Source organism: Streptomyces sp. CBMA152 (assembly GCF_014596475.1).
Taxonomy (GTDB): Bacteria; Actinomycetota; Actinomycetes; order Streptomycetales; family Streptomycetaceae; genus Streptomyces.
Window position 1 is genome coordinate 113390 of record NZ_MECJ01000009.1, and the last position, 227016, is coordinate 340405.

The 227016-nt window shown below is 70.8% G+C and carries 134 protein-coding genes and 10 pseudogenes (1 of these 144 running past the window's edge); 70 read left to right on the forward strand and 74 right to left on the reverse strand.

Annotated elements, in window-relative coordinates; all coding sequences use genetic code 11:
- From BG418_RS08605 to BG418_RS08680, 16 genes are all read left to right on the forward strand, one after another.
- Window positions 1-2539, forward strand: the 3' portion of a protein-coding gene (locus BG418_RS08605) for a DUF11 domain-containing protein (RefSeq protein WP_188273126.1). 632 nt of this gene lie to the left of the window's left edge; 2539 of the gene's 3171 nt are visible here — the last part of the coding sequence; its start codon lies off the left edge, out of view; the stop codon is at window positions 2537-2539.
- Entirely contained in the window at window positions 2536-3240 is a 705-nt protein-coding gene (locus BG418_RS08610; RefSeq protein ID WP_188273127.1) for a DUF4255 domain-containing protein, read from the forward strand. Before BG418_RS08605 ends, BG418_RS08610 begins: the two co-directional genes overlap by 4 nt.
- Window positions 3237-5378, forward strand: coding sequence for an ATP-binding protein (locus BG418_RS08615; protein ID WP_188273128.1), 2142 nt, complete (start codon window positions 3237-3239; stop codon window positions 5376-5378). Before BG418_RS08610 ends, BG418_RS08615 begins: the two co-directional genes overlap by 4 nt.
- A gap of 259 nt (window positions 5379-5637) precedes the next feature.
- On the forward strand, window positions 5638-7191 hold the full coding sequence (locus BG418_RS08620) for a phage tail sheath family protein (protein ID WP_188273129.1): 1554 nt from the start codon (window positions 5638-5640) through the stop codon (window positions 7189-7191).
- A 63-nt stretch (window positions 7192-7254) separates the two neighbouring features.
- A complete protein-coding gene (locus BG418_RS08625; protein WP_188273130.1) occupies window positions 7255-7695 on the forward strand; it encodes a phage tail protein in 441 nt (146 codons plus the stop codon).
- Window positions 7692-8180, forward strand: coding sequence for a hypothetical protein (locus tag BG418_RS08630; RefSeq protein WP_188273131.1), 489 nt, complete (start codon window positions 7692-7694; stop codon window positions 8178-8180). Before BG418_RS08625 ends, BG418_RS08630 begins: the two co-directional genes overlap by 4 nt.
- Window positions 8177-8335, forward strand: a complete 159-nt coding sequence (locus BG418_RS08635) for a DUF6760 family protein (protein ID WP_188273132.1) — start codon at window positions 8177-8179, stop codon at window positions 8333-8335. Before BG418_RS08630 ends, BG418_RS08635 begins: the two co-directional genes overlap by 4 nt.
- A gap of 1813 nt (window positions 8336-10148) precedes the next feature.
- Window positions 10149-11237: a hypothetical protein gene (locus BG418_RS08640; protein WP_188273133.1), complete on the forward strand. Its 1089-nt coding sequence runs from the start codon at window positions 10149-10151 to the stop codon at window positions 11235-11237.
- A gap of 19 nt (window positions 11238-11256) precedes the next feature.
- Window positions 11257-11682: a phage tail protein gene (locus tag BG418_RS08645; RefSeq protein WP_188273134.1), complete on the forward strand. Its 426-nt coding sequence runs from the start codon at window positions 11257-11259 to the stop codon at window positions 11680-11682.
- Window positions 11683-11754: 72 nt separating this feature from the next.
- Window positions 11755-12477: a LysM peptidoglycan-binding domain-containing protein gene (locus BG418_RS08650; protein ID WP_188273135.1), complete on the forward strand. Its 723-nt coding sequence runs from the start codon at window positions 11755-11757 to the stop codon at window positions 12475-12477.
- Window positions 12474-14303, forward strand: a complete 1830-nt coding sequence (locus BG418_RS08655) for a VgrG-related protein (RefSeq protein WP_188273136.1) — start codon at window positions 12474-12476, stop codon at window positions 14301-14303. Before BG418_RS08650 ends, BG418_RS08655 begins: the two co-directional genes overlap by 4 nt.
- Before the next feature lie 78 nt (window positions 14304-14381).
- The gene (locus tag BG418_RS08660) at window positions 14382-14693 is read left to right on the forward strand and encodes a PAAR domain-containing protein (protein WP_188273137.1); all 312 of its coding nucleotides are present in this window, start codon (window positions 14382-14384) and stop codon (window positions 14691-14693) included.
- Complete coding sequence (locus tag BG418_RS08665; RefSeq protein WP_188273138.1) at window positions 14690-15124, forward strand: GPW/gp25 family protein; 435 nt, start codon at window positions 14690-14692, stop codon at window positions 15122-15124. Before BG418_RS08660 ends, BG418_RS08665 begins: the two co-directional genes overlap by 4 nt.
- Window positions 15124-17088: a putative baseplate assembly protein gene (locus tag BG418_RS08670; protein WP_188273139.1), complete on the forward strand. Its 1965-nt coding sequence runs from the start codon at window positions 15124-15126 to the stop codon at window positions 17086-17088. The genes BG418_RS08665 and BG418_RS08670 overlap by 1 nt, the downstream gene beginning before the upstream one ends.
- Window positions 17085-17648 (forward strand): phage tail protein, encoded by a 564-nt coding sequence (locus BG418_RS08675; RefSeq protein ID WP_188273140.1) that lies wholly within the window; start codon window positions 17085-17087, stop codon window positions 17646-17648. The genes BG418_RS08670 and BG418_RS08675 overlap by 4 nt, the downstream gene beginning before the upstream one ends.
- 4 nt (window positions 17649-17652) lie before the next feature.
- The gene (locus BG418_RS08680; protein WP_188273141.1) at window positions 17653-18861 is read left to right on the forward strand and encodes a zinc ribbon domain-containing protein; all 1209 of its coding nucleotides are present in this window, start codon (window positions 17653-17655) and stop codon (window positions 18859-18861) included.
- Between the two features lie 14 nt (window positions 18862-18875).
- Here the strand turns inward: BG418_RS08680 and BG418_RS08685 are convergent, their stop codons facing one another.
- From BG418_RS08685 to BG418_RS08705, 5 genes are all read right to left on the reverse strand, one after another.
- Window positions 18876-19865, reverse strand: a complete 990-nt coding sequence (locus tag BG418_RS08685) for a zinc-dependent alcohol dehydrogenase family protein (RefSeq protein ID WP_188273142.1) — start codon at window positions 19863-19865, stop codon at window positions 18876-18878.
- Window positions 19862-20698: a carbohydrate ABC transporter permease gene (locus BG418_RS08690; RefSeq protein ID WP_188273143.1), complete on the reverse strand. Its 837-nt coding sequence runs from the start codon at window positions 20696-20698 to the stop codon at window positions 19862-19864. The genes BG418_RS08685 and BG418_RS08690 overlap by 4 nt, the downstream gene beginning before the upstream one ends.
- Entirely contained in the window at window positions 20695-21651 is a 957-nt protein-coding gene (locus tag BG418_RS08695; protein ID WP_188273144.1) for a carbohydrate ABC transporter permease, read from the reverse strand. The genes BG418_RS08690 and BG418_RS08695 overlap by 4 nt, the downstream gene beginning before the upstream one ends.
- Before the next feature lies 1 nt (window position 21652).
- On the reverse strand, window positions 21653-23005 hold the full coding sequence (locus BG418_RS08700) for a sugar ABC transporter substrate-binding protein (RefSeq protein WP_188273145.1): 1353 nt from the start codon (window positions 23003-23005) through the stop codon (window positions 21653-21655).
- An 83-nt stretch (window positions 23006-23088) separates the two neighbouring features.
- Window positions 23089-23850: a DeoR/GlpR family DNA-binding transcription regulator gene (locus tag BG418_RS08705; RefSeq protein ID WP_188273146.1), complete on the reverse strand. Its 762-nt coding sequence runs from the start codon at window positions 23848-23850 to the stop codon at window positions 23089-23091.
- 598 nt (window positions 23851-24448) lie between these two features.
- On the opposite strand from BG418_RS08705, the gene BG418_RS08710 reads away from it, so the two are divergent.
- The 3 genes from BG418_RS08710 to BG418_RS08720 all read left to right on the forward strand — a co-directional run bounded on the left by BG418_RS08710 (window position 24449) and on the right by BG418_RS08720 (window position 27671).
- Window positions 24449-24997, forward strand: a complete 549-nt coding sequence (locus tag BG418_RS08710) for a sigma-70 family RNA polymerase sigma factor (protein ID WP_188273147.1) — start codon at window positions 24449-24451, stop codon at window positions 24995-24997.
- Between the two features lie 186 nt (window positions 24998-25183).
- The gene (locus tag BG418_RS08715; protein WP_188273148.1) at window positions 25184-25543 is read left to right on the forward strand and encodes a hypothetical protein; all 360 of its coding nucleotides are present in this window, start codon (window positions 25184-25186) and stop codon (window positions 25541-25543) included.
- Window positions 25544-26708: 1165 nt separating this feature from the next.
- Window positions 26709-27671 (forward strand): winged helix-turn-helix domain-containing protein, encoded by a 963-nt coding sequence (locus tag BG418_RS08720; protein ID WP_317453570.1) that lies wholly within the window; start codon window positions 26709-26711, stop codon window positions 27669-27671.
- Window positions 27672-27903: 232 nt separating this feature from the next.
- On the opposite strand, the gene BG418_RS08725 is transcribed toward BG418_RS08720, so the two are convergent.
- Window positions 27904-28767, reverse strand: a complete 864-nt coding sequence (locus BG418_RS08725; protein WP_188273255.1) for a VCBS repeat-containing protein — start codon at window positions 28765-28767, stop codon at window positions 27904-27906.
- A gap of 442 nt (window positions 28768-29209) precedes the next feature.
- Here BG418_RS08725 and BG418_RS08730 point away from each other — a divergent pair, with 442 nt between their 5' ends.
- Entirely contained in the window at window positions 29210-29650 is a 441-nt protein-coding gene (locus tag BG418_RS08730) for a VOC family protein (protein WP_188273150.1), read from the forward strand.
- A gap of 265 nt (window positions 29651-29915) precedes the next feature.
- On the opposite strand, the gene BG418_RS08735 is transcribed toward BG418_RS08730, so the two are convergent.
- From BG418_RS08735 to BG418_RS08755, 5 genes are all read right to left on the reverse strand, one after another.
- Complete coding sequence (locus BG418_RS08735) at window positions 29916-30530, reverse strand: thioredoxin domain-containing protein (RefSeq protein ID WP_188273151.1); 615 nt, start codon at window positions 30528-30530, stop codon at window positions 29916-29918.
- 22 nt (window positions 30531-30552) lie between these two features.
- On the reverse strand, window positions 30553-30867 hold the full coding sequence (locus BG418_RS08740; RefSeq protein ID WP_188273152.1) for a hypothetical protein: 315 nt from the start codon (window positions 30865-30867) through the stop codon (window positions 30553-30555).
- A gap of 152 nt (window positions 30868-31019) precedes the next feature.
- On the reverse strand, window positions 31020-31391 hold the full coding sequence (locus BG418_RS08745) for a MerR family transcriptional regulator (protein ID WP_317453579.1): 372 nt from the start codon (window positions 31389-31391) through the stop codon (window positions 31020-31022).
- Window positions 31392-31417: 26 nt separating this feature from the next.
- Window positions 31418-32185 carry an SDR family NAD(P)-dependent oxidoreductase gene (locus tag BG418_RS08750; protein WP_188273153.1) on the reverse strand — a complete coding sequence of 256 codons (768 nt, stop codon included), beginning with the start codon at window positions 32183-32185 and terminating at the stop codon, window positions 31418-31420.
- Window positions 32186-32391: 206 nt separating this feature from the next.
- Complete coding sequence (locus tag BG418_RS08755; protein ID WP_188273154.1) at window positions 32392-32826, reverse strand: MarR family winged helix-turn-helix transcriptional regulator; 435 nt, start codon at window positions 32824-32826, stop codon at window positions 32392-32394.
- 97 nt (window positions 32827-32923) lie between these two features.
- On the opposite strand from BG418_RS08755, the gene BG418_RS08760 reads away from it, so the two are divergent.
- Entirely contained in the window at window positions 32924-33655 is a 732-nt protein-coding gene (locus tag BG418_RS08760; protein ID WP_188273155.1) for an SDR family oxidoreductase, read from the forward strand.
- Window positions 33656-33670: 15 nt separating this feature from the next.
- Here BG418_RS08760 and BG418_RS39710 read toward each other — a convergent pair.
- Window positions 33671-34137, reverse strand: a pseudogene (locus BG418_RS39710) (hypothetical protein); the annotation flags it as partial.
- 83 nt (window positions 34138-34220) lie between these two features.
- On the opposite strand from BG418_RS39710, the pseudogene BG418_RS41125 reads away from it, so the two are divergent.
- Window positions 34221-34421, forward strand: a pseudogene (locus BG418_RS41125) (helix-turn-helix domain-containing protein); the annotation flags it as partial.
- Window positions 34422-34532: 111 nt separating this feature from the next.
- Here BG418_RS41125 and BG418_RS39720 read toward each other — a convergent pair.
- Window positions 34533-35519: a hypothetical protein gene (locus tag BG418_RS39720; protein ID WP_223184543.1), complete on the reverse strand. Its 987-nt coding sequence runs from the start codon at window positions 35517-35519 to the stop codon at window positions 34533-34535.
- Window positions 35520-35807: 288 nt separating this feature from the next.
- Between BG418_RS39720 and BG418_RS39725 the strand changes: the two are divergent.
- Window positions 35808-36029: pseudogene (locus BG418_RS39725) on the forward strand (SAM-dependent methyltransferase); the annotation flags it as partial.
- An 8-nt stretch (window positions 36030-36037) separates the two neighbouring features.
- On the opposite strand, the pseudogene BG418_RS08770 reads toward BG418_RS39725, so the two are convergent.
- Together BG418_RS08770 and BG418_RS08775 are read right to left on the reverse strand one after the other, a co-directional pair.
- Window positions 36038-36612, reverse strand: a pseudogene (locus BG418_RS08770) (transposase); the annotation flags it as partial.
- 214 nt (window positions 36613-36826) lie between these two features.
- Window positions 36827-37240 carry a hypothetical protein gene (locus BG418_RS08775; protein WP_188273156.1) on the reverse strand — a complete coding sequence of 138 codons (414 nt, stop codon included), beginning with the start codon at window positions 37238-37240 and terminating at the stop codon, window positions 36827-36829.
- Window positions 37241-38867: 1627 nt separating this feature from the next.
- Between BG418_RS08775 and BG418_RS08780 the strand changes: the two genes are divergently transcribed.
- Window positions 38868-39542 (forward strand): Pr6Pr family membrane protein, encoded by a 675-nt coding sequence (locus BG418_RS08780; RefSeq protein ID WP_188273157.1) that lies wholly within the window; start codon window positions 38868-38870, stop codon window positions 39540-39542.
- Window positions 39543-40105: 563 nt separating this feature from the next.
- Here BG418_RS08780 and BG418_RS08785 read toward each other — a convergent pair.
- Window positions 40106-41734: a class I adenylate-forming enzyme family protein gene (locus BG418_RS08785; protein WP_223184544.1), complete on the reverse strand. Its 1629-nt coding sequence runs from the start codon at window positions 41732-41734 to the stop codon at window positions 40106-40108.
- Window positions 41735-42689: 955 nt separating this feature from the next.
- Here BG418_RS08785 and BG418_RS08790 point away from each other — a divergent pair.
- Genes BG418_RS08790 through BG418_RS08800 form a run of 3 tightly spaced genes read left to right on the forward strand, consistent with a single transcriptional unit; the run spans window position 42690 to window position 44196 of the window.
- Entirely contained in the window at window positions 42690-42866 is a 177-nt protein-coding gene (locus tag BG418_RS08790) for a hypothetical protein (RefSeq protein WP_188273159.1), read from the forward strand.
- Between the two features lie 11 nt (window positions 42867-42877).
- Complete coding sequence (locus BG418_RS08795) at window positions 42878-43675, forward strand: thymidylate synthase (protein ID WP_188273160.1); 798 nt, start codon at window positions 42878-42880, stop codon at window positions 43673-43675.
- Window positions 43672-44196: a dihydrofolate reductase gene (locus BG418_RS08800; protein WP_188273161.1), complete on the forward strand. Its 525-nt coding sequence runs from the start codon at window positions 43672-43674 to the stop codon at window positions 44194-44196. The genes BG418_RS08795 and BG418_RS08800 overlap by 4 nt, the downstream gene beginning before the upstream one ends.
- 117 nt (window positions 44197-44313) lie before the next feature.
- On the opposite strand, the gene fabD is transcribed toward BG418_RS08800, so the two are convergent.
- The 10 genes from fabD to BG418_RS08855 all read right to left on the reverse strand — a co-directional run bounded on the left by fabD (window position 44314) and on the right by BG418_RS08855 (window position 117334).
- Window positions 44314-46170: an ACP S-malonyltransferase gene (fabD, locus tag BG418_RS08805; RefSeq protein ID WP_188273162.1), complete on the reverse strand. Its 1857-nt coding sequence runs from the start codon at window positions 46168-46170 to the stop codon at window positions 44314-44316.
- The gene (locus tag BG418_RS08810; RefSeq protein WP_188273163.1) at window positions 46167-48386 is read right to left on the reverse strand and encodes an enoyl-CoA hydratase/isomerase; all 2220 of its coding nucleotides are present in this window, start codon (window positions 48384-48386) and stop codon (window positions 46167-46169) included. Before BG418_RS08810 ends, fabD begins: the two co-directional genes overlap by 4 nt.
- Complete coding sequence (locus tag BG418_RS08815; RefSeq protein ID WP_188273164.1) at window positions 48374-49630, reverse strand: hydroxymethylglutaryl-CoA synthase family protein; 1257 nt, start codon at window positions 49628-49630, stop codon at window positions 48374-48376. The genes BG418_RS08810 and BG418_RS08815 overlap by 13 nt, the downstream gene beginning before the upstream one ends.
- A gap of 4 nt (window positions 49631-49634) precedes the next feature.
- A complete protein-coding gene (locus BG418_RS08820) occupies window positions 49635-50858 on the reverse strand; it encodes a beta-ketoacyl synthase N-terminal-like domain-containing protein (RefSeq protein WP_317453571.1) in 1224 nt (407 codons plus the stop codon).
- Window position 50859: 1 nt separating this feature from the next.
- Window positions 50860-51111 (reverse strand): acyl carrier protein, encoded by a 252-nt coding sequence (locus BG418_RS08825; RefSeq protein ID WP_188273165.1) that lies wholly within the window; start codon window positions 51109-51111, stop codon window positions 50860-50862.
- A 68-nt stretch (window positions 51112-51179) separates the two neighbouring features.
- On the reverse strand, window positions 51180-60353 hold the full coding sequence (locus BG418_RS08830) for a non-ribosomal peptide synthetase (protein WP_188273166.1): 9174 nt from the start codon (window positions 60351-60353) through the stop codon (window positions 51180-51182).
- Entirely contained in the window at window positions 60350-67918 is a 7569-nt protein-coding gene (locus BG418_RS08835; protein WP_188273167.1) for a non-ribosomal peptide synthetase, read from the reverse strand. The genes BG418_RS08830 and BG418_RS08835 overlap by 4 nt, the downstream gene beginning before the upstream one ends.
- The gene (locus tag BG418_RS39730; RefSeq protein ID WP_223184546.1) at window positions 67915-81651 is read right to left on the reverse strand and encodes an SDR family NAD(P)-dependent oxidoreductase; all 13737 of its coding nucleotides are present in this window, start codon (window positions 81649-81651) and stop codon (window positions 67915-67917) included. Before BG418_RS39730 ends, BG418_RS08835 begins: the two co-directional genes overlap by 4 nt.
- 26 nt (window positions 81652-81677) lie before the next feature.
- Window positions 81678-103388, reverse strand: a complete 21711-nt coding sequence (locus BG418_RS08850; protein ID WP_188273168.1) for a non-ribosomal peptide synthetase — start codon at window positions 103386-103388, stop codon at window positions 81678-81680.
- Window positions 103385-117334, reverse strand: a complete 13950-nt coding sequence (locus BG418_RS08855; RefSeq protein ID WP_188273169.1) for an SDR family NAD(P)-dependent oxidoreductase — start codon at window positions 117332-117334, stop codon at window positions 103385-103387. The genes BG418_RS08850 and BG418_RS08855 overlap by 4 nt, the downstream gene beginning before the upstream one ends.
- Before the next feature lie 315 nt (window positions 117335-117649).
- On the opposite strand from BG418_RS08855, the gene BG418_RS08860 reads away from it, so the two are divergent.
- Together BG418_RS08860 and BG418_RS08865 are read left to right on the forward strand one after the other, a co-directional pair.
- Window positions 117650-118393 carry a thioesterase II family protein gene (locus BG418_RS08860; RefSeq protein ID WP_188273170.1) on the forward strand — a complete coding sequence of 248 codons (744 nt, stop codon included), beginning with the start codon at window positions 117650-117652 and terminating at the stop codon, window positions 118391-118393.
- 97 nt (window positions 118394-118490) lie between these two features.
- Window positions 118491-119906 carry an amidase gene (locus BG418_RS08865; protein ID WP_188273171.1) on the forward strand — a complete coding sequence of 472 codons (1416 nt, stop codon included), beginning with the start codon at window positions 118491-118493 and terminating at the stop codon, window positions 119904-119906.
- Between the two features lie 113 nt (window positions 119907-120019).
- Here BG418_RS08865 and BG418_RS08870 read toward each other — a convergent pair whose 3' ends face one another.
- Complete coding sequence (locus tag BG418_RS08870) at window positions 120020-121003, reverse strand: pentapeptide repeat-containing protein (protein WP_223184547.1); 984 nt, start codon at window positions 121001-121003, stop codon at window positions 120020-120022.
- Between the two features lie 247 nt (window positions 121004-121250).
- Between BG418_RS08870 and BG418_RS08875 the strand changes: the two genes are divergently transcribed.
- Together BG418_RS08875 and BG418_RS08880 are read left to right on the forward strand one after the other, a co-directional pair.
- Window positions 121251-121490, forward strand: coding sequence for a hypothetical protein (locus BG418_RS08875; RefSeq protein ID WP_188273270.1), 240 nt, complete (start codon window positions 121251-121253; stop codon window positions 121488-121490).
- A gap of 5 nt (window positions 121491-121495) precedes the next feature.
- Window positions 121496-121933, forward strand: a complete 438-nt coding sequence (locus BG418_RS08880) for a VOC family protein (protein WP_223184548.1) — start codon at window positions 121496-121498, stop codon at window positions 121931-121933.
- Window positions 121934-121938: 5 nt separating this feature from the next.
- Here BG418_RS08880 and BG418_RS08885 read toward each other — a convergent pair whose 3' ends face one another.
- Both BG418_RS08885 and BG418_RS08890 read right to left on the reverse strand, forming a co-directional pair.
- Window positions 121939-123459, reverse strand: coding sequence for a carboxylesterase/lipase family protein (locus tag BG418_RS08885; RefSeq protein WP_188273172.1), 1521 nt, complete (start codon window positions 123457-123459; stop codon window positions 121939-121941).
- A 34-nt stretch (window positions 123460-123493) separates the two neighbouring features.
- Window positions 123494-124411, reverse strand: coding sequence for an MBL fold metallo-hydrolase (locus tag BG418_RS08890; protein WP_188273173.1), 918 nt, complete (start codon window positions 124409-124411; stop codon window positions 123494-123496).
- 137 nt (window positions 124412-124548) lie between these two features.
- Between BG418_RS08890 and BG418_RS08895 the strand changes: the two genes are divergently transcribed.
- Window positions 124549-125457 carry a helix-turn-helix domain-containing protein gene (locus BG418_RS08895; RefSeq protein ID WP_188273174.1) on the forward strand — a complete coding sequence of 303 codons (909 nt, stop codon included), beginning with the start codon at window positions 124549-124551 and terminating at the stop codon, window positions 125455-125457.
- A 115-nt stretch (window positions 125458-125572) separates the two neighbouring features.
- Here BG418_RS08895 and BG418_RS08900 read toward each other — a convergent pair whose 3' ends face one another.
- The 6 genes from BG418_RS08900 to BG418_RS08925 form a co-directional block, all read right to left on the reverse strand.
- Window positions 125573-126379, reverse strand: a complete 807-nt coding sequence (locus tag BG418_RS08900) for a hypothetical protein (protein WP_188273175.1) — start codon at window positions 126377-126379, stop codon at window positions 125573-125575.
- Window positions 126380-126964: 585 nt separating this feature from the next.
- The gene (locus BG418_RS08905; RefSeq protein WP_188273176.1) at window positions 126965-127375 is read right to left on the reverse strand and encodes a hypothetical protein; all 411 of its coding nucleotides are present in this window, start codon (window positions 127373-127375) and stop codon (window positions 126965-126967) included.
- A gap of 266 nt (window positions 127376-127641) precedes the next feature.
- Entirely contained in the window at window positions 127642-128247 is a 606-nt protein-coding gene (locus tag BG418_RS08910; RefSeq protein ID WP_188273177.1) for an RICIN domain-containing protein, read from the reverse strand.
- Between the two features lie 716 nt (window positions 128248-128963).
- Complete coding sequence (locus BG418_RS40810; protein ID WP_317453572.1) at window positions 128964-129908, reverse strand: helix-turn-helix domain-containing protein; 945 nt, start codon at window positions 129906-129908, stop codon at window positions 128964-128966.
- A 313-nt stretch (window positions 129909-130221) separates the two neighbouring features.
- Window positions 130222-130668, reverse strand: a complete 447-nt coding sequence (locus BG418_RS08920) for a GNAT family N-acetyltransferase (protein WP_188273179.1) — start codon at window positions 130666-130668, stop codon at window positions 130222-130224.
- Window positions 130669-130935: 267 nt separating this feature from the next.
- Window positions 130936-131895, reverse strand: coding sequence for an alpha/beta fold hydrolase (locus BG418_RS08925; RefSeq protein ID WP_188273180.1), 960 nt, complete (start codon window positions 131893-131895; stop codon window positions 130936-130938).
- Window positions 131896-132124: 229 nt separating this feature from the next.
- On the opposite strand from BG418_RS08925, the gene BG418_RS08930 reads away from it, so the two are divergent.
- From BG418_RS08930 to BG418_RS08945, 4 genes and pseudogenes are all read left to right on the forward strand, one after another.
- The gene (locus BG418_RS08930) at window positions 132125-132682 is read left to right on the forward strand and encodes a TetR/AcrR family transcriptional regulator (protein WP_188273261.1); all 558 of its coding nucleotides are present in this window, start codon (window positions 132125-132127) and stop codon (window positions 132680-132682) included.
- 148 nt (window positions 132683-132830) lie between these two features.
- Window positions 132831-133658, forward strand: coding sequence for a class I SAM-dependent methyltransferase (locus BG418_RS08935; RefSeq protein WP_188273181.1), 828 nt, complete (start codon window positions 132831-132833; stop codon window positions 133656-133658).
- Between the two features lie 81 nt (window positions 133659-133739).
- Window positions 133740-134308 (forward strand): annotated as a pseudogene (locus BG418_RS08940) (transposase); the annotation flags it as partial.
- Between the two features lie 73 nt (window positions 134309-134381).
- Window positions 134382-134927, forward strand: a complete 546-nt coding sequence (locus tag BG418_RS08945; protein ID WP_188273182.1) for a DUF6817 domain-containing protein — start codon at window positions 134382-134384, stop codon at window positions 134925-134927.
- Between the two features lie 7 nt (window positions 134928-134934).
- On the opposite strand, the gene BG418_RS08950 is transcribed toward BG418_RS08945, so the two are convergent.
- Window positions 134935-135213, reverse strand: a complete 279-nt coding sequence (locus tag BG418_RS08950; protein WP_223184549.1) for a hypothetical protein — start codon at window positions 135211-135213, stop codon at window positions 134935-134937.
- 43 nt (window positions 135214-135256) lie between these two features.
- Between BG418_RS08950 and BG418_RS08955 the strand changes: the two are divergent.
- A pseudogene (locus BG418_RS08955) lies at window positions 135257-135573 on the forward strand (transposase); the annotation flags it as partial.
- 222 nt (window positions 135574-135795) lie between these two features.
- Here BG418_RS08955 and BG418_RS08960 read toward each other — a convergent pair.
- On the reverse strand, window positions 135796-136104 hold the full coding sequence (locus BG418_RS08960) for a hypothetical protein (protein ID WP_188273183.1): 309 nt from the start codon (window positions 136102-136104) through the stop codon (window positions 135796-135798).
- Window positions 136105-136635: 531 nt separating this feature from the next.
- A complete protein-coding gene (locus BG418_RS08965) occupies window positions 136636-136833 on the reverse strand; it encodes a hypothetical protein (RefSeq protein ID WP_188273184.1) in 198 nt (65 codons plus the stop codon).
- A 325-nt stretch (window positions 136834-137158) separates the two neighbouring features.
- On the opposite strand from BG418_RS08965, the pseudogene BG418_RS08970 reads away from it, so the two are divergent.
- Window positions 137159-137590: pseudogene (locus BG418_RS08970) on the forward strand (LysR family transcriptional regulator substrate-binding protein); the annotation flags it as partial.
- 182 nt (window positions 137591-137772) lie between these two features.
- Here the strand turns inward: BG418_RS08970 and BG418_RS08975 are convergent.
- Together BG418_RS08975 and BG418_RS08980 are read right to left on the reverse strand one after the other, a co-directional pair.
- Complete coding sequence (locus BG418_RS08975; protein ID WP_188273185.1) at window positions 137773-138372, reverse strand: hypothetical protein; 600 nt, start codon at window positions 138370-138372, stop codon at window positions 137773-137775.
- A gap of 123 nt (window positions 138373-138495) precedes the next feature.
- On the reverse strand, window positions 138496-139176 hold the full coding sequence (locus tag BG418_RS08980) for a TetR/AcrR family transcriptional regulator (RefSeq protein WP_317453574.1): 681 nt from the start codon (window positions 139174-139176) through the stop codon (window positions 138496-138498).
- Between BG418_RS08980 and BG418_RS41130 the strand changes: the two are divergent.
- Window positions 139079-139405 (forward strand): annotated as a pseudogene (locus tag BG418_RS41130) (alpha/beta fold hydrolase); the annotation flags it as partial. The gene BG418_RS08980 and the pseudogene BG418_RS41130 overlap by 98 nt on opposite strands.
- Here BG418_RS41130 and BG418_RS40460 read toward each other — a convergent pair.
- Together BG418_RS40460 and BG418_RS40465 are read right to left on the reverse strand one after the other, a co-directional pair.
- Window positions 139333-139527, reverse strand: a complete 195-nt coding sequence (locus tag BG418_RS40460; RefSeq protein ID WP_262928560.1) for a hypothetical protein — start codon at window positions 139525-139527, stop codon at window positions 139333-139335. The pseudogene BG418_RS41130 and the gene BG418_RS40460 overlap by 73 nt on opposite strands.
- A gap of 30 nt (window positions 139528-139557) precedes the next feature.
- Window positions 139558-139785 carry a hypothetical protein gene (locus BG418_RS40465; RefSeq protein ID WP_262928561.1) on the reverse strand — a complete coding sequence of 76 codons (228 nt, stop codon included), beginning with the start codon at window positions 139783-139785 and terminating at the stop codon, window positions 139558-139560.
- A 69-nt stretch (window positions 139786-139854) separates the two neighbouring features.
- Between BG418_RS40465 and BG418_RS08990 the strand changes: the two genes are divergently transcribed.
- Window positions 139855-140616, forward strand: a complete 762-nt coding sequence (locus BG418_RS08990) for an endonuclease/exonuclease/phosphatase family protein (RefSeq protein ID WP_188273188.1) — start codon at window positions 139855-139857, stop codon at window positions 140614-140616.
- 16 nt (window positions 140617-140632) lie between these two features.
- Here the strand turns inward: BG418_RS08990 and BG418_RS08995 are convergent, their stop codons facing one another.
- Window positions 140633-141622: a YafY family protein gene (locus tag BG418_RS08995; protein WP_188273189.1), complete on the reverse strand. Its 990-nt coding sequence runs from the start codon at window positions 141620-141622 to the stop codon at window positions 140633-140635.
- Window positions 141623-141715: 93 nt separating this feature from the next.
- On the opposite strand from BG418_RS08995, the gene BG418_RS09000 reads away from it, so the two are divergent.
- On the forward strand, window positions 141716-142159 hold the full coding sequence (locus tag BG418_RS09000) for a VOC family protein (RefSeq protein ID WP_188273190.1): 444 nt from the start codon (window positions 141716-141718) through the stop codon (window positions 142157-142159).
- A gap of 16 nt (window positions 142160-142175) precedes the next feature.
- On the opposite strand, the gene BG418_RS09005 is transcribed toward BG418_RS09000, so the two are convergent.
- From BG418_RS09005 to BG418_RS09015, 3 genes are all read right to left on the reverse strand, one after another.
- The gene (locus BG418_RS09005; protein ID WP_188273191.1) at window positions 142176-142826 is read right to left on the reverse strand and encodes a DUF5825 family protein; all 651 of its coding nucleotides are present in this window, start codon (window positions 142824-142826) and stop codon (window positions 142176-142178) included.
- Complete coding sequence (locus tag BG418_RS09010; RefSeq protein ID WP_188273192.1) at window positions 142823-144748, reverse strand: RiPP maturation radical SAM C-methyltransferase; 1926 nt, start codon at window positions 144746-144748, stop codon at window positions 142823-142825. Before BG418_RS09010 ends, BG418_RS09005 begins: the two co-directional genes overlap by 4 nt.
- A 195-nt stretch (window positions 144749-144943) precedes the next feature.
- Window positions 144944-147994 (reverse strand): AfsR/SARP family transcriptional regulator, encoded by a 3051-nt coding sequence (locus BG418_RS09015; RefSeq protein WP_188273193.1) that lies wholly within the window; start codon window positions 147992-147994, stop codon window positions 144944-144946.
- A gap of 355 nt (window positions 147995-148349) precedes the next feature.
- Between BG418_RS09015 and hemA the strand changes: the two genes are divergently transcribed.
- The 9 genes from hemA to BG418_RS09060 all read left to right on the forward strand — a co-directional run bounded on the left by hemA (window position 148350) and on the right by BG418_RS09060 (window position 160166).
- A complete protein-coding gene (hemA, locus tag BG418_RS09020; RefSeq protein WP_188273194.1) occupies window positions 148350-149561 on the forward strand; it encodes a 5-aminolevulinate synthase in 1212 nt (403 codons plus the stop codon).
- A gap of 28 nt (window positions 149562-149589) precedes the next feature.
- Entirely contained in the window at window positions 149590-150465 is an 876-nt protein-coding gene (locus BG418_RS09025; protein WP_188273195.1) for a TauD/TfdA family dioxygenase, read from the forward strand.
- On the forward strand, window positions 150462-151421 hold the full coding sequence (locus BG418_RS09030) for a 3-oxoacyl-[acyl-carrier-protein] synthase III C-terminal domain-containing protein (RefSeq protein WP_188273196.1): 960 nt from the start codon (window positions 150462-150464) through the stop codon (window positions 151419-151421). The genes BG418_RS09025 and BG418_RS09030 overlap by 4 nt, the downstream gene beginning before the upstream one ends.
- Window positions 151418-152641 (forward strand): acetyl-CoA carboxylase biotin carboxylase subunit family protein, encoded by a 1224-nt coding sequence (locus BG418_RS09035; protein ID WP_188273197.1) that lies wholly within the window; start codon window positions 151418-151420, stop codon window positions 152639-152641. The genes BG418_RS09030 and BG418_RS09035 overlap by 4 nt, the downstream gene beginning before the upstream one ends.
- Window positions 152642-152646: 5 nt before the next feature.
- The gene (locus BG418_RS09040) at window positions 152647-154554 is read left to right on the forward strand and encodes a phenylacetate--CoA ligase family protein (RefSeq protein ID WP_188273263.1); all 1908 of its coding nucleotides are present in this window, start codon (window positions 152647-152649) and stop codon (window positions 154552-154554) included.
- Window positions 154554-155918: a hypothetical protein gene (locus tag BG418_RS09045; RefSeq protein WP_188273198.1), complete on the forward strand. Its 1365-nt coding sequence runs from the start codon at window positions 154554-154556 to the stop codon at window positions 155916-155918. Before BG418_RS09040 ends, BG418_RS09045 begins: the two co-directional genes overlap by 1 nt.
- Window positions 155919-155921: 3 nt before the next feature.
- Window positions 155922-157172 carry an MFS transporter gene (locus BG418_RS09050; protein ID WP_188273199.1) on the forward strand — a complete coding sequence of 417 codons (1251 nt, stop codon included), beginning with the start codon at window positions 155922-155924 and terminating at the stop codon, window positions 157170-157172.
- 136 nt (window positions 157173-157308) lie between these two features.
- A complete protein-coding gene (locus BG418_RS09055; RefSeq protein WP_188273200.1) occupies window positions 157309-159249 on the forward strand; it encodes an ABC transporter substrate-binding protein in 1941 nt (646 codons plus the stop codon).
- Between the two features lie 170 nt (window positions 159250-159419).
- Window positions 159420-160166: a hypothetical protein gene (locus tag BG418_RS09060; protein WP_188273201.1), complete on the forward strand. Its 747-nt coding sequence runs from the start codon at window positions 159420-159422 to the stop codon at window positions 160164-160166.
- A gap of 151 nt (window positions 160167-160317) precedes the next feature.
- On the opposite strand, the gene BG418_RS09065 is transcribed toward BG418_RS09060, so the two are convergent.
- The gene (locus BG418_RS09065; RefSeq protein WP_188273202.1) at window positions 160318-160698 is read right to left on the reverse strand and encodes a nuclear transport factor 2 family protein; all 381 of its coding nucleotides are present in this window, start codon (window positions 160696-160698) and stop codon (window positions 160318-160320) included.
- A 133-nt stretch (window positions 160699-160831) separates the two neighbouring features.
- Between BG418_RS09065 and BG418_RS09070 the strand changes: the two genes are divergently transcribed.
- Window positions 160832-161731, forward strand: a complete 900-nt coding sequence (locus BG418_RS09070; RefSeq protein ID WP_188273203.1) for a helix-turn-helix transcriptional regulator — start codon at window positions 160832-160834, stop codon at window positions 161729-161731.
- Between the two features lie 12 nt (window positions 161732-161743).
- On the forward strand, window positions 161744-162136 hold the full coding sequence (locus BG418_RS09075) for a hypothetical protein (protein WP_188273204.1): 393 nt from the start codon (window positions 161744-161746) through the stop codon (window positions 162134-162136).
- Window positions 162137-162294: 158 nt separating this feature from the next.
- Here the strand turns inward: BG418_RS09075 and BG418_RS09080 are convergent, their stop codons facing one another.
- From BG418_RS09080 to BG418_RS09090, 3 genes are all read right to left on the reverse strand, one after another.
- A complete protein-coding gene (locus BG418_RS09080; protein ID WP_317453575.1) occupies window positions 162295-163041 on the reverse strand; it encodes a metal-dependent hydrolase in 747 nt (248 codons plus the stop codon).
- A gap of 16 nt (window positions 163042-163057) precedes the next feature.
- Window positions 163058-163561, reverse strand: a complete 504-nt coding sequence (locus BG418_RS09085; RefSeq protein WP_188273205.1) for an LURP-one-related/scramblase family protein — start codon at window positions 163559-163561, stop codon at window positions 163058-163060.
- Between the two features lie 215 nt (window positions 163562-163776).
- The gene (locus BG418_RS09090) at window positions 163777-164013 is read right to left on the reverse strand and encodes a hypothetical protein (RefSeq protein ID WP_188273206.1); all 237 of its coding nucleotides are present in this window, start codon (window positions 164011-164013) and stop codon (window positions 163777-163779) included.
- Window positions 164014-164105: 92 nt separating this feature from the next.
- Here BG418_RS09090 and BG418_RS39740 point away from each other — a divergent pair, with 92 nt between their 5' ends.
- Window positions 164106-164273, forward strand: coding sequence for a hypothetical protein (locus tag BG418_RS39740; RefSeq protein WP_223184550.1), 168 nt, complete (start codon window positions 164106-164108; stop codon window positions 164271-164273).
- 537 nt (window positions 164274-164810) lie between these two features.
- Here BG418_RS39740 and BG418_RS09095 read toward each other — a convergent pair.
- A complete protein-coding gene (locus BG418_RS09095) occupies window positions 164811-165557 on the reverse strand; it encodes an AraC family transcriptional regulator (RefSeq protein WP_398998088.1) in 747 nt (248 codons plus the stop codon).
- 251 nt (window positions 165558-165808) lie between these two features.
- Here BG418_RS09095 and BG418_RS09100 point away from each other — a divergent pair, with 251 nt between their 5' ends.
- Entirely contained in the window at window positions 165809-166519 is a 711-nt protein-coding gene (locus tag BG418_RS09100) for an alpha/beta fold hydrolase (RefSeq protein WP_188273208.1), read from the forward strand.
- Between the two features lie 39 nt (window positions 166520-166558).
- On the opposite strand, the pseudogene BG418_RS09105 reads toward BG418_RS09100, so the two are convergent.
- The 9 genes and pseudogenes from BG418_RS09105 to BG418_RS09145 all read right to left on the reverse strand — a co-directional run bounded on the left by BG418_RS09105 (window position 166559) and on the right by BG418_RS09145 (window position 172500).
- A pseudogene (locus BG418_RS09105) lies at window positions 166559-167001 on the reverse strand (pyridoxamine 5'-phosphate oxidase family protein).
- 19 nt (window positions 167002-167020) lie between these two features.
- Window positions 167021-168772 carry a tyrosinase family protein gene (locus tag BG418_RS09110; protein ID WP_188273209.1) on the reverse strand — a complete coding sequence of 584 codons (1752 nt, stop codon included), beginning with the start codon at window positions 168770-168772 and terminating at the stop codon, window positions 167021-167023.
- 55 nt (window positions 168773-168827) lie between these two features.
- Window positions 168828-169073, reverse strand: coding sequence for a twin-arginine translocation pathway signal protein (locus tag BG418_RS09115; RefSeq protein WP_188273210.1), 246 nt, complete (start codon window positions 169071-169073; stop codon window positions 168828-168830).
- A gap of 221 nt (window positions 169074-169294) precedes the next feature.
- Window positions 169295-169642: a hypothetical protein gene (locus BG418_RS09120; protein WP_188273211.1), complete on the reverse strand. Its 348-nt coding sequence runs from the start codon at window positions 169640-169642 to the stop codon at window positions 169295-169297.
- Window positions 169643-169665: 23 nt separating this feature from the next.
- On the reverse strand, window positions 169666-170073 hold the full coding sequence (locus BG418_RS09125; RefSeq protein ID WP_188273212.1) for a DUF2690 domain-containing protein: 408 nt from the start codon (window positions 170071-170073) through the stop codon (window positions 169666-169668).
- Window positions 170074-170162: 89 nt separating this feature from the next.
- Window positions 170163-170699 (reverse strand): hypothetical protein, encoded by a 537-nt coding sequence (locus tag BG418_RS09130; protein ID WP_398998094.1) that lies wholly within the window; start codon window positions 170697-170699, stop codon window positions 170163-170165.
- Window positions 170700-170719: 20 nt separating this feature from the next.
- Entirely contained in the window at window positions 170720-171457 is a 738-nt protein-coding gene (locus BG418_RS09135) for a peptidoglycan-binding protein (RefSeq protein WP_188273213.1), read from the reverse strand.
- A 157-nt stretch (window positions 171458-171614) separates the two neighbouring features.
- On the reverse strand, window positions 171615-172019 hold the full coding sequence (locus tag BG418_RS09140; protein ID WP_188273214.1) for a hypothetical protein: 405 nt from the start codon (window positions 172017-172019) through the stop codon (window positions 171615-171617).
- A 64-nt stretch (window positions 172020-172083) separates the two neighbouring features.
- Complete coding sequence (locus tag BG418_RS09145; protein ID WP_317453576.1) at window positions 172084-172500, reverse strand: DUF2690 domain-containing protein; 417 nt, start codon at window positions 172498-172500, stop codon at window positions 172084-172086.
- A gap of 253 nt (window positions 172501-172753) precedes the next feature.
- Between BG418_RS09145 and BG418_RS09150 the strand changes: the two genes are divergently transcribed.
- The 3 genes and pseudogenes from BG418_RS09150 to BG418_RS09160 all read left to right on the forward strand — a co-directional run bounded on the left by BG418_RS09150 (window position 172754) and on the right by BG418_RS09160 (window position 176509).
- Window positions 172754-173935, forward strand: coding sequence for a sensor histidine kinase (locus tag BG418_RS09150; RefSeq protein ID WP_188273216.1), 1182 nt, complete (start codon window positions 172754-172756; stop codon window positions 173933-173935).
- A gap of 38 nt (window positions 173936-173973) precedes the next feature.
- Window positions 173974-174633, forward strand: a pseudogene (locus BG418_RS09155) (response regulator); the annotation flags it as partial.
- A gap of 319 nt (window positions 174634-174952) precedes the next feature.
- Window positions 174953-176509, forward strand: coding sequence for an InlB B-repeat-containing protein (locus tag BG418_RS09160; RefSeq protein WP_188273218.1), 1557 nt, complete (start codon window positions 174953-174955; stop codon window positions 176507-176509).
- 54 nt (window positions 176510-176563) lie between these two features.
- On the opposite strand, the gene BG418_RS09165 is transcribed toward BG418_RS09160, so the two are convergent.
- From BG418_RS09165 to BG418_RS09175, 3 genes are all read right to left on the reverse strand, one after another.
- Window positions 176564-176935 (reverse strand): hypothetical protein, encoded by a 372-nt coding sequence (locus tag BG418_RS09165; RefSeq protein WP_188273219.1) that lies wholly within the window; start codon window positions 176933-176935, stop codon window positions 176564-176566.
- A gap of 26 nt (window positions 176936-176961) precedes the next feature.
- Complete coding sequence (locus BG418_RS40470) at window positions 176962-187875, reverse strand: LamG-like jellyroll fold domain-containing protein (protein WP_188273220.1); 10914 nt, start codon at window positions 187873-187875, stop codon at window positions 176962-176964.
- A 373-nt stretch (window positions 187876-188248) separates the two neighbouring features.
- A complete protein-coding gene (locus BG418_RS09175) occupies window positions 188249-188839 on the reverse strand; it encodes a BMP family ABC transporter substrate-binding protein (RefSeq protein WP_188273221.1) in 591 nt (196 codons plus the stop codon).
- 273 nt (window positions 188840-189112) lie between these two features.
- Here BG418_RS09175 and BG418_RS09180 point away from each other — a divergent pair, with 273 nt between their 5' ends.
- Window positions 189113-189898 carry a HisA/HisF-related TIM barrel protein gene (locus BG418_RS09180; protein WP_317453577.1) on the forward strand — a complete coding sequence of 262 codons (786 nt, stop codon included), beginning with the start codon at window positions 189113-189115 and terminating at the stop codon, window positions 189896-189898.
- A gap of 616 nt (window positions 189899-190514) precedes the next feature.
- A complete protein-coding gene (locus BG418_RS09185; protein WP_188273222.1) occupies window positions 190515-192119 on the forward strand; it encodes an RICIN domain-containing protein in 1605 nt (534 codons plus the stop codon).
- Between the two features lie 220 nt (window positions 192120-192339).
- Here the strand turns inward: BG418_RS09185 and BG418_RS09190 are convergent, their stop codons facing one another.
- The 3 genes from BG418_RS09190 to BG418_RS09200 form a co-directional block, all read right to left on the reverse strand.
- Complete coding sequence (locus BG418_RS09190) at window positions 192340-192771, reverse strand: hypothetical protein (protein ID WP_188273223.1); 432 nt, start codon at window positions 192769-192771, stop codon at window positions 192340-192342.
- Between the two features lie 323 nt (window positions 192772-193094).
- The gene (locus BG418_RS09195) at window positions 193095-194162 is read right to left on the reverse strand and encodes an aminoglycoside phosphotransferase (protein WP_188273224.1); all 1068 of its coding nucleotides are present in this window, start codon (window positions 194160-194162) and stop codon (window positions 193095-193097) included.
- Between the two features lie 80 nt (window positions 194163-194242).
- The gene (locus BG418_RS09200) at window positions 194243-195136 is read right to left on the reverse strand and encodes an NADP-dependent oxidoreductase (RefSeq protein ID WP_188273225.1); all 894 of its coding nucleotides are present in this window, start codon (window positions 195134-195136) and stop codon (window positions 194243-194245) included.
- Window positions 195137-195206: 70 nt separating this feature from the next.
- Between BG418_RS09200 and BG418_RS09205 the strand changes: the two genes are divergently transcribed.
- Window positions 195207-195818, forward strand: a complete 612-nt coding sequence (locus BG418_RS09205; RefSeq protein ID WP_188273226.1) for a TetR/AcrR family transcriptional regulator — start codon at window positions 195207-195209, stop codon at window positions 195816-195818.
- A gap of 112 nt (window positions 195819-195930) precedes the next feature.
- Here the strand turns inward: BG418_RS09205 and BG418_RS09210 are convergent, their stop codons facing one another.
- The 3 genes from BG418_RS09210 to BG418_RS09220 all read right to left on the reverse strand — a co-directional run bounded on the left by BG418_RS09210 (window position 195931) and on the right by BG418_RS09220 (window position 198622).
- Window positions 195931-196722 carry a DUF6193 family natural product biosynthesis protein gene (locus tag BG418_RS09210; protein WP_188273227.1) on the reverse strand — a complete coding sequence of 264 codons (792 nt, stop codon included), beginning with the start codon at window positions 196720-196722 and terminating at the stop codon, window positions 195931-195933.
- Window positions 196723-197071: 349 nt separating this feature from the next.
- On the reverse strand, window positions 197072-197602 hold the full coding sequence (locus tag BG418_RS09215; RefSeq protein WP_188273228.1) for a hypothetical protein: 531 nt from the start codon (window positions 197600-197602) through the stop codon (window positions 197072-197074).
- Between the two features lie 3 nt (window positions 197603-197605).
- Window positions 197606-198622, reverse strand: coding sequence for a NucA/NucB deoxyribonuclease domain-containing protein (locus tag BG418_RS09220; RefSeq protein ID WP_188273229.1), 1017 nt, complete (start codon window positions 198620-198622; stop codon window positions 197606-197608).
- Window positions 198623-199184: 562 nt separating this feature from the next.
- Between BG418_RS09220 and BG418_RS09225 the strand changes: the two genes are divergently transcribed.
- Window positions 199185-199658 carry a hypothetical protein gene (locus BG418_RS09225; RefSeq protein WP_188273230.1) on the forward strand — a complete coding sequence of 158 codons (474 nt, stop codon included), beginning with the start codon at window positions 199185-199187 and terminating at the stop codon, window positions 199656-199658.
- Between the two features lie 64 nt (window positions 199659-199722).
- Complete coding sequence (locus tag BG418_RS09230) at window positions 199723-200208, forward strand: hypothetical protein (RefSeq protein WP_188273231.1); 486 nt, start codon at window positions 199723-199725, stop codon at window positions 200206-200208.
- Between the two features lie 147 nt (window positions 200209-200355).
- Here BG418_RS09230 and BG418_RS09235 read toward each other — a convergent pair whose 3' ends face one another.
- Window positions 200356-201033 (reverse strand): hypothetical protein, encoded by a 678-nt coding sequence (locus BG418_RS09235; RefSeq protein ID WP_188273232.1) that lies wholly within the window; start codon window positions 201031-201033, stop codon window positions 200356-200358.
- A gap of 292 nt (window positions 201034-201325) precedes the next feature.
- On the opposite strand from BG418_RS09235, the gene BG418_RS09240 reads away from it, so the two are divergent.
- The 5 genes from BG418_RS09240 (at window position 201326) to BG418_RS09260 (ending at window position 209838) form a co-directional block, all read left to right on the forward strand.
- A complete protein-coding gene (locus BG418_RS09240) occupies window positions 201326-205375 on the forward strand; it encodes a helix-turn-helix domain-containing protein (protein ID WP_188273233.1) in 4050 nt (1349 codons plus the stop codon).
- A 159-nt stretch (window positions 205376-205534) separates the two neighbouring features.
- Window positions 205535-207262 carry a TIGR03767 family metallophosphoesterase gene (locus BG418_RS09245; RefSeq protein WP_188273234.1) on the forward strand — a complete coding sequence of 576 codons (1728 nt, stop codon included), beginning with the start codon at window positions 205535-205537 and terminating at the stop codon, window positions 207260-207262.
- A gap of 133 nt (window positions 207263-207395) precedes the next feature.
- The gene (locus tag BG418_RS09250; RefSeq protein WP_188273235.1) at window positions 207396-207860 is read left to right on the forward strand and encodes a sec-independent translocase; all 465 of its coding nucleotides are present in this window, start codon (window positions 207396-207398) and stop codon (window positions 207858-207860) included.
- Between the two features lie 95 nt (window positions 207861-207955).
- Entirely contained in the window at window positions 207956-208186 is a 231-nt protein-coding gene (locus BG418_RS09255; protein ID WP_188273236.1) for a hypothetical protein, read from the forward strand.
- A 146-nt stretch (window positions 208187-208332) separates the two neighbouring features.
- Window positions 208333-209838 (forward strand): LCP family protein, encoded by a 1506-nt coding sequence (locus BG418_RS09260; RefSeq protein ID WP_188273237.1) that lies wholly within the window; start codon window positions 208333-208335, stop codon window positions 209836-209838.
- Window positions 209839-209906: 68 nt separating this feature from the next.
- On the opposite strand, the gene BG418_RS09265 is transcribed toward BG418_RS09260, so the two are convergent.
- Window positions 209907-210290 (reverse strand): hypothetical protein, encoded by a 384-nt coding sequence (locus BG418_RS09265; protein WP_188273238.1) that lies wholly within the window; start codon window positions 210288-210290, stop codon window positions 209907-209909.
- A gap of 277 nt (window positions 210291-210567) precedes the next feature.
- Between BG418_RS09265 and BG418_RS09270 the strand changes: the two genes are divergently transcribed.
- The 3 genes from BG418_RS09270 to BG418_RS09280 are packed head-to-tail and all read left to right on the forward strand — an operon-like array spanning window position 210568 to window position 213488.
- Complete coding sequence (locus tag BG418_RS09270; RefSeq protein WP_188273239.1) at window positions 210568-211173, forward strand: LysE family translocator; 606 nt, start codon at window positions 210568-210570, stop codon at window positions 211171-211173.
- A gap of 2 nt (window positions 211174-211175) precedes the next feature.
- Window positions 211176-211958, forward strand: a complete 783-nt coding sequence (locus BG418_RS09275) for a B3/4 domain-containing protein (protein WP_188273240.1) — start codon at window positions 211176-211178, stop codon at window positions 211956-211958.
- 33 nt (window positions 211959-211991) lie between these two features.
- A complete protein-coding gene (locus tag BG418_RS09280) occupies window positions 211992-213488 on the forward strand; it encodes a PLP-dependent aminotransferase family protein (protein WP_188273267.1) in 1497 nt (498 codons plus the stop codon).
- Window positions 213489-213528: 40 nt separating this feature from the next.
- On the opposite strand, the gene BG418_RS09285 is transcribed toward BG418_RS09280, so the two are convergent.
- The 3 genes from BG418_RS09285 to BG418_RS09295 form a co-directional block, all read right to left on the reverse strand.
- A complete protein-coding gene (locus tag BG418_RS09285; RefSeq protein ID WP_188273241.1) occupies window positions 213529-214815 on the reverse strand; it encodes an MFS transporter in 1287 nt (428 codons plus the stop codon).
- The gene (locus BG418_RS40815) at window positions 214812-221912 is read right to left on the reverse strand and encodes an amino acid adenylation domain-containing protein (RefSeq protein WP_188273242.1); all 7101 of its coding nucleotides are present in this window, start codon (window positions 221910-221912) and stop codon (window positions 214812-214814) included. The genes BG418_RS09285 and BG418_RS40815 overlap by 4 nt, the downstream gene beginning before the upstream one ends.
- Window positions 221913-221952: 40 nt before the next feature.
- The coding region (locus BG418_RS09295) for a non-ribosomal peptide synthetase (RefSeq protein ID WP_188273243.1) at window positions 221953-227016 on the reverse strand (5064 nt) is incomplete at its 5' end.

Here is a 227016-nt window from a genome sequence, read left to right on the forward strand (position 1 = left end):
CGGCGCGGCCACTCTCCTCACCGGCGCCCAGGCCGGAGAGTCGACCGAGCCGATGTGGAACCCGGTGGACGACCCAGCCCACCGTGACCTCGTCGCCTACACGTTCACCGCGAGCGGGCAGCAGAAGCCGAGCCTGCGCGTCACCGACGGCAAGGGCACCGACGGTCCGCTGCTCGCCGGCGAAGCGGCCCCCTGGCGTACCCGCAGCGCCAGTTGGCTGCCCGACGGCAACGGCCTGCTCTTCCTCAGCCCCGACCGCACCTGTGGCTGCGAGGGCGACTGGGACCACGTCTACCGGACGCAGGCGCACACGACGGACGCGCCCCAGCTGATCCTCAGCGAGAACCGCGCGGTCGACTCACCCACCTGGCTCGGCCCCATGAACGGCGGCAAGGTGATCGTCGCGCGCACCTCCGCACCGGCGGTGCACATCGCGACGCTCCAGGACGCACGCCAGGACGGCTCGGACCCGCGGGACCTGGGCCTGACCATCCTCAAGGAGGACCCGGCGGCCGACACGAACACCGACCCGGTGGCCGATCCCCTCTTCAACCCCGCCGCCGGGTACGACCCTTGGGACGAGCGGCAGAACTACACGCCGGACGGGCGGCGGATCGTCCTGACGCGTTTCGAGGACTCACAGAACGGCAGGATCGAGCGGATCTGGCTCGCCGACGCCGACGGATCGCACGCCGCGCCGATGCCGCTCGCCGGGCGCGGCCCCAAGGACTGGGACACCGACCCGACCTTCTCACCGGACGGCAGGTTCCTCGCGTTCACCAGGACATCGCCCGGCGGGGTCGGCAGCGCCTCGGGGCCCGGCCGCATCCTGGTCGCCGACGTGGCGACCGGGACGATCGTCCACGAGATCACGCCTCCACCAGGTCAGGGAGCCGGCGGCGACGCACAGCCCACCTGGTCCTCGGACGGCACCACGATCGCGTTCACCCGCAATGAGGTGATCAACGGGGGCGGCGGCAACAAGCACATCTGGACCGTGCCGGCCAACGCGCTGGACCGGCAGAAGGACTTCAGCGCCACGATCTGCCCCGGCGCCTGCGACGTGATCGACGACAGCCCGGCGTTCTCACCCGACGGCCGTACCCTCGCCTTCAACCGCAAGGACGGCGGCGGCCGCGTCAACGAGCGCGACGGCCTGCTCGTCGCGTCCGTCACCGGCGCCGACTGCAAGGTCGTCGAGCCGACCGGCCTCGGCGGCAACCCGGACGCCTGCCGTCAGCCGCTGCCCGACACCTCCGCGACCGGGCCGTTCCAGCCGCGCGACGTGGCCTGGTCCGCCGACGGCGGGACACTGGTGTTCAGCTCCCGCAGAGGGCTCCCGCCTAACAAGCCGGAGGCCCTCAAATCCCTGGACCTGGCCACCGGAGACGTCCTCTGGCTCACCAAGACGCTGCCCGGGCGCCAGAAGGAGCCGAGTATCCAGCAGTCCGTCGACCTGGCGGTGCGCGCACCCGCCAAGTCGCCCTCCCGCACCGTCGGTTCATCCACCTCGATCACCGTCACCGTCGTCGACAAGGGCCCCGCGGCCTCCCCCGGCACGGTGTTCACCGCGGCACCGCCCCCGGGCCTGCGCGTCGATGGTCTGACCACCCCCACGGGGCAATGCCCCGCCGGTTCCCTCCAGTGCGACCTGGGCGTCATCGCGCCCGGCACGAGCGTGCCCGTCACCGTGAAGGTGACCGGCGTGAGCACCGGTGACCAGCGCATCGGCTGGTCCGTCAACGGCGCCGTCCTCGACCCCGACCCGACGGACAACGCCGCCGAGACCATCGTGCCCGTCACCCCCGTCACGTCACCGCCGACGACTACGCCAACGCCTCCCACGACCCCGCCAACACCTCCGCCCCCGCCTCCTCCCCCACCCCCGCCCGCAGCGGGCCCCGGTGTGAGCGTCACCGCGCAGCCGAACCCGGGGTACGTCGGCGGCCACGTCGTCATCACGTACACGGTCCGCAACGGCCGCAACGCCCTGGCCACCGGCCTGCGTCTCACACTCGGCCTGCCTGCCGGCATCCCCCACGGGGCGCCACCGGCCGGATGCGACGCCGCCCTGGACTGCGCGCTCCCCGACCTGCCGCAAGGCGCCTCCGCCGTCGTACGCGTCGTCCTCAGCCCGAAGCAGGCCCAGCGCACCCAGGTCACCGGGACGCTCACCACGACCGGCACCGACGCGAACCCCCACGACAACTTCGCCCGTACGCCGCTGCGCATCCTCCAGCCGCGCATCGTGGCCGTGCCGCCCATCGGACGGCCCGGATTCGTGACCTCGGTGCGCGGCAAGGACTTCCCGCCCGGCGCGCCCGTCACCTTCACCTGGCGGCCGGGTATCACGGCGGCCGCCGCGCCGACGCTCCCCGGCCCGGACGGGACGTTCATCGGCCAGCTCCTGATCCTCGCCAAGGACCAGACAGGGCCACGTGTCATCACCGCCGACGGTCCGGGTTTCAGCCCGGTCACGACGACGTTCCTCGTGGTGAGCGGCAGTGTGCAGCCGCCGGACGAGGTGGAGCGCCGATGATCCACGAAGTCGACGAGGGGCTGCGCCAGTTGCTCGCCGAGTCGGGCCTGGAGGACGCGGGGGTGGACCTCGTCTTCGACGCGCCGACCAGGGACTGGTCCGCGCGCCGCAACGCCCCGACGGTCAGCGTCTTCCTGTTCGGCATCCAGGAGGACGCCGCGCGGCGTCGCTCCGGCACGGCCGAGGAGTACGACGCCGACGGACTGGTCGTCGCATGGCACACGCCGCCGCGCTGGTTCGAGCTGACCTACCTGGTCACGGCCTGGACCAACCGCCCGCAGGACGAACATCGGCTGCTTTCGCAGGTGTTGCGGTATCTGATCGCGCACGAGACGCTGCCCAAAAGGGTGTTCACCGGCTCCCTCGTCGACCTCGGCCTCGCCATCCCCCTGTTCGTGGCGGGTGGCCCGGACGGTCCGTCGGCCCACGACGTGTGGTCGGCGCTCGGCGGTGAGCTCAAGGCGTCGATCAGTCTGACGGTCGTCGCGCCGCTGGCCGGTGAGCGCACACCGGCGGGGCCGCCCGTCACCGAGGGCCTGATCGTGAAGTCCGTCGCCTCGTCGGCGGGGACCGACGACGACGTATCGAGGCGGCAGTTGCGCTACGAGGGCATACGCGACCCAGGGCCTGACGGGTTCTCGGCGCCCCGCGAGCGCAGGCCCACGCCCGCGCGGCGCCGTCGTGGAGGACGCCAGGAATGAACCAGGCCCTCCATGTGCTGCACGGCGAGGAGCCCGGCGGGTTCGACGACGACCCCTGGGTGCGGCTGCGGCTCATCGAGCAGCGGGTGCGCCAGGCGGTGGCCGCGCGCCGCGCCGTCGACCCCGACCCCGACGATCCCTACCGTGGGCAGTACCTCACGCCCGAGGCGGTGGAGCGGATCCTCGACGACTCCCCCGCGTCGGGCTCCGTCACCGGCGACTTCGCCGCCCCCTCGCCCGGATCCGTCCTGCACGAACTGGCCACCGCGTTCGCCCTGTCGCCCCTCGACGTGGAGTTGCTGCTCGTGGCCATGGCGCCCGACCTCGACGCGCGGTTCGAGCGGCTGTACGGCTACCTCAACGACGACCTCAGCCGGCGCAGGCCCACCGTCGGCCTGGCCCTTGAGCTGTGCGGACTGCCGGCCGCGAGCGCGGGGCGCTTCCGTCTCGCGCGGTGGGCACCGCTGGTCGCGGGCGGTCTCGTCGACATCGGCGAACCGGAACGCCCCCAGCTCTCCCGGGTGTTGAGGGTGCCGGACCGGGTGACGGCACACCTGCTCGGGAACGAGGAGCCGGACGAGCGGCTGCTCGGGGTGCTCGACACCCAGCGCGGTCGTACGGCGCACCTCGACGGGCCCTTCGGCGACGACAGTCACCGCGTGGCGGCCGCCGCCCGCACCGGCAGCGGCCTGGTCCACCTGCTGGACCGGGGCGGCGACGCCGGGCGCCTCGCGGTCGACTCGCTGCTGGCCGCAGGGCGCCGTCCACTGGTCCTCGACGTCCACGCGCTCCTTGCGCAGACCGCCGCCACGGCCCCGGCCCCCGTCCCTCCCGGCCACCTGGCGCGTCTCGTGGCCACCGAGGCCAGGCTGAGCGGTGGCGGCATCGTGCTCGGCCCGCTCGAAGCCCTCGAACCCGAGCGTCCCGAACGAGCCGTGTTGCTGCGCGAGTTGTGCGCGGCGGCCCACGGCATCCCGCTCATCACCTACGGCCGCAGGGGCTGGGACCCGCTGTGGGCGTCGGAGAGCCCGGTGCGGATCACCGTGGCCCCGCCGTCACCGGAACAAGGCGCCCGCCAGTGGCGGCGGGCGCTGACCGAGGCGGCCGAGACCATCGGGGCCGCGCACCCCGCGCCTGTCGACGAACTCCTCGGGGCGCTCGCCGCCTACCGCCTCGACTCCGGCCAGGTGCGCAGAGCGGCCGCCGTCGCCACCCGGGTCGCCGCCCTCGCGGGCCGCACCGTGACGGCGGCCGACCTGCGGGACGCCGTCCGGGCGCAGAACGGCGCCGGTCTTGAGCGCCTGACCCGACGCATCGAGCCCACGGTGGGCTGGGACGACCTCGTACTCCCCCCGGCCACGCGCCACCACCTCGGTCAGCTCGCCCTGCGCGCCCGGCACCGGGAGCAGGTGCTCGGGCAGTGGCGGATGCGGCCGGGCGGGGGACGCGGCCGTGGCGTGATCGCCCTGTTCGCCGGCGAGTCGGGCACGGGCAAGACCATGTCGGCCGAGGTCATCGCCGCCGACCTCGGCATGGAGCTGTACGTCGTCGACCTGTCGACCATCGTGGACAAGTACATCGGTGAGACCGAGAAGAACCTGGAGCGCATCTTCGTCGAGGCGTCCGAGGCCAACGGGGTACTGCTCTTCGACGAGGCGGACGCGATCTTCGGCAAGCGGTCGCAGGTCAAGGACGCGGACGACCGGCATGCCAATGTGGGGCCGGCCTATCTGCTCCAACGCATGGAGTCGTTCGACGGCATCGCCGTACTCACCACGAATCTGCGCGCCAACCTCGACGAGGCGTTCACACGGCGCCTGGACGTCATCGTGGAGTTCCCGATGCCCGACGCGCGCCAGCGCCGCGCACTGTGGGACCGCTGCCTCGGCGCCGAGCTGCCGCGCGACGAGGGGATCGACCTCGACTTCTGCGCGGAGCGCTTCGAGCTGGCCGGGGGCTCTATCCGTGCCTGTGCGGTGACCGCGGCGTATCTCGCGGCGGAGTCGGGCCGCCCGCTCGGCATGGCGCAGGTCGTGACGGCCGTCCTGCACGAGTACCGCAAGCTCGGACGGCTCGTCCTGGAGAGCGAGTTCGGCCCCTGGCTCGACGAGGCCCAGCGGGAGCCACCTCGTCCGTAGGGCCATCGACGCTGCCCCCGCCCGCGCGTCGCTGCACCTCGGGGCCAGCCGAAGGTGCCCCGCGGGGCCGCCCGTCGCCGCGGTACGCGGGGCTGCGGGGAAGCCGACCACGCGCGACGCCGTCCCAGCGGCCCGAGGACGTACCCGCAAAAGGCAGTGACTCTGCCCCCGGCCCGGGACTTCGAGGCCTGTCCCGCGGCGGCGCCGCCTTCGAGACTTGGAAGTGACTCAAGTGACCGCCGACGTGTTAGGAGCGAGCATGCCTTCGTACCTCACCCCGGGCGTGTACGTGGAAGAGGTGCAGTCCGGTGCGAGGCCGATCGAAGGAGTCGGCACCGCGGTCGCTGCCTTCGTCGGCTTCGCGGAGACCGGCCCCTTCCACGAGCCGACCCTGGTGACCAACTGGGACCAGTACGCCCAGACGTTCGGCGGCTTCACCGCGCACACCTACCTCGCGCACTCGGTCTACGGCTACTTCGCCAACGGCGGCGGCGCCGCCTACATCGTCCGCGTCGGACAGCCCACCGATGGCGCCGCCCCCGGCCGCGGCCCGCAGGCCGTCGAGGCGGCGCCCGATCCCGTAGCGCTCGGCGGCTTCCTCTTCGCCGCGCTGCCCGGGACCGGCTCCGGCCTGTCGGTCGAGATCGCCGACACCGACGGGGAGAACCCGCCCGAGGACCGCTTCAAACTGCTGGTGCGCCAGGGCGACAAGGTCGCCGAGAGCTACGACCTCTCCGTGCGCAAGACCGTCAAGGGCTACGTCCTCACGCAGTTGCGCGAGTCGAAGCTCATCACGGTCACCGAGCAGCGGGGGGCGCCGCAGAACCGCCCGCAGAACCAGACCGTCGCGCTTCCCGCCGCCCCGGCCCCCGTCACGACCTCCTCGTCCACCCGCGTCGCCCGCCTCGACCCCGCCGAGTACGTCGGTGACGCGACGGCCCGTACCGGGTTCTCCGGCCTGGAGGCCATCGACGAGATCACGATGGTCGTCGTTCCGGACCTGATGAGCGCCCACGAGCGCGGCGACATCGACGCCGAGAGCCTCAGGACCGTGCAGCTCGCGGTGATCTCGCACTGCGAGCAGATGGGTGACCGGGTCGCCGTCCTGGACGCCCCGCCCGGCCTCAACGCCCAGCAGGTGCGCACCTGGCGCAGCGCCGAGGCGGGGTACGACTCCCGCTACGCCGCCCTGTACTACCCCTGGATCAGCGTGTTCGATCCGGCGACCGGCCGGAACACCACCGTGCCGCCGAGCGGTCACGTGGCAGGCGTGTGGGCGCGCAGCGACGCCGAGCGCGGTGTGCACAAGGCACCCGCCAACGAGGTCATCCGGGGCGCGGTCGATTTGGACCTGCGGCTCAGCAAGGGCGAGCAGGACCTCCTCAACCCGATCGGCGTCAACTGCATCCGGGCCTTTCCCGGACGTGGCATCCGGATCTGGGGCGCACGCACCCTCTCCTCCGACCCGGCCTGGCGCTATCTGAACGTCCGCAGGCTCTTCAACTACCTTGAGGAGTCCATCCTGTTGGGAACGCAGTGGGTCGTCTTCGAGCCCAACGACGACCGGCTCTGGGCGAGCATCCGGCGCAACATCGGCGCGTTCCTCACCGAGGAGTGGCGGCGCGGCTCGCTCTTCGGCCAGAGCGCGGCCGAGGCCTTCTACGTGAAGTGCGACCGCGACAACAACCCGCAGGAGTCGATCGACCTCGGCCAGGTCATCTGCGAGATCGGGGTCGCCCCCGTCAAGCCCGCCGAGTTCGTCATCTTCCGTCTGTCGCAGTTCTCCGACAGCACCAGTCTCGTCGACGAGTGAGCCGCAGGGGCCCCGTAGCCCCGCACCCGACCGGCCGTACCCGATGAAAGGTGATCCACACTCATGGCAAATGGTGACGCTCTCACTACGCACGTCTTCGGCGTGCAACTGGGCGGATTTCTGGTGGAGTTGATCCAGGAGGTCAGCGGAATCTCCGTCGAGGAGGACGTGGTCGAGGTCAAGCAGAACACCAGCCGGGGCGAGCAGATCATCCGCAAGCAGCCCGGGGCGAGGAAGGCCGGCGAGATCACGATCACCCGGGGACTCGACAAGAGCAGCGAGTTCACCAAGTGGATCAAGGAGACCCTGAACAAGGGCGCCGTCAACTCCGCACGCCAGAACATCACCATCGAGTACAAGGACAGCGAGAAGAACACCGTACGGCGCGTCAACCTCAAGAACGGCTGGGTGAGCAAGTGGGAAGGCCCCGCGCTCAAGGCCGGTGAATCCTCGGCGGCCGCCGAGACCGTGACGATCGTGTTCGAGGAGATCGAGGTCGAATGAGGCGTCGCACCGTCTCGCCGGGCAGCTCGGAAGAGTTCCTGGACACGTCGGACCCGGGGCAGGAGGCGGTACGGGCTCCCGCGTCGGCGCCGCCCTCCGCGTCGGGCCGTCAGAACCTGGGCACCTCGTTCGAGTTCGAACTGCCGCGCGGCTACGTCGACGAGGACGGCAACGTGCACCGGCACGGCTCGATGCGCCTGGCCACCGCGCGTGACGAGCTGCGGCCGCAGATCGACCTGCGGGTCAAGGAGAACCCGGCCTATCTGAGCGTGGTGCTGCTGAGCCAGGTCATCACCCGGCTCGGCGACATCAAGGATGTGCACGCCGGGATCGTGGAGGGGATGTACGCCACGGACGTCGCGTTCCTCCAGGACTTCTACCGGCGCATCAACAGCGAGGGCCACACGCACGCCGCGGTGACCTGCCCGCTGTGCAGCGGCTCGTTCGAGGTGGACCTCTCGGGCGGGCGCCTGGGGGAATCATGACGTACGCACTCCCCCGCCTGCGGGAGGAGATCGCGTACGTGGCCTATCACTTCCATTGGCAGCGTGAGGACATCCTCGACCTCACCCACGCCGAACGTCAGCAGTGGGTGCGGGAGATAGCGCGGATCAATACCCGTGCGAACGAAGGTGGTTGATCGGATGGGGTTGTGGGACAGGTTCCGCCGCGACGCGGAGCGGCCGGTCCAGGAGGTCGCCCCGGCCCGGCCCGCCCCGGCACCTGCCCGGGCCCCGGAGCCGTCCTGGGAGCCCGGTGACTGGGACGGCGGCTGGCGACACGTCGCCCCGCCGACGGTCACGATCGCCCGCTCGGCACTCGGCGTCAGCGACGGGCTGCGGTTCCGGTCGCAACTCGCCGCGTGGCAGAACCCCTCCCTCGCCACGGACCTCGGACACGCGGTCCTGCCCGACGCCCCCGTGGGCCTGATCCACGGGGTCGCCCGCCCGTCGACCGCCCGCAGCACGATGTCCGCCGGCGGACCGCTCCTGTTACGCCCGGTCCAACGGCAGAGCGAGCCCGACGCCGAACCCGAACCCTCCGGCGTCATACCTGTACGCCGCACGGCGCGAGCCGCGAACACGGTGCTTCAGCACCGAGGCACCAGCACGAGTCCCGCGAGTCCCACGCGCCCACGGGAGGCGGTCGGCGGCGACGCCGCACCCGCAGGCAGCGAAGGCCCGGCGGACGGCTCGCGCCCGCGCCCGGACAGCGAGACAAAGGGCGCGCGCCCACGCAGGGACAGCCGGCACTCACCCTCACGCCAGGACAGCCCGCCAACCGGCGCACCCTCGCGCCAGGGCGACACACCAGGCGGTGCGAGCGCGCAGGTCGTGCGTCCGCACCAACCCGGCCCCGACGCCCTCGTACTCCCCCGGCGCCGGCTCCGTCCTGTCCTCTCAGCCCCGCTGCGCCGAGCCGCCATTCAACGTGAGGGCCGCGCGCCCGTGCCTCCCAGCGTGGCCTCCGGCACACCCTCGCCGCCTTCTCCGCCCGCGCCGCGTAGCGGCGAGGGCGCAGCGGCCCGTACGCGCCTGGTCAGCCCCGACCTGACCGTCGCGCCGCGCCCGGCGATGCGACTACGCAGGGTGGCGGCCATCCCTCCACAGGTTCCCGCGAGGACGGACGTCCAGCGCACCGCGACGCCCGAAGCCTCCCCCGCCCTTGCCCCTCGCCCGGGGCGGGACATGCCCGAGCAGCCCGCGCTCGGTGAGCCCGTACATCAACTGCCCACCAGCGCACGCCCGTTACTCGCCCCCCAACTCGGCTCGGCCGATGTCACCCCCGGCCCCGAGCCGACACCCCCGCCCACGCCCATGCCTCTCGTGGAGCACCGGACCGACCCCGAACCCAGCCCGGCCGCGACGGGTAACACAGCTCAGGTGCCCGTACCCGTCCCGCCGGACGTCCAGCGCGCTGCCGCACCCTCCGCCTCCCCGGAATCGGACGTGCCCGTACGGCCCGCACTGGGTGAGCCGCTGCATGAACTCCCCACAAGTGCCCGCCCCTTGGCTTCCCCTGAGTCCAGCCGGTCCGGCGTAACCCCCGACGCCGGGGCAACGCCGCCGCCTCTGCCGCTCGTACAACGCCAGGCCGTTCCCGAACCAGCCAAGCCCTCATCGCCGACTCCAGCCCCTGCGGCAGGTGCGGCCCCTCAGACGCCCGCGACCGCGTCCGGAGCGCCGGCACTGCCGCCCGCCGACGCCCCGTCGCACCGGGCTCACCCCCGCAGCGGCATCGGCGCACCGCTCCCTTCCCTGCCACCTACGGCCACCGCCCCGGATGCCCCGCTGCTGGGCAAGCGTTCTGCCCCGTCGCGGCAGACAGCCGCAGGCACAGCCGACCATCCCATCTCACGCGCCGAATCCCCGAGTTCACCCGCCCGGCAGACCGACCGGTCGTCCCTACCCGTGCGAGGCCCTGCCGTCCCCGCCTCCGCGCGGCGCGCGGCCGTGACGGACGGCCCGGGCGCGCAGGCAACGCGCGGCGGTGGAGCCCCGAACGGCCGCACCCCCGTGGCCAAGGCACGTACGACGGGCCGGTCCTTGTACGGCGCCGCACAAGCCAACGCTCTACCCCTTCCGCAGCGCTCGCGCGCCCTGCTGCCCGAGCGGTCGTTGGGCGTGAAGACGGTGGCGAGTGCGGGCTTCTCGGCGACATCGCCCGCTCCGACCGCGGCTGTCGCGCGTCCGGTCGTCGCGGCGCGATGGAGCAGCGATGCGGTGCCCACCGTACAGACGGCGCCCTCCCGCCGGCAGCCTTCCCTTCCGGCCGACCCGCCCCGCGCGTCGGGCCCGTCCCGGCACCGGGACGGGCCCGAACGCCAGAGCAAGGGACGGACCCGGCGCGGCGTACCCCTGGAGGGACAGACCGCGCTCCCGGCGGCGCGGACCGCGTCCCCGGAACCGCAGGCCACACCCTCGAAGGTGCGGGCCCCACTCCCGAACGTGCAGACCTCATCTCCGGAACCGCAGGCCACACCCCAGAACGTACAGGCCACGCTCCCGACGGTGCAGTCCGCCGTCGCGGCGCGGGGTCCCGCACGCTCGGCGGCGGACTCCGCACGCTCCTCCGGCCCGGACACCGCTCCCCGGGCGCGCGCGCCGCACCGTACCCCGGTCGTCCGTCCCGCACCGCCCGTCTCGCCCTCCGCGACCGCACCGGTGCAGCGCCTGCCGATCTCCATGGCACCGCCGACGACGGTCCCCCCGCCCCCGGACGCGGCGGCCCCCAGCCCGCGCGCCGGCACCCAGCCGCCGCTCAAGGCCGCCACTCGCACCACGGCGGCGTCGGCGCCGATCCAACGCGCCCCCGAGGACAGCAAACCCACCGACGCTCCGACACCACGCTCGCGCATACCCGTGCCGGTCAAGAAGACCTCGTCGTCCGCCGAGCAGAGCACGGTACCCCCGCAGCACGGCGACGGGATCGACGTGGAGGATCTCGCCCGCCGGCTCATCGATCCGGTGGCCAGGTTGCTACGTGCCGATCTGCGCCGCGGACGGGAACGAGCCGGACGCCTGCACGACGGACGCCGCTGAGGAGAGGAACCCCCACCCCATGACCGACAACATCTTCGCGACGACCCCGTTCTTCAAGCTCGCGATCGGCGGCAACGACCTGGGCACCTTCCAGACCTGCTCGGGGCTCGGTGCCGAGGTCGAGATCGAGACGTACGCCGAGGGCGGCAACAACAGCTTCGACTGGCAACTGCCGGGCCGTGTCACCTGGTCGAACATCACGCTGACCCGCCCCGTCACCCGGGAGACGGCCAAGATCGCGCGCTGGTTCGACCAGATCGTCCAGCACGTCGAGCCCAAGGACGGGGAGATCGTCGCGCTCAAACCGGATCTGACCCCCATCATCAGCTGGCAGGTCCACGGCATCGTGCCGGTCCGCTGGCAGGGCCCGTCCTTCGATCCCGGCAGCTCGGAGGCCGCCGTCGAGACCTTGGAGATCGCACACGAGGGACTGAAGGTCTTCTGACGCACCCTCAATCAGTCACGACAGCGCTGACGCTCGTCCTCGTCATGACCGCCACCGGAAGGAGGAATCGGTATGTCCCCCGCAACCGGCACGAGCCGAGCCCGTGCCAAGCTCACCATCATGGAGCCGCCCGCGAGGGTCGGCGCGAAGCCCGGCGGCGTGCTTGAGCTGATCGAGCTGCAGTTCAATCCGTCGTCCCTGTCGCTGAGCAAGAACACCGAGTGGCGGCGCACGCCCTCCCGGATGGCGGGACAGTCCGCGCTGCCCGAGTTCGTCGGCAGCGGGCCGCGTTCGCTGAGCCTGGAAGTGTTCCTGGACGGAACGGCGAAGCACGACAACTCGGTGGAGCAGGCCGTGGAAAAGCTGATGAAGGCGTGCGTGCCCACACGGAGCAGCCTCGCACGGAAGAAGCCCGCGAGCCCGTGGGTGCGTTTCAACTGGGGTTCCACCAAGACAACGGCGTTCAACGGCGTGATGTCCCAACTCTCCGTGACCTACACGCTGTTCGACGTCGACGGCAAGCCCCTGCGCGCGAAGTGCAGCCTCACCATCGAGGAGGCCAGCGTCGACCCGGCGGGCCAGAACCCCACCTCGGGTGCGCTTGAGGCGCGCAGCACCCATCGGGTCGTGGCGGGAGACAGCCTGCCGCTGCTCGCCTGGCGCGAGTACGGGGACGCCACCGCATGGCGGGTGATCGCGGAGGCCAACGGCATCGACGATCCCATGGTGCTCGCGCCCGGCACGGAACTGCTCGTGCCGGGCGCGCAGCGTGCCGTACAGGAGGAGACAGGATGACCACGCCCGAGGCCCAGGGCGGCCGGTCCTTCGCCGCCGACCCGATCGTGGAGGCTCCCGCGGAGCTGCCAGCCGAGTGGATCACGCAGTTGGTGAGTTGCGTGGTCGACGAGAACGTCGCGCTGCCCGACACCGCGGTCCTCACCTACCGCGACCCGGACCACGAGCTCCTCACCGCGACCGGCATCACCATCGGCACCGAGTTGCGCATCTCGGTCGTCACCGTCCAAGGGCAGGCGCGGGAGCTGCTGTTCACCGGGGAGGTGACCGCCCTCGAACTGGACAGCGACACGACCGGGTCGTTCACCGTGGTGCGCGCGTACTCGAAGGCGCACCGGCTGCAGCGCGGCCGCAAGGTGGTGGCCTACCGCAACATGACGGCCGCCGCCATCGTGCGCAAGGTCGCGGCCGGGGCCGGGCTCGCCTGCGGGCGCGTCGAAGCCGCCCCGATCACCTACCGGCAGCTGTCCCAGGCCAATGTCTCGGACTGGGACTTCCTGCAGTTCCTGGCCGGTGAGAGCGGCGCACAGGTGCGCGTCGACGACAAGGGGCTGCTCCAGTTCGTGAAGCCGAAGCCCGCCGCGTCCGCGCCCGCCCCCTCCACGCCGGCCACGCAGGACCCGATGGTCCTTGAGTACGCGCGCAACCTCCTGGTCCTGCGCGCGGTCCTCACCAGCGCCGACGGGGCGGGGAGCGTGGAGGTGCGGGGCTGGGACGTCAACACCAAGACCCCGCTGGTGACCCGGCAGCCGTCCGTACGCAGCCAGCGGGTGACGCCGGGAATGCGGCCGTCGACGGTCAGCAGCGCGTTCGGCGGCTCGTCCCAGTTGACCGTCACCGACATGCCCTACCGCACACAGGCGGAGACCGAATCGGTGGCCGACGCCGTCGCGGCATCGGTGAGTTCGGGCTTCGCGGAGCTGGAGGCGGTCGTCGAAGGGAACCCCCGGCTGCGAGCCGGGCTGCCCGTGACGCTCGGCAACGTCGGCCCCGCGTTCAGCGGCCGCTACACGGCGACCGCCGCGCACCACGTCCTGGAACCCCATGGCGGCTACCGGACGACGCTCCTGGTCAGCACCACGCCCGACCGCTCCCTCGCGGGCCTGGCCACCTGCTCCGACGCGCCCTCCAGGGGGCCGCGCATGCCGGGCCTCGCGATCGGCGTGGTGTCCAACATCCGCGAGCCGGGAGGGGGCGGGCGCGGCTGGGTGCGGCTCAAGTTCCCCTGGCTCGACGAGGACTACGAGACGGACTGGGTGCGCACGGTGCAGTGGGGCGGCCAGGGCGGTGGCGGCGTGTTCAGTCCCGAGGTGAACGACGAGGTGCTGGTCGGCTTCGAGCAGGGGATCCTCGACAGCCCATACGTCATCGGCGGCCTGTACAACGGCGTCGACAAACCCTCGCCGCACCGGGGGCCCCTCGTGGACAAGTCGCGCGGCACGGTCAACCGGCGGTCCCTGGCGTCCCGTTCGGGCAACCGCGTCGAGCTGCTCGACGCCCCGGGCCGGGGACCGTCCGGAGTGCGGCTCTCCAGCGGCGACGACCGGCTCGAAGTCCGGCTCGACGAGCGCCGCAACCGCGTCTCCATGACCCTGTACGACGCGAGCGGCTCGCGTCCGATGAGCTCGGTGACCCTGTCCCCCTCCGGAATCACCCTGGACGCGGGCACGGGCAAGGTGACCGTGAAGGGCGCCTCGGTGGACATCAGGGGCACGACCGAGGCCACGGTGGACGCCGCCTCGGTGAACATCAACGGCAAGACCGCGGTCAACGTGGACGGCGGGCTGTTAGCCGTTCTCAAGGCAGCCCTCATTCGCATCAACTGACCTCCTCACACCATTTGTTGATTGACCATCAGATCACTGTCCCGAACGACTCATCGGCACCGGCAAGGAGAGAAGACCATGCCCCCCGCGGCCCGCACGGGCGACGCCACCGACCACGGCGGCATCATCGCCACCCCGCCCCCCGGAGCGATCACGGTCGCCACCGTGCTCATCGGGGGCCGTCCCGCCGCCGTCGTCGGCAGCCTCCACGAGTGCGTGCCCCACGTGGAGCTGGGCCCGGCGAACCTGGTCCTGCCCAGTCCGGCCGGGCTTCTGACCGGCGAAGTGCTCATCGGCGGACTGCCCGCCGCGCGGATGCGGGACCGGACGACCTGCGGGGCACAGATCGTGAGCGGCGCGTTCGACGTCCTCATCGGGGGGCCGATGTGAGCGAGCGGTTCATCGGGCGCGGCTGGGGCTTCCCCCTGCGCGTGGGCGCCACCGGCGGCATCGGCATGGTCGAACGGGACCGGGAGATCGAGGAAGCCATCCGGCTCGTGCTCGGCACCGCACCGGGAGAGCGGCCGATGCGGCCCGAGTTCGGGTGCGGCATCCACGACTACGTCTTCGCCCCGGGCGACGGCGCCACCGCCGGGCTCATCGCCCAGGAGGTCCGCGTGGCCCTGGAGCGCTGGGAGCCGCGTATCGAGGTGAACGACGTGGCCATCGCGTTCGACGCGGTGGACGACGGCGTTCTCTACATCGACGTGCGGTACACGGTGCGCTCCACCAACAACCGCCGCAACCTCGTCTTCCCCTTCTACACGATCCCGTCCCAGGAGGGCACCGGGGACGTCGCCGCGGAAAGGGAGGCGAGCTGATGGCCCTGCCCTCGCCGAATCTGGACGACCGCCGCTTCCAGCAGCTGGTCGACGAGGCCAAACGGTACGTACAACAGCGCGCGCCCGAATGGACCGACCACAACGTCTCGGACCCGGGCGTGACGCTCATCGAGACGTTCGCCTACATGGTCGACCAGCTCCTCTACCGCCTCAACCGGGTGCCGGAGAAGAACTATTCGGCATTCCTCGACCTCCTGGGCATCCGGCTGTTCCCGCCGGCGGCGGCCACCGCCGAGGTCGACTTCTGGCTGTCGGCGCCGCAGCCCGAGACGGTGACGCTGCGCGCCGGCACCGAGGTCGCGACGGCGCGCGGCGAGAGCGGGGATCCGGTGGTGTTCGCCACCACCGAGGAACTCCCCGTCATTCCGAGCGAGTTGATCCGTCTGGTGACGATGCCGGTCGGCGGGGAGCAGACGGACCGCACCACGGCGCTCGCCGAGGGCCGCGACATCCGCTGCTTCCAGGCCGCCCCCGCGCCCGGCGACGCGATGCTGTTCGGGCTGCCCATGGCCGTACCCCGGTGCATCGTCTCCGTGCACCTCGACAGCCGCGTCGAGGGTGTCGGCGTGGACCCGCGTCAGCCGCCGCTGCTGTGGGAGGCGTGGGACGGCGCGCGCTGGCTGCCCTGTGAGACCGGCTCGGACACGACCGGCGGACTCAACCGGCCGGGCGAGGTCATCCTGTACGTCCCGGCGGGGCACACCGCGTCGGTGGTCGCGGGCACCCGCGGCGGCTGGCTGCGCTGCCGGGTCACAGAAGCCGAGCCCGGGCAGCCGTTCTACTCGGAGTCGCCGACGGTCCGCGAGGCCGAGGTGTTCACCGTCGGCGGCACAGCTCCCGTGGAGCACGCGGAGACCGTCGGCGAGGCGTCCCTGGGGATGTCCGAGGGGGTCGCGGGCCAGCGGTTCTCCGTGGCCCGGCCACCGATCCTGCTCGACGGGGAACCGCCCGTCGTCGAGGTGTCCTCGCAGCAGGGCTGGCGGAGGTGGCGGGCCGTCGAGCACTTCGGCGACTCCTCGCCGACCGACCATCACGTGGTGATCGACGCGACCTCGGGTACGTTCACGTTTCCGCCCGCCGTACGCGAGCCCGACGGATCGCTGCGCATGTATGGCGCCGTTCCCGAGAAGGGCGCGCACGTGCGGGTGCTCCGCTACCGGACGGGCGGTGGCGCGGGCGGGAACGTCGCGCGTGGCGCGATCTCCGTGCTGCGCAGCTCCGTTCCGTACATCGCCCGGGTGGAGAACCGGGAGGCGGCACGCGGCGGCGTCGACGGGGAGAGTGTCGAGAACGCGAAGCTGCGGGCGCCGAACGCGCTGCGCATGCAGGAGCGGGCCGTCACCGCAGAGGACTACGAGATCGTGGCCCGACAGGCCGCGCCGTCCGTGCGCCGGGTGCGCTGCGTGCCCGCCACCGCTGCCGAGGCCGGGGCGGTGCGGGTCCTCGTGGTGCCCGACGCGGTCGCGGACGAGGGAGACCGGTTGCGCTTCGAGCAACTGATTCCGTCCGAGCAGGTGTTGAGGGCGATCGCGACGCAGCTGGACGAGCGGCGCCTGATCGGGACGCGTCTGGTCGTGGAGCCGCCCGCCTACCAGGGCGTCACGGTGGTCGCCCGGCTCTCGGCGCCCGCAGGTCAGACGGACCGGGTGCGCGAGGCAGCGCTGGCGGCACTGTTCCGTCACCTAGACCCGCTGCGCGGAGGGGCCGACGGGGACGGCTGGCCGTTCGGCAGGCCCGTGCAGTACGGGGAGGTGTTCGGCGTGCTCCAACGGGTCGTCGGGCGCGGCCTGGTGGAGGAGGTCCGGATGTTCCCCGCCGACCCGATCACCGGACGGCGCGGCGCCCCGGCCGAGCGGATCGACATCGCGACGCACGCGCTGGTGTTCTCCTACCAGCACCAAGTCGTCGTGACCGAGGCGGAATCGGGCGGTGTCGAGCGATGACCAGAGCCGCCATTCCGGGGTTGCCGAGTCGCCATCCGATCGGTGGTCTGCTGCCCGCACTGTACGCGGACGACGATCTGGCACAGCGGTTCACCGCCGGGCTCGACACCGTCCTCGCCCCCGTCCTGTCCACGCTCGACAACCTGCCCGCCTACCTCGATCCGCGTCTCGCGCCGTCGGACTTCGTCGAGTGGCTGTCCTCCTGGGTGGGCATCGGCGTCGATCCCGAGCAGCCCGAGGAGCTGCGCCGCGACGTCGTCGTCCGCGCCATGGAGCTGCACCGCAGGCGCGGCACCCGGCGCGGGCTCGTCGAACGGCTCCGCCTGTGCCTCGGCGTGGAAGCGGAGGTCGTGGACGGCGGTGGCGCGACCTGGTCGGCGACCGCGGGCTCGGAGTTGCCCGCCGGGACTGTCGAGGATGTCCTGGTCCGCGTGCGGCCGGGGCGAACCCGCGCCGTGGACGAGGCCAAGGTGCTCGACATCGTCCGGGCGTCCTGCCCCGTCCACGTCGCCTGCCGGGTCGAGGTCCTGCCCCCGCTGTCCGCCCACGAAGGGAGTTGACGCCATGCGCTCGTGTCCGGCGTGCGGAGCCGCGAACGGGGAGACGGACGACTTCTGCGGCAACTGCGGCTCGTACCTGGGATGGTCCCGGCAGAGCGGCGCGCCGGGGCCGGGCGCAACGGGATCGGGGAGCATCGCCGAAGCCGCAGCCACCGCGGCGAACTCCCCGGCCACGGGGACCGGCACGGCGGCATCCGCGGGCAACGGCGTGACCGAGCCGGGCCGCGAGCCCGAGAGCGCACAGGCACAGGGCACCAGTCCGCAAGCCGCTCCGGGGGCGGCGGCTCCATCCGCGGGTCCGTCAGCGTCGGGCCCCGCCACGGCTCCCCCGCACGCCGCTTCTGCCGCCCCCACCAGCCCCGCCGCACCACCGGCCCCGGCAACACCCGTGCAACCGGCGCCTTCGGTCGCGTCACAGTCGGCCGCCGCCGATCCCGCCCCCATCACCGCCGTCCAGCCCGCGAAGCCCGTGGCGGGGCGTCCCGTCGTGCGGCCTGCCGAGGTGCACCAGACGGACGGTCCGCCCTGCCCGGTGTGCGGCACGCCGAATCAGCCCGGGCGAAGGTTCTGCCGCCGCTGCGCCGCTCCACTCCAGGCGGCGGAGCCGGTGGCCCCGCTGCCGTGGTGGCGCACCCGCTGGCCGTTCCGTCGCCGGGTGCGCAGCGGCTCGGGGCGTCTGTTCCGTACGCTCGTGACGCTGGCCGTCCTGGCGGCCCTCGCCGTCGGGGTCCTCTTCCTGCTGCCCGCCGGGCGCTCCCTGTTCGAGGACACCCGCGACAAGCTCGGCAAAGCGACGGCTGTCAGCCCGTCCAGGGTCACCGCGAGCGCCGAGATCCCCGGTCACCCGGCGGGAAACGCCACGGACGGCCTCAGCAACAAATACTGGGGCGCCCCCTCGGTCGGCGACTCGCTGACGTTCACGTTCCAGGCCCCGTTCCGCCTGGTGGACCTCGTCGTGACCAGTGGCGCGTCGACGGATCCGCCGGTGTACCGCAGCGAGGCGCGGCCCATCACGGTCGACCTCGTCACGACCACGTCGAAGGGGCTGGTGGCCCACAAGGCGATCACGCTCACCGACAAGCCCGGGCCGCAGACCATACCGACCGGCATCAGCGACGTCGTCACGGTGCAACTCGTCGTGCGCTCGGCGGCGGGGACGGGTCAGGGGCGCCATATCGCCCTGGGGGAGATCGAGTTCTTCAAGAGGAGCTGACGGGACGCCGCGCGTTACGGCGTCACCAGGATCTTCCGGCCGTGGCCCGCCTGGAACTGACCGAGCGCGGCAGCGTAGTCGGTCAGCGGAAGCCGGTCGCTGATGAAGACCTCCGGGTCGAGCACGCCCGTCGCGAAGAGCGCCGCCGCCCGCTCGAAGCTGTGCAGCACGGCCATCGAACCGGTGATGGTGATCTCCTGGTTGTAGATGCGGTACGGCTCGATGGTCGCCCGCGCGGCGTAGTCGGCCACCCCGAACTGCAGGTAGGTACCACCCCGGGCCACCCTGCCGATGGCGTCCTGGATGGCCCGTTCACTGCCGGTGGCGTCGATGACGACGTCCCAGCCGCGCGGCCGGTCGAACTCGTCGGCCGTCGCAGCGGTGTGCGTACACCCCAGTTCCTTGGCCGTGGACAGTCGTCGTGGGTTGATGTCGACCACGTCGACGGTGGCTGCCCCGGTCCGCTTGGCCAGCTCCAGCATCATCAGCCCCATCGTGCCCGAGCCGTAGATCAGGACGTGGGAGGCCATCGGGGCGCGCAGGACGTCGTACCCGCGCACCGCGCACGACAGTGGCTCGATCAGCACCGCGTCCTCGGTCCGTATGTGGTCGGGCAAGCGCACGCAGTTCGCGGCGGGGGCGAGGGCGAACTCGGCCGCCGCACCCGAAGTGGTGACACCGATCGCCGCGTACCGCTCGCACAGGTTGTTACGGCCCAGACGGCAGTAGTGGCACTCGTTGCAGTAGAGGGAGGGGTCGACCGCGACCCGGTCGCCCACCGACAGCTCGTGGACCCCGGCGCCGACGGCGACGACCTCCCCCGCGAACTCATGGCCCGGCACCAGGGGCAGCGAGGGCGCGAACTCGCCCTGGAGGATATGGAGATCAGTGCCGCACAGACCGCACGCGGCAACCTGGACCACCACCTCCCGGAGGCCCGGAGCCGGATCGTCGACGGTCTCGATCGATACGGCTCCGGGAGCACTGATGACGGCGGCTTTCACTTGACGGCTCCCAGAGACAGGCCCTGGACCAGCTTGTCCTGGGCGGCGAACCCGGCGACGAGCACCGGTAGCGAGACACAGACGGCGGCGGCGCACACCTTGGCCAGGAACAGACCCTGGCTGGTGACGAACCCGGTGAGGAAGACAGGTGCGGTACCGGCCACGACGCCGGTGAGCACGCGGGCGAACAACAGCTCGTTCCAGCTGAAGATGAAGGAGATCAACGCGGTCGCGGCGATGCCGGGCGCCGCCACCGGGCCGACGATGCGCACCAGGACGGTCGGCAGTCCGGCGCCGTCGATGGCAGCCGCCTCCAGGATCTCGACGGGCACCTCGGCGAGGAAGGACCGCATCATCCACACGGCGACCGGCAGGTTCATCGAGGTGTAGAGGATGACCAGGAGCCAGATGTTGTCGAGCATTCCGGCGTTCTTGGCGATCAGGTAGACGGGCAGCAGGCCCGCGACGGCGGGCAGCATCTTCGTGGAGAGGAAGAAGAACAGCACGTCGGTCCACTTGCGGACGGGTTTGATGGACAGGGCGTACGCGGCGGGGGTCGCGAGGGCCAGCACGAGCACGGTCGACATCACACTCGCGGTGAGGGAGTTGATGAGCGGCGGCCAGGGGCTGGCCCCGGTGCCGACGCCGAAGAACTCCCGGTAGCCCTGGAGGGTGAGGGCGGCGCCGACGCTCGGCGGGTTGGTCGCGGCGTCCGGTTCGGCGTGCAGGGAGGTCAGCACCATCCAGGCGAACGGCAGGAAGAAGAACAGACCGCAGGCCCAGGCGGCGATGCCCCAGGCGCCGCGGCGGACGGTTCGCGGGACAGAGGTCACCTTGTCTCCTCTCGGAACAGGGAGGACACCGTGCGCAGGGCCAAGGTGGCGACGGCCATGGTGCAGGCGACGACGATGACGCCTTCGGCGGACGCCTGGCCGTAGTCGTGCGCCTGGTAGAAGGTCGCGTACACCGTGTAGGGGAGGTTGGCGGTGCCGAGGCCGCCGGAGGTGAGGGTGAAGACGGCGTCGAAGTTCTGCACCACGTAGATGCTGCCGAGCAGGGCGGCGAGCTCCAGATAGCGGCGCAGATGGGGAAAGGTGAGGTGGCGGAAGATCTGCGGGCCGCTGGCTCCGTCGACGCGGGCCGCCTCGACGATGTCCGGTGGGCGGCTCTGCAGCCCGGCGAGCAGGATGAGCATCATGAACGGGGTCCACTGCCAGATCAGCGACACCTCGACGGCGATGAGGGGGTTCGATGACATCCAGTCGGGCTGGGGGGCGTTGTCGCTGCCGAAGAGCTGCCACATCCAGGTCAGCGAGCCGTTGATGAACCCGTACGAGGCGTTGTAGAGGGCGTGCTTCCACAGCAGTGCGGAGGCGACCGGGACGACGAGGAAGGGGGCGATCAGCATCGTGCGGACGATGCCCCGGCCGGGGAACTTCCGGTCGAGGAGCAGGGCGAGCCCCAGCCCGAGGAGCAGGCTGACCAGGACGACGGCGGCGGTCAGGACCACGGTGGTCTGGATCGAGGACCGCAGGTCGGGGTCGGTGAAAGCGGCCTTGTAGTTGGCGAGGCCGCCGAACGCGCGCCGGTCCGGTTCGAGCGCGTTCCACCGCATGAAGGAGATCACCAGGGTTCCCACGAAGGGGAGTTGGGTGACCACGACGAGGAACACCAGGGCGGGCAGCAGGGGGGCGCGGCGGGCCCAGGCACCTCGCGGGCGCGCAGCGGTGCGGGACGCGGGTGGCCGGGCGCGACGGGTGGGCCGGGCCACGGGCGGGGCGGCCATGTCAGTGCCCCCTGTGCTTGTCGGCGACCGCCTCGGCCCGGCTCTGGCCGTTCTTCAAGGCGTCCGCGACGCTGGTCTTCCCGGCGATGGCGGCGCTGATCTGCTGGGACACCCGTGTGCCCAGGTCGGTGAACTCGGGGATGGTGACGAACTGGATGCCGGGCGCGGGCCTGGCCTGCACCCCGGGGTTCAGCGGGTCGACGGCGGTCAGCGCGTCCTTGGTCGCGGTGGCGAACGCCCGGGCCGCGGCGACGTACTGGGGGTTGGCGTACGTCGACGTCCGTTTGCCCGCAGGAACCCTGGACCAGCCGAGCTGCTGCCCGACCAGGTTCTCGTAGCCCTTGCCGGAGGCCCAGGAGATGAACTTCCAGGCGTCGTCCTGGTGTTGGCTCGCCTTCTGCAGGCCCCACGCCCAGGTGTAGAGCCAGCCGGAGCTCTTGGTCCGCTCGACCGGCGCGGGCACGTATCCGATCTTGCCCGCGACGGGCGAGCCGGCGGCTTCGAGGGCTCCGGCGGCGGAGGTGGCGTCGTACCACATGGCCACCTTGCCCTGCGTCATGTCGTTGAGGCACTCGGTGAAGCCCGCCTGCGGGGCACCCGCCTCGCCGTGCGAACGGACCAGGTCCACATAGAACTGGACCGCCTTGGTGAATTCGGGGCTGTCCACCTTGGGCGTCCAGTCCTTGTCGAACCAGGTGCCGCCCATGGTGTTCACGACGGTGGTGACCGGCGCCATCACCTCGCCCCAGCCGGGCTGGCCGCGCAGGCAGACGCCCTTCATGCCGGGCTGCGCCCCGTCGGCCTTGGCCGCGAGGTCGGCGACCTGGGTCCAGGTGGGGTGCTCGGGCATGGTGAGGTTCTTCGCCGCGAAGACGTCCTTGCGGTACATGAGGAAGGACGATTCGCCGTAGAAGGGTTCGGCGTATATCTGCCCGTCGGCGGTCAGGGACTGCTGGATGGCGGGGAGGATGTCGCCCTGGTCGAAGCCGACGTCGCCTTTCGCCCGGTCGGTGAGCGGGGAGAGCCACTTGTTCTTCGCGTAGATCGGCGCCTCGTAGTTGCTGACGGTGGCGATGTCGTACTGCCCGGCCTGGCTCGCGAAGTCCTGGCTGATCTTGTCCCGTACGTCGTTCTCGGGCAGCACGGTGAAGTTGACCTTGATCCCGGTGGACTTCGTGAAGTGGTCGGCGGTCAGCTTCTGCAAGTCGACCATCTGCGGGTTGTTCACCATCAGCACGTTGATGGAGTGCGAGCCGGAGCCGCCGCCCGTGCCGCCGGCGCCGGAGCAGGCGGCGAGCAGCGCGCCCGACAGTCCCATGGCCGTTGCGGCCGCGATACGCCTGGTAGTCGCCATGCTGGATCAGCCTTTCCTGTGTTGAAGCGCCCATTCCAAGACTGTCGCTGTGCGGTCGGCCTCCCGAGCGGGTGAACCGATGGTCAGACGCGGACCACCTGGGGGCCGAGCAGCGAGTACCGGTGGGCCTCGCCGATGGAGAGGCCGGTGTCGGTGATGATCGTCTCGAAGTCGGAGACCTCGGCGAAGCGGCAGAAGCTGCTCGCCCCGAACTTGCCATGGTGGCCCATGAAGACACGCCGCCGGGACACGGCCAGGGCCTTCGCCTTGACGTCCGCGACCGCCGGATCGGGCGTGGTGAGCCCGAACTCCCTGGAGATGCCGTTGGACCCCAGATAGGCCAGATCGATGACGAAGCCGGAGAGCATCGCCGAGGCCCACGGTCCGACGCTGGCCAGCGTCCGGGCGCGCACCCGTCCACCGAGGAGCAGCACCGTGGTGTTGGCCGAGTCGGCGATCGCCGCGGCCGTCGACAGCGAGGCGGTCACCACGGTCAGCGGACGGTCGGTGGGCAGCAGCGCGGCAAGGATCTGGGGGGTGTACCCCTCGTCCACGAAGACGGTCTCCGCTCCCCCCAGCCGCTTGACGGCCTCGGCCGCTATGCGGCGCTTGTTCTCCACGTGCAGGGTGACCCGCTGGGCGAGGTTGGTCTCGAAGCCCGCGCTCTCCACCGGGTAGGCCCCGCCGTGCGTGCGGCGCACCAGGCCGCGGCGCTCCAGCTCGCTCAGATCACGCCGGATCGTCTCGGGGGCGACCCCGAAGACCGCCGCCACGCCCGCGACTTCGACGCGGCCTTCCTGGCGTGCCAGGGTCAGGAGTCTTTGGTGCCGCTCTTCCGAACGCATGTCACCTCCTGCCCTTCACCGCCCGTTCGGGCATTCGACGTCCGAATGGGCCCGCCAAGATTTATACCGCTGCCACGCACCGTCACACCTGCCCGTTCACAGCCCTCACTCGCCCACCTCTGCCCGTTTCTGATCGACTCAACGCCCCTCTGAACAGGCCGGGTTGGCAGATCCTGCCGCACGGCTGCCCGGCCGGGCCGCAGGGGTGGCCGAATCGGGCCGCAGAAGTGCAGCCCGATGAACCACTTCCGGGCGAAGCCCGGCCCCGTCCACGTAGGGTCGCTCGAATCCGGGAACGACGCTCGACCGGTGCCCGGCTCCGCGCCCGATTCGGCGGTGACCGGCCGGCCACCGGACGGCAATCGGGCATCCGTATGCGCGATTCGGGCACCGCAGACGCCACCCGGGCCCTCACCAGACCAGTCGGCGGCCCGCTCAAGCAAGCCCAATCAGTCAGAGTCGGTCGCAATGCGCATCGGAACGGGCCCGTTCGGTCTGCCCGTTTGGGCATACAACTTGTCCTGTCGCTCCGTGTGACAGGTGCGTCCTGTCGGTTCTGAGCGATCCCTGACACCAGGAGTGCACGGAGGCGATCGCCATGCCCGAACTGCTCCCCCGCACCGCGTTCCGGTCCGCCGAACCCACCGAGGAGTTCCTGCGGGCCCTCTACGAACGGCACGGCTCCGTGCTCCAGCACTTCGCGGCACGGATGCTGGGCGGGGACTGGCACCGCGCCGAGGACGTGCTCCAGGAGGCGGCGATCCGCGCCTGGCAGCATGCCGCCGAGCTCGACCCCACGGCGGAGGAGCTGCGGCCCTGGCTGTTCCACGTCGTACGGAACCTGGTGATCGACGGATACCGGGGGCGCGGGGCACGGCCGCAGGAGGCCGGGGAGCCGGACATCGCGCATCATCCCGTCCCGGACGGCGTGGACCACGCGCTCACCGCCCAGGTCGTCGTCGACGCGATGCGCGACCTCGCCCCGTTCCAGCGCGAAGTCCTGCTGCACGTCTACTACATGGGCCGCAGCGTGAGCCAGACGGCACGCGTGCTCGGCGTACCGCCCGGGACGGTCAAGTCACGCACGCACTACGCGATAAGAGCCCTGCGGACGGGCCTCAACAACCGTGGCGTACACACCACCTGACGGAACATCACGCGATGCTCCCGGTGCACCCCCGCCCATGGACGACGATGCACCAACCCAGCGGGCGCGGCACAGCAGCTGAAGTGGCCAGGCGAAGCCCAGTACTCAAGATCGCTTAGCATTTTGAGCATGCGTATCGATGGCATCTCTCCCTGGCTTGATGAGCATGGTGCCAGTGCGGGGTCAGTGGCTCTCTCCGCCGAGTTCGACGCGTACCTGTGCACGCTCCCGTGGGCAGGATCGGGCATCGACTGGCGGGAGCTCCCGCACCGTTCGCTTGCACTGGGTGGTGTCTCCGACGATGAGGCCGTGGAGTGGGCCCGGCAGACACCGATGGCCCTGCACGATCACGTGCTGGTGATCGACTCGGCTTCCGAACCGGGAGCGGTGTGCCGCTTCGAGGACGCGGTAAGGGACTTCGAACTGCTCTCCAACCGCCCGGAACTGTACATGTGCGGCGTCGACCTCGTGGACGGCGAAGCACGGCCGGTGCACCACCACTTCATCGAGCGACGATCCTTCATGACTCTCCACGCCCACCTCTGAGTACAGGAGCTCTTAAGGCAAGGACAGCCGGGGTCACGGTGGGAGCGGCTCCAACCCGACGCATACCCGGGACGGCCCGGCGGCCTGACGGGTGCGGGCAGAACTCCGCGGGGGTCCACACCTGCTACCCGCGGCAATGTCGCGGATGAGGCAGTCAGAGGTCGGCGCCAGCGCATCGATGTGGTGCGGCGGGTGGGCGCCGCACCACGGCCGACTTTCCCGGCTGGTCTGGCGGGATCACCTCGACTCACCGATGCGCCCCAATTCCAGCCGGTGCAGAAGATGGCCTGTCCCGGCGCCTGGCCGCAGGTCCGGAAGGAGGCGTGGTCGAGTTTCGGCATGGCCCAGGTCCAGCGGTCGTTGGGGCCCTGGCTTCCGTCGACCGTCCAGTAGCCGCACTGGCGGTGGCTGTGCGGGGGGACGTGTCCGTCGTCCGACCAGTCGAGCCATACCGAGGTGCCCCGCGGAGCACTGGTGACTCTGGCCCAGACGACGGTAGCGGTGCTGTTGCAGTTCACGCCGTTGCTGAGGTGGACATGGGCATAACCGGTGCCCAGATAGTGGTCGTCCACGACCCGATCCGCAGGCCACGGAGCCGGTAGAAGGGCAAGCAACGCCCGCTTCGGAGGTACTCGCGGGCACAGCGAGCACGACGAACGACGTCACAACCGCCGTGGCTCGATGGGTTGCTGAACACGCTATGGGCCGCGGCCGAAGGGGCGCCGGATCCGGGTTCAGGCTTCCAGTCCCCGTGGCCGCCGCTCGCTCTGATTCGGCCGGAACTGAATCAGCGGTATCAGGGACATATCCTCTTGGACGTCGTCGGCCTGGGCGGACGGGAGCCGTGCGGCCGGTACGGGGGGCGACATGTCCCCCGGAGCGGCGAGGAGAACGTGGACCTGTCCTGAAACCGGTCCGGGCCTGACAGGAGCGACGACGCCTTCGCGGTCCCCGCCGTGCTGAAGGCGAGTCCGTACGCCACGGACACGGATTCATCCCCCCGAGGCGACGCGGATCCAGCACCGGTGTGCTGTGGTGACGAGTCGACTTGATTCGACCTGGCCGCGACCTCGCCGTGTGGGGAGGATCTCCTGCGACTGAGCAGTACGGGGGAGTCGTGGCCTATCGCATTCACTTCACGCTTCAGGATCTGGCCCGTACACGGGTGTCCGAGGCCGCGCTGCCACTGCTTGAGCTGGAACTGGCGGTACGTGCCCTGCAGGACCGCAGCCAGCCGACGCGGCTGGACGCCTGGCGGCGACAGTCCCGCGCGGCGATGTCCGAGCAGGCCCGCATGGCTCTGTCTCTCATGCCCGCCGTCGGCTCCACGCCCGACTTCCTCAGCCCGACCCAGGCCGGCACCCCCGAGGAAGTTCTGGAACACGTGCGAGCCACGTCCCGCAAACAGATCCAGGTGGATCTGGCGGACGTGGCGATGCACAACAGTGTCCCCGCGTGGGCCCGCCACCTGGCGGATGATGCGTCGCTGTTCAACGAGGTCTGCGCCGGGCTCAGCCAGCTCCACGGCATCCTGCTCGGCCCGCTGTGGCCCCGGCTCAACACCCACTTCATGGCCGACCGGACCGTGCGTTCACGCCAGCTCCTCACCGGCGGCGTCGAGGAGTTGCTGGCCCGTGCCAACCCGCGGTGGATCCGATGGAATCCGCCGGTGCTGGAGATCAGGATGATCAACGGGGCCGACCGAGACCTCCATTTGGAAGGGGAGGGCGTCACGCTGGTGCCGTCGGCTTTCTGTACGCGCACCATCGTCATTTCGCCCGCGCCTGTCTTCATCACGTATCCCGCCCTCCTCGACGAACCGCTGCGCCGGTTCACAGCACTCGCCCCTGATCCGACCCCCTCCACGGCGGCGGTGCCGGCCCTGCTGGGCCGCACGCGGGCATCGGTGCTGAACGCCATCGCCGAACACCCCGGCTGCTCCACAAAGGAGCTGGCCACGCTCGCCGCGATCGCGCCCGCCAGCGCCAGCGAGCACGCCACCGTCCTTCGCGAAGCCGGACTGATCCGAACCCTGCGACACCGCAACACCGCTCTCCACAGCCCCACCCCACTCGGAATGGCCCTTCTCAACACCGGGTCGGGCCGCTTCCCGGTGGGATCGCCATGAAGCAGGCCCGACACGGGGTCCGAACGCACAGACTGAGAGCCGCCCGCGCGGAACGGCAGCAGTCCCGCCCAGATCACGGCCATCCTCGCCTGAACAGCGGAAACCCAACGACCGCCATGGGGAAAGACAACGGCGTCTCAGCTCAGCCCCAGAGACTGCAACGCAGTGGTCCAGTCAGTGGCCATCGCCTTCTGCGCCGCAGGAGCCTCAACCGCCCACCGGATCTTCGCGATCAGAAGAGGTCGCGGTACTGGTCGAAGCCGTAGCCGATCTTGACCTTGGCCCCGAAGGGTGCGGCTGTTCTACCGGTCCCCTTGTACAGCCAGAGGTCGCCCTTGGGGTCACGGGCGATCAGGTCGCTGTGGCCGTCGCCGTCGACGTCCCCGGTGGCCACCAGCTTGTTGAACTGGTTCCAGCCGCCGCCGATGCGGACCCGCGGGGCGAACGGCCTGCGCAGGTCGCCGGTGCCCTTGTACAGCCACAGGACGCCCTGCTTGTCGCGGGCGACGATGTCCGGCTTCATGTCGCCGGTGAGGTCGCCGAGGCCAGTGATCTGGGTGTACTGGTTCCAGCCGCCCCCAACCTGTGTGCGCGGGGCCAGCGAGCCATCCGTTCTGGTCTGCCAGCGCCACAGGACGCCTTGCTTGTCGCGCGCCAGCAGGTCGGGGTGCTTGGCACCACCCAGGGCGCCGGGCACGAAGACACTGTCATACGGGCCCCAGCCGCCGCCCACACGCTTGAGCAGTCCGTGACGGAACAGGTTCAGCGTTCCGTCGTCCATGACGTGGTACGCGCCGTCCTGATAGCCAGTCATATCGAGGTCGATCGACGCCCCGTACTTGAGGTGCTGCCATACGTAGGCCCCGGACCGGGCCCCGAAGCCGGCCTTCCCGTCGGGCATGTACACGTACATCTGGCCCGACGGGAGGATCCCGGACAGGAAGTAGTCGGGCGCGGCTGGCGTCGGCTTGTGCGCCCCGGCCGTGACCGCACTCAGGGCGGCGTTCTTCGCCGCACGTGACGCTTCGGGCGTGTCGGCGACTGCCGTACCGGTGGCCGTGGCGGCCAGGGTGACGGCCGTCGCCAGCGCGGCCATGCGGGCCAGTACACGCCGACCGTGGGCAGGTTTCTTCACAAGGAACTCCGGACGGTAAAAGGGCGTGGCGGAACCAGTGTCGGCGCGACAGTTGACGTGATACGCCGACAGACTTGAGCGCATGCTGTTACACCGGCCTTGCGGATCCCCCCCACGAGGTCCAAACCAGAAGAATATCGCCCAGCGGCTGGCAGGTCCCCCGAGTAGACGATGGTGCACACTGAGCCTTCGCCAACTTGAAGTCACAGGTCAAAGGGCCGGTGTGACCCGTGCTCGGGGTGCTCACGCTGGTCATGGGCGTGATTCTGCGCAGGCGGTGCTGAGGCGCGATCCAGATTTTTCGGAGTCCGGCGGTTGGCGGATGTCGAGAACGTGCCACCGGCTCCGTCCCAGCAACATCAGCGGCCACCACCGGCCGCACGAGAAAGAAGGAGAAGCCAGCATGGCGATTCAGCGGATGGACAACGTCGGCATCGTCGTCGAGGACATGGACGCCGCCATCACGTTCTTCGTGGAACTCGGAATGGAACTGGAAGGCAGGACCGAGATCGAAGGCCCCGTCGCCGACCAGTGCACCGGACTCGACGGCGTCCGCTGCGACATCGCCATGCTCCGGACCCCGGACGGCCACAGCCGACTCGAACTGGCGAAATACCACAGCCCCACGGCCATCAGCACCGGGCCGCGCAACCAGCCCCACAACATTGTCGGCACGCACCGCGTCATGTTCACCGTCGACGACATCAAGGACACCATCGCCCGCCTGCGCCCCCACGGCGCCGAACTCGTCGGCGAAATCGCCCAGTTCGAGGACAGCCATCTCCTCTGCTACCTCCGCGGCCCCGAAGGCATCATCATCGGACTGGCTCAGCAACTACGCTGAAAAGGAAGAACCCAACCAGGCGGCCGAACGAGACTACGGAGCTTCTGAACCGCCCGAACAGCCAGGAACTGCCGGCCCGTAACCGAGTGCCTGAAGAACCATCCAACCTCGCCTCAAACACCAACCCACCAGGCAGCACCCTGGAGCCGGGCAGCGCCTCACGGGCCAGGGCGAGCATCGGCTCCACCAGCGGACCCCGCACCACCAGAACGCACTCGGCCAGGGAGCCGCAAACGGGATCACCCATGGCTGGCATCAGCCGACATCACGCGCCCTGAAGCGCCTTCGCGAAGGACCCCGCCTCGTAGAGTGCGTCGTCGGGCCCGAGGGGCTTGCCGTCGACGAGCACGGTGGGCGTGCCCTGCGCCCCCGACGTCTCGAACGCCTTCTCGGCGCGGGCGGCCCAGTCGGCATGGGTGCCGGAGCCGACCGCCCTGTCGAAGGCGGCGCCGCGCAGCCCGGGCACCTTGTCGGCGACCGCGAGCAGGAAGGCCGGGGTGAATCCGTCGACCGACTCCGTGGGCTGGGAGGCGTAGAGGGCCGCGTGGTACTGAGGGAACTTGCCCGCGTCGACGGAGGCGCGTAGCGCCCGCGCGGCGTTGGCGGAGCCACTGCCGCCGAGGTTGGCGTCGAGGAACGAGGCGATGGTGTACTCGATCTTGATCTTGCCGTCGGCCGCGAGCTCGGCGAGCTTCGGGCCCGCCGCGGTCTCGAACTTGGCGCAGTACGGGCAGCGCGGGTCCTCCAGGATCTTCACCGTGTGCGGGGCGGAGTCCTTGCCGACGATGAGCGAGATTCCGTCGGCACCCAGCTTGGCGGGCAGCTTGGCGAGAGTCGACATCGCCTCCCCGGCCCGCGCGGTCGGGCCGACCGTGGACACAGCCGGCGCACGCCCTGGCCGGTCAGAGCCAGCGCCCCCAGGCGAAGGTGACCTGGTACGCCCTGCGGACCGACTCCCAGGTGATGCCGGCCAGGCACTGGACACCGAGGGCGACCAGGAAGATCACGACGAAGGTGCCCGCCACGAGCAGCCCGTAGAGCGGCGCGACGAACGCTCCGACGATGCCGGAAAGGACGATCACTGCGGCCAGGCCGAAGTGCGCGTCGAGCAGGTCCGCGCGCAGGGCCACCTGCTCGGCGGCCTGGTCGGCGGCGGCGCGTGCGTGGGTGTCGTGCCCGTCGCCCGGCCGCGCCCCAGTGCCGAAGTCGTCGCTCACTTAGTGCCGCCCGTGCTGGGACCGGCCGCCGTCACTCAGCAACCCGCGACCTGGTCCACGCCGTGCACGTAAGCCGTCACGCTTCAGCACAGACGGGCGCAGCACGGGCCAGCGCTCCGGCAGTGCTCCACCCCCTGTCGTGAGACGTCCGGTCAAGCCACCGGTCGGATCCGATCGCCGACCTTCTCCCGGAGCGCGGCTTCCAGCCTGTCGCGGGCCTCGGTCTGGGCGGCGATACGTTCGTTGAGGACCGCGAGCCGTTCCCGTGCGACCCGCAGGCCCTTGTCCGAGGGCAGCGCGGCGGCCACATCGCCATCGAGGCACGGCAGCAACACGCGCACGTCGTCCAAGGTGAGCCCGGCAACCAGCAGGTAGCGGATGTTGCGGACCCGTACCACCGCCTGCTCGTCGTAGATGCGGTAGCCGTTGCAGGCCCGCTCGGAGAAGATCAGCCCGGCCTGCTCGTAGTGCCGTAGCGCACGAGCGGTCGTCCCCGTCGCCCTGGCCAGCTCACCGATCCGCACCCGCCCCACCTCCCGGGCCACTTCTATCACGCCACAACCGCTCCGCCGTCGACCGGAAGCACCACTCCGGTGACGAACGATGCGGCCGGCGCGGCAAGTTGGGTGATCGCCCAGGCCACCTCCTCGGGGCGGCCGATCCGGGCCAGCGGGGTGTGTGCCATCTGCCACTCCCGTACCGCGGTCATCCGCTCCGACGTCAGCCCCTGGTGCTCGCCAATGGGGGTGTCGATGGCGCCGGGGGCGACCGCCACCACTCGGACCCCGCGGGGTGCCAACTCAACCGCCCAACTGCGGGTCAGCAGTTCCAGGGCGGTCTTGGTCGCCGCGTAGACCGAGCTGCCGGACCATGCCCGCTGTCCCACCGACGTAGTGACATTGACGATCACTCCGCTCGACGTCTCCAGGAGCGGCAGGGCAGCCTGGGTCAGCAGGATGGGAGCGACGAAGTTGGTGGCAAGCTGAGCCGTGATCATCTCCGGCGTCAGCGTGCCGAGGGCGCCGCTGCGCACGATGCCGGCGTTGTTGACCAGCACGTCCAATCGGCCGTGTGTCTCCAACACGGCTTGGACGATGCGCTCGGGTTCGCCCTCGGCTGTGATGTCGACGTGCAGCGACGCGATCCGGTCGTGCCCGGCCGCGGTCTCCTCAAGTGGTCCGCTTCTCCGTCCGATCGCGATCACGTGAGCACCCTCGGCGGCGAAAGCGCGGGCAGTGGCCCGGCCGATGCCGGTGCCGGCTCCAGTGACGGCGACGATCCTGCTGCTCTGCGGTGCGGTGCTGTTCATGGCGGTCATCGTCCAACCCTGCCGCCAGTGACAAGGTCAATGGCTCATCATCGGGGAGGGAGCATCCGGACCCTGGCGCGTACGTGTTTCCTCACGCTGACCTGCGGTGCTGTGCACTCTTCCACGGTCTGCCGACTGGTACTCCGCCCCTGGTGCCAGCCGGCACTCCATCTCCACGGCCAGCCGCGGGACTCGGTTCTTACACGTCCCCAGGCTCACGCCTGTGTTCCCAGCGCCTGCGCCGCCGCCGAGCCGAGCCGGTTGAGGGCGCCCCGATCGGACGCGGGCAGGGTGGCGCAGTGCTCGGCCACGATGCGGGCGAACCCCTCACGGATCTCCCGACTGGCCTTGCGCCCCGCGTCGGTCAGGGTGGCGCGGCTGACCCTGCGGTCGGCCGGGTCGGGGGCGCGGCGCACGAGGTCGCGTCGCTCCAGGCGGTCGACCAGCCCGGTGATGTTCGTCTTGTCGCAGCCGAGCAGCTGGGCGAGCTCACCGAAGGAGGGTGTCGAGCGCTCCAACTGGCACAGTATTTCGGCCTGTTGGAGGGTGAGACCGGCCGCGCGGGCGGCTGCGCCGTAGCGCAGTGCGACCTGCCGGTGGAGCACGGCGAGCGTGCGGGCGAGGTCCTGGTCTTCGACGCTGGGCTGCATGTCTCGATCGTAGCTGCATCAAGCATTTGGTTGACACTGTCGACCAAATTAGTTGAGAGTATCGACTACCTAGCTGGTCGACTTTCAGGAGCACCCAATGGGCAGTCGTGTCGCCGTCGTCACCGGAGCCTCGCGCGGAATCGGCAGAGCCGTCGCCGAACGGCTTGGCACGGACGGCGCGAACGTCGTCGTCAACTACCGCTCCGACGCGGACGCCGCGGCGAAGACCGTCGCCACCATCCAGGCGGCGGGCGGCCAGGCCACGGCCGTACGCGCCGACGCCGCCGAACCGGCGGAGCTGCGGCGACTGTTCGACACCGCCGAGCGCACGTACGGCGGCGTGGACATCGTGGTGTGCAATGTCGGCGTGGCCCGCTTCGCCCCCATCGCCGAGACCACCGACGACGACTTCGACCTGATGACCCGTACGAACACGCGCGCCACCTTCCTCGCGCTGCGCGAGGCGGCGCGTCGGATCCGCGACGGCGGCCGCATCGCCGTCGTCTCCAGCGGCACGGCCGTCATGCAGCGGCCGGGATCAGGGGTGTACGGGGCGTCCAAGGCGGCGGGCGACGCACTCGTACGCACCCTCGCCCAGGAGCTCGGACCGCGCCGCGTCACCGTCAACAGCGTGCTCCCCGGCGCCACCGACACCGACGCCCTCGCCGATCTCCTCCCACTCCAGGCAAGGCAGGAGCTGGCGCGCCAGATCCCCCTGGGCCGTCTGGGCCGCCCCGACGACATCGCGGACGTGGTCGGCTTCCTGGCCTCCGACGCAGCTCGGTGGGTGACGGGACAGGCGATCCGGGCGGGTGGCGGAATGTTCTGAGCAGCTCTCCGCCCCGATGACCCGCTCCGCCATCCGGCGCGCCGCATCCAGCCGGGGGTCCTGCGCGTGCGCGTGCGGGCCGAGGATCTTCGCGCAGGCGATCAGCGTCATCAACTTGCCGTCCCGGGTCTCGAAGTCGCGGCGCCGCTCATGCCACACGCGATCAGCCAAGGCGGGCACGGCCAGGGAACTGCCCCACAGGGAAGCCGCATCCAGCCCTTGGAGGGCGTTGCCCCAGTCCTCCCAGTCGAAGAGACAGAACACCGGAGCGGTCATGTTCGCCCAGTTCAGATCCACATGGGCCGGCACTCACCGCTCCATCGTCGTGTCGACGTCGACGTGAGGGAAGGCACCGCGAATGGCCTGGGTGACCAGGTCGTGGGTGACCTCTCGGCGTCCGGCATGGCGACACGTCGGGTGCTCTGCGCGGCGAGCGCATCCAGCGAGGCGTTGCACGCCTGCCACCACTCCTCCGGCCGTTCACACTGCTGGCCGGGCGCAACAGAGCTAAGCGGGTCCGGTGAAGTTGATTGCGTTGGGTAGGCGTCTCGTGGGGAGGGACGTCATGCCGAAGAGCCTCCACGTCCAGTTGACTGACGATCAGAGCCGTCACCTGCGTGCGCTATTGGCCCGCAGGGACTTGACCGCCTATACCCGGCAGCGTGCCGAGTGCATCCGCTTCCTGGACCGCGGTAAGTCCGTGTCAGAGGCCGCCGACCTGCTGGAGTGCAACCCGGTCACGGTCCGCGCCGCGGTCCACCGCTTCACGGACGGGGGATCGGGGGCCCGCGCACCCCGGTGTGCCGGTCGAGAAGGGCGGGCGCGGGCCTGCCCGTTACGGCATCCGTGGCCGTCAGGGGTTGGTCCGACCGCAGGTTCAAACCCCCAGCGTCGCCAGCGCCGGACGGAAGCTGGTGTTCGCGCCGGGGACCACGTCGGGGGCGGTCCACGTGGAACCGCTGAGTCGGCTCCACCAGATACGTTCGTCGCCGTCGACGCCCTTCCACGTCATGTAGGTGGAATCGCCGTAGACGGTGAGAGCCGGACCTACGCTGGTGTTGGCGCCCGGGATGGGCTGAGGGGCGGACCAGGTGCTCGCCCGGGGGTAGAGCTGGCTCCACCAGATCCGTTGGTCGCCCACGACACCCTTCCAGGTCATCTGCAGACTCCCGTCGGGCGTCCCGGCCAGGGCGACTCCGGCGCTTGTGCTGGCGCCGTCGATCGTCTGCGGACCCGTCCAGGCATTCGTACCGCTGGAACCGCCGAGATACGTGTTCCACCAGATCCGCTGATCTCCGTCGACGCCCTTCCACGCCATGAAGAGATCGTTGTAGCCGTTCTTCCTGATCGCCAGGGCGGGAGAGAAACTGGTGTTGGCATCGGGAACCACCTGCGGGGCCGTCCAGCCGCCGAAGTAGCTGTTCCACCAGATGCGTTGGTCCCCCGTGGCTCCCTTCCACGCCATGAAGAGCCCGGCATAAGGGGCGAGTGCGGGGCCGACACTGCTGCTGGCACCGGGTACGGGCTGCGGTCCGCTCCAGGCACCACCGTCGAACCAGTTCCACCAGACACGTTCGTCGCCCTCGACGCCCTTCCACGTCATGAACAACGGACCACCGGACTGGCCCGCCAGAGCAACCCCGGCACTCGTACTGGCCCCCGCCACCGGCTGCGGCCCGGTCCAACTCCCGCCACCGCTCTGCAGACCGTTCCACCAGATCCGCTGATCCCCCGCGATGCCCTTCCAGGCCATGAACGTACTGCTGCCGACGGCTGCCTCCCGGCTCCTCCCCCGCTCGGCCGCGGACGCCACTGGTGTCGCCAACCCGGTGAGGCCTGCCGCCACCACGGCCATCCCGCCCATGCGGAGCACATTTCTCCGGCTGAGCGATGCGCGCGATTCCGCCGACTCTCCCGTACGCGGGAGACCGCCCACAGTCGATCTCTTCATGCCCGCTCCCGTTTCCCCTGAGATGTCCTTGCCATGCCAACTCGACCGTGGCTGTGGAGGTGAGGAATGGGCAATCCCCAAATTTGGGGAGTGACAGTCCGGCGTCTCCATGCGGGTGGTGGCTGCATACCGTGTGACGTAGCGTGGAATGGGCCAACTCGGCAAGGTTGCGCTGCTGAACACGACGCCGACCGAGGCTGCTTGCTGGACAACAGACAGTCCAAAGCGGGTGTCCGCTTCGGCGTGCTGGCCGAGTTGTTCGACCCGGTGACGTTCCGGCATATCGACCGGATCGGAATCGGTGCCGGTATGCGGTGTTGGGAGGTCGGCGCCGGTGGCCCGTCCGTACCCCTCGGGCTCGCCGAGCGAGTCGGTCCGACAGGTGCGGTGATCGCCACCGACATCGACGTGTCCTGGACGCGGCGGGTTGATCATGCGGTGATGCGGTGGGGGCGGCCCCAGCGGTGCTGGAGTTCGGATCGGATACGGGCGCGTTCGCGGCGCTGGCCTCCAGCAGGCTGGGGTGCCGACGGTGGCGGTTGCGCCAGTACAGGTAGGCGTGCAGGTCGCGGGCGAGTGTCGGGTGGTTGGGTGGGTCGCTGTTGCCGAGGACGAAGCCGCGCAGCGGCCCGAAGTGCGGCTCGATGGGGTTGGCCCAGGGCGCCTGGGTCGGGGTGAAGCACAGCTCGGCTCTGTGCCGGGCGGACCAGGTGCGGATGGCCCAGGTCTTGTTGCCGGACCAGCTGTCGAGGATGACGTAGATCGGGGCGCCGTCGGGCCAGACGGCGCGGATACTCTTCAGTGCGGCCAGGGTGTGATCGGCGCCCTTGCGGGTGCGGACCACACCCCACATGCGGTCGTCGGCGAGGCTGTAACAGCCCTGGAAGTAGCGGATGCCGTGGGTGCGGTGGTAGGTGGCAGGCAGCCGGTCGGGGTGCTTGCGCCTGGCCCAGCAGGTGCCGTGGCAGGGCCGGATGGACAGCGGTCCGAACTGGTCGAAGGCGAAAGCACCCACGCGCCCTCTACGCGACGCCGGAAGCCCTGGGAACTGAAGCCCCGCGCATCCACGGAGGGGGTGGACGGGTGGGTGTGGGGCTCCGGCACTCTCTGGTACGTCACCCGGCAAATCTTGTTACACCCGCCTCAGACGGGCACGGCAGCTGATGATGATCCTTCTCGGGCAGTTCGCTTCGTGAAGGCGCGAGGCTGACGGACTGCCGTCAGAACCTGTAGCTCCAGTACGCGCCGGGGTGCGAGGTACCTGACTCTTTCAGGTACGAGTACAGGTTCAGTTGCCCACCACACGGGTTGAAGTTCATCCACATGTCCGTGGTGCCGGGGTTCACGTGCCGACCAGGCTCGGGGGTATCCACCCCGTCGCGTGGGTCGCAAGGGTCGCCGAGTGCGGTGAACGCGCGGACATCGGTGGTGCCGCCGGTCCAGCGGAAGTCCACATTGTGGTTGGAGTAGACGCACGGCGTGACGTGGTAGCCGTACTGGAGGTTCTGCGTCGCCAGGACCTGACCGCCACACCACGACCGCGCGCTGGCCACGCTGGTAGTGGTGAGGGTGGTGCCGCCGGCGAGAACGAGGGCGGTGGCGGTCATCGCGATGGCCCGTCGGAGTGTGGACACGGTGTCTCCTGGCTCATGGGTGGGCTGTTCTGTCCCGCTGGAGTTTGGTCGTCTGGATGGTGTCCCACCAGGTCCTTGGACGATGTCGGACAGACCTGGACGGGCCCCGGGTCCGGTGGAGGGAACCTGTCGCCACCTGACCGACCGCCTCGACATGCCCCGAACCTGTGCCGATGGGCTTGCACCGGCCGAGGGACGGCAGTGACCCTCGCTTGATCGTCACCGACTCGGCAGGGAAGCAGTGGGCCATGGGTTTCGCCGCGCAGCACAACCTTCAGCCCCTGTCGGATCACTGGGCGGAGGCCGGCCGTGGGCGCCTGAATGCTTGCGTCAGCGCACTACGAGCGGCTTCGTGCGGTACCGCATTTTGTGTTACCGGAATGGGCTCAACCCACTCGCCAAGTACGCCCAAGGCCCCAACTCCTTCCAGAGCCAGGCCCTCCGTGCAGTTCACAAGCCCGGCCGCCCTGCTACAGGCCGGGCTCGCTGCGTTCTGCAGCTGCCCGGATCCGACCGGTGGGTCTCGGCGCGGATCTCTACTGAGAGAACTGGCCCACACAAGCGATGATCGCAACGAGTAACCCCAGCAGGCCGATCCAGACTTGCCACCTCTCGAGGGCCGTCCACTTCCTGTCAGGCTTATCCACGCTGGGAGTCGCCAGCGCTTCCTCATTCTCTCCAGACGCTCTCATCGGCCCGGACCGGCGAAACGAGCCCCTCTCATGCCCGACGCCGCACCCAACCCCCACGTTCGTCTCAACCTCCGCCCCCAGCACCCCGGCGCCGTCGTCGCCACGCTCACCGGCAGCTCGCTCCACACCGCCCGCGCCACCCCCGCCTCGGCAGGCTTCCGGGCAGTTACCGACGACTCGATGCTGGAAGCACTCCATCGACGGGCGCTACATCACCTGGGTGGCACCCGGCGCCGAGAAGGGCGGCGTACAGTTCGACGCCTTCGCCGCCCAGAACCCCAACGGCTCCCTTCCCGTATGGATCATCTGGGGTGGCCACGCCGTTCACCAGCCCGTCTGGGCACTCCAGTTGTCCGCGCACGTACCAACGGCCCTGCTGCAGGACATCGCCTTCAAAATGACCGAGGGCCAAGGTATCCGCCTCGTACGTCCGACATCTGGCAGGCCCAGCGCTCCGCACCGCGCAAGCCCCTGCTCCGGTGGCAGCATCGCCGCCAGCCGCGCACGTTCCCGGGCGTAGCCAGTGAGCCTCTACCCGGAGCAGATGACGATGTTCTGGGTGGGCCTCGCCATCCTGGCCGCCTTCGAGGCCCTCTGCTTCTTTCTGTCATGCCAGCTGATCTGAGCTAGGTCACGAGCCGCATCCCTGTCGAAGGCCGTTGTCCGTCGGCACTCGCTCGACGGCGACGAGGGCGACACCCCCACAACGACCTACCTGCACACCCAAGAGCACCACGGCCGTCCGGCGACCGCGTCAAGACGGACGGGCATGATGCTCATCGGCTCGCGAAGCTGATCCACCTGGACCATTTGCCTACAGTGCGGGTGCCGGATGTGGGGCAGGTGGCTGGGACGAGACCCTGGAGGCCACGCGCCGGACGGGGCCGGAGCGACGCGGAAGTTCCGCCGATCTACACGCAAGTAACATCCAGGTCATGTTTCTAAGCACCAGGCTGGAAGGTTCGGCCAAGATAGGGCTGGCGCTGCTGGGCGTCGCGGCCCTCACCGCCTCGCTCAACCGGGCAACTCACACCGACGAGGGCGCAGCGAACTGGATCTCGTACTTCACCAATCTCTCCAATCTGCTCGGCGCCGCCGTCCTGCTGGCCGGTGGGCTGGCCCTGTTGCGCGGCACCCGCCCCGTCCCCGACCTGTTGCGCGGTGCCGCCACCCTCTATCTGGTGATCACAGGAGTGGTGTACTGGACTCTGCTGGCCGGAACCATCGATGCGAACACGATCATCTGGGCCAACGACGTCGTGCACGGCGTCATGCCGGCCGTTTTCCTCGCCGACTGGCTACTGCGTCCTCCGCCACGCCGCATCCCCTGGACCCGGTCCCTGCCGTGGCTGGCCTTCCCGCTGCTCTACCTCGCCTACTCGCTGCTGCGCGGGCCGCACGTGGGTTGGTACCCGTACGACTTCCTCGACCCCCGCGAGCCGGGAGGTTACGGGCACGTCGCGACCTGGTCGGTGATCATCACGCTGGCCTTCACGGGGATGGCGTCGCTGCTTGTCCTGTACGCCAACGCGCGCCACAGGAGGGCCGGAAGTGGCGGAACCGACGTCAGCGAGCGCGAAGGCCGTGACCGGGACCCGATGACGACCTGAGAGCAGGCGGGCAGGCGGGCTCGACCAGCGATGGGCCCTCCGGACGGAACCTGCCATGCGGCGAACACACGAGGCCCGGCCCCGAGGTCAGCGCCTGCGGCCTGTGCAGCGCGGACGGGACCTTGGACGCCGAGCGCCCCGGCCGCCAGTCCGGACTGGCGGCCGGGGCGCGGGGGACGCCTGCTCGTTCACACAGTTCCTATGACATGACTGGCGGCGGGTGTCGGTTGAGTGAGGCTGACACCAAGGCTTGCCATGGCGGGGCCGGCATACCGCCGGGGTTCAATCCGTACGGCCACAGCCTGCTGAGCAGCCGCATGTCCGAGGATTTGGTGTTGCCGTGGTAGGCGACCTGCCGTGCAAGGACGTAGGCGCCTTCCGGGTCCCGGGCCTCTTCCCGCATCACGGCGAAGCGGGGCAACCGCAAGCGACGTAGCGGTCATCCTCCGGGACGGCCAAGGGTCGCCACCAGATCAACACGCTCGGGCCACGGGGCCCGAGCGGCGTGGCGGTCGCGCTGTGGGGCGGCCGAGGATCACGACCGCCCTGGGCGACAGCGGCGCCTACGGAGTGTCCGAGGCGGTGCTCGTCCACGCGGCGCGCAGCGCCTTCTTGTCCACCTTGCCGACCTTGGTCATCGGCAGCTGGTCGAGCAGGACCGTCTTCCGGGGCGTGTACAGGTCCCCCAACTCGGCGGTCACCGCAGCGCCGACCACCTCCGGGTCCACATCGGCGTCCTCGGCTGTGGCCAGGAAGATCTGTACGGCCTCCCCGAAGTCCTCGTCCGGCACGCCCAACGCCGCCGCGTTGCGCACACCGGGCAGCGTGAGCAGGAAGTCCTCCAGGACCCGGGAGTAGACGTTGTCACTGGTGCTGCCCGTGACGATGATGTCCTTGGCCCGGTCGACGAGATAGAGGTATCCCTCGGCGTCGAGGTAACCCAGGTCCCCGGTGCGGAGCCAGCCGCCGTAGAACGCCTCCGCGGTGCGCTCCGGGTCCTCGTAGTAACCGAGCATCACGGCCTTGCCCCGGACGCACACCTCGCCGACCTGCCCGGCGGGCAGCACCGCCGCCCCGTCTTCACCACGGATCTCGATCTCGGTGTCGGATATCGCGCGACCGCAGCTGCGCCAGAGCTCGGGCCGCTGGGCTGCCTCCGAGGCGAGGTTCTCCGCACCGAACGCGGCGATGCCGAGCGCCTCCGACTGCCCGTAGCCCTGGCTGATCACGGGCCCGAAGACCTCGACCACCTGCTGGAGCCGACTGGGCGACGAAGCCGCGCCGCCGACGACGATCCGCCGCAGCGCGGGGAGTGCGCCCGGCTCGCACTTCGGGTGGTCGAGCAGCGCGTACAGCATGGGCGGGACGAACATGGTGGCGGTGATCCGCTCCTCGCGCAGTACCGCCAGTGCCGCGCCCGCTTCGAACTCGGGCAGCACGACGAGGGCGGAACCCGTCACCAGCGCCTGAATCGAGGTGAGGTGGCCACTGGCGTGAGTGAGCAGCGTGGAGACGAGTACCCGGTCCGTAGCCGGGTCCATGGCCGGGAAGAAGCCCGTGGAATGAGCGTCCTGCGGGTCGTCCTCCAGGAAGTCCAGCAGCACGTCGTACAGCCGGTGGCTGTGCGCGGCGAGCTTGGGGCGGCCCAGGGTGCCGCCGGTGTAGAGGACAGTGACGGCCTCGTCCTCACCCGGGGCGGGCACACCGTCAGGACGCACCACAGGACACTCGGCCGCCACGGCCAGCAGGTCCGTACACCGCTGCTCACACGGCCCGACGCTGAGCAGGACGGGTGCGTGGACGCTGCGGGCGGCCGCGTCGGCGGCGCGCGCGGCGAAGACCGGGTCGGTGACCACAGCGCGCGCCTTGGACTGCTCGACCAGCGCAGCCAGTTCGCCGGGCCCCGGTTCGGGCGGCAGGAACACCACGCGGCAGCCGATGAGATGGACCGCGAGCTGCACCAGAACGGAGTCCACGCGGTTGGCCAGGAACAACCCCACACCGTCGCCGGGTGCGAGCCCCTGCCTCCTCAGCGCGTGCCCCAGGCTGAACAGCCGCCGCCGAGCCTCCCTGCGGGTCAGCCGCTGCGCACCCTGGACGAGCGCCTCGGCGTCCTCGTCCTCCTGCCAGTGCTCCAGGATGTGGTCCAGGTACGTCCGCGGCCCGGGTGTTTCCGGCGAGTTAACGATCATGAACACATGCAAGCACGCCACCCAGGAGCCGTGACCTCACAGGGAGCAACTTCAGCCACCAGTCGGCAAAGCGCTATGCCCCGATATGTTACGGCCAGTCGGCTCTCCGCAGCCCGTGTTCACCAGGCGGGGTGTCCGGGGGCCAGAAACGTCGCCCCGCGCTCGCACACGTTCCCGGCCAGCCGGGAAGCATCATCCGAACCCGGCTGGCATTGCTGCGGGTTGGAAAGGGAAGGACCGCGCTGGATCCGGGGGCTACTCAGCAACTCGGCCGGACAGGACAACGCCCTTCACATACCCGCCCGTTGCCCCCGGCCCCCACCCGGCCAGGCCCGCTCGGAAAATCCGGACCGCAGGATCGGCGACATGCTCTGACGGGATCTGATGCCCCCGGCCAGACGGCCGGGGGCCACCGGGCACGCACCCGGGGCGTCAGACGCAGACATGGCTGGCCTGGCCTGCGGCTACCTGGCTCCCAGCCCAGGACCGCTCCCCCGCGCACCTTGAGGACGGTCCGGCCCAGGCCCTCCAGATGGACGGTTCCCGGACCTCCTGGAGGGCGTCGACGAGTGCGAACCGGTTCGCGGGAGCCAGGCCCGCGTCCCAGGCCACGGTGGCGTCGCCGGTGCCGCCACGGTGATGAGCTCGCGGACACCAAGGCGGCACCAAGATCAGCCCCATCGGGGGCAGTTCGCGTGTCAACGTCACGGTGGAGACGGGCTGTTCGACCCGCACGGACGTCGCCTGCCTCATGGGAAATCGAGACGTGTGGATGGTGCCCGGCCGTGGCAAGACGGTGCGGGCGGATCAGATCCAACGCCTCGACCGGAGCAAGGGACACTCCCTGTGAGTGAAAGCAGGCGGGGAACGCAAGCCTCCGCCATGCCGCACAAACACAACCCGGTACTCGCCATGCTGATCCGCCCAAAGGCGCCGGCCAAGCGGCTCCTCAGCGATGGCTCAGCGGGTCGGCCACCGGGTCAAGTCCTTGCTGGGACTCCCGAGGCTGGGGACGCCCGAGCTGACCGGCCTGACCACAGGGGCGGAACTCGGCACACTCTGCGCCCCGACGACGTACACCGGCATGGCAGCTGCGCTCGTCGACCAGGTGCGCGAGGTCAGCGGTCAGTAAACTCTCTGATCATGGCTGATACCCAGTACGAAGACCTGTTGCGGCTGGTGCTCACCTCCGGAACGGCCAAAGCCGACCGCACGGGCACCGGGACCCGAAGTGTCTTCGGCCACCAACTACGCTACGACCTTTCCCGAGGCTTCCCTCTGGTCACCACGAAAAAGGTGCACACGAAGTCCATCGTGTACGAGCTGCTGTGGTTCCTGCGCGGCGACTCCAATGTCGCCTGGCTGCAGGAGCACGGCGTCACCATCTGGGACGAATGGGCCGACGAGAACGGCGACCTCGGACCCGTCTACGGCGCCCAGTGGCGTTCGTGGCCCGCCCCGGACGGCAGGCACATCGACCAGATCGGCGAGGTTCTCGACACTCTGCGCCACAACCCTGACTCTCGTCGGATGATCGTCTCCGCCTGGAACGTCGCCGAGCTGTCGAAAATGGCGCTCGCGCCGTGCCACGCCTTCTTCCAGTTCTACGTCGCCGACGGCAAACTCTCCTGCCAGCTGTACCAGCGCAGCGCGGACCTGTTCCTCGGCGTGCCGTTCAACATCGCCAGCTACGCGCTCCTCACCCACATGGTGGCGCAGCAAACCGGCCTTGAGCCCGGCGACTTCATCTGGACCGGAGGTGACTGCCACATCTACGACAACCACGTTGATCAGGTGACCGAGCAACTCTCACGCATCCCCTTCGAGTTCCCCGAGCTACGTCTGCGTCAGGCCGAGTCGCTTTGCGACTACGTCTACGCCGATGTGGAGATGCTCGACTACCGGCACCACCCGGCCATCAAGGCCCCGGTGGCGGTATGAACGTCGGTCTCATCTGGGCACAGACGCTCGATGGCGTGATCGGCGCGGACAACGCGATTCCATGGCGACTTCCCGAGGACATGGCGCATTTCAAGGCCACCACCCTGGGCCATCCCGTGGTGATGGGACGCAAGACCTGGGATTCGCTCCCTCCCCGGTTCCGTCCGCTGGCAGCCAGGCGCAACATCGTGGTAACTCGTGACCCGCGATGGGAGGCCGACGGCGCGGAACGCGCCGGCTCCGTTGCCCAGGCACTGGAACTGGCAGCCTCACCGGTGCGGATACCCGCCCCTACAGCGGTATGGGTCATCGGCGGCGGTGAAATCTACCGTGCCGCGATGTCATACGCCACGATTCTCTCGGTGACCGAAGTCGATGCCACGGTGGACGGTGACACCTACGCCCCCACGCCAGACGTGAGGTGGAACATCACCCAGGACAGCGGCTGGCAGACCTCGGTGACCAGCCTGCGCTATCGCATCCGCACATACACACCACCGGCAACCAGCACTCCGCGCTGACCGAGCAACGGACAGCGTCGAGCCCGAGGCCGACGGTGGTGCACGCGTACCGGCAGGCCTCGTGGCGCAGCACCGTCGCCACTCGGCCGCGTGCACTGTGGCCGGCCGCCCGCCGGCTCACTCCTGGGGCAGCGCCTCGCGGAGCCTGCGCAAAGAGGCCGTGTTGTTGCCGAACTGGTTGATCGCGGGCGCTCCCCGATGGGACGGGCCGTAGCCGTGCTTGAGGAAGTTGGCGAACGAACCGCTTGCGCTCAGGTCGACGAAGAAGTGGCGCTCGGGCTCCGGGAAGGCCGACGCCATCAGCTCGTCGAACCGGACGCGCTCGCGGATCACGTCCCACAGATAGCACTCCCGGTGCTCCGGCGCGCCCGGGTCCACGGTCGCCGCGTGCGTGGCGGAGTAGAGCGGCAGGCGTGCGGAGCGCAGCGGGACCGCCAGGGCCGCGTCCATGATGTCCGGGCGGATGGCGTCCAGGTGCGGGGAGTGGAAGGCCTGGCGGACCGGGAGGCGCACGGCGATCACACCCTCCCGATCAAGCCCGGCCCGCAGCTGAGCGAGCCGGTCCGCGGCACCGCTCACCAGGAAGTTTCCGTCGTAGTTGACCCCGGCCAGCGTCACCGCGCCGAACAGGTCGGGCCGGTCCGCGAAGAGCGAGGGCGCGGCCAGGACGCTCAGCATGCCGCCGTCACCGCGGTCCCCGAGCAGCCGGGCCTGGCGCATCACCAGCCGCAGCCCGTCCTCGAAGTCCATGGAACCGGCGACGGTGGCCGCGATGTACTCGCCGAGGCTGTGGCCCAGAACGGCGTCCGGCCGTACACCCTCCTCGCGCAGGGTCTCGGTGAGGCTGAAACCGATGCTGTAGAGCGCCGCGTGCGTGGTGAGGATGGAGTCGTACTCCTTTCCCTTGCGCGCATCGTCGTAGATCGCTTCCACCAGGGAGGCACCGCCCGCCGCCCGGTGGGCCGCGCTGCAGCGGTCCAGGGCGCGGCGGAATGCCGGGTGGGTGTCGTACAGCTCCCGGCCCATCTGGTGGTACTGGGTGCCCTGGCCGCCGTACATGAACACCAGCTCGGTGCGCGGCCGGGCGCTGACCACGGGCGCCGGGGGCTCCTCGGCCGACGGCAGCGGGTCCTTGAGGATCTGGTTGGTCAGCTTGGCCAGGACCCGGCCGGGGCCGATCTCGTGGAAGGTGCGGTACCCCTGGCCGATCAGCCAGGAGATGGACTCGTACCACTTCACGGGGCTGGATATCTGACGCGTCAGATACTGCGCGTACCCCTGCTCCGGGTAGGGGCGGGCGGTGCAGTTGGCGACGACCGGGATCGTCAGCGGGCGCAGCTCGAACCCGGCGAGGTAGCGGGCGAACTCCTCCTCCACCTCCGTCATGCAGCGCGAGTGGAAGGCCGCGCTCACGTTCAGCGGGATGAAGGCGGCCCCGGCGTCGGTGAAGGCGGTGCGCAGCTCGGGGGCGAACACCTCGTCGTACTCGCCGGAGACGATGCACTGCTCGCGCGAGTTGATGTTGGCGATGTCGAGGTGGCGGAACGGCAGGCCCTTGAGGATCTCGTCGACTCGCCGCTGGTCCAGGCGGACGACCGCGGCCATGGCGCCCTTGGGCGCACGGCTCATCAGCTCGCCGCGCCTGCGCACCAGTTGGAGTCCGGTGAGGAAGTCGAAGGCACCGGCCGCGAACAGCGCGCAGTACTCCCCCAGGCTGTGCCCGGCCACCACGTCGGGCAGCTCGCCGCCCGCCGTACGGTCCAGATAGGTGAGGGCGTTGACCACGTACAGCGCGGGCTGGGTGTACTCGGTCCTGGCCAGCACCTTGTCCGGGTCGCGCAGGCAGAGCTCCTCGATGGAGTAGCCCAGGCACGCGTCGGCCTGGGCCACCAGCTCCGGGAACTTCTCGAAGAGCCCCTCGCCCATGCCCTTGTGCTGCGAGCCCTGGCCGGGGAAGACGTAGACCGTTCTCATGCGTAACTCCCGTACGTTCCAAGCTGCTTGCCTAGCAAGGCCGCTGTTTCCCGCAGCAGGTGCTCCGCGACAGCGGCCACCCGGCGCTCGCGCCACTTCTCCAGCGGGGTGTCCCGCACCCAGGCGTTGAACGCGCCCATGGCCGGACCGCAGTGGATCTGGTAGTCGACCCGCTGCTCGGCGCTGCCCGCCATGGCCAGGCGGGTGGAGTGGACGAAATACCAGCGGAAGACGAGCGCCATCTTCTTCTTGGGGCTGCGCTCGATCTCCGCGAGCCGCTGCGGGAAGCGCCGGGCGACATGGGCCCGGGTCTCCGCCCAGACCTCGTCGATGGAGCGCCTGAAGAACTTCTCCTCCAGCGTGGCGCGCGTCCGCTCGTCCAGGTCGTCGAGCGAGTCGTGGCGCAGATACAGCTCGTACAGCTTCTGGGCGCGCGCCGGGAAGAACAGCCCCTTGCGCACCGCCTGGACCTTCGCGCCGACCTCGAACATGTCCCCGGCGGGCGCGTAGTCGGTGTCGTGGACGCCGAGTTCCTGGAGGATGTCCTTGACGGCGTCGCTGGTGCCCGCCTCGACGGTGCACTGGTTGATGGACCCGGTCACGATGAAGTCGGCGCCCAGGGTGAACGCGGCGAGCGCCGCCTGCGGGGTGCCGATGCCGCCGGCCGCCCCCAGGCGCACCGGCTCCGGGTACCTCTCCTCCTCGCCGACCCGGTCGCGCAGCACCCGCATGGCGGGCATCAGCACATAGGCGTTACCGCCGTCGGTATGACCCGCCGAGTCGGCCTCGACGCACAGGTCCTGGGCGAGCGGCAGCCGCGCGCCCAGCTCCGCCTGTTCGGGTGTGACCAGGCCGCGCTCGACCAACTCCCGTACGAGCTCGGGCGGCGCGGGCCGCAGGAACCGCTCGGCGACCTCGGCGCGGGACGCCTTGGCGACGATGTGGTGGTTTTGGACCACGTTTCCGGCCGCGTCCCGTGAGAGCCCGGCGAGCCGGTAGCGCACCAGCGCCGGCGTGGGCCGGATGTACGCGGACGCCTCGACCGTGCGGACGCCGTGGCGCAGATACAGCTCCACGGTGCGCATCTCCAGGTCGGGCTCCTGGGGATTGCTCAGCAGGTTCACGCCGAACGCCTGGCCCTGGTCGAGCGCGCGGCGGATCCGGGTGAGAGCGTCGTCGATCGCCTCCAGGCCGAGGCCGCCGGTGCCGAAGAAGGAGAGCAGCCCGGACCGGCCCATCGCGGTGACCAGCTCGACCGAGGCGATTCCCTTGTACATCGCGCCCGCCGCGTAGGCGTACCGGACGCCGTGCGCCTCGCGGAACCGCGCGCTGCCGAGGGCTTCGGGCGGCACGGTGAACTGCACGGGGGCCTCGGTGGGTCGGAGGGTTTCGGCGGGCTGGGGTGTGGTTTCCCGAGGATCAGCCGGGGTGTTCTCCCATGGGAACACGCCCTCCTCGGCGTACCGCTGGATGGCCCGGACGTTCTCCGGGTCCTCGAAGACCAGCCGGTTGGTGGCCAGCGCGGCGCTCTTGGCGTGCTCGGTCACCGGCGACAGCTCGCGCAGATACGCCTTGTACCGCGTGACCGCCTTCTTCGACAGCCGCCCGAGCCGCTGCAGGTGGGTGCGCAGCAGTGCCTCGCTGTCCGGCCCGTACACGTCGACGAGCCCCCACTCGCAGGCCCGCGCCGCGTCGGCGGTGCGGGTCGTGGCGGCCAGGTAGTGGGCGTGCTGGAAGCCGGTGCGGCGGATCAGGAACGGCAGCACCACGGCCGGTATCAGACCGAAGAGCAGCTCGGAGAGGCTGAACGTGGCGCTCTCGTCGGCGATCACCACATCGCTGGCGGCCACCAGGCCGACCCCGCCCGCGTTGGCCTTGCCGCGCACGTGCGCGACCGAGACGAAGTCGCCGTAGGCGAGGAGGCGGAACAGGTCGAACAGCGGCTCGGGGTCGGCCGCCGTGCGCCCGCCCTCCCGTACCGCCTCGCCGATCGCGCCGAAGTCGGCGCCGAAGCAGAACACTTCGGGCAGCCCTTCGAGCACCACCACGGTGGCGGACGAGCGCGAGGCGCGGGTCAGGACCTCGGTGAGCTCGCGCACCAGGGTCTCGTTGAGCGCGTTGTCCGCCTCGGGCCGGTGGATCCGCACGTACCAGGTGGTGCCCTGTTCGCGCAGCCGCAGCGTGGTGGGGGCTGCTGCGCCCGTCAGCTCACCCATGCGTACTCCCGGTGGTAGTTCTTGATCTCCCGCAGGACGAGCCGGGGCCCGCTGCCTTGGCCGGTCGCATCGACGAGGTCCTGGTTGACGGCCGTGTCGCGGGTGCCGAAGCGGATGAAGTCGCGGTCGCTCAGCAGCCGGTCGTACTCGGCCAGGGAGAGCCGGTAGCGGCCGTCCAGATGGGCTTCGATGTCCATCCCCTTCAGCCGAGCGGCCCCGTCCGGGGTGACCACGCCGCTGTAGAACTCGGAGCAGCAGCCCGACCCGTACGAGAAGCAGCCCAGGCGCCGGGGCGCGTCGAAGCCGCCGTTGCAGACGGTGCTCGCCAGCGACAGGAAGATGGTCGCGCCCATGATGTTGCCGACGCGGCCGCAGTACTCCAGGCCCGGCATCACCCGGCGTTCGAAGTCCTCGGCGATCTCGGCGCCCTTCGCCTTGGCGACCTTGCGCATCATCGTGCGGTGGGCGCCCTTGACCATGCCGCCGAAGGGGGTGTGGAAGGCGAGATACTGGAAGGAGTCGCGGTAGTCGGCGCCCTCCACCTTCTTCTCGTACGCCCGGTAGGACTGCTCGCAGCAGTCCAGGTACGACATCAAGGACAGGTCGACGTCGCCGGATTCGCTGTCGGGGGCCGGACGGCAGGTGTCCATGACCTCGTAGCCGTAGTAGCCGCTGGCGCCCACGTCGAGCTGGAAGACGTGCGGGGTGTCGCTGATGAGCATGGCGACCGCGCCGGCGCCGCCGCTGGGCTCGGCGTACGCCCACTCCTGAGCGGCCGCCTCATCGCCGTCCTCCAGCAGGTAGCGTGAGATGTCGGTGGCGATGACCAGCGCCTTCGCTCCCGGCGACGTCTGCGACAGGATGAAGTTGCAGGCCATCTGGAACCCGGCGGTGCCCGCGTAGCAGGCCTGCTTGAGTTCGAACATCCGACAGTTACGGCTCAGGCCCAGCTGGTCGTGGAGATAGGCGCTGGTCGACTTGGAGAAGTCGATGCCCGACTCGGTGCAGGTGATCAGCAGCTCGATGCTGTCCTTCTCCTCGGCGCTCAGCCGGTCCAGGAGCGGCCGGGCGGCATTGGCGCCGAAGGTCACCGGGTCCTCGAAGGGCAGCGCCACGGTCTTCTCCCTCATCAGGAGGTTCTCCAGGCGCGGGAGGTCGAGCCCCCGGTGCTGCGCCAGTGCCTTGACGTCCAGCACTGCCGAGCCGCCAAACACGTTCATCGCTTCGATACCGACGCGGGACATGACCTTACGCTCTCCGTGATGGGCACGTGCTCATGCACAGCGCCGTGTTGATGCCGCCGAATCCCATGCTCAGGCTCAGACAGTGGTGGACCTCGGCCTCGACGGCCTCGCCGCGCACCCAGCGCAGCCGGTCGTCGATGGGCTCCACCAGATTGCGGGTGGGGTGCAGCCTGCCGTGCCGCATCTGGAGCAGCGCGGCGACCGCCTCCACCGCCCCGGCCGCGGTGAGTCCGTGCCCGGTGATCGACTTGGTGGCGTTGACCCGGGCCCGGGTGAGCCCCGCGGCCAGCAGCGCGTCGGCCTCGGTGCGGTCGCCGACCGGCGAGGCCGTGCCGTGCGGGTTGACGTAGTCGATGTCGCCGGCCCTCAGCCCGGCCCGCTCCAGGGCCTGCCCGATCGCCCGCACCTCGCCTTCCAGCGACGGGTTCGGGTTGCGGTTGCCGTCCAGCTGGACCGACCAGCCGCTCAACGCCGCGTACGGCTCGGCGGGCGCCGGGCGGGCGCCGACGCGCTCGACGACCAGCGCGCCGCACGCCTCGCCGAAGACGAAACCGCCCCGGCCCGCATCGAACGGACGGCAGGCCAGCTCCGGCGCCTCGGCGCAGGACTCCGGCGCCATCGCGCCCATGGCGCCCAGACCCAGGTACTCCCAGTACGAGAGGTCCATCAAGGCGCCCACCGCCACGCACACGTCGACCCGGCCGGACGCCACCGCCTCGGCCGCCTCGATGACCGCCAGCTGGCCGCTGGCCGAGGCGCCGCCCACGGTGTGGGCGAAGCCGCGGATACCGAACGCCGCCGTGGCGAGCCCGCACAGATCGGTGTCCAGGAAGGACATTCCGTAACTGGGCCGCAGGAAGCGGGGCTTGGCACGGTGGCGGTCCTGGGCGAGGGTGAGCTCGCGCTGCTGGAGGTTGTTGCCGCCGACGACCAGGCCGATGCGGTCGGCGGGGACCTCATCCAGGCGCGCCTCCATCCAGGCCTCCTCCAGAGTGGCCAGCAGGACCTGGCCGGTCAGGGAGACGGTCCGCAGCTCGCGTGCGGCCAGCCGGTTGGTCGGCGCGAAGCTGGGGATCTCCGCGCCGACGAACCGGGTGTCGGCCTGGCGGCCTGGCCGCTCCATGACGGCGAACCGGTGCGCCCCGGCGAACAGCGCTTCGGCGAAGGCGGCCTTGCCCTGGCCGACGGCCGTGGTGACCCCCAGCCCGGTCACGGCGATCTCGGGCACGTTAGCGGGCCACCGCACTCTTGTCGGCAAGGTGCCGGGCGAGCTCGCCCAGGTTCTGCGGGCCGAACGTGTCGACCAGCGCGATCTCCAGGTTCATCGCCTCAAGGACGATCATGACGATCTCGGCGCGGTCCATCGAGTTGGCGCCGAGCGCGTCCAGCGAGTCGGTCTCCTGGAAGTCGTGCCCGTCGAGCTCCGGCAGGACCTCGACGATCGCCTCATGGATCAGGGGCAGGATTTCTTGGCTCTTCATAGTCACACCATCACTAGGGGAAACAGGGGGACACGGGAACAGGAATCGGTGGGCAGGGGGACGGCCGGTCACAGCTCCGCGGCGGCCGCGGCCGCCCGTAGCTCGGCCAGGGCCGCACCCGGGTTCGCGACGATCTTCAGCAGCAGCCGCTCGTACAGCGCGGCCATCCGCTCGGCCGTCCGAGCAGCGAACAGATCGGTGCTGTATTCCAGATAGCCGTTCAGGCCCGCCGGAGTCTCCCGCACCACCAGGTTGAGGTCGAACTTCGCCACCCCGGCGTCCGAGGACACCGCCAGCGTGGCGAACTCCGGTACCGGAGCCTCCTCGCCCGGCGGCGTCGGCGCGGGCGCCGGGATCAGGTTGAACATGGCCTGGAACAGCGGCGAGTGCGCCGGATCGGGCTCGGCGACCAGCTCCTGGGCGAGTCGCGCGAACGGCACGTCCTTGTGCTCGTGCGCCTCGGCCGTGACCCGCTTGGCCTGGGCCAGGAGCTCGTCGAGGCTGCGCTCCCCCGCCGTGTCGAGCCGCAGCACCAGCACGTTGATGAAGTAGCCGATCAGCTGCTCAAGCGCCGGGTCCGGGCGGTTGGTCACCGGCGAGCCGATGGCCGCCTCGCGGTCCTCGCTGTAAGCGCCGAGCAGCACCGCGAAGGCGGACAGGAGCGTCATGTAGAGCGTGACACCCCGCTCCTGGCCGTACCGCCGCAGTTGTACGAGCAGCTCGGCCGGGACGTTCACCGCGACCGTCGAGCCCCGGTGGGACTTGACGGCGGGGCGGCGGTAGTCGGTGCGCAGCGAGAGGCAGGCCGGCAGCCCGGCCAGCTGACCGCGCCAGTACGCCTCCTGCCGGTCGAGCTCCGCCGCGTCGGCCGCGCGATGCTGCCAGAGTGTGAAGTCGGCGTACTGGAGCGGCAGTTCGGGCAGCTCCGGCTCGGCGCCCCGGCGCAGCGCCGTGTACACCGTGTTCAGCTCGGTCAGGAAGACGCCGGTGGACCAGCCGTCGAAGATGCCCCACGGACGGGTAACGACGGCGATGTGCTCGTGCGGCGACAGCGTCAGCAGATGCACCCGCAGCATATGGCGGTCCTGCGGCGCGAACGGCCGGGCACGCTCGGCCCGCAGCCACTCGGCCACCGCCGCGTCCCCGGCCATCTCCTCAAAGGCGACGGCGAAACCGCCGGCGCCGTTGACCTGCTGGACGTATGCCCCGTCGCGCAGGACATAGCTGGTGCGCAGCACCGCGTGCCGGGCCACCAGCGCCTCGAAGGCGCGGGCGTAGGCGGCGCGGTCCAGGGTGCCGACGATCCGGTAGGCCATCTGCACGTTGTCGTACGCCGTGCCCAGGTGCGCACGGTGGTTGAGGAACCACAGCTCGCTCTGCTGCAGCGAGAGCGGCGCGCTCAGGGCGCTTTCGCCCGGCGCGGGCAGCTCAAGCGCCATCGATTCGTCCGCCGGGGACTCCAGGGCCGCCGCCATCTCCTGGACGGTGGCGCCGCTCAGGATCACCTGGAGCGGCAGTTCCCTGCCGGTCTCCTGCTTGACCCGGATGGTGAGCCGGGTGGCGAGCAGCGAGTGGCCGCCCAGGTCGAAGAAGCCGTCTTCCAGACCGACCCGGCCAAGACCCAGCACGTCCTCGACCAGACGGCACAGCGTCCGCTCGGTCTCGGTGCGTGGGGCGACGTACACCTCCTTGTGGAGGTCGCTCTCGTCCGGGGCGGGCAACGCCTTCTTGTCGACCTTGCCGTTGGTGGTGATCGGCAGCTCTTCGAGCGCCACGAACACGCTGGGCACCATGTACTCGGGCACTCTGGCCGACAGGTGCTCGCGCAGCACCCGGGTCATGCTCTGGCCCATCCGCGCCACCTGCGGGGCGTTGGCGAGCTGTGGGCGGCGGTAGGCGCCGCGTGCCCGCACCCGGGGCAGCTCCCCCTTGCCGAGGACGAGGTCCAGGCCCTCGGGGCGGTCCTGCGACCAGGTCACGGCGACGGTGAACCCGCTCTCCTCCGCGTACCGCAGGGCCGACTCCAGCTCGCGTACCCGCTCGGTGGCCGCCGCGGACAGGCGGGCGCCGCCCGGCAGCGGGTCGATCGGGCGGTTGGCGGGCCAGCGCGTCAGGCCCTCGGCCACCAGGACGTCGTCCTCGATGCGGGGGTTGGTCAGGCCGGTGACACCGAACCGCTCGGGCACCTCGCCCGCCAGCAGGGCGCGCAGCGCCTGCGGCGAGTCGGCCCGCAGCCACGGCAGCGGCTCGGCGGGCGCGCTCGCGCCCTTGGTGAGCACCACGTCGTAGCGGTAGCTGAGCATCTCGTTGTCGCCCAGGCCCCGCTTGACCATCAGGTCGACGGCGCCCAGCTCCGGGAAGCGCTCGCCCAGGCCCGCGAAGAAGGTCGGGCTGACCAGCAGCTCGCCCTCCTGCCGGCGGCGGCGCTGGACCTGGGCGGCGAGCGCCCCGGCCGAGGTGCGCACCTGCGTACGGCTGCGCTCCATCGCGCCCAGGTGCGCGGAGAACAGGTCGAGGTTGCGGACGTCGCCGATCAGGATGCGGCCGCCGTCCTCGACCAGCGGCAGGATCTTGGCGATGGCCTCTTCCAGGTAGAGGCGGTTGGGGAAGTACTGGACGACGGAGTTGAGGACGACCGTGTCGAACGTGGTGCCTTCGGGTGCCGTCACCGACAGGGCGTCGCCCTGGCTCAGGGTGACGTGCGACCAGCCGCGCCGAGCGGCGCCGCGCTTCACCCCGGCGAGCGCCGAGGTGGAGATGTCGACGGCGTGCACCGACTCGCAGGCGCCCGCGTAGCGGTACAGGAGCAGTCCGGTGCCGCAGCCGATCTCCAGGAGCCGCCGGGGCCGCAGCTCCTCGATCTGCGCCACCGTGCCGTCGATCCACTCGCGCATCTCGGGCTCGGGGATGAGCTCACCGGTGTAACTGCTGTTCCAGCCGACCAGGTTGAGCTCGGCGTCGGCGGTCGCGTCGTCGGCCGCTGCGTACTGGTCCTCGAAGAGCTTCTGCCACTGGCCGAGGTGTTCGCCGTTCTGCTCCTCGGCGGCCGCGTCCAGCCAGGTGTCCGTGGGGCGGACGTAGGCGACGAGCGTCTTGGTGTCGCCGCTGTCGCGGGTGGTGACGACGGCGCTGTGCACCGAGGGGTGGGTGTGCAGCGCGCTCTCGATCTCGCCGAGCTCGACGCGGAAACCGCGCACCTTCACCTGGTCGTCGATGCGGCCGACGAACTCCAGGGCGCCGTCCGGCAGTCGGCGCACCAGGTCGCCGGTGCGGTACAGACGCGCGCCCGGAGCGTCGCAGAACGGGTCGGCGACGAACTTCTCCCCGGTCAGCTCGGGGTTGCCGAGGTAGCCGCGCGCCACACCCGCGCCGCCCACGCACAGCTCGCCCACCACGCCGCACGGCACCAGGCGCAGTCCGGGGCCGGTGACATGGGCGGTGGCCTGGCCGATGGGGCGGCCGATCGGGATCGGCGCGTCCTCGGCGAGGTCGCGCGGGATCTCGTGGCAGGTGGAGGCGATGCTGTTCTCGGTGGGGCCGTAGGCGTTGACGACGGTGAGGCCCGGGTGCGCCGCGTACAGCGTGCGCACGTCGCGGGCGGAGAACGCCTCGCCGCCCACGCCCAGATAGGCCAGCGGCAGCGTGCGGTGGCGGGAGGCCTCGGCGAACGCGGGCAGGAACGCGGCCGTCAGCGCCATCATGGTGACCCCGGAGCGCTCCACGCGGTCCAGCAGCTGCCCGACGTCCTTGGAGTCGCCGTCGTGCAGCACCAGCCGCCCTCCGTTGAGCAGCGGGCCGAGCACCTCCTGCGAGCCGACGTCGAACGAGATCGACGAGTGGTGCAGCACCACGGTCCGCTCGTCGGTCGGGAAGTACTCCCGGTTGCGCACCAGACGCACCACACCCCGCTGCTCGACGAGCACACCCTTGGGCACACCCGTGGAGCCAGAGGTGAAGATCACATACGCCAAGTGGTCGGGGGTGAGACCGAGTTCGGCGCCATTCAGGTTGTGCTCGGGGCGCTCAGCCAGAACCTGGACACCGTCCGCCGCGCGCTGCCCGGTGTCCAGGTGCAGCACGTCCGTGCCGTCGAGCAGGGCGGTCGGCAGATGCGACTGGCTGAGCACCAGGGTGACGCCGGAGCTCTCGATGAGCGTACGGATGCGGGCCTCGGGATAGCCCGGGTCGATCGGCACATAGGCGCCGCCCGCCTTCAGGATGCCGAGCAGGCCGACGACAAGCTCGGGCGAGCGCTCGGCGCACAGCCCCACCAGGGTGTCCGGGCCCACCCCCCGCTCACGCAGCGCGTGGGCTACGCGGTTGGCGCGGGCGTTGAGCTCGGCGTAGGTCAGCGCGGTGTCGCCGTGCTCGACGGCGACGGCGTCGGGCCGCCGCTCCACCTGCTCCTCGAACAGCTCGAAGAGACAGCTGTCCTGCGGATACGGGTGCGCGGTGGCGTTCCAGTCGATGAGCAGCCGACGGCGCTCGGGTGCGGGCAGGATGTCCATGGTGAGCGCTTCGGTGCTCGCGCCGCCGTCGGTGGCCAGCGCGGTGACGATGCCGGTCAGCGCCGCTTCGAGGTAGCCGATCAGCGCATCGGGCGACAGCGAGGCGTCGACCTGGGCATTGAGGGAGAGCTCGGTGCCGGTGTCGTCGATGGACAGACCCACCGGGTAGTTGGTGCGGTCGACCGAGCCGAGCCAGCGCACGCCCTGGGCGTCGGTGCCGGTGGGCGCGTCGTCGTCGCGGCCGGGCTCGAAGTGACGGAAGTTGACCATCGAGCTGAAGAGCGGGACGTCACCCTCGACCCCGCTGCACCGCTGGGCGGCGATCAGCGAGCTCTGCTCGTACGTGATCAGCTCCTTGAGCGCGGAGTCGACCTCGGCGACCAGCTCGCCCACGGTGCGCCCGGCCAGGCGCACCCGCAGCGGCAGGGTGTTGATGAAGTTGCCCAGCATCCGCTCCACGCCGGGGACGCCCTGCAGACGGCCCGACAGGACGGTGCCGAACACCACGTCGTCGCGGCCGCTGCACGCCGCCACCACCACGGACCAAGCCGCGTGGCACAGAGCCGCCGGGCTGGTGCGCAGCCGCTGGGCCTGGGCGCGCAGATCGCGGGTCAGGCCCGGCGCCAGCGAGCGCCGCAGATCGCGCACCCCGCGCCCGTCGCCGCGCACATCGCTCAGGCCGAACGGCGTGGTCGGCTCGGTGACGTCGCCGAGCCGGTCGCGGAAGAACGTCTCGGCGTCGTCCGAGGCCACCCGGTGCAGGGTGTGGGCGACGAAGTCGCGGTAGGGCGCGGGCGGCGCGAGGCGGTCGACGCGCCCCGACATATGGGTGACGAGCTCGTCGAGGATCAGGCGCAGCGAGGTCGCGTCCTCGATGAGGTGGTGTGCGCTGAGCAGCAGGAACTGCCGCGCGGAGTGCGGGTCCTGGGCAAGGGCCAGCTTCAGCAGCGGGGCTCGGCCGAGCGTCATCCGTCCGGGCTGCTCCAGCAGAGCGCGGGCCTGCTCCTCGGCGTCCCGGTCCGGGTCGAGGCTCACGTGCTCGACGGGCAGCTGGGCGGTGCGGTGGACGACCTGCACGGGTTCGCTCAGCCCGGCCGTCAGCACGGCGGTGCGCATCACGTCGTGCCGGTCGATCAGCGACTGGAGCGCGGCGGCGAACGCGTCCCCGGCGGCCGCGTCCCCGGCGGCCAGCAGGATCGGGATGACGTACGGGTCGTTGTCGGGATCCATCAGGTGATGGAAGAGGATGCCTTCCTGCGAGGGCACCAGCGGGTAGATGTCCTGCACGTTGGGCGCCCCGCCGGGCACGGTCGCCACCACCGTGTCGAGCTGTGCCTGGGTGAGGTCCACCAGCGGCAGCATCGCGGGGGTGATCCGCTCGCAGTGCGCCGGTATGAGGTTCGGCGGGACGGTGAAGTCGGCGTGCGCCTCGGCGCCGTCGATCTCTGCCGCGAGCAGCGCCAGGGTGGGGGCGTTGAACACCGCCCGGACGGTGACGGCGAGGCCGTGCTCCTTCAGGCGGGCGATCAGGACGGTGATGAGCAGCGAATGGCCGCCCAGCGCGAAGAAGTTGTCCTCGGCGCTGATCTTCTGCCCGTCGAAGCCGAGCAACTCGGCCCAGACGTCCGCGAGCAGCTGCTCGGTACCGGGGCGTGGGGCGACGTAGGCACGCTGGGCGTAGGCGTCGATGCCCGGTGCGGGCAGGCTCTTGCGGTCGAGCTTGCCGTTGGCGGTGACGGGCAGCGCGCCCAGGACCACGAAGGCGCTGGGCACCATGTATTCGGGCAGGGCGCGCTCCAGGTGCGCGGCGAACTCGCCGCGGTGGTCGGCGGGTTCGCCTTCCAGGACCGTGTACGCCACCAGCTGCGGGCTGCCGGGCTGGTCCTCACGGACGACCACGACGCACGCGCGCACTGCAGGGTGCTGGGCCAGGCGATGTTCGATCTCGCCGAGCTCGATGCGGTAGCCGCGCAGCTTGACCTGGTCGTCGATGCGCCCCAAAAACTCCAGGGTGCCGTCGGCGAGCCGCCGCACCAGGTCGCCGGTCTGGTACATCCGGGCGCCCCGCGCGTCGTCGAACGGGTTGGGCACGAACCGCTCGCGGGTCAGGTCCGGGTTGTTGAGGTAGCCGCGCGCGAGCCCGGCCCCGGCGATGTACAGCTGGCCCACGCACCCGATGCCCTGCGGCTCCAACGCCTCGTTCAGGACGTGCAGTTGGATGTTGTGGATGGGGCTGCCGATGGGGACCCTGCGCAGCGGCCGGTCGGCCGGGCAGGTCCAGTGGCTGACGTCGACGGCCGCCTCGGTGGGGCCGTACAGATTGTGCAGCGGGGCGGGGTGCAGGGCGTAGTGCCGGGCGCAGAGATCGCCGGGCAGGGCCTCGCCGCTGCAGAACACCTGGCGCACCGAGGCGCAGTCGGCCCAGCCCGCCTGCTCCACGACCGCGCGCAGCATCGACGGCACGAAGTGCAGGGTGGTCACGCCGGTGCGACGGATGAGGGAGAGGAGGTAAGCGGGGTCCTTGTGGCCCTCGGGCTCGGCGACGACGAGGCGCGCGCCCGCCATCAGCGGCCAGAAGAACTCCCACACCGACACGTCGAAGCCGAACGGCGTCTTCTGCAGGACGACGTCGTCCTCGCCCAGGTCGTAGGTGTGCTGCATCCACTCGATGCGGTTCACCGCCGCGCGGTGCTCGATCATCACGCCCTTGGGGCGGCCGGTGGATCCGGAGGTGTAGATGACGTACGCCAAGTGGCCCGCGTTCAGCACGAGTTCGGCCGGGTCGAGGTTGTCCTCGCCCAGGCCGGTGAGCTCCTCGCCCGCGTGCGCGACCCGTCCCTGGGCGTCGACGGTGAGCAGATGCGATACGCCGGACACCGCGTCGGTGTCCAGGTGCGGCTGGGTGAGGACGACCTCGACGCCGGAGCTCTCGATCACGTACGCGGTGCGCTCGGCGGGGTGGGTGGGCTCGATGGGCAGATAGGCGCCGCCCGCTTTCTGGATGCCCAGGATCGCGGCCACCATCTCCACGGAGCGTTCCATGCGCAGGCCGACCACGGTGTCCGGGCCGACGCCATGGCGCCGCAGGGCGTGCGCGAGGCGGTTGGCGCGGGCGTTGAGCTCGGCGTAGCTGAGCGTGTCGTCGCCGAACACGAGCGCGATGCGCTCGGGGTGGCGCGCCACGGCCGCCTCGAACAGCTCGTGCAGACAGCTCTCGTCGGAGAAGGGGTGGCGGGTGTCGTTCCACCGGTCGAGGACCTGGTGGCGCTCGGCCTCGTCGAGCGCGGAGAGGCGGGAGATGCGCGCGCCGGGCTCGTCGGCGACAGCGGCGAGCAGCCGGGTGTAGTGGGCGATGAAGCGCCGCACGGTCGCGCTCTCGTACAGCGCTGTGGTGTACTCCACCGCGCCGACCAGCCCGTCCGGCGTCTCGCGCAGATCCAGGGTGAGGTCGAACTTGGTGATGTCGAAGTCGAACTCGATCAGCGAGACGTCGAGCGCGCCGAGCCGGACCTCGCGCTCGGACTGCGCCTCCTGGAGCACGAACATGGTCTGGAAGACCGGCGAGTGGCTGAGGCTGCGCTCCAGGTTCAGCGCGTCCACGACCGCCTCGAACGGCACGTCCTGGTGGTCGTAGGCCTCCAGCGCGCCCTCCTTGACCCGGGCGAGCAGCTCGGGGAAGGACGGGTCGCCGGACAGGTCGGTGCGCATGACCAGGGTGTTGGCGAAGAACCCGATCAGGCCCTCGGCCTCCAGCCGATTGCGGCCCGCCACCGGGGTGCCCACCGCGATGTCGCTCTGGCCGGTGTACTGATGCAGGGCCAGCGTGTACACCGCGAGCAGCGTCATGTATAGGGTGACGTCGTGCCGCTCGCTCACCTCGCGCAGCCGCCGCAGCAGCTCGGGCGGGCAGGTGAACCGCTCGTGCCTGCCCTGGTACGTCTTGAGCTCGGGGCGCGGCAGGTCGGCGGGCAGGGTCAGCCGGGCGTCGACCCCGGCCAGGCGCTCCTTCCAGTAGCCGACCTGGCGCTCCTGCACCTCGTCGACCAGCCACTGGCGCTGCCAGTGCGCGTAGTCCGCGTACTGGATCGACAGTTCGTCGAGCGGCGACTCGGCGCCCGCGCAGTACGCCTCGTACAGCGTGACCAGCTCGCGGAAGAAGACGCCGAGCGACCAGCCGTCACAGACGCTGTGGTGCATGGTCACCAACAGGACGTGTGCCCGCTCGGACTCGCGCAGCAGACGGACCCGGATCAGGGACTCGTGCGCCAGGTCGAAGGGTGCGACGGCCTCGCGCTCGCACACTCCGGCGAGCTCCGCCGGGTCGGCGAGCTCCTCGTAGGCCACGGCGAAGTCGCTGCCGTCGCCTATCTCCTGGTACGGGACGCCGTCGCGTTCCACGAAGCGGGTGCGCAGCGCCTCGTGGCGCTGGACGATCCGGGCCAGCGCCCGCTGCAGGGCGGGGCGGTCCAGGGGACCGCTGAGCCGCAGCGCCATCGGGATGTTGTAGTACGCGCTGGTCCCGTCCAGCTGGGCCAGGAACCACAGCCGCTGCTGGGCGAAGGAGAGCCGCACCGGCTCGGTCGCGGACCGGGGGTGCCGGGGGATGGTGTCGAGCGCGGAGAGGTCCACGCCCTGCTTGCGCAGCAGCGCGATCAGGGCGCGCTGCCGCTTGGCGGGCAGCGACCTGATCTTCTTGATCAGGTCGGCGCTGGCGTCGTTCACAGTGGTCATCATCGGCCCCGGGTTTCCTGGTTCTGGCTTTCCAGAGCGTCCAGCTCTTCGTCGCTCATGCTCTCGATCAGACCGAGGCTCTCGCGGATCCTATCCACGTCGAGCAGGCCGTCCTGCCCGCCCGGGGGCGCATGTCGCTCCAGCTCAGCGGCCATGCCGGCGAGCGTCGGGGCGTCGAAGACGACCTGGATGGGCAGGTCCGCGCCGCTGTGCTGCTTGAGGCGGTTCACCAGTCGGGTCACCAGCAGCGAGTTGCCGCCCAGGGCGAAGAAGTTGCTGTCCACGCCGAGGTGCTCCACGTCGGTGTGCAGCAGTTCGGCCCAGACGGCTGCGACGGCGCGCTCGGTGTCGGTGCGGGGCGCGACCAGGCGCTCGCCCCGGCTCCGGGCACTCTCGGGGTCAGGCAGCGCCCGGTGGTCCAGCTTGCCGTTCTGGGTGAGTGGCAGTGCTTCGAGCAGGACCTGGGCGGCCGGGACCATGTACTCGGGCAGGGTCTCGCTCAGGGCGGTGCGGACGTCGTCGAGCAGCGCGGTGCGCGCCGCCCAGCTCGGCGGGGCCTCCTTTTCGCCGGATTCGGGCGCGCGGGCGCCCTCCTCGCGGATCGCGTACACGTTGTAGAGCGGGGTGCCCTGGAGCAGCCGGTTGTCCTGCTCGCTGACCACCCGGTAGCCGAGCGCTCGCAGCAGGGTCTCTACCTTCTCCAACTGGCCGTCCACGTCGTGGAGTTCCACCACCAGCTGGCGGATCTTGGGCCAGTCACGCCAGGAGATGCCCTTGAGCACCTCGTACTCGGCGTTCTCCACATCGATCTTCAGCAGGTCGATGCGGTCCAGGCCCTGCTCGGCCACGATCTCCGAGAAGGTACGCAGTTGGCAGGTGAACCGCTCGCTGTCCAGACGCGCGTCGACCAGCTCGGCCACCAGCTCGTCACCGGCGACCGTGCCGTCCTCGGTCAGCTCCTCCTGGTTGCGCAGGTAGGAGCGGACCATCTCGTGCGCCTGCTCGGCGGTGGTGACGCTGCTGGAGATGACGGTGTTGTGGCGGTAGAAGGTGAACGTCTCCTCCTTGGCCTCGGCCGCCAGGCCGCACGCGAACACCTGGGCGTTCAGCCCGTGCAGCTCCACGTTGCGGCGCAGCGAGTCGAAGACCGGCGGGATCGGCTCGAAGGCGAAGATGCGCGCGCCGGGGCAACGCGACCCCACGAACAGGGTGAACAGGCCGATGTTGGCACCGACGTCGACGATCGTGTCGCCGTCGCGGATGGTGATGCCGTTGCGCAGGTATTCGAGGTTGGTGAAGATCTCCTCGTAGACGAAGTCCGTCTCGCTGCGGTTCTGCTGGAACACCGTCATGCCGCCCGGCAGTTCGTACGTCCGCTCCAGTACCTCGGGCTCGGTGCGCTCGATCCGCAGCAGCTCGCGCACCGCGTGCGCGCGCTCGGCCGAGGGCACGACGTAGGACACCAGGCGCTGGTCGCCCTCGCCGTACTCGCGCACCACCACGCGCGCGTCCTGGACGCCCGGGTGGGCCAGCAGCTTCGCCTCGATCTCACCGAGCTCGATACGGAAGCCGCGCACCTTCACCTGGTCGTCGTTGCGGCCCAGGTACTCCAGGGTGCCGTCGGGCAGCACCCGGGCCAGGTCGCCGGTGCGGTACATCCGGGCGCCCGGCTCGGGGCAGAACGGGTCGTCGAGGAAGCGCTCGGCGGTCAGCTCGGGCCGGTTGAGGTAGCCGCGGGCCACCCCATCGCCGCCGACGTACAGCTCACCGACCGCGCCGACGGGGGCGGGCCGCCCGTGCCGGTCCAGGACGTAGGTGCGCAGGTCGGGGATCCGCTCGCCGATCGGGCTCACCGCGAGCTCGGCGTCGGCCTCGGTGAGCGGCCGGTAGGTGACGTGCACGGTGGTCTCGGTGATCCCGTACATGTTGATCAGCCGGGTGCCCTTGTTGGCCGCGCGGCGCAGCCACGGCTTGAGGGCGGGGACGTCCAGCGCCTCGCCGCCGAAGACGACCGTGCGCAGCCGGTGCGCGGCCGGGCTGTCGCCCTGGGCCGCGATCAGCTGCCGGAAGGCACTGGGCGTCTGGTTGAGGACGGTCACCCCCTCAGCGCACAGCAGGGCGTAGAAGTCCTTCGGGTTGCGGGTGGTGGCCTGCGGCACGATCACCAGACGGCCGCCGTGCAACAGCGCGCCCCAGATCTCCCACACGGAGAAGTCGAAGGCGAACGAGTGGAACAGCGTCCACACGTCGTCGCGGCCGAAGCCGAACCACGGCTCGGTGGCGGTGAACAGCCGGGTGGCGTTGCGGTGTTCGACCATCACGCCCTTGGGCGTGCCGGTGGAGCCTGAGGTGTAGATCACGTACGCCATGTGAGAGGGCGTCAGACCCGTGGTGGCGACGGGCAGATCGGTGTCCGGGCGGTCGGCCCAGAGCCCCGCGTCGGCCCGTACGTCCACCACCGGCACCTCGGGGGCGCGCAGCCCCTCGGGCAGCGGGCCGTCCACCAGCAGGGCGCGCGGCGCGCTGTCGGTGAGCAGATGGCCGAGGCGGTCCACCGGGGATGCCGGGTCGAGCGGCACATACGCGCCGCCCGCCTTGAGGACCGCGAGCAGGCCGATCACGATGTGCTCGCTGCGCGGCAGGCAGAGCGCGACCAGCACGTCCGGGCCGACGCCCAGCTCGCGCAGATGGCGGGCGAGCCGGTTGGCACGGGCGTTCAGCTCGCGGTAGGTGAGGTTCTCGGCGCCGTAGGACAGGGCGACGGCGTCGGGCGTCGCGGCGGCGGCCGCTTCGAACCGCTCGTGCAGCGCGCGGTCGTCCGCGTACGAACGCGGGCGGCGGTTGTCGTCGACGAGCAGCTGTCGGCGCATCGCCTCGGGCAGCACGGAGATGTCCAGGGCGGCCACCGGCTCCTCGGCGTCGAGTGCGCCGAGCAGCCCGGTCATGGCGGCTTCCAGGTACGCGATGACCAGGGCGGCGTCCTGCGCCTGGTCGATCTGCGCGTCCACGGAGAACGAGTGCCCCAGGTCGTCGACCGAGAGCGCGACCGGGTAGTTGCTGCGCTCGATCACCCCGGCCAGTGACTTTACGCCCGCGCGCTCCAGCTCGTCCTCGTCGATGCGGTCGTCGGACTCCAGATGACGGAAGTTGAAGATCGCGTTGAAGAGCGGGGTGTCGCGGGGCACATCGCTGTGGCGGTGGGCGACGGCGAGCGGAGTCTGCTCGTGGCGCACCAGTTCGCGCAGCGCGCGGTCGGTCTCGGCCACCAGCTCGCGCACGTCGCGCCCGGTGAGGTCGAGCCGGACCGGCAGGGTGTTGATGAAGTTGCCGAGCATCCGCTCGATCCCCCGGGGGCCCTGCAGGCGCCCGGACATCACGGTCCCGAACACCACGTCGTCGCGCCCGGCGCAGGCCGCGACGACCAGCGCCCAGCCGGCGTGGAAGAGCGTCGCCGGACTGACCCGCAGTTCCTTGGCCCGGGTGCGCACCCGCTCGCCGAGCTCCGCATCGAGCGGCTTGCGCAGGTCGGCGACCCGGCGCCCGTCGCCGTGCACGTCGTGCATGGCGAAGAGCACGGTGGGCTCGGTGACGGAGCCGAGCCGGTCGCCGAAGTAGGCGGCCGGGTCCAGGGCCTTGGCCCGGTGGGCGGCGTGCGCGATGAAGTTGCGGTACGGCTCGGGGGCGGCCAGCTCGTCGGCCCGGCCCGTCATGTGCGCCACGAGCTCCTTGAACAGGAAGCCGAGGGAGGTGGCGTCGTCGATGACGTGGTGCAGATTGAGCACCGCGGACCACTGCCCGCTGTGCGGGTCGCGGACCGCTCGCAGCCGGATCAGCGGAGCCCGGTCCAGGCGCATCGCCTGCGAACCGGCCAGCAGCTTCTGGATCTCGTCGGCCGCACAGCTGTCAGGAGCGACCGCGAGCTCGTCCACGGTGAGCTCGGCACGGCGGACGACCACCTGCACGGGCTGCGCGAGACCGTCGGTGAGGATCGCGGTGCGCAGTGCGTCGTGGCGGGCGATCACCGCACGCAGGGCGTCGGCGAAGCGGTCCAGGTGGTCGCGGCTGTCGAAGGAGAACACTCCGGACAGCACATACGGGTCGCGGCCGCTCTCCTTGAGGTGGTGGAAGAGCATGCCCTCCTGGAGGGCGGCCAGCGGGTACACGTCCTGGAGGTTGGCGGCGCCGCCGGGCACGGCCGCGACGACCGCCGCCAGCTCGTCCTCGGTCAGCTCCACCAGCGGCAGCATGTCGGGCGTGATCCGGATGCAGCCCTCGGGAACGCGCGCGGTGGGGACCACGAAGGTGTCCCTCGCGCCGCTGCCGTCCACGGACGCGGCGAGCTCCGCCAGCGTGGCCGCCGCGAAGACCGCGGGCAGGTCGCAGTGGAGCCCGGCGGCGGTCAGCCGCGCGGTGAGCTTGGGGATGAGCAGCGAATGGCCGCCCAGCGCGAAGAAGTTGTCCTCGACGCTGATCCGGTCCGCCGCGAACCCGAGCAGTTCGGCGCAGATCCCGACCAGGACCTCCTCGGCCGGGGTGCGCGGGGCGACGTAGGCGTGCACCGCGTACGCACCGGCGTCCGGCGCGGGCAGCGCCTTGCGGTCGAGCTTGCCGTTGGCCGTGACGGGCAGGGCGTCGAGGCGGACCAGGGCGCCGGGGACCATGTAGTCGGGCAGCGCGTCCTTGAGGTGGGCGAGCAACTCGGCGTGATGGTCGCGGCCGGGCACCTCGTCGAAGGCCGTCTCAAGCACCACGTAGCCGACCAGGCGGGGGTCGCCGGGGCTGTCCTCGCGGGCCAGCACCGCGCACGCGCGCACCTCGGGGTGGGCGCCGAGCCGGGCCTCGATCTCATCGAGCTCGATGCGGAAGCCGCGCACCTTGACCTGGTTGTCGATGCGGCCGAGGAACTCCAGGGTGCCGTCTCCGAGACGCCGCACCAGGTCGCCGGTGCGGTACATCCGGGCGCCGGCAACCGTGGCGAACGGGTTCGGCACGAACCGGTCCCGGGTCAGCTCCGGGTTGTTGAGGTAGCCCCGCGCCAGGCCGTCCCCCGCGATGTACAGCTCACCGGCGCAGCCGACCCCCGCCAACTGGCCGAAGTCGTCGAGCACATGGAGCTGGATGTTCTGGATCGGGCGGCCGATCGGGACCGTGCGCGCCCCCTCCCCCGGCGGGCAGGTCCAGTGGCTGACGTCGATGGCGGCCTCGGTCGGGCCGTACAGGTTGTGCAGCGGCGCGCGGTGCACCGCGTAGTGGCGCGCCGGTAGCTCGGGCGGCAGGGCCTCGCCGCTGCAGAACACCCGGCGCACGGAGGTGCAGCGGGCCCAGCCCTCGTTCTCCACCATCAGGCGCAGCATGGAGGGCACGAAGTGCAGGGTCGTCACACCGGTACGGCGGATCAGCGAGACGAGGTAGTCGGGGTCCTTGTGGCCCTCGGGTTCGGCGACGACCAGCCTGGCACCGTTCAGGAGCGGCCAGACGAACTCCCACACCGACACGTCGAAACTGAACGGCGTCTTCTGTAGCACGACGTCGTCCACGTCGAGGCGGTACGCGTTCTGCATCCACTCGATGCGGTTCACGGCCGCCCGGTGCTCGACCATCACGCCCTTGGGGCGGCCGGTGGAGCCGGAGGTGTAGATGACGTACGCCAGGCTGCGCGCGGTGGCGGCGCAGGCGCCCGCGACGGACCGCTCGGACCCGGCGCCCTCGACGCGGCCCTCCCGGTCGAGGTACAGCACCTCGCGGGCGGCGGACAGGACGTCGCCCCTCACGTGCCGTTGAGCGAGCACCAGGCGGGCGCCCGAGTCCTCGATCATGTACGCGAGGCGGTCGGCCGGATAGCCCGGCTCCAGCGGCAGATAGGCGCCGCCCGCCTTCATGACCGCCCACAGGGCGACCACCATCTCGACGGACCGCTCCATGCAGACGCCGACCACGGTGTCCGCGGTGACGCCGCGCCCGCGCAGCTCGGCGGCGACCTCGTCGATCCGCGCGGCCAGCTCGGCATACGTCAGGGAGCGCTCGCCGAACACCACGGCGGTGCGCTCGCCGTGGCGCGCCACGGCGGCGTCGAGCAGTTCGGGCAGCGAGCTGGCGTCGGAGTAGGGGCGCCGGGTGTCGTTCCACTCCACCAGCAGCCGGTGCCGCTCCTGGTCCGACAGGTGCGAGGCGGCCGACAGCGGCCGCTCGGGGCCGTCCAGCAGCGCGTCCAGGAGCCGCTGGTAGTGGCCGAGGAACCGCTCGACGTCGGCTGCCTCGAAGCGCTGGGCGTCATACCTCAGGTGCAGCGCGTAGTCGTCGGCGTTCTCGAAGACCTCCAGGTGGAGCTTGAACTCCCCCTCTTGCGAGATGCCTTCGACGAACCGCATCGATCGCGCGAGCTCCAGGCCGAGCACCTCGTCCGCGACATGCATCATGCGCTGGTTCTGGAAGACGTAGGAGACCTGGAAGACCGGCGAGGAGTCCGGGTCGGCCTTGAGGTTCAGGTCCTGCACCATGCGCGGGAACGGGTATCCGGCGTGGTCGAGCCCATCGGCCAGGACCAGGGAGAGCTCGCGCACGTAGTCGCGGAACGGCACGTCCTGCTGCGGCCCGAACCGCACCGGCACCATGTTGACGAAGTAGCCCACCGAATCGGCGTACGCGAGGTCCGGGCGGCCCATCGACGGCACGCCGACGATCAGGTCGCGCTCGCCGCTGTAGCGGTGCAGCAGCAGTTCGTACACCGCGAGGAAGAGCACGGCGGGCCGCACTCCGCTCTCCGCGCACCAGCTGCGCATCCGGCCGCCGGCCGCGCCGGAGAGCGCGAGAGAGGCACTGCGGCCGAGCACCGGCGCGCCGGGGGCCGGGGCGCGCTCGACGCCGAGGCGGAGCACGGGCAGGTCGCCCGCCAGCGTCCGCTGCCAGAACGCGCGGTGGCGCGCGCCCTCGGGCCCGTCGAGGAAGGCCTGCTCCCATCGGACGAACTCGTCGTACGCATCCGGCGCGGGCGAGCTCCAGTCGGCGCCGCGCACCAGCGCCTCGTACGCCGACGCCAGGTCCCGCAGGAACAGCGGGGTGGAGGCGCCGTCGAAGACGAGGTGGTGGAAGACCAGCAGGACGACGGCTCCGGGGGCGTCCGTCTCATAGACGTACGCCCGCGCCAGCGGGTCCGACGCCAGGTCGAACGGGGTCTTCGCCGCCCGGCGCACCTCGGCGAGCAGCGCGTCCTCGCCAAGACCCGGCACCCGCTCGTGGCGGAAGTGGACCGGCCGGTCGGGGCGGGCGATGAGGTAGGGCGAGCCGTCCCGCTCCGTCACCCCGCTGGAGAGCTGGGCATGGGCCGCCACGGCCAGGGCGAAGGCCCGGCGCAGCCGGTCGACGTCCAGGGGCGCCTCGGTGCGGAAGCAGACCGGGACGTTGTAGACGTCCGCGTCGGGCCGCAGCCGGTGGAGCAGCCACAGGCCCTTCTGGCCCTCGGAGAGGGGGCGTTCGGCCGGGTGCCGCTGGAGCTCTTCGTAGAAGGCGAGAACGTCGTCGGCGGAGAGGGTGCCCGCCTTGAAGCCCGCCAGTATCTGATCCTCGTTCACGCGCTCGGTGCTTCCTTCATGAGTGCCTTCAGATCTTCGAGGCTGACGTGCCCCTGCCGGAACTGCTCCAGCGCCCGGGCCTTGGCGGCACGGGGGTCTTCGGTGTCCGGACCCGGGCCGGGAGCCGGGTCGGTGGCGGGCTCGGCGGCGCCGGTCGCGGCGCGGAGCTCGGTGAGGCGGGCCGCGATGCGTTCGAGGGTGCCGCCCTCCAGCAGGTCGCGGGTGGACAGGCGCAGCCCGAGGTCGGCCTCGACCCGGCGCTGGAGCCGCGACCAGAGGATGGAGTCCACGCCGAAGCCGTGCAGGTCCTTGTCGGCGGGCAGTTCGCCCGCGTCCAGGCCCAGGGCGTCGGCGAAGAAGCCCGCGAGGTAGGCGGTCAGGTCGTCGGGGGCCTGCGCGGCCCCGGACGGCTGCGGTGCACCGGCGCCTTGCGCGGCCTCTCGGGGCTGCGGTTCCCTGTCGGCCACCGGCTGCTCGTCCCGCCCGGGCTGCTGCCCGTCCGGCCGCGGCTGCTGCCAGGTGCGGCCGATCCAGTACCGCTTGCGCCGGAACGGCGTCGTCGGCAGGGTGACCCTCCTGCGGGGCCGGCCCGTGTGCAGCGCGTCCCAGTCGACCTTGGCGCCGCCGACCCACAGCCCGGCGAGCCGGTCCAGGTCGCCGTCGGCGACCAGCGCGGCGACGAACGCCTCGCCGTGCACGCCGGAGAGCAGGGCGGTCAGCGGGTTGGCGCCGTCCTCGGCGTTGCCCGCGTGGACCTGGACTCCGAGCGCCTCGGCAGCAGCGTCCGCCTCGCCAAGGTGGTGGGCGAGCGCGGCGCTCAGCTCGGCCCGCGAGCCCACGACGGCAGCGAACCGCTCAGGCAGCGCCTCGCGCCCGCTCTGGAGGGTGTACGCGAGGTCCGCGAGGCCGGTGGAGGCGTCGCCGTCGATGCAGTCGAGCAGCTGTCGGACCGTGTCGCGCAGCCGCTCGGGGTCCTTGGCCGAGACCACGACGAGCTGCGGCCCGCCGTCGTCCGCCACCGCTTCCACGGCCGCAGCCGGGGCCTCTTCGACGACCAGGCTGACGTAACTGCCGCCCGCGCCGACGGAGTTGATCAGACCGCGGCGCACGCCCTGCCCCTCGGTGGCGCGCGGCTGCCACGGCGCGAGCCGCTCGGACAGCTCGAAGGGCGCGGCTTCGAAGTCGAGGTTCGGGTTGGTGCTACCGGACCCGACCAGCGGGGCGAGCTCACGGTGGCGCAGCTGGAGCACCACCTTGGTCAGCTGGGCGATGCCGGAGGCCGCCTCGGGGTGGCCGAGGTTGGACTTCACCGAACCGAGCGCGACCGGCTCGGGCACCGCGCCGAAGACCTCGCGCAGCGCGCTGAACTCGACGGCGTCGCCGAGCGCCGACCCGTTGGCCGCCGCCTCCACGTAACCGATCGACTCGGGCGCCGCACCGGCGCGCTCCAACGCCCGCCGCATCACGGCGACCTGGGTGCGGTGGCTGGGCGTCATGAAACCGTTGGCCCGGCCGCCGTGCAGCGAGGCGCTCCCCTTGACGACCGCGTGCACGGTGTCGCCGTCGCGCAGGGCTGCGGCCAGCGGCTTCAGCAGCACCGCGCCGACGGCTTCGGCGGGCAGGTACCCGTCGCCGTCACGGAAGCTGCGGCTGCCCGGGTGGCTGCCCAGGAGCTGTGCCTGGGAGAGCGCGAGGTACTTGTCCGGGTGGACGGTCAGGTTCACACCGCCTGCGATCGCCAGCTCGCTCTCCCCGCGCAGCAGGTCCGCGCAGGCGAGGTGGATCGCCTGGGCCGAGGACGAGCACATGCTGTCCACGGCCAGGCTGGGGCCTTCGAGCCCGAAGAAGTACGAGACCCGGTTGGCGATCATGTTGTACGAGGTCGCCGAGGTCAGCGCCGCGCGCGGCACATCGGCCTCGTCGGCCCGGTACATCTGGTACATCGAGCCGACGTACACGCCGACCCGGCGACCGTAGCGCCGCTCGATGGTGTCCTGGGTGATCCCGGACCCCTCAAGCAGGTCCCACACCGTCTCCAGGAAGAGCCGCTGCTGCGGGTCCATCGCCTCGGCCTCGCGGGGCGAGATACCGAAGAACAGCGGGTCGAACCGGTCGATGCCGTCAAGGAAGCCGCCCCAGCGGCAGTACGTGCGGCCGGGCGCGTCCCGGTCCGTGTCGAACAGGGCGTCGTGGTCCCAGCGCTCGGCCGGCACCTCGGTGACGCTGTCCTTGCCGGACCGCAGGTTCCCCCAGAACGCGTCCAGGTCCGCGGCCTGCGGGTAGCGCCCGCTGATCCCGATGATCGCGACGTCCTGGTCGACGGGCGCGGGAGCGGGGCGCGGGGACCGGTCGGCCACGGCGGTGACGGCCGCCGCCGTGCGCACGGGCTCGGCGGGCCGGGCGACGCCCGGGGCCGGGCGCGGCGCCCTGGGCTCACCGAACATCGTCCGCAGCACGCCCTCGTACTCGGCCACGAAGTGCTCCCCCAGCGCGCGGACCGTCTGGATCTCGAAGAACAGCGTCTTCGAGAGCGGGCCGAAACTCTCCTCCAGGCGGGCGATCAGATCGGTCGCCACGACCGAGTCCATTCCGTACCGCTCCAGCGCCGTGTCGGCGTCGAGCCGCTCGACGCCCAGCTTGAGGGCCCCGGCGAGCAGCTGCCGCAGGTGGCGGACGGTACGGTCCACGAGCGCGCGGTCGGCGCCCGATGCGGGTTGCTCCTGTTGCACCGCTTCCCCTTCCCCGGTTGTCATATGACGGGCTGTCAGCCTCGGTAGCAGCGCCTCGCGGTTGCCCGCGACGACCACCAGGCGGCCCTCGTCCAGGCCGTTGTCGTGCGCGGCCGCGCCGACGCGCAGGGCGCGCAGGGCGCTGCCGGTGTCCAGGGGCGCGAGGTCCATCTGCCTCAGCTGCTCCTTGGTCGCGTCGTTCACCCGCATGCCACCGTCCTCCCAGAGCGGCCAGTTGACGCAGAGCGTCGTGCCGTGCCGCAGCCCGGCGCCGACGAGGCGGTTGCGGTGGGCCGCGTAGGCGTCCATGAAGGCGTTGGCGGCGGCGTAGTCGGCCTGCCCGGGGTTGCCGAAGGCGCCGCTGGTGGACGAGAAGCAGCAGAAGAGCTCCAGCGGGTGCCCCTTGCTCGCCTCGTCCAGGTTGACCAGGCCGGACACCTTGGGGGCCAGCACGCGGGCCAGTTCCTCGGGCGTCTTCTTGACGATGAAGCCGTCGTTCAGCACACCGGCGCTGTGCACGATGCCGGTGAGCGGACCGTGGGCGTCCTCGATATACGCGATCAGCCGGTCCACCGCCGCGCAGTCGGTGACGTCCGCCCGCCGGTGCTCGACGCGCAGCCCGGCCGCCCGCAGGGCGTCAAGCGCGCGCGACTGCTCCGCGTCCAGCGGGGAGCGGCCGGTGAGGATGACCGTGGCGTGCTCGACGCCGTCGGCTATCTCACGCGCCGCGACGAGACCGAGGGCTCCGGCCCCGCCGGTGATCAGATAGACGCCGCCGGTGCGCCACGGCGCCGCCGCCGGGCGTGCGGGCGCGACTTCGTCCAGGCGCCGCACGTACCGTCGCCCGTCCCGGTACCGCACCTCGGGCTCGGCCGCGCGACCCGCCTCGGCGAGCAGCCGGGCGGCGACGGCCTCAGCCTCGGCCCCGTCCAGGCAGTCGAGGTATTGGGTACGCAGCCGGGGGTTCTCCAACTGGGCGGTCCTCAGCAGCCCGGTGAGGCCTGTGAAGCACTCCGCGGCGCCGCCGCTGCCCACCAGGACCACCTGGAGCAGCACCGGTCGGCGCGGGCCGCCCGCCAGGAGCTCACCAATCCGGGCGAACACCTGCCGGGTGACGTCCATGTACTGAGCATCCAGCGCCCCCTCGCCCTGCTCGACCACCTCGAAGGTGGTCGTTCCGGCGAGCTCGGACGCGTACGCGTCGCGCGCGGCGGCGTCGAGCGAGCCGATCAGGACGACATGGTGCTCGGCGTACTCCTCGGACCCGGCCGCATCCGTTGCGGCGGCCTCATCCCACACCGGCCGCAGAAGCAGCAGCTCGTCGCGGCGGGGCCGGGCCGTTACGTCCACCGCGTCGTCGGCGTCGAGCCAGTGGCGCTCGCGGGCGAACGGGTAGCCCGGCAGGCTGATACGCCGCACCGGCGCGCCCGTCCCGCGCAGCTGCGCCCAGTCGACCGCGAGGCCACGCACCCAGCGGGCCAGGACCTCGTCGTACTGCCCCTGATCCCACCAGGCGCGCACGGTCTCGGCGCTCTCGCGCGGCACGTCGCCGTCGGGCCGTACGGTCCCGCGCAGCCGGGTTCCGGGTACGGCGGGGTCGGTGACGAAGGCGTCCAGGTGCCGCTTGAGGGACTCGATCGAGGTCGCCGTGAAGGCGAGCCGCTCGTCGAGCGCGACACGGCCGCTCTGGAGCGTCCAGGCGACGGCCGCGAGTTCGGCATCGTCCAACTCATCAGCGCGGGCCAGCAGTTGGCGAGCCTGCTGGACGAGCTGCTGCTCGCTCATCGCGGACAGCACCACGGCCACCGGCCGGGTCTCCCCGGCTGGCACCTCGCGGTGCGCGGCCTCCGGCTCGTACTCGGCGAGGATCACATGGGCGTTGGAGCCGCCCGCGCCGAAACTCGACACCCCAGCCACGCGCGGCAGTTCATGCTCCTCGCCGCCGACGGTCAGCGTCGGGCGGTGCCACGGCTCCAGGTGCTGCTGGACCCGCAACGGCGTCCGCTCGAAGTCGATGTGCGGGTTGGGCACGGCCGAGTGCAGGCTCGGCACCAGCTCGCGGTGCTTGAGCTGGAGCAGCACCTTGGTGACCGCGGCGATGCCCGCCGCGCTCTCGCAGTGGCCGATGTTGGACTTGACCGAGCCGATCGCCAGGCTCTGCGGCAGCGCGCCGTCACCTGCCGTGCGGAACGCCTTCACCAGGCCCGCGATCTCGATCGGGTCGCCGAGCGCGGTGCCGGTGCCATGGGCTTCGAGGTAGCTCAGCGCCGCCGGGGAGACCTCGGCCTCGGCCAGCGCCGCCGCGATGACCTCGCCCTGCGCCACCGGGCTCGGCACGGAGAAGCCGTGGGTGCGGCCGCCGTGGTTGAGCGCGGTGCCCTTGATGACGGCGTGGATGTGGTCGCCGTCCGCGATCGCCCGGTCCAGGGGCTTCAGCAGGACCGCGCCGACGCCCTCGCCGGGCACATAGCCGTCGCCGCCCTCGCCGAAGCTGCGACAGCGGCCGTCGCTCGCCGTGAACTTACCCTGACTGAGCATCAGGTACTTGTTGGGGTGAACGCTGACGTTCACGCCACCCGCCACCGCCGATGCGCACTGACCGCTGCGGATCGCCTCGCAGGCGAGGTGGATCGCGGTCAGCGACGACGAGCACATGGTGTCCACGGCCATGCTCGGCCCGTGGAAGTCGTAGAAGTACGAGACGCGGTTGGCGATGGACGAGGGGCTGCCCGACAGGGCGACGTGCTGCCCGCGTGCCTGCGCCTGTGCGCCGTGGAGCTGGTACTCCTCGTACATCACACCGACGAACACCCCCACCTTGCCGGCCGGGGCCAGGTTCGCACCGGTGTATCCAGCGTCCTCCAGGGTGTGGTGCACGCACTGGAGGAACAGCCGCTCCTGCGGGTCCAGGTACTCGGCCTCGCGCGGCGAGATGTGGAAGAACAGCGGGTCGAACCGGTCGACGCCGTCGAGGAATCCGCCCCACTTGCCACCCGGGTGCTCCCGGTGGTCCCAGCGACTCTGCGGGACCTCACGGATGCAGTCGCGGCCCAGGCGCAGGTTCTGCCAGAAGGCGTCGAGGTCCTCAGACTCCGGATAGCGCCCGCTCACGCCAACGATGGCGATGTCGGTGCGCCCACGCGAGGCACGGGGCTCACCACTGGGCTTGACCGGGGCGGCGGACGCGGACGGGGTCAGCGGCTCGGCACCGAACGCGCCGAGGACCGCCCGCACCTGCTCCGGGTACTCGGCCAGGAAGTGCTCGCTCAGCGCCCTGATGGTGCGCACCTCGAAGAACAGCGTCTTGGACAGCGGTCCGAACGGCCCTTCGAGGTGGCGGGTGAGCTCCATCGCCATCAAGGAGTCCATGCCGTAGTGCTCCAGCGGGGTGTCCACGTCCAGCCGCTCAGGAGCGACTTCGAGCGCGGCCGCCAACTGCTCGCGGAGGTAGTCGAGGGCACGGTCGGCGGACGGCGCGTCGGTGGATGCGGTCACCGGCGCCGCCTGCGCACGTGGTGCGGGCGCGGGCCGCTCACCGGGGACGCCCGGGAGCACCCGGGCGCTCAGCCCGGTCAGCTCCACGCACACCTGGCCGCGCTCGTCGAGGATGCTCACGTCGAGCTTGGAGGAGGCGGCGTCGGGGCGGCTGCCGTCCTGGTGGCGGATCCAGGCGTACGCCGTCGCGGGGGTCGGGCCCGCAACCGTCAGACCCTGCAGGGCGAAGGGCAACGCGGGCCGCCCGGCCTGCTCGGTGCGCGCCCCGGCACTCAGGCCGAGGCCGATCGTGGCCTGGAGGGCGCCGTCGACGATGCTCGGGTGCAGCCGGTAGCGGTCCACCGGTTCGGCCGCCGCCGGAAGGCGCAGCTCGGCCAGGACCTGCGGCCGCCCCTCGCCGTCGGTGCCCACGCCGAGGCCCGCGAGGGAGCGGTGGGCCGGGCCGTACTCCATGCCGACCTTCGCGTACAGGTCGTACAGGTCCTCGGCCGTGAACGCGGCCTCGGCGCAGTGCGCGCGCAGTTCGGCAAGGAGCGGCGGACGGCTCTCGGTGCCGCCGCTCACGCTCGCCCGGCCCTGGCTGCACAGGGTGCGCTCGCCGTCGCCGTCGACGCCGTGGATGGCGTACTCGTACGCGCCCGTGCTCTCAACGGGCTTGCGCACCGTGACGCGCAGGTCGAGGCCGTCCGGCCCGCACAGCGCGGGGCGCAGCCACACGACGTCGGACAGCCGGACGCGGTCGGCGTGCTCCGGGCCGATCACCCGGGCGAGCGCGGCACGCGCCATCTCCAGGTGCGCGGCGCCGGGCAGCACCCGGCCGCCCTGGACGCGGTGGTCGCGCAGGAACGGCTCGCTGCCGTCGAAGCGCGACTCGTACGCCTCGGCTCCGTCGGCGTCGCCGGACGCGGCCCGGTGCAGCAGCGGGTGCGGACGGGCCGGTGTGGACGGGCGGCGGGTGCGGCCCGCCCAGTAGCGCTCGTCGGCGAAGGGGTACGTGGGCAGGCCGAGGCGCTCCGGGCGGGCGCCCGGGGCGTACAGCCGCTGCCAGTCGACCGGGTGCCCGCCGGCCCACTCGGCCAGCACCCGGGTGTTGTCCCGGGCGTCCAGCCAGGCGTGCGAATCGGCGAGGCGTGCGGTGTCGCGCCCGGCGGCCTGCGGGGCGCGGCGGGGCGCGGAGCCCCGGTGCCAGCCGTCCGCCACGCCGTCGAGGAGGCCGGCGAGCCGGTCGCGCAGCTCCGCCACCGAGGTGACGGCCACGGCGAGCCGCTCCTCCATGGCGTCACGGCCGGTCTGCAGCGTGTGGGCGAGGGCGGGGAGTTGAGCGTCCGTCACCTGGTGTTCCCTCAGGTGGCCGAGCAGGTCCCGGACCCGGCCGGTGAGCTGCTCATCCGTACGGGCCGACAGTACGACCAGGGCCGGACGGCTCCCGGCCGCCTCCTGCCGGGGCTCGCCGCCCCGGTACTCCTCCAGCACGACGTGGGCGTTCACCCCGCCGAACCCGAACGAGCTGACACCGGCGCGGCGCGGTACGTCGGCGCCGTCGGCGTCTCGCAGCCGCCGCCAGGGCGTCCGCTCGCGCACGACATGGAAGGGGCCTTCCGCGAGGTCCAGATACGGGTTGAGCTCCGCACAGTGCAGGCTCTCGACCAGTTCGCCGTGCTTCATCTGCAGCAGCGTCTTGATCACCCCGGCCACGCCCGCGGCCAGTTCGAGGTGCCCGATGTTGCTCTTGACCGAGCCGATGGCGCACCGAGCGGGCTCGCCCAGGCTGTCGGGCGCCTCCTCGGCGAGCGCGGCGAAGGCGCTCTTGAGGCCGCCGAACTCAACGGGGTCGCCCAGCTCGGTGCCGGTGCCGTGCGCCTCGACGTACGTCACGGTGCGCGGGTCGATCCCGGCCTGGCGGTAGGCGGACTTGAGGAGTTCGGCCTGCGCCTGCGGGTTGGGGGCGGTGAGCGAGTGGGCCCGGCCGCCGTGGTTCTCGGCGCTGGCGCGGATGACGCCGTGGATGCGGTCGCCGTCGCGCTCGGCCGCGGCGAGCGGCTTCAGGACGAGGATGCCCACGCCCTCGCCGCGCACATAGCCGTCGGCGCCCGCCGCGAACGTCTTGCAGCGGCCGTCCTCGCTGAGCATGCCGGCCCGGCTGTAACTGATGTGCAGATCGGGACTGACGATGGTGTTCACGCCGCCCACCAGGGCGAGTCCGCTCGCGCCCGAGCGCAACAGCTCGACCGCGCGGTGCAGGGCAACCAGCGAGCTGGAGCAGGCGGTCTCGACCGGCTCGCTGGGGCCGTGCAGATCCAGCAGATAGCTGACCCGGTTGGGACCGACGGAACCGGAGACCCCGGTGGCCGCGTACCCGTCCTCGCCCTGCTGTTCCTTCAGCACCAGGCTGCCGTAGCCGCTGGGCGCGGTGCCGACGAGCACGGCGGTGTCGGAGCCGGCCAGGCTCGACGGCGCGAGCCCGGCGTCCTCCAGGGCGTTCCATACATGGGTGAGCAGCAGCCGCTGCTGCGGGTCCATGGCGGTGGCCTCGCGCGGCGAGATGCCGAAGAAGAGCGGGTCGAAGCGGTCGACGGCGTCAAGGAAGCCGCCCCAGCGCACGTGCCGCCTGTTCGCGGGCGTGGCAGGGTCCTCGTGCATCGCCCGCCAGTCCCAGCGGTCCTCGGGGATCTGCGTGATGCAGTCCTTGCCGTCGCGCAGGTTCTCCCAGAAGGCCGCGAGATCGGGCGCCTGGGGGAAGCTGCCGCTCATGCCGATGATGGCGATGGGCTCGGCGGGGCCGGTGGGGGCCGTGTCGTGGGGTGCGGTGTCCTCGGACGGGGCGGCGGGTGCGGGCGTGTGCACAGGCTTCGGCGCCGTCCGCCGCTCGCCGTGGACGCGCGCCATCTGCGGCGCGTACGCGTCGACGAGGTGCGCCGCCAGGCTGCCCACGGTCCGGTACTCGAAGAACACGGTGGGGGCCAGCGCCAGACCGTGCCGCTCGTTCAGCCGGTTCGCCAACTCGGTCAAACTGATCGAATCAAACCCGTACTCCCCCAACTCACCATCCGCGTCGATCTCTTCGATGGGCACGTTGAGCTGGGCGGACATCTCGGCGACCAGGACGTCGTGGGTCACGGCCAGGAGATCGACGTCGGCCGGGGAGGCGGCCGAGGCCGCAGCCGTGTGCCCCTGTGCCGCCAGGTGTTCCGCCAAGCGGCGCGGTGTCGCGTACTCGAAGAACACGGTGGGGGCCAGGCCCAGACCGTGCCGCTCGTTCAGCCGGTTCGCCAACTCGGTCAAACTGATCGAATCAAACCCGTACTCCCCCAACTCACCATCCGCGTCGATCTCTTCGACGGGGACCTTGAGCTGGGCGGACATCTCGGCGACGAGCAGCTCCTCCCACTCCGACGGCGTCGGTCCGCTCGCCGACTGCGGCTGCGGCTCCGTTGCCGTGGTGATCAGCGCCGAGAGCCGCGCCAGCAGTCGCTCGCGGTCGCCGCACAGGACCAGCGTCCGCTCCCGGCCCGAGGCGATGGCCGCGTCCAGGGCGCCCAGGCCGTCACGGGTGGCCAGCGGGGCGACCCCGAGCTGAGCCAGCCGGTCGAGCCCGGCCGTATCCAGATGCATCCCACCGTCCGCCCACAGCGGCCAGCCGATGCTCATGGCGCGGCCGGATCGGCGTCCCTGGGCGGCCAGTTCGTTGCGGTGGGCGGCATACGCGTCGAGGAAACCGTTGGCCGCGGCGTAGTCGGCCTGCCCGGGGTTGCCGAGCGCGGCCACCGTGGACGAGAAGGAGAGCAGCAGGTCGAGCGGCTGGTCCCGGGTGGCCTCGTCGAGGTGGACGAGGCCAGCGACCTTGGGCGCGAGCACGGCCCGTACGTCGTCGTCCGCCTTCCCGGCGACCAGCCCGTCCCGCAGCACGCCCGCGCAGTGCACGATGCCGTGGATCGCACCGTGGCGCGCAACCACCTCGCCGACGAGCGCGTCCACGACGGCACGGTCGGCGATGTCGGCCCGCTCGTACGTGACGGTCACGCCCGGCCGGGCCAGGGCGGCGAGGGTGCGGCGGGCGGCCGCGTCAGGGGCGGAGCGGCCGACGAGGACGAGCGTGCCCTCGCCGATGCTTTCGGCGATCTCGCGGGCGAGGGCGAGGCCGAGCCCACCGAGACCACCGGTGATCAGATACACGCCGCCGGCACGCCACGGCGTGGCCAACGCACCTTGAGCGGAGGGCAGTTCGGCCAGGCGACGCACCAGACGCACACCATCGGCCTGGCGTACCTCCGGCTCGTAACCGTCGCCCGCGCACTCGCCGACGAGCCGGGCCAGGGCGTCGGCCGACAGCGGATCCGCCGACTCCACGCACTGCGTGCGCAGCCGGGGGTGCTCCAGGCTCACGGTGCGCAGCAGCCCGGAGACGCCCGCGAGCACGCGGGACTCCCCCGATCCCGCCACGACCACCTGGAGCAGGCCCTCGCAGGCCGCGCCGCGGCCCCGCACGTCGGCGAGGAGCGAGCGGGTCAGCCGCAGGTAGTCCGCGTCGAGGGTGTCGGCGCCGGTCGTGAGCGTCCGTACGGTGGTGGCGCGGGGCAGCCGGTCGCGCACCGCGTCCGCGAGGGTGTCGTCGATGCCGTCTCCGACAAGCCAGACGGTGTGTTCGCCGGGGACGGCCGCGGCGGCGGACGGCCGCGCGGGCTCCCAGCGCGGTTCCAGCCACAGCGGCTCACCGGCCACCGGAGCGGCGTCGCGGGCCGGTTCGACGGTGGGGCCCGCGAGCCAGTACGAGTCCGTCGCGAACGGGTACGTCGGCAGTGAGGTCCGGGCCGGGCGGCCCGCCTCGAAGAGCGCGCCGAACGACGGGGTGCGCCCCTGTACGTACTCCTCGGCGAGCGATTCCAGGTGGCGCCGGTCCAGCTCGTCGGACGCGCTCGTGGGCACGGTCGACCGGTTGCCCACCGTGCGCTCCGGCTTGCGGTCGCCGGTGCGGACCGACGGATCAGCACCGGTCTCCAGCCAGGTACGCAGGGCGCGGGCCACGTCGCCGGGCGCGCCGGCGACCAGGGCGAGGCGGTGGCGGAAGTGCTTGCGGCCGAGCAGCAGCGTGTGGCTCAGCGCGCGCAGGCTCTGCGCCGGGTCGGCGTCCAGGTGTGCGAGGAGCTGCCGTGCCTGCCGGTCGAGCTGGTCGGCGGTGCGTGCGGACAGGGTGATCAGCCGGTCACCCGGCTCGTCGGCCGCTACGGCGACCGGCGGGGCCTCGGCGACCACGAGATGGGCGTTGGTGCCGCTGTAGCCGAATGAACTCACCGCCGCCATACGGGCGTTGGCAGCGCGCTCCGGCCAGTCGCGCACCTCGGTGTTGACGTAGAACGGGGTGCCGCTCAAGTCGATGTGCTCGTTGAGCCGGTCGTACTGGATCGTCGGCGGCAGCGTCCTGTGCTTGAGGGCGAGCACGGCCTTGAGGGTGCTGGCGACTCCGGCGGCGCAGGCGCTGTGGCCGATGTTGCTCTTGACCGAGCCGATCGCGCAGTAGCCGCGCTCCTCGGTGTGCGCGCCGAAGCTCCCGGCCAGGCCGTCGATCTCCACCGGGTCGCCGAGCGCGGTGCCCGTGCCGTGCGCCTCGACGAGCCGGATGTCCGCCGGGTCGATGCCGAACCTGTCGTACACCCGCCGCTGGAGCTGGGTCTGTGCCTCGGCGTTGGGGGCGGTGATGCCGTTGGACCTGCCGTCCTGGTTGACGCCCCAGCCCTTGATCACGGCGTGGATGCGGTCGCCGTGGGCCTGCGCGTCGGTGAGCCGCTTGAGCAGCAGGACGCCGACGCCCTCGGCCGGGACGAACCCGTTGGCGCCCTCATCAAAGGCGTGGCAGCGGCCGTCCGGGGAGAGCGCGCGCAACTGGCTCATCGCCACGTGGACGCCGGGGCCGGGGATGACCCAGACACCGCCCGCCAGCGCCGTGTCGCTGTCGCCGAGCACCAGGCTGTCGCAGGCGGCGGCGATCGCCACCAGCGACGACGAGCACGAGGTGTCGATCGACAGGCAGGGCCCCTTGAGGTTCAGGGTGTAGGAGATCCGGCTGGCCAGGATCGCGCTGTTGCTGCCGAGGTTCTGATGGGCGCTCAGCTCGGTCTCGTCGAGCCGTCCGCCGTAGCCGTTGACCGAGCAGCCGACGAAGACACCGCACTGGGTGCCGGAGAGGGCCTCCGGGTTGTACCCGGCCTCCTCGACGCACCGCCAGCTCTCCTGCAGCAGCACCCGCTGCTGCGGGTCCATGTACTCCGCCTCGCCGGGCGAGATGCCGAAGAACAGCGGGTCGAAGCGGTCGGCGTGCTCCAGCACGCCCATCCACTTGCTGTACGACTTGCCGGGCGTGCCGGGCCGCTCGTCGTAGAACGTCTCGACGGACCACCGCGAGTCGGGCACCTCGGAGACGCAGTCGCGCCCCTCGACGATGTTCCGCCAGAACTCGTCCAGGTTCTCCGCCTTGGGGAAGGCGCCGGACATCCCGACGACGGCGATGTCGACGAGGCCGACGGCCGGGCGGGGGGTGAGAGTGGAAGCGGGGGCGGGGGCGGGTGCCGGTGCGGATACGCGTACGGGTTCGGGCTCCGGCTCCGGCTCCGGCTCGACGGTCGCCTCGACCACCGGCACGTCGACCACCGCCGGCTCGGCCGGTAGCGCCGCCCGCTGCTCGTCCGCGAGGTACGCGGCAAGTGCGGCGACGGTCGGGTGGCCGTACACCGTGGTCGCCGAGAGCGACAGCTCAAGGCGGGTGTTGATGGACCGCGTCCAGGTGACGCCGGTGATGGAGTCCAGGCCCAGCTCGACGAACGGCGTCTCGTCGTCGAGGTCGGCCTCGTCCAGTTCCAGCTCCTTGGCGAGGCTCGCGCGTAGCCAGGAGGCGAGCACGGCACGCTCTTCGTCACCAGCGCCGCCCTCGTGCGCGGACTCCGGGGCGGGAGCGGGGGCCGAGGTGGGAGTGGGGGCCGGGGCCGCGGCCTCCTCGGCCGCCGTCGGCGTACCCGTACCGCCCAGGCATTCCACCAGATGCTCGGCCAGTTCGGCAATCGTCGGGTGGCTGTAGACCTGCGTCGCGGAGAGCGACAGCTGGAAGTGCGTGTTCAGCTTGCGGGTCCAGGTGACGCCGGTGATGGAGTCCAGGCCCAGCTCGACGAACGGCGCGTCGTCGTCGATGTCCGGCTCCGCGAGCTCCAGCTCGTCGGCCAGGCTCTGCCGCAGGTACGAGGCCACCTGGGCAGCCGAAGACCGAGGGCTCGTGACACTCATCAGATCTCCCATGGCGCCCTGGATGAGGGCGGCCAGCTCGCCGAACGTGGGGTGACCGCATACCTCGGCCACAGTGAGGGAAAGCCCGAAGGTTTGGTTGACCTCGCGCAGCCACACGGCGCAGCTGATCGAGTCGAGCCCCAGCTCCACGAGGGCAACACTGTCGGAGCTGGTGGCCAGATCGGTTCCCAGGACGCCGCTCAGCGTCTCTCGCAAGAACCGTTGCAGGTCACGCTTCATCGGGATCTTAGTACCTGTTTCTCGGTTCATCGTTCAGTGGCCTCGCTCGCTCGACGGCTGTCGCCGAACCCCTTGACCAGCCGTTCGAGAGTGGCGTTCAGCACCTCGGGCGCCTCCAGCATCACGAAGTGGCCGACGCCGTCCACGAACTCGACGTCCACGCCGTACTTCGCGGCCGAGGCCGTGTCCGTGGGCATCCACGAAGTGGAGTTGACCAGGGTCACGGGCGCCCCGAACCGCTTGGGCAGCCGCTGGAGGTACGTCAGCATCTCGCGGAAGGACGCCGAGACGATGGCCTCGCCGACGTGCGCGCGCGTGCGCTCGACGAGAGCGACGAGGTCCGCCCGGCCCGTGTCGAGGAAGAGTTCCTCGGCCCGTACGGGCGCGTCGACGAAGCTCTGCACGAACCGGTCCAGCTGTTTGGCGCTGAGCGGCTGCGGGTCGAAGGTGTGGAGCGTGTCCACGCCGACCATGCCCCGCACCCGGCCCCCCAGGAGCGGCTCGGCCGCCAGCATCACCGGCCCGCCGAGCGAGTGCCCGACCAGGACCACGTCCTCGGCTGCGACCCGGGCGACGACGTCGGCCACGTCCCGGGCGTACGCCTCGACGGTCCAGTGCCGCCGGTCGCGGCCGGAGCCGCCGTGTCCCGCGAGGTCGAGCGTGACGACGGTGTACCGGTCGGCGAAGTACCGGGCCTGCTGCTCCCAGTACGTCATGTCGCAGCCCAGACCGTGGATGAGGACCAGAGCCGTGGTGCCGGTGCCGCGTACCCGGTAATCGATGTCGCCGACGCGGCCGGTCTCGTCGCGCGGCACGGCCGTCCGGGCCACGGCCTGGATGTGGCCTTGGACCTGTGCCTGAGGCTGGGCCGCCCCGGCGCTGTCCGGCTTGCGCGCGATGATGCCGACGTGCTCCATGTCGGGGCCGGGCGCCCCGTACGAGCCCCGGTCCACCCCGACCGCGCCGAAGTACCCGGCCCGCTCGACCACGAACCCGGCCGCCTCGCACTCCCGTCGGAAGACGTCGGGGTCGAGGGCGTTGATCAGGCTCGGCCCGCCGATGACGTGGGCTTCCTCGAAGTGGGCCGCCACGTCCTCGATGTAGCCCGGCCACGGGTCGCCCGCCAGCCTGCGCGCCTCGTAGTCGGCCGCCTTGGAGGCCCAGTAGCCGAAGTACGGCGAGTCGGTGCTCAGGAACACCTTTCCGCCCGGCTCCAGCCAGCGGAACATCTTGCGCAGGGTCACCCCGACGCCCTCGGGCGTGAGGAAGTGCATGACGCGGCTGGCGTGGACTGCGGTGAACCGCCCGTCCTCGAAGTCGACGTCCGGCAACACTCCCTGACGCAGCGTCAGCCGTGTGCGGGCGTCGTCGTTGACGCGCTGCTCCAGGATGTCGAGGTGCTTCTTCTCCATGTCGAGCGCGACCACCCGCGCACCGCGCTCCAGCGCCGCGATGCTGGCGATGCCGTAGGCGCAGCCGAGGTCGAGGACCTCGCCGCCGCCCTCCCCCGCGTATTCGGCGAACTCCGAGGAGTACGGGATGAGGTGCTCGACCATCACGCCGGTCCGGTTCAGGGTCGCCACCATGCCGCCGAAGTCGAGGTTGGCCGCCGACTTCAGGTCCTCCAGGATGTCGTGCTCCCGCGTGACGGGACGCGCGGGCGCGGGCAGCGGGGAGAGCGTGACGGTGTGCGGTCGCGGCTCGGCGGGCCCGGCAAGGCGATGCGGGAAATCGGCCAGGTCGGCCAGCACGACGGGCTTTGCCGGGACGGCGGGCTCGGCCGGAGCCGAAGCGCTGACGGCAGGTGCGGCCGGAGCGTGGTCAGCGGGCCGCACAGCAGCCGAGGCCGCCGTCTGCGTGACCACCGGCGCCTCCTCCCGCACCCAGTACCGGTTCCGTGCGAACGGGTAGGTGGGCAGCCGCAGGCGCGCCGGTCGGCCGGCGGCCGTCTCCGCGTCCGCGGACGGTAGGTCGTGGCCGCGTACATACCGCTCGGCGAGGGCGGCCAGAGCCCGGCGGCGCTCGGCGGCGTCCAAGCCGGCGCCGGGTGCGTTCACCTGCCCGGCGTCCGCTTCGGCCGCCGAACGCGCCGAGAAGTCGCGCGCGACCGTCCCCGCGAAGCAACCGGCTCCGGCCGAGCCGTCGCGCCAGCCGCGCCACAGTGCGGCCGCCCCGTCGAGGGTGTCGGCCACGACGGCGCAGCGGTGCCGGAAGTGGTGGCGGCCGTGGCCGAGCGTACGGGCCAGGGCGGGCAGATCGCCGTCGCGCAGCTCTCCGTCGGCGATCAGGTCGAGCAGCCGGTCCACGAGTTGGGCGAGCGCCGCCTCGGTCTTGGCGGACAGCGGCAGCAGGTGCCCCACCGCACGGGGCGCGGCGGCGGGTGCCGCGTCGGCGCGGACGTATTCCCGCACCACGACGTGCGCGTTCGTCCCGCTCATGCCGAAGGCGCTCACCGCGCCCGTCCTGGGCGCGCCCGTCGGGGTCGCCCATTCCTTCGTCGCCTTGTTGACGTAGAAGGGGCTGTCGCTCCAGTCGATGTACTCGTTGTCCTGCTCGCAGTGCAGGCTCGCCGGGATGACGCCCCGGCGCACCGACTCGGACAGGCTCATCAGACCGACCAGGCCGGACGCCGCGAAGGTGTGGCCGAAGTTGGTCTTGGTCGAGGTCAGCGCGCAGAACCCGCGCTCCGCGACGCCCGCATCCGTACGGAAGGCCGCGCGCAGGGCGTTGACCTCGACGGGGTCTCCGAGCTTGGTCCCGGTGCCGTGGGTGACGATGTGGCCGAGGTCCCTCGGGTCGATGCCGCCACGCTCGTAGACGGTGGACAGCAGTTCGCGCTGGGACTCTCCGGCAGGCGCGGTGATGCCGTTCGTGCGGCCGTCGTAGTTGAGGCCGCTCGCGGCGATCACGCTGTGCACCGGGTCGCCGTTCGCCTCGGCCGCCGCGAGCGGCCGCAGCACCAGAGCGGTGACCGCCTCGCCGGGCACCATGCCGTCGGCACGCTGGTCGAAGGTGAAGCACCGGCCCGCCTCGGACAGCATGCCCGCCCGGCTCATCGCGTCCAGCGACTGCGGGGTGAGCACGAAGTTGGCAGCGGCCACCACCGCGATGTCGCACTCCTTCTGACGAAGGCTCAGACAGGCCTGGTGCAGGGCCACCAGGCCCGAGGAGCAGGAGGTGTTGACGGCGAGGACCGGGCCCTTGAGATCGAGGAAGTACGAGAGCCGGGCGGCCAGCACACCGTCGTGGTTGGAGGTGACGTTGCCGCCGTCCTTCACCAGGAACTGGTAGTCGCCCTGCTCCACGCCGACGAACACGCCGACGCGCTTGCCCTTGAGCTCCTCGGCGCCGAGCGCCGCGTCCTCCAGCGCCTTCCAGGACTCCTGGAGGAGGTGGCGCTGGCGCGGGTCGATCGTCCGGGCCTCCTTGGGGGCGATCTCGAAGAAGGCGGCGTCGAACTCGTGCGCCCAGTCGATGCTGCCCATCCACCGGTAGCGCTCGCCGTCCGGCTCCGCCGGGGCCAGCTCACCGAACCGTACGGGCGGGAGCTCGCGGACCATGTCCCTGCCGTCGGCGAGCGCGTCCCAGAACTCGGCCACCGAGCGGCAGCCGGGGAAGATCCCGCTCATGCCGATGATCGCGACGGGCTCGTCCCCGACGGCGGGTTCGACCGCCGCGACCGGCACGGTGGGTTCGACCACGGCGACGGGCTCGGCGGCCACGGCCGGAGCCTCGTCCGCCAGCCGGACGTCCTCCCCCGCGAGGTGCTCCACCAGCCGTTCGATCGACGGGTGGTCGTAGAGGACGGTCGGCAGCAGCCGCACCCCGACGCGGTCGGAGAGCTGGTGGGCGAGCTGGGTGAGGCGGATGGAGTCGAAGCCGAGGTCGACGAAGTTGCTGCGGTCGTCGATCCGATGCGCCTCCGCCTTGAGAACGTGCTGGACCACTTCCCGTACCGCGCACGTCAGTTCACCGGTCTTCGGCGCCTGTGTACGTGCGGCGGGCTCGGGCGGCGCGACCGGTCCTGCCGCGCCCGCGACGGGCGCCGGTGCCTGCGCGGTGGGCCGCAGCACCATCGGCGCGGCGAGGTCGGCCGCCAGCAGTCGCTCGAACGCGTCGAGTCCCGCCGCCGTCTCCAGCGCCCGCCGGCCGCTGGATCGGAGGTAGGCGTCCATGAACTCCGGATCCGCGCTCCGCTGCGCGGACGCACCCATGCCGCCCTCCTGCCACAGCGGCCACTGGATCGCGAGCGTGCGGTGTCGCGTCGGCCGCTCCCCGAGGGCGCGGGCATAGGCCGCCTGGAAGCGGTTGGCCACCGCGTAGTCGCCGCTGCCGAAGTCGCCGAGGACGGCGGCGCAGGAGGAGAAGTGGCAGACGAAGTCAAGGCGTTCGGCGTCGAGTGCGCGCTCCAGGGCGAGCGTGCCGTGCGCCTTCGCGCCCAGGACCGCGTCGATGGAGGCGATCGTCTTCGCCGGCAGGGCGACCGGCTCGGCCGCGCCCGCGAGGTGCAGGACGCCGTCGATGGCGCGCAGTTCCTCGGGCAGGCTCGCCCGCACTGCGGCCAGGGCACTCGGGTCGCCGACATCGGCGCGCCGGCAGACGATGCGGCTGCCGAAGCGCCGCAGGGTCTCGGCCCAGGCCTCCTCGGCCGCGCCGATCTCCGAACGGCCGAGCAGGACGAGGTCGGCACGGTACTCACGCGCCAGGTACTCGGCCAGACGGCGGCCGAGACCACCGAAGGCACCGGTCAGCAGATATGTTCCGCCCTCGCGCAGCACGCTCCGGGTGGGCCGGGCCGGGGACTCGACGCGCTCGACCCGGCAGGTCCGGCGCACGCCGTCCGCCCGGTACTGCGCGCTCGCCCCGTCCTGCTGGCGCTGCTCCGCGAAGAGCAGCGCGGCCCAGTGGGACGCGTCGAGCACACCTTCGTGCAGGATCACACGCAGGGTGGTGCCCGGCAGCACCTCGGTGAGCGAGCGCTCGTACCCGATCAGGGCGTCGAGGGCGGCCTGCTCCACGGCGTCGCGGAAGTGCCCGGCGACGAGCAGGTGCGGCACCTCAAGGCGGGCGGCGGCCACGGCCCGGATCAGCGAAGCGACATCGCGCAGCTCGCGCAGCAGGGGCGACAGCTCGCCCGGCCCGCCGTCGCGGTGCCCGGTCGGCCAGAGGTAGTGGATCGCGTCGACGCGCCCGTACTCGGCCGCGACCGCCCCGAGCGCCCGCTTCCAACTGCGCTCGTCGTCGCGGTCCACGGGATACGGGGACCCGGCGCCGATGAAGACCGGCTCGGCACCGGGCGCGCGCTCGCGCAGGGACCGCTCGTACGCGGCCCGCTCCGCCGGCCCGTCGAGGAAGCACACGACGACCTGCGCCTCGGACGCGGGGGCGTCGGCGACGGGCGCGGCGGGCGTCGGCACCCAGCGCTCCTCAAAGAACTCCAGGTCCGGCGAGCCGTCACTTTCCTTGCGGGACACGTCGGTCGAGGTGGGTTGCGGCGCCACGGCCTCCTCCTCGCGCAGCCAGAAGTACTCCTCCGTGAACGGGTACGTGGGCAGGCTGATCCGGCGCGCAGGGTATGCCGCGTCGGCGTGCGGGGCGGGCCAGTCCACCTGGGCACCGTCCACCCACTGCCGGGCGGTGTGCGCCAGGGCGCCGTCGCCCCCGTACACGCGCTGTTCGCCGCCCGAGGCGAAGTCCCCCAGGGCGTCGATGAGTTCGCGCACATCGCTCACCACGAACGCCACGCGCTCGCGCTGCTGGGTGCGGCCCACCTGGAGGGTGAACGCCACGTCGGCGAGACGGCGGGCGCTGGGGCCCGCCTCCTCCAGCTCGGTGAGCCGCTTCGCCAGGTCGTCCGCGTACCGGCGCAGGTTCTCCGTCCCGCGCGCCGACAGCGGCACCAGACGCGGACCGGCCAGGACGGCGTCCTCGGCGCCGCGCGCGGGCGCCTGCTCCAGGACGGCGTGGACGTTGGTGCCGCCGATGCCGAACGAGCTCACGGCCGCCCGCATCGGCTCGGCCGAGGGGGTGTGCTCGACAAGCCGGTCCACCACATAGAACGGCGAACCCGCGAAGTCGATCTGCGGGTTGGGCACGCGGTGGTTGACGGTGGGCGGGATCCGCCGGTTGGCGACGACCAGGGCGGTCTTGACGAGACCGGCGAGCCCGGCCGCCGCATCCAGGTGGCCGAGGTTGGACTTGACCGAGCCGATGCCGCAGAAGCCGGTGCGGTCGGTGTGGCGGCGGTAGGCCTCGGAGACGGCCATGACCTCGATGGGGTCGCCGAGCCGGGTGCCAGTGCCGTGTGCCTCCAGGTACCCGATCGTCTCGGGGTGCACCCCGGCGCGGTCCAGGACCGCCGAGACCAGCTCGGCCTGCCCGGCCACGCTCGGCGCGTAGTAACCGGCCTTGCGGTCACCGTCGTTGTTCATCCCGGCGCCGCGCAGCAGCGCGTAGATGTGGTCGCCGTCGCGGACGGCCGACTCGGCGTCCTTGAGCAGGACCACGACGACGCCCTCGCCGCCGATCATCCCGCTCGCCTCGGCGTCGAACGGCTTGCAGTGGCCGTCGAAGGAGAGGGTCATGCCCTCTTCGAAGAGGTAGCCGACGGCGTTCTCGGCGTACATTCCGGCGCCGCCGACCAGCGCGTGGCGCGTCTGGCCGGACTGGATGCCCTGGACGGCGAGGGCCAGCCCGGCCAGTGAGGACGAGCAGTTGCTGTGCACGTACAGGCTCGGGCCGGTCAGGCCCAGGCGGTGCGACACGGTGGTGGGGATGGTGCCGGGCTGGGCCTGGAGGAAGCTCACCAGCGACTCGGAGTCGCGCCGCCCGTCCCGGGCCGCCAGCGGCGCCTGGTAGAGGGCGTTGCTGGTCGACACGTAGACCGCGCTGTCGGTGATGTCACCGGGCAGCCGTCCGGCGTCCTCCACGGCCTTCCAGGAGTGCTGGAGCAGCAGCCGAAGCTGAGGGTCCATCAGCTCAGCGTCGCGCGGCGAGACGTGGAAGAAGTCGGCGTCGAACAGGCCCTTGCCACGCATGCTCGCGCGCACCGGCACGTAGTCGGGGTGCGCGATCAGGCTCTCCTCGACGCCGAGCTCGCGCAGTTCGTCGGCGGAGCAGAGCTCGACGCTCTCCTCGCCCGCGAGCAGGTTGCGCCAGAACGCGTGGTGGTCCTCGGCGCCGGGCAGCCGGCAGGAGATACCGATGACGGCGACGCTGCCCGTGAGGGGGGCGGCGGGAGCCGGTGCCGCCTGCACGGTTTCCGCCTCCCCCTCGGCCCCGGTGCCGCTCGCCCGCAGGTGCTCGCTCATCCCCCGCGCGTTGACGCACTTGAAGGTCTCGGCCGCCGTGAACGGCACCCCGTACCGCTTGGCGGCCCGGTCCGCGAGCACGGCCGCCAGGACCGAACTGCCGCCCGCGTCCAGGAAAGCGTCCGTCGGGCCGAGGTCGTCGACACCGAGCACCTCGCGCCACAGGGCGAGCACATCGCCCTCGTGCGGCAGCGGGGAGAGCGGTGCCGTCTCGACGGGCCGGGGCGCCTGGGTACGGGTCCGGGCGAGCACCACCGCACGCTCCTCCAGGGCCTTGCGGTCGACCTTGCCGTTGGGGGTGCGCGGCAATGCGTCGATGGGCAGGACGAACGACGGGACCATGTACGGCGGGAGCTTCCTGGCCAACTGCGCGGTCAGCTCCTCGGCCGCCACCGGACCCGCCGTCGGGACGTAGTACGCCACCAATTGCTTGCTCTCCGCACGCGTACGGGCCACCACCACGCACTCGCGCACGGCCGGGTGCCCGGCGAGGACGTGCTCGATCTCGCCGAGCTCGACCCGGAAACCGCGGATCTTCACCTGGGAGTCGATGCGGCCCAGGCACTCGATCCGCCCGTCGCTGAGCCGGCGGGCCAGATCGCCGGTGCGATACAGCCGGGTGCCGGGCGCGAACGGGTTCTCGGGGAAGCGCTCGGCCGTCAGCTCCGGCTTGTTCAGATAGCCCTTGGCGAGCCCGGCGCCGGCGATGCACAGCTCACCGGGAACACCGGCGGGCGCGGGGCGGCCCAGGCCGTCCAGGATGTAGATCTGCGTGTTGTCGATGGGCGTGCCGATGGTGATGCGGCCGTCCGCCTCGATCCCCCCGGCCGTGGACCAGATGGTCGTCTCGGTCGGCCCGAACAGGTTCCATGCCTCGCAGTCGAGCGCGGTCAGGCGCTCGCGCAGGGTCTCGGGCAGCGCCTCGCCACCGCACAGCACGCGCACGCGCTCGTCGTTGGTCCAGCCCGCGTGCAGCAGCATCGTCCAGGTCGACGGGGTCGCCTGCATCACCGTGGGCCGCACCGCGCCCAGCAGCGCCTTGAGCCGGCCCGGGTCACGCGCAGTGTCGGCGTCACAGAGGTGGACACGCGCCCCGACGACCAGCGGGAGGTAGAGCTCCAGGGCGGCGATGTCGAAGCTGTGGGTGGTCACCGCGAGCAGCCGGTCCTCGGCCCGCAGGCCCGGCCGGTTGGCCATCGAGCAGAGGAAGTTGGTGAGGGCGCCGTGCGCCACCATCACTCCCTTGGGGTTGCCGGTGCTGCCCGAGGTGTAGATGACGTACGCGAGGTCGTCGGCGCCGACGCGGGCGCGGACCGGGCCGCCGGCGGGCCACGGCCGGTCCATCAGGACCGTGCTGGGCACATCGGCGAGCTCGCGCAGCCGGGTGCCCAGCGCGCTGTGGGTGAGGACCACCTGGGGGCGGGCGTCGCCGAGGATATAGGCGAGCCGGTCCTGGGGGTAGTCGGGGTCGAGCGGGATGTAGGCGCCACCAGCCTTCACCGTCGCAAGCAGCGCGATCAGCAGCTCGGGCGAGCGCTCCAGGTACACCGCGACCAGACTGCCGGGGCCGACGCCGAGGTCGGCCAGATGGCCGGCGAGACGGCTGGAGCGCTCGTCGAGCTCCGCATACGTGAGGGAGTCCGGCCCGGCGACGACCGCGAGCGCGTCCGGAGTGCGGGCCGCCTGCTCGGCGAACAGCTCGTGCACCGGCCGCTCGGGGTGGACGGCCTCGGTGGCGTTCCACTCGACGGTGAGGGTGTGGCGCTCCTCGGGCGAGAGCAGCGAGCACGCGTCGACGAGCTGCTCCGGATCGGCCGGGACGCTCTCCAGGAGGTGGACGTACTGGCGCAGCAGCTGCTCGGCCGTCGCGGCGTCGAACAGGGCGGTGTCGTACTTCCAGTTGACGGTCCAGGAGCCGCCGGGCCCGGCGGGCTCGACGACCTCCAGGACGAGCTCGTACTCGCCCTCTTGGTGGACGCCCTCGACGTAGGAGAAGGCCGGGGCACCGGCGGTGACGTCCTCGTGCCAGTCCTGGTACATGAACGCGTACCGGAAGACCGGCGCACCGCCGTCGTCCGTGGACAGGCCGAGCTCGCGCACCAGGGCCGTGAACGGGTAGTTCTGGGCAAGGCCGTTGACCAGGTTCTTCTGGACGTCCTTGCAGAGGTCGGCGAAGCGCACCGCGCCGCTGACGCGGCTGCGGACCGGCAGCATGTTGACGAAATGGCCCACCGTGCGCTCGAAGCCCCTCGCGGGCCGGGTGCTCACCGGCATGCCCACGATCACGTCGTCCTGCTGGGTGTACTGGCGCAGCAGGACCTTGAACGCGGCGAGGTAGGCGGCGGACGCGTAGACCCGCCGGGCGCGGGCGAACTCCTGGATGCGCGCGCCGAGTCCGGCCGGAAGGCGCCGGGTGGCGGTGGCCCCGGCGCCGGAGCCGGTGGGGCGCGGCCGGTCGGCGGGCAGCGCCACCGCGGGCAGGGGCTGGGACAGCCGCTCGCGCCAGTACGCCAGCCGCTCCTGGGCCCCGGCGTCGCCCAACGCCTCGGCCTCAGCGGCCACGAACTCCTCGTAGGGGGCGCTCGGGTGCGGCGCGTCGAGGGTCCGGCCCTCGGTGAGCGCCGTGTACTGCGCGAGCAGGTCCTTGACCAGCAGCACGGCAGAGGCCCCGTCGAGGACGAGGTGATGGGTGTTCAGGAGCACCCAGGTCGCCGCGCGCGGGCCGTGGAAGACATCGAGGCGGCAGAGCGGGCCGCGGTCCAGGTCGAAGGGTTCCTTGGCGTGCGCGCGGATCAGCGCGACCGCCTCGCTCTCGTCGGCCACGGACAAGTGATGCTCCGTCACCACGGGTTGTCCCTCTGCCTGTTGAGCCAGCAGGAGGCTGCCGCCCGCCACGTCGACGGCCGCGCCGAGCACCTGGTGCCGGGCCCGGACCCGACCGAACGCGGTCCGCAGGGCGCCGACGTCCAGGCCGGTGGTCCGGAAGCAGAGCGGCACGTTGTACGCACCGGACTCCGGGGACGCCTTCTGCAGGGTCCACAGCCCCTGCTGGCCCTCGGAGAGTGGATGGCGCACGGCGGGCACCACGGGCTGCGGCGCAGCGGCGACGCCTCGTCCGGTGAGGTGGGCCGCCAGCTCGTCGACCGTCGCGTGCTCGAAGAGCAGCGCCGACTCGAACCCCGGGTCGAGATCGCGCTGGATCTCCTTGGCCAGCCGCACCAGCCCCATCGAGGTGAGGCCGAGGGCGGGGAAGTCCACATCGGTGCGGACCTCGGCGGGTGCCACGTCCAGCTGCTCGGCGACGGCGTCCCGGAGCAGGGCGCGCACGCCACCGTCCTCGGCGGGGCGCAGCGCGGGCGCGGCGGCCCGGACCGCTGCCGCCGGGGCAGGGGTGAGCCGCTCGCCGTGCCAGTGCGTCTTCTTGGCGAACGGGTAGGTGGGCAGGCTGACGCGCCGGGGCAGCGGCGCCCCGCCGTACAGCGCCTCCCACACCAGGGCCGTCCCGGCCAGCCACTGCCGGGCCGCCTCGCGAAGGTCGGTGACCGGCGCGGGCGTCTGCCGTCCGGCCTCGCGGCCGGTCAGGTCGGCGTATTCGGCGCCGGGCACCAGGCCCTCGCCCAGGAACGCCGCGAGCCGTGCGGCGAGCTCCGCCACCGTCCGTACGACGAAGGCCAGCCGCACCGGCAGCTCGTCGCGCCCCACCTGCAAGGTGTACGCGAGGTCGCGCAGCGGCACCGCACGCCCGGCGCGGTCGGCTCTGGCGACGAAGTCCGCCAGCCGCCCGGCCACCTCGCGCAGTTGGTCCGGGGTCCGGGCGGAGAGCGGCACGAGGCAGGGCTCGTCGGTCGAATGCGCAAGCGCCGGGGCCACGTCGCCGCCTCCAGGGTGTTCCTCGATGATCAGATGTGCGTTGGAGCCGCCCGCGCCGAAGCAGGAGATCCCGGCGCGCCTCGGCAGCGGCCGCCCCTCGGCGTCGACCGGCGCCCACGGCGCGAGCTCGCGCTGCACCGCGAACGGCGTCCGCTGGAAGACGATCCCGCCGTTCAGCTCCTCGGCGTTGATCGACGGCGCGAGCTGCCCGTGCTTGAGCTGCATCAGGACCTTGGTGAGACCGGCGACGCCGGACGCGCTCTCGGCGTGGCCGAGGTTGGACTTGAGCGAGCCGACGGCGCAGTACTGGCCCGCGCGTGCGGTGCCGAACGCCCGGCTGAGCGCGGAGATCTCGATGGAGTCGCCGAGCGCGGTCGCCGTGCCGTGCGCCTCCACGTAGCTGACCGTGGCGGGCTCGACCCCGGACTTCTCCAGGGCGCGGGCGACGACGTCGCGCTGGGCCGTGAGGCTGGGCATGCTGTAGCGGCTGGTCCGGCCGCCCGCGTTCACCGCGCTGCCCTTGATGACCGCGTAGACGTGGTCGCCGTTGGCCAGCGCGTCCTCCAGCGGCCGCAGCACGACCGCGCCGACACCCTCGGCGGCGAGGAAGCCGTCCGCGTGCTCGGAGAAGGGACGGCAGCGGTCACCGGCGGACAGCAGCCCGTGCTCGGCGAGCACGTCGAAGTGGTCGGCGTTCAGAAGCAGGTTCACGCCACCGGCGACCGCGCAGTCGTTGTCGCCGCTGTACAGGCTCTCCAGCGCGAGGTGGATCGCCGTGAGCGACGACGAGCACGCCGTGTCGAGGGCGATGCTCGGACCTTGGAAGTCGAAGAGGAACGAAGTCCGGTTGGCGATCGAGGAGTGGGCGGTGCGCCCGTTGTACGTGGCGTTCATGACGCCCGCGAACACCCCGACCCTGCCCTGCCTGTTGAGCGCGTCGGCCGTGTATCCGGCGTCCTGGAGGGCGCTGTGGACCGTCTCGATGAACAGCCGCTCCTGCGGGTCCATGGCGGCGGCCTCGGCGTCCGGGATGCCGAAGTACTCGGCGTCGAAGGAGGCGACGTCCGCCAGGAACCCGCCCCTCGGGCGCTCCTTGCCGTCCTCATCCCAGCGCAGCCACCAGCGGTCCTGGGGGTACTCGGCGGTGCAGTCCAGACCCTGCCGCACGTTCTCCCACAGCTCGGCGGGGTCGGCGGCCCGGGGGTAGCGGCCGCCGAGGCCGACGATGGCGATGTCGCGAAGGCGGGGGACCGGGGCGCTGGGCGTGACCGGGGCGGGCACCTGGACCGGGGCCGCGTCCTGGACCGGCTTCGGGACCGGGGCCTCGTTCCGGACCATGGCGCGCGGTGACTCCTCGGCGGGCAGCACCTCGGCCAGTCGCTCGGGGTGCGTCCCCGTGAAGTACCCGGCGACCTCGCGGACCGTCGGGCAGTCGAAGAACAGCGTGCTGCTCAGCTCGTCGAAGTCGCGGCCGAGCGCGTTGTTGAGCTGGATGACGAGGATCGAGTCGAGCCCGAGGTCGAAGAGGTCGGCATCGGGGGCGAGGTCCCCGGGCGCCATCCGCAGTGTGTCGGCGACCAGCCCGGTGACGTACGCGATGGTGCGCTCGGCGAGCGAGGCGGGCGCGGGCGGGTTGGGCGCGGACACGATCTGGGCGGACTCCTGCCCGAAGAGCCTGAGCAGCTCCGGGCGGCGGGTGGCCAGGAAGTGGTCGGTGAGTTCGTCGAGGGTCCGCAGCTCGAAGAAGAGCGTGCTGGGGACGTCCTCGAAGTCCCGTGCGACGGCGTTGTTCATGCCGGAGACCAGGATGGAGTCGAGACCGTAGTCGTGCAGGTTCCGGCCCGGGTCGAGCTGATCACCCGTCAGGCGCAGGGCAGCACGCAGGAGTTGCTCGAAGTAGGCGAGGGTGTGCGCCCGCAGGTCGGCGTCCGGGACGGAGGCGGTCACGGTGACGGTCGGGCAGGTTGCCGCGAGGGCGTCGGTGCGGACCGCCGCACCACCACCGTTCTCGGCGACGGTCAGCTGCTGGCCCAGGACGTGCGCCCCGGCGTCCGGCTGACCCACCTTGGCGAAGCCCTCGGCCCGCAGCACGTCCACCCAGCTCTCGGGCGTGAGCACCGGGCTGCCCGGGATGCGCAGGTCCACGTCCCGGTACAGCCACCAGCCGTCGACCAGGCCGAACGTCAGATGCGCCAGGAGTGTGTTGCGGCTCATCTCGTTCATGAAGAGCAGCCCGCCCGGCCGCATTGCGGCCTTGACGTTGCGCAGTGTCAGCGCGATGTCCGCGGTGGCGTGCAGCACATTGGTGGCCACCACGATGTCGAACCCGCCGGGCGCGATGCCCTGCCCCCCGGGCGGCTTCTCCGCGTTGAAAATACGGGTCGTCAGATACGGGTGGCGCGGCAGCAGTTGCTCCTCGGCGCGGAACAGGAACGCCTTGGAGAGGTCGGTGTAGCAGTACTCCGCGATCGCGTCGCCCATCGGCTCCAGCGCCGCGAGCACCTTGGCGCTGGTCGCACCGGTCCCCGCCCCGACCTCCAGGATGCGCGGGCGGCGGCCCGGGTGGGTGCGGCGCCAGCGGCGCACCGCGTCGACGACCAACTCACTGAGCCGGTCGTTGAAGTAGTCGGCGATGGGGTCGCCCCGGTAGATGCCCTCCACCCGGGACATCGAGGAACCGGGGAAGAGGATCTCAGTGGCGGGCCGCTCGCCGGCCAGGACCTCGCGCAGGGCGAGCAGGCAGGACTCCACGAGGTCGACCTGGGCGCGCTGGTTGGCGTTGGGCTGCCAGTCGGCGCGCTCCGCGTACCACTGGCGCCACAGCTCGGCCGGGTCCAGGTCGCGCGCGGCGGGCAGGGCGCGCCGTCCGCCGCGCACGTCGATCAGCCCGGCAGCGGTGAGCACGCGGTCGCTCTCCGCCAGCCAGCGGCCGTACTTGGCGGGGATCCGTCCTTCCAGGCCGTCCAAGCCGAGGTCGCGCAGCGTGGTGAAGAGCAGCCGCTCGGCCAGCTCGCACAGGCGCGGGTGCGGCAGGAACCGGCCGAGCCGCTCGACCTCGCCGTGCGGTGCGCGGTGCGCCGCCACGACCGCGTCGAGCACGGAGGGCAGCCGGTCCGGTCCGTCCTCGGGCACCTCGGCAGGCGCGCCCCGGCCTTCGTCGGGCACGAGCCCCCGCAGCGCCGCCTCGTCGAAGGTGCGCATCAGCGCGATCTGGGCGTGCTCGCCGCCGAGGAAGTCCGCGAGGGTGCGCAGAGCTTCCTCGGGGTCGAGGGAGTCGATGCCCGCCGCCGCCATGCGCGCGCGGTAGAAGTCGTCGCTGACGACGCCCGCCACACCCCAGTAGCCCCAGTTGACGGACTTCACCACGGGACGGGCGGCGCCCGGCGCGGTGGGCCACCGGTCCGCGAGGTCCAGGGCCAGCGCGTCCTTGAAGGTGCACCCGGCCGCGTAGTTGGCCTGGCCCGCGTCCCGTACGAAGCTCTCCACCGAGGAGAAGAAGAGGACGAAGTCCAGCGGCTCGGCGCCGAACACGCGGGCGAGGTGGACGCCGACGTCGACCTTGGCACTCAGCGCCGCGCGGAACCGGTCCTCGTCCATGTTGGCCAGCGTCTTGTCCGCCAGCACGATCGCGGAGTGGACCACGCCGTCGATCCGGTCGTGGCGCTCCTTGATGCGCCGGTACGCGGCGGCCAGCGCCGTCTCGTCGCTCGCGTCCGCCTGGACGTAGAGAGGCTCCTGGGCGCCGACGGCCCGGGCCCGGGCCGCCAGGTCGGCGAGGGAGGCCGCGACGGTGCCGTCGAGGGGGCGGCGGCCGATCCAGACGATCGCCGCCTGGTGGTGCTCGACCATGTGCCGGCTCCACAGCTCACCGATGCCGCCCGCGCCGCCCACGACGACATAGCGGCCGCCGTCCCGGTAGGGCGCGGTGGCGGGGGCGAGCGGGGCGACGGGCCGCAGCTCCTGGGCGAGCCAGCGGCCGTCGCGCAGGGCGAGCGTGGTTCCGGCCGGGACGGTGGGCAGGGCGAGTCCGGCCGCGCGCAGCGCGCCGCCGGGCGCCGTGGCGGGCAGGTCGAGGAGGCGGACCATCCAGCGGGTGTGCTCCTTGGCGGCGCTGCCCAGCAGTCCGTGCACGCCGGCGTGGGTCGCCGCGACCAGGTCGCGGGCCTTCGCGCGCTGGGTGGCGAAGGTGAGCGCGGTCCAGGTCAGCGACTTGGTGCCGAGGCCGAGCGACAACAGCGCCCGCACCAGGCGGTACACCTCGACGACGCCGCGCTCCTGGCCCGCGACGGGGTCAAGCCCGTCGTGCGGCGCCACCCAGATGAGATGCGCGGGCGTCCGCCCGGTGCTGCGGATCCGCTCGGCGATCTCCGCCACCGAGGCGCCCGCGGGCAGCTCCACCAGCCGGTGTCCGGGCGCCAGCGCCGCAAGCTCGTCGCGCAGTCGCCGGTCGGCGTCGAAGACGAACACCTCACCGGGCGATCCCGCCACCTCGCCACCGGCAGCAGGGAGTTCGCCGTGCTTGGGCTCCCACACCGGCACGAGGGTGCGCAGGGCCGAGGTCCGGCCGCCGTCCGTCTTCCCGTCGAGGGCACGGTAGGCGAGGCCGCGCAGCGCGGCGCAGACCCGCCCGCGGGCGTCGGTGAGGTCGATGTCGAGCACCTGGCCCGCGCCCTCGGCCCGCTCCCCGGGCGCCGGGCGCACCCAGGCGTACATCTCCTCCTCGCACTCCGCGAAGACGTCGAGCCGGTCGAGCGCGAACGGCACCGGTGTGGCCGACGCCTCCCGGGGCCGCGCCGTCGCGCCCGCCTCCGTGTCGAAGCGGGCGTCGAGGCCGAGCGAGGCGTGGATCGCCGCGTCCAAGAAGCCCGGGTGCAGCGCGTACGACTCCAGGGAGCCACGCGACCCATCCGGCAGCCGCAGTTCGGCCAGCACCTCGCGCCGCCCGTCGACTGCGCCCCGGTGCAGGGTGCGCACCAGCTGGAAGCCGGGGCCGTAGGCGACTCCGGCGCGGGCGATATAGGCGTAGCACTCGTCGCCCGACAGCGGGCGTGACCGCAGGGCGGCGCGCAGCCGGTCGAGCCCGACCGTGGGCCGCTCGGTGGCGGGCGCGGCCGTCGCGCGTCCCTGGACGTGGACCTGTCCGCCGTCCTGGGCCGAGCCGGTCAGCTCGAAGCGGGGCGAGCCCGGCGCCGCGTCCTCGGTGAGGGTGAACTCGACGGTGCGGCCCTCGCCGCCGACGACCACGGGCCGTACCCAGCTGACGTTCTTCAGCGTGACCCGCGATCCGGCGGAGGGCAGCGCACGGCGCACGGCCGTGTACGCCATCTCCAAGCTCGCCACGGCCGGGAGCAGCCGCTTCCCGTCGACCACGTGGTCGCGGAGCACGAACTCCTCGCCGGTGAACCGGGTGCGGTAGCGGACCGCGCCGAGCCCGGACACGTTCTCGTGGAGCAGGGGGTGCGCCGGGACGGGCCCGGCCGCCTTGACGGCGCGGGACGGCCACGGGTGGACGACCTGGCTGAAGGGGTAGGCGGGCAGGCTGGTCCGGCGGCCCGCCGCGGTCCTGGCCAGCCGTCGCCACTCGATGTCGGCGCCGTGCGCCCACGCCTGGGCGAGCTTCTTCAGCTTGCCCTTCTCCTCGCCCTTCTCCAGCCAGCGGGTGAGCTTGGCGGCGCCGGGGCCGTCGACGGCGCCGCCGCGCGGCACCTCGCCCGTGAAGCGGCGGGCCGAGTCCTGGCCGTCGAGGAACAGCGCGAGTTCGTCGGCGAGTTCACCCAGGTCACGGGCGACGAACGCCACCCGGTGGGCCATCGCGACTCGGCCTACCTGGAGCGTGTATGCCACATCGCGCAGTCGCAGCGTGGGTCTCGGGCTCTCCAGGGCTGCCCGCAGCTCGCGCACGTAGGCGGCCAGGTTGTCCCGGGTGCGCGCCGACAGCGGGACCAGCTGCGGGGAGCGGTCGTCGTCGGCGGGCTCGGCGGCCGCGTACTCCTCGAAGATCGCGTGCGCGTTGCTGCCGCCCAGGCCGATGGAGCTCTGCGCCGCCCGGCGTGGGCCCTCGCCCCGCGGCCACTCCCGCAGCCGGTCGACGACGTGGAACGGCGACCGCTCCAGCTTCAACTGGGGGTTGGGAAGCGTGTAGTTGAGGGTGGGGGCGAGCTCGCCGTGGTAGAGGCTGAGCAGTACCTTGACGGTCCCGGCGAGCCCGGCGGCCGAGTCGAGGTGGCCGAGGTTGGACTTCACCGAGCCGATGCCGCAGTAGCCACTCTCGTCGGTGGCCTCGCGGTACGCCTCGGTCAGCGCGGCCAGCTCCACGGGGTCGCCGAGCTTGGTGCCGGTGCCGTGCGCCTCCACGTATCCGATGGAGCGGGCGTCGACGCCGGTGCGCTCCAGGGCCTGGCGGATCACCCGGCTCTGGCCGTCGACACTCGGGCTGTAGAAGCCTGTGGCCTGGGCGCCGTCGCTGTTGGTCGCCACACCGCGCAGCAGGCCGTAGATGTGGTCGCCGTCCGCGACGGCGTCCTTGGCGCGGCGGATCAGCAGGGCCGCGACGCCCTCGCCGCCGACCATGCCGTCGGCGTCGGCGTCGAACGCCTTGACGCGGCCGTCGCCGGAGAAGTTGAGGCCGGGCTGGTGGACGTAGCCGCGCCCGTCGGCGGCGGCCGCCGAGGCCGCCGCAACCAGGGCGAAGGCGGTCTCGCCGCTCTGCACCGCGCGGGCCGCGAGTGAGAGGGCACTCAGCGAGGACGAGCAGTTGGAGTGGACGGACAGGTTCGGGCCGCCGAAACCGAGCTGGTACGAGATCATCGAGGCGACCGTGCCGCTCTGGCACATCACCCACGACAGGTACTGCTGCGGGTCCTCGATCACCGGCGCCGCGTCCGGGGCGGGCGCTCCGTAGAAGTGGTTGCCGCTGGTGACGTAGACACCGGTGTCGGGGATGTCGCGGTGGTCGTAGCCCGCGTCCTCGACGGCCTTCCAGGCGTGCAGCAGCAGCTGGCGGAACTGCGGGTCCATCAGGGCGACGTGGTTCGGGGAGAGCCGGAAGAACTCGCCGTCGAAGACGTCCTTGCCGGCGAGGGCGGAGCGCAGCGGCACATAGCCGGGCTCGCGCAGCACCCGCTCGGGCACCCCGGCCCCGCGCAGCTCCTCCTCGGTCCAGAACCGGGTGGTGCCGTCGCCGCGCCGCAGGTCCTGCCAGAACCCCCAGTGGTCCTCGGCGTCCCCGAAGCGGCAGGCGATGCCGACGATCGCCACGGCGTCGTCGGGCAGGTCCGCGCCGGCCTGCGGGGCGACCACGACCGGCTCTTCGGCCCGCACGGCCGGGACGGGCGGTGCGGCGTGTTCGTACACGTATGCGGCGATGCTGCGGGCGGTGGCGTACTTGAAGAGGTCGGCCGCCGCGAACGGCACGCCGAGGCGGTCGGCGATGCGCTCGGCGAGCACCACGGCCGCGAGCGAGTTGCCGCCCACCTCGAAGAAGGAAGCGGTGGGTCCGATGTCGCGGACCTGGAGGACGTCCTGCCAGCAGGCGAGGACCCGCTCCTCGATCTCGGCGAGCGGCACCTGCTCGGGGGTCGCCGGGACGGGCGCGGCCGGAGCGGGCGCCAGCGAGATCTCGCGCCGCATCAGCGCGTTGCGGTCCACCTTGCCGCTGCCCGTCAGCGGAATGTCGTCGATCGGCACGTAGAAGTCCGGGACCATGTACGACGGCAGCCTCTCGCGCAGATGATCCTTGAAGTCGGCCGCGCCCGCCGTGCGTCCCGCGCCCGGCCGGTAGTAGGCGACGAGTTGCTTGGCCGCGTCCTCGCCGCGCGCCACCACGACGCACTCGGCGACGGCCGCGTGACGGCCCAGGTGGTATTCGATGTCGCCCAGTTCGACCCGGTTGCCCCGGATCTTGACCTGGAAGTCGAGGCGCCCGAGGTAGTCGATCTCGCCGTCCTCGTTCCAGCGCGCCAGGTCCCCGGTGCGATAGAGCCGTGCGCCCGCGACCAGGGGGTGGGGCACGAACTTCTCGGCCGTGAGCTCGGGGCGGTTGACGTAGCCCTTGGCCAGCCCCGTCCCGGCGATGCACAGCTCGCCCGGCTCGCCCTCGGCCACCGGCAGCAACTGCTCGTCCAGGATGAGGACTTCGGTGTTGGCGATCGGCCTGCCGATCGTGATGGGCGCGTCGGGCCGCACCAGGGTGCCGGTCGAGTAGACGGTGGTCTCGGTCGGCCCGTACAGGTTCCAGGCCTCGGTGCCGGTGCTCAGGAAGTGGTCCTTGAGCGTACGGGACAGGGCCTCGCCGCCAGTGAGGATCCGCACGCCCTCGGTGTTGCGCCAGCCCGAGTGGAACAGCATGCTCCAGGTCGCCGGGGTGGCCTGCATGACCGTGGGGCGCACCTTGCCGATGCGCTCCTTCAGCCGGTCGACGTCCTTGATCGTCGCACTGTCGCACACATAGCAGCGCCCACCCGTGACCAGCGGCAGGAACAGCTCGACCTGCGCCATGTCGAAGCTGACCGTGGTGACCGCGAACAGCGTGTCGGTGCGGCCGAGTCCGGGTTCGACGGCCATCGAGCGCAGCAGGTTGGTGAACCCCCGGTGCTGGATCATCACACCCTTGGGCTTGCCGGTGCTGCCGGACGTGTAGATGACGTACGCGAGGTCCGACTCGGTCACCGTCACCCCGGGGCGCTCGCCCCGGGACGCGGCGGCCGCGAGCTCGTCCCGCTGCTCGTCGAGGACGACGAGGTCGCCCGGAGCTGCCGCCCGCGCCTCGGCCGACCGCGCGTCGAGCAGAGCTTGGGCCCGCGCCTTCAGCCGGGCCTGGGTGACCACCAGGGAAGTGCCGCTGTCCCCCACGATGTCGGACAGCCGCGCGGCGGGCAGCTCCGGGTCCAGCGGGACGTAGGCGGCGCCCGCCTTGAGGATGCCGAGCAGCGCCACGACCATCGCGGCCGAACGGTCGAGGAAGACCGTCACCAGGTCGTTGGGGCGCACGCCCCGCGCCACCAGATGGGACGCCAGCGCGTCGCTGCGGCGGCGCAGTTCGTCGTACGTGAGGATCTCGTCCGTGCCGGTCACCGCGACCGCGTACGGGGTCCGGGCCGCGGCCGCGTCGAACAGGTCGTGCACACAGGGTCCGTCGGCCGGCGTGGCATCGGAGTCGTCGGCGAAGAGCGCGCGCAGGTCGTCGAGGCGGACCTCCGGGTCGGCGGTGACGGCTTCGAGGACGCGCCGGTAGCGCTCACCCAGGTCCGCCACGAAGTCGGCGCCGAACAGCTCGGGGTGGTACTTCCAGTGCAGCGCGTACCCATCGCCCTTGCCCCACACCTCGACGGACAGCTCGTACTCGCCCTCCTGGTGCAGCTCCTCGACCAACTCGTAGGGCCGGTCCGGGTCCGCGATGCCGTCGAGCACGTCCTGGAAGACGAACGCGGTCTGGAAGACCGGCGCGCGGCCGGACGGCGCGGCCTGGGCCAGATCGCGGGTGAGCGCGGCGAACGGGTAGCTGTGCAGCATCCCGTCGACGACCTCACGCTGCACCTGGGCCACCAGCTGCCCGAAGGTCGTGGCCCCGGGGAGGTCCACCCGTACGGGCATCATGTTGATCATGAGTCCCATGGCGTCGGCGAGCTCCTCGCCGCCCCGCTCGTTCACAGGCATCCCGACGACGACCTCGCGCTCGGTGGAGTAGCTGGCGAGCATGACGGCGTACGCGGCGAGCATGACTGTGGAGGCGAAGGTGCGCCCGGAGGCGGCCATCTCCTGGACGGCGTGGGCGAGTTCGCCGGACAGCTCGCTGAAGCGGGTCTCTCCGGCGAACCGGTCGGCGACCTCGGTGTGCGGCCGGTCGGTGGGCAGGCTCAGCGCGGCGGACGGGCCCGCCAGCTTCTGCCGCCAGTAGTCGAGCAGCTGTGCGCGCCGACCCGGCAGCGTCGCACGCTCCTCGCGCACGAACGCCTCGAAGTCCGCGCCCGCGCGGGCCGCTTCCGGCTCGCCCCCGGCCAGCAGCGTCTCGTACGTGTCGAACAGCGACTGTGCCAGCAGCCGGGCCGAGCTGCCGTCGAAGACGAGGTGGTGGACGCTGACGAGCACGATCGAGGTGTCCGCCGGGCGGGCGAACACCCGGATCCGCAGCAGCGGCTCCCCCTCCATGGCGAACGGCCGCTTGTGCTCGGCCTCCACGGCCTCCAGCATCCGCGCCTCGGGCAGCGCGCGCAGATCCACGCGCGCGTAGTCGAGCTCGCGGTCCGGGTCGACCGACTGCACGGGCCGGTCGCCGTCGCGGCCCAGGACCGTGCTCAGCACCGGATGCCGCCGGACCACCGCACGGCACGCCCGCTCGAACACCCCCTCGTCGAGCCCGGAGATCCGGAAGCACAGGGGGACGTTGTAGGCGGCCATCTGCGGATACGCCTTCTGGAGAGCCCAGAGACCGCGCTGGCCCTCGGAGAGCTCGTACGTCCGCGCGCCCGCCCTGAGCCGCCGCAGCAGGTCCCCGACCTCGCTGTCGGTGACCTTGCCCGCCCTGTAGTCGGCGATGAGGGCGCTGAGCTCGTGCTTCACTTCTGAGTTCTCTCTCCGTCGAGGAGCGCGATGGCGTCGTCGAGGTCCAGGTCGCCGTCACCGAGGCGCTCCAGCACCTCCAGGACCTCGGACTGCGGGGCGGTTTCCGGGGCAGGGCGCGCAGGGCCCGCGGGGACCAGACGGGCGACCCCTTCGGGGTACGCGTCCACCAGGTGCGCGGCCAGCTCGCCGACCGTGGCGTACTCGAAGAGCGCGCTGGGCACGAAGCCCGGGGCGACGCTCCCGCCCAGCTCGCGGGTCAGCCGGACGATCCCCAGCGAGTTCAGGCCCAGCTCCAGGAATCCGGCGTGCGGTGCGATCTCCTGAGCGTCGTGGCCCAACTGGTCGGCGAGCAGCCCGCGCAGGAACCTCGACGCCCGCTCTTCGGCGACGTCGGTGGTGTCCGCGAGGCGCGGCACCGGTTCGCCGTCGGCGAGGAAACGCCAGTGCGGGGCGGCGGGCCGAAGCTGCGGCTGCGGTTGCGGCCGTACGGGGGCTGCGGGCTCCGGAGCCGGTGCGGGCCAGGTGTCCGCTGCCGCCGACACCCAGTGCCGGTCCTTGGCGAACGGGTAGGTGGGCAGGTGAAGGCGGTGCGGTGGGACCGTGTGGAGCGCGCTCCAGTCGATCGCGTACCCCTCCAGCCACAGCTCGGCGATCTTGCGCCAGTTGCCCTGCGCGGCCCACCGGCCGACCAGTTGCTCGCGCACCTCGTCCTCGTCCAGCAGCCGTACGCCGGACGGGCGTGCGTCGACGCGGCCCCGCCAGAGGTTTCCGGAGGCGGCGTCACCGGTGAGGAAGCGGCCGAGGCCGTCCTTCACCTCGTCGAGGCTGTGGGCGCGCAGAACCAGCCGCTCCTCCAGGGCGACCCGGCCGGTCTGGAGGGTGTGGGCGAGGGCGGACAGGTCGAGATCGTCGTGCGCGTCCAGGAAGCGCAGCAGCTTGTGCGCGTACGCGCGCAGCCGGTCCTCGTCCTTGGCGGACAGCGGGACCAGCACCCCGCCGGGGACCTCGGACGGCCTCGGCGCGGGCGGCGCGGGCGCCTCCTCCAGGACGACGTGCGCGTTGGCACCGGTCGCGCCGAACGCGCTGACCCCGGCCCGGCGCGGCGCGCCGTCCTCGCTCTCCCACGCCGTCAACTCCGTCTGGAGCCGGAACGGCGAGTCGGCCAGGTCGAGGTACGGGTTGGCGCGCTCCGCCGGGACCAGCGGGGTGAGCGTGCGATGGTGGAGCTGGAGCACGGCCTTGGTCAGCGCGCTGATCCCGGCCGCCGACTCGGCGTGCCCGATCGCGGACTTGACCGAGCCGAGCGCGCAGAAGCCCGTGCGGTCGGTGCGCGCCCGGAAGGCCCGCTCCAGGGCCTCCACCTCCATCAGGTCGCCGATCTCGGTACCGGTGCCGTGCGCCTCCACGTATCCGAGCGAGGCGGGGTCGACCCCGGCCCGGTCCAGGCAGTCGGCGACGACGGCCTGCTGCGCGGGGGCCGAGGGCACCCGGAAGCCGGGGGTGCGGCCGGAGTGGCTGACCGCGCTGCCCTTGATCACCGCGTACACCGCGTCGCCGTCCTCGACGGCCCGGCTCAGCGGCTTGAGCAGCACCGCGCCCACGCCTTCGGCCGACACATAGCCGTCTCCCCCGGCCCCGAACGACCGCGCGGGCGCCTCCTGGGCGAGCAGACCGAGCAGGCCGTACGTGCGGTACTTGCCGGGGTGCAGGGAGAGGTTGACCCCGCCGGCGAGCGCGGCGTCGCACTCGCCCCGCCGCAGCGCCTCCACCGCGAGGTGCACGGCGTTGAGCGAGGACGCGCAGACCGTGTCGACGGCCAGGGACGGGCCGTGGAAGTCGCAGAAGTGCGAGACACGGTGGGCGATGGTGGCCGCGTTCAGGGCCTGCGGAACGCGCTGCCCCTGGCGTACGGCCTCCTCCTGGAGCAGGGCGTAGTCCCGGTGCATGACGCCGGCGTACACACCCACCGCACGCCGTCGCTCCCCGTCCCGGGCGGCGGCCAGCGCGTCCGGGGTGTACCCGGCGTCCTCGACGGCCTCCCAGCACACTTCGAGGAACAGCCGTTCCTGCGGGTCGAGTTGGGCGGCCTCGTCCGCCGGGATGCCGAAGAAGGCGGCGTCGAAGCAGTCGACGTCGTCGACGAACCCGCCCCAGCGGGACAGGCTCGCGTCCTGCAGCCACCGGCTCCCGGGCACCTCGCCGACGCAGTCCCGGCCCGCCTTGAGGTTCTCCCAGAACTCGGCGACGTCTGCGGCCTTCGGGTAGCGCCCCGCGATGCCGACGATCGCTATGTCCTGGCCGTTGATGGCGGAGGGCCGGGCCGCCTGCGGGGCCTGCGGCTGCTGGGCGATCCGGTGCTCCGGCGGAACCGGAACCCGTACGGGCGGCGCGGCGACGGTCGTTCCGGCCGCGCTCAGGTGGTCCGCCAGCGCCCCGACCGTCGCGTGCTCGAAGAGCAGCGTGGGCGACAGACGTGTGTCCAGGGCCTGCTCGAGGCGGGCGGCGACCTGGAGCAACTTGGCCGAGTCCAGGCCCATTTCGTAGTAGCTGGTGGTCGTGGAGACCTCACCGGCGGGTATGCCCAGCTGCTCGGCGATGACGGAGGCGACCACCGCGCCGACGGCGTCGGCGCAGGCCGACGGCGGCACGGGAGCCGGGACCGTGACCAGGGGGGTGACCGGCGCCTGTGCGCGGCGGGCCGGGTCGATCAGGCCCGCGTGCCGCACCAGCTTGCTACTGAAGTCGGCCAGTTCACCGATCTTGCGGCCCTCCGCGTCGAAGAACTCCATGGTGAAGCCGAGCAGTTCCTCGCTCTGGCGGACCGAGGACCGCCGCACCCGTGTGCGGCAGGCGTCGCCGAAGTGGGCGCAGGCGCGGAACGAGCCGTAGTGGAGCGGCAGGAACAGCGCGGGGGCGCCGCCCTCCGCGTACGCCAGGGCGCCGCTCGCGCCGACGGCGCTGCCGTCGATGAGTGTGGGGTGGAAGAGTTCCCCGCCCGCGCCCTTGGCGACGCCGAGCCGCACCCAGATGTCCTCGGCCCCGACGGACACCGTGCCGTCGGCCTTCATGGGCCCGGAGTGGGCCACTTCCCGGTCCCGGTAGGCGCCGTACACCTCGTCGAGGCCGGTCACCCGCGCCCCGGGCTCCACGTCGGCAGCAACCCGCTCGGTGAAGGTGACCGCGCTGGTGAGGCGGTGCATCTCGGCGGTGATGTACCGCTCCGCGTCGCCTCCGGTGACCTCGATGCGCCAGCCGTTCGCACAGTGCTCGACGGCCTCGACACGGATGTCGAGGGCGCTGTCGGCGTCCACGCCCAGCGGGCGGTAGATCGACAGGTCGCGCAGCTCCAGCGTGTCGTACGCGAAGCCCGCCTCGGCGAAGCACCGGTACAGCAGGTCTATCCAGGCCAGGCCCGGAAGCAGACGGCGGCCGTAGACGCGGTGGTGGTCCATGACCGGGTCACCGGCCGCGACGCGCCGGGTCCACACCCGTGTCCCGGCGGCTTCGGCAGGCGCGACCCGCGCGCCCGTGCGCACATCGGTCCGGGTCAGTTCCGGCAGTGCGACCGGACGGCGGGTGGCCGGATCGGCGGGCGCGGGGCGGTGCTTGAGGATGACGTGTCCGTTCGTGCCGCCGTCGGCGAAGCTGCTCAGCGCCGCGTACGGCAGCGCCGCGTCCGCCGCCTGCCGGGGGAAGGCGAGGTTGGCCGCGTCGAGGGAGAAGTGCTCCATGGGCTCCTGGCCCGAGCGGAACGGCACCATCCGCTGGTGGTGGACCATCAGCGCGACCTTGATGAAGGCGGCGATGCCCTCCGCGCAGAGCGGATGCCCGATGTTGGGCTTCATCGAGCCCAGGTGCAGCGGCGCGGCGGTCGGCTCGCCGTCGCGGTAGACCGCCTGGACGGCCTTGAGTTCAAGGAGGTCGGTGAGCTGCGAGCCCGAGCCGTTGACCTCCAGGTAGCGCACGTCCTGCGGCGCGCGGTTCGCCTGCCGCAGCGCGTCGCGCATGACCTGCTTCTGGGCCTGGAGGTTGGGGGTGGCGGGCCCGGCCGTACGGCCGTCGTTGTTGATGGCGATGCCGTCGACCACGGCGTACACCGTGTCGCCGTCCCGCTCCGCCTGCTCCAGCGGCTTCAGTACGACCACACCGCAGCCCTCGCCGAGGACCACTCCGGCGGCGCGGCGGTCGAAGAGGTGGAACTCTCCCCCGTCCTGCAACAGGCCCCGGCGGCCGAAGAGTTCGTGGTCCTCGGAGTCGGTGAGCAGGCTGACACCCGCCACCACCGCGAGGTCCACCGCCCCGGCCGCCAGCGCGTCGGTGGCGAGCTTCATCGCCACCAGCGAGGAGGAGCAGGCCGTGTCCAGGACCATGGCCGGGCCACGCCAGTTGAAGAACTGGGAGATGTTCGCGGCCAGGTAGTTCTGCCCGACCGTCATGATCGGGTTGCGTGCCCCGGCCACCAGGGCTTTGTCGGCCCGGCCCCAGCCACGTGCGCCGACGTACACGCCGGTGTTGCTGCCGTCGAGCTCGCCGAAGCGGTAGCCCGCGTGGTGGACCGCCTTGAGGCTCTCCTCCAGCAGCACCAGCGCCTGCGGGTCCATCGCCCGGACGTCTTCGGCGTGGAGCATGAAGTACCCGGGGTCGAACCCGTGGATGTCGTCGACGAGTCCGGCGGTGAAGTCGGTCGCCCGCCCCCAGCGGTCCTCGGGGACCGTACGGATGGCGGAGCGGCCCTGCGAGAGCAGGTCCCAGTACGCGTCGAGGTCGGGCGCGCCGGGCAGTCGGCAGGCCATGCCGATGACGGCGACGGGGCCCGCGGTGGGCGCGGCCGGTGCCGTGATCGCGGGCTCGGCCACCGCGGGGACGGTGACGGCCGGGGCGGGTGCGACGACGGCCGGGGCCGGGGCGGGCGTCTCCTGCGGGAGCGGCGCGGGCCGCACCGGCGCGAACTCGGCCGCGACCTCGACCCCATGCGCGCTGAGCAACCACGCCGTCAGCTCGTCAAGGGTGGGGTGCTCCAGGAGCGTGGACGGTTCGAGCGGCACGCCCAGGCGCTGCTTGATCCGCTGGAGGATCTGGGCGAGCAGGATGGAGTCGGCGCCGTAGTCCGCGTACGAGGTGCGCTCGTCCAGCACACCCGACTTCAGCTTGAGCTCGGCCTCGAAGGTCTCGCTCAGGAACGCCATCAGACGCGGACCGGCGTCGCCGCCGGGGGCGGACGCGGGCGCGACGGGGGTCGGGGAGGTGTGCGCCACGGCGCCAGCCGCCGGGGCCGTTTCCGCCATCGCGCGCCGCTTCGGCCGCAGCAGTGCCGCCGCGTCGAAGCGCGCTGGGTCGACGTGCACCGGCATGACCACCGGGGCGTAGCGCGAGGTCAGGACCTGGTCGAGGAGGTCGAGCCCCTCCCGGTCGGTGATGCTGAGCAGTCCGGTGTCGGTGTACGCCTGGTTCTTGACCTCACCGAAGCCGCTCTCGCGCCAGCTGGGCCACTGGACGCTGGTGATGGGCAGGGCGTGGGCGTGCGCCTGGGCGAAGTAGTCCAGGAACGCGTTACCCATGGCGTAGTCGCTCTGGCCCGCGCCGAGCGCGGGGACGGCGGCGGACACCGAGGAGAAGAGCACCACGAACCGGAGTGCCGCGGCGTCCAGGGCGGCCAGCAGGTTGCGGGTGCCCTCGATCTTCGGCGAGACCACGCGCGCGATGCCCTCGACGGGCTTGCGGACGAACGCCGGGTTCTCGGTGTCGACGAGCCCGGCGGCGTGGATGACGCCGGCGATCTTGCCCATCGTCGTCTCGATCGCCTCGATGCCCGCCGCGACCTCGTCGACGCGGTCGAGCGGCAGCGCCAGGACGCGCACCTCCACGCCCCGCGCCTCCAGGTCGAGCACGGCGCGGATCTTCGCGCGGACCGCCGGGGCGCAGGCCTCGGGGTCGTGCCACAGGTGGCGCGGGGGCAGCGGATCCTTGCCGGTCAGCACCAGTCGGCGCGCTCCGCGCCGCTCCACGAGGTGCCGGGCGCAGAGCAGGCCCAGGCCCCGGGTGCCGCCGGTCACCAGCAGCACCTCGTCCTCGGCGAGGTCGGCCCGTGCGGTGGTCTCGCGCGGGGCGAGATCTTCCAGGGCGGGCGCATGCCGGACGCCGTCGCGGTGACAGATCTCCGACTCGGCGCCGGGCCCGTCGAGCTCGCGCCGTACGACGGAGGCGAGCTCGGCGGCTCCCCGGGTCGCCGGGTCGAGGTCGAGGTGGCGCGAGGTGAGGCCGCCGTATTCGCTCTGGAGCATCCGGTACAGCCCGACCCGCGCCGCTCCCGCCAGGTCCTGCCGGGTCCGGGTGCGCCCGAACGCTTCGAGGCCCTGGGTCACGTACAGCACATCGATGTCCCGCGACGACTTCGCCGCAAGGACGCTCTGGAGCAGCGCCAGCAACTCGCCCGACGGCTCCCGTTGCGTCAGGCCGGTGAGATCGACGAAGGCGGTGGCCCGCTCGATCCGGCCGGCGAGCCACTGCTCGGCGCCGGGGCCCGACTCCACCAGTGTCGCCTCGTCGCACAGCCCGGCCAGTGCCGAGGCGAGCGGCGCGGTCGCGGCGTCGTGCAGGATGAGGGCGCTCACCCGGCCCGGGGCAACCCCGTCGAGCGGGGCCGGGAGCCACCGCTTGGCGAGCAAGCGCACATCGGCGCGCGGGACGACGGTCAGACCCTGGCCGACACCGTCGGCCGTGCTCGCGGCCGACTCCGGTACCCAGTGGCGGTCCCGGGCGAACGGGTACGTCGGCGCACTCACCCTGCGCGGTGCGTCCGCGCCGCTGTACAGCTTCTGCCAGTCCAACGAAGCACCCCGCACCCAGAGTTCCGCGATCCGGGCAAGATCTCCGCGCTCGGCGAGCCGGTCGGTGGTCCGCGCGAGCTCCTCGGCCGGGATCAGCGACAGGGCTTCACGCCCTGCCTTCACACTGCCGTGGACCAGGCCCACGACATCGGCCTCGGCCGCCAGATACCGCTCAAGGCGGTCGGCGAGCGAGGCGAACGAGTCGGCGACGACGGCGAGCCGGGCGTCCATCGCCTCGCGGCCGGTCTGCAGCGTGTACGCCAGATCGGCGGGCGCCACCGCACCGGGGCCGTCCGCCGACTCTTCCCGTACGAAGCGCAGCAGCCGGGCCGCGTAGGCGCGCAGTCGCTCCTCGTCCTTGGCCGACAGCGCGAACAGCAGCGGCTGCCCCAAGGAAGCGGTGCCGGGGCGGCGGGCTGCGCTTTCCACGTATTCCTCCACCAGAAGGTGAGCGTTGGAGCCACCCGCGCCGAACGAAGAGATCCCGGCGAGCCGGGGCCGGACCTCGCCGTCGACGACCGGGCGCTCCCACGCGCGCAGTTCCTGGTTGACGACGAACGGCGTGCCGCTGAAGTCGATGTTGGGGTTGAGGGTGCGCGAGTGCAGAGAGGGCGCGATCTGGCCGTGCCGCAGCTGCAGCAGCACCTTGGTGAGCCCGGCGATCCCGGCGGCGCTCTCGCAGTGGCCGATGTTCGACTTGGCCGAGCCGAGGTGGCAGTACTGGGTGTCGGCGGACGCCGTCGCCGCGCCGAAGGCCTGGCTGAGACCGGTGATCTCGATCGGGTCGCCGAGCTTGGTGCCGGTGCCGTGGGCCTCGACATAGCTGATGGCACGCGGGTCGACGCCCGCCTCGTCGAGCGCGTCGCTGATCGCGGCTTCCTGCGCCCGGGGGTTGGGCACGGTGTAGCCGTTGGTACGGCCGCCGTGCGAGACGCCGCTGCCCTTGATGACGCCGTAGATGTGATCGCCGTCGCGCTCGGCGTCACGCAGTGGCTTCAGGAGCACGACCCCGACGCCCTCGCCGGGGATGTAGCCGTCGCCGCCGATGCCGAAGCTCTCGCAGTGGCCCTTGCTGGAGATGAACTGGCCCGCGCTCAGGCTCAGATACTTGTTGGGGTGGACGGTGACGTTGACGCCGCCCGCGAACGCCAGCTTCGTCCGGCCCTGGCGCAGGTCCCGGCAGGCCAGCTCGATCGCGGTGAGCGAGCTGGAGCACATGGTGTCCACGGTCATGCTCGGGCCGTGCAGGTTCATCACGAACGAGACGCGGTTGGCGACGCTCGCGTAGCTGCTGCCCAGCGCGTTGGGGTTGCCACGCGGGGCGGCCCCGCCCGGGAAGAGCAGCTGGTACTGCCCCCACATCACGCCCGCGTACACACCGACCCGGCCCCCGACGCGGCGCAGCTGCTCGCGGGTGTGGCCCGCGTCTTCGAGCGCCGTCCAGGCGTGCTCCAGGAACAGCCGCTCCTGTGGGTCGAGGTAGTCGGCCTCGTGCGGGGAGATGTTGAAGAAGAGCGGGTCAAAGCGGTCGACCTCGGCGATGAAGCCGCCCCACTTGCTGTAGTGGCGGCCGGGTGCGGTGCGGTCCTCGCTGTAGTGCTCGCGCCAGTCCCAGCGGTCCTGCGGCACCTCCACGACGCAGTCGCGCCCGTCGCGCAGGTTGGCCCAGTACTCGGCGAGGTCACGCGCCTCGGGGTAACGGCCGGAGATGCCGATGACGGCGATGTCGAGTGCGGACGAGCCGGGCGCGGCCGGCTCGGTCACCTGAGCGCGGGGCGCGGGCAGCACGTCGGCGACCACGGCGCCGGTCGGCGCGACGGCGCCGTCCACAGCGGCTGCCTCGGCGGTCCCCACTGCCTGTGCTGCCTCGGCAAACAGCGCCTCCAGTACCGCCCGGTGCCGCGCGAGGAAGTATCCGCCCAGCTCGGCGAGCGTGTGGTACTCGAACAGGAGCGTCTTGGAGAGCGGACCGAACGTGGCCTCCAGCCCTGCCGTCAGCTCGGTGGCCAGAATGGAGTCCATCCCGTACGCGCCGAGGAGTTCGTCCTCCTCGATCTCCCCCGCGGCCAGCCCGGTGAGCCGGCCGAGCGCCTCCTTCAGGAAGCGGACGGTCCGCGCGGTGAGCGTACGGTCGTCGACCGCGCGTGACTCGGCGACGGTGACCTCGGCGACGACGTCGATGGGCCGCGGAGCAGCGGAACCCGTCTCCAAGTACGCCTGCAGCCGGACCCGTTCACCCGCGCCGACCACAATCTGCGGCTCGCCGGCCGTGAGCGCGCGGTGGAAGGCCTCGATGCCCGCCGACGTCGCCATGGGGACCATCCCGGCGCGCGTGTGCAGCGCGTCACGAGTGGCCGCGTCGACGCCCATGCCGCCGCTCTCCCAGAGCGGCCAGCCGATGGCGACGCTGCGCCCGGCGCGCTCGCCCGCGCCCACCAGGGCGTCGCGGTGGCGGGCGAAGTGGTCGAGGAAGGCGTTGGCCACGGCGTAGTCGGCCTGGCCGACATTGCCGGTCGCGCCCATGACGGAGGAGAAGAGGACGAAGAAGTCGAGGTCCTCGTCCTTGGTCGCCTGGTCGAGAGCGACCGCCCCGGCGAGCTTGGGGCGCAGCACCCGGGCGAACTCCGCCGCGGACTTCTTCAGCAGGAAGTTGTCGTGCAGCACGCCCGCGGCGTGCACCACTCCGTGCACGGCGCCGTGACGGCGCACGAGGTCGGCGACGAGTGCGGCGGTGCCGTCCGCGTCCGCCGCGTCGAGGACGTGGTACTCGATGCTGGCGCCGGTCTGCCGCAGCGCGTCGAGCGCGGCCCGCCGCTCCGCGTCCGGCTCGGCACGGCCGGTGAGGCACAGCACCGCGCCGCTCGCCCGGTGGGCGATCTCCTGGGCGAGGATCAGACCGAGGCCGCCCGCGCCCCCGGTGATGAGGTAGACACCGCCCTCGCGCCATACCACCGGCCCGGCATCGGGGAGTTCGCCCACCGGCTCCCAGCCGAGGACCCGGCGGCGCCCGCCTTCGTGGCGGACCTGCTGGTCCCGCGGGGCGCGCGCCCCCTCGGCAAGCGCCTCGGCGAGATCCGCGGCCGGGGCGTCGGCGGGCACGGCGACGACCTGCCCGAGGAGCAGCGGGTTCTCCAGGTGCGCGCTCTTCAGCAGACCGGACAGCGCTTCGTACGCGTACGGTTGGTCGCCGGTGGGCACCAGTGCCTGCACCAGTACGGGAGCGGTCGGCCTGCCGAGGAGGATGCCCTTGACGGCGTGCAGCAGCTCGACGGCGTGAGCGGTGACGGCCGCCGGGGCGCCATCGCTGTCGGCCGTCTCCGGCGGGTCAAGGAACGTGATCTGCGGCGCCAGCCGGCGCAGCTCCGCGAGCCGCTCGCCGAATCCGCAGGCCAGCACGGTGTGTGCGGTGAGGGCGGCGGGCTCAACGCTCGCGGGGGCGGGCCGGTCGTGCCAGACGGGCCGGAACAGGGTCACCGGGGCATCGGCCTGGCCACCGGCCGTCTCACGCGTGGAGTAGCCGCGCAGGGCCGCGAAGATGCTGCCGTGCTCGTCGCACAGGTCCAGGTCCCACCGCCGCACCCCGGCGGTGCTTGCGGAGGCCGCGCGGATCCAGGCGTACGCGGTCACCGGGGTCGGGCCGTGCACCTCCAGCGCGTCGAGCGCGAACGGCAGCGCCGCGCTCCAGGCTGTGCCCGTGCGGGCGTCGTGGATCTGCGGGGCGTAGACGGCCTGGAGTGCGCCGTCGAGAATGCTCGGGTGGAGCACGAAGGCGTGCCGGTCCTCGCCCAGCGCGTCCGGCAGGGCGAGCGCGGCCAGCATCTCGTCGTCGCCCAGGCGGACTTCGCGCAGGGAGCGGTGTGCGTCGCCGTAGTCGAGCCCGGCACCGCGCAGGGCGGCGTAGCACTCCTCGCCACCCAGCTCGGCCGTGTCCATCCGGGTCTTCAGCGAGGCCAGGTCCAGTACGCCGGGCTCCTGAGCGGCCCCGCGCGAACCGGTGCCGCGCGAGTGCACGACACCGTCGCTTCCCCCGGTGCCGATCTCGTACGTGAAGCGGCCCTCGCCGTCGTCCGTCAGGGCGGTGTACGCGGCGCGGGGCTCGTCGGCGACGACGAACGGCCGCTGCCACACCACATGGGCGAGCCGCACCGGCCCGTCGGTGTCGGCCGGGAGAACACGGACCAGCGCTTCCCGGGCCATCTCCAGATACGCGACGGCGGGCAGTACCCGCCGGCCGTGCACCCGGTGGTCGCGCAGGAAGAAGTCCCGGCCGGAGAGGGTCACGCCGTAGCGGGAGGCCTCGTGCGACTCCGGGGCGCCCAGCAACGGGTGGACCCGCAGCGGCGGTTCGGCCTCAGGGGCCGCTCCCGTTCCTGGCTCGTCGTCGAGCCAGTACCGCTTCTTGGCGAAGACGTGCGTGGGCAGCGGTACACGCCGGGGCCGCGGGCCGTCCTCGTACAGCCGCTCCCAGTCGACGTCCTCGCCGCGCACCCAGGCATCGGCCAGCGGCCCGGGATCGCGCCCGGACACTGGCGCGGCAGCCGGTGCTCCGGCCCGCCGCCTGGCGCTGCCCCGATGACTGTCCGCACCACTGCCACCCGCGAGGAAACGTTCCAGCAGAGCGACCAGAGCATCCGTGCCCGCCGCCACGAGTGCCAGGCGCTCGCTCAGGGCCTCGCGGCCGACCTGCGAGGTGTACGCGAGATCGGCAAGCCCGGCCGCGTCCGGCCGCGCCCGGCGGACGTGGCCCAGAAGGAGCTCCGCCTGCCGTACGAGCTGCGGCTCGCTCTCGGCCGACAGGACGACGAGTGCAGGGGCGGCGGGCAGGGCCGGCCGCCGGGCGTCGCCCGTCATGGACTCGACGTACTCGGCCACGATCACATGCGCGTTGCTGCCGCCCGAGCCGAAGCTGCTGACACCGGCGAGCCGCGTCCGGCCGCCTTGCGGCTCCCAGTCGGTGAGCCGGTCGACCACCGAGAACGGTGAACCCGCCAGGCTGATCTGCGGGTTGAGCTCGGTGTAGTGGAGCGAGGCGGGCAGAGCGCCATGCCGCATCGACAGGACGATCTTGAGCAGGCCGGTGATGCCCGCGGCCGCTTCGAGGTGGCCGAGGTTGGTCTTCACCGAGCCGAGGCCGCACGGGGTGGTGCTCCCGGCGAACGCCCGGGTCATGCCCTGGACCTCGATGGGGTCGCCCAGCGCGGTCCCGGTGCCGTGCGCCTCCAGATAGCTCACGTCGCAGGCTTCGACGCCCGCGTCGGCCAGCGCCGCGCCGATGAGCCCGGCCTGCATGGCGGCGCTGGGCACGGTCAGACCGCCCGACTGGCCGCCGTGGTTGGTGGCGGTGCCCTTGATGACGGCGTGCACGCGGTCGCCGTCCGCGAGCGCCTTCGCCAGGGGCTTCAGCAGGACGACGGCGCCGCCCTCGGAACGCACATAGCCGTTCGCGGACGCGTCGAACGTCTTGCACATTCCGTCGGGCGACAGCATGCCCGCCTGGTGGTAGGCGACGCTGTTGGCCGGGTGGCACAGCACGTTGACGCCGCCCACCAGCGCGGTCTCGCAGTCGCCCGCGCGCAGCGCCCGTACCGCCGAGTGCACGGCGACCAGCGAGCTGGAACAGGCGGTGTCCACCTGAACGCTGGGGCCGCGCAGGTCGAAGAAGTAGGACACGCGGTTGGCGATGATGGCCATGGAGGTGGTCAGGCCGCCGTGCGCGTGCACCGGCAACCGGCGGGTGTCCATGACGCGTTGGTAGTCGGAGCCGCTGGCGCCGATGAACACGCCCATCGGGGTGCCCGAGACGGCGCTCGCCGGGTATCCGGCGTCCTCCAGGCAGGCCCAGCCGAGCTCCAGCATCCAGCGCTGCTGGGGGTCCATGCGCCGGGCCTCGTTGGGCGAGATACGGAAGAGCCCGGGCTCGAAGCATGCCGCGTCCTGGACGAAGCCGCCGCGGTCGATGCCGGGGTGGGTGTCGGGACCGATGCCGTCGGGCCACTGCCAGCGGCCGTCCGGAAGGGTGCCGACGGCCGAGCGTCCGTCCGCGAGGAGCTCCCAGAGCGCGCTGTAGTCGTCGACGGCGCCGGGCAGTCGGCAGGCCATGCCGATGATCGCGATGTCGCCGTCGGCGGCCTCGCGGGCTGTCGGCGCCGACGCCTGGACGTCGGCGGATTCCGCCGGCTCCGGCTCGTTGCCGCGCACGCCGTCGAGAAAGGAAATGATTTTGGCGCCGGTGTTGTACTCGAAGAAGAAGAGGGGTTCGAGCGAGATCCCGTAACGGCCCTCGATTTTGTCCTGGAGGTCCAGGAGACTCGCCGAGTCGAGGCCGAGTTCGAACAGCGGGGTTTCCAGGGAGAGTTGCACGTTCTCGGCGTCGGAGGTATCGCCGAGGAGCTCTTCCAGGAATGCCAGGATTTCGGCGGTCAATTCGGTGGTCGCGGGCACCGCTGCCGGGGAATTCGTCTGAGATTCAACGGCCGTTTCCCGCTCCAGCCGCTTCGCATTGTCGAGCCTGGTGGCCAGATCGTACTCGACCAGAACGCCGTTACCGCCGTTGACCAGATCGCCCGGTCGATAACCCGGCACGAGGCAACGTATCTCAGCACCGTGCAGCTGGTGCATGCGCAATACGGTGTCCAGGCAACGATCTTGCACATTCTTTGCCTGGATGTAGTCCGCGAGCTCGATCCCGGGATGCCGCTTGAAGTCCTTGCAACGGGTGACACCGACGGCCATGGCTACGCCAGCGACCTCGCCGCTCCACTCCAGCAGGTGTTCGAGCAGGGCATCACCATACCCGAAGCTCTGCTTCCGCGGATCGATGTTGAGGGACAGCACGTGGGCGACGGCCCCGTCGGCGCGGTGCAGCCGGTCCGCCGTGTCGAACCGTACGGTGCGCAGGGCATTGGGGTCGGCGATGCGCTGGGAATAGATGACGCCCCAGACCGCACCCTCGTCCTCGATGACGAATTGGCTCTGCGGGTTGACCGTGAGACGACGCCGGATCACCCGTGCCGAGACCCGCAATTCCTCGGCCCAGCACATCTCTTCCAGCTCCATGAGCCGGGTGAGATCGGACAGCCGGGCACGACGAATGGTTCCCTTGTGCTCGCGAAGCATAGATGAAGCGACCCGTCCCCCGAGTGCCGGGCACTTCACAGTGGCCGAACGACCGTAATTTCCGCTTGCGGCAGGCTGCGGCAGCCGCAAAATATACACTCGATCGGGAAGTTCACCAGAAGAGGTTGACCGCCCGGTTCCGTATCTCACATGACGCCCCCGGAATCGTCAAGCGCTGCACGTCGCGACCGCCGACGGGCGCCCGGGGCGCCGGCCGCGAGCCCTAGGCTGATGGACGACTCCGCTAAGAACTTGAATGCTGGACTTCACCCGAAGTGCGCCTGGGAAGAAGGATCGACCGTGGCAGGATCGTCCATGAGCAGCCCCTGGATCCGGCGGTTCCGCCCCGCCCCGCAGGCCGCCACCCGGCTCGTCTGCTTCCCGCACGCGGGCGGCTCGGCCACGTACTACTTCCAGGCCTCCCAGTCGCTCTCGCCCGAGGTCGATGTGCTCGCGATCCAGTACCCCGGCCGCCAGGACCGGTTGGCCGAACCGTGCATCGAGGACATATCCGTCCTTGCCGACCGCATCGCCGAGCAGCTGGCCCCCTGGACGGACCGGCCGCTCACCCTCTTCGGCCACAGCATGGGCTCCGTCGTCGCGTACGAGGTCGCGCTGCGCCTGGAGCGGCGCGGCACCGTCCCGTTGGGGCTGTTCGCCTCGGGACGCCGTGCCCCTTCTGTCGTACGTGACGGATATGTCCACCTCGGCAGCGACGAGGACATGCTCGCCGAGCTGAAGCGGCTCAGCGGCACCACCGCACAGGTACTCGCCGACGAGACGCTGCTGCGGATGGTCCTGCCGACGATGCGCAGCGACTACCACGCCATCGAGACCTACCGCCCTTCCCCGGCCCCGCCGCTGAGCTGCCCAATCGTCGCCCTGTCCGGCGACGACGACCCGGTGGTCGAACTCGACGAGGTCGCCCTGTGGGAGCGGCACACCTCGGCGTCCTTCCGGATGCGGGTGTTCTCGGGCGGCCACTTCTTCGTCGACGACCACCTCCCCGCCATCACCCGCGAGATCCGCGAGCACATCGCGACCGCGAACGCCCGCTGACCGGTTCCGACGCCGGGGCCGTCGAACCCCGGCGCCGACCGGCTCGTACCCGTATGTCACCCTGACCCGAGCACGCAACCAAGGAGTGGACGACCGCATGGAGCCGCACGCATACGCAGCCTTCGACGCGGTCGGTCTGCGCGAGCTGATCCGTACGCGCGAAGTGAGCGCCGCCGAGGTGGAGGACGCCGCCCGGCGTGCGGTCGAGCAGGTGAACGCCGATCTCAACGCCCTGACCGGGCCGTTGTTCGACCCGGCCCCGGCGCATGAGCCGGACGGGCCGCTGGCCGGAGTGCCGTTCGTCATCAAGGACAGCGGCCCCTTCACCCAGGGCGTGCCGTTCACCCTGGGCAGCCGCAGCATCCGTGGCGCCTACGCCCTGGTCGACCACGATCTGATGGCCCGCTTCCGCACCGCCGGACTGGTCGCTCTCGGCCAGAGCACCGCCCCCGAGTTCGGCCTCAACTTCGCCACCGAGTCGGTTCGCTACGGCGTCACCCGCAACCCGTGGGACCTGGAGCGGGGCGTCGGCGGCTCCAGCGGCGGCTCGGCCGCGCTCGTGGCCGCCGGAGCAGTGCCGTTCGCACACGCCAACGACGCGGGCGGCTCGATCCGCGTCCCGGCCTCCTGCTGCGGCCTGGTCGGCCTCAAGCCGAGCCGCGGCCGCACCCCGTCCGGACCGCTCACCGGCGAGGCCGCCTTCGGGCAGCTGGTCGAGTTCGGCCTCACCCGGACCGTACGGGACGCGGCACACCTGCTCGACGCGGTATCCGCGCCGACGGTCGGCGAGAAGTACCCGCTGGCACCGGTCGCCCGCCCGTACGCCGACGAGATCCGCACCGACCCGGGCCGACTGCGGGTCGCGCTGACGACCGTGCCGTGGTCGGGCGTGCCCGTAGACCGCCAGATCGCGGAGGCGACCGTCGCCGTCGGCCAGGTCCTGGAGTGGATCGGCCACACCGTCACGGAGGCGAGCCCCGACGTCGATGCCGACGAGTTGGTGGAGGCGGTCATGCTCAGCGCCGTCTCGACCGGCGGCGCAGTGCTGCGGGGCGCCCCGCGCCGACCCGACCCGTCCGCACTCGAAGGCGTCTCGCGCCGCGTCCTGGCCGAGGCCGAGTCCTTCACCGCGCTGGACGTCCTGGCCGCGATGGAGGCCCAGCACCTGGTGACCCGGCCGATCGGCCGCTTCTTCCTCGAGCACGACCTGCTGATCACCCCGACGCTGGCCCAACTCCCCGCCCCGCACGGCACCCTGGACTATGACGACGCCCGCCACAGCGTCCGCTCCTGGCTCCGCCGCATCTTCGAACACGGCCCGTTCACGGCCCTGTTCAACGTCTCCGGCCACCCCGCGATCAGCCTCCCCCTGGGCCAGAGCCGCGAGGGCCTGCCCATCGGGGTTCAACTGATCGCCGCCCATGGCCGCGAGGACCTGCTGCTGCGGGTGGCGGCGCAGCTGGAGCAGGCAGTGCCTTGGACGGAGCGACAGCCCGGGGTTTACGTGGATTGAGGGGCCGGACCTCCTCCCCGCCGGTGGCTATACCGGAGGTAGCTCCGCTGCCGAGGCGCTGAGTGACGGGGAAGGGCGTACGGAGGCGTTGCGTGGGGCGGCCGGGACGGCGGTTACTTGTTCCGGGAGCCGGAGGAGCGCTTGCGGCCGGAGGTGCCGGGCTTGCGTCCCTGGGAGCCCTTGCGCGGGGCGTCGCCGCGTGCGGCTTCCTTGCGGGTGGCCGGGGCCGGGGCGTCGTTGCTCCAGTGGGACGGGCGGTCGAGGCCGTCGGGGAGGAGGGTGGCGGCGTCGCCCTGTGCCGCGTTGACCTGGGTCTGGGTGAGGAAGAGGCAGTCGGTGAGGTCGGCGCCCGCGAGGTTGGTGTCGCGGAAGTCCGCGCCGATGACATCGGCGAGCCGCAGGTCCGCGCCGCTGAGGTCGGCGGCGATGAGATACGCGCCGCGCAGATCGGCCCCGTGCAGGTCGGCGCCCTTGAGGCGGGCACCGAACAGGTCGGCGCCCCGGCGGTCCTTCTTCTTGCCCCGGACCTCGGCGCGCACCAGCTCGCTGGTGCGCAGCAGCAGCGTGTTCACCTCGGCGCGGTGGGCTGCCACGTCGAGGTTGAGCAGGGTGTCCACGTCGCTGAGGGTCAGGCGCTCGATCTTCTCCCGCTGCGCCTGCACCTGGCGGTGGACAGGGCGGGCGGCCGGGCGGGCCAGTGCCTCGGAGAGGTACCAGAGCAGCTCGTGGAACTGCCGCATCACCGGGAGCGCGGCGAACATCTGCTGGGCGCCGTCCGGGCTCTCGTGCCAGTTCCGGCCGACAAAGGTGACCTGCGAGATCTTCTGGCCCGCGCCGAAGCAGTCGTACACCGTGCAGCCCTGGAAGCCCGTGGGGCGCAGCTTGTCGTGGATGCCGCAGCGGAAGTCCTGCTGGAGGTTGGGACACGGGTCCCCGACGGCCTTGTCGATCGCGAAGTCCGTCGAACGGGAGAACGCCAGCGCGACACAGCACAGGCCGAAGCAGTTCGCACAGTCGGCCCGCAGCTCGGAGCGGTCGCCCGCGGGACGGCCCGCGGGGACCTGCTCGTGCACGCGGTTCTCGGATGTCTCGGACAAGGTGGGTGATCTCCTGCGCTGTCGGCCCCGGCACGGCCCTTGATCGGACCCCTGACGGACCGCCTGGGCCCCCGTCCGGGCAGGTCAAGCCTATCGTCTCTACATAGCTGCGACCGCTGTGGCCGCATCTCGCTGCCGGAGAGTCCGGGGCTTGAGATAGAACGTCGGCGTAGATGCCGCAGCACTTGAGCAGATGCTGGAAGAGACCTTCGATCACGCCGTCGCGCACCACGGGTACACCAATTATATGCGGAAGAGGTACCGCAGGACCTCGACGGGTTCGTCTGGTGTGCGGCATCTCGTGGCGGGACCGGGGTTGGGCGAGCCGGCCACTGCCGTGGTGCTGGTGCCGGTCCATCCGCAGACGGGGGCAGTGTGGCAGCCGCGCGCCGGGGCGGTGCCGATACCTGTGGATGCCGCGCTCTGGGCCGAGCTCGCCTTCCCATCGGGGCGCGGCGGCGGCCGACCGACGCACGAGAGCGAGTGATCGCCATGTCCGGCCGGACCGACGGGCAGGCGGCGTACAGATTCCGGCCGCTCCCCCCAGCCAGCAGGCTGACGCTCGATCCCTTTGGGCGCCTGCGCAGACCGGGCCGCCGTGTCCGGGCCCAGAGCGACGACGGGGCTCGCCTCGTCCTTCTCAAGTTCCCTGGCGAACCGGCAGCCACGCTCGAACTGGCCCACCGTCCCGGCGCCGGACGCGTCGACGTGGGCAGCGGTTTCGACCATCTCGCGATCCAGGTGGACACGCTGGCCACCACCGTGGAGACGCTGGCCGAATCCGGCCTGGAGCCGGGGCCCGTCCAACACCTGGGCGGCCCCCACGGCCCGAAGACGTCGTGGCTCACCGACCCGGACGGTTACCGGATCGAGTTGGTGGAGTGGCCGCCCGGACATCCCGATGGCATCACGGAAGCAGACTTCTCCTGATGGGGTCACGGTGGTGGAGCGAGGGTGCGCCTGGCGCGCCCCGTCCTGCCTGCACCGGCTCGGGGCCAGAGCGGCGAATCCGGGTGATGGTTGCCGAGGATCTCCGCCGTGGGTCGCTGCGGGTCGTAGCGGGCCCAGCCCGGGTTCCCGGTGCGGGCAAACGCGACCCACGCGCCATGGACCCGGGCGGCGAGTCCTGGTGAGGCGGGGTCGGGGCCGAGCAGGCAGGTGTCCCCGTGCAGCCAGGGTGTGTCGGCGATGTCGAACACGAAGGGCAGTTCGACGGTGTGGGCGGCGCCGAGTCGCCCGCCCAAGGCCGTCGAGCGGTAGCCGAACGAGTAGAGGTGGGTGCGGCCGCCGGAGATCCGCGCGTGGGCCTGCGCCATGCGCTCCGTACCGGCTTGGAACAGTGCCTGTCCGAGCAGGGCGGAGCGCAGCTCGCCGGGTGTCGCGCCCGGCTGTGCCGCGCGGAGCGCGGCGAGGGCGGCCTCCGGGTCTGGATGGGCCTGGGTGGCGGCGGCGAGCAGGTCGGCTTCCGTGGTGGACTCCAGGTGACCCTGCGGTACGAGGTAGAGGTGCCCCTCTCCGGTGTTGGTGCCGATGAGCAGGTCGACGTCGGCGGCCGGGCCGTCGGCGAGAGCGTCGGCGGGCTGGACCGGCAGGACCAGGCTGAACGGGCTGAGCCCGGCCAGGGGGTCCGTGGCAGTGCTGGTGCGCAGGTCGAGGCCGGCCAGCGCGGGCAGGATCGCCAGGAAGCGCTCGTCCGGGATCGGGGCGAACGCCTCGGCGGTCGGTTCGACGCCCAGCGCGGCGGCCGCCGCGGCGGTGACACGTTGCGCCTGCTCGGGGGTGAACGCGCCGGTGCCGTTACCGCTTTGGATGATCACTCGCCTGAACAGGCCGTTGGCCTGCGGTGTCGCGAGGAGCGCGCCGGTGAGCGTGGCACCCGCGGACTGGCCGAAGAGCGTGACGTTGTCGGGGTCGCCGCCGAATGCCGTGATGGTGTCCTGCACCCAGCTCAGTGCGGCCAGCACGTCGAGCAGTCCGCGGTTGGCCGGAGCACCTGCCAGATCGAGGAACCCTGGGATGCCGAGGCGGTAGTTCACCGTCACGAGAACGACGCCGTCGCGGGCGAACGCGTTCCCGTCGTAGAGCGCGGCCCGGCTCGATCCGGTGACGAACCCGCCGCCGTGCACGAAAACCATGACGGGGCGTCTGCCGCTGTCTGCGGCGGGCGTGTGGACATCGACGGTCAGGTACTCCTCGCCGGGCACCCAGCCCGGCCCGAAGTAGGGGGTCATGTCGAGCCGACCGAAGTCGCGGACCGGCTGGGGAGCCGTGGGCCCGGGCTGCGTACCGTCGCGGACGCCGGACCAGCCCGGGTGCGGTGCGGGCGGCGCGAAACGCCCGGCGCCGGCCGGTGCCACCGCATACGGGAGGGCTCGGTAGCGCTCGCCCGATCCGTCACGGACGCCGCGCACGGCGCCCGCGGGAGTTTCGACTACCGGATCTGCCTGTCGGGGCACGGGAACATTTCCTCTCTGGAACTGGAAGGGGACATCACGAGATGCGGGAGAAGGCCGCCCACTCCTTGATCGCGAATTTCGACCCGTTGCGAGCGATCTCCGCGGCGCCGTGGCCGCCGAAGTGCGCCGGGAAGACGAGCGCGTTGTTGTCGGCCGCGCTGCCGAGCAGCTTGTGCCGGGTGGCGCGGGATTCCACTGGATCCTCGCAGAAGCAGGAGTTGGTCTCGGGCTCGGCGACCTGCAGCGCGGTGTGCACCAGGTCCCCGACGAACAGGGCCTGATCGCCGCCGGATTCCAGGGTGAGTACGGACGAGCCGGGGGTGTGCCCGGGCGCGAGGTCGAGACGCAGGTTCTTGTCGATCCGATACGTCTCCTCCCACAGGTGGGTGAGTCCCGCCTGGTGGACCGGCGTGACGCTGTCCTCGAAGACGTTCTGGTTCCCGCGGCCCAGTACGGTCTTGTTCTCGTTGGCCGGGTCCCAGAAGTCGAAGTCCCGCCGGTTCATCAAGTACGTGGCGTTGGGAAAGGTCGGCACCCAACTCCGGCCCTCCAGACGGGTGTTCCAGCCGACGTGATCGATGTGCAGATGGGTGTTGACCACGATGTCGACGTCCTCGGGCCGCACGCCGGCGGCGGCAAGGTGGTCGAGGTAGTGGGTGTCCCGGCGGCTCCACACCGGGGCGTAGGGCCGTTCCTTGTGGTTGCCCACGCCGGTGTCGACGAGGATGGTGCGTCCCTCGCTGCGCAGCAGCCAGGACTGGACCGCCGTGTGACACTCGTCCGTCTGCGGGTTCCAGAAGTCGGGCGCCAGCCATGCACGGTGCTCGTCCCACGAGCCGTCCGGGCTGCCCGGGAAGAACTGGCCCGGGGACATCTCCGCCGAGCCGTAAAACTCTTTGATACGGGTGACGGTGACGTCGCCAAGAGTGATCTGCTCCGGGCTCTGATCCATGGGTCCGTCCTCAAGCCTGGGGTATGTCGCCGAATGAGACCGAGCCTGGACGCACGGACGGGCCCGCACCACTCCCGGGTTGTCCTACCCCTCGCAGGGTGTGGCTGGGATCGGGCCGCGCAGCAAATACTGGGGCGATGAACGGACCCGGCCCGCTCGGCGCCTTCCTCCAAGCCCGACGGGCGCGACTGCGACCCGAGGACATCGGCCTGCGTGACCTCGGGCCCCGCAGGCGGGTGGCCGGGCTCCGGCGCGAGGAACTGGCCCAGGCGGCGGGCGTCAGCGTCTCGTACTACGCACGGCTGGAACAGGGCCAGTCCCGCGGGGCCTCGGCCGAGGTGCTCGACGCGATCGCCCGCGCCCTCCTGCTCGACGACCATGAGCGCGAGCACCTCGACCGACTCGCCGGCGCCGCCCGCCACGCGTCCCGGCCGCGCCGCCCGCGGCCCGAGAAGCTCACCGACGAAACCCGCGACCTCCTCCGCGCCCTCGACGGCATCCCTGCGATAGTGCTCGGCCGCCGTACGGACGTACTGGCCTGGAACACCCTCGCGCACGCCCTGCTGGCCGGCCACCTGGACTTCCACGGCCCCGACGACCCGGCACGACGCCCGAACATGAGCCGGATGCTGTTCCTGGACCCGCACTGCCGGGAGCTGTACGCCAGTTGGAAGGCCAAGGCCCGCGCAGTGGTCGGCAACCTGCGTATCACCGTCGGCAGGCACCCGGACGACCCACTGCTCGCCGAGCTGATCGGCGAACTGACAATGAACAGCCCGGAGTTCGTCGCACTGTGGGCGGACCACCGCGTGGCGCCGTGCGACGCCGCCTCCTACGAGCTGCACCACCCTGTCGTCGGCACGGTGACGGTGACACAGCAGACACTGTCGATCGCCCGTTCACCGGACCAGGCGCTCATCGTGTGCACAACCCCCGCCGGCTCCCCCTCCGAGGAAGCCCTCGCGCTCCTCCGACAGGTGAGTGACAGCCGGGCGCCGCACGCGAACAGCATCGGCATTCCCAAGAAGCCAACCCAACAGACTTAAGGCAGTCCGGTGACACTCACTGGGCGAGCCGCGTGCACGTCCTGCCGCTGGACAGACCATATGGCTCAGCCGGGTGCCTTCGGGGTCGGCGGTCAGCTTCCGCGTGGCTTCGGCTTCAGCCTTCAAAGAAAATCGACGGTGCCAGTGCTAGGAACCTCTCGTCCTGGATGATGCCCGTAATTTTGGGGAAGTTAGTCTTGAGGCTCTCCTTCGCTTCATCGGAGAGCGCCTTGTACTTCTCGATGATTTCCTTGGCCTTCTGCTGGATTTCCTGCAGGTTGGGACGCTCGCCTCCCTTGGGCCTGAGAACCTTTGCCTCCTCCACGAGGCTGTCGATGAACGTCTTGGCTGCCGGGTTGAGAGCATCGAGTTTTGTCTTCAGGAGCTGCCTGAGCTCGACGGCCTTGCCGTAGAGCTTCTGGGATCTTTCCTTGAGGGCTTCGAGGGCCTGTTCCTCGGTCTGGAATTCCTGATGACTGCTCGCGACTTCCTTGAGAATGTTTCTTTCTTCGCTGGTCAGACCACGATAGAAACCGACCACTTCCGGGGGCAGGAGTTCCTTGAACGCGAGGGGGATCTTCCCCCTGATTGCCACGATGGTCTCAAGTGTGGAGACCGGTTGGCTGAGTGCGTCGATTCCCGCTGCGAGGGGGTCGAGGGGTGGTTCCGCGACCAGAGCGTGGGGAGCGTCCTGGAGCCGGTCCGCACCGGCTCCCACCCGGTCGGCCGGAGCCGCGGTCTCGGTGATCTGCTTGAGGTAGTGGTCCGTGGCAGCGAGGGGCGTGCTGTGTGCGGGATGCGGCTGCCGGGGCTCCGTGCGGGGCAGGGCCGTGGCGGGTGCGGCGGCGGTGATCGCGAAGGCGGTCAGGGTCCCCAGTGCCAGAGTCAGTTGTGCCACGGCGGTGGCATTCTTCTGAGACATGGTGCGCTCCGTTTCGTAGGGGGCTGCACCGGTGCGGCCGTCCTGCATGGGTAGCGCGGTCCGGTCTGTCAGGGCACCGATGGTGTGCAGCCCTGTTGGTGAGCGTCACATGGTGGTGATCGCGGCGCACGGGGGGAGATGCCAGACGGATGGCCCAACCGGGCCCCGGCAGTCGCCACCCAAGGCAGCACCCGCCCCTCACGCCGGATCGAGCCGCCCCCTCACCACCCCCATGGTCCCGCTTCGTTCGCCACAGGACCGCGCCCGGGCCGAGCGGCCTCGTCTGCACCAGAGGCGCTTGCAGCGGGGACGATGCGCGAGGGCTGCCCCCGTACGAGCGTGAGGGAAGGGACGTTCGCCTCCCCCGGCCCGCAGACAGGGCCGGCACAGCGACCCCGCCTACACCGGAGCGGTCCCAGACGGCGAGGCAGTCGGTGTGCAACGGGACGGGTTCGGCAGCGCGTCCGCCGCTGACCGGACCCACGCCGCTGTCCAGTCGCCGGACATACGTGTCGCGACGGAGCGGCGCAGGCCCGGCCGTGCTCCGGCACCGGTCCTGCCGGGCGGCCCTGCCCGGCGGGGTGGTCAGTTGGCGGTGAGGGTGCGCATCTCGCGGGCCACCGGCATGTCACGGTGGCCGCTGTAGAGCGACAGCCACACGGTGACTCGCTCGCCCGGCGTGGGCTTGCGGTCCAGCCCGAACTGTGACTCGGTGAGCACCCCCGTGAACTGCTGCCACCTGTTGTTGCAGACGACCTGTGGTCCCTCCACCCACATGTTGAAGTCCGTTCCCGGCGCGGTCAGCCCGATGTTGAGCGAGCGCTCCACGCCCGGCTTGCACCGGTAGGCCAAAGCCACCGTGGTCGGAGCGGTCAGCTTCCGGGCCGTGATGGACTCGGGCGCGTGGAACGGCTTCCCGGCCGCCGACGCGGGCACCGCGAGCGCGCCGATGGCAGCGGCCGTCGCAGCAGCGGCGACGATCTTCCGTATGGGCATGGCTTCCTCTTTACTCTCTTATTCGATCGGTCTGTTGCTGTGCCGCGGGTTCGGGCACACGACCGGGAACCTGCCCGACCGATACGCCTCCCCCGCCGCAGCACCACGCGTGGCCAACGGAAGCGGGGCGGGAACGCGCCCGCTGGCCTTCCGTGCGGTGTGCACGGCTTCGTCTGCCGCCCTCGCGATGCCTTCATGCTCGGCTCTCGCAGCCCACTGCCCGTCCCTGGACCGGTCCGTCTCCGGCCCCAGGAGAGGCAGTTGACTCAGTACCAGCGCTGTCCGTCGCTGCCGGTGTAGTCCCACTGGATGGCCTTGGCACCGTTGTCGGTACTACTGGACCCGATCGCCAGGTACTTGCCGCTGTGCAGGTTGATGATGTGGTGGTCGTTGTCCCCGTACCAGCGCTGTCCGTCGCTGCCGGTGTAGTCCCACTGGATGGCCTTGGCACCGTTGGCAGTGCTGCTGGACCCGATCGCCAGATACTTGCCGCTGTTGAAGTTCAGGATGTGCAGGTCGTCGTCCGCGTACCAGAACTGCGCGTTGCTGTCGATGCAGTCCCACTGGATCGCGTTCGCGCCGTTGGCCGTACTGCTGGACCCGATCGCCAGGCACTTGTCGCTATGCCAGTTGTAGATCCGGTAAGCCACCGCGTCCGCCCTGCCGGTGACTTCCCTCATCCGCTTCGTCTGCGCGGGATACTTCTGGGCCAGAGAGCGCATCTCCGCCCTGGTGAGTTTCTGCATCACCGCCCCGTCGGCGGGCTGCGCGGCCGGTTTGCCGGATACGTCCGCGGCGGCCAGGGCGGGTCCGGCCCCTCCCGCGAGGGCGAACGCGACGAGAGCCGCCGTAATTTTCACTGTGTGAGGCACTTCGTTCCTCCTGAGCTCGACAGTTGTGACGTGTCGCCGGTTTTTTCGGCGTGTCTGACGTGTCGTGCGGGTGTCGCCCGCCGCGCCGCGTACGTACGGCCCTGGCGCTCCCGACCAGGTCGGTAACACCAGTCCCACGCGGCTCCCGCCGTCTGATGTCACGGCCTGAGCGGGGCACCGGGCACCAACTCCAGCAGCCCCACAGTTGTTCGGCACCCCCTCCCAGCAGGGCCGAACAACCCTGCCCAGCTGGGATACGGCTTGCGCGGGGTGGCCGAGGGAGCCTTGCCGATCCAGGCCGGCTCCTCTCTAGCGTGGGTGCGCTTGATCACCCACAGGAGCCGATCAGTTCCACGGAGGGATGCCGACACCGGGTCCGGACGACAGCAGAGAACGTGCGGCATGGGCGGTTTGGCGGTCTCCTCGACGCAAAGGCCGACTGCCAGTTGGCGTGTACAGGCTGCCCAGCGCGGCACTGCGCCGCGATGCTTTCAGCGAGGGCTGAATCGTTCGGGCAGCGGCGGGGCCGACGTGTTGCGAGGCATTGCACGCTACGGAGCAGCGGCATGGTTTCCCCAGGGGCGCTGATCCCCACCGGCAGTGGTAACCACCCAGGTGCCGACGGCCAGTTCACTCTCATCGCGATGGCTCTGGCCCCAAGTCGCTCACACCTTGCACCGGGTGCGCCGCGTGCGCGGCCTTCTCCCGGGCGGTCGTCAGGCAGTCGGGGTGGACGGCAGGTCGGTGGCCGCGGCGAGGAGGTCCATGCCCAAGGGGGTGCACGCGTGCCAGACGGCCTTGCCCACGCGCTGAGTAGTAATCAGCCGGGCCTCGCGAAGGGCCTTGGCGTGCTGGGAGGCGGAGGGCTTGCTGATCTCAAGCGCCTGGGCGACGTCGGTTGTGGTGTGCTGCCGGGCGAGGAGTTCCAGGACTGCCGCGCGAGTACGGCCCAGCAGGGCGCCCAGTGGCTCGGTGTCGGTGCGCTCGTCGACCAGCGGGAGCGGGGCCGCCGACGGGTAGATGAGGATGCTGGGGGCGTGGTCGTGGACGGCAACGATCGGGCGCTCGGCCCAAAAGCCCGACGGCAGCAGGACCACGCCGTGGCCACGGAGCATGACCTGGACGTCCTCCTGGCAGTCGAAGATCAGCGTCGTGCCCTCCCACCGGCCGCCCGGGGCCAGCGATGCCAGAGCCGTACGAATCCCGTGCTGGGCCATCAGCCGGGTCCGCCAGACCCGCTCCGCATCGAAGTTCGACCGGACGCGGCTCCAGGACGGGCCCACCAGGCTGTTGTGGGCTGCGCGCAGGGCCCGCTCCAGTACACGCCAGGCTTCGCCGTCCTGGTCGGCCAGAGCGCGCACCCACGGGGTGAGCGGGCGTCGGGCCGGACACTGTCGCCGCAAGTGACCGCGCACCAGCTCGGCGGGGGCTGCCCGCACCGCGTCCAGACCGTCCTCGAAGCCCTGACTGAGCGGGTCGAGGAACATCGGTCCCAGGGCCGTCGGCGGTATCAGAGACAGCAAAGGCAACGCATCGCGCGGTAATGACTGCCGCGCCCTGTGCTGCCAGCGACTGAGCACCGGGGGAACCTGGCGGCGCTGGACCAGGGCGACGGCGAATTCCAGATCGATCAGCGGTGCCGGGGCCGGAGCGAAGGTCACCGCCAGCAGATCTTCAGCCGTAAAACGCACACGCAGCACTCGTGCCGCCTCCCCCTGCCTTCCTTCTGCCTCCGCGGCCCGGCCGACAACCACACAGTTCGGACAGGACCGAAAGCATTGCGGCCTTTCCCGGGACTGCCCCGCATGCTTGCGGTGCGCCGCGACAGGAAGGAAGCATCAAACCAGACATTCGAACCCGCGACGGGCCGGAAATCGCCGACCCCCGCCTGTGTAGCTGCTCGCCAGTGCCGTGACCGCGAAGGATGCGTAGGCTGCCTACGAGTTGCTCTACAACTGAGGCCCGTCCGGCGGATCAACTCAGACGCAGGTCGATCCAGGGCACGGTGTCGCCCTCGCGCAGCAGATAGCGGTCGATCTCGACGAAGCCGTGCTGTTCGGCGAAGCGCAGCCCGTCCGGATTCGACGCCAGCACTACGGTCTCGATCACTTGAGCGTCCAGCGCGCGGGCCTGGCCCAGGGCGCGTTCGTAGAGTCGAGTGCCGAGTCCGCGGCGGCGGTGCTCGGGCAGAACGCGGGCGATGACCGTCGCGGTGGCGCCGTTGTCCTTGGTGGGCGGGCGCACGGTGCTGCAGCCGATCAGGGCGTCGCCGAGGTAGGCGACCTCCATGAGGTTGCGGCCAGTGCGGGCACGGACGTCGTCGAGCGACAGCACGTCGCCGGGGACGATCAGGTTGTGGGCGTACTGCCAATCGCGGATCGAGGCGTCATCGTCCACCGTTTGGACACGCAGGTCGTTCATCGGACCAGCAAATCGGTGTCTGCTGTGGGCGTCAACTGGCGATGCCGTGCGGGGAATTGCAGGTATGGGCTGCGGAGAGGGCCGTGTCGGGCCGGGGCCTCCGGCAGGTCACGGCGAGTGCCGAGCCGCAGCTCCGGGCCAGGAGACCGGATCACCCCGCCAGGCGCCCACGTACGAGGCGTTGATGCCCGTCATCCATCACTCAGGTACATAGCCACTGGCCAGGGCACGCGGCTTCGGCAACCGCGCAGACGGCGTCCCGTCTGCCTACTTGGACGCGATCCGTCCGAGCGGGTCGGGGCCGGCGGCCAGTGCGTCGCGCGCCGTCTGCCAGGCGGGGTCCCCGGGATAGAGCTCGCTGCGCAGGTAGGCCCAGGTGAGCCGGGCGACCGAGGCGACCCGCTCGGGGTTCTCGTCCGTGGTCTCGGCGACGTCGTATCCGGAGATGCCGCCGAGCCCGTGCCCGGCGTCGAACAGGGTGAGCAGGGACTTGGGGCCCGGGGAGAGGGCGTACGGGTCGGTGTGCCACTCCGGGCCCCGGACCGTCAGGAAGGCGGAGTCGTCCTTGTCGCCGGCGACCACGAGCGCGGGCGTCGTCATCCTGGAGAAGTCCGTGGTCAGGAAGAAGGAGTAGTTCTCGACGGTGAACTCGGTGAGGGCGTCACCGCCCCGGCCGGGCGCGGCGAGCAGCACGCCCGCCTTGATCCGGGGCTCGGCCAGTTCCACTTCACTTCCGTCGTGCGGATCGGTGAGCCGGGCGCCGAGGAGCAGGCTCGCGGTGTGGCCGCCCATGGAGTGCCCGGCGACGGCGACCCGGCTGGGGTCGAGGCGGTCGGCGAGCTGCGGCACGGCGTCCTCGATCGCGTCGAGTTGGTCGAGGATGCGGGTCATGTCCTCGGCACGGGTGCGCCAGTGCGGCGAGGCCCCGGGGGTGTCGGGATGCAGGCTCAGCGTCCTGGAGTCCAGGTGGGTGGGCTGGATCACGACGAAGCCGTGTGCCGCCCAGTAGTTGGCGAGGGGGGCGTAGCCGTTCAGCGAGGACAGGTTGTTCGAGGGGCCGAGACCATGCGACAGGAGGATGACCGGCAGGTCGCTCCCGGTCGCCGGGGCGGAAATGCGCACGTGCAGGTCCGCGGCACGGCCGGGTGCCGGCAGCACCACCGGGCTGACCGAGACGACGGGGGTGGGCTGGATGTCGGTGTCGGCTGTGTATGCAGCTTCACTCATGGTGGGAATGCCCTTCGATGGCTTCTGCCGCTGGTCGCATGCGGGCAGCGGCGGGTAAGGCGGTCCGGAGCGCCCGGCTTCGGCTATCCTCGAATCGGATCACCGTTCCACTTACGATACGGATCGACGATCCGTTTCGTCAACTATCGGTGATCGGAAGGAGAGCGTGGTGCCCACGCCGGACGGCCAGCCCAAGGAGGCGTCTGCCCGCAGCAAGCGGGCAGACGCGATGCGCAACCGGCAGACGCTGCTCGATGCCGCCGCAGAGGTATTCGTGACCTCCGGGATCGACGCGCCGATCCGGGAGATCGCCGCCAGCGCGGGCGTCGGACTGGGGACGCTCTACCGCCACTTCCCGACCCGGGCGGACCTCGTCACCGCCGTCTACCGCCACCAGATCGAAGCGTGCGCCGAGGCCGGCCCGAAGCTGCTGGCCGAAGCCGCCCTCCCGTTCGAGGCACTACGTCAGTGGGTCGATCTCTTCGTCGACTTCCTGGTCACCAAGCACGGACTCGCCGACGCCCTCCACTCCGACAGCGACCGGTTCGCCGCGCTGCACACCGACTTCCTCGACCGGCTGATGCCCGTCTGCGCCCAACTGCTCGACGCGGCGGTCGACGCGGGCGAGATCAGGCCCGGCGTACAGCCCTACGAACTGATGCGCGGCATCGGCAACCTCTGTATCGGACAGGACAGCGATCCCCGCTACGACCCCCGCCGCCTGATCGAACTGCTCCTCCAGGGACTGCGGCAACCACAGCCACCTGGCGCTGACGGACCCTCATGACCCCTTCGGTCTCGGCGAGTTCAGGGACCGCACCTCTCGGCACTCCACAGCCTTCACCTTGCCGGGCCCGGGCACTGATTCACGGCGATCGCCGACGCATCCGCCCGACTCCACACCCAACCCCGTGGCCCCGGGGTTGAATGACCACATGAGTGCAAACGAGCACGAGCGGCTGATGCGGGTCAATCAGGCCAACTGGGATGCGCGTACTCCCGTACACGTGGGCAGCCGGTTCTACGGGCTGGGGCAGGGCCTCGACTCCGAGCGGTGGTTCGCCCCCTTCGAGTGGGAGGACCTCGGAGAACTGGCCGGACGCGACGTTCTGCACCTTCAGTGCCATCTGGGGACCGAGACGCTCGCCTTCGCGCAGCGCGGTGCGCGGGCGGTGGGGCTGGACTTCTCCGCGGCCTCGGTGGCGGCGGCTCGGGACATCGCGGAGCGGGCGGGGTCCGACGTGACCTATGTCCAGGCCAATGTGTACGACGCCGTCGAAGCTCTGGGAGAACGGCGCTTCGACGTCGTCTACACCGGTAAGGGTGCTCTGTGCTACCTGCCGGATCTCGCGCGGTGGGCGCAGATCGTGGCACAACTGCTGCGTCCCGGCGGCCGGCTGTATGTCGTGGAGTTCCATCCGCTGCTGAACGCGCTCGGCCCGTCGCCCGCGCCCGGCGAGGGGAACGAGTTGCTCCTACGGCATGACTACCTGGGCGGCAGCGGACCCGTGCACCGCGACGCGAGCCGTACGTACACCGACGGTCCGGCAGTCGAGGGTGCGACGGACTGTTATGAGTGGATGCACGGGATCGCCGAGGTCGTCAACGCGGTCACAGAGGCGGGGATGACGATGGACAGGCTGCGGGAGAGCGACGAGCTGCCGTGGCCGCGCTGGCCGGAGATGGTTCGGACGCCGACCGGCTGGTGGCAGCTGCCGCAGCCCCGGATTCCGTTGCTGTACGGGCTGCTGGCAAGCCGTTGAGCACGGGAACATCGATGGACAGCCAGCCCGGCCGGTGGGCGCCACGCATCGCCACCAGCCCGTAGTACGGGGTTGCGCGCGCGCCGGGGCATGCGCGCCCCCGTGCTCGCCATCGGTACGGCGCGCTCGGCTTCTGGAAGGCCCTGCGCGAGGTCTTCCCCACCACCCGCGAGCAGAGGTGCGGGGTTCACAAAACCGCCAACGTCCTGGACGCCATGCCGAAGTCGGCACAGCCGACGGCGAAGAAGGCGATCCAGGACATCTACAACGCCGAGGACCGCGAACACGCCGAGCGGGCCATCAAGACCTTCGCCAAGCTCCGCGGCGCGAAGTTCCCCAAGGCCGTCGAGAAGATCACCGGCGACCAGGACGTCCTGCTGGCCTTCTTCGACTACCCCGCCGAGCACTGGATCCACCTGCGGACCACCAACCCCGTCGAGTCGACCTTCGCCACCGTCCACCTCCGCACGAAGGTCACCAAGGGCGTCGACTCCCGTGCCGCGGCGCTCGCGATGGTGTTCAAACTCGTCGAGTCCGCCCAGGCCCGCTGGCGGGCCGTCAACGGCGCCCACCTCGTCCCGCTCGACCGCGCCAGCGCAGGCTGCGAACGCGGGCTTCTGGCCGAACGAGCTGACGCGATTGCAGCATGATCGGCAGCTTTCCGCCCTATGATCATGGTTGATTTCAGAACATACAGCGATCGTTCGGACGGGTGATGTTGAGATGACCGCAGCGGCGCTGGCGATCTTGCAGGCGGCCGGAGCCGAAAGGATCGAGCACCCCGGCGGAACGCTGCTGGCGCACCTGCAGCGAGTCAGCGACCTTCTCGCCTCGTGGGGCGCTCGCTCGGCGCTGGCATCGGCTGGGCTGTGTCACGCGTTCTACGGGACCGATGGGTTCCCGGTCGCGCTGCTGGACCTGGGGTGCCGGGCGGAACTGGTCGAGGCGATCGGCGTCGAGGCCGAAGCACTCGTCTACTTCTACGCCTCCTGCGACCGCAAGTCCTCCTACTCCGGACTGGCCGATAACCGAGGGACATTCGTCGATCGGTTCACCGGCGCACCGATGTATCCGAGCCTCGAAGCGCGTCGGGACTTCGCCGAACTTACCGCCGCCAACGAGCTGGACATCGCCGCAATCAGTCCAGAGGTCCGCATCCGCTACGGCGCCGACCTACTTGACCTTTTCACTCGGTGGAGGCCGCTGCTGTCCGCGCCGGCCTGGGCACACTGCCGCAGCGTGCTGGACCAGCCCATCCACAGGAATTGACAATTCCTCAATCCTCCGGCGGATACGCCTCATGGTGACGCTGCGCCCGCTCCAGGTCGGCGATCGCCACCGAGGTCTTAACGAGCGTTCGGCACCGCTGCATGCGTCGGCTGACGAACGCCCGGAGCCCCGCGCCGACAGACTCGTGCTGCCCGAGCTCCCGGGCCGGTACGAGCCCGTCCTCGACGGCCAAGGCACCGTTCCCAGCTCGCCGATCCGCCACCCGAGCCGGGCGGCTCGGCGGGGCGGTGGAAGTGCACGCCGTGATCGCCACGGACGTACTCACGTTTGTGCCCTCCAGCCCGAACCGGCATGCCTGGAAGGCAAACCGACCTGACCTGGTGCTGGCCGACAAGGCGTACTCCTCCCGGGCTATCCGGGCCGCGCTCAGGCGTCGTGGCATCAAGGCCACAATCCCCGAACGCTCCGACCGGGTCGGCAACCGGCGTCGAAAGGGCGGGGCGGCGGCCGCCGCCCCGCCTTCGATCGGGAGGCATACAAGCACCGGAACGTCGTGGAACGCTGCTTCAACCGGCTCAAACAGTTCCGGGCCGTCGCCACACGGTTCGACAAGCTTGCCACCCGTTACCAGGCGGGACTGCAGGTGTGTTCGCTGATCTTGTGGCTACGCGATCTGCTGCCGTGACCACCGGGCGAACAGACTTCGCCGCCTGCGAGGTTGAGCCGTGAACGCCGTTTGCGGGACATCCAGCGCATCGAGCTGTGACATGAGCCGAACCTCTGCGCGGGCTTCGACATCCACGAGCTGTGCAGGAGGCCCTGCCTTCATACGCCGCCCTCACCGCGATCACCCGAACGCGACTCCCGTTCGATCAACGAGCTCCATGATCGGTACGACAACGGCTCTTTACAGACTCGCCGTTGCGCTGTACGCCTCATCGGTGAACTGCCCGTTCCCACTGCTGTCGAAGTATCCAAGAATCGCGCCCGATTTCCATTGGCCGGCCTGGTAGGGCGCCGTAACGGTCACGTAGCACGATGTGCAGTTGTGTTTGGTCGCATTGTTCTGACTGACGTTGGATCCGTAGAAGTACAGGGCCGTCCCGAACGACAGTGTGGCCGCGTTGCTGTTGCAGTGGGCCCACACCGTGGATGTCACGCCGGCAGCGCCGTGGTACGGCTTGCCGGGGCTGACGGTGCAGGTGAGTACGGCCACGGAGGGTGCTGACCTGGTGACGGTCACTGTGCTTCCGCCCACCGTCATGGTCGCGCTGTTCTCGCCGGCCGGCACGCTGATGGTGGCCGCGTGGGCCGAGTGGGAGGCGGTGGGCGGAGCGGCCTGAGCGCCGGGGGCGCCGATCAGCGCGACAGCGGTCATCGAGGCCACGCCGAACAGGCAGCCCAATATTTTAGTGCGCATGCAACCTCGATCTGGAGAGGGGAGACTGAGCACGGTGGTCAACCGCCGCAGCGCAGCGCTTGATTAGCGGAGAACGGCCGAGCGCAACATGTGCCACTGAAGAAGGAGCCTGCCGCAGGGCGAGCGTCCCAAGGAAAAGAAGTTCGCGATCTTCACGGACCGATCACGAGCTAGATTCTGCGGCATGGAGTCAGAGGCGTCCATGTCGCGCCGTGATATTTCAGGCCATTCTGTTTCCGAAAATGCTCACGCCGGAGCCGTGGGCGCCCCGGTGACGACGGCAACGGCCCGCCGCCCCGATCCGTGCGGGTCCGCTCGCCGACGGGACTATCCGGCGTACGGGACCCAGGCATGCGCGCCCACGTCGTTCCTGCCGTACCAGTAGTGCGGCATTCCCTCGATGGCCGTTGTCCCGAACGGCCCGCCGGGATCATCGACGCGGATCGTGCCGCTGCGGCCTTGGCAGGACCAGTCAAGTTCCACGTACCAGCGGGCCTCGATGGCTACGGCTGACTTTGTGGCCACACAGCCGACGATTTCGCCCGCCCATAGCTTGATCACTTATCAGACAGGACCTAGCACCGTTGTCGGCCAGACAGCGGCGGCTCCTTGCAGTCCGAGCAAGGCGCCGCGAACGATATGTGGGGGTCCGCTCACTGGTAGCTTGGCTCCCAGGGTGAAATACGCGACGCACCCGACGCCGTGGGTGCACCGAACCCGGGGGCAGGGTTCGGCCTGGGCCCGCTCGCTCAACCCCCGTACTGCTGCGGCAAGTTAGGGGGGCTATCCGCTTACGTCGGCAGGCCGTCGCGGCCAGGTCAGGTGCCGCCCACGGCCCAAATGCCGACCTGTCATCGCAGAGGACCGCAAGCTCCTGGTCCACCACCAGCACCCGTTCACCCGCTCCGCCACGGTGACGCTGGAGGACCTGGCAGCCACAACCATCATCACGTTCGCTGCGGCCATACCCCAGTACTGGCAGGAATACCACTGCCCGCGCCAGACGCCCTCGGGGCGGCCCATCCCTCGTCTCGTCGCCGGTTACTGGCAAGAGGCGCTGGCCATGGTCGGCGCCGGCAAGGGGGCCACCTTCGCATCCGCGCGGGCCGAGCAGTACTACGCCCGCCCCGACACCGCCCGGCTCCCCTTCCCCCACCTCCCCCGCTTCGAGTACGTCGCCGCCTGGCCCCGAACCAGCAACAGTCCCCTCGTCCAGGCGTTCCTCCAAACCATCCATCAGGACGCCCCTCGCCTCCCCGCTCACAGCAACTCTCGACAGTGAGCAGTGCACCCGACGGGGCGCAGGCTGCGGGCGAGCCTCGATGGGATGCGACGGCCGGCGTCCCGCGCACCGCTCGGGGTGTCCAGAAAAGCCCTCAGCCCTGCTCCGGGGCGGTGCCGCCAAACGTCTCCCACTTCGCATCCAACTGTGGGGACATCGCTGCCTTCGAGGCGGCGAGGATGTCACTGCACGAGGATGACTTCCAGCTCCTCCATGCTGCGGAAGGTGGCGCCGGTCGCCTTGACACCCTCACCGCGCACACGCGCCTGCGGCCCGCGAGAGGCGATCAGCGCCGCCCGGTCCCGGTACAGCATGCCGACCGATCCCCGGCCGTCCGCCCGGTTGACCAGCATGGCCGCACCGAGGAAACCGTCGATCTCCTGGAGCCCGGGCACCACCGAGTCCTTGAACGCCTGCACCGCACGGTCCAGCTGTTTCGGGTCGAAGTCCACCCGGTTCATCCGGAACCCGCCGCTGGTCAACTGCGGACGCGGCTGGGTGGAGAACGCCGCCTCCCAGTGGTCGACCGTCACCGTCCGGGCGAACGGTGAGATCCACTCGGCACGCTTGTCGGCCAGCTCGGCGTCACTGTCCCGGTCGGCCTGCTCGCTCTCCCACCACGTTCCGGACATGAGCTTGCCCAGCTCACGGTCGGCGAACAACCCCACGCCCTTGAAGCCGGGCAGCTTGGACACCGCCGGCACACCCTCGTTACGGAGCCGGTCGATCGCTCCTTCGATCTCGGCCGGGTCACCGGTTACGTACATGGTTCGGACGAACATCAGGCATCCCTCCAGTCGACGGGCACCGCCGACGCGGCGGCACACGCCTCCCATCCGACGTTTGCCTGGCATGCCCCGCAACGCGGCCGGGCCGTTCGACGGACGCCCACCGTCGGGCAAGCCCTACCGCGACAGCTCGGCGAAGCTCAAGAGTGCGCGGACGGCCTCGCGCCACAGCCACTCCGGATCGACCCCGAAAGGCGTGCGCCGAAGCTCGACGCCGGCCATGCCCTCACACAAGGAATGGAAGGCCCACACCGCTTCCGGCACGGGCCGCCCGCCGAGCAGGCCCGCCGCGACAAGGGGTTCGAACCGCCGTGACAGGGCGACCAGCGCGTCGGCGGCCGTCGCCTGAAAGCGCGGCCACACGGCGGGGTCGACGCGCTGGAAGGCCACCTCGAACAGGGCTGGGTGGTCGAGCGCGAACCGCCGGAACATGAGAGCGGCCTCTACGAGGTCGTGCCGTGGATCGTCCGTGACGGGGATGGCGTCGACGCCCTCGTGCAGCATCTCCATGGCGTGCGCGCCGAGTGCTCCGAGCAGCGCTTCCTTCGATCCGAACAAGCTGTAGACCGCACGGGTCGAGGTGCCGGCGCGGCTGGTGACCTCGCGCAGCGACAGCGCGGCGGCACCGCGCTCCTGAAGCAGTTGCTCCGCTGCGGCCAGCAGCGCCGCCGTGTTCTCGTCGTCGTCCCATGGTTTGCCCATGGAGGGGAGCGGCACACCGGTCGTCTTCCTGCACGGGTTGACGTTCGACCGCCGCACGTGGCGGCCGATCATCGAGCGGCTGGACGGCTCGGTCACCAGCGTCGCGATCGATCTGCCGGCGCACGGTGACAGCGACGGCAAGCCGACGGACCTGGAAGACGTCGCCGGACAACTCCACCACCTGCTGGAATCGCTGAGCGTCGAGCGCCCCGTCGTCGTGGGGCACTCGATGTCCGCCGGGATCGCGGGACTCTACGCGTCCGCCCATCCGGCCAAGGGCATCGTCCTGGTGGACCAGGCGATGGAGGTCCTTCCCTTCGCGCGGATGCTCCACCAGATCGCGCCGCTGCTGCGCGGCCCCGCCTTCGAGCAGGTGTGGCAGAACATCGAGAACAGCCTCGGGCTGGACCGCATCCCGCAGCCGACCCGCACGCTGGTGCTGGACACGCACAAGGTCAGGCAGGACGTGGTGCTCGGCTACTGGGCACCGATCCGGCTGACCTGCAGGCGTGGATCGACGCCAAGACGAGCGGCATCGGGGTACCGTGCCTCGCGGTGTTCGGACGGCCGGCAACCGACGGCGAGCGCGAGCGGTTCGGCCGGATGCCGGATGCGCAGATCGAGGAGTGGGTGGGCGATGGACACTTCGTCCACCTCGTCGATCCCGGACGGTTCGCCACCAGGCTCCGCACGTTCGTCGAACACTGCGACCGGCTTCGCTGACCTGGACCGAACCGTGAAAGCCCCCTGGTCCACATCGTCGAGAGGGGAAGCGTGGAGGATCTGCCGACGTCGGCGACGGAGCCGGACGGCTCCGTGGTCGTGCGCGTGCTCAGTTACAACATCCGCTCCATGCGCGACGACGTCGCGGCCCTCGCACGGGTGATCCGGGCCTGCCGGCCTGACGTGGTCTGCGTTCAGGAGGCGCCGCGGTTCTTCCGTTGGCGCAAGGCCGCCGCCGGCCTCGCGAGGACCTCCGGACTCGTGTACGTCTCGGGCGGTGCCACCGCCTCCGGCCCCATGATCCTCTCCTCGCTCCGCGCCCACGTGGAGCGCGCCGAGGACGTCCTGCTCCCCCGTACCCCCGGCCTGCACCAGCGCGGCTTCGCGACCGCCGTGCTGCGGTTCGGCCGGGCCCGGCTCGGGGTGCTCAGCTGCCATCTGAGCATCAAGGACCAGGAGCGCTACGAGCAGGGCCGGCTGCTTCTGGAGAGGCTGTCCGCCATGGGCGTGCCGCACGCCGTCGCCGCGGGAGACCTGAACGACCGGCCCGACGGCCGCACCTTCGGCCTGCTCGCCAACGCCTTGCAGGACGGCTGGGCGACGAAGCCGTGGGGACGGGAGCACACCACCCGCCTGGGTGATCCGTTGCAGCGGATCGACGCCGTCTTCGCCACGGAGGGGGTTCAGGTGCTGGGATGCGGCGTGCCGATGGGACTCGCCGGGGTCTCGGAACGAGACCTCAGGGCAGCCACGGATCATCTGCCGGTGCTGGCCGCGTTGCGCGTGCCGCCATCTGGCTGTGCCGGCTCATGACCTTGGTTCCGTGCTGTCAGGCTTGGCGGGCGCAGGACGCGAGGCGGTCGGCGAACGCGAGGACGAGGCCGCGCAGTTCATCCGGGCGTTCGATGACGAACGGCCGGTCGAGTGAGGCGAGTACGGGAGGCAACCAGTCGAGTTGCTCAGCCCGTAGTTCGACGAGCAGCCAGCGCTCGCTCGCGGGATCCGCGTCTGCCGCGGGCGCGGTCTCCGCCACGCTCGCGACGGTGGCGGGCAGCCGGGCGCGGATCTGCTCGACCGTCCCGTGGATCCGCAAGGTCACCTCATGCCGGTACTCGGCCGTGGCGAACCCGGACAGGACGCGCTGTGCCGGACCGGGGCCCACGGGCGCCTCGAACGAGCCGGGCAGGGTCCTCGCGTCCGTGATGCGATCGAGCCGGAAGGTCCGGTCCTCGCCGATCTCGGGGTCCGTACCCGTGACGTACCACCGGCCCGCATGGGCGACGATCCCGTACGGGTGCAGCCCGCGTTCGCTGCGCCGGCCGTCGCGGTCGGTGTACCGGATCGAGACCGGTCGGCGGTGGTGCACCGAGTCGGCGATGGTGAGCAGGACGTCGGCGTCCGGGGTGGCGAACTCGCCGGGCGAAGCCGTGAAGGCGAGGGATTCCAGGACCGTGTCGAGTCGGCGGGCGACGCGCTCGGGCAGCACCCTGCGGATCTTGGCCGCAGCCGTCTCGCCCGCCGTGTCCGCCGTCGTCGTCAACCCCGCTCGGCGGCCGGCAACCAGGCCGAGCAGCACGGCGAGCGCCTCGTCGTCGCTGAACATGAGCGGAGGCACGCGGTAGCCGGGGCCGAGCCGGTAGCCGCCGTAGCGGCCGCGCACCGCCTCGACGGGCACATCGAGGTCGATCAGGTGGTCCACGTACCGCCGCACGGTGCGGCCCTCGACACCGAGCCGGTCGGCCAGTTCGGCAACCGTCCGGATGCCCCCCGACTGCAGCAGCTCCAGGAGGGTGAGCACGCGGCCGGTAGGTCGAGACATACCCAGAGCCTAGCGCCCATACCGGACCGATTCTGTCCACTATTTGTTCTAGCGTGCGGAGTCCAACGGCACCACGAATGCAGGGAGAACACCATGGACTTCGTCTCGCTCCGGATCATCACCGGCGACATCGCGCGACTCGTCGCGTTCTACGAGAAGGCCACCGGGGTGCAGGCGACCTGGTCCACCGAGGACTTCGCCGAACTCAAGACCCCCAGCGCCACCCTCGCCATCGGCAGCACCCGCACGGTGCCGCTGTTCGCGCCGGGGTCCGCTCGCCCGGCCGACAACCACAGCGTGATCATCGAGTTCCTCGTCGACGACGTGGACCGCGTACACGAGAACCTGACCGGCTTCGTCGCCGACTTCGTCAACGAACCCACCACGATGCCCTGGGGCAACCGATCGCTGCTGTTCCGCGACCCCGACGGCAACCTCGTCAACTTCTTCACCCCCGTCACCCCGGCGGCAGCGCACGCAGTGGTCCCGCCCGACGCGCCCCAGCGGGCCGCGTCGGCACCCCGCCGCACCAGATGAGCGGCAAGCTCAAACGTCAGACCAGGAACGGCTGTTGCGGCCAGCGGTACACCGGGCACGGGCTCCACCAGTGGCAGTCGCCGAACTGCAAGGTCAGGGACTCCGCGGCCAGGTCGTCAAGGATTCCGGCCGGGACGCCACGGGCTGTGGGGTCCTCTCGCAGCGTGTCCACGGCGGCGAGGTACTCGGCCTCGTCGATGATGATCCGGTTCAGGACCCCCGACCGGTGGTCCCGGATTTCCAGGAAGCCCGGGCCTTTGCGGTAATGGCACTTGCCGAGGAAGAAACCCCGTGCCCACTCCGCCCGCAGGTCCGCGGCACCCTCGGGGCCGTCGATCTCCCGGGGCGGATAGAGATGGCCGAGGTGCATCCCGGCCGCCGGCACATCGGTCAGGCGTACACGCCAGTCGACCACCATGCCCCATGCGGTCAGTTCACGAAGGAGGTCGAGGATCCGCACCACGGTGTGCGGATCGGCGTCGGACGACACATCGGCCACGGTGATCAGCTCCACCCTGCGGGCACCGGAGGCGTAGAACTCGCGCGCCGCCGCAGCCGTGTCCGTGGTGACCGCCGCGGTACCCAGGTGTATCCCCGGCAACCGGAGCACCTCGTCCCGGTAGTCGCGCCAAAGGCTCAGGGTGAGGGGGGATGCAGTCGCTCTCATCGTGCCGCCACCGGGATTTGCTCGTCCGCGGCCTCGGTGGCGATGAGGAAGTTCCGTGTCATGTCGGGTGCGGCTTCCCCGATCCGGGTGAGTTCCGCGTTGGTGGCGAGGGGGGCGACGTGCACGAAACGGTCCGCGTCCTCGAAGAGGATCCCCAACGCGCGCCAGTCCGCGAGCAGTTGGCTCACCCGCGACTCCGGTACGGGTGAGCCGAACCGGGCGGTGAGCCGCCGCGTCAGCGTGTGCACGCTGCGTGGCTCCTCCAGCAGCCGGAAGGCGGCCACCTCGATCGGCTCGTCAAGTGTCAGCGTCGACCAGTCGAACCCATGACGGCGACTCACCAGGACGATCTTGTGGCCGAGGTCGTGATGCGTCAGCATGCTGGTCCGGTGCAGCTCACGCCACCGCGCGACGGACTGTTCCAGTTGCTCGGCCAGAGCCGAGTCGATCCCGGCGGGCGGGGCGTCGAAGACGTAGGCAAGGTCGTACAGCTCCTGCTCCGGAAGATCGTAGATCCGCGCGTAGTGCGGGGCAGGTTTCAAGTCGGTGAAGCCGAGCTCCGGCCGGTCGAAATAGGGACTGAACCTCTCGATGGCGATACGGGTCACCCCCTCGGGCGGGGCGAGGTGGTGCAGGGCGGGCAGCTGGCCCATCACCGAGGTGTAGTTGTCGTCGCTCTCTTCGGGGAAGCCGTACAGGTAGTTCCACACCGTCCACAGTCCTGCGGACTGGGCGTCGCGCAGATGCCGCACGTTCTGGCAGCCGGTCACGCCCTTGTTCATCTGCTGCAGCACGCGCGTGCTGAGGCTTTCGATGCCGGGCTGGACGTGCACGAGCCCGGCATCGGCGAGGGTACGCAGCTCGCGGTAGCGCAGGTTGGACTTGATCTCGTAGTGGAACCGGAAGTCGCTTCCGGTGTCGATCAGTGCCGGGAGCAGGTGCCGGACGAACCCCATGTCGAGAATGTTGTCCACCACCACGACGTCCAGCACGTGATGCCGTCGCGCGAGCGAGGTGATCTCGTGGAGGAAGTCCACCGGCTCCTTGCTGCGGAACGCCATCGACGAGCCGTTCAGACCGCAGAAGGTGCAGTGGTGCTTCTCGCCCCACCAGCAGCCGCGCGACCCTTCGAGCACGAGTTTCGGCTCGATGTGGCAACGCGCGGACGAGTGCTCGACCCGGGTGAAGTAGGCGTCGTAGTCCGGACTTCTCCAGTGGCGCGGCGGCAGCGGAGCCGCGGACATGTCGTTCGCCACCCGGGTGCCGTCCTCGGCGGTCCAGCACAGTCCCGGCACGGCTGCCGCGTCCCCGTGTCCGCGCAGGACGTCGAGCAGGGCCGGGAACGCCCGCTCGGCCTCGCCGCGGACGACGTAGTCGAGATACGGGAAGTTCCGGTGCAGGGCCGCTCCTTGCGGGCCGTCGCAGTTGGCGCCGCCGAGGACGACGACGGTCTGCGGCGCGAGTCGCTTGATCTGTCGCGCCGCGGCCAGTGCGGCGGTGCTCTGCTGGAACGTGGTCGTGAAGCCGACCAGTTCACAGCCGGTCTCCACGATGCGGGTGGCCAGCTCGTCGATGAACCTGGGTGCCGACTCGTGCAGCCGGATGCTCGTCTCGCGCAGCCGCTCGTCGAGACCGCTCGCCATGTCCTTGCGGAACTCGGTCATGCGCCACGCCGGATCGCCGTAGAGGGCACTGGAGAAGACCCAGTCGCCGTAGCCGTCGAAATAGGCGCGGGTGGCGAAGAAGTCGTAGTCCTCGGCGGTGAGGCCGCTCTCGCGGGCGGCCCAGTCGTAGTAGTCCAGGTTCGCGCAGAGCGTTTCGACCTCGGCGCCGTGCTCACGCGCGATCCCGTGCAGGATGCCGAGGCCGAGTGAGGGCGTGTCCAGCGCAGCCCACGGCATGTTCACCAGCGTCGCACGCACGGCGCCCGCTCCTTCCGACGGAGATCTCAACGCTGTTCGCTGCTCTTGGTCTTGGGACTCCCGATACCGACGACGGGCGAGTTGCCGTTCTTGGACCTGGTCCGAGGGTCGACCAGGATCGTGGTCTTCTTCATGATCGGCACGTTCCGTTCTGGGTCGTTGGGATGGCACGCGAAAGCTAGCCGGGCAGGCTACCTATTTCCTTCCGGTGTCATTCCACCTGGTCACCGACTCGACCGGGGCCGCAAGACCGGGTGGCAGGCGGTGGCCCAGGTACTGCACGAGGCTCCTCGCGTACCGGCGCGCGGTGTCCGCTCGCTCCTCGGCGCCCATCGCGCTCAGGGCGTCGGCGAGCAGCTCGGCGGTGGACAGCAGGAGGTGGTGCACCGGCTCCGCGCTCATGATGCTGATCGCCTCGCCGAGCCGGGACACGGCACGGTCGGCATGGCCGTCGGCGAGTTCCAACGCCGCACAGACGTAGAGCATTTCGCCGGTGCCGAACCCCAGCTGCATCTCCTGCAGCAGCCTGCTGCCCTCCTCCACGAAGCGCCGGGCCGCGGGATCATTGAGTGCGAGCAGGATCAGCCCGAGCGTCAGATGACTGAAGGCTTCGTACGGGCGATCCCCCAGCTCGTGGAAGACCGCGAGTGCGGACTCGGCGGACCTGCGTGCCTCCTCGACCTCCTGGCGATGGCGCAGCACCACCGCCAGGTAGCGCAGGGCAAGCGCCTCCTCACGTCGGCTGTGCAGTCCACGGCCGAGCGCGACGGCGTCGCGCAGGGCCTCCGCGGCCGCTGCCCAATCGGCCTGCGCATAGTGGATCGTGCCGAGTTCCCGTGTTCCCTGGGCTTCGGCGACGCGGTTGGAACCGGCTCGGGCGAGTTCGAGCGCTTCGGAGACCCGTACCAGCGCGGCACCGTGCTCGCCTGCCGCTCGCAGCGCGGCCGCCTCGACAACGGCGGCCTCGGCTTCGATGGCCTTGTGGCCGAGATCTTGGAGCAGACCACGGGCCCGCACCGCCATGTCCAGGCCGGTCACCGGATCGTTCTGGAGGATGCGCAGGGGGGCCAGCCGCAGCAGCATCACACCGACACCGACCGTGTCGCCCGCGCGCCGGCAGGCCGCGAGGGCGACACTGTGGGACTCCTCCCAGTCGCCGTAGCGATGCCGCAGATCGAGGAAGTCGGTCAGGCCGTCGGCGAGGGCCCAGGCGACCTGGCTCAGCCGCAGGTCGTGTGCCTGCCGGATCGCGATCATGAGGGACGCCCGCTCTGCTTCCCACCAGGCCAGGGGCGAGGCGAGTATCAGGTCCACGTCGGCGGAGTGGAAGCCGTCGTAGCGGTCCGGGCCCACGAAGGACAGCGGTGACCAGCCGCGAAAGCGCGCTCCGCGAAAGCGCTCCGCGGCCTCGGTTGCCAGCGTGAGCCAGGTGCTCAGTGCCCGGACCAGCGCCATCAGGCGCTGCGGCTCGGGGTGTTCGCTCTCCGCCCGCTCTCTCGCGTACAGCCGGACGAGGTCGTGGTAGCGGTAGCGGGTCTGGCCCGTGGCGTCGCAGTGGGCGATGTCGAGCAGCTGCGCGTTGACGAGTTCCTCGATGATGTCCTCGGCCTCGTCGAGCGAGACGTCGAGGAGCGGAGCGACGACCCACGCCGCGAAGTCGGCCACCTCCAGCAGGCCCAGCAGGCAGAAGGCCCGCTGTTCTCGCGGGTGCAGGCCCTGGTAGCCGATCGCGAGGCTGGCCCGGACCTCCAGATCGCCGGCGACCAGGACGTCCAGCCGTCTGCGTTCGTCCGTGAGCCGCCGGGCGAACCACGCCAGATCTCCGCGCGCGTGCAGGGCGAAGCGTGCCGCGGCGATCCGTACCGCGAGCGGCAGGTGGCCGCACAGCCGCGCGACCTCCAGGGTGGTGACGTGATCGCTGCCCAGCAGGTGGGCACCGGCGGTGCGTTCGAGCAGCTCCACGGACTCCTGCGAGCCGAAGACATCGAGCGCCAGGTGATGGGCGGACTCAAGCCCGGCCAGGCGCGGCCTGCTGGTGATGAGCACCGCACACCCCGGCGAGCTCGGCAGCAGAGGGCGTACCTGCGCCTCGTCGACGGCGTCGTCGAGAAGGATCAGCAGGCGGCGTCCGGTGCTGCGGCTGCGGAACAGCTGCGCACATTCGTCGATGTCGTCCGGGATCAGCCAGTCGTCGACTCCCAGGGCGCGCAGGAAGCGTTTGAGGACGACGAGCGGGGCCACCGGTTGCGCTTCGGGACCCCGCAGACGGACGTAGAGCTGGCCGTCCGGGAAGGCATCGCTGACCCGGCGAGCGGCGTGGACGGCCAAGGTCGTCTTGCCCACCCCGCCCTTTCCGGAGACCCCCACCAGGGCGGGTGCGTCCTCGTGGGCCGCCGTGAGCAGGGCGCAGATCCGCTGGGTCTGTACGAGGCGACCGGTGAAATCGGCGATGGTGGGCGGCAGTTGGGCCGGTGCGGGACGCAGGCGCGTTCCCTCGCCTCCGCGTGACTCCAGCCCCGGGTCTCCGGCCAGGATCGACTCGTGCAGGCGCTGCAGTTCCGGTCCGGGGTCGATACCGAGTTCCTCGGCGAGCAGCACACGGCCGTCGTGATACGTGGCCAGCGCCTCGGCCACTCGGCCGGACCGGTACAGGGCCGTCATCAGATGGCCGCGCAGCTGCTCGCGCAGAGGATGGTCGGCGACGAGGGAGCGGAGCTCACCGACGAGTTCGCTGTGCCGCCCGAGGGACAGATCGGTCTCGATCAGGTCGAGCACGGCGCCGATGCGCCGCTCCGCCAAGGCGGGTGCCTCCATGTCGATCAGATACTCGGTGCCGTCCGCGAGGGGTTCTCCTCGCCACAGCGCGAGCGCGGTCCGGAACGACTCGGCGGCCTCCGGACACCGATCGGCCTCCAGCGCCGCGCGCGCGGCGCAGACATCGTGGTCGAAGGCCTGCAGATCGAGCCGGTTCTCCCCCAGATGCAGCTGGTACCCGCCTCCGAAACGGACGATGACGTCGGGGCCGAGCTCGGCGCGCAGTTGGGATACGCACTTGTGCACCTGCGTGGCGGCGGTCGCCGGCGGGGCTTCCCCCCACAACACGCTGACCAGCCGCTCGGTCGGCACGACCTGGTCCACGCGGAGCAGCAGGGCGGCCAGCACGGATCGCGTCTTGCGGCCGTTGAGTCGGACGGTGCGTCCGTCCCGCCATGCCTCGATGGGGCCGAGCACACGGAAATCCAGCATGGCTCTCCCCGGTCGTGTGGTCAGCAGGCAACGGTGTGAGAGATGCCATCCGCCCCCCGGCCAACGGCGCGTCAGCCTATCCAGATGATCGTGTCCTCCTCAAGACCTGCGGTCCGCCGGTACCGGTCGCCGGGAAGAGTTCCGGAAGATTCCCGGAAGCCCACTCCGCAACAGTGAAGCCGTCAAAAGGCACCGGCAGAACGACGGCGATACCGCCACGCCGCGTGAGCGATCACCTCGGCCGGAACCGGTTCCCCTGTGCGAGCGGCACCCCGGCCCCCACGACCGGCCCCTCCCACAGCCGCCCATCCCCACGCCCCACCAACCAACCTGACAGCGCCCTGAGGGGAATCACATGACTGTCGAGATCCTGGAAACACCGAGACGGACGTCGATCCTGGACCCCCTGCGGCTCCAGCTCGACGAGCTCAAGGCCAAGCGGCTCTACCGGGACTTCCTCCCCGTCGCCCACCAGGCGGCCCAGCCCGGCCACACCTGGCACCACGACCGCCTGGTGCAGGTCTGGTGCAGCAACGACTACCTGGGCCTGAGCCAGCACCCGGATGCCATCGCGGCGCAGCAGGCCTCGGTCGCACGGCACGGCACCGGCACCGGCGGGTCGCGCAACATCGCCGGCACCAGCGTGGCGCACGTCGAGCTCGAACACCGGCTGGCCCAGTGGCACGGCAAGGAACGCGCCCTCATCTTCTCCAGCGGCTACGTGGCCAACTTCGAGTCGCTCAGCACCCTGATCGCCGCCACACCCGGCATGGTGGTCTTCTCGGACGCGCTCAACCACCGCTCGCTGATCGAGGGCATCGTCCGCTCCGGCGCGGCCAAGCAGGTGTTCGCGCACAACGACCTGGACGACCTGCGCGCACGCCTGGCCGCTACCCCCGCCCACCTGCCGAAACTCATCGTGTTCGAGTCCGTGTACTCCATGGACGGCGACACCTCGCCGCTGTCGGACATCCTCGATCTCGCCGAGCGCTTCCAGGCGCTGACCTGGCTCGACGAGACGCACGCGATCGGCGTACGAGGCGTCACCGGCGCCGGCCTCAGCGAGGAGCTCGGCGACCGCCGCGCCACCTTCGTACAAGGGGTCTTCGGCAAGTCGCTCGGCACCGTGGGCGGATACGTGGCCGGCCCCGACGTGGCCCTGGACTATGTGCGCTCGCAGGCGCCGGGGTTCATCTTCACCACGGCACTGCCGCAGGCCTCGATGGACGCCACCCTCTGCACGCTGGACCTCGTCCAGAAAGGCACCGAGCTCCGTGCCGCGCTGGCCGACAACACCGCCCTCATGAAGGCCGAACTACGGGCCCGCGGCATCGAGTTCCTCGACGCCGACAGCCACCTCGTGCCGGTGATGGTGCGCGGCGCCGAGCGGGTCCGCGACGTGGCCGCCATGCTCCTGGACCACCACGACATCTACGTCCAGCCGATCAACTACCCCTCGGTGGCCGCCGGCAGCGAGCGCTACCGCGTGACGGTGGCCCCGTTCCGCACGCCGGAACAGATCGCGCACTTCGCCGCATCGCTGCACCACTGCCTGCAGGCCCTTTAACCCCGACCTTGATACCGGAGGAATCGTGATGACCAAGAAGCCGTGCAACCCGTTCGTCGGCGTGGAGTACACCGGTGTGGACTACGACGACCTGCAGGACCCCACCCTGTGGGCCGAGTTGGTCGACTCGCTGCACGCGCACGACGTGGTCGTGGTCCGCTCCATCGACCTGACGCCGCATCAGCAGATCGAGCTGGCCCGGCGGCTGGGCTCTCCCGTGCCGTTCGTGATCAGCAAGTACCGGCACCCGGAGTTCGAGGAGATCATGATCTCCTCGAACGAGCAGAAGGACGGCAAGCCGGTCGGCGTGGCCCGGGTCGGCAACTTCTGGCACCAGGACTCCACGTTCGTGGCCGACCCCGCGCCGTTCACCATGCTGCACGGCGTCAACGTGCCGTCCACCAGCGGGCACACCCAGTTCGCCAGCGCGGTGGACGTGTACGAGCGCCTCTCCGAGGAGTGGAGGGTCCGGCTGGCCGACAGGACCGGCAACCACACCGTGAGCAAGCGGCTGCGCATACGTCCGGAGCACGTGGGTCTGTCCGCGGCCGAGTTCCGGGCCCAGGCCGAGCACGAGCACCCCCCGGTCCAGCACCCGGTGATCTGCAAGGACGAGCAGACCGGCCGCGCGTACGTCTACGGCAGCCGGGAGTACATGGACGGCGTCGAGGGCTTCGACCCCAACGAGAACGAGGCCTTCTTCTCGATGCTGGACGAGCTGATCACGGACGAGAGCCACGTCTACACCCACCAGTGGACCCCGAACGACCTGGTCATCTGGAAGACCCGCACGACCTACCACATCGCCACCGAGGTCGAACCGGGCGTGGGGCGCACCGTGCACCGGGTCAGCATCGAGGCGGCGGACAGCGACGCGGCGCCGGTCGAAGAGCGGGTGCAGTGAGCGCCATCGCGGACCTCGCCGTCCGGTATCCGCAGGGGCGGGTCGACGTACAGAGCCTGCACGCCGCCTCCGGGGTGCCGGTGGACGACATCCTGGCCGTCACCCACGTCGCGGAGTTCCCCGCGCTGGGCAAGGACGAGACCGCGTGGGAGCTGACGCGGGACGCGGCCCGTGAGGTCCTGGACCGGACCGGAGTGGCACCGGAGCGGATCGACGTGGTGATCTACGCCGGTTCGGGCCAGTGGGACCGTCCGTTCTGGTCGCCGGCGGCCAAGGTCGCGCACGCTCTGGGCATCGAGCGGGCGCACTGCTTCGAGGTCGGCAACTTCTGCAACGCGGCCGCCGCCGCGCTGCGGATCGCTGGCGACCGGCTCGACGCGCAGGGCTCGGGGTACGCCCTGGTCCTGGTCGGCGACCGGCTGAGCCGTCTGGTCGACCACTCCGACGCCGCCAGCGTGGACCTGTTCAACTTCGGCGACGCGGCGGCCGCGGTCCTTCTGACCGCCGGAGCGGGGGCCTTCACCCTGGCGCACTCCGCCCTGCACACCGACGGCGGCTGGGCCGACTACTACCACGGAGAGCACCGCGGCGACGGTGTCGTGATCCGCCGCGAGCCCCACCGGCGCGGCCTGGCGGACGCCTACGTCGAGAACTTCACGATGCTCGTCGACCAGACCCTGCGGGCGCTGGGAGCCAAGCTCGACGATGTCGCCCATCTGCTGATCAACCACGGCGACCGGAACATGCACCAGCGGCTGCTGGCCACCCTCGGCCTGCCCGAGGGGAAATCGGTGTTCGCCTACGACCGGCTGGGCCACATGGGCGGGGCGGACACCCTCATCGCCCTGCGGGAGCTGGTCGACGCCGGGCGGGTGCGGCACGGCGACCTGATCCTGCTGGCCACCAGTGCGATGGGGTTCAGCTGGGGGATCACGGCCCTGGAGTGTCGCTCGTGAAGATCCTGGTGATGCATCAGGTCCCGTATCGCAAGATCGGCTACCACCTGGCGATCGACCACGAGGCGCACGACATCGCGTACTTCGGGACCGCCGCCTCGATCGCGGAGATCCCACAGCAGTTGCGGTGCCGGCGCGTGGTGCTGGATGGCCCGGACGGGCTGGCCGAGCAGATCATCGCCCGTACGAGCCGCGAGGACGGCTGGGAACAGGTGCTGGCCCTCTCGGAGTTCGGGATCCTGGAGGCCGCAGCGGTCCGTGAGCACCTGGGCCTGCCCGGCCCCGGTCGCGCGGACCTGGAGCTGATCCGCGACAAGGTCGCCATGAAGCAGGCGCTGGTCGAAGCCGGCGTGCGCCACCCGCGGTTCGCGGCGACGCCCCCTGCGTCAGGACCGCTGCCGTGGTCGGGCCGCACAGTCGTCAAGCCGCGGTTGGGTGCCTCCAGCGACGGAGTCACCGTCCATGCCACGGCCGAGGACGCCGTCGCCCACTACCGCGCTCTGCCCGATCCGCAGGCCTATCAGCTGGAGGAGTACATCGACGGTGAACTGCTGCACGCGGACGGGCTGGTGGCCGTCGGCCAGGTGATGGACCTGGTGGTCAGCCGGTACGTCGGCAAGCCCGTCGACTTCGCCGCCGGCGCCCCCATCGCCACCGGGCAGCTACCGGCCGACCCGCGTCATGTGGCCTTCACCGAGCACGTGGTCCAAGCGCTCCGGATCGAGGCCGGGTGCATCCATCTGGAGTTCTTCGAGACGGCGGCCGGGGAGCTGGTGTTCCTGGAGGTGGCGAACCGGCTCGGCGGCGGCGGCATCGTCACCGCCCACCTGCGGCGCACCGGAGTCCATCTGGCCCACCACGAGATCGCGATACGGCTCGGCCTGCCGCGGCCGGACCGACTGGCACCCAGCGGGCACTACCACGGCTTCGCGATCTTCCCCGGACACCGGCTGGATCCCTCCCGGCCCTGGCGGACCGACGTGCCCCAGCGCCTGAGCGACCACCCGGCGCTGGACCGGCTGCATCTGCTCGAAGACCCCGCGATCACCTCCGACGGCGAATCCGGCCGGACCACGTACCAGGAATGGCAGGTCCCCGCCTTCGTCGAGGCCTCGCATCCCGATCCCGTCGAACTCGCCCGCTTCCTCGACGACTGCACCCGCTCGATCCGCGTGACCCAGCCCGAGCCCGTTCCCTCTCCAGGAGGTCCCCCGTCGTGACCGCCATGACCACCCCGATCCGCTCGGCGGCCCAGGCGCAGACCGCCGACACCACCCCCCACTACCCGACCGATCTGCTCCTGGCCGTCGCGCACGTCGAGCAGACGCTGGCACGTGAGCCCGGTTCGCCGGCGGCCCGGGCGCTCGCCGACGCCGGCGTCGACTTCCTGTTCCGCACGGAAGAGCTCACTGAAGGGCTGGACGAACTCTTCGGCGGCGTGTGCCAGTACCCGTGGCAGCCGCTGACGGACAGCAACGACGTGATCGCCTTCTCGCCGCTCGGCACGGTCGTCCTCGACGACGCCGCACCGGACACCACCGAGAAGCCCCTGCGCGGGCTGCTGCTGGCCTGGGCTGCCGGAAACGACGTCATCGTGCGCACCGCACGGCCCAACTGGTGGCGGACGCTCGACAACCTGATGCGGGCTCCCGGATTCCCGCTTCCCGCCCTGCTGACCGTCGAGCCGGGCGCGCCCTGCCCGGGAGCCCACCACATCGACGTCCCACCGCTGCCGCCGGTACGCGGCCAACTGCGGGACGCCGCCCTCGATGCCCGGCGCTTCCGGCTCGACTGCACGTCCGGCTGGGCCCAGTCACTGTCCCGGCGCGAGTACCTCCCGGGCACCGCACTGGCCCAGGCCCGGGCCACGGACAGCGCCTGGCAGGACGCCCGCATCGCGGCGCGCCTGCGCTATCTCGTCGAGCGCGCGCGGCGCACCTCGTACTACCGGGGGCTCTCCCTGCCACAGGTGGCGGACCGATCCGACCTGCAACACCTGCCGATCCTGGAGAAGTCGGCCTTGGAGCGGCACTCCCTGCCAGCCGGGCGCGAGCTGTGCAGCGGCGACCGGCCCAGCGGCGAGGTGCTCCGCAGCGGCGCCACCAGCGGCGACCCGCGCTACATCGTCTTCTCGCGCGCCGACTGGACCAACATGGTCCGCGAGGCGATCCCCGTGCTGTACGCGCTGGGCCTGCGGCCGGGCGACAGGGTCATCAACACCCTGTTCGGCGGGGAGCTCTACGGCGGGATGGTGACCAGCCAGAACGAACTGTCCCGCATGCCGCTGGAGACGTACACCGTCGGCGGCGTCGCGACCGCGGACCACGTGCTGATGCTGGTGCGCAGCTTCGAGGCGAACGTCGTCCTGGGCATGCCCGCACTGCTCCTGCCGGTGCTGCGCAATGCCAAGGCCGCCTGCCCGGACCTGCGGATCGAGAAGGTGCTCTACGGCGGCAGCCCGATGATGGAGTCGGACAAGCAGTGGCTCCGCGACGAGCTGGGGACCCGGATCGTGGCCAGCGTCCTGGCCGCCAACGACGGCGCGCAGCTGGGCTATCAGTGCTCCGAGATGAGCGGGACACGCCACCATGTGTGCGACGACTACAACCTGCTGGAGGTGGTCGACGAACAAGGACGGCCGCTGCCCGACGGCGAGTTCGGCGAGCTGCTGGTGACCAGCATGCAGAAGTTCGAAGGACCGCTCATCCGCTATCGGATCGGCGACGTCGGCCGTATCTACGAGCACAGCTGCGGCTGCGGCCTGACCGGCCGGGTGCTCGACTATCTGGGCCGTTCCGACGGGCTGATCAAGGCCCGCAGCCAGACCATGCTGTACGCGGACGTCGTGGCCGAACTGGCCCCGTTCGGCGTCTCCCAGGTGCAGATCGAGGTCGCCTCCCACGACCGGGTGGAATCCGTCGTGATCCGGACCGAGTCCTCCCGTCCGCTGGATCCCGAGGCGCTGCGGGCACACCTGGAGTCGACGTTCGAACTCCTCGGCACGCGGCAGGAGTTCGAGTCCGATGAGGTGCTGTTCCGCTTCGTCGTGGAGTGCCACGGCGAAGGCGAGCTGCCGCGCCACCCGGTCAGCGGCAAGGTCCGCACCGTGATCGACCGGAGGCTGGAGCCGTGATGCCGACGGAACCGACAGCCGCGCTGCTCAACGCGGAACTCGCCAGGCCGGACAGCCCGTTGCGGGCGATCGACCTCCAGCGCCATCCCGACCTCACCGACCTGGGGTGCCGGTTCCTCGAACGGCCGCTGGTCTATCCCGAATCCCAGATGCGCGCCTTCGAAGCCGATCTGCTCGCGGCGGTCGAGCTGCTCGTGGCGCTGCCGACGCGGCTGTTCGACGGCGATGTCGAGCGGACCTGCGGGGCGCTGGGCCTGTCCGCGCGCAAGGCCGAGCTGATCGGGGCCTTCGAGAAGCAGAGCCCGCCGCGCTTCGGCCGTATCGACGCCTATCACGACGGCGAGGCGCTGCGGATCCTGGAGTTCAACGCCGGCGGGTCCGTCGGCGGCCAGGAATGGGTGGGGCCGCTGGCGGCGGCGTTCTGGGCCGAGTCCGCGTTCCGCGAGTTCGGCACAGCACACGGCCTGCACTACCTGGACCAGACGAAACTGCTGGCCCGTGCGCTGCGGGAGGCGGCCGCGCCCCTCTGCTCGGGCCGCGAGCCGGTCGTCGCCATGGTCGAAGGGGCGGGCGGCCTCGGCCTGTACGGCGACGAAGCGTGGTACCCGTTGCAGCGCCTGCTCCGGGCCGAAGGACTCGACTGCCGGATCGGAGAGCTCCGTGAACTGGACGTGAGCGCGTCCGGGGTGCGTTTCCAGGGCAGCCGGGTGGACCTGGTGTACCGGCTGTTCGACCTGGACCAGGTCGCCGACGCCCCTGATACGTGGCTGATCACGGCCCGGTTGCAGGACGCGCACCGATCCGGACAGGTGGTGCTGTGGGCTCCGCTGGAGTGCGATCTGCACGACAACAAGCGGTTCCTGGCGTACCTGTCGGACCCCCGGTTGCGCGGGCACATGTCGCAGGACGAACGGGCACTGATCGACCGGGTGCTTCCGTGGACCCGGGCCCTGATACCGGGTGCGGCAGGACTCGACAAGGTGATCGCGGACTGCCGCGAGCGCCGCGAACACCTGATCCTCAAGCCCGACGGCGGATTCGGCGGCCAGGGCATCACCTGTGGGTGGCTGGTCTCGGATCAGCGGTGGGCCGACGCGCTGCGGCGCGGCGCCCTCGACGGCGCGGTGGTCCAGGAACGGGTTGTCCCGCGCGAGGAACCGGTGGTGGACCTCGCGACCGGACGCACCGAGCCCTGGGACGCCTGCCTGGGCCTGTACTGGATGCCGAGCGGTCTGGGTGGCGGCGGAGCGCGGCTCGTGCGTTCGGGTGCGCCGGCCACGTCCGCCGACCGGCAGCTGGCCGCCGTCTACCTGTACCCGGACCAGCCCGCCGAGAAAATGCTCGTCCGCGTCGGGGAGGAATGAGCGGTGCGCAAAGCCTTCGCGCCCTATCGCGGGCTCCTGGCGACCCCCGGCGCGCGCACCCTGTTCGCCGTCGCGCTGCTCGCGCGCCTGCCGGTGACCGCGGCGTCGATGACACTCGCCCTGCACGTCGTCCTGGACATGCACAAGGGATACGGCGCGGCGGGGCTCGCGGACCTCATGATGACGATCGGCGGAGCCGCGGGCGCGCCCCTGCTGGGCCGGATGCTGGACCGGCACGGCGTACGCCCGGTGGTGCTGCTCACCGGCACGGTCGAGGCCGCCTTCTGGGTCGGCGCACCCCATCTCGGCTATCCGGGACTGCTGGCGGCCGCCATGGTGTGCGGGTTCCTGGGACTCCCGGTGTTCACGGCCATCCGCCGTGCGATCGCCGTACGCATCCCCGCCGATCAGCAGCGGCAGGCGTTCGCCCTCGACGCGATCCTCGTCGAGCTGGTGTTCATGGTCGGCCCGGCCTCCGCCGTCGCGGCCATCACCGCGTTCCACGGCGCGACCGTGACGATGACCGCGATCGGTCTGCTCAACATCGGGGCCGCGGTCCTGCTCACCCGACTCACCGCACCCGACGGGGCGCCGGCCAACGACGACGCTGACGAGGAACCGGCCGACGCAGCACCCCTGGCACCGGGCGAGCGCAGTGTCTGGCTCCGCCCCGGCCTCCTGCTGGTCCTGGGCGTCAGCCTGGCGGCCAACCTTGTCCTGGCCGGCAGCGAGGTCTCGATCATCGCCGTCCTGCGCGGGATCGACGCCACCGAATGGGCGGGGATCTGCGTCCTGGTCTGGTGCGCGAGCTCGCTCATCGGCGGTTTCTGGCACGGCGCCACCTCCCGGCCCTGGCGGCTGCCGAGGCTGATGCTCGTCATGGGCATCGCCATCGCCCCCGCCGGGTTCATCGGCCACGCGGGATGGATCTGGCTGGCGCTGGCCCTGCTCCCCTCGGGCTTCGTGTGCGCACCGACCCTCGCCTCGGCCTCCGAGGAGGTCACCCATGCGGTGCCGCCTTCGGCGCTCGGTCAGGCCTCGGGCTTGCAGGGCTCGGCGATGACCATCGGCGGAGCGATCGGCGCGCCCTTGGCCGGAACCGTCATCGACCATTCCGCACCGGCGTGGGGCTTCGCGGTCACCGGCATGACCGGTGCGGCCCTGGCAGCCCTGACGATCGCCTACCAACACCTCGCCACACCGGTTCCGGCCCGGGCGGCGACCGATGAGGCCGACGCCCCGACACCGGCCTGATCGCCGCCGGGCGAGGGCGCGGCCCCTATCCCCCTGCGGCGAGGCGTTGCCACGCCAGCGGCACCGCCACCATCAACGCGCGCCAACTCCCGCACCACGCACCCGACTTGACACACCTTTCGAGCGGAAGGCTCTCATGCGCATCGGCACAGTCCGCAGGACCCTGACGAAGGCGGGTATCGCGGCGGCCATCGCCGTCACCACCGTCGCGGCAGCCGCGAACCCCGGCGGCGCCGCCGTCAGCACGTCGGCCAGCCATTCCCACCGCTCCGAGGCACTCACAGCAGCGGACGCCAAGCACGGCGGAACGGTCCGCATCGCGCAACGGCCGAACGACAGCCCGAACGTGATCTGGCCGTTCATGGACGCCAACCAGATCACCTCGATCAACATCGGGGAGTTCCAGCAGTTCTTCTTCCGGCCGCTCTACTTCGCCGGACGCAATGACAAGATCGCAATCGACGACGACCTGTCGCCCGCCCGGGCCCCGGTCTGGAGCACCGACGGCAAGACCGTCAGCATCCGGCTCAAGAACTGGAAGTGGAGCAACGGCGACCCGGTCACCGGGCAAGACGTCCAGTTCTGGATCAACATGGCCAAGGCCGAGAAGGACCACGACGGCTACTACACGCCACCGATGACCATCGCGGGGACCACGACGAACTACTTCCCGGACAACGTGGTGTCCACGTCGGCCGCGAAGCACAGCATCTCGATCACCTTCGACCGGCAGTACAACCGGACGTGGGTGTTGCAGAACGTCCTGACCACGATCACTCCGATGCCCTCCGCGTGGGACGTGACCGGCCCCGACGGCACAAGGGGCAAGTGCGCGTCGGACGCGTTCGACGCTCCGACGCTCAAGGCCGACTGCGACCCGGTCTTCCGGTACCTGAGCGCGGCATCGGTCGACAAGAAGACCTTCGCGACCAACCCGCTCTGGCAGATCTCGGACGGCCCCTGGAAACTCAAGTCCTACGACGCGGATTCCGGCGCCTACTCCATCGTCCGCAACAAGGCATACTCCGGCGTCCACAAGCCGTACCTGGACGAGGTCGACTTCGTCGCGTACACGGACGCCGACACCGAATACGCGGATCTGCGGGCCGGAGCATCGAGCCCGAACGCCCTGCAGATCGGCATCCTGCCCAAGGCGCATGCGGCGCAGTTCAACAAGAACGACCCACAGGCGGGCAATCCGTTGGCCCGGCAGGGCTACCACATCGCACCGGTGACCTATCTGGACTCGATCACCTACTACCAGATCAACTTCCAGAGCAGCCAACACGGCAAGCTGTTCCGACAGCCCTACTTCACGAAGGCCCTCCAGGACTCGTACGACCAACAAGGCGCCATCGACGGCCCCCTCAAGGGCTGGGGGTACCCGACGACGGGCGCCGTGCCGTCGATCCCGACGGGGAACCCGCTGTCGCCCAACGCCCAGCAGCACCAGATCAAGTTCGCCCCGGCCGAGGCCAGGAGCCTGATGGCAGCGAACGGCTGGGACCTCAGCACCACCCCGGCCGTGTGCAGGAACCCGGGGACGGGAGCGGGACAGTGCGGGGCCGACATCGCCGCCGACGACAAGGCGGAGTTCACCCTGGACTACCAGTCCGGCAACGCCGATCTGCCGGCGATCATGGCCTCGTACAAGACGAGTCTCGCGCAGGCGGGGATCGCGGTGAACCTGGCCGAGAAGCCGGTGGACCACCTGCAGGGCGAAGCATCGCTGTGCGGTGCGACAAACCCGGCGGGCTGCACATGGGACGCGGTCCTGTACGGAGGCTGGGTCTACTCCCCTCAGCTCTACCCGACCGGCGACGCCCTGTTCGCCACTGGGGCCGGGGCGAACGTGTGGGGCTACTCGGATCCGCACCTGGACCAGCTGATCGCCAAGACGATCACCAGCAACGACATCCAGGACATGTACGCGTACGAGGACTACATCAACGACCATCTGCCGGTGATCTACAACGAGAACACCGTGGCGATCTACGAGGTGGCCGACGGGCTGCACATGCCGGTCCAGGACCCGTTCGAGGGCTATGAACCGGAGTTCTGGTACTACACGAAGTGATCGTGGAGGCGTTGTCACGTCGGCGGTGTGAGTCGACCCGAGCTTCCGAAGCCAGCAGCCAGGGCCGAGTGGATGCGCTGTGTACCTTCGAGCCTCCCCGCCGAGAGACCACTGCCAGGGCTGTGCATACTTACGGTCGACATTTTGCTCTTTGCGCAAAGGAACCATCCGTGCACGTTCGCACCCGCCGTCTCGCCCTCGCGACCCTGGCCGCCTCGTCGCTCCTGCTGCTGTCCGCCTGCAACGGGGGCTCCAACTCCGCCGACAAGGCCGACAAGAAGGGCAAGGCTGCGCCGTCGGCCCCGGCCGTCCCGGACTCCATCACCGCCGAGCAGGCACAGCAGGCCCTCGTCGGGCTGGGGGACCTGCCGGCCGGATGGAAGCTGGAGGCGAACACGGGCCTGGACAAGTCGCAGGGCGCGGAAGAGGACATGATGACAGGCGCCAAGGCGCTGTGCGCTCCGGTGACCGCTGTCCTCAACAGCGGTCGGCTGGGGACGGACTACAAGGCCAATGCCCAGGAGGTCTTCACCAAGAAGGGCGACCAGACCACCGTGGCGCAGGACGTCAGCGGCTACCCGCGCGCCCAGGCGGAGCGGGCGATGGCAGGGCTGCGAGCAGCCATTGAGCAGTGCGGAACCTTTACCGCACAGCAGGGCGGCCACAAGGCCACGGTGACGGTCAAGAAGACTGCCGAGCAGCCCAAGTACGCCGACGAGTCCATCCGCTACACCGTCAAGATCGTCCAGGGCGACATGCAGATGGACTTCGACATGGGTACGGTCCGCAGCCACGGTGCGATCACGACGGTGCTGAACAACTACCCGGACCATGGCGACCGTGGACTGGAGGCGTTCACCAAGGCTCTGTCCAAGGCCGCTGGGAAGCTGGTCGCCGCAGCGGCGAAGACTGCCTGATCCGGACTCCGGCCGGTTCGGCATTATTTGGACGTCTTTCGGCGGCTCCGATCTCGGCAACCCCAGTGGTACTGCGGAGCCCCGGTGGTCCGCCCGACCGCTCTCGGCGGGGCGGACCACCCGGGTCAGTGGATGCTGGCGCTCCTGATGGTCAGGACGTGCCGAGCGGGTTGAGCACGGCGAACCGCCAGCAGCCGTCGGCGTCTCGGCACGCGACGTTGGCCGTGGTGCCGGTCGAAACGACGCGCTCGCCGTCGGGGGCAGTGACTTCGAGGGTCCAGTCGGTGACGAGCAGAGCGGACTCGGCGCCGAGCAGAGCGTGCCGGAAGATGTTGGTGAGCCGTCCACGGGCGGCGACCGTCCCACTGATCTCCTGACGCAGCGCCAGGTGGCCGACGATGACCTCGCCGGTCACTGTACGCATGGTGGCCCCCGGCGCGAACAAGGCCAGTACACCCCCGACGTCACCACGGTTGAGGGCGTCCTCGAACGCGACGGGCAGCTGTGCGGGATCGGCAATAGCGGATTTCACAGTGGTTGGTCCTTCCTGGGATCAGGGCAGTGATGTCCGCGTGCGCGGCGGGCCCTGGGGCCGGCGGCGCGCGGCGCTGCCTCCACGATCCGTGTCCGGGGGCTCCCACAGCGAGGTAGGGTCGGGACCTGCCATGGTTGAAGTTGGACAACGCGACGTCATCGACATCGCCTACCGCAATCCTGACCTCCCCCGGCTGGGAATCGAGGTCCTGACATTTGACGCCCTGCGCCGCCGTCTGAGGAGGACGGTGGCCCGCACCACGAGCCGGCCGGACTTCCACCAACTGCTTCTCGTACGGGGCGGCACGGGAACCGCGATGGTCGATTTCGTCCCCCGGCCCTGCGCACCGCGCACGCTGCTGCACGTGCGGCCCGGGCAGGTACAGCGGTTCCCGGCCGACGCGACGGGCCGCCTCGCCGAACTGGATGCCGTGCTGGTGCTCTTCACCGCCGCGTTCTTGCCACCCCTGCCGCTGGCCACGCCCCTTCTCGACGGCTTCGGCCCGGCCCACTGGACACTGTCCCCGGGCGACTACGAAGCCCTCGACCGGACCCTGACCGAGATCGCGGCCGAATACCACGCAGCGGGGAGCCACCAGGAGGACCTGGACGCCGACCTCACCGTTCAACTGCTGCGCCAGCTCCTCGGCACGCTGCTGCTGCGCGTGGCCCGGTTACCGCACCCGGACCGCGCCACCTTCCCGCCCACGGGCGGCGAGGTCTTCCGCGCCTTCCGATACGAGCTGGAGCGCTCGTTCGCCACCATCCGCTCCGTGCAGAGCTACGCCACCCGGATCGGCTACTCACCACGCACCCTGACCCGCGCGTGCCAGACCGCCACCGGCCGCACCGCCAAGCAACTCATCGACGCCCGCGTCGTCTTGGAGGCGCAACGCCTGCTGGTGCACACCGACCTGCCTGTCGCCGCGATCGGCCGGACGCTCGGCTTCTCCGAGCCCACCAACTTCGGCAAATTCCTCGCCCGCGAGACCGGCCACACCCCCGGCGGCTTCCGCACACGCCAGCGCTAGTCAGGAGAGGGAATGTTGGTCCGTGTCGAGAAGCTGCCGCAGAGTCCTCGGCCGCTGAAGGTCCGGGTTCACACGCCCGTCGGAACCGCCGTGGCGTCCTGGCGTGGTGATCCGGAGAAGGCAGACGGCTGCCATCACATCGAGTGGAGCGTGGACGAGAACCTTCTCTGGGGCCACAACACACAGTTGGCTGCCCGTGCCGAGCCAGGACTCTGGCAGGAGCACGATCAGCTGGTCCTGCGCGGCCGGCTTGCCCTGACCGAGGACGGCATGGCGATCCTGGAAATGGGCGACGCACAGATCCTGTTCGACTTCTCTGCGCCTCCCCCTGAGTGCAGCCACGGCACCTGGGTGGAGATCCGTATCGAAGCAGACAACGTCGCCCTCTGGCCCTGCCAGATCTGACATCACAAGATCGCCAGCTGGTGGCCGGGCCCTCGCCGACCTGCTCGGCCGCTGATGTCGCCGACCGCACCCGCCGACTGAAGCCCAAGACACCGTCGGCGACCGACCGGCAGGCTGCGGCGACTGCACCCAACCAGCCACCGCTGCCGATGGGTTGATCAGTTGAGAGGGTGCGGCGACAGGACGGTCAGCCACAGCAGGACGACGGTGGCGACCCCCATCAGCGGGGTGAGTATCTCGGTCTCCAGCTTGTTGCCGCTCCGCTTGATCAAGACGATCTCGTACCGGGTCTTGAGCGGCCACAGCCACGGGGCGCCGCGCTTGGTGATGGAGTCGCCGAGCAGATGGGCCACACAGCCCAGGCCGATGGCGTACGGCAGCCAGCCGGGCGCGGAGGGAATGAACTTGGCGATGGCCGCGGTCCCCAGAGCGGCCAGGGCGACGATGGTGCCCCAGGCGTGGAACCCGTGCCCGGGCGGGCAGAGGTTGAGCGCCCGCACGGCGAGGGCCAGCAGGAAGAAGGTCATGACGAGGGTGAACGGCCGCCCCAGATAGGCGATTCCGGCCCAGCTGCCCAGCACCATGAAGGCGACGAAGAACAGCGAGTGCGTGGCGTGGCGGTGCCCGCCGGAGACCCAGGCGACGAACCGGCAGAGCAGCCGGGAGACCGGGCCGAGGAAGTTGGCTATCGTCCCGTCATGGTGATCGAGATCGGGCAGCAGCGCCGCACCGGCGCACAGCACCGTTCCCATCAGGATCTCCTGGGGCGCCAGATGCGTGTGGAGCATCAGCGGCGGCAGATAGGGTGCGGCGCCCGCAAAGAGCAGCGCGCCGCTGACGGCATGCGAATGACCCATCATGGTGTGGTTGTTCTCCCCCGATTCGGCGCCACGGGTGCAGCGCACGCCCTGTGTCTGTGTGTCAGAGATTGGTGAGTCGTTCGCCTTCGCGGTCCTCAAGTATGTGGTCCACACACACCGCAAGGATGATCAGCATGGTCGCGTCCCGTTCGCTCATCACGTCGACCGCATAGGCGTCGCGGATGGTGAACCAGCGGCGCGAGACATGCGCCAAAGTAGTGCCGTGGTGCTGGATGTCGAACTCGCGGTCCCAGAGGTTGCCCACGACGCGCAGCCTGCGACCGTCCCCCAGGCGGACCTTGAAGCGGTCGCCGAAGATCCGCAGCGTCCGCTTGCTGATCAAGCCCACCGTCTCGCCGTCCTGTTTGATCAGGATGGTGTGGTGCAGCGTGAAGACCTTTTTGACGATGCTGGCAACGTGGTTGCCCCGGGTGTCCACGAAGTCGAAGGTCGTCCGCAGCCGGAACAGCTTGCGGTCGACCTTGAACAGCTTCTCCCGGTGCTCGGTCTCCACCCACGCTTCCTCATGGAAGGCGAGCATGCGGTCGCGTACCAGGTAGCGCATGGGATACCTCCGTCCAGATCGCTCAGGCACCCGGGCTCCGGGCGCCAACGACTCGGGCCCGCCCGATCAGCGAAGCCCCACCCGGCATATTAGTTGCTCACTTGCGCAACTCATGACCATGGGTCATACGCGCATCGCTGCGCGGCTTGATGGATCGCACCAGCGCGCTCCAAGACGCGCACCGTGCGGCGACGTGACCGGGAACGAAGCGGGGCTCAGCCCCGGGCCGGCACCATCACCTTGTCGGTGACGGCGTAACGACCGTCGGTCCAGTACGGCGCCGCACCAGGCGAGGTCTCCTTGTCCTGGCCCGTACGGGCATCCAGGACCACCAGACCGTTCTGCTCCGTCCGGCCGTAGACCATCCCGTGCCGGGCACCGGTCACGTTGGGAGCCACCCGCCCCGAACTGTCCGGCAGGGCCCACAGCGCCTTCCCGGTGTGTGGGTCCATACCGAAGGCTTCCGAGCCACTGCTCGCGCAGACCACGACAGACTGCTGGTCGTACTGGCACCAACCGGTGCATACCGTGGCCCGACGGGACCTTGAAGCTCAGTTCTTCGCCGGAGGCGGGCACGATGGCGGTGACGTTGCCGAAGGGCTTTCCCTTCAGCCCCTGGAGCAGGAGCAGTTCGGGCCCGGCAGCCACAGCCGTCGCGGAGTCCGTCGCCTTCGACCACGCCGTGGAGCCGTCCCCTACGGCCCGCGCCTGAAGACTCTCGGGCGACCAGGAGCCCGACGACTTCAGGCCGATGACCCGACCGGCGGCGACCTCCACTGGCTTGAGCTGCGGATCCCCCCAGACCGCCTTGCCCATGGCGAGGTCGATCGCCACAACACCCACCTTGTCCCTCTCGTTCACACTCACCACAGCAGTCGTCCGGTCGACGCCGATGATGGCGGTCTTGAACGACGACTGTGCGGCGTCCGTGAATTCCTCGGGCAGGTCCACCACATGCCGCCAAGCCAACCGGACAGCGTCCGCGTCGGCAGCCACGACCTCGATCGCGCTGTGGGCGGGCGTGGTCCCCGTTCCCCCTCAGCGTGACATGCGGGAGGCCTCCGCCTGGACCCTACCTACGCTGCTGCCAGCGGTGGGGAGTTGGCAGACCACGTCATGCGGTCCTGGCCTGTCGCCTGGTCAAGCCGATGGATGGTGCCGCCGCCGCAACTGTGCGGGAATCGCCAGGCAGACGAGCGTCATCTTCTGTCCGATCGCGGACCGCATCGGCCCGGGGCGCGCGTACGAATCACTCCGAGGACTCGGCCACCGGCGGGAGTTGAGATGCGCGGGCGGTGGTTCGGCGACTGGTTCGGTAGTGGCCCGGGGTCGTTCCGATGATGTTGGTGAACGCTGCGATGAAGCTGCTGGGGTTGGCCCAACCGCAGGCGTAGGCGGTTTGCGTGATGTCGTGGCCGTCGGCGAGGAGTACGAGCGCGTGGTAGATGCGTAGTTGCGTGCGCCACTCATAGAAGGTCATGCCGAGTTCGTTGCGGATCAGTCGACTGAGGGTGCGTGTGCTCGCTCCGATCGTCTTCCCGAGTTCGGCCAGGGTGGCGTTGTCCGCCGGCGTCTCGTGCAGCATCCGCGCGATGGCTTGCAGTCGGTCGTCCTGTGGCTCCGGCAGGTGCAATGGCTGCTCGTGTGCATCGCGGAGTTCATCGACGAGGACGCGAAGGAGGCGAGAGCGCGCGGAGCGGCTGTAACCAGGCACGGCGTCCCCGTAGTTGCGGGGGCCGGTCAGGGCGAGCAGGACCTCACGGGCGAGGTCGGAGGCCAGGAACACGGCGGGATGGTCCGGTATGAGCCGGGCGAGGGATGGTGCGAGAAAGACGATCCGCATATCGGTGTCGCCGTGGGCGTGGTGGTAATGCGTGAACCCGGCGGGCGTCCAGGCGACCCGGTTGGCGGGAGCGATCGACGTGCCGCGCTCGGTGTGAACTGCCAAGACACCGCTGGCTGCATACACCAGGTGTCCCCGTGCGTGCGACTGCACCGCGCTGGTTTCGCCGGACGGCCAGAGGTGGCGCCCGCCTGACGGCCACACATGTGACGTCACACCGGCGGTCGGGGAAGGTTGGCGGCGAACAGGCATCAGTTGGCATTCTAGCGGTAGCAAGCCACACCTTGATCTGGTGACACTTTCCTCCATGCGGAGTGGTCTTCCGTCGCGCAAGGCGCCCGACCGCACCACTCGCCATCGAGGCGGCGTGCCTCGATGCCGCGACTTGAGAGAAGGAGAAACACATGGCGACGTTCGTCCTCGTGCCCGGTGCCTGGAAGGGCTCCTGGGCCTTTGAGGCAGTGGTTCCGCTGCTGGAGCGTGCCGGTCACACCGTGCACGCCCTGACCCTGACCGGTCTGCGGCCGGACGACGACCACGCGACGGTGGCGAGCTCCAACCTCGACACGCACGCCGACGACGTATTGCGACTCCTCGATCGCACCCACACCACCAGCGCGACGCTGGTCGGCCACAGCTACGCCGGGATGGTGATCGCCGCCGCCGCTGATCGCGCCGACGGCCGGATCTCGCGACTGGTGCATCTCGACGCCTTTGTACCGCTCGATGGCGAGTCGTGGTGGTCGTCAGCGAACGGGTATTTCCGGGAACTGGTCGCTGCCGGCGCTGGGGCCACCGGCTACGCCGTCCGGCCGCCGGACGGCGGCGATCCCCGCCGCCGCCCCCATCCCCTCGCCTCGTTCCTGCAGACGATACGGCTCACAGGCACCCTCGCCCAGGTCCCCCGTCGGGAGTTCATCTACTGCTCGGGATGGGAAGACCGGACACCGTTCGCTGACCTGCGCACCCGACTCCAAGCCGACCCCGAATGGCAGGTCCACGACCTCCCCACCGGCCACGACGCCATGAATGAGGCCCCGGAGGCGGTCGCCGCACTACTGCTCGGCGAGGGCCTCGCCGATGCGTCGACGCACAGACGGCAGGCCTGCCGTTAAGGGCCACACAAGGCCCGGACGGGCTCGGCTTCACCGGGCTCAGAAGTTGCTGGGCGGCAGCGGAAGAGGCAGCCCGGGCAGGCCGTCGATGCTCTGCGCGATGTGGTCCTTCTTGGCGAAGTACGCGCTCAACGAGGCGTCGTCCTCGCGCGAGAAGCGCTTGCCGTGCAGGTCGCGGTCTTCGTCGTACGACATGAAGGGCACCCCGTATCCGCAGGAGTCACGGACGAGTTCGGCCGTCACCACGATGATCGCTCGAAGGCACACCGCATCACCGTGATCCGGCCGTTCTCCCGCAGGTGCGCAATCGCCTCGGCAGTACTGCCGGCGAAGTCGAGGTAGACGACCCGCTGCTCGTCGAGCACCGCGAAGGAGCCCTTGAGGCCCTTGGCAGAGAGGTTGACCGTGCCATCGCGGCCCAGCGGGGCGGTCGCGACGAAAAATACCGGCTGCTGCTCTATGAAAGTAAGCCTCCGGGGCAAGTGGTGGGCTCGGCGCCGGTCAACTGGGGTTGCGAGCGTTGGTGAAGACGATTCCGGTGTTCTGTCCCTGCCCGATCCAGAAGACGTCGACGAGCCCGGGTGCGGTACTGACGGCAGCGATACCACCGTTCGGGTCGGCCGAACCAGGGATAGGGGCGACATCAGCGATCGGGTTGTTCCACGTCCCGTCGGGGTTGCGGGCGTTGGTGAACAGTTTTCCGTCGTGCCGAGCCCAGAACACATCGACGAGGCCGGACACAGTGCTCACAGCAGCGATGCCACCGTTCGGGTCGGCCGAGCCAGGGTTGGGGGCGACATCGGCGATCGGGTCGTTCCAGGTCCCATCGGGGTTGCGGGCGTTGGTGAAGACGACTCCCGCGTTCTCGCCCTGCCCGACCCAGAACACGTCGACGAGCCCGGGTCTGGTGCTGACAGCAGCGATACCGCCGTTCGGGTCGGCCGAACCGAGGTTGGGGGCGACATCGGCGATCGGGTTGTTCCACGTCCCGTCGGGGTTACGGGCATTGGTGAAAACAATGCCGGCGTTTTCCCCCTGCCCGATCCAGAACACGTCGACCAGCCCAGGCGCGGTGCTGACAGCAGCGATACCACCATTGGGATCGGCCGAACCAGGGTTGGGGGCAACGTTGGCTATCGGGTTGTTCCACGTCCCGTTGGCGTTGCGGGCGTTGGTAAAGACAATGCCGTCGGACCGAATCCAGAACACCTCGACGAGGCCCGGCCTGGTACTCACAGCGGCGATGCCACCGTTCGGCTCGACCGAACCAGGGTTGGGGGCGACATCGGCGATCGGGTTGTTCCACGTCCCGTCGGGGTTACGGGCATTGGTGAAGATAATTCCGTCGGACCGAATCCAGAACACATCGACAAGGCCGGGCGCAGTGCTGACGGCAGCAATGCCGCCATTGGGGTCGGCCGAACCGGGGTTGGGGGCAACGTTGGCTATCGGGTTGTTCCACGTCCCGTTGGCGTTACGGGCGTTGGTGAAGAGGACACCGGCGTTTCTTCCCTGTCCGATCCAGAACGCCTCGGCGAGACCCGGAGTGGCACTGACAGCGGCGATGCCGCTGTTCAGGTCGGCCGAGCCAGGGTTAGGGGCTACATCGGCGATCGGGTCGTTCCAGGGGCCCTCGAACTCGTCATACCGATATCCGAGTGCGCGATGGTCGAGCACATCTGCCGGTGTGCGACCAGAGAACTCCCTCATCGGGTCGGTGAGACCAAACCCCGGGCCGCTCGACACGAACGGAGCTTCGGGATGCCCGCGCTGCCATCGCACCCACAGCAGGTCGATCCAGCTGTGATGCAAGTAGAAGGCCGGGTCGCCGGGCGAGGTGAACCCAGACATGACGCCACCGACCCACGAATGCGGCGGATTGTGGATGTTCTGTTCCAGATCCGGCCAGAACTCGTCGTAAGTGCCGAGCTCTTGATTTGCTTCGACCTGCTTCGGTGTTGGCAGTCCGCCTACTCCAAGCATTCGATGCAGGTTCCACTGCGTGTCGAACTGACCCAGGAAAGCATCGGACCACAATGGATCGTCCACTTTATTGTCCACCGACGAGTTCCAATAGGGGATCGAGACCGTCGGGTCGATCCGCTGCAGTTCACGCTCGAAGCGGAGCAGGAACTCGCGATGCCACGGAAGAAAGTGTGAGGTCTGGTGAATACCCTGGTGGAATATCCTGCTGTGCAGTTGGGCGAAACTGTCGACAATACCGCTCGATTTCAGCTGGAAGACGGCCTGCACGAACCTGTTCCGCTCGTCATCCGTAAGGCTGTGATAGTTCTTTCGGAGTACCATCTCATCCCCCGCTGCTGCGCGCACGATCGCGGCGGACTCTGTCCGACGTCCGTTGATAGTCGACGAAGGCCCTCGCTAGGTCCATCAGGTCGTCGCGCCAGTCATAGGCGTACTGGTGCAGAAAGTAGCGCCCGTCCGGCAGTTGGCCGTAGCTGATGGTTTCGTCGTCGATCGAGAGTACGAGTTCGGTTCCGGCCACACGTAGCTCGATGCGGTGCCCGTTGTGATGGAGGCGTTCCGGTCGCACGAGACCTCCCCTGGTAAGGGTCGACTCTCAATACCGCCCCGGCCACGACCAGCGTGCGGGCGGCTACCAGACCTATAGCACCATCGTAGGTAGACCCTGGAGCTATCGCACCTCCGTGGGGACGGACTACCGGCGGCGACAGCGGCGTGGGCAGGTTGCGTGCCTGCCCGGCCGCTGTCACCGCCGATGCGTGGGGCCGACGCGACGGCAAGCGGGCGCGGTCACCCCCGGCACTGGGGGGAATCGGTGATCCGCAGTTTGTCCACGGTGCCGATGGACGGGGCATGAAGCGTCGCCCCGGGGCCGACGCAGGCCGTCCGGCCGTTCGTGAAGTGCAGTAGAGCGCCGTCGTCGTGGCGGGTGTTGACGACGTATTCGGCTCCCCGGCTGCGGGTCAGTGTCTGCCAGCCGGGGGTGATGTCCTTGAACTTTCCGACCCCGCCCTCCCCCACGTAGAAGCAGACGTACGGGTAGTCGCACGCGAGTCCCTGAGCGGGGGCCGCCGAGGCGGAGGAGGCGGGCGCCATGAGGGCCCCGGCGGCCGCGACGAGCACTCCTGCGGTCGCCATGGCGTTTCGCAGCTGAAAGCCCATCAGTAGTCCAACGTGCACTCGGTGTTGGCGGAGAAGTAGCCGCACGCCCATGCCTTCACGTCCTTGTCGTTGATCATGACGCTGTAGAACTTCCCGCTCCCGTACGTGGTGTACTTCTTGCCCTGCTTGTTCTTGATCTCGATCTTCGAGCCGGACGGGGCGCTGATCTTGAAGCGGCCCCAGGCCGCCCGGCAGGACGGGCTGTAGCGCAGTTCCATGGCGCCGATGGGAGCCTGCCTGTTCTCGGCCACGGTGCGGGCGTCGTTGGCGCAGGTCGTGGCGGCGGGGTTCTTGCCGTTGCAGGTGGCGCCCAGGCAGCTGGTGGCCGCCGAGGCGTTGGGCGCGGCGGCCAGGCCGGTGGCCAGGAGCGCTCCGGTGCCCAGCAGGACGGCGATGCGGTGCTTCATGACGTACCTCTCAGATGGGAGGGGAGGAGGTGTGCACCCGGCGGGGCGCCTCGTGCGCCCCGCCGGGTGCGGGTGGGGCCGTGGGGTGATCAGCGGCTGGTCGCGGCGGTGCAGGCCGAGCTGCCACCGCAGAAGGCGATGTCCCAGTGGCTGCCCTCGCGCGCGTAGACGTTGCCCGCAGAGGACCGGTAGCGGGCGGCGCCGTCGCCGCGCGTCGCGATGTGCGTGAAGTTGTGGGTTATGTAGTTGCTGACGCACGAGTTGGGGTTGATGTCGGCCTTGTAGCCGTTGTAGTGGCTGTAGGTGCCGGAGGCGTGGCCGACTTCGGTGCCGCCGGTGACGTTGATCGCGCACTTACTGGCGCTCTTGAGCGTCTTGAGGCCGGTCACGGTGGCCACGTTCATCTGCTCGAACGACGTGCAGGAGGAGTTCGAGCGGGTGACGCAGTTGCCGCTGGACGACCAGGTGACTCCGGCGCCCCGCAGTTGGGACGCGGCCGCCGACTGAGAGAGCTTGGTGACGGCGAACGCGTTGCCGGGCAGGGCCAGTACGGCGGCCGCACCGAGCGCGCCCGCGGTCAGGGACAGACGGTGGAACGTGCGCATGTGGATGTCCTTCCAGGTCATGGGTGCTTCCTGCGGAACGCTTAATACCAGTGCGGCGAGCGGGACTTCCAGGTGCTGTAGGCCTTGCAGGGCGTCCCGTACCGGTCGCCGATGTACTTCAGGCCCCACTTGATCTGCGTGGCGGGGTTGGTCTTCCAGTCGGCCCCGGCGGTGGCCATCTTGGTGCCCGGCAGCGCCTGCGGGATCCCGTAGGCACCACTGCTCGGATTGGTGGCGTACACCTTCCAACTGCTCTCGCCGTTCCACAGGTTGTTCAGGCAGTCGAACTGCGCGGACACGGTCCAGCCGTGGGCGCCGAACTGCCTCTGGGCGGCGATCTTGACGGTGCGGGCCACCCCCATGGAGGACATGGTCCCCGCGCCCGCGGCTCCGTCGGCGCCGAGTCCGTGCGCGCTCTGCCAGCGTTTGACCGCTGCCTTGGTGCCGTCCCCGAAGATCCCGTCGGCGGACACACCCGCCTTCGCCTGCACGTTCTGCACCTGGTGGTGCAGGGCGAGTTCGCTGCGCGCACCGTACGTGCCGTCCTCGTCCAGGCCATTGTCGCGCTGGAAGTCCCTGAGCGCCGCGTGGGTCGCGGGCCCGTCGGCTCCGTCCACCTGGTTCTGCGCCAGGTAGCCGAGTCCTGCCAGGTTGGTCTGCTCGACGCGCACCGCGTCGAGGGCGTACGCGTCGGCCGCGCCCAACGCCGGGAGGAGCAGGGCCCCCGTGACGGTGACGGTGACCAGGGCCGGTATTCGGGCAGCGGAAATCGCTCTCACTCAGGGCTCCTTGAGGAAGATCGGGAAAGGCACCGGCGCAGGGCGGCCGCCGGGCGTGCGGGACGGTGGCAAGAGGCGCGATGTCCCGGTGTGATGTGGCGCGATGTCGCGGTGTGATGTGGCGTGACGTCCCCTTCGACGGGGCGTCAGTCGCAGGTCACTCGTAGTAGCACTTCGGCATGCCCGCCGGCGGGTCGTGCGGCGTGTTGACGTTTCCGGCCCAGGACCAGGCATCTTCCACCGTGCCGAGCCGGGGGTCGGTGACCCGGCTCATGCGGTACCAGACATCCGTGTGGTATCCGCCGGAATTCACGTCCCCGCCGTGGTAGTAGCAGTCGATACGGACCGGGTCCTTGGCCGTCGTGACGCCCAACCGCTTGAGGATGGTCGAAGGCCCCTCCCGGAGGCTGCTGTTGGCGTCGATCGTGCTGCTGTAGGAGTACGCCGCGGTCGCGGGGGCCGCGAAGGCTGCGTGCGGGACGGCCAGCGCCATGAGGACGCCCGCGCCGACCGCGGTGCCGACCCTGCGGGCGTACTGCCGGGGTGTGCCAAGAGGACTCACTGATTCAACTCCTCATATACGGACAGGATGTTCGGGGATTTCGAGTCGTGGCGGCGTTGGTCGTCTAGCGCCGCGGGGTGGCGTCCCAGCTTCGGCCGCCGTTGTACGTGTAGATGGCGTTTGAGGTGATGCCCTTGTCGTTGACCATGCGGGTGTGGACGTTGACGCTGCCCAATGCTGGCACGGACGCCTTGTAGCGGTTGTGCAGATCGTTGTTCACCTCGATGGTTCCGGCGCCGCTGCTCCACAGCAGGCGTGCCCAGGCGGCCCGGCAGGACGGGCTGTAGCGGAGCTGGATGTTGCCACTGCCGTTGCCGGTCGCGATGGTCTTCGCGTCGTTGGCGCAGGTGGTCTTGCCGGGGTCGAGGCCGTTGCAGCTACTGGCATAGCAGCTGGTGGCGGCGGAGGCCGGGGCCGCGGCCACAACTCCCCCACCCAGGAGGGCGCTTGTGGCCAGCAGCGCGCCGAGGATGCGTTTCACGGTCTTCCCTCTCGGTCGGAAACCCAACGGCCCGAACGCTAGGAGAAGGCACCCGGTCGTTGCGTCCATTGCTGGTGGGAACTCTCGTGGCGCTCGCGTACACCGAGGGGTTGACCCGGGCGTCGACGTAGACCCATTGGTCGACGAGCAGGCTCAACCCGAGGTTGACGCGGTTTCACGCCGCACCGCGAACATCCCGGAGATCAACCGCACGGTTGACGACTACGTCGCCCAAGCCGCATACCTTCCTGCGATGAGCACCAGGTCGCGCCTCCGTCAGGCGCTCTTCGACAGCGCGCTCGCGGTCGGCGTCGCGGTGAGCGGATGTGTCGCCGGAACGCACTATCCGCCCGGCGACTGGGCGACGTTCGGCGTGGGGGCGTATCTGCTCACCTGTCTGACGGCGCTGCCCCTCGCACTGCGGCGGGCGTATCCCATGGCGTCTTTGACCGGGTGCTGCCTGGGGTACTCGCTCTATCTCACGGCCGGTTACCAGCCGTCGCTGAACTGGTGGGCGGTGATCATCGCGCTGGTCAGCCTCGCGGCGGGGCGGGAACTGCGGGCATCGGCGGCCGGCGCCCTGGTCGCCGCCGTGACCATCGTCCAGAGTGGGTTCGCGGGCCATCTGGGCCCACTGCTGGCCCTCACCCAGGCGCTCCTTGTGCCGGTGGTCTGCCTGCTCTTCGGCCAGGGCCAGCGCAAACTTTCTCTGCGCAACGCCGAGTTGAAACGGCTGACCGAGGCGCTGGCCCATGAACAGCGGGAGAAGGCGCGGCGTGCGGTGCTCGACGAGCGCATCCGCATCGCGCGCGAACTGCACGACGTGGTCGCCCACCACATGTCGGTGATCTCGGTTCAGGCGGGGCTCGCCGAGTACGTCTTCACCTCGGACCCGCTCACCGCCCGCTCGGCACTCTCCACGATCGGCGGCGCCAGCCGTGAGGCACTGCAGGACCTGCGGCGGTTGCTGACCGTGCTCCGGGTCGACATGGAGGCGCACGACGATTCGGCCGCGCCACTGGGACCGCTGCCGGAACTCAGCCGGGTCGGGGAACTCGCCCAGCGTTTGGAGGCGGCGGGACTGGCCGTCGAAATCCAGACGACGGGGGTGCCGCGCAGGTTGGATCCGGGCCTGGAGGTGTGCGCCTACCGGGTGCTCCAGGAGGCCCTGACCAATGTGGTCAAACATGCTGAATCGGCCCAAGTAAGCGTACATATCGCCTATCAGGAGGACCAGTTGAGCATCCTGGTCCGCGACGACGGGGGCACCGGGAAACCGGCCATCGCGTCACCCGGCCGTGGACATGGGTTGATCGGGATGCGAGAACGCGTGAGGATCTGCGGCGGCAGGCTGTCCACCGGGCCGCTGAGTGAAGGGGGATTCGAGGTCCACCTCTCCCTTCCGACCAGCTCGGCGCCCCTGGAAGACGCATGAGGCCTGGCCGTGACGGCATTCAAGGGGGATGAACGACCGTGACCGATGTGCTAGTTGTCGACGACCAGATCCTCATCCGGGCGGGTATCGCCGCACTGCTGCGCGCCGCACCCGGTTTCACCACGGTCACGGAGGCCGCGGACGGCGAATCGGCGGTGGCCGCGGCGCGGGCCCACCGCCCCGACGTGATCCTCATGGACATCCGGCTGCCGGGCATCGACGGCATCACGGCGGCCGAGCACATCCTCGCCGCGCAACCCGTGCCGCCACCGCGCATCATCGTCCTGACCACCTTCGACGTGGACGAGTACGTGTACGCGGCACTGCGCGCCGGCGCGAGCGGGTTCCTCCTCAAAGACACCCCGCCGGAACGGCTGATCTCCGCCATCACGACGATCGCGTCCGGGGACATGCTGTTCGCCCCCGCCGTGACCCGGCGGCTCATCGAGGCCTACACCACGCGCCCCGGGGAGCCACGCGCCGAGGACGGTGTCCTGTCCCGGCTCACCGGCCGTGAACAGGACGTACTGCGGCTGGTGGCCAAGGGCCTCTCCAACGAGGAGATCGCCGTCGAGCTCGTCGTCAGCGAGGCCACGATCAAGACGCACCTGCACCGCACGATGACCAAACTGAGGCTACGCAGCCGCGCCCAGGCGGTCGCCGTCGCCTACGAGGCCGGACTGGTGGTGGTGGGAGGAGGACGGGGCCGCGGCGAGCGCGGCGACGCATCCGAGACGCCGGTGCCCGGGTCGGCGGCCGCCAGGACCGGGGCGGCACCAGGGGGAACGGCCACGCCGGATGCCCCCACCCGTGCCAACAGCCGCCGCCCCGGCTCCACTTGGGTCGGGCAGCCCTCCGCCAAGGACATAGCGAGCCCACGGTTCGGGGTCGCGCCCGCACGGTGATTGGCCCGCGAAGGACGACCGGCCGGGCAGGTGAACGCGGAGGCGGCCCGGTGTGTCAGCTGGGCTTCTTCCGGAAACCTTGACTTCCTATGGCATGACCTTTCATCGCCGCATGACGCGTGCAAGCGTGGCCTTGGTGTGCACGGCCGCGCTGGTTCCGCCGCTGGCCGCAATGGCGCCGGTCGCTGCCGCACCCCCGCCCGTACCCGAAAAGCCCGCAGGGAACGGGAAGGAGATCCTGCGGGAACGCACTGTCCCGCTGAACCCGGTCGAGTACCAATGGCTGTGCCGGAAGCCCGCCGACACGGAGCCCGCGCTCCACCCTGCGTACGACCACTCGTTCGAACTCTTCGACAACGTCAAACCTCACATCGTCGAGGACCGACTGGATCGCGACGGCGCCTCGCTGACCTGGACCGGGCATGCCCAGGAGAGACCGGAGTGGAAGGTGGTCCTGTCCGCGACGGGCATCTGCGCCGCCAACCCGGATGTGAAGAAGGCCGACATCGACGCGGAGTTCAATTTCGGTGAGCGGGTGTACCGCATCTCGATGCTGCCCGACCGGCCCGGCTGGCTGCGGGTGACCGAGGAGGACCCGGCCCAGCGCCAGAAGCCGACGGGAGACGACGCCGAACTCGAACACCCCCGGCCACCCGCAGGGCAGACCATGAAAACAATGCTCCGGCCGTTCAAAGGCCGGGCACCCAGCGAACCAGTGGTGATCGACATGATCGTCGGTTATACCCCGGCCGCAGCCCGGCGAGTGGGCGGCGAGCAGGCCATGGTGTCCCGTATCCAACTCGCCGAGTCCCTCCTCAACCAGGCGTTCGCCGACAGCAACGTCCAGGCGAGCGTGGATGTGATCGGCTGGTACAACACCGGCTATCAGGGAGACCAGACCGCGTCGGTCATGTTGCAGAAGCTTGAGAAGCGCGACGATCCCCAGCTGGGCGCACGCGCCGCGCAGCTGCGCGAGCAGTACGGGGTGGACCTGGTCTCCGTCGTCAACGACGTGCCCTATGGCTCGTCCGGGCAGGCGAACCTGCCGATGCCGATCAGCGCGAAGAGCGACAGCCAGGCCTTTTCGGTCGTCGATGTGCAGTCGATCGTCAACTGGTACAACTTCGGCCATGAGGTCGGCCACAACCTGGCTCTCTTCCACGACCGCGCGACGCTGACCGAGCAGTTGCAAGGCCAGGACTACCGCCCGTATCTGGCGACGCCGTACAGCACGGGCTACATCACCCGCAACCGTCAGTTCCATACTCTGATGGCGTACGCCAGCTCCTGCGGACAGCCGTGCACGGCGGTGAACCAGTACTCGAACACCGAGAACACCTGGGCCGGTCAGGCCCTCGGCGACAAGGACAACAACAACGCCGCGGTCGCCCGCCTGACCACGCCCATCGTCGCCGGCTACCGCACGCTCAAAATCGCCCGCCAGCGCTATGCCCTGACACTGGGCTCGTCCTCCGGAGGGACGCTACGCCCCTCCACCTACGGCCCCTACCGTCCCGACACCGCCGTCACCATCACCGCCCGTCCCGACACCGGGTACCGGGTGGCGTGGTGGGAGGCCGACGGCGTCCGGTACGACCTCACCACCACTCAGGCCACGATCACCATGGACCGCGCCCGTACCGTCAAAGCCGTCTTCGCTCGCATCTGAATGAACGATGCACGGTAGAGGCCCGCCAGGGAATCTGACGGGCCTCTACATGGATCACGACTCGGGCATACCCTCGCACACCGCGTTCTGCAGCCAAGGAGGCTGAGGGAGGCTGGCGACAAGAGACTCCAGTTGCCCGGCCACACGTCGCATCGTCACCGTGAACTCATCCATGGTGATCTCGCCTCGCTTGCATGAGCTGAACCTGTGCTCCAGATTCTCATGCTGTTCAAGGAACTTGTCCAAGAGCTCCAAGCCGTCTTCCGGAGAGGCGCCGGGAACCTTCCCCACTGCCGAATACCACCACGACAGGCGGGCATCAGCCAGGATGATCCGCCCTGCAAGTTCCCTGACGGGGTAGCTCCATGCCGTCGGCCATGATCTCAGCTCGATCATCATGTCGGTGAAAGACGGTCGCTCACTCATGGAATCCAGACTTTCCTTGTTTTCTCTCAGCCAAAGTTTCTCCGCAGCCAGGGGACGATTGCCCGGCCTTCGGGCAGTGCCTCGCCGCCGCCCGCCTGGATGACTCTGCTGCAGAACGTCAGGCAATTGTTCGTCAGGGCGTCGTACGGCCCTTGTCCCGCGCTGCCTCGGTACGCCTTCTTAGCGTACGCGATTGCCGCCTCGGGGTTCGGGAGATCGACATCAACAGAGCCTCGGTGAGCACCGACGAAGGAGGAAGTGTGCGGCATCGGCTTCAAGGTGCCGCCTGGATCCATCGCGTGAGTGTTGTAGGACTCACCGTTCGCCGTCTTGATCTCAAGGGTGTAGTGAGGCCCATCTTCCAGATCGTACTTGTGAATTGTCCCGGTACCGCAGTTGTGCACCAGGACCGACGTGGTACCCGCCAGCACGTAGTAGGTGTGCAGGTCGTCGACGGTGAGGTCGTACGTCGTGGTGTTCGCGTGGAACAGCCGCACGCCCGTGACCTCGGCCGTGCCGGTCGGGGTCTGGAGGACGTCGCCCTTATGGAGGTCCTTCGCCTCGACGAAGGCGGACTGTGTCGCGTCGTAGAAGGGGTGGTGGAAGGTGGTCGTGAGGTGGTCGCCCTGCGCGGTCACCTCCGCTGCGGCCGACGTCGCCGCCGGCTTGGCCGCCTGCTGGTCCGCGGCGTGCGCCGGGGCCGCCACGGCGAACAGCGCCGCCGAGGCCGCCAGGCCGAGCGCGGTCTTGCGTGCCGCCTTCCTCGCGAGGTCCTTCGCCGAAGCCACCGCCGACTTGGCACCCGACTTCACCGTCACGTCCACGAAGTCGTGGTCGGTCTTGGTGACGATGACCGCCGTGACTGTGTGCGCCTGTGTGCCCGCCGCGCCCGGGACCGCGTTGGCCACCGTGTCACCGACCTTGATCTGGTCGATGGCCTTCGCAGTGCCATCGGCCATCAGGACACGCGTACCGCCGGTGAAGCTGTGCGGCACTCCAGTGCGGCAACCACCGCCCTCACTGCTGGAACGCGCGTCGTTCGACTGAGCCCGGGACGACGCCGATTCCGTCGCGTCCTTCGCCGCTGTCTCCTCCGCCTCGCCCGCTCCCTTGCCGAACAGACCACCCACGGCCTCCATGGCCTTGGGGGCGAACTTGCTCAGGAGCTTGCCGCCGAGGGAGCCGAGGGCACCGCCGACCGCACCCGAGACCGCGCCCGTTACCGCCGAGCCGGCGAACGCACCGACGCTGCAGCTGGATCCGCCGTGTTCAGCACACTTGAACCCTTGCTCGACCAGTGAACCGGCGGCTCCCGCCGCGGCCGCGCAGCCGATCGTGCCGACGCCGGCCGTCACCGCCTCACAGCCCATGAACACCGCCGTGGACACCACGAACGAAGTGATCGCGGCGGCATGGTGCTTGACGAAAGTGGCTGCGGTCTTCCCTGCCTTGACCGTGGCGCGGTACGCGGTTCTGGTCGCGTGCGCCACCGCGTGGGCGGCCTTCTTCACCACGTGGACCACTCGTTTCGCCACGTGTTTCACCGCATGGTAGGCCGAGTGCACGGCATGGACCGCTGCCCGGTAGTACCGGCGCACATGTCGGGCCGCGTAGTGGTAGACGCGCCGGGTGTAGCGGACGGTGGCACGGTAGTAGTCGCGGACGCGGTGCACGACGCGCCGGGCGACGTGCCTCGCGGCGTGGACGACCGTGTGCACGACCGGGGCCACGTAGTGGTAGTACGAGTCCGATGCCCAGGAGCTGAAGGAGTTCCAGCCGCTGGAGAAGGAGGAGGTGGCCGACTCCCAGCCGCTGGAGACGGAGGAGCTGAACGAGTTCCAGCCACTGGAGACCGCGGAGCTGGCCTTGTGCCAGAGGGAGCCGAAACCCCAGTGCCCGGACGGGTCCGTGCCGGCCAGCGGGTTGTCACCGACGTAGGCGAACGGGTTGGCCGCGGCCTCGTTCGGCACCGGGTTCAGGTTCACGGAGTCCTTGTTCAGGAACGTGCCCGTCGCCGGGTTGTACCAGCGCGAGGCCGTGCCGACCTTGCCGGTGTCGGCCTCGGTCCAGCCGGACTGGAAGCCGAGGTGGCCGGTCAGGCCCAGGCCGGCGGTGACATTGCCCATCGGGTCGTACGTCGCGGACCCGGTGAGGGCGTTGGCGCCGGAGGCGAAGGTGCCGATCACGTCGTTGTGCGAGTCGGTGAGCGCCAGGACGCCCGAGCCCGGTGAGGTACCGCCGTTGATGCCGGTCAGCGAGCCCGTGGGGTCGTAGGAGTAGGTGAACTCGCCGTCGGAGGCGATGGTGTTGCCCGCGCCCGAGTACTGGAAGGTGCGCGAGGACTGGTTCGCCGTCACCGCGTCGGCGATGTTCCGCCCGGCCGCGTCCAGCGTGTACGAGTGTGCTCCGGCGGTGATCTGGTTGCCGAACGCGTCGGCGCTGTAGGTGACTTGGCCGTTGGCCGACGAGGTGTCGGACATCATGGTGCCGCGCGCGGAGTAGGCGTAGCTGTGCACGCCGTCCGAGGTGAGCTGGTCGCGGGCGTCATAGGTGTAGACGTTGGAGCCGACCTGCGTGCGGTTGCCCGAGCCGTCGTAGCCGTAGGCGGTGGTGGTGCTCCCGTTGTTCCACGACGTGAGGCGGTCCGCCTGGTCGTAGGTGTAGGTGTTGCTGGAGGCTCCGGTGACTCCGGTGGTGTTCTTCGAGGTGACGTTGCCGTTGTTGTCGTAGCCGTAGGCGATCGAGGCCAGCGTCGTCGCGCCCTGCATGAGCGTGTCGCCGGTCAGGTCGTGCGCGGTGTTGTAGGTGAACGTGCGGAGCTGGCCGCTGTTGCCGTACTTGATGGTCGAGAGTTCGTTGAGTTTCCCGTAGGTGTAGCTGAGGGCGCTTCCGGACGCCGCGTCGTTCAGGGTGGAGAGGCGGCCCGCGGTGTCGTATCCGTAGGAGGTGGTGCCTGCGGCGTCGGTGCGGGTCAGCGGCGACGAGTCGCCGTTGTAGGTGAAGCTGGAAGCGCCCGCCGAGCCTCCGGCGGAGAGCAGGTCGCCGCGGTCGTCATAGGAGAACGACTCGTGGGTGGCCGCCTGGTGGTCCTTGGCACCTGCGGTGCCCGCCTCGGCGGTGTCCGCCGTCAGCACCTGACCGTTGCGGTCATAGGTGAAGGTGCGCGTGGCGGTGGCCGCGTCGGCGCCCTGACCCGAAGCGGTCAGCAGGTTGCCGACCTTGTCGTAGGTCATGGCGGTGGAGACGCCGCCCGGCTGGGTGGTGGAGACCAGCTGCCCGTTGGCGTCGTACGCATTGGTGGTCGTGGAGTCGGCCGCCGACGTGTACTGGGCGGTGGCCGGCTGCTGGACCGTCTCCTGCTGGCCCCACGGGGTGTAGGTGTACAGCCAGGAGTTGTTGCGGCCGTCGGTGAAGCGGGTGCGGTGGCCGGCCGCGTCGTAGCCGAAGGACGTGGTGATCGATGTGGTGGCGGTGACCGGCTGGGTCTCCTGGGTGATGGTGCCCGCGGCGTCGTACGTGAAGTGGCTGGTGTTGCCGTTCGCGTCGGTCGAGGCGACCATGTTGCCGACGCCGTCGTAGACCCGGCTGGTCTGCTTGAGCAGGGTGTTCGACGCGTCGTACTGCTTGCTGGACACCGGCTGTCCGGCCGCGTCGTAACCGGTCTCGCTCCAGGTGTTGTCCGGCTGCGTGGTCTTCTGCCGGTTGCCCATGAAGTCGTAGGTGTAGCCGGTGGTGTTGCCCGCTCCGTCCGTCACCGAGGTGACCTCACCGGCCCGGTCGTAACCGTAGGACGTGGTGACCCCGCCCGGCGTGGTGGTCGATGCCAGGTTCGCGCCGTACGGGTTGCCGGTGGTGACCGCGTAGGAGTTGGTGGTGGTCAGGGTCCGGGTGTTCGGGTATCGCTCCAGAGTGGTGGCGGTGAGCTGGCGGCCCAGGTAGTCGTAGGTGGCCTGGGTGGTGGCGCCGGTGCCGCCCGTCGAGGACAGCTTCTCGCCGTTGGTGTCGTAGGTGGAGTGCAGCGTCGTGCCGTCCGGCTCGGTGATCTGGGCGACGTCGCCGAGCTGGTCGTACAGATAGGCGGTGGTCTGGCCGCCGGGGGTGGTCGACGTCAGCTGGTTGCCGTCACTGTCGTACGTCCACGTCGAGGTGGCCGTGAGCGGTGTCGAGGAACCGGCCGGGGTGTAGGGCGGCTGGGTCTCGGAGACCTTGTTCCCGTTGGCGTCGTACACCGTGGTGGTCACGTCACCGTTGGGGCCCTGCTCCTCGACGGCCTCGCCGAAGGTGTTGAACCCGCTGGTGGTGACCGGGCGCTGGGTGACGGGAGCGGCGCCGGCCGTCTCGACCTGGACGGCGGGTGCGGTGGTGACCGCGAGGTGGCCGGCCTCGTCGTAGGAGTAGCTCGTGGTGTTGCCGTTGGCGTCGGTCATCGACGTCGGCAGACCGCGCTTGTCGTAGGTGTAGCTGGTGGTCCGCTGGCTGGAGGAGCCGACGGTACCGCCGGTGCGGCCGTTTCCGTAGAGCGCGGTGACGTCGGAGCCCGACAGCGCTCGGGGGTAGACCTGCACGTTCGACACGGAGCCCGGCAGGAGGTCTACCGCCGTCCCCTGGTACTTGCCCGCGCCGATCGTCAGCGGGCCCGTCGCGTTCCACGGGGTGGTGTTGGTGCCGGTGCCGGACAGGGCTCCGTTGACGTAGATCTGGCTGGTGCCGGTGGCGACGTTGTAGACCCCGACCAGGTGCGTCCAGCTGCCCGAGGTGGGAACGGCGGTGGCGTAGGCGGACGGGAAACTCGGCGCGGCCGTGTCCCCGTCGGTCTGCTCCATGCTCCACAGCGGGGCGCCGGTGTGCGCGTAGTTGTACTGGAGGTAGAAGGAACTGGCGTTGGTGCCGTTCTGGGCGACGATGGTCGCGTTGTGGGTCGGCAGCGAGGCCATGTTGACCCAGGCGGAGACGGTGTAGGAACTGCTGGTGTCAAGGACCGGGCCGTTCGTCGCGACCTGCTGGCCGCTGGTCGCGGCGAAGGTCGCCGCGTTGTTGCCCCAGGTCACACCGGTGGCGTTGGCGGTGTAGCCGCTGCCGGAGGTGTCGGTGACGTTGGTGCCCGCGCTCTGGTCGAGCTTCCACCAGCCGGAGGGGTGGCCGGACGCGTCGCCGTAGAGGGTCTCGCTCAGCGGGTTGCCGGCCGCGTCGTAGGTGGACGAGGTGGTGCGGTCCCAGCCCGAGGAGTCGTGCTCGTTGCGGGTGGCGACCTTGTCGTCGGGGGTGTAGGAGAGGGAGGTGACGCGGTTGACACCGGCCGGGTCGACGGCGGTGCTGGTGGTCCGGGAGGCCGCGTCCACCGTGTAGTTGGTAACGGTCTGGCCGTTGTCGGTGGTCTGCGACAGGCGGTTGCCCGCCGCGTCATAGATGGTGGACTGGAGCAGCGTCGAGGAACTGCCGTCGGCGCTCTTCTTGGTGGCGCTGGCCGCGAGCCCGTTGTCGGTGTAGGTGTACGCGGTGGTGTTGCCCATGGAGTCGGTCACCGACGCCAGACGGCCGGCCGGGTCGTAGGCCCGTGAGGATTCGGTCAGTTGGGTCGCGGACTGCGGGTTGACCGGGTCGCCGGTGTAGGTGAGGACCTGGGTGAGCAGGTGGCCGTTGTCGTCGTAGGTGTACGTGGTGGTGTTGCCCGACTTCGACACTTCCTGGATCTTGTTGCCGGAGGTGTCGTACGTGTACGTGACGGTGCCGCCGTTGCTACCGCCCGCGTTCGCGTTGGCGTCGGTCTTGGTGGCGACGTGGTCGTACGCGTCATACGTCTGAGTCTCGGTGCGGGAGGAGTCGCCGCCGCTGGTGTCCCTGACGGTCTGCGAGGTGATGTTGCCGTCGATGTCGAAGACGGTGCTGGTGGCGGCCGCGTGGGTGGCGCCGGTGACCCGGTCGACGAGTTGCGGGTCGTCCTCCTCGACGATCTGCCCGGCCTTGTCGTAGGTGTAGGAGGTGATCAGCCCGGCCGGGTAGGTGTCGGAGACGACCTTCTTCGAGGTGATCCGGCCCAGACCGTCGTAGCTGTACGTCGTGACCAGGCCGCCCGCGTCCGTGGTCGAGGCGATGTCACCGTTGTGCAGATAGGCGATGGTGTGGACCGCGCCGCCGGGCGAGACGGTCTTCACCGGCAGCCCCGCAGGGACGTTGCCGGAGTCGGCCGCCGGATAGGTGGCCGTGCCGTCGCTGAACACGGTGGTCGAGGTGCGCCCGCCCGGGAACCCGGCGACCGGCGGCCCGGTGACGGCCGTCTCGTTGCCCGAGGTGTCGTAGGTGTAGCTCGTCAGATAGGTGGCGTCGCTCGCCGATGCGGAGCGGCCGTCGCGCTGGGTGAGCACGATGTCGTTGCGCGGGTCGGCGGTGGTGAGCTGCGCGGTGGTGTCGTCGGGGAAGTAGGTGAAGTGCTCCGTCGAGCAGACGTTCGCGGCCTGGTTCTGGCAGGTGGTCAAGGAGACCACGTTGCCGCGCACGTCGTGACCGGTGACGGTGGTCGCACCGTTGGGGTCGGTGACGGTGTGCTCGAAGCCGCCGGTGTCGTACCCGAAGGAGTGGGTGTTGCCCAGGCCGTCGGTCTCGGACAGCTTGCGCATGTTGTGGTCGACGTCGTACGTGTACGTGGAGACCGCGTTCGCCGGGGAGGTGACCTTGACGGTGGAGACCGGCAGCAGCCCGGTGGCGTTCAGGCCCGCCTGGAAGTGGGCGGCGGCGTCCTGCGCGGTCAGCGCGGTGCGGTAGGTGGCGGCCTCGGCGAGCGTGCCGTTGAAGTACGCGACCGTGCCGTTGGTCAGACCGGTCCAGCCGGGGCCGGTGGTGCCGGCTCCGAGGTAGTCGGTGGTGCGGCTGCCGGAGTTGAGGGAGGCGGTGCCGGTCTTGGTGGCGGCCTGCACCCCGTCCAGGTAGAGGGTCTGGCTGGTGGGCGAGGCGGAGAGCAGCACATGGTGCCACTTGCCGTCGGTGACGGTGGTGGCGGTGCCCATCTGCACCGAGCCGGAGCTGGTGTAGAAGCCGCCGTACAGCTTGTTGTCGGAGCCGATCCACAGCTGCGGGACGGTCGAGGTGACCGTGCCGCCGATCGGCCCGTTCTGCGCGTTCATCAGGATCGCGGTGCCGTGTGTGGTGTTGAACCACAGTTCGGCCGACGCGGAGGTGTCCCCGCTCTGCACGTCCGGGACCTTGACGTAGGAGCTGGTGCCGTCGAAGGTCGCGGCCTTCTGGTCGCTGAAGGGGCCTGCCGCCCCGAGTGTCACGGCGTTGTAGGTGCCGGTGCCGCCCCGCGTCTCGTCCAGCGCGGTGGTGGCACCCGCCGCCTCACCGAGCCGGAAGTACGTGGCGGGCGCCCCGCCGAGGACCGCGCCCCGATAGGTCTGGCTGGAGCCGGTGACGGTGGGCGCGCCCAGCTTCCACAGGCCGCCGTTCTCGTCGGTGAGCTGGGTGAGCGTGGTGGTCGCCGGGTCGTACGTCATCGCGGCGTACGTCTTGCCGGAGGGACGGGTGACCGAGGAGAGCAGGCCGGCGGCGTGCGTGCCGTAGTTGTAGAGCGCGTTGACGTCGGCGGCGACCAGCGGCCGGTCGTACCAGGCGGCGTCCGCGATGGAGCCGTTGAAGTAGGTGGCGTAGCCGGTCTTGTCGGTGCTGCTCTGGTGCGGCTCGTCCGGCCAGTTGCTGCCGAGGAAGCCGGCACCGAGCGTGTTGTACTGCTGGTTCTTGCCGAAGGCGACGCCGGGCTGGATGGAGACGGTGCCCGAGAGCGAGCCGACCTTGGCGCTGTCCAGGTAGAGGGACTGGGTGTTGCCCGCGGCGGAGAGCACCACGTGGTGCCACTTGCCGTCGGTGACGGCGCCGCTGGTGGTGATGGGCGCGATGCCGGCGCTGTTCCAGAACTCGGCGTTCAGCTTGCCGTCGGTGCCGACGTAGACCGTCGGGGTGTACGCGCCGGGCGAGTTGCCGGCGGTGACCGGCTGGGAGGCGTACGAGTAAAGGACGCCGGGGCCCGCCGAGGTCTTGAACCACAGGGACAGTGCACCGGAGTCGGTGTTGTTGCCCATGTCGAACGGCAGGGTCGCGTACGAGCTGGTGCCGTTGAAGCCCGCTGCCGTGCCCGCGCCGCCGGCCATCGGGCCCACCTGGCCGAGGGTGACGTTGCTGTATGTGGCGTTGGTGGTGCCCTGGTTGGCCAGGACGGCGTCCTTGGCGGTCGTGCCGGAGGCCTCGCCCATCGGCCACAGGGCGTGCGGGCCGAGGTCGAGCGAGGCGTTCTGGTACTGCGAGCCCGAGGTGTAGGTGTAGGTGGTGCACTCGGTGGTGGTGAGCGGCGCGCACACGGCGGTGAGCTGGTCGCCGGTGTAGCGGTAGGTCCAGGTCTGCGCGCTCGTATCGACAGCTGGGTCGGCGCGGTCGGTGAGGACGGTGGCCACGTGGGCGGCGCTCGCGCCGGACGGGGTGGACCAGGTCAGGTTCAGCGAGCGGCCGGAGGTGGCCGAGGTCATCTTGGTGACCTGGCCGCCGGTCCAGCTCAGGGTGATGGCACGGCCGTTGGCATCGGTGACGGAGGTGAGCCCGTAGCCGCCGGAGCCCAGTGCCTGGGTGAAGGTGTAGGTGGTGTCGTTCTTGTCGGTCAGCGTGTAGCCGCCGGTGACGGACTTGAAGGTGGCGAAGCGGCCGGCCGGCGGCGAGAAGCTGCCGTCGCCGTTCTTGCCGTAGCCGACCTGCGAGCCGTCGGGGTAGCCGACGACGGCGGAGGTGACGGCGCCCGTCGGGTTGTACTGCTCGGTGACGCGGGAGTCGAAGATGCTCGACCAGCCGGCGCCGAACGCCCCGCTCCAGCGCGGGTCACGGGAGTTGTAGTCGCGGCTGACGTCCAGCGAGGGACCGACCGTGGAGACGGTGGCGTCGGTGTCCTCGGTCGTGTAGTTGCCGATGGCGGCGTCGAAGCCGTGCTCGCTGCTGTTCTGCGAGAGGCCCGAGGTGATCAGCGGCTGCGGGACCTGGACGTTCAGGGCGTACCAGGTGGCACCGGAGTACAGACCGGCGTCGTAGGACTGCACGGTCCAGGAGTAGCTCTGGCCCCACTTGAGCTTGCCGGCCGGGACGGTGTAGTCGCCGGTGGCGAGCAGACCCGAGTCGACGAGCTTGGTGCCGGAGTTGTCGTAGACCTGGAACTCGTACTTGGTGGTGGTGTCGGCCTGCGAGTTCGCGCCGCCGGACCACGCGGTGAGCTCGGGGGTGGTGGTGTACGCGGTGGCGTTGTTGTTCGGGTACTGCTGGTAGACCTGCGGCGGCGTGGTGCCGGTGTAGGTGACCACGATGCGCGGGGTGAGCGTGCCGTCGTTGAACGAGCCGAACTGCTTCCAGTGCAGCGCGTCGTTGGTGGCCGCGTAGACCGCGAGGCCGTAGTCGGGGGTGGTGCCGTTCATCCAGCCCTGGATGGAGGAGGTGGTCAGCGGCACATCCACCCAGTCGCCGACACTGCGGTCGGCGGTGGTGTTGGCGCAGGCGTGCGGGACGGACGGGGTGACGTTGCCGATGGAGGCGCCGTAGGAGGGTCCCGGGTAGCCGGTGACACCGGTCGGCGTCCACGCCTGGGTGACCTGGGCGACGTCGAGGCGCTCGGCGGTGCAGGTGGAGGCCCAGGTGTCGAACAGCTTCAGGTCGGCGGCGGTCACCGTGACCTTGGAGCCGTCCCAGCCGCTGTACCAGTGGTTGACGTAGGCGGCCGCGGAGTGCGTACCGGAGTCGTACGAGCCGATCTTGACGGTCTGCTCGAAGGAGTGGTCGCCCGGGGCGCCGGACTCGGCGTAGGTGGTGGTCCAGCCGTCGGTGATGGTCGGGTCGACGGTGACCGGGAAGACGCGCGCCGCATCGTGCAGCCAGGCGGAGTCCAGGGTGACCTTGAGGACCTGGTGGCCCGCGTCGCCGGCCAGCTGGTACTTCACTGCGTACGTCGTGGCCGGGTCGCCGGAGTGCGGGTCGACCTTGGAGTCGTAGGCGTAGGCCGCCGGGATCCGCTCGGTGACCTTCCCGTTCGCGTCCCGCAGGTCGATGGAGCCGTCCTTGGCCTGGACGGCGGTCAGGCCCTTGAGAGTGAGCGGGAAGGCCCAGGAGTTGGCGGCCCGCGCGGAGTGCAGGACGACGGCTTCCTTGACACCGGTGGCGGTCGGGGCCACCACCAGGTCGGTGCCGGGGAGGGTACCCGGATAGGTGACCTGGGAGCCGGAGACCTTGCCCGCGACCGGGGTCGCGCCCTGGAGCCCGTACGACAGCGCGTGGTCGCCGTCGGTGCGGAAGGAGACGACGGCGGGGTCGGTGCTGCGGGGCGCGAAGTCGACACCGAGCGAGTTGGCGCTCTCGTGCAGGCGACCGTCGCTGCCGGACTGGACCCGGGTGTCGATGGGCTGCCAATCGCCGTTCGCGTCACGGTAGTTGACCGGCATCTTGGCGATCTGGCGGGTGGTGGTGCCGTCCGCGTTGTCGAAGACACTGTCGGTGGCAGTGGACTTGGCGGCGTTGCGCCTGCTGGTCTTCGCGGAGAAGCTGCCGGCCGCCGCACTCGGCCCGGCCTTCGACGCCTTCGCGTACGGGTGGTACGCGTCCAGCTCGCCCTTGCCCTTGCCGGGCGCGTGCCCCGCGCCCTTACCGGCCCGGGTGGCGGCGGCGCTCGCCCGGTGGCTCAACCCGGCCGCGCTGCCGCCCCGCTGACGGGGTATGTGCCCCCACGTCGGGTCCTTCCACCAGGAGGCCAGGCCCGCCCAGGACAGGCGCGGCATGGACAGCGCGGGCAACGTGGCGCCGTCGGCGGCGGCCTGTTCCGTCGTCAGGAGCAGTGCCATGGCGACGAACGCCACCATCGCGGTGGCGCGCAGCCACCGTCGACGCAGAGCGATCCACCGAGGGTCACGGCGGAAGGGGCGAGCGCGCACGGCACGGACTCCAAACAAGATCGACACACAAAACGCGCTGATCCTGCCTGTTCCGGTTACGTCGTGAAAAGCCCTCCACAAACGATCTTGACCAGGGGTTTAGCGTACGGAGGGAGTACTGCGCGACTCACGCCCTTCATTCCGTTTTGCTCCTGTCACATTCTTTGCCAACACCAGTCCTGGTCTATGCCTATGAGGGCTCGGGACCGACTGGACGTCAACGCCGCACAAGACCCGGGCAAAGAGCTGCACACGTCGAACCGGGCCCGGGTCACGGCCGCCTGACGACGGGACACCTTCCGGGCCCGGGCATCGGGACACGTACGGGACACGTACTGACGCCGCGTCAACCGCCTCGGCCGGTCCGCGGCCCCTACCCCTGGAGCGCGCTCTCGACCGCCGACGCGACCTTGCTCCGGACGTCACCGTCGCCGGTGGACGCGAGTGCCTGCACATTCGCGCCGACCGACTTCTTGCCACCAGCGCCCTCGACGACCAGAAACCGCGTCTTGGGGAACTTCGGCCCGTCGAGGGCGACCGCCCCCTCCGGCGCCGCACCCACCGTCAGCACCACCGTGCACTTGCGACCCGCCAGAGACGCCAGATACGGGGCGGCGTTCCCCGCGCTCTGCTCCCCCGCCACCGCGAGATAGCTCACCTTGGCATGCGTCTTCGCCGACGCGTCCTGCATCCCGGCCCACACCGGGCCCACCGACGCATCCGCGAGCCCGTGCTCGGGAGTGAGCAGACACACCTGCTCCTCGGTGTACGCCCGCGCCCGGGTGGGCGGAATGCTCCTGCCCCCGCCCGAACCGCCCGTCGTCGCCACGACGACTCCCACCACGGCCACCGCGGCCACCGCCGCACCACCGCCCAGCACCCAGCGCCGGTGCGCACCGATCCACGCCTTCACGGCCGTCCTCCCAAAAACCCGGCGGACCACCTCGTACGCCGGTCCGCTCATCGAGCGCGCAGCATACGCGCACACCGACAAGGCCCTGGGAGGCGGTGACAGCAACCCGGCGGGGTCGTGCTCTGGCGGTGCACAGCCGAGGAGATCCGATTGGACGCACACCGTCACGCCCCGCTCCAGCGCGGGTCGGTAAGAGCGCCTGTCGGCCGGGGGGGGGCGCGTTCGCGCTGTATACGGCTGGAGGCTGCGTTCCTACCGTGCTCTTGGAGTGGGTGGGGTTCTTCGGCGTACGTGGGAGAGAGTGCGGTGGTGGGGATGGCGCGGGTGTCGCGGGATACGGTTCCTGGGCAGGAGGCTGGGGTCAGGGCCCGGTTCGAGCTCTTCCCGTCGGTGCATGTGGCCGGTGGCCGGGTGGTGCACCTGGTCGGAGACGGTCAGGTACCAGAGCCCGACCGCAGTGATCCGGTCGCGGCCGCAGTGGCCTTCCAGAACCAGGGGGCCACGTGGCTGCACCTGGTGATGGCTGAAGAGGAAGACGGGGGCTTCGACCTCGATCTGGCCCGGCGCGTCATCAAGGCCGTCAGCATCGACGTCCAACTCATGTGCCGGGCAGGTGTCAACGACGAGACGGCACTTGAACAGGCCCTCGCCAGCGGCTGCGCTCGCCTCAACCTCGGCCGCAGCGCCCTGACCGACCTGAACTGGTGCGCTGAGGCGATCGCCCGGCACGGCGAACGGATCGGCGTCAGCCTGCCCGTCCACCTGACCGACCGTGGCCCACGCCTGGCCGGACCAGGCCGGGGCACGGACGCCGGAGACCTGTGGAAAACACTCGCCGCGCTCGATGACGCCGGCTGTTCCCGCTACGTCGTCACGGACGTGAGCCGGGAAGGAAAACTCTCCAGCCCCAACATGCGCCTCTTCCGCGAGGTATGCGACCGAACCACCGCTGCCGTACTGGCCGCGGGTGGTATCGCCACCCTGGACGACCTGCGCGCGGTCGCCGCACTGGCCCCGCACGGCGTCGACGGGGCCCTCATCGGCCGCGCCCTGTACTCCGGCGCCTTCACCCTCTCCCAGGCACTGGCCTGCGTGGCGACCAGCACCTAGCAGAATCGGCGCCGGGCCCCAGTGACGCCGACTCCCGAGCCGCTCCCGCCCACCCTCGACCGGCCAGCCACAACGTCATACCCGGTTATCACTCGCGGACCGAATTCTTCGATCGAGCTATGCCGAACAGCCTTACGGGCCCTGCTCGTTGGCGGGTAGGTCGCCGCCGCCTGACGAGTGGTCTCATTTACTGAATCTATACCTGGCGGCATTTCGTCCCACCGCTCCCCACACCGCAACCTCGTCCGCGCGCTGCGCCAGGAGAACGCCGCCTCCCGCGACACGGCGCAGGGCTTGTTTTCCCCAGTAGTGGCTGGTGGGCAGGGTACCCACCACCCTCAACGGAGCAGTCAGTATCCACATCGTCAGGGTTTTCCAGCCACAGCTGTTCCGCACGATGGATGGCTGCACAGAGGGTGGGTTGGGGCGTGCACTTTGAACTCTCTTGACGTCGGGGCGATTTGACCGGCTTCACAAGTGGATCGCGCCCGGGCCGGTCATGGCCGCGCAGCTAATTTCACGTCAAAGATCCTTTAGGAGTGGGCTGAGCGTTCGGGATCTTCGTAGTCTCACAGGGCGCGACAGGATCTCCACAGGTCAACCACAGAAAGCTGACATGCACAGACATCTCAGGGGCCTCAGCCGCCTCATAGGGGCCCCTTTCCTCGCCCTGCTCCTCCTCACCACCGGCGTCGTCGCCACCCCCTCGGCGGCGCACGCGGCCGACAGCGACGCATGGACGTTCGCCGCGGCCAACGGACGCCGCCTCGACGCCCAGAACGGCAACAGCGGCGACGGTGTGTTCATCGTCGCCAACAACACTCCCGGCTACCACCAGGACTGGCGCCTGATCCCGCTCGGCAACGGCGAGTTCCAGGTCGCGAACAACTTCACCGGCAAGTGCCTGTCCGAATCCTTCCCCTTGACCCAGCAGTCGTGCGGCAAGAGCGGCCAGGAATGGCACTTCCGCCCGGTCACCGGCAAGACGAACACGTTCATGCTGGTCCGCAGCGGCAACGACCGCTGCCTCGACATCGTCCAGAACGCCCAGCGCTCAGACGCCTGGACCCAGGTATACGGCTGCAACGGAACCTCCGCGCAGCAGTGGATCGTCCCGGCGGCCAAGACACCCGAGGCGATGAAGCTCGCGGTCGAGTACTACTCGCGCCTGTGCTCCACCAACACCTCCACCTGCTCCTGGAAGCAGACGTCGGAGGGCCGGCCGGAGGCCCTGCCCCGCGAGAAGGCGTCCTCGGTCTGGTACAACGACACCTCCGACAAGGTGACCCAGGTCTTCACGACGATCTACCACAGCGGCTGGGCGCAGAGCCTGTCCGCCGGGTTCTCGACCTCGCTGGGTGTCTCCACCCCGGTGCAGGCGATGATCTCCCAGCAGCTCACGGCGACCACGGTCTACACCTCCGACGAGTCCACCATCAACGGCGTGGCCGTCACGGTGGCGCCCAAGCAGTACGGCTGGGTCGACTTCGCGGCCGTCGGCAAGAAGGTCACCGGCACCTGGACGTTCGACAAGGGCCGCTTCCCCTGGACGGCGGACGCCACCGTCACGGTCCCGGTCGTCGACTCCCCGGTCGGCTCGACGATGTACATCGCACACACCGGCACGACCCCGCCGGGCGTCACCCCGCCCTCGGGCGAACCCACCACCGGGGACACCACGGCAGAGACGTTCGCCACCACGGCCACCAAGACCTATGAGCCTCCGGCCGACACCCACCTCGCGGTCCACGACAACGGTGTGAGGTTCGTCGACGACCAGGGAACGACGCTGGGCACGGTCCTGCCCGGCGAGTTCACCGACACCGAGGGCAAGGCGCACACGGTCCGGCTGTCGGTCAGCGGCAACACGGTGACCCAGACCATCGCCAACGCTCCCGGAGCCACGGTCAAGGGCACCATGGCCCCGCCGGTCTTCTCCCTGGGCGGCGCCCAGCAGGCGGCGTCCACGGCTACGGTGCCGAAGACAGCCCTCGCGTCTCCCCTGACATCGGTCGCCCTGCGGCAAGCTTCTGACGGTGAGTCAGATAAGCACAAGACGTGGCGAGAATGCATGAAGGGCAAAATGTCCGATGGAATGATCTACGGAGGTATCGGCGGAGCGGCAGGCGGCCTGCCCGGAATGGCGACCGGATTCACGCTCGGGGTCATCGCCGGTTACTTCGCGGGACGCTCCTCCTGTGGTCCGGAACCCAAAGGCTGACGATGTCCCGCACGCCGCCGTGCCAACGGTCCTGACACGGTTATGACGGGCAGCTCCGCTCTCCAGCACAAGCAGGAGGGCGGAGCTCTTCGCGTTCCCGACAGGCACCTTGACGGCCTCCCCGCCGCGAGCCTGCAGCCTGTCCAGGGCCCTCACCAGGGGCCGATAGGAATCGGAGGCGATCACGAGCGAGGGGAGCCGCCTGCGACGCCGCCGTGGATCAGGAGAACCAGCCCGTGTTGGTCGAGCCGACGGGGCTGCCCGATTCGGTGGCCTTCGAGTATCCGTCCCAGTTCGAGAACCCCGAGGGGCAGTATCCGTCGATGTGGTAATTCCAGACGCGCTGACCGTTCTGCTCGTCGTTGAAGTCGACGGGGCCCCTGCCGCCGCACCCGTCCAGCTCTACGTAGATGCGCTCGTCGGTGCTCGCACTCTGGCTGTTGACGTAGTAGCTCAGTGTGGCCTGCGGCCAGGAGCCCTGGTGGATGGTCAGGCAGATGTTGACGTACGCATTGTGCGTCGTGGTGTAGTGGCCGCATTGGGTGCCGTCCGCGTGGGCGGTGCCGCCGAGGCCGATGACGCTGCCGCCGGCGAGGGCGAGGCTGGCGGTGCTGAGGGCGAGGGCGCGTCGGGTCCTGGGGAGCTTGATCACGCTGTCTCCTGACGTCGTGGATGGTTCGTCGGTGCGGTCCCGGCAGGCAGCTTTACTGTCCGGCGGGGTGTCTAACCAGGGCTTTGGACGGTCCCGGACGATCTCGGACAACCTTGGACGCGCAGTCGAGCCTTTGGCTTCTGGGGCGGAAAGCTGAGGTTCCGCCTGCCCGATCAGCCTGCCCTGCCGGGAACACAGCACTCAGTACGGAGCGCCGGGCCGGGGCGAGCCCCACGGCGCGTCCAAGTCCACTGCCAGCAGCGGCCGTTGCTCGCCCGACCCCCAACTCACAGGGGCGGGCGGCGAGGCCCGTGGGCGAGGGGTCAGGCCCAGAAGTCGGCCCATAGGCGGGCGGCTTCGGCGGTTTCGTCGATCCCCGCCGCGCCGTACGCTTTCCAGTCCTCCCAGGAGCGTGCCTCGGCCTCGGTGAGCACACGTACACCCTGGCGGGGCGCCGTGGCGAAGGCGGGGATGGTCGAGGCCCACTGCTGTGCCTGCTGGGGGGTCTGTTTCCCGTCCAGGACGAGACGGAAGCCCCACAGGGCCGCGTCGATCCATCCCGGCCCCCGTGCCGCCCACGCCCAGTCGACCAGCCACACCCGGTCGGCGGCGATGAGGAAGTTCGTGGCGACGGGGTCGGTGTGCAGGAGTTGGTGGCCGTGGAGCAGAGGCTCGTCCTCGGGATCGCAGTAGGGGCCCCACCGGTCCCAGGCGGTCATCAGGCCGATGCCCGGGGCGGGGCGGACACTCAACTCCCGCAGCGTTGCCGCGACCGGCTCCAAGTGGTTTCCCTCTGCGGTGAAGTCGGCCCAGGGGGTGGCGGTGACGCCCTCGAAGCCCAACAGCCGCCACCCACCTGCCGACAGACACCACAGCAGCTTGGGAGCGAACTCGGGCAGGAAGGAACTGACCTTCGCCTCCCTGTCCAGTTCGCCGGACCGCTCGTGGCCGTCGGGGAGTCCCTTGACGAAGATCCTTGTGCCGTCCGGGAGGAAGAGGAGCGTGGCGATACCGGAACTCTCCCCCGTGGTCATGTCGACGCTCGGACAGCCCCCTCCCACCCGGTCGCCCACCGCTGTGCGGGTTTCTTCGGGGAGTTGGGTGAAGGAGAGGCGTTCGACGCGCATGATCAGGCTCCGGGCGCCGGCGGATTCGGCGGGAAAGGCGGGTTCTTGTCCGGCCCCGGACCACTGGGAGGACGCCCCGGCGGCGGCTGCGAGGGCGGGCGTGCAGGAGGCTTCCGCGCTCGTGTCATGGGCGCAGCGTAGCCGCCCGACCCATACGGAAACCGGCACGCTGGAGAAACTGATGACGATCCGTACGGAGACGCAGCGCGATGCCAGTACGAGGTCTCCGAGGCCGGAACCGATGATCGCGACAGGAGTTTGCATGGGACTCCGTGCGTATCCACACGCGCCAGGGGTTCCGGCAGGAATTGGGCCGACCGGGCCGACGGCCGCGCAGCAAGCGGTCAGATGACGATCACTCGGCGCCCGCGCGTGTGACCGGCTTGGCTGTCGATGTGGGCGGAGGCGGCCTCGGCGAGCATGTATGACCGCTCGACCGGGATGTGGAGTTTCCCACGCGCGATGAGGTCGGCGGCCTCCGCGAGCGCTTCCGGCACGTTGCCGGTCACGCCGGAGTACCGGGCGCCGAAGTCCGGGGCCGTGAGATCGGCGATGGAGATCACCTTCTGCGGATCCCCGGTGAGCTCGACGAGTTCGCCGATCACGCCCGAGCCGGCCAGATCGAGGGCTGCGTCCACCCGACCGAGCTGCCGCACCCGCTCGACCCAGCCCTCGCCGTACGTCGTCGCCACGGCACCAAGGCCGCGCAGATAGTCCTGGTTCGCGGCCCCGGCCGTGCCGATCACCGTGATGCCGCGGTCGCGGGCGATCTGCAGCGCCGCCGATCCGACTCCCCCGGACGCACCGCTGACCAGCAGCGTCTGCCCGGGCCGGACCCCGACCTGACGCATGATGCGCAGCGCGGTCTCCACCACGGAGGGGTATCCGGCCGCCTCTTCGAACGACAGCCCTTCGGGTATCGGGGCCCAGGCCGACAGCACGGCGAACTCGGCGTAGGCGCTCGAACCTCTGCCGAATACGTGGTCGCCGACCTTGATGCCGTCGACGCCCTGGCCGACCTCGTCCACCACCCCCGAGGCGTCCTGCCCGACTCCGGCGGGCAACTCGATCGGACGGACCTTCTGGAACTGGCCTTCGCGGATCCGCCAGTCCACGGGGTTCACGCCCGCCGCGCGCACGGCGATGCGTATCTGGCCGGGGCCCGCGTGGGGCTCCTCGGCATCGGTGAGGCGCAGGACATCCGGACCGCCGAACTCGGCGAAGCTCACTCTCTTCATGCGACCGACCGTAACACTAACGGTTAGCGTTTAGAAACGGTTGCGGCTTTGTACCTGATAGCTTTACGCCATGACCGAACCGCCCGGACGCCGTGAGCGCAAGAAGGCCGCGACCCGCCAGAAGATCGCCGACACCGCGCTGCGGCTCTTCCTGGAACGCGGATACGACGCGGTGGGCATCCGTGACATCGCCGCTGAGGCCGACGTGGCCGTCACCACGCTCTTCTCCCACTTCGCCTCGAAAGAGGCCCTAGTGTTCGAGCAGGACCAGGACTTCGAGCAACGCCTCACCCAAGCGGTCACCGGCCGGGCACCGCACGAGCCGATCATCCCCGCGCTGCGCCACGAGATCCACGCCCTGGTACGCCACTGCACGGCGGACGGCGCCGCCCCGATCTGGCGCATGATCGACGCATCCCCCGCCCTGCGGGAGTACGAGGAGTCGATGAGGCTGCGCCACGCGGAGTCGCTGGCAATGGCCATCGCCGCCGATCCCGACCTGTCACAGACCACGACGGCCAGCCGGGCGATCGCGAGATTCGTGATCGACGCCTACTCACTGGCCCGCGAGGCGCCCGACCCCCAGGCCGCGGTGGACGACATCTTCCGCATGATCGAGGCAGCCTGGGACGTCGCTTGCCTTTCCTCAGCGTCGGCCGGGGGCGAGTCGAGGCCGAGGTAGAACCAGCGGTCGCCAGGGTCTCGGTGGGCCACCGAGGGCATGGCTCATACGCGGCCGCCGCAGTGACTCATGAAACCCGGGTCTGAGACACCAAGTCAGGCCGAAGCAAGCGTCAGCCCCGCTGATCGTTCGCGGTGCCCGCGACAGCCGGACCGCAGTTCGCCGGAAGTGCGGCCACCACCATGGCGATGGCCGCCGCCACGGTGTCGGCTTCGCCGATGACCGTTCCACGAGAAGGACCGCAGACGCGGTATCGACCGTCGCGCAGCGGATCGACGAACGGCACGTCCCATGCGTACGGGAATCCGGTGCAGGTCGTGAAGTGGAGTGACCAGTGGCTGGTGAACGGATACAGCTGCCGCAACTTCGGTTCAGCCGCTGCCATCTCGGCGAGTGCCAGTGCCTGGCGGGCGAGGGGGAGCCGATCGGCCTTCTGGCGCAGGCCCTCCAAGAGGAGCCGCCACTGCACGGTGACCGCTTCCGCTGGACCGCGTTCATGGGCTTCGGCCAGTTCGCTCACCTTGATGAAGGGGGCGGCCTTCTGAATCTCGCGGAGCCGGGCCCCGTCTCGCCAACCTGCTGCGGCTCGGGCCAGCTCTCCCAGATCGGAGGTCGAGCCCGAGAGCAGTTGAACGCCTTGGTGCAGGCCATGGATGTTGAACCAGCGGCTCTCCGACCCGATGAAGACGAAGCAGGGTGCCCGGCCGGAGACCGTGCTGACCACCTCAGCCGTCCGCAGCGGGTTCGCATCGTTGCTCAGCACCGCACCCAGATCGAGTCCCTGCTCGGCAGCAGCCAGTGCCAGGGCCTCGGCCAGACTGCCGGCAGCCGCAAGATCCGGATAGAGATCAGGGTCGGCGGGAGTGGGTTCGTGTCGAGCGGCAACCGGGGAGTTCGAAGTCACCGCCGGAGTCTGCCGTCTGCGCCAGGAAATGGCCACCCTTGGGAGACGGATTTTCTACGCCGCAGGGTGAGATGGGTCGCAGAGCACCAGGTCAGCGGAGTGCTTCATGACATGAACCGCGAGAACCTACAAATCCCGTACTGTCTCAAATTTCATGTCGGAATCTCACCGCTGATGTCGGACAGATCGGATACGACGCGATGTTGAGACCTCGTCATGTGTCCTGTCGCACCGGGATTGTCGGATTCCCGCTCATTCTCGGGTGTGTTGGGGGCGAGTTCCTCGGAACGGCCCGAGGTGGTCTCCATCGGCCGTGGCTCCGCGTCGGCAGCCACGGCCTCACCCACGGTCAACGGCCCGTGCGGAACAGCTCCCCGGTCCGGTCGGTGAGCTTGTGACGGATCTCCGGGGCCCTCTCGGCGGGCCAGACCAGGATCAGGTACCGCTCGGAGTGGTTGTCGCCCTCCGGGTCGGTGTCCCGTCCGCGGGCGTGGATCCGCAGGCGCCACCACCGGGGTTCGCCCTCGGGGCCGGGCAGGTCGATGCCGTACTCCGCGCCCTCGGGCTCAAGTCCGCCACCGTCCCCGTCGCCCTCCGGCGAGGTGATGCCCGCGCCGGGGGGCTCGAAGACGGCGCTGATGTCGACCACTTCGTCCCACGAGCCGGTTGCCGGCGGCGGCTCACCCTCCAGTACGTCGTAGTCGACGCGCACGTAACCGTTCTGGACGCCGGTGCACACGGTGACGAAGTCGCCGTCGGCGTTGACCCGGACCAGCCCGTTCCCGGCGGTCGGATCACCGTCGTCGAGGTCGTCCTCGGCGTCGGTCTCGAACAGGTTGAACTGGTGGTAGGAGGCGTAGACGCGGAGTGCTGTGGTCATGGATCAGACCTGTACCCAGAATCCGTCGCGGTCAAGGACTCTCTGCTGCAGCTGGAACTTGTTGAGGATGCCGCCCTGCCGGTTGTTCTCCCTGACCGGCACCCAGGTGATACCCCGGCTGGCCGCAGGCAGTGCGGTGCCGCCCTCGTAGGAGGCGGCGAAGGGGTACTCGTCGCAGGACGGCCCGGCCGCACCGGTCGGCGGCCTCTGCCCCCGGCACACGGCCCTACGGTTGTCGCCCTGCTTCGTCTCGTCCACCAGGAAGTGCAGCGGGTGCCCGGAGCCGGGCTTGCCGTAGTGTCCGCCGCGCGACTGGATCGCACTGATGCCGGGGCCTATGTTCGGCAACGCCCCCATGCCCGTCAACGTGGGGGTGACCTGCGGGAAGACGCAGCCCGGCGACTGCCGGGGCTTCTTGTTGCCCGGCTTCTTGGCGAACATGTCGTCGCACCGGTAGCTCGCGGAGGAGTACGAGTTCGAACCCTGGATGTAGCCGGGCTTGAAGAACGTGTACTCGTACTTCGTGGCGGTGCCATGGCTCTTGAACGCACCGATGTTGTCGGTGTAGTCGACCTTCCCGGAGAAGGGCGCGCCCAGAATACGGCCCTGCGGTATGTGGTTGACGGCGGAGCAGGGACCACCGCAGGAGACCCTGATTCCCACGCTTATCCCGCCGGCGTTCCCGGTGATGGTGGCCTTGCCGACGCTGACGTTCTCCGACCACTTGCGGGACTTGATCTGCAACGTCATCTCGTGCGTGACAATGAACCGGACCACGCCCACGGGCTTGCCGTTCACCAGCACGACGGCCCCGGTACTGATCATCTGACACTCATGGGTCCGGGTGAGGCCGGGCGTGCAGGAACCATTCGGCACGGCGGCGGCGTCGGCGCGGGTGATGGGAGTCTGGGTGACGCGCAGCGTCAGCTGGTCCGAGGAGGCCGCGTGCGCGGTGCCGGCGAGCGTCGAACCCGCCAGTGCCAGTCCTGTCGCGGCCACGGCCATGCTTCTCAACTTCACGTGAATTCCTCCCCGTTGAGGAAATCGACGAACTCGTCCACCGGTCGGCGGACGCGGCAAGCCTGGCACCGGGCGCCCCACGGGCCGTTCGGCTTCTCACGGGAGTGGCTGATTCACGCCCCCGGCGTGTCCGATTCCGGCCCCCGCCCCATAGTCGGGGGTGGGGGCGGCATCACCGCCCACTTGGAGCAACACTTCGCCCGCGCACCCGAATAGCCTTGCCGGGGTGGGGAGTTGGGGTGCGGCACACGGCGGTACGTACGCGGACGACACCCCACGATGGGACAGCAGCTCACGGTGAGCTCTTGACGGTGACGTCACGTCGTCCGAGTGGGAAGAGATCGAGCAGTCGGCCCCACAGCTGCCGATCGGTGTCCGCCGTCGTGCCAGGAGAGCTCACCGGCGTCCCACCACGCGCCTGAACACCGCGCTGTCCGGTCCGAAAACCGACCGCCACGTCACCGTGGCTACAGGACAAAGGCTTCCTGATACGTCATTGGCTACGGCCGCTGTGCCCGTATCTCGTTTTCGGAGAGTCGGGGGCTTGGGGTAGAACGTCGACATGGATGCCGCAGTACTTGAGCAGATACTGGACGAGACCTTCGATCACGCCGTCGTGCATCACGGGTACACGAACTACATGCGTGACTACGAGGTCATCCTCTACATGACCGCGGCTCCGAGCACGGGGATCGAGCCGGCCTACCTGCGGTACCTCTTCCGGTACTGCGTCGAGGCCCGATGTGAGACCTCAGTATCGGGCGAGACATGGCAGCGTTCCCTGGACGACCGCCTCATCGACCACGAGACCGGTGCCGACCTCGACGGGTTCGTCTGGGGTGTGAAGTGGCATCCGATGTATCCGGGAGCGAAGCTGCTCCCCCAGTCGGATGCCACCCGCCATTGGTCGCACACCCTTGGGATCGACTTCCACCACGTCCTGATCGAAACCAACGCCCACCGACTCACTCTGCTCTTCTCCGACCTACAGGTCACCGAGGTTCCCGTCGGCTACGCCCCGTTCGTCACGGACTGAAAGACCAGCGTTCGTCCGTGCACCGCAGTCCGTCCTGCGGGCCACTGCGTGACATCCTGGCTCGGTGTTCCTGAGCGATTCCGCAAGCAGTGTCGGCCTCCGTCCGGTGCGCTATCAGTTCGCCACGGTCCGGGGTGACTCGTACGACGACAACTGGCTGGTCATCCATGGCACGGTGACGACTCCCGAGGGCAGTTGGTCCTTCACCGATCCGTGTCTGCTCACCGACGAGGCTCGCCAGGCGGCCGCATGGCTGCGCGCGGTGGCCGCGGGGACGGTGGCCGTGACCGAACCTGATACCGAAGGTGAGTTGTCCCCGGACACGTCGTTCATCGAGCCGCTCGTGGCCTTCAGCCTCGCTGACCGAAGCGAGGATGGGACGGCGGCGATTCGCATCCACCTGTCCCTGGAGGCAGCACCCCCATGGCAACCGGAAGATGACCGGGATGACCTTTACCAGTACGTCGTGGAGGTGAGGACGGATACCGCTGCGCTGCTCCACGCGGCTGACCAGTGGGATCATGCCCTCGTTCCCTTCCCGCCCCGCTGACCGGCCACGACGGTGCGCACCACGAGGTCCACGGGCCCTCCGCCACCGCTTGTCTCGTCACACGGCTGCTGCCAGAGTACTCGTGAACGGCCCCACCTCCAGCTGCGCTGGACTTCGCGCTATGCGCGATCCCGTTGCGCTGACAACCTACGGGGACGGACTTCGGCCGACGTCGGCGACGGCGGGCGCGCCCCGTTCGACCACGACCGGAATGCCTCCGGTCGCCTTCTCCAGAGTGCGCCGGAACGACGCCGAACCCGCCCCGGCGGCGTTGGTGGTCACGCGGATACCCGAGGCGTCCGACGTCGCACTGGCGGAGTAGAGGGGGAAGGCGAACTTCCGGCCGAAGACCTTGTCGACGGCCTTCTGCAGTGTCCGGTGCGCGTACCGGCTCATATACAGGTCCACGAGTTTCGGGTCCGCTCCCGGATCGGCCTTTGCCGCCGCCTTCACCAGGTCACGGCCGCGTGCGAGGTCGGTGACGCACAGCGCGACCCGGCCCACCGGGAAGTCGTTGGCCTGGGTCCCGTACACATCCCCATACGCCCCGTACCCCTGGTCGCCCACGGCCTGGGAGATACGGGTCGCCGCAGGCGTGTTGTCCCCCACCCCGTCGATGACCGTCGGCGGCGCCGACGGCCGCTTCAGTGCGTCATCCGTCGTCGGGCACTGCCTGGCCCCCTGATGAGACGGGGTGCCCGACGCGTCGACAGACGCGGGGGGAGCGGCGCCCTCGGTTCCGTCCTGTCCGCAGCCGGACACACCGAGCAAAGCGGCCACGCCGCTGACACATACGAAGAACAGCACGACGATCTTCCGTCTCACAACGCCCCCCTGATTCCCAGCGCCGTCGGCCTGTTGCCACGATGGCGATACGACGGCCACCCCCCCAACGACGGTTCCCGCCACCCACACGGCGACATCGCGAACCCGCCACGTCACGGAGCAGCAGTGGTCCCCTGCATCCCGTTCCCGCCAGGCCGAACAACCCCTCCCCGGCACGGAGACGGCGTACGGCACGTGGCCGGGGGATGGCTTGCCGGGCCGGGTCGGCCATCCCCTAGCGTGGGTGCCCTTGATCACCCACGGGAACCGATCAGTTGCGCAGGGGGATGCGATGGCACGGCCCGAAAAGCCGCTGGACCCGGACGCGGGACCTGTTGCGCGGTTCGCTGTTGCCCTGCGCGGGTTGCGCCACGACGCAGGTTCGTCCTACCGCGCGATGGCGCAGCAGAGCGGATACTCGCCCTCCGTGCTCTCCCAGGCAGCCGCCGGACAGAAGCTGCCCTCCCTGGCCGTCACCCTCGCCTACGTCGAGGCCTGCGGCGCGGGTGCGGACCGCGACGCGTGGGAGCAGCGCTGGCACCAGGCGGAACAGGCGGTCCGGCGCGAGACAGCAGCCGCCCGCGCCGAACAGGAGGCGGACAGTCCTGCTCCGTACCGAGGACTGGCCCGCTACGAACCGGCGGACAGTGCCCTGTTCTTCGGCCGTGACGGGCTTGCCGACCGGCTCCTCGACCTGGTCGCCCGCCAACGGGTGAGCGTGGTCGTGGGCCCGTCCGGCAGCGGCAAGTCCTCCCTGCTGCGCGCCGGCCTCATCCCCCGCCTCCAACACCCCGACCCCGTCAGCAGGTTACGCATCGCCGCCCTGCGGATCTGCACCCCGGGCCCCCACCCCGCCGACGAGCACGAAAAACTCTTCACCCCCCGCGACACCGAGCCGACCAAAGAGGCCGGGGAGGACACCTTCCTGATCATCGATCAGTTCGAGGAAGTCTTCGCCCTCTGCACCTCCCCGGACGAACGCGAGGCGTTCATCGATCTGGTCCTGGCCGCCCGGCATCCGGACAGCCGCCTGCGTGTGGTGCTCGGGGTGCGCGCCGACTTCTACACCCACTGCCTCCAACACCCCGGACTTGCCGAGGTCCTGCGCGAAGCGGGCCTGCCCGTCGGGCCGATGAGCCCGGACGAGCTGCGCGAAGCGATCGTCAAACCCGCCGCCGCCCACGGCCTGTTCGTCGAACGCGCCCTGACCGCCCGCCTGATCGACGACGTCTCGGCCGAGCCGGGCGCCCTGCCCCTGATGTCGCACGCTCTATTGGAGACCTGGCACCACCGCACCGCCCGCACCCTCACCCTCGATGCCTACGAAGCGGCGGGCGCGCTCGACGGTGCCGTCGCCCACACCGCCGAAAGCCTCTACACCCACCTCGATGGCCACCAGGCCGTGTGCGCACAGCGGATCCTGCTGCGCCTGATCACCCCCGGCGACAACACCCCCGACACCCGTCGCCCCGTCGGCCGCACCGAACTCGACTTCGGCCACCCCGACGACACCACCACCGTCCTGGAACAGCTGGCCCGCGCCCGCCTGATCACCCTCGACGACGACCGAGTCGACCTCGCCCACGAGGCCGTAATCACCGCCTGGCCCCGCCTGCGCGGCTGGATCGACGAGGACCGCGAACGGCTGCGTCTGCACCGCCGGCTCACCGACGCCGCCCAGGCGTGGCGGGAACAGGCCCGCGACCGCGGGGCACTGCTGCGGGGCGGGCGGCTGGAGACGGCGTGGAAGGCGTTCGGCGCGGACGGCGGCGCGCCGGAACTGACCTTGCCGGAGCGGGAGTTCCTCACGGCGAGCCGAGCGGCGACGGCCCGGGAACGCAGACTTCGGCGGGCAGCCGTGGCGGTACTGGCGGTGCTCGTCGTGCTGGCGCTGGTGGCGGCCGGGCTCGCCTGGGGGCAGCGCAAGGACGCCGTCGCCGCGAACCACCGTGCCCAGTCACGGCAGTTGGCGGCCCAGTCGCAGACGCTGCTGGCAACCGACCCGGACCTCGCCTCCCTGCTGGCCGTCGCCGCCTACCGCACGAGCCCCACCGCGGAGGCGTCGGCCAGTCTGTACGCGGCCGCCGCCCTCCCGCTCCAGCGCCGCCTCGCCTTCGGCACCGCGGAGGGCAAGGCGAGTGTGGTGGCCTTCGCCCCCGACGGCCGGACCCTGGCGGTGGGCAGCAGCAACGGGGCGGTGCGGCTGTGGGACACAGCGACGGGCCGCTCCCGCACCCTGGCCAAGGCGAGCGCCCCGACCAAGACCGGTCGCGGGACGACTGTGTACGCCCTGGCGTTCAGTCCCGACGGCCACTCCCTCGCCGTCGGCACTGAGAGCGACACGGTGCGCGTATGGAACACGGTCTCCGATCGTACGTGGGCTCAGATCACTTTCAAGGACCTGCCCTACGCGCCGGAGACCCTCGCGTTCGACCGCGACGGCCGCACCCTGACCGTCTCTCTCGGCCACGGCACCATACGTCAGTGGGAGCCGTCGACCGGCCACGCGCGCACTCTGATACTCGGTGCGGACGACCTGCCGACCGTGACCGGGAAACAGGATGCCGCCGCCCCGGACGACTACGACGCGACGGTACGGCTGAAGGATCCGGCCGACGGGCAGGTGCGCACCCTTCCGGTAGCGACCCACATCGGCTTCCCGCCGACACTGAGCCCCGACGGGCGCACGGTCGCCCTGGGTCATTTCGACGGGACGGTGCGGGTGCGGGACACCGCCACCGGCCGGACGACCGCGACACTGAAGGGGAACTCCGGCGTGATCGGCGTGCTTCGGTTCAGCCCGGACGGGCGCACGGTCGCGGCGGGATACGGCGGGACCGTGCGGTTGTGGAACCCCGCCGGCGGCGACGTACGCACGCTGGCGGGCAGCAGGGGGACGTACGACCTGGCATTCAGCGCCGACGGCCGGACCCTCGCCGCCGCCGGGTCTTCCGGCCTCTTCGAAGGCCAGGGAGCTGCCGCCATCTGGGACGTGGCCACAGGACGCAGCGTGGCCACGCTCAGCGGATACACCGAGCGCCCAGGGGCGCTGGCGGCCGCCCCCGACGGGCACGCCGTCGCCACCGTCAGCGGCGACGGCACGGTCCGCCTCAACGACCTCACCCGCAGCCGCCGCACCCGCACCCTGTTCACCAGCGACACCAAGGAGCCGTACGCCGTCGCCCTCAGCCCCGACGGCCGCACCCTGGCCACCGGTGATGCCACCGCGCGCCTGTGGGACACCGCGACCGGAGATCTGCGCGCCACCTTGCCCGACCGCACCCGCATGGAAGAGGTCCAGGATCTGGCGTTCACCCCGGACGGCCGCGCCCTCGCCCTCACGGGCGGACTGGACACACGGCTGTGGGACCCCGCCTCGGGCCATGTCAGCACCGGTCGTACGGACGACCACACCGGAGTGGTGAACGCAGTGCTCAGCCCCGACGGCCGCACCAGAGCCACCGTCTCCGCGCGCAACAGCACGCTGAACCTGTGGGACATCTCGACCGGACGCCTCCGAGTCACCGTGCCGGGCAGCAAAGACCGGGCCCAAGCCGTGGCGTTCAGCGCCGACAGCCGCACCGTGGCCACCGGCAACGGCACAGCGCTACATCTGTGGGACAACGCGACCGGACGCCTGCGCACCACACTCACCCCCGACCCCGGCCGGGCCACCACGTCGCCCTCTCCCAGGGGTTCCACCGGGGACGGCGTGTGTGAGGAGATGCGGGAGATCGTGTTCAGCCCGGACAGCCGCACCCTGGCGGCCCGTGACCGGCAACGCGTGACACTCTGGGACGTCGCCACGGGCCGTGTCCGGACCGCCTTCACCACCTCGTGCGACGGTAGCGGGCCGAGGTTTTCCCTCGCGCACATCGTGTTCACCCCCGACGGCCGCACTCTGGCCATCGGGGACGGCAAACAGGTACGGCTGTGGGACGTGGCCACGGGCCGTCGCCGCGCGGTCCTCACCGGCCACGCCGAAACGGTCCGGGACATCGCCTTCAGCCCCGATGGCCGCACCATGGCCACGGCGGGAAACGACCTCACCGTACGCCTGTGGGACGTGGCAGAGCACCACAACTACGCGACGCTCGCCATACTCACCGGGCACACCGGCTCAGTGACCAGGGTCCTCTTCGGCCACGACGGCCACAGCCTCTTCACCACCGGCGAGGACGGCACCCTGCGTCAGTGGAGCGTGTCCCCCAGCGACCCGGCAGCAGCCATCCGCAAAATCTGCACCGCCTCCGGCCGCGATCTGACCTCGCCGGAGCAGAACACGTACTTCCCCGGACAGCACCCCCGATCTCCCTGTTCCGCAGTGTCCACAACTGACTGACCTCGCGCCGATCTCACGCGTCAGGGACGCACACGCGATCTCCTGTTTCCCTCAAGTTTCCGTCCGACCCCCTGTACATACGGCTACCAATCAGTAGTGTTTGCGCCGCGCGTCGACATCGTCCGCGTCTCAACGACCAGTACCACCAGGGGGATAGCCATGCCCGGGATGAGCCGCCGTCAGTTCGTGTCCAGAATGTCCGCTGCGGCCGCAGGTGCGGCCCTGTGGTCGACGGTGGCGCAGGACCGGGCCCTCGCGGCCACCGCCGCGCGGGCCGTGCGCATCGGCGGAACCACGCTGGAGCAGGCCGCGATGCCCGTCGGCAGCGGCCCGTACAAGCGCCTCGTGGCGGGCCCGGGTTGGCCGCTCGTGGTGCGCGGGGAGCTGGCCGGCGCCGGTGCGGGCCGCGACGACCGCCGCACCGGGCTCACCTCCTTCGTGCAGTTCACCGACCTGCACGTGGCGGACACCGAGTCGCCGGTACGGTTCGAGTACCTGGCCCAGTACAACGACAGCGCATACCGACCGCAGGAGGCGCTGACCGTGCGCGGCGCCTCGGCCCTGGTCGAGCGGGTCAACTCGGTGCGCCAGGGCCCGTACACCGGGCTGCCGTTCGGCATGGTGATGGCCACCGGCGACAACACCGACAACCACGAGCTCATCGAGCTCGACTGGTACCTGTCCGTCATGAGCGGCGGCCGGATCACCCCGAGCAGCGGCGACCCTTCGCGCTACGAGGGCGTGCAGAACTCCGGCAGCGCGTCCTACTGGAACCCGGAGTCCTCCTTCCAGGACTCCTACAAGGCCAAGGGGCTTCCGCAGATCCCCGGCTTCCTGGCGGGTGCGGGCCGCCCCTTCGACGCCCCGGGCCTGAGCGTTCCGTGGTACACGACCGTGGGCAACCACGACGACAGCATCGAGGGCAGCCTGCCGGACCTCGGCCTCCTGAATGACCTCTACACCGGTGACCGCAAGATCGAGGGCTGCGACGACGCCACCGCGGCGAAGCTCGCCTACGCGCTGAAGCACGACCCGGCCCAGGCGGTGCTCCTGCTCGGGCAGTTGCTCGGCAACGGCGGTGCGATCCGCAAGGTCACCCCGGACGAACGCCGACGCCCCTTCACCCCGAAGGAGTTCGCCAAGGCGCACCTCGACCCCGCCTACACCGGCGCCGGTCCGGTCGGCCACGGCTTCACCTCGGACGCGGCGAGCAGCGGGCACCTGTACTACACCTTCCCGCTGGCGAGCGGTGTCCTCGGTGTCAGCCTGGACACCACCAACCGGGCCGGATTCGCGGACGGTTCACTCGGCACCGCGCAGCTCAAGTGGCTGGAGTCGGTCCTCAAGTCGCACAGCAGCCGCTGGTACGACACCGACGGACACGTGGTGCGCGGTGGATCCACGGACTCGCTCATCGTCCTGTTCAGCCACCACACCAGCACCACCATGGGCAACCTGCTGCCCGACCCGTACCACCCCTTCGAGGGGCGGCACGACGGCAACGCCCTGGTGTCGCTGCTGCAGCGCTATCCGAACGTGGTGGCGTGGGTCAACGGGCACACCCACGAGAACCGGATCACCCCGCACGGCCACGCCGTGCCCGAGCGCGCCTTCTGGGAGATCAACACCGCGTCCCACATCGACTATCCGCAGCAGGCCCGGATCATCGAGATCGCGGACAACGGCGACGGCACCCTGTCGCTCTTCACCACCCTCATCGAGTCCGCGGCGCCCTACGCGACGGACTTCGCCGACACCTCCGACCGGGGGCTCGCGGCGCTCTACCGCGAGCTGTCGTACAACGACCCGTACGCCACCCCGGCCGTCAAGCTCGGCTCCTCCGCCGACCACAACACCGAGCTGCTGCTGACCCACCCCGGCAGGTGACGCGGCCCGACGGCCCGCACACCTCATCGCTATAGTTCGATCAGTTGCGCAACCGCTAAAGTGTTGCGAGGGGAAGCGGCAGCCCGCCACCGCACCGGGCGCCAGGGGCAGTGCTGGGCCGAGGAGTAGCAGGGTGTTCACCGATGTGGGTCCGATGGAGCTCGTCACGATCGCGATCCTCGCGGTCCTCCTGTTCGGCCCGGACAAACTGCCCGAAGTCATCCGGAACGTGACGGGCTTCCTGCGCAAGATCCGGGAGTTCTCCGACAACGCGAAGCAGGAGATCCGCTCCGAACTGGGCCCGGAGTTCAAGGACTTCGACTTCGAGGACCTGCACCCCAAGACGTTCGTACGCAAGCACGTCCTCAACGGCGAGGGTGACGGGCTGGGCCTGGACGAGATCCGCAGCGCGCTCGATCCGCGTCCAGAGCTTGCGGAGGTCGCCGACGCCGTGCGCGGCGCGGCCGACAGCGCTGCGGGGCGCGGTTCCACGGCAGGCTCCGATCAGGCCGGGCCGACGCCGACCCCTGTTCGGCTCACGAAGGACGGGGCGGCGACACCTCCCGCACACCCCGCCTTCGACCCCGACGCGACCTAGCCGCCGGACATGCCGGGCGCCGTGCCCGCTCATCGCGAGCCCGCGTGATGGACCTCACCACACTTCAACTATTGCGCAACCTTTAAAGTGTGGTCATGAACGCTGATGGTGCGACAGGTTGGGAATACGCGGTGCTCGACGGCGGGCCGGCCAACGGCTTGCGGATGCGGGTCGCCGACCGGCCGGGAGTGATCCAGGTCACTTACCCCTGCGCAGTCGACGGCCCGGCCGGGGGCGCCCAGGTGGAGGCGCTGTATGTATACCGGCGAGACTCTCGCGTACACCGGGAGCCGCTGCGGTACGGCTTCGACGTGGCCAGCCCCTGACGCGCCTTGTCTCACTGACAGAGGACACCACCCCGATGAGGCAGCCCCCTCAGAGACACTTGCTACATTGCGCAACTGTACAACTATTGGGTGGGGCTGACCGTCTCTCCTCATAGGTTCAGTCACACGGACGAGGGGGCGCGCACATGGCAGGCAGGCGCGGGGGGTCGAACCGCCTTCAGGGCCAGGGCGCAGGGACCGGGCGGCGCAAGAAGCTCAGCAAGGTGAAGATCGGGATCGCGACAGTGGTCGCGGTGCTGGTCCTGCTCACCGCGGGCGCCGGCTGGATCTACTTCAGACTCGACGGGAACATCGACACCTTCAGTGCCGACGGCATCTCCGGCGACCGGCCTCCCGCCTCCACGCACGGCTCGAACGTGCTGGTCATCGGAACGGACGCGCGCACCGACGGCAACAGCGACCTGGGCGGCGGCGACAAGGACGACATCGGCCGCTCGGATACGGCGTTCCTGCTGCACACCTATGCCGACCAGAAGCACGCCGTCGCGGTCTCGATCCCCCGCGACACCCTGGTCGACATCCCGCCGTGCCGGCTGCCCGACGGAAGCTGGACCAAGGGACAGCACAACACCATGTTCAACGAGGCCTATTCGGTGGGTCAGAGCGCCAACGGCAACCCGGCGTGCACGCAGAACACGGTGGAGAAGCTGACCGGGCTGCGCGTCGACCACACCGTGGTCGTCGACTTCAAGGGCTTCGCGCAGATGACCAAGGCCGTCGGCGGTGTCCCGGTCTGCCTGCCCCAGGACGTCTACCAGAAGGACCTCAACCCCAACCGGGCCACCCGGGGCGACCAGATCTTCGCCAAGGGCCCGCAGACGGTGGCCGGACAGAAGGCCCTCGACTACGTACGGATCCGGCACGGCATCGGCGACGGCTCCGACATAGGGCGCATCAAGCGCCAACAGGCCTTCGTCGCGGCCCTGTTGAAGAAGGTGAAGAGCGACGGCCTGAACCCCACCCGGCTGCTGCCGCTCGCGGACGCGGCGACGAAGTCGCTGACGGTGGACCCGGGGCTGGGCTCCGCAGGGAAGATGCTGTCGTTCGCGATGTCGCTGAAGAGCATCGACCTGCACGACACCAAGTTCGTCACCCTTCCTTGGCGTTACCAGGGCGACCGGGTCGCGATCGTGCACCCGGACGCCGAGGCTTTGTGGGCCGTACTGAAGGCCGACCGCACCCTGGACGGGCAGGACGCCGGCGGCCACCACGACAAGCAGGCCGCGGCCTCGCCTTCACCCGGCGCCACCGAGCAGGTCTCCGGCAAGGGCATCTCGGTCGCCGTCTACAACGGGACCACCGAGACGGGTCTGGCCTCGCGCGCCGCCGACACCCTCACCGAGCACGGCTTCACCGTCACGAGCACCGCGACGGCGGCCAGCCAGAGCCACCAGAACACGGTGATCAAGTACGAGTCCGGCCACAAGGACCAGGCCGACACCGTCGCCCGCCTCTTCCCCGGCGCGGACGTGCAGGAGTCCGCGACCGCCAGCGGCGTCAGCGTGATCCTCGGCACGGCATACGCCGACACGTCCGCCGCCTCACCCACACCGACCACGGTGCCTTCCAACGTGGCAGACGGCGCCCGGTCCGCCGACGACGACCCCTGCTCCAACCTCTCGTACGGATAAGCCTGTCCGCACACGTCAGGCCGTCCCGGTACGGCGATGCCGGGATGCTGCCCACGTCAGGGCCCGAGTCAGCCGTCCTCGATGTCCGAGATGAGCTTGGTGCTCAGGTCGCTCTGCACCGCCAGCCGGGTGTGCCCGGCGTCCGGGCCGGTACCCCAGGTGAGCGTGACGGTGGTGAACAGGTGCCCCGCACCGGAGTCGTGGTAGCGGACTTCCCAGTGGGTGGGCACGTCCTGGGCACGCAGGACGCCGTCGGCGTGGTTGGCCTCCTCCCAGGCGGCCAGACGCTGACGGAGATCCTCCGTGAGGTAGTGGGCACGAAGCTCCTGGCCCAGGTCATCGGTTCCGTCGTCGACGGCGTCGACGTAGGCACCGTAGAAGTCGGCCACCCGATCGACTGCCGAGTCCGGGCTTCCGGCGCGGACCGCGTCGCCTGACTGATCATCCGGCATGGATTCCCCCCTTGGGAAACTGTTGCTTACCCACTCGCTTGGCGACACATTGCCCAAGTCCTTCCGGAAACAGTCCTTTTAGCGAATATGAGGCTGAACGTGATGTTCTGGCCATAACCCGCGAACGGGTGGGGGCAACAGCCCGCATCGACCGCTCTCCACGGACAGCAAGGACACGGACGGAATTATGGACCAGTGAACCCCACTCACTTTGGCCCTGTCCACGGGACCATGACCACGGCAGGGTGAGAGGACCTTGAACCTTTCGGAGGTCCCCTTGAGCAGTGCGTTCCTGCTGACCACCCTGGCGGTGGTCGCCACTCCCGGCACCGGTGTGCTGTACACCCTGTCCGCCGGTCTGTCCCACGGCCGCCGGGCGAGCGTCGTCGCCGCGCTCGGCTGCACGCTCGGGATCGTGCCGCATCTGCTGGCGACCATCACGGGGCTCGCCGCTCTGCTGCGCACCAGCCCGGTCGCGTACGACGTGGTCAAGTACGCCGGTGTCGGCTACCTGTTGTACATGGCGTGGGCGACACTGCGCGACAAGGATGTGCTCACCGTCGAGACCAGGGACGAGCCCCGTCCGACCATCCACGTGATTGCCTCCGGGATCCTCGCCAACCTCCTCAACCCGAAGCTCACCATGTTCTTCGTCGCGTTCCTGCCGCAGTTCGTCCCCGTCGACGAGCCCGGCTCCCTCCAGGCGATGCTGCGGCTCAGCGCGGTGTTCATGGCGCTGACCTTCGTGGTCTTCGCCGCATACGGCTTGTGCGCGGCCTCCGTACGCGACCATGTGCTGGCCCGGCCGAAGGTGATGACCGGTCTGCGCCGCGTGTTCGCCGTCGGTTTCCTGGGCCTGGGCGCACGGCTGGCGGTGGCGTGAGCATGCGATTCCGACACGCGGACGCGCTCCGCTCCGACTACCCCGAACTCACGGCCGGAGTGCTCCACGCCACCGGCATCCACCCCGCCGTCGACACCGGCCCCGCGGTCGCGGCGTACACCTCCCGGGCCACGGCCCGGCTGGCCGGATCCGCCGAGGGTGCGTTGCCCGAAGTCCTGGCCTGGCGGCGCACGTTCACGCGGATGGGGCTCAGGCCGACACAGTACCGCTGCGCCTCGGAGTCGCTGCTGCGGCGGCTGCGCAAGGACGGGGAACTGCCGCGTATCCATCCGGTGGTCGACCTGTGCAACGCGATCTCGGTCGCGTACGCCGTGCCGGTCGCGGTCCTCGACGCCGACCGCATCACCGGCCCGCTCCTGGAAGTGCGTTACGCCCATGGCGACGAGCGGTACACGACCTTCGGAGGTGACACCGAGCGCCCCGCGCCCGGCGAGGTGACCTTCGTCGACTCCGCCGGACACGCGCACGCCCGCCGCTGGACCAACCGGCAGAGCGGGTACTCCGCGGTCGGCCGGCGCACCAGCCGGATCCTGGTGGTGGCAGAAGCCATGCACGACGGCGGCGCACAGGTCATGCCGGAGCTTTTGCGGACGGTCGCCCGGGAGCTCGCCGCGCACTGGTCCGTCGAGCCCACGACAGCGCTCCTCACCGCCTCCGCACCGGAGTTCGACTTCGACGAGCAGGTGCTACGACCGGACGACCAGGTGTCCGCGCCGACGGACGGGCGGGCACTCCCGTCGTACAGCGGGCCCGGCCGCGCATGACACCATGAGTTGGTGAACGAGGGGGAACGGGCGATGGGCGCCGCATCCACGGCGGCGGCGCCGGACGGCGCATCACCCGCGTACGGCTCCGACTTCCTGCAACTCGACGCGGGCACCGCCCCCGAGGGCGGCAAGGCGGACTGGCTCGCCGGGCGGTTGCGGCAGGCGATAGCCGACGGACGACTGGCACTGGGCAGCAGGCTGCCGCCCACCCGTGTGCTCGCCGCCGAACTGCGCGTCTCCCGGGGCGTGGTCACCGAGGCGTACCGGCGGCTGACCGAGGACGGCCAGGTCGAGGGGCGGCGACGCGGCGGCACGGTGGTGGTCGCCGCACCGCAGGAGCCACCGCCGGCCCGTCCCGCGACCGTGCCCGCCCAGGGCGCCGCGTCGGGCGCGCTCTTCGCAAACGCGCCCGGCGCCGACGTCTTCGACGCGCTGCGCGCCGCTCCCGCCCGTATCGACTTCACGCCCGGTCGGCCCGACCTCGCCGCGTTCCCGCGGACCGCCTGGCTGCGCGCCGAACGGGCCGTGCTCGCCGAGCTCTCCGCCGACCAGCTCGGCTACGGCGACCCGCGCGGCGACCTGCGGCTGCGCCGGGCCGTCGCGGACTGGCTGGCGCGCGGCCGGGGAATCCGGGCCGAGCCCGACGAGGTGCTGATCGTGGCCGGGACCGCGCAGTCCCTCACCCTGCTCCATCCCGTACTGCGGGCCGACGGCATCGACAGCGTCGCGGTGGAGGACCCGGGTGCGCTCGGCGCCCGGCAGCACCTGAGCAACGGGGGTCTGGCGACGCCGCCGGTGCCGGTCGACGACGACGGCGTGCGCGTCGACGCCCTGCGCGCGACCGGCGCCCGCGCGGTCCTGCTCACCCCCGCGCACCAGTTCCCCATGGGTGTGGTGACGAGCGGCGAGCGGCGCCGCGAGCTGCTGCGCTGGGCGGAGGACGGCGGGCTGATCATCGAGGACGACTACGACGCGGAGCACCGCTACGACCGGCCGCCGGTGCCCGCGCTGCGGTCCCTGCTGGCCGACCGGGTGTGCTACTCGGGCAGCGTCTCCAAGCTGCTCGCGCCCGCGCTGCGCATCGGCTGGGTGGTGCCTCCTCCCCGCTACCGCGACGCGTTGACGGACGCCAAGCGCTTCGTCGACCTGGGCAACCCCGTGCTGCCTCAGCTGGTACTCGCCCGGCTGATGGAGTCCGGCGACCTCGAACGCCATCTGCGCCTGCTGCGCGGACGCCACCGGTGCCGCCGCGACGCGATGATCGGCGCCATCGCCGAGCACCTGCCCGGCGCGACCGTGCACGGCGCCGCCGCGGGCCTGCATCTGACGCTCACCTACACACCCGCCGTGCCCGACACCGTCCTCGCCGCCGCAGCGCTCGCCCGGGGCGTGAAGTGCCAGCCGCTGTCGTGGCACACCCAGCTCCCCGGCCGCCCCGGCCTCGTACTCGGTTACGCCGCGACCCCGCCGGGCGCGATCGCCGAGGGGGTGGCGGCGCTGGGCGAGGTGCTGCGAGAGCTGGACTGACGTCTGTGCACTCTACTTGAGGCGCCGGGCGCCGCGGCGGCTACCTAGGGGCCTCCGCCACCGGCGTCGGCAGGTCCCGCAGGGTGCGCAGGGGGCCCTTCAACAGCAGCAGCGCGCACAGGGCGTTGCCCGCGTACAGGATCCACAGGGCGTCGCGGTCGCCGACGGCCATGCCCAGGGCGCCGCCCAGCAGGCTGCCGACCGGCACCGTTCCGTACATCACGAAGCGGATGCCGGAGCTGACCCGGCCGAGCATCTCGGGCGGGCAGTACGTCTGGCGGAAGCTGACGATGACGACGTTTCCGGCGACGATCCCGGCCATCAGGCAGAACTCGCCCACCAGGAAGGCCAGCAGCCCCGCGCCACCCCCGGTCAGGGGGATCAACAGGCCGAACGGACCGGCACCGAAGGCGCACAGCAGGACCGCGCGGGCCGTGCCGACCCGGCGGGCCAGGCGCGGCGCGAGCACCGCGCCCAGCACACCGCCGAGCCCGGCCAGGGCGATCAGCACACCGACGACAGTGCCGTCGGCGCCGACCGTGCGCCGCAGGAACACGATCGCCAGGGACTGGGCACCGGCCAGGAAGAGGTTCATCGCCGCGTCGCAGGCGAGGATCGTCCGCAGGAACGGATCACCGGCGAGGAAGGCGACGCCGTCGCGGATCTCCCGCACCAGCGCCTTCTTCCCGGACGCACGCTCCTCGCCGCCCGGCGGGCTCTCCGGGGTGCGGATCCTGGCCAGCAGCACGGCCGAGACCAGGAAGCTCAGCCCGTCGGCGAGAAACCCGACGGCCGCGCTCCCGGCCTGGGCCAGGGCGCCGCCCACGCCCGGGGCGACGACGTCGGCGGCGGACTCGCTGGTCTGCAACCGGGCGTTGCCGTCCGCGAGTTGCTCGGCGGGCAGCAGAGACGGCAAATACGCGCTGTAGGCCGCCCGGAAGAACACATCGGCCGTGCCCAAAAGCAGCGACACCATAAGCAGCTGAGTGGTCGTCAGGGCGTCCAGCCACGCCGCGGCGGTCAGGGAGAGCATCAGGGCCGCCGAGACGGTGTTGCACACGATCATCACCGGCCGCCGTCGCATCCGGTCCGTCCAGGCGCCCACCGGCAGGCCGATGAGCAGCCAGGGCAGCCATGCGGCGGCATTGAGCAGGCCCATGGTGAACGAGTCGGCGCCGAGCGCGTCCACCGCGATCAGCGGCAGCAGGACGCGGGTCGCCGCGCTGCCGAACTGGCTCACCGACTCCCCCGTCCACAGCAGCCGGAAGTCGCGGTGGCGCAGGGGGCCCGACGCCTTCTCCTGCCGGGCCGTCGCCGCCGCGCTCATCGGCGCACCAGCGCTTCGCCGACCAGTGCGCGGCGCAGCAGCGCCCCGATCTGGGAGGCCGGCTTCGGCGTCATCATCTCGCCGTGGGTGCAGGGCGCTTCATGGTGGGTGATCCGGCCGGTGAGGTAGGGCCGCCAGGTCTCCGGATCCGGTGCGTCGGCCTCGTGCGCGGCCGATACGAGGGTGAGGTCCCCGTCGAACACGCTGGGGCGGTGGTCCACCGCGAGCGTGTCGTGGTGGACGAACGTCTCGCCCAGCGCGGCGACCGTCCGCTCGTCGAGTGCCGCCAGCGGGCCGTCCGCCGTACGGGCCGTGCGCAGGAAGTCCGGCGGGGACAGCGGCTCGGTGGCGGGGAGTGATCCGGTCATGTACCCGAGGGAGTCGAGCAGTTCCCGCAGCGGGTCGGCCATGGGCTCCGCCTCCGCGCCCGGGTAGCCGTCGAGCAGCACCGGCGGCGCCACCTCCTGGCCCGCCTCGCGCAGCCGCACCGCGACCGCGTGCGCGACCAGGGCGCCGAAGGACCAGCCGAGGAGGTGGTACGGGCCGGTCGGCTGGACCGTGCGGATGAGGGCCGCGTAGTCGTCGGCCATCTCCGCCACGCTCGCGGGCCGCGCCCCCGGCTCGGCCTGCAGGGCGTGCACGGGCCGGTCGGGCCCGACGTGGTCCAGGAGTTCCCGGTAGACCCAGCCGATACCGGCGCCCGGGTGGACGCAGAACAGCGGGGGCTCCCCCACTAGGCCGGGCTGAAGGGTGATCAGCGGCGCCGACGGCTCGTCGTCGGTGCGGCCGCTCCCCGCGCGGGCGGCGAGACCCGCGACGGTGGGGGCGGCGAACAGGTCCTGCACGCCCAGCTCCTCGCCCAGCGTCTCGCGGACGCGGGACATGAGCCGGGCCGCCAGCAGCGAGTGGCCGCCCAGCGCGAAGAAGCCGTCCTGTGCGCCGACGCTGCCCTCCGGCAGGCCCAGGACCTCGGCGAACAGGGCCGCGATGACCTTCTCCCGTGGGGTCCGGGGAGCCACGCCCGCCGTCCGGGCGCCCTCCGGTGCGGGCAGCGCCGCCCGGTCGAGCTTGTCGTTGGGCGTACGCGGGAACGCGTCGAGGACGACGAACGCCGACGGCACCATGTGGTCGGGCAGCACGGCGGCCAAGTGGGCCCGCAGCACGTCGGGTTCAAGAGCGGCAGCGTCCTGTACCGGGACGGCGTATCCGACCAGGCGGTCGCCGCCCGGCCCGTCGCCTCGCACCGCGACCGCCGCCTGCGCGACGCCCGGGGCGTCGGCGAGCGCGGCCTCGATCTCTCCGAGTTCGATGCGGAAGCCGCGGATCTTGACCTGGTCGTCGGCGCGGCCGAGGTAGTCGAGACGGCCCTGGCGGTCCCAGCGGACCAGGTCGCCGGTGCGGTACATCCGCGCTCCCGGCTCGAACGGGCAGGCCACGAAGCGGCCGGCGGTCAGCCCCGGCCGACCGAGGTAGCCGCGCGCGAGCCCGGCCCCGGCGAGATAGAGCTCGCCCCGTACGCCCGGCGCCACCGGGCGCAGGGTCTCGTCCAGCACATAGGCGCGGGTGTTGGCGACCGGCTGGCCGATCAGCGGGCGTTCGCTGCCGGAGGTCTGCCACCACAGGGCGTCGACGGTGCACTCGGTGGGCCCGTACAGATTGAAGCCGATCAGTCCGTCGGTGCGGCGCAGCCGGGTCCACAGCTTCTCGTCCGCGGCCTCGCCGCCGATGAGCAGCACGCTCGGCGGGGCGTCGAGCAGCCCCTCCTCGACCAGTTGCGCGGCGTGGGTGGGGGTGACGTCGACGACGTCGAGGGCGGCCGCGGCGATGTGGCGGACGAAGGCGGCCGCGTCGCGGCGGACGGCGTCGCCGATCAGATGGAGCTCGTGCCCGGCCACCAGCCACATCAGGCCGTCCAGGGACGCGTCGAAGGAGAGCGAGGCAGCCAGCGCCACCCGCAACTGCCTTTCTGGGGTGGCCTGTTCGGCGGCGGCGATGGTGTTGGCGCAGTGGAAGGCGTGGAGGTTGCGCAGGGCCGCGTGGTCGACGACGACGCCCTTGGGGCGGCCGGTGGAGCCGGAGGTGTAGACGATGTACGCGGCGTCGCCGGGGCGCGGCACCCGGCCCGGCCCGTCGGCGGGGTGCGCGGCCATGACCGCCTCGTCGTCGACGAGGATCCGGGGCGGGCGGGCGGCGTCGCCCAGGGGCAGCCCGGCGGCGGTCGCGGTGTCGGTCACCAGGAGCGCGGGGGCGGAGTCGGCGAGCATATGGGCGATGCGCTCGCTGGGGTACTCGGTGTCGAGGTGGACGAAGGTGGCGCCAGCCTTGAGGACGGCCAGCAGGGCGGCGACGGAGTCGGCCGAGCGGGGCAGCGCCAGCGCGACCACCTGTTCCGGCCCGACTCCGGCGGCGATCAGGCGGTGGGCGAAGCGGTTGGAGCGGGCGTCGAGTTCGGCGAAGGTGAGCCGGGTGTCGTCGTGGACGAGTGCGGTGGCCTGCGGGGTGCGCGCCGCCTGCGCCGCGAACAGCTCGGGCACGGTGGCGGCGGGAACCGGCAGCGCGGTGTCGTTCCACTCCGTCAGCAGCTGGTGCAGGTCCGCCTGCGTCAACGGGTCGGCGGCGGCGACGGGTTGGTGCGGCTCGGCGGCGAGCTGTCCCAGCACCCGGGTCAGCCCGGCGGCGACGGTCTCGGCGGTGGCCCGGTCGAAGAGCTCGGCCGCGTACTCCACGTGTCCGGCGATGCCCGCCGGGGTGCCGTCGGCGGTGTACCGCTCCTGGACGTCCACGGTCAGGTCGAACTGGGCCACGTCGAAGCGGAACGGCTCGGGACAGACGTCCAGACCGGCCAGCTCCAGTGCGCCGTCGGTACCGTCCTGGACCTGGAGCATCACCTGGAAGAGGGGGTGGCGTGCGAGGGAGCGCTCGGGGTTGAGCGCCTCCACGACCCGCTCGAAGGGCACGTCCTGCCGCTCGTACGCCTCCAGATCCGATTCCCGTACGCGGTCGAGGAGTTCGGTGAACGTGGGATCGCCCGACACATCCGTACGCAGCACCAGGGTGTTGACGAAGAACCCGACCAAGTCGTCCAGCGCCTCATCCCCGCGTCCCGCCACCGGGGTGCCGATCGGGATGTCGCCGCCCGCGCCCAGCCGGGACAGCAGCACGGCGAGACCGGCCTGCACCACCATGAACGGGGTGCAGCCGTGTTCGCGGGCGAGTTCCAGCAGGCGGGCGTGGAGTTCGGCGTCCAGCTCCACCGGCACCGCCGCCCCGGTGAAGCCCGGCGCGGCCGGTCGCGGCCGGTCGAACGGGAGCGCCAGCTCCACAGGGAGCCCGGTCAATTCCTGGCGCCAGAAGTCGAGTTGACGGGACAACAGGGCGGCCGGGTCGCCCTCCTCCCCCAGCAGCTCGCGCTGCCAGAGCGTGTAGTCCACGTACTGCACCGGCAGCGGCGCGAACTGCGGCGCACGCCCGTCACGACGTGCCTCGTACGCCTCGGCAAGATCATTGAAGAGGGGGCCCCAGGACCAGCCGTCGAGGGCGATGTGGTGCACGACGAGCGCGAGAACGTGCTCGTCCTGGGCCGTTCGGTAGAGCGCCGCACGCACGGGCGGGCGGGCGGCCAGGTCGAACGGCTCGGCCAGCAGGGCGCCCAGGGCGGCGCCGGGCCCCTCGGGACCGCAGGGGACGACGTCCAGGCGGACCGCGCTCTCGGCGGCGGGCAGCACCCGCTGGTACGGCTCGCCGTGCGTCTCGGGGAACACCGTGCGCAGCGCCTCATGACGGACCGTCACATCCGTGAGCGCCAGGGCCAGCGCATCGGCGTCCAGCGGGCCGCGCAGCCGCAGGGCGAACGGGCAGTGGTACGCGTCGCCCTGGCCGGCCCGGCTGAGGAACCACAGGCGGCGCTGGGCGGGCGAGAGCGGCGGGGCGGCGGGGCGCTGAGGTGCCGGGGCGAGCGCCGGACGCGCCTGGGCCGGGCCGTCGGTGGCGCCCGCAAGGGCGGCGAGCCCGGCGACGGTGGGGTGCTGGAACAGGTCGCGGATGCCGAGTTCGGCGCCGAGCGCCGAACGGACGCGGGAGAGCAGCCGGGTGGCGAGCAGGGAGTGTCCGCCGAGGTCGAAGAAGCTGTCCTCGGCGCCGACCGAGGGCACGCCGAGCACCTGCGCGAACAGTCCCGCCAGGATCTCCTCGCGCGGGCCGCGCGGCGGCCGGGAGGTGCTCTCTGCGGTGAAGTCGGGCGCGGGCAGCGCGGCGCGGTCCAGCTTGCCGTTGCGGTTCATGGGGAAGCTCTCCACGGCCACGAACGCCGACGGGATCATGTGGTCGGGCAGGTGCTCGGCGAGCTGCTTGCGCAAGGAGCCCGCCTGCGCGCTCGTGCCCGCAGCCGGGACCACGTACGCCACCAGGCGCTTGCCGCCGGGGCCGCCGTCGCGGGCGATCACCGCGGCCTGGGCGACCTGCGGGCAGCGGCGCAGCGCGGCCTCCACCTCGCCGGGCTCGATGCGGAAGCCGCGGATCTTGACCTGGTCGTCGGCCCGGCCGAGGTAGTCGAGGCGGCCGTGGCGGTCCCAGCGGACCAGGTCGCCGGTGCGGTACATCCGCGCTCCCGGCTCGAACGGGCAGGCCACGAAGCGGCCGGCGGTGAGGGCGGGGCGGTTGAGGTAGCCGCGGGCCAGGCCTTGGCCTGCAAGGTAGAGCTCGCCCGCGACGCCCGGGCCGACCGGGCGCAGCCGCTCGTCGAGGACGTAGGCGCGGGTGTTGGCGAGCGGGAGGCCCACCAGCGGCTCCTCGCTGTCGGCGGCGTCCCACCACAGGGTGTCGACGCTGCACTCGGTCGGGCCGTAGAGGTTGTGGCAGAGCACGCCCTCGGCGGCGCGGACCCGGGTCCACAGGGTCCGGCCCGCCGCCTCGCCGCCGAGCAGCAGCACGCTCGGGCGGCCGGGGCCGTCCAACAGCCCCTCCTCGACCAGCTGTTCGGCGTAGGTGGGCGTCACGTCGAGCGCGTCGATGCCGCTCGCGGCGATGTGGCGGACCAGGGCGGCGGCGTCGCGGCGGGTGTCGTCGTCGACGAGGTGCAGCTCATGGCCCGCCACCATCCACAGCAGCCCTTCCCAGGAGGTGTCGAAGGAGAGCGCGGCGGTCAGCGCCGTGCGCATCCGGCGGCCGCCGCCCAGCTCCTCGGCGCGGGCGATGACCCCGGCGCGGTGGAAGGCGTAGAGGTTGCGCAGTCCGGCGTGGTCGATCACCACGCCCTTGGGTTCGCCGGTGGATCCGGAGGTGTGGATGACGTACGCGGCGTGGTGCGGGTGGATGGCGCGGCCGAGGTCGCTCGTCGGGAAGCGGCTGGGGGCGTCGACGAGGACATGGCCGGCGGCCGTGGCCGGCAGGTCGGGCGCGGTGGCGCGGTCGGTGACGACCGCGGTCGCGGTGGCGAGCAGCTTGGCGATGCGCTCGGCCGGGTAGTCGGTGTCGACGGGGACGAACGCGGCGCCGGACTTGAGCACCGCCAGCAGCGCGACCACCGACTCCGCCGAGCGGGGCAGCGCCAGCGCGACCAGGTCCTCGGCGCCGACTCCGTGCGCGACCAGGCGGTGGGCGAGGGAGTTGGCCCGCGTGTTGAGCTCGGCGAAGCTGAGCGCGGTGTCCCGGAAGACCAGGGCGGTCGCGTCCGGGGTGCGGGCGGCCTGCGCCTCGAACAGCTCCGGCAGGGTCTGCTCGGGCACCGGGGCCGCGGTGTCGTTCCACCCGCTGAGGACCTGGTGGCGCTGCTCGGCGGAGAGCGGGTCGGCGAGCGTGGCCGGTCGCGCGGGGTCGGCGGTCAGCTGCTCCAGTACGCGGGTGAGCGCGGCGGCGACGCCGGTGGCGGTCTCCCGGTCGAAGAGGTCGCTGGCGTACTCCAGCGCTCCGGTGATTCCGGCCGGGGCGCCGTGCGCGTCCCGCCGCTCGTGGAAGTCCACGGTCAGGTCGAACTTGGCGATGTCCCAGCCGACCGGCTGCTCGGCGCAGGCCACGCCGGGCAGCGCGAACGCCGGGCCCTCGCCGCTCTCCAGGGTCATCATGACCTGGAAGAGGGGGTGGCGGGCGAGGGAGCGCTCGGGGTTGAGCGCCTCCACGACCCGCTCGAAGGGCACGTCCTGCCGCTCGTACGCCTCCAGATCCGACTCCCGTACGCGGTCGAGGAGTTCGGTGAACGTGGGATCGCCCGACACATCCGTACGCAGCACCAGGGTGTTGACGAAGAACCCGACCAGATCGTCGAGCGCCTCGTCCTCACGCCCCGCCACCACCGTGCCCAGCGGGATGTCCGTCCCCGCGCCCAGCCGCGACAGCAGCACCGCGAGACCGGCTTGGAGGGCCATGAACAGGGTGCAGCCGTGCTCCCGGGCCACCTCGGCGAGGCGCGCGTGGAGTGGGGCGTCCAGCTCCACCGGCACCGAACCGCCCGCGAAGCTCGCCACCGCCGGGCGCGGCCGGTCGTACGGCAGCGCCAGCTCCGCCGGAAGCCCGGCCAACTCCTCGCGCCAGTAGCCGAGCTGACGGTTAATCACGCTCTCGGGGTCGTCCTCCTCGCCCAGCGTCTCGCGCTGCCATACGGCGTAGTCGGCGTACTGCACCGGCAGCGGCGCGAACTCAGGCGCATGCCCGCCACCGCGCGCCTCGTACGCCCTGGCGAGGTCGCCCAGGAGCGGGCCCCACGACCAGCCGTCGGTGGCGATGTGGTGGAGCACCAGGGACAGGACGAACTCGTCGTCCCCCAGGACGAACAGACAGGCCCGTACCGGCAGTTCGGCGGCCAGGTCGAAGACGTGACCCGCCTCGTCGGCGAGGGCGGACGCCAGGGCGTCCTCGGTGGTCTCGACCACCTTCAGGGTCGGCGTCCGGTCCAGGACATGCTGTACGGGCTCGCCGTCGACCTCGGGGTAGACGGTCCGCAGCACCTCGTGCCGGGCGGCCACGTCGCCGAGGGCCGCCGCCAGCGCCGCCCGGTCGAGCCTGCCGGTCAGTCGGGTGGTCAGGGGGCAGTTGTAGGCCGAGCCGGTCTCGGGCATCCGGTTGAGGAACCACAGCCGTCGTTGGGCGAAGGAAACGGGGTACACGGGATTCTCCTGAAAAAGTACGCGGGGACGACGGGGTGGTTCAGCTGCCGAGGCGGCGCAGCGCGGGACGCGCCTTGGGGGCGGTGGCCAGCCGGGCGGCGGTCCTGGCCGGGGTCGGGTGCTGGAACAGGTCGCGGATCTTCAGCTCCAGACCGAGCTCCGTGCGGATGCGGCTGATCAGCCGAGTCATCAGCAGCGAGTGGCCGCCGAGGGCGAAGAAGTTGTCGTCCGCGCCGACCTCCGCGCGGTCGAGCACCTCGGCGTAAAGCTCGCGCACGCGCCGCTCGACGTCGTCCGCCGCGCCGGCCCGCTCGGCCGGGCCGGTCGCCATCGCGGGCCCCTGGTCCGACGTGCGGCGGGTGAGCCCTTCGAGCGCGCTCACCTTCCGCTCGGGGTGGTGCGCGAACTGCTTCAGCGCGGCGAGCAGGTCATGCGCCAGTCGCTCGGCGCCCGCCGGGTCGAACAGCTCGGTGGCGTAGGTCAGTTCGCCGCTCATGCCGAGCGGGCTGCCGTCCTCGGCGCGGCTCTCGACGACGTCGACGCCGAGGTCGAACTTCGACACCCGCGACTCGACGGGAACGCCCTCGGCCGCGACGCCCGGCAGCAGGGGCACGGCCGGAGCCTCGCCCTGCACCTGGAGCAGCACCTGGAACAGGGGGTGGCGGGCGAGGGACCGCTCGGGGTTGAGCGCCTCGACGACCCGCTCGAAGGGCACGTCCTGGTGGGCGAAGGCCGCGAGGTCGACCTCGCGGATGCGGTGCAGCAGCTCGGCGAAGGTGGGGTCGCCCGCCAGGTCGGTGCGCAGCACCAGGGTGTTGACGAAGAACCCGACCAGGTCGTCCAGCGCCTCGTCGGCGCGCCCCGCCACCACCGTGCCGATGGGGATGTCCGTCCCCGCGCCCAGCCGCGACAGCAGCGCGCCCAGTGCCGCCTGCACGACCATGAACACGGTGCAGCCGTGTTCGCGGGCCACGGCCGACAGCCGCGTGTGCAGGTCGGCGTCCACCTGGACGGGCACCGAACCGCCCGCGAAGCTCGCTATTTCCGGACGGGTCCGGTCGTACGGCAGGGCCAGCTCCGCCGGGAGGGCGCTGAGCTCCTTGCGCCAGAAGTCGAGCTGACGGGAGATCAGGCTGTCCGGGTCGCTCTCCGCGCCCAGCGTCTCGCGCTGCCAGAGCGTGTAGTCCACGTACCGCACCGGCAGCGGCGCGAACCGCGGCTCGCGGCCGTCGCGGCGCGCCTCGTACGCCGTGGCCAGGTCGTCCAGGAGGGGGCCCCATGACCAGCCGTCGGTGGCGATGTGGTGGAGCACCAGGACGAGGACGAAGTCCTCGGCGCCGAGCTCGAAGAGGTGGGCGCGCAGGGGAAGTTCCCCGGCGAGGTCGAACTCGTAGCCCGCCGCACGTCGTACGGCGTCGGACAGCGCCTCCTCCGTGATCCGCTCGGTCTCCAGCGCCACCGCCGCGTCGGCGCCGGTGAGCAGCTGGAGCTGCGGCTCGCCGTCGGACTCGGGGAAGACGGTGCGCAGCACCTCGTGCCGGGCGGTCAGATCGCCGAGGGCTTCGGCCAGGGCCGCCGGATCCACGGGGCCGCGCAGCCGGTAGGCGAAGGGGACGTTGTAGCTCGCGGAGTGCTCCTCCGCCTGGTGGACGAACCACAGCCGCTGCTGGGCGAAGGAGAGCGGCGGCCGGGCGGGCAGCTCGTGGCGGCGCAGCGCCGGGCGGGCGTCCTCGGCGCGGGCGGCGAGCTCCGCCAGGGCCGCGACCGTCTGGGCCTGGAAGACGTCGCGCAGCGATAGTTCGACGCCCAGAGCCGTGCGGATGCGGCTGACCAGGCGGGTGGCGAGCAGCGAGTGGCCGCCCAGGTCGAAGAATCCGGCGTCGGCGGGGACGGTGGCCAGACCCAGCAGTTCTCCGAAGAGACCGGCCAGGATCTCCTCCTGCGGGGTGCGGGGCGCGCGGCTGGCGGCGGCCGTGAGCGCGGGTGCCGGGAGCGCCCGGTAGTCGACCTTTCCGTTGGGGGTGAGCGGGAGTTCGTCCAGCAGGACGAGGTGGGCGGGGATCATGAAGTCGGGCAGCAGGCCCGCGAGTCGGGTGCGCAGCTCGGCCTCACTGGCCTCGCCGACCACATGGCCGACCAGGCGCTTGTCGCCGTCGTCGGCGGTGTGCACGGTGACCACGGCCTGGCGCACGCCCGGGCAGGCGGCGAGCACCGTCTCCACCTCGCCCGGCTCGACCCGGAAGCCCCGGATCTTCACCTGCTGGTCCGCGCGGCCGAGGAACTCCAGCAGACCGTCGGCACTCCAGCGCGCCAGGTCACCGGTGCGGTACATCCGGGTGCCGGCAGCGCCATGGGGGTCGGCGACGAACCGCTCGGCGGTGAGCGCCGGCAGGCCCCGGTAGCCGCGGGCGACTCCCGCGCCGGCGAGGTAGAGCTCGCCGGGGGTGCCGGGCGGCACCGGGCGCAGCCGCTCGTCCAGGACGTAGGTGCGGGTGTTGTCGAGGGGACGGCCGATCGGCACCGGGCCGTGGACGTCGTCGGTGATCAGATGGGAGGTGGCGCACAAGGTCGCCTCGGTCGGTCCGTACAGATGGCGCACGGCGATGCCGGGGCAGGCCGCACGCACCGCCTGCACGGCGGCCGCGCCGACCATGTCGCCGCCGGTCAACACCTCCCGTACGGTCGCCAGGATCTCCGGGCGCTCCTCCGCGACCACGCGGAAGAGTCCGGCGGTGAGGTGGACGGCGGTGATCCGCTCGTCGTGGATGAGTGCGCCCAGGGCGGCGACGGTGAGTTCGCGTTCGGGGGCGACGACCACCTCCCAGCCCGACAGGAGGGCCACCCACAGTTCGTAGTCGGCGATGTCGAAGGCGTGCGGCGCGTGGAACAGGACGCGGTGGCCTTCGGTGGTGTGCCAGCCCCGGTCGTTCGCGAGGTCGAGCAGGTTCTGGTGGGTGACCGCGACGCCCTTGGGCTCGCCGGTGGAGCCCGAGGTGTGCATGAGGTACGCGAGCTGCCCCGCCAGGACCCGGGGTGCGGGGGCGGTGTCCGGGCCGGCCGGTGCATCGGCGGCGGTGACCAGGACGGTACGGGCGCGGTCCGCCTCGAACGCCTGGAACGCCTCGTCCACGAGCAGCACCGGGCAGCCGGTGTCGTCGAGGATCCGCCGCATGCGCGCGGCGGGGTAGCTGGTGTGCAGCGGCACATACGCGCCGCCCGCCTTCAGGACGGCCAGCATCGCCACGACGACTTCCGGGGAGCGGTGCATCAGGATACCGACGGGGGTCTCGGCGCCGACTCCGAGCGCGGTGAGGCGGTGGGCGAGCGCGTCGGCGCGGGCGTCGAGCTCGCGGTAGGTGAGGTGGGTGGCACCGTACTTCAGGGCGGTGGCGTGCGGGGTGCGGGCCGCCTGGGCCTGGAACGCCCGGTGCACGGTGTCGGGGGCATCCTGCGGCCGGGCTGCGGTAGGCAGCCAGTCACCGAGCAGACGGGCACGCTCGGCCGGCAGCACGGTCTCCAGCTGGGAGATCCGGCCCCGGGGGGCGCGGGCCACGGACGCAAGGATCGTGCGCAGCCGTTCGCCGAGGGTCTCGACGGTGCGGGCGTCGAACAGTTCGGTGCGGTACTTCACCACGGTGCGCAGTCCGGCGGGCTGCTCGGTGATCTGGAAGGCGAGGTCGAACTCGGCCTCGGTGACGTCGACTTCGGTGGTCTCCGTCTCCAGACCGACCAGCTCCAGGGCGGCGGCCGTGCCGGCCCGCCGCATGGTCAGCGCGACCTGGAAGAGCGGGTGGCGGGCGAGCGAGCGGCGCGGGTTGACCGCCTCCACGACCTGCTCGAAGGGCACGTCCTGGTAGGCGAAGGCGGCGAGGTCCGCCTCGCGGACGCGGCCGAGGAGTTCGGCGAAGGTGGGATCGCCCGACACATCCGTACGCAGCACCAGCGTGTTGACGAAGAACCCGACCAGGTCGTCCAGCGCCTCGTCCGAACGCCCCGCCACCACCGTGCCCAGCGGAACGTCCGTCCCCGCGCCCAGCCGCGACAGCAGCACCGCCAGCGCGGCCTGCACCACCATGAACACGGTGCAGCCGTGGGCGCGGGCCAGGGCGTCGAGCTCGCCGGTGAGGGCGGGGTCCAGGTCGAAGGCGTGGGCCGCGCCGGCCGGGCTCGCCACGGCGGGCCGGGGGCGGTCGGTGGGCAGGGCCAGCTCCTCGGGGAGCCCGGCCAGCGCCTCGCACCAGTGGGCGAGTTGGTCCTCGCCCTGGTCGCGCAGCAGTTCCCGGTGCCAGAGGGTGTAGTCGGCGTACTGGACCGGCAGCGGCGCCCAGTCGGGCCGCTCGCCCCGGGTGCGGGCCCGGTAGGCGCGGGCGAGGTCGTCCAGGAGCGGGCCCCAGGACTCGCCGTCGGTGGCGATGTGGTGGAGCGCGAGGACCAGGGTGCTGCGGTCGGGTCCGGCGGTGAGCAGGGCGGCCCGTATCGGTGCTTCGGCGGCGAGGTCGAAGGGGCGGGCGGCGATCTCGGCGAGGTCGGCCCGGTCCGCGTCGAGGATCTCCAGCTGGGGTGCCGCGTCTTGAAGGATCAGCTGGCGCGGCTCGCCGTCGCTCTCCGGGTAGACCGTGCGCAGGGTCTCGTGGCGCTCGGCCACATCGGCAAGGGCCGCGCGGAGCGCGTCGGTGTCGAGCGGGCCGGTCAGGCGGGCGGCGACCACGCTGTGGTAGGCGGGGTTCGGCCCGTCCAGGCGGTTCAGGAACCACAGGCGCCGCTGGGCGGCGGACAGCGGCAGCGTGGCGGGCCGCTCGGCGGGGCGCAGCGCGGGACGGGCGCGCCGGGCGCCGTCGAGGCGGGCGGCCAGCGCAGCGACCGTGGGCGCGCCGAAGATCTCGCGGATGCCCAGCTCCACACCGAGCGCGCCGCGGATCTGCGCGACCAGGCGCATGGCGAGCAGGGAGTGGCCGCCCAGTTCGAAGAAGTCGTCGTCGACGCCGACTTCGGGCAGGCCGAGGACGGCGGCGAACAGGCCCGCCAGGATCTCCTCGTGGGCGGTGCGCCGGGCGCGGCCGCCCGCGCGGTGGCCGGGGGCGGGCAGGGCGCGCCGGTCGAGCTT

Excerpts from the sequence above, each read along its gene's own strand:
- BG418_RS08975 (WP_188273185.1), bottom strand. The coding sequence starts at position 138,372 with ATGTTCGTCCGAACCATGTACGTAACCGGTGACCCGGCCGAGATCGAA.
- BG418_RS09265 (WP_188273238.1), bottom strand. The coding sequence starts at position 210,290 with ATGCCGGATGATCAGTCAGGCGACGCGGTCCGCGCCGGAAGCCCGGAC.
- BG418_RS08905 (WP_188273176.1), bottom strand. The coding sequence starts at position 127,375 with ATGCCCATACGGAAGATCGTCGCCGCTGCTGCGACGGCCGCTGCCATC.
- BG418_RS08755 (WP_188273154.1), bottom strand. The coding sequence starts at position 32,826 with ATGCAGCCCAGCGTCGAAGACCAGGACCTCGCCCGCACGCTCGCCGTG.
- BG418_RS09175 (WP_188273221.1), bottom strand. The coding sequence starts at position 188,839 with ATGAGCGGACCGGCGTACGAGGTGGTCCGCCGGGTTTTTGGGAGGACG.
- BG418_RS08855 (WP_188273169.1), bottom strand. The coding sequence starts at position 117,334 with ATGCTTCGCGAGCACAAGGGAACCATTCGTCGTGCCCGGCTGTCCGAT.
- BG418_RS09025 (WP_188273195.1), top strand. The coding sequence starts at position 149,590 with ATGACCAAGAAGCCGTGCAACCCGTTCGTCGGCGTGGAGTACACCGGT.
- BG418_RS39730 (WP_223184546.1), bottom strand. The coding sequence starts at position 81,651 with ATGAAGCGTGACCTGCAACGGTTCTTGCGAGAGACGCTGAGCGGCGTC.
- BG418_RS09280 (WP_188273267.1), top strand. The coding sequence starts at position 211,992 with ATGGGCGCCGCATCCACGGCGGCGGCGCCGGACGGCGCATCACCCGCG.
- BG418_RS09275 (WP_188273240.1), top strand. The coding sequence starts at position 211,176 with ATGCGATTCCGACACGCGGACGCGCTCCGCTCCGACTACCCCGAACTC.
- BG418_RS09185 (WP_188273222.1), top strand. The coding sequence starts at position 190,515 with ATGCACAGACATCTCAGGGGCCTCAGCCGCCTCATAGGGGCCCCTTTC.
- BG418_RS09120 (WP_188273211.1), bottom strand. The coding sequence starts at position 169,642 with ATGGCGACCGCAGGAGTGCTCGTCGCGGCCGCCGGGGCCCTCATGGCG.
- BG418_RS09045 (WP_188273198.1), top strand. The coding sequence starts at position 154,554 with ATGCCGACGGAACCGACAGCCGCGCTGCTCAACGCGGAACTCGCCAGG.
- BG418_RS08785 (WP_223184544.1), bottom strand. The coding sequence starts at position 41,734 with ATGATCGTTAACTCGCCGGAAACACCCGGGCCGCGGACGTACCTGGAC.
- BG418_RS08810 (WP_188273163.1), bottom strand. The coding sequence starts at position 48,386 with ATGGGTGAGCTGACGGGCGCAGCAGCCCCCACCACGCTGCGGCTGCGC.
- BG418_RS08730 (WP_188273150.1), top strand. The coding sequence starts at position 29,210 with ATGGCGATTCAGCGGATGGACAACGTCGGCATCGTCGTCGAGGACATG.
- BG418_RS08830 (WP_188273166.1), bottom strand. The coding sequence starts at position 60,353 with ATGATGACCACTGTGAACGACGCCAGCGCCGACCTGATCAAGAAGATC.
- BG418_RS09055 (WP_188273200.1), top strand. The coding sequence starts at position 157,309 with ATGCGCATCGGCACAGTCCGCAGGACCCTGACGAAGGCGGGTATCGCG.
- BG418_RS09215 (WP_188273228.1), bottom strand. The coding sequence starts at position 197,602 with ATGACCACAGCACTCCGCGTCTACGCCTCCTACCACCAGTTCAACCTG.
- BG418_RS08620 (WP_188273129.1), top strand. The coding sequence starts at position 5,638 with ATGCCTTCGTACCTCACCCCGGGCGTGTACGTGGAAGAGGTGCAGTCC.
- BG418_RS08790 (WP_188273159.1), top strand. The coding sequence starts at position 42,690 with ATGGCTCAGCGGGTCGGCCACCGGGTCAAGTCCTTGCTGGGACTCCCG.
- BG418_RS09240 (WP_188273233.1), top strand. The coding sequence starts at position 201,326 with ATGGCACGGCCCGAAAAGCCGCTGGACCCGGACGCGGGACCTGTTGCG.
- BG418_RS08635 (WP_188273132.1), top strand. The coding sequence starts at position 8,177 with ATGACGTACGCACTCCCCCGCCTGCGGGAGGAGATCGCGTACGTGGCC.
- BG418_RS08815 (WP_188273164.1), bottom strand. The coding sequence starts at position 49,630 with ATGTCCCGCGTCGGTATCGAAGCGATGAACGTGTTTGGCGGCTCGGCA.
- BG418_RS08925 (WP_188273180.1), bottom strand. The coding sequence starts at position 131,895 with ATGAGTGAAGCTGCATACACAGCCGACACCGACATCCAGCCCACCCCC.
- BG418_RS08890 (WP_188273173.1), bottom strand. The coding sequence starts at position 124,411 with ATGGATCAGAGCCCGGAGCAGATCACTCTTGGCGACGTCACCGTCACC.
- BG418_RS08930 (WP_188273261.1), top strand. The coding sequence starts at position 132,125 with ATGCGCAACCGGCAGACGCTGCTCGATGCCGCCGCAGAGGTATTCGTG.
- BG418_RS08655 (WP_188273136.1), top strand. The coding sequence starts at position 12,474 with ATGACCACGCCCGAGGCCCAGGGCGGCCGGTCCTTCGCCGCCGACCCG.
- BG418_RS09000 (WP_188273190.1), top strand. The coding sequence starts at position 141,716 with ATGGACTTCGTCTCGCTCCGGATCATCACCGGCGACATCGCGCGACTC.
- BG418_RS09125 (WP_188273212.1), bottom strand. The coding sequence starts at position 170,073 with ATGAAGCACCGCATCGCCGTCCTGCTGGGCACCGGAGCGCTCCTGGCC.
- BG418_RS08945 (WP_188273182.1), top strand. The coding sequence starts at position 134,382 with ATGACCGCAGCGGCGCTGGCGATCTTGCAGGCGGCCGGAGCCGAAAGG.
- BG418_RS08935 (WP_188273181.1), top strand. The coding sequence starts at position 132,831 with ATGAGTGCAAACGAGCACGAGCGGCTGATGCGGGTCAATCAGGCCAAC.
- BG418_RS08795 (WP_188273160.1), top strand. The coding sequence starts at position 42,878 with ATGGCTGATACCCAGTACGAAGACCTGTTGCGGCTGGTGCTCACCTCC.
- BG418_RS08760 (WP_188273155.1), top strand. The coding sequence starts at position 32,924 with ATGGGCAGTCGTGTCGCCGTCGTCACCGGAGCCTCGCGCGGAATCGGC.
- BG418_RS08695 (WP_188273144.1), bottom strand. The coding sequence starts at position 21,651 with ATGGCCGCCCCGCCCGTGGCCCGGCCCACCCGTCGCGCCCGGCCACCC.
- BG418_RS08825 (WP_188273165.1), bottom strand. The coding sequence starts at position 51,111 with ATGAAGAGCCAAGAAATCCTGCCCCTGATCCATGAGGCGATCGTCGAG.
- BG418_RS08860 (WP_188273170.1), top strand. The coding sequence starts at position 117,650 with ATGAGCAGCCCCTGGATCCGGCGGTTCCGCCCCGCCCCGCAGGCCGCC.
- BG418_RS09285 (WP_188273241.1), bottom strand. The coding sequence starts at position 214,815 with ATGAGCGCGGCGGCGACGGCCCGGCAGGAGAAGGCGTCGGGCCCCCTG.
- BG418_RS08895 (WP_188273174.1), top strand. The coding sequence starts at position 124,549 with ATGAACGGACCCGGCCCGCTCGGCGCCTTCCTCCAAGCCCGACGGGCG.
- BG418_RS08705 (WP_188273146.1), bottom strand. The coding sequence starts at position 23,850 with ATGCGTTCGGAAGAGCGGCACCAAAGACTCCTGACCCTGGCACGCCAG.
- BG418_RS09040 (WP_188273263.1), top strand. The coding sequence starts at position 152,647 with ATGACCACCCCGATCCGCTCGGCGGCCCAGGCGCAGACCGCCGACACC.
- BG418_RS09090 (WP_188273206.1), bottom strand. The coding sequence starts at position 164,013 with ATGGACCCACACACCGGGAAGGCGCTGTGGGCCCTGCCGGACAGTTCG.
- BG418_RS08780 (WP_188273157.1), top strand. The coding sequence starts at position 38,868 with ATGTTTCTAAGCACCAGGCTGGAAGGTTCGGCCAAGATAGGGCTGGCG.
- BG418_RS08700 (WP_188273145.1), bottom strand. The coding sequence starts at position 23,005 with ATGGCGACTACCAGGCGTATCGCGGCCGCAACGGCCATGGGACTGTCG.
- BG418_RS09130 (WP_398998094.1), bottom strand. The coding sequence starts at position 170,699 with ATGACCTGGAAGGACATCCACATGCGCACGTTCCACCGTCTGTCCCTG.
- BG418_RS09205 (WP_188273226.1), top strand. The coding sequence starts at position 195,207 with ATGACCGAACCGCCCGGACGCCGTGAGCGCAAGAAGGCCGCGACCCGC.
- BG418_RS09255 (WP_188273236.1), top strand. The coding sequence starts at position 207,956 with ATGAACGCTGATGGTGCGACAGGTTGGGAATACGCGGTGCTCGACGGC.
- BG418_RS09160 (WP_188273218.1), top strand. The coding sequence starts at position 174,953 with ATGACGCGTGCAAGCGTGGCCTTGGTGTGCACGGCCGCGCTGGTTCCG.
- BG418_RS09100 (WP_188273208.1), top strand. The coding sequence starts at position 165,809 with ATGGCGACGTTCGTCCTCGTGCCCGGTGCCTGGAAGGGCTCCTGGGCC.
- BG418_RS08615 (WP_188273128.1), top strand. The coding sequence starts at position 3,237 with ATGAACCAGGCCCTCCATGTGCTGCACGGCGAGGAGCCCGGCGGGTTC.
- BG418_RS09245 (WP_188273234.1), top strand. The coding sequence starts at position 205,535 with ATGCCCGGGATGAGCCGCCGTCAGTTCGTGTCCAGAATGTCCGCTGCG.
- BG418_RS08750 (WP_188273153.1), bottom strand. The coding sequence starts at position 32,185 with ATGACCGCCATGAACAGCACCGCACCGCAGAGCAGCAGGATCGTCGCC.
- BG418_RS08865 (WP_188273171.1), top strand. The coding sequence starts at position 118,491 with ATGGAGCCGCACGCATACGCAGCCTTCGACGCGGTCGGTCTGCGCGAG.
- BG418_RS09200 (WP_188273225.1), bottom strand. The coding sequence starts at position 195,136 with ATGAAGAGAGTGAGCTTCGCCGAGTTCGGCGGTCCGGATGTCCTGCGC.
- BG418_RS08630 (WP_188273131.1), top strand. The coding sequence starts at position 7,692 with ATGAGGCGTCGCACCGTCTCGCCGGGCAGCTCGGAAGAGTTCCTGGAC.
- BG418_RS09075 (WP_188273204.1), top strand. The coding sequence starts at position 161,744 with ATGTTGGTCCGTGTCGAGAAGCTGCCGCAGAGTCCTCGGCCGCTGAAG.
- BG418_RS08660 (WP_188273137.1), top strand. The coding sequence starts at position 14,382 with ATGCCCCCCGCGGCCCGCACGGGCGACGCCACCGACCACGGCGGCATC.
- BG418_RS09195 (WP_188273224.1), bottom strand. The coding sequence starts at position 194,162 with ATGCAAACTCCTGTCGCGATCATCGGTTCCGGCCTCGGAGACCTCGTA.
- BG418_RS09165 (WP_188273219.1), bottom strand. The coding sequence starts at position 176,935 with ATGAGTGAGCGACCGTCTTTCACCGACATGATGATCGAGCTGAGATCA.
- BG418_RS08800 (WP_188273161.1), top strand. The coding sequence starts at position 43,672 with ATGAACGTCGGTCTCATCTGGGCACAGACGCTCGATGGCGTGATCGGC.
- BG418_RS08710 (WP_188273147.1), top strand. The coding sequence starts at position 24,449 with ATGCCCGAACTGCTCCCCCGCACCGCGTTCCGGTCCGCCGAACCCACC.
- BG418_RS09005 (WP_188273191.1), bottom strand. The coding sequence starts at position 142,826 with ATGAGAGCGACTGCATCCCCCCTCACCCTGAGCCTTTGGCGCGACTAC.
- BG418_RS09085 (WP_188273205.1), bottom strand. The coding sequence starts at position 163,561 with ATGCGCTACCTGGTACGCGACCGCATGCTCGCCTTCCATGAGGAAGCG.
- BG418_RS08645 (WP_188273134.1), top strand. The coding sequence starts at position 11,257 with ATGACCGACAACATCTTCGCGACGACCCCGTTCTTCAAGCTCGCGATC.
- BG418_RS39720 (WP_223184543.1), bottom strand. The coding sequence starts at position 35,519 with ATGGGCGGGATGGCCGTGGTGGCGGCAGGCCTCACCGGGTTGGCGACA.
- BG418_RS08875 (WP_188273270.1), top strand. The coding sequence starts at position 121,251 with ATGCGGAAGAGGTACCGCAGGACCTCGACGGGTTCGTCTGGTGTGCGG.
- BG418_RS08725 (WP_188273255.1), bottom strand. The coding sequence starts at position 28,767 with ATGGCCGCGCTGGCGACGGCCGTCACCCTGGCCGCCACGGCCACCGGT.
- hemA (WP_188273194.1), top strand. The coding sequence starts at position 148,350 with ATGACTGTCGAGATCCTGGAAACACCGAGACGGACGTCGATCCTGGAC.
- BG418_RS08670 (WP_188273139.1), top strand. The coding sequence starts at position 15,124 with ATGGCCCTGCCCTCGCCGAATCTGGACGACCGCCGCTTCCAGCAGCTG.
- BG418_RS09015 (WP_188273193.1), bottom strand. The coding sequence starts at position 147,994 with ATGCTGGATTTCCGTGTGCTCGGCCCCATCGAGGCATGGCGGGACGGA.
- BG418_RS09260 (WP_188273237.1), top strand. The coding sequence starts at position 208,333 with ATGGCAGGCAGGCGCGGGGGGTCGAACCGCCTTCAGGGCCAGGGCGCA.
- BG418_RS08920 (WP_188273179.1), bottom strand. The coding sequence starts at position 130,668 with ATGAACGACCTGCGTGTCCAAACGGTGGACGATGACGCCTCGATCCGC.
- BG418_RS08650 (WP_188273135.1), top strand. The coding sequence starts at position 11,755 with ATGTCCCCCGCAACCGGCACGAGCCGAGCCCGTGCCAAGCTCACCATC.
- BG418_RS09150 (WP_188273216.1), top strand. The coding sequence starts at position 172,754 with ATGAGCACCAGGTCGCGCCTCCGTCAGGCGCTCTTCGACAGCGCGCTC.
- BG418_RS08880 (WP_223184548.1), top strand. The coding sequence starts at position 121,496 with ATGTCCGGCCGGACCGACGGGCAGGCGGCGTACAGATTCCGGCCGCTC.
- BG418_RS08900 (WP_188273175.1), bottom strand. The coding sequence starts at position 126,379 with ATGTCTCAGAAGAATGCCACCGCCGTGGCACAACTGACTCTGGCACTG.
- BG418_RS09070 (WP_188273203.1), top strand. The coding sequence starts at position 160,832 with ATGGTTGAAGTTGGACAACGCGACGTCATCGACATCGCCTACCGCAAT.
- BG418_RS08995 (WP_188273189.1), bottom strand. The coding sequence starts at position 141,622 with ATGTCTCGACCTACCGGCCGCGTGCTCACCCTCCTGGAGCTGCTGCAG.
- BG418_RS08610 (WP_188273127.1), top strand. The coding sequence starts at position 2,536 with ATGATCCACGAAGTCGACGAGGGGCTGCGCCAGTTGCTCGCCGAGTCG.
- fabD (WP_188273162.1), bottom strand. The coding sequence starts at position 46,170 with ATGAGAACGGTCTACGTCTTCCCCGGCCAGGGCTCGCAGCACAAGGGC.
- BG418_RS09225 (WP_188273230.1), top strand. The coding sequence starts at position 199,185 with ATGGATGCCGCAGTACTTGAGCAGATACTGGACGAGACCTTCGATCAC.
- BG418_RS08625 (WP_188273130.1), top strand. The coding sequence starts at position 7,255 with ATGGCAAATGGTGACGCTCTCACTACGCACGTCTTCGGCGTGCAACTG.
- BG418_RS08680 (WP_188273141.1), top strand. The coding sequence starts at position 17,653 with ATGCGCTCGTGTCCGGCGTGCGGAGCCGCGAACGGGGAGACGGACGAC.
- BG418_RS08675 (WP_188273140.1), top strand. The coding sequence starts at position 17,085 with ATGACCAGAGCCGCCATTCCGGGGTTGCCGAGTCGCCATCCGATCGGT.